Origin of the sequence: Rheinheimera sp. MM224, from assembly GCF_947090785.1 — a bacterium.
GTDB lineage: Bacteria > Pseudomonadota > Gammaproteobacteria > Enterobacterales > Alteromonadaceae > Pararheinheimera.
Map to the genome: position 1 here is coordinate 2,191,088 of NZ_OX352320.1, position 230,686 is coordinate 2,421,773.

At 46.2% G+C, this 230,686-nt stretch carries 203 protein-coding genes, 9 tRNA genes and 2 pseudogenes (2 of these 214 cut by a window edge); 119 read left to right on the forward strand and 95 right to left on the reverse strand.

Annotated features, from left to right (window positions below):
- Positions 1-999: the 5' portion of an MFS transporter gene (locus tag OM978_RS10355; RefSeq protein ID WP_264346809.1), read on the reverse strand. 225 nt of this gene lie to the left of the window's left edge; the window shows 999 of its 1,224 coding nt (coding positions 1-999); its start codon is at positions 997-999; the stop codon falls past the left edge of the window.
- 119 nt (positions 1,000-1,118) lie between these two features.
- Here OM978_RS10355 and OM978_RS10360 point away from each other — a divergent pair, with 119 nt between their 5' ends.
- Positions 1,119-2,039, forward strand: a complete 921-nt coding sequence (locus OM978_RS10360) for a LysR family transcriptional regulator (protein WP_264346810.1) — start codon at positions 1,119-1,121, stop codon at positions 2,037-2,039.
- Between the two features lie 603 nt (positions 2,040-2,642).
- Here OM978_RS10360 and OM978_RS10365 read toward each other — a convergent pair.
- The 4 genes from OM978_RS10365 to OM978_RS10380 all read right to left on the reverse strand — a co-directional run bounded on the left by OM978_RS10365 (position 2,643) and on the right by OM978_RS10380 (position 5,357).
- Positions 2,643-3,002 (reverse strand): hypothetical protein, encoded by a 360-nt coding sequence (locus tag OM978_RS10365; protein WP_264346811.1) that lies wholly within the window; start codon positions 3,000-3,002, stop codon positions 2,643-2,645.
- A gap of 126 nt (positions 3,003-3,128) precedes the next feature.
- A complete protein-coding gene (locus OM978_RS10370; protein WP_264346812.1) occupies positions 3,129-3,338 on the reverse strand; it encodes a hypothetical protein in 210 nt (69 codons plus the stop codon).
- Positions 3,339-3,469: 131 nt separating this feature from the next.
- Positions 3,470-3,952, reverse strand: coding sequence for a hypothetical protein (locus tag OM978_RS10375; RefSeq protein WP_264346813.1), 483 nt, complete (start codon positions 3,950-3,952; stop codon positions 3,470-3,472).
- A gap of 415 nt (positions 3,953-4,367) precedes the next feature.
- Entirely contained in the window at positions 4,368-5,357 is a 990-nt protein-coding gene (locus OM978_RS10380; protein ID WP_264346814.1) for a Gfo/Idh/MocA family protein, read from the reverse strand.
- Between the two features lie 293 nt (positions 5,358-5,650).
- On the opposite strand from OM978_RS10380, the gene OM978_RS10385 reads away from it, so the two are divergent.
- Genes OM978_RS10385 through OM978_RS10400 form a run of 4 tightly spaced genes read left to right on the forward strand, consistent with a single transcriptional unit; the run spans position 5,651 to position 9,988 of the window.
- Positions 5,651-7,048 carry an ABC transporter substrate-binding protein gene (locus OM978_RS10385; protein WP_264346815.1) on the forward strand — a complete coding sequence of 466 codons (1,398 nt, stop codon included), beginning with the start codon at positions 5,651-5,653 and terminating at the stop codon, positions 7,046-7,048.
- The gene (locus OM978_RS10390) at positions 7,048-7,935 is read left to right on the forward strand and encodes a carbohydrate ABC transporter permease (protein ID WP_127022518.1); all 888 of its coding nucleotides are present in this window, start codon (positions 7,048-7,050) and stop codon (positions 7,933-7,935) included. Before OM978_RS10385 ends, OM978_RS10390 begins: the two co-directional genes overlap by 1 nt.
- A gap of 40 nt (positions 7,936-7,975) precedes the next feature.
- Complete coding sequence (locus OM978_RS10395) at positions 7,976-8,866, forward strand: carbohydrate ABC transporter permease (RefSeq protein ID WP_264346816.1); 891 nt, start codon at positions 7,976-7,978, stop codon at positions 8,864-8,866.
- 12 nt (positions 8,867-8,878) lie between these two features.
- The gene (locus tag OM978_RS10400; protein ID WP_264346817.1) at positions 8,879-9,988 is read left to right on the forward strand and encodes an ABC transporter ATP-binding protein; all 1,110 of its coding nucleotides are present in this window, start codon (positions 8,879-8,881) and stop codon (positions 9,986-9,988) included.
- Between the two features lie 94 nt (positions 9,989-10,082).
- Here OM978_RS10400 and OM978_RS10405 read toward each other — a convergent pair whose 3' ends face one another.
- The 3 genes from OM978_RS10405 to OM978_RS10415 form a co-directional block, all read right to left on the reverse strand.
- Positions 10,083-10,754 (reverse strand): HAD-IA family hydrolase, encoded by a 672-nt coding sequence (locus OM978_RS10405; RefSeq protein WP_264346818.1) that lies wholly within the window; start codon positions 10,752-10,754, stop codon positions 10,083-10,085.
- Complete coding sequence (locus OM978_RS10410) at positions 10,751-13,171, reverse strand: GH92 family glycosyl hydrolase (RefSeq protein ID WP_264346819.1); 2,421 nt, start codon at positions 13,169-13,171, stop codon at positions 10,751-10,753. Before OM978_RS10410 ends, OM978_RS10405 begins: the two co-directional genes overlap by 4 nt.
- A gap of 93 nt (positions 13,172-13,264) precedes the next feature.
- Positions 13,265-14,002 (reverse strand): FadR/GntR family transcriptional regulator, encoded by a 738-nt coding sequence (locus OM978_RS10415; RefSeq protein ID WP_264346820.1) that lies wholly within the window; start codon positions 14,000-14,002, stop codon positions 13,265-13,267.
- A gap of 179 nt (positions 14,003-14,181) precedes the next feature.
- Between OM978_RS10415 and manD the strand changes: the two genes are divergently transcribed.
- From manD to OM978_RS10445, 6 genes are all read left to right on the forward strand, one after another.
- Entirely contained in the window at positions 14,182-15,390 is a 1,209-nt protein-coding gene (gene manD / locus OM978_RS10420) for a D-mannonate dehydratase ManD (protein WP_264346821.1), read from the forward strand.
- Positions 15,391-15,445: 55 nt separating this feature from the next.
- Positions 15,446-16,426, forward strand: a complete 981-nt coding sequence (locus tag OM978_RS10425) for a sugar kinase (protein ID WP_264346822.1) — start codon at positions 15,446-15,448, stop codon at positions 16,424-16,426.
- Positions 16,423-17,409 (forward strand): carbohydrate kinase family protein, encoded by a 987-nt coding sequence (locus tag OM978_RS10430; RefSeq protein WP_264346823.1) that lies wholly within the window; start codon positions 16,423-16,425, stop codon positions 17,407-17,409. Before OM978_RS10425 ends, OM978_RS10430 begins: the two co-directional genes overlap by 4 nt.
- 10 nt (positions 17,410-17,419) lie before the next feature.
- On the forward strand, positions 17,420-18,619 hold the full coding sequence (locus tag OM978_RS10435; protein WP_264346824.1) for an AGE family epimerase/isomerase: 1,200 nt from the start codon (positions 17,420-17,422) through the stop codon (positions 18,617-18,619).
- A gap of 12 nt (positions 18,620-18,631) precedes the next feature.
- Positions 18,632-19,855 (forward strand): sugar MFS transporter, encoded by a 1,224-nt coding sequence (locus OM978_RS10440; RefSeq protein ID WP_264346825.1) that lies wholly within the window; start codon positions 18,632-18,634, stop codon positions 19,853-19,855.
- 371 nt (positions 19,856-20,226) lie between these two features.
- Positions 20,227-22,923 carry a TonB-dependent receptor gene (locus OM978_RS10445; protein ID WP_264346826.1) on the forward strand — a complete coding sequence of 899 codons (2,697 nt, stop codon included), beginning with the start codon at positions 20,227-20,229 and terminating at the stop codon, positions 22,921-22,923.
- A 51-nt stretch (positions 22,924-22,974) separates the two neighbouring features.
- On the opposite strand, the gene OM978_RS10450 is transcribed toward OM978_RS10445, so the two are convergent.
- The gene (locus OM978_RS10450; RefSeq protein ID WP_264346827.1) at positions 22,975-23,892 is read right to left on the reverse strand and encodes a family 43 glycosylhydrolase; all 918 of its coding nucleotides are present in this window, start codon (positions 23,890-23,892) and stop codon (positions 22,975-22,977) included.
- 250 nt (positions 23,893-24,142) lie between these two features.
- Here OM978_RS10450 and OM978_RS10455 point away from each other — a divergent pair, with 250 nt between their 5' ends.
- A complete protein-coding gene (locus tag OM978_RS10455; RefSeq protein ID WP_264346828.1) occupies positions 24,143-25,834 on the forward strand; it encodes a GMC oxidoreductase in 1,692 nt (563 codons plus the stop codon).
- 45 nt (positions 25,835-25,879) lie between these two features.
- Here the strand turns inward: OM978_RS10455 and OM978_RS10460 are convergent, their stop codons facing one another.
- From OM978_RS10460 to OM978_RS10470, 3 genes are all read right to left on the reverse strand, one after another.
- Positions 25,880-26,425 carry a nuclear transport factor 2 family protein gene (locus OM978_RS10460; RefSeq protein WP_264346829.1) on the reverse strand — a complete coding sequence of 182 codons (546 nt, stop codon included), beginning with the start codon at positions 26,423-26,425 and terminating at the stop codon, positions 25,880-25,882.
- 64 nt (positions 26,426-26,489) lie between these two features.
- Positions 26,490-27,374, reverse strand: coding sequence for an MBL fold metallo-hydrolase (locus OM978_RS10465; protein WP_264346830.1), 885 nt, complete (start codon positions 27,372-27,374; stop codon positions 26,490-26,492).
- 61 nt (positions 27,375-27,435) lie between these two features.
- Positions 27,436-28,083 carry a DsbA family protein gene (locus tag OM978_RS10470; protein WP_264346831.1) on the reverse strand — a complete coding sequence of 216 codons (648 nt, stop codon included), beginning with the start codon at positions 28,081-28,083 and terminating at the stop codon, positions 27,436-27,438.
- Between the two features lie 120 nt (positions 28,084-28,203).
- Here OM978_RS10470 and OM978_RS21505 point away from each other — a divergent pair.
- Positions 28,204-28,332, forward strand: a pseudogene (locus OM978_RS21505) (helix-turn-helix domain-containing protein); the annotation flags it as partial.
- A gap of 201 nt (positions 28,333-28,533) precedes the next feature.
- Positions 28,534-29,097: pseudogene (locus OM978_RS21510) on the forward strand (substrate binding domain-containing protein); the annotation flags it as partial.
- Between the two features lie 17 nt (positions 29,098-29,114).
- On the opposite strand, the gene OM978_RS10480 reads toward OM978_RS21510, so the two are convergent.
- Entirely contained in the window at positions 29,115-30,002 is an 888-nt protein-coding gene (locus OM978_RS10480) for a LysR family transcriptional regulator (RefSeq protein ID WP_264346833.1), read from the reverse strand.
- A 95-nt stretch (positions 30,003-30,097) separates the two neighbouring features.
- Here OM978_RS10480 and OM978_RS10485 point away from each other — a divergent pair, with 95 nt between their 5' ends.
- The 10 genes from OM978_RS10485 (at position 30,098) to OM978_RS10530 (ending at position 43,737) form a co-directional block, all read left to right on the forward strand.
- Positions 30,098-30,970 carry a pirin family protein gene (locus OM978_RS10485; RefSeq protein WP_264346834.1) on the forward strand — a complete coding sequence of 291 codons (873 nt, stop codon included), beginning with the start codon at positions 30,098-30,100 and terminating at the stop codon, positions 30,968-30,970.
- Positions 30,971-31,052: 82 nt separating this feature from the next.
- Positions 31,053-31,697: an NADPH-dependent F420 reductase gene (locus OM978_RS10490; RefSeq protein ID WP_319633901.1), complete on the forward strand. Its 645-nt coding sequence runs from the start codon at positions 31,053-31,055 to the stop codon at positions 31,695-31,697.
- A gap of 203 nt (positions 31,698-31,900) precedes the next feature.
- Positions 31,901-32,923 (forward strand): LacI family DNA-binding transcriptional regulator, encoded by a 1,023-nt coding sequence (locus tag OM978_RS10495; RefSeq protein WP_264346835.1) that lies wholly within the window; start codon positions 31,901-31,903, stop codon positions 32,921-32,923.
- A 177-nt stretch (positions 32,924-33,100) separates the two neighbouring features.
- Entirely contained in the window at positions 33,101-35,758 is a 2,658-nt protein-coding gene (locus OM978_RS10500; RefSeq protein WP_264346836.1) for a TonB-dependent receptor, read from the forward strand.
- A gap of 116 nt (positions 35,759-35,874) precedes the next feature.
- Positions 35,875-38,157, forward strand: a complete 2,283-nt coding sequence (locus OM978_RS10505) for an alpha-N-acetylglucosaminidase (RefSeq protein ID WP_264346837.1) — start codon at positions 35,875-35,877, stop codon at positions 38,155-38,157.
- A 66-nt stretch (positions 38,158-38,223) separates the two neighbouring features.
- Positions 38,224-39,300, forward strand: a complete 1,077-nt coding sequence (locus tag OM978_RS10510; protein ID WP_264346838.1) for an acyltransferase family protein — start codon at positions 38,224-38,226, stop codon at positions 39,298-39,300.
- A gap of 84 nt (positions 39,301-39,384) precedes the next feature.
- Positions 39,385-40,275, forward strand: a complete 891-nt coding sequence (locus OM978_RS10515) for a BadF/BadG/BcrA/BcrD ATPase family protein (RefSeq protein ID WP_264346839.1) — start codon at positions 39,385-39,387, stop codon at positions 40,273-40,275.
- Entirely contained in the window at positions 40,272-41,270 is a 999-nt protein-coding gene (gene nagB-II, locus OM978_RS10520; RefSeq protein ID WP_264346840.1) for a glucosamine-6-phosphate deaminase NagB-II, read from the forward strand. The genes OM978_RS10515 and nagB-II overlap by 4 nt, the downstream gene beginning before the upstream one ends.
- A complete protein-coding gene (gene nagA / locus OM978_RS10525; protein ID WP_264346841.1) occupies positions 41,267-42,421 on the forward strand; it encodes an N-acetylglucosamine-6-phosphate deacetylase in 1,155 nt (384 codons plus the stop codon). Before nagB-II ends, nagA begins: the two co-directional genes overlap by 4 nt.
- Positions 42,418-43,737 carry a sugar MFS transporter gene (locus tag OM978_RS10530; protein ID WP_264346842.1) on the forward strand — a complete coding sequence of 440 codons (1,320 nt, stop codon included), beginning with the start codon at positions 42,418-42,420 and terminating at the stop codon, positions 43,735-43,737. Before nagA ends, OM978_RS10530 begins: the two co-directional genes overlap by 4 nt.
- Before the next feature lie 57 nt (positions 43,738-43,794).
- Here the strand turns inward: OM978_RS10530 and OM978_RS10535 are convergent, their stop codons facing one another.
- From OM978_RS10535 to OM978_RS10545, 3 genes are all read right to left on the reverse strand, one after another.
- Positions 43,795-45,885: an amidohydrolase family protein gene (locus tag OM978_RS10535; RefSeq protein ID WP_264346843.1), complete on the reverse strand. Its 2,091-nt coding sequence runs from the start codon at positions 45,883-45,885 to the stop codon at positions 43,795-43,797.
- Positions 45,886-46,037: 152 nt separating this feature from the next.
- Entirely contained in the window at positions 46,038-46,442 is a 405-nt protein-coding gene (locus OM978_RS10540; RefSeq protein ID WP_264346844.1) for a hypothetical protein, read from the reverse strand.
- A 99-nt stretch (positions 46,443-46,541) separates the two neighbouring features.
- A complete protein-coding gene (locus OM978_RS10545; RefSeq protein ID WP_264346845.1) occupies positions 46,542-48,512 on the reverse strand; it encodes a type II and III secretion system protein in 1,971 nt (656 codons plus the stop codon).
- Between the two features lie 287 nt (positions 48,513-48,799).
- On the opposite strand from OM978_RS10545, the gene OM978_RS10550 reads away from it, so the two are divergent.
- The 9 genes from OM978_RS10550 (at position 48,800) to atcC (ending at position 56,286) form a co-directional block, all read left to right on the forward strand.
- Entirely contained in the window at positions 48,800-49,483 is a 684-nt protein-coding gene (locus OM978_RS10550) for a response regulator (protein WP_264346846.1), read from the forward strand.
- A 56-nt stretch (positions 49,484-49,539) separates the two neighbouring features.
- Positions 49,540-50,775 carry a sensor histidine kinase gene (locus OM978_RS10555; protein WP_264346847.1) on the forward strand — a complete coding sequence of 412 codons (1,236 nt, stop codon included), beginning with the start codon at positions 49,540-49,542 and terminating at the stop codon, positions 50,773-50,775.
- Between the two features lie 375 nt (positions 50,776-51,150).
- Positions 51,151-52,074, forward strand: a complete 924-nt coding sequence (locus OM978_RS10560) for a chemotaxis protein CheV (protein ID WP_264346848.1) — start codon at positions 51,151-51,153, stop codon at positions 52,072-52,074.
- A gap of 82 nt (positions 52,075-52,156) precedes the next feature.
- Positions 52,157-52,444, forward strand: coding sequence for a helix-turn-helix domain-containing protein (locus tag OM978_RS10565; RefSeq protein ID WP_264346849.1), 288 nt, complete (start codon positions 52,157-52,159; stop codon positions 52,442-52,444).
- Entirely contained in the window at positions 52,434-53,642 is a 1,209-nt protein-coding gene (locus OM978_RS10570) for a type II toxin-antitoxin system HipA family toxin (protein ID WP_264346850.1), read from the forward strand. Before OM978_RS10565 ends, OM978_RS10570 begins: the two co-directional genes overlap by 11 nt.
- Positions 53,643-53,746: 104 nt before the next feature.
- On the forward strand, positions 53,747-54,043 hold the full coding sequence (locus OM978_RS10575) for a J domain-containing protein (protein ID WP_264346851.1): 297 nt from the start codon (positions 53,747-53,749) through the stop codon (positions 54,041-54,043).
- Between the two features lie 5 nt (positions 54,044-54,048).
- Positions 54,049-54,603, forward strand: coding sequence for a cold adaptation protein AtcA (gene atcA, locus OM978_RS10580; protein ID WP_264346852.1), 555 nt, complete (start codon positions 54,049-54,051; stop codon positions 54,601-54,603).
- A complete protein-coding gene (gene atcB, locus OM978_RS10585; protein ID WP_233007060.1) occupies positions 54,603-55,364 on the forward strand; it encodes a cold adaptation protein AtcB in 762 nt (253 codons plus the stop codon). Before atcA ends, atcB begins: the two co-directional genes overlap by 1 nt.
- A gap of 25 nt (positions 55,365-55,389) precedes the next feature.
- Positions 55,390-56,286 carry a cold adaptation protein AtcC gene (gene atcC, locus OM978_RS10590; protein WP_264346853.1) on the forward strand — a complete coding sequence of 299 codons (897 nt, stop codon included), beginning with the start codon at positions 55,390-55,392 and terminating at the stop codon, positions 56,284-56,286.
- A gap of 49 nt (positions 56,287-56,335) precedes the next feature.
- Here atcC and OM978_RS10595 read toward each other — a convergent pair whose 3' ends face one another.
- Positions 56,336-57,367: a DUF3080 domain-containing protein gene (locus tag OM978_RS10595; protein WP_264346854.1), complete on the reverse strand. Its 1,032-nt coding sequence runs from the start codon at positions 57,365-57,367 to the stop codon at positions 56,336-56,338.
- Positions 57,324-58,712 (reverse strand): MATE family efflux transporter, encoded by a 1,389-nt coding sequence (locus OM978_RS10600; RefSeq protein ID WP_264346855.1) that lies wholly within the window; start codon positions 58,710-58,712, stop codon positions 57,324-57,326. Before OM978_RS10600 ends, OM978_RS10595 begins: the two co-directional genes overlap by 44 nt.
- 57 nt (positions 58,713-58,769) lie before the next feature.
- On the opposite strand from OM978_RS10600, the gene OM978_RS10605 reads away from it, so the two are divergent.
- Positions 58,770-59,393, forward strand: coding sequence for a riboflavin synthase subunit alpha (locus tag OM978_RS10605; protein WP_264346856.1), 624 nt, complete (start codon positions 58,770-58,772; stop codon positions 59,391-59,393).
- Between the two features lie 40 nt (positions 59,394-59,433).
- On the opposite strand, the gene OM978_RS10610 is transcribed toward OM978_RS10605, so the two are convergent.
- Positions 59,434-59,634, reverse strand: coding sequence for a CPXCG motif-containing cysteine-rich protein (locus OM978_RS10610; RefSeq protein ID WP_008898703.1), 201 nt, complete (start codon positions 59,632-59,634; stop codon positions 59,434-59,436).
- Positions 59,635-59,968: 334 nt separating this feature from the next.
- Between OM978_RS10610 and thrS the strand changes: the two genes are divergently transcribed.
- The 10 genes from thrS (at position 59,969) to OM978_RS10660 (ending at position 74,925) form a co-directional block, all read left to right on the forward strand.
- Entirely contained in the window at positions 59,969-61,879 is a 1,911-nt protein-coding gene (gene thrS, locus OM978_RS10615) for a threonine--tRNA ligase (RefSeq protein WP_264346857.1), read from the forward strand.
- A gap of 27 nt (positions 61,880-61,906) precedes the next feature.
- Complete coding sequence (infC, locus tag OM978_RS10620) at positions 61,907-62,449, forward strand: translation initiation factor IF-3 (protein WP_040554878.1); 543 nt, start codon at positions 61,907-61,909, stop codon at positions 62,447-62,449.
- A gap of 97 nt (positions 62,450-62,546) precedes the next feature.
- Positions 62,547-62,744 carry a 50S ribosomal protein L35 gene (gene rpmI / locus OM978_RS10625; RefSeq protein ID WP_040554869.1) on the forward strand — a complete coding sequence of 66 codons (198 nt, stop codon included), beginning with the start codon at positions 62,547-62,549 and terminating at the stop codon, positions 62,742-62,744.
- 16 nt (positions 62,745-62,760) lie between these two features.
- Entirely contained in the window at positions 62,761-63,120 is a 360-nt protein-coding gene (gene rplT / locus OM978_RS10630; protein ID WP_008898705.1) for a 50S ribosomal protein L20, read from the forward strand.
- A 562-nt stretch (positions 63,121-63,682) separates the two neighbouring features.
- Positions 63,683-64,093 (forward strand): cellulose biosynthesis protein BcsO, encoded by a 411-nt coding sequence (locus OM978_RS10635; protein WP_264346858.1) that lies wholly within the window; start codon positions 63,683-63,685, stop codon positions 64,091-64,093.
- Positions 64,090-64,872, forward strand: a complete 783-nt coding sequence (gene bcsQ, locus OM978_RS10640) for a cellulose biosynthesis protein BcsQ (protein WP_264346859.1) — start codon at positions 64,090-64,092, stop codon at positions 64,870-64,872. Before OM978_RS10635 ends, bcsQ begins: the two co-directional genes overlap by 4 nt.
- A gap of 14 nt (positions 64,873-64,886) precedes the next feature.
- The gene (gene bcsA / locus OM978_RS10645; RefSeq protein WP_264346860.1) at positions 64,887-69,263 is read left to right on the forward strand and encodes a UDP-forming cellulose synthase catalytic subunit; all 4,377 of its coding nucleotides are present in this window, start codon (positions 64,887-64,889) and stop codon (positions 69,261-69,263) included.
- A complete protein-coding gene (locus OM978_RS10650; protein ID WP_264346861.1) occupies positions 69,256-73,440 on the forward strand; it encodes a cellulose biosynthesis protein BcsC in 4,185 nt (1,394 codons plus the stop codon). The genes bcsA and OM978_RS10650 overlap by 8 nt, the downstream gene beginning before the upstream one ends.
- Positions 73,433-73,915, forward strand: coding sequence for a cellulose biosynthesis protein BcsD (bcsD, locus tag OM978_RS10655; protein WP_264346862.1), 483 nt, complete (start codon positions 73,433-73,435; stop codon positions 73,913-73,915). Before OM978_RS10650 ends, bcsD begins: the two co-directional genes overlap by 8 nt.
- A gap of 71 nt (positions 73,916-73,986) precedes the next feature.
- Positions 73,987-74,925, forward strand: a complete 939-nt coding sequence (locus tag OM978_RS10660) for a glycosyl hydrolase family 8 (protein WP_264346863.1) — start codon at positions 73,987-73,989, stop codon at positions 74,923-74,925.
- Here OM978_RS10660 and OM978_RS10665 read toward each other — a convergent pair.
- Entirely contained in the window at positions 74,905-75,576 is a 672-nt protein-coding gene (locus tag OM978_RS10665) for a transglycosylase SLT domain-containing protein (protein ID WP_264346864.1), read from the reverse strand. The genes OM978_RS10660 and OM978_RS10665 overlap by 21 nt on opposite strands.
- A 214-nt stretch (positions 75,577-75,790) precedes the next feature.
- Here OM978_RS10665 and OM978_RS10670 point away from each other — a divergent pair, with 214 nt between their 5' ends.
- A complete protein-coding gene (locus tag OM978_RS10670; RefSeq protein WP_264346865.1) occupies positions 75,791-76,843 on the forward strand; it encodes a cation diffusion facilitator family transporter in 1,053 nt (350 codons plus the stop codon).
- A gap of 64 nt (positions 76,844-76,907) precedes the next feature.
- On the opposite strand, the gene yfbR is transcribed toward OM978_RS10670, so the two are convergent.
- Entirely contained in the window at positions 76,908-77,564 is a 657-nt protein-coding gene (yfbR, locus tag OM978_RS10675) for a 5'-deoxynucleotidase (RefSeq protein ID WP_264346866.1), read from the reverse strand.
- Positions 77,564-78,778 carry a pyridoxal phosphate-dependent aminotransferase gene (locus OM978_RS10680; protein WP_264346867.1) on the reverse strand — a complete coding sequence of 405 codons (1,215 nt, stop codon included), beginning with the start codon at positions 78,776-78,778 and terminating at the stop codon, positions 77,564-77,566. Before OM978_RS10680 ends, yfbR begins: the two co-directional genes overlap by 1 nt.
- A 245-nt stretch (positions 78,779-79,023) precedes the next feature.
- Between OM978_RS10680 and OM978_RS10685 the strand changes: the two genes are divergently transcribed.
- Positions 79,024-79,437, forward strand: coding sequence for a lecithin retinol acyltransferase family protein (locus tag OM978_RS10685; protein WP_264346868.1), 414 nt, complete (start codon positions 79,024-79,026; stop codon positions 79,435-79,437).
- A 141-nt stretch (positions 79,438-79,578) separates the two neighbouring features.
- Here the strand turns inward: OM978_RS10685 and OM978_RS10690 are convergent, their stop codons facing one another.
- A complete protein-coding gene (locus OM978_RS10690; RefSeq protein WP_264346869.1) occupies positions 79,579-80,211 on the reverse strand; it encodes a hypothetical protein in 633 nt (210 codons plus the stop codon).
- 226 nt (positions 80,212-80,437) lie between these two features.
- Between OM978_RS10690 and OM978_RS10695 the strand changes: the two genes are divergently transcribed.
- The 3 genes from OM978_RS10695 to OM978_RS10705 are packed head-to-tail and all read left to right on the forward strand — an operon-like array spanning position 80,438 to position 82,504.
- Complete coding sequence (locus OM978_RS10695) at positions 80,438-81,298, forward strand: glucosaminidase domain-containing protein (RefSeq protein ID WP_264346870.1); 861 nt, start codon at positions 80,438-80,440, stop codon at positions 81,296-81,298.
- Positions 81,298-81,948: a DUF2987 domain-containing protein gene (locus OM978_RS10700; RefSeq protein WP_264346871.1), complete on the forward strand. Its 651-nt coding sequence runs from the start codon at positions 81,298-81,300 to the stop codon at positions 81,946-81,948. Before OM978_RS10695 ends, OM978_RS10700 begins: the two co-directional genes overlap by 1 nt.
- A 4-nt stretch (positions 81,949-81,952) precedes the next feature.
- Positions 81,953-82,504, forward strand: a complete 552-nt coding sequence (locus OM978_RS10705) for a DTW domain-containing protein (protein ID WP_264346872.1) — start codon at positions 81,953-81,955, stop codon at positions 82,502-82,504.
- A gap of 32 nt (positions 82,505-82,536) precedes the next feature.
- Here the strand turns inward: OM978_RS10705 and ttcA are convergent, their stop codons facing one another.
- The 11 genes from ttcA to ccoN form a co-directional block, all read right to left on the reverse strand.
- Positions 82,537-83,460 (reverse strand): tRNA 2-thiocytidine(32) synthetase TtcA, encoded by a 924-nt coding sequence (ttcA, locus tag OM978_RS10710; RefSeq protein WP_264346873.1) that lies wholly within the window; start codon positions 83,458-83,460, stop codon positions 82,537-82,539.
- Positions 83,461-83,721: 261 nt separating this feature from the next.
- Complete coding sequence (gene uspE / locus OM978_RS10715) at positions 83,722-84,654, reverse strand: universal stress protein UspE (RefSeq protein WP_264346874.1); 933 nt, start codon at positions 84,652-84,654, stop codon at positions 83,722-83,724.
- Between the two features lie 118 nt (positions 84,655-84,772).
- Entirely contained in the window at positions 84,773-85,489 is a 717-nt protein-coding gene (fnr, locus tag OM978_RS10720) for a fumarate/nitrate reduction transcriptional regulator Fnr (protein ID WP_264346875.1), read from the reverse strand.
- A gap of 30 nt (positions 85,490-85,519) precedes the next feature.
- On the reverse strand, positions 85,520-86,206 hold the full coding sequence (locus OM978_RS10725; RefSeq protein ID WP_264346876.1) for a sulfite exporter TauE/SafE family protein: 687 nt from the start codon (positions 86,204-86,206) through the stop codon (positions 85,520-85,522).
- Positions 86,203-86,391 (reverse strand): cbb3-type cytochrome oxidase assembly protein CcoS, encoded by a 189-nt coding sequence (gene ccoS, locus OM978_RS10730; RefSeq protein ID WP_264346877.1) that lies wholly within the window; start codon positions 86,389-86,391, stop codon positions 86,203-86,205. The genes OM978_RS10725 and ccoS overlap by 4 nt, the downstream gene beginning before the upstream one ends.
- Entirely contained in the window at positions 86,388-88,790 is a 2,403-nt protein-coding gene (locus tag OM978_RS10735; protein ID WP_264346878.1) for a heavy metal translocating P-type ATPase, read from the reverse strand. The genes ccoS and OM978_RS10735 overlap by 4 nt, the downstream gene beginning before the upstream one ends.
- A 2-nt stretch (positions 88,791-88,792) precedes the next feature.
- Positions 88,793-89,278: a FixH family protein gene (locus OM978_RS10740; RefSeq protein WP_264346879.1), complete on the reverse strand. Its 486-nt coding sequence runs from the start codon at positions 89,276-89,278 to the stop codon at positions 88,793-88,795.
- Between the two features lie 71 nt (positions 89,279-89,349).
- On the reverse strand, positions 89,350-90,327 hold the full coding sequence (gene ccoP / locus OM978_RS10745; RefSeq protein ID WP_264346880.1) for a cytochrome-c oxidase, cbb3-type subunit III: 978 nt from the start codon (positions 90,325-90,327) through the stop codon (positions 89,350-89,352).
- Positions 90,320-90,502 (reverse strand): cbb3-type cytochrome oxidase subunit 3, encoded by a 183-nt coding sequence (locus OM978_RS10750; protein ID WP_343897391.1) that lies wholly within the window; start codon positions 90,500-90,502, stop codon positions 90,320-90,322. The genes ccoP and OM978_RS10750 overlap by 8 nt, the downstream gene beginning before the upstream one ends.
- 2 nt (positions 90,503-90,504) lie before the next feature.
- Entirely contained in the window at positions 90,505-91,146 is a 642-nt protein-coding gene (gene ccoO / locus OM978_RS10755) for a cytochrome-c oxidase, cbb3-type subunit II (protein ID WP_264346881.1), read from the reverse strand.
- Positions 91,147-91,156: 10 nt separating this feature from the next.
- Positions 91,157-92,587, reverse strand: coding sequence for a cytochrome-c oxidase, cbb3-type subunit I (gene ccoN / locus OM978_RS10760; RefSeq protein ID WP_233007085.1), 1,431 nt, complete (start codon positions 92,585-92,587; stop codon positions 91,157-91,159).
- 290 nt (positions 92,588-92,877) lie between these two features.
- Here ccoN and OM978_RS10765 point away from each other — a divergent pair, with 290 nt between their 5' ends.
- Entirely contained in the window at positions 92,878-93,282 is a 405-nt protein-coding gene (locus tag OM978_RS10765) for a hypothetical protein (protein ID WP_264346882.1), read from the forward strand.
- Here OM978_RS10765 and OM978_RS10770 read toward each other — a convergent pair.
- Together OM978_RS10770 and gap are read right to left on the reverse strand one after the other, a co-directional pair.
- Positions 93,279-94,130 (reverse strand): D-hexose-6-phosphate mutarotase, encoded by an 852-nt coding sequence (locus OM978_RS10770; RefSeq protein WP_264346883.1) that lies wholly within the window; start codon positions 94,128-94,130, stop codon positions 93,279-93,281. The genes OM978_RS10765 and OM978_RS10770 overlap by 4 nt on opposite strands.
- Positions 94,131-94,197: 67 nt before the next feature.
- Positions 94,198-95,211 carry a type I glyceraldehyde-3-phosphate dehydrogenase gene (gene gap / locus OM978_RS10775; RefSeq protein WP_233007088.1) on the reverse strand — a complete coding sequence of 338 codons (1,014 nt, stop codon included), beginning with the start codon at positions 95,209-95,211 and terminating at the stop codon, positions 94,198-94,200.
- Positions 95,212-95,396: 185 nt separating this feature from the next.
- On the opposite strand from gap, the gene malQ reads away from it, so the two are divergent.
- The 5 genes from malQ (at position 95,397) to msrB (ending at position 104,103) form a co-directional block, all read left to right on the forward strand.
- Positions 95,397-97,580: a 4-alpha-glucanotransferase gene (malQ, locus tag OM978_RS10780; protein ID WP_264346884.1), complete on the forward strand. Its 2,184-nt coding sequence runs from the start codon at positions 95,397-95,399 to the stop codon at positions 97,578-97,580.
- A gap of 164 nt (positions 97,581-97,744) precedes the next feature.
- A complete protein-coding gene (glgB, locus tag OM978_RS10785; RefSeq protein WP_264346885.1) occupies positions 97,745-99,922 on the forward strand; it encodes a 1,4-alpha-glucan branching protein GlgB in 2,178 nt (725 codons plus the stop codon).
- A complete protein-coding gene (gene glgX, locus OM978_RS10790) occupies positions 99,919-101,970 on the forward strand; it encodes a glycogen debranching protein GlgX (protein ID WP_264346886.1) in 2,052 nt (683 codons plus the stop codon). Before glgB ends, glgX begins: the two co-directional genes overlap by 4 nt.
- An 89-nt stretch (positions 101,971-102,059) precedes the next feature.
- Positions 102,060-103,589: an NADP-dependent phosphogluconate dehydrogenase gene (gene gndA, locus OM978_RS10795; RefSeq protein WP_264346887.1), complete on the forward strand. Its 1,530-nt coding sequence runs from the start codon at positions 102,060-102,062 to the stop codon at positions 103,587-103,589.
- A gap of 115 nt (positions 103,590-103,704) precedes the next feature.
- On the forward strand, positions 103,705-104,103 hold the full coding sequence (gene msrB, locus OM978_RS10800; RefSeq protein WP_233007093.1) for a peptide-methionine (R)-S-oxide reductase MsrB: 399 nt from the start codon (positions 103,705-103,707) through the stop codon (positions 104,101-104,103).
- On the opposite strand, the gene OM978_RS10805 is transcribed toward msrB, so the two are convergent.
- On the reverse strand, positions 104,084-104,878 hold the full coding sequence (locus OM978_RS10805) for a DUF2989 domain-containing protein (RefSeq protein WP_264346888.1): 795 nt from the start codon (positions 104,876-104,878) through the stop codon (positions 104,084-104,086). The two genes, msrB and OM978_RS10805, sit on opposite strands and share 20 nt — an antisense overlap.
- 165 nt (positions 104,879-105,043) lie before the next feature.
- Between OM978_RS10805 and OM978_RS10810 the strand changes: the two genes are divergently transcribed.
- From OM978_RS10810 to OM978_RS10830, 5 genes are all read left to right on the forward strand, one after another.
- Complete coding sequence (locus OM978_RS10810; protein ID WP_264346889.1) at positions 105,044-106,495, forward strand: glyceraldehyde-3-phosphate dehydrogenase; 1,452 nt, start codon at positions 105,044-105,046, stop codon at positions 106,493-106,495.
- A gap of 160 nt (positions 106,496-106,655) precedes the next feature.
- Complete coding sequence (locus tag OM978_RS10815) at positions 106,656-107,783, forward strand: M14-type cytosolic carboxypeptidase (protein ID WP_264346890.1); 1,128 nt, start codon at positions 106,656-106,658, stop codon at positions 107,781-107,783.
- A gap of 97 nt (positions 107,784-107,880) precedes the next feature.
- Positions 107,881-108,207 carry a zinc ribbon domain-containing protein gene (locus OM978_RS10820; RefSeq protein ID WP_264346891.1) on the forward strand — a complete coding sequence of 109 codons (327 nt, stop codon included), beginning with the start codon at positions 107,881-107,883 and terminating at the stop codon, positions 108,205-108,207.
- Position 108,208: 1 nt separating this feature from the next.
- The gene (locus tag OM978_RS10825; protein ID WP_233007098.1) at positions 108,209-108,490 is read left to right on the forward strand and encodes a YeaC family protein; all 282 of its coding nucleotides are present in this window, start codon (positions 108,209-108,211) and stop codon (positions 108,488-108,490) included.
- Positions 108,477-111,173: a DUF349 domain-containing protein gene (locus OM978_RS10830; RefSeq protein WP_264346892.1), complete on the forward strand. Its 2,697-nt coding sequence runs from the start codon at positions 108,477-108,479 to the stop codon at positions 111,171-111,173. The genes OM978_RS10825 and OM978_RS10830 overlap by 14 nt, the downstream gene beginning before the upstream one ends.
- 64 nt (positions 111,174-111,237) lie before the next feature.
- Here the strand turns inward: OM978_RS10830 and ansA are convergent, their stop codons facing one another.
- Positions 111,238-112,251: an asparaginase gene (gene ansA, locus OM978_RS10835; RefSeq protein ID WP_127022729.1), complete on the reverse strand. Its 1,014-nt coding sequence runs from the start codon at positions 112,249-112,251 to the stop codon at positions 111,238-111,240.
- A 233-nt stretch (positions 112,252-112,484) separates the two neighbouring features.
- Between ansA and OM978_RS10840 the strand changes: the two genes are divergently transcribed.
- The 9 genes from OM978_RS10840 (at position 112,485) to OM978_RS10880 (ending at position 116,554) form a co-directional block, all read left to right on the forward strand.
- Positions 112,485-112,575 (forward strand) — tRNA-Ser (locus tag OM978_RS10840).
- Between the two features lie 206 nt (positions 112,576-112,781).
- Positions 112,782-113,426, forward strand: a complete 645-nt coding sequence (uvrY, locus tag OM978_RS10845) for a UvrY/SirA/GacA family response regulator transcription factor (RefSeq protein ID WP_233007100.1) — start codon at positions 112,782-112,784, stop codon at positions 113,424-113,426.
- Positions 113,427-113,444: 18 nt separating this feature from the next.
- Positions 113,445-115,265 carry an excinuclease ABC subunit UvrC gene (gene uvrC, locus OM978_RS10850; RefSeq protein ID WP_264346893.1) on the forward strand — a complete coding sequence of 607 codons (1,821 nt, stop codon included), beginning with the start codon at positions 113,445-113,447 and terminating at the stop codon, positions 115,263-115,265.
- A gap of 30 nt (positions 115,266-115,295) precedes the next feature.
- On the forward strand, positions 115,296-115,838 hold the full coding sequence (pgsA, locus tag OM978_RS10855) for a CDP-diacylglycerol--glycerol-3-phosphate 3-phosphatidyltransferase (protein WP_264346894.1): 543 nt from the start codon (positions 115,296-115,298) through the stop codon (positions 115,836-115,838).
- Between the two features lie 133 nt (positions 115,839-115,971).
- Positions 115,972-116,047 (forward strand) — tRNA-Gly (locus OM978_RS10860).
- A 15-nt stretch (positions 116,048-116,062) separates the two neighbouring features.
- Positions 116,063-116,136, forward strand: a tRNA-Cys gene (locus tag OM978_RS10865).
- A gap of 57 nt (positions 116,137-116,193) precedes the next feature.
- A tRNA-Leu gene (locus OM978_RS10870) sits at positions 116,194-116,280 on the forward strand.
- 77 nt (positions 116,281-116,357) lie between these two features.
- Positions 116,358-116,433: transfer RNA gene (locus OM978_RS10875), tRNA-Gly, on the forward strand.
- Positions 116,434-116,478: 45 nt separating this feature from the next.
- A tRNA-Gly gene (locus tag OM978_RS10880) sits at positions 116,479-116,554 on the forward strand.
- A 133-nt stretch (positions 116,555-116,687) separates the two neighbouring features.
- Here the strand turns inward: OM978_RS10880 and OM978_RS10885 are convergent.
- From OM978_RS10885 to OM978_RS10910, 6 genes are all read right to left on the reverse strand, one after another.
- Positions 116,688-118,019, reverse strand: coding sequence for an SLC13 family permease (locus OM978_RS10885; protein WP_413691204.1), 1,332 nt, complete (start codon positions 118,017-118,019; stop codon positions 116,688-116,690).
- Positions 118,020-118,150: 131 nt separating this feature from the next.
- On the reverse strand, positions 118,151-119,107 hold the full coding sequence (locus tag OM978_RS10890; RefSeq protein ID WP_264346896.1) for a porin: 957 nt from the start codon (positions 119,105-119,107) through the stop codon (positions 118,151-118,153).
- Entirely contained in the window at positions 119,100-120,452 is a 1,353-nt protein-coding gene (locus OM978_RS10895) for a dicarboxylate/amino acid:cation symporter (protein ID WP_264346897.1), read from the reverse strand. Before OM978_RS10895 ends, OM978_RS10890 begins: the two co-directional genes overlap by 8 nt.
- A gap of 197 nt (positions 120,453-120,649) precedes the next feature.
- Positions 120,650-122,032 carry a sigma-54-dependent transcriptional regulator gene (locus tag OM978_RS10900; protein ID WP_264346898.1) on the reverse strand — a complete coding sequence of 461 codons (1,383 nt, stop codon included), beginning with the start codon at positions 122,030-122,032 and terminating at the stop codon, positions 120,650-120,652.
- Positions 122,033-123,826: a sensor histidine kinase gene (locus tag OM978_RS10905; RefSeq protein ID WP_264346899.1), complete on the reverse strand. Its 1,794-nt coding sequence runs from the start codon at positions 123,824-123,826 to the stop codon at positions 122,033-122,035. It lies immediately after the preceding gene.
- A complete protein-coding gene (locus tag OM978_RS10910; protein WP_264346900.1) occupies positions 123,826-124,602 on the reverse strand; it encodes a pseudouridine synthase in 777 nt (258 codons plus the stop codon). The genes OM978_RS10905 and OM978_RS10910 overlap by 1 nt, the downstream gene beginning before the upstream one ends.
- 156 nt (positions 124,603-124,758) lie before the next feature.
- Here OM978_RS10910 and OM978_RS10915 point away from each other — a divergent pair, with 156 nt between their 5' ends.
- The gene (locus OM978_RS10915) at positions 124,759-125,721 is read left to right on the forward strand and encodes an aldo/keto reductase (RefSeq protein WP_264346901.1); all 963 of its coding nucleotides are present in this window, start codon (positions 124,759-124,761) and stop codon (positions 125,719-125,721) included.
- Between the two features lie 57 nt (positions 125,722-125,778).
- Here OM978_RS10915 and OM978_RS10920 read toward each other — a convergent pair whose 3' ends face one another.
- From OM978_RS10920 to OM978_RS10930, 3 genes are all read right to left on the reverse strand, one after another.
- The gene (locus tag OM978_RS10920) at positions 125,779-126,606 is read right to left on the reverse strand and encodes a 5'-nucleotidase, lipoprotein e(P4) family (protein ID WP_264346902.1); all 828 of its coding nucleotides are present in this window, start codon (positions 126,604-126,606) and stop codon (positions 125,779-125,781) included.
- A gap of 78 nt (positions 126,607-126,684) precedes the next feature.
- Positions 126,685-128,781: a hypothetical protein gene (locus tag OM978_RS10925; RefSeq protein ID WP_264346936.1), complete on the reverse strand. Its 2,097-nt coding sequence runs from the start codon at positions 128,779-128,781 to the stop codon at positions 126,685-126,687.
- A 368-nt stretch (positions 128,782-129,149) separates the two neighbouring features.
- Positions 129,150-130,778, reverse strand: coding sequence for an electron transfer flavoprotein-ubiquinone oxidoreductase (locus tag OM978_RS10930; RefSeq protein WP_264346937.1), 1,629 nt, complete (start codon positions 130,776-130,778; stop codon positions 129,150-129,152).
- Between the two features lie 231 nt (positions 130,779-131,009).
- Here OM978_RS10930 and OM978_RS10935 point away from each other — a divergent pair, with 231 nt between their 5' ends.
- The 10 genes from OM978_RS10935 (at position 131,010) to OM978_RS10980 (ending at position 139,226) form a co-directional block, all read left to right on the forward strand.
- Positions 131,010-131,759, forward strand: a complete 750-nt coding sequence (locus OM978_RS10935; protein WP_264342175.1) for an electron transfer flavoprotein subunit beta/FixA family protein — start codon at positions 131,010-131,012, stop codon at positions 131,757-131,759.
- Positions 131,759-132,685: an electron transfer flavoprotein subunit alpha/FixB family protein gene (locus OM978_RS10940; protein ID WP_264342176.1), complete on the forward strand. Its 927-nt coding sequence runs from the start codon at positions 131,759-131,761 to the stop codon at positions 132,683-132,685. Before OM978_RS10935 ends, OM978_RS10940 begins: the two co-directional genes overlap by 1 nt.
- 181 nt (positions 132,686-132,866) lie before the next feature.
- Positions 132,867-133,286: a hypothetical protein gene (locus tag OM978_RS10945; protein ID WP_264342178.1), complete on the forward strand. Its 420-nt coding sequence runs from the start codon at positions 132,867-132,869 to the stop codon at positions 133,284-133,286.
- 22 nt (positions 133,287-133,308) lie between these two features.
- Complete coding sequence (rmuC, locus tag OM978_RS10950; protein WP_264342180.1) at positions 133,309-134,811, forward strand: DNA recombination protein RmuC; 1,503 nt, start codon at positions 133,309-133,311, stop codon at positions 134,809-134,811.
- Positions 134,812-134,876: 65 nt separating this feature from the next.
- On the forward strand, positions 134,877-136,061 hold the full coding sequence (locus tag OM978_RS10955; RefSeq protein WP_264342181.1) for a class I SAM-dependent methyltransferase: 1,185 nt from the start codon (positions 134,877-134,879) through the stop codon (positions 136,059-136,061).
- Between the two features lie 480 nt (positions 136,062-136,541).
- Entirely contained in the window at positions 136,542-137,114 is a 573-nt protein-coding gene (locus tag OM978_RS10960) for a hypothetical protein (protein WP_264342182.1), read from the forward strand.
- Positions 137,115-137,268: 154 nt separating this feature from the next.
- Positions 137,269-137,559 carry a hypothetical protein gene (locus OM978_RS10965; RefSeq protein ID WP_264342183.1) on the forward strand — a complete coding sequence of 97 codons (291 nt, stop codon included), beginning with the start codon at positions 137,269-137,271 and terminating at the stop codon, positions 137,557-137,559.
- Positions 137,560-137,646: 87 nt separating this feature from the next.
- Positions 137,647-137,889: a hypothetical protein gene (locus OM978_RS10970; protein WP_264342184.1), complete on the forward strand. Its 243-nt coding sequence runs from the start codon at positions 137,647-137,649 to the stop codon at positions 137,887-137,889.
- Positions 137,890-137,987: 98 nt separating this feature from the next.
- The gene (locus OM978_RS10975) at positions 137,988-138,446 is read left to right on the forward strand and encodes a hypothetical protein (protein ID WP_264342186.1); all 459 of its coding nucleotides are present in this window, start codon (positions 137,988-137,990) and stop codon (positions 138,444-138,446) included.
- Positions 138,447-138,512: 66 nt separating this feature from the next.
- Positions 138,513-139,226: a hypothetical protein gene (locus OM978_RS10980; protein WP_264342188.1), complete on the forward strand. Its 714-nt coding sequence runs from the start codon at positions 138,513-138,515 to the stop codon at positions 139,224-139,226.
- A 352-nt stretch (positions 139,227-139,578) separates the two neighbouring features.
- On the opposite strand, the gene OM978_RS10985 is transcribed toward OM978_RS10980, so the two are convergent.
- The 3 genes from OM978_RS10985 to OM978_RS10995 all read right to left on the reverse strand — a co-directional run bounded on the left by OM978_RS10985 (position 139,579) and on the right by OM978_RS10995 (position 140,022).
- Positions 139,579-139,655 (reverse strand) — tRNA-Met (locus tag OM978_RS10985).
- A 161-nt stretch (positions 139,656-139,816) separates the two neighbouring features.
- A tRNA-Met gene (locus tag OM978_RS10990) sits at positions 139,817-139,893 on the reverse strand.
- Positions 139,894-139,945: 52 nt separating this feature from the next.
- A tRNA-Met gene (locus tag OM978_RS10995) sits at positions 139,946-140,022 on the reverse strand.
- 241 nt (positions 140,023-140,263) lie between these two features.
- Between OM978_RS10995 and rlmKL the strand changes: the two genes are divergently transcribed.
- The 5 genes from rlmKL (at position 140,264) to rmf (ending at position 146,686) form a co-directional block, all read left to right on the forward strand.
- Complete coding sequence (gene rlmKL, locus OM978_RS11000; protein ID WP_264342190.1) at positions 140,264-142,396, forward strand: bifunctional 23S rRNA (guanine(2069)-N(7))-methyltransferase RlmK/23S rRNA (guanine(2445)-N(2))-methyltransferase RlmL; 2,133 nt, start codon at positions 140,264-140,266, stop codon at positions 142,394-142,396.
- Positions 142,397-142,402: 6 nt separating this feature from the next.
- Positions 142,403-142,642 carry a glutaredoxin family protein gene (locus OM978_RS11005; RefSeq protein WP_233007116.1) on the forward strand — a complete coding sequence of 80 codons (240 nt, stop codon included), beginning with the start codon at positions 142,403-142,405 and terminating at the stop codon, positions 142,640-142,642.
- 3 nt (positions 142,643-142,645) lie between these two features.
- Positions 142,646-144,556 carry an ATP-binding cassette domain-containing protein gene (locus OM978_RS11010; protein ID WP_264342192.1) on the forward strand — a complete coding sequence of 637 codons (1,911 nt, stop codon included), beginning with the start codon at positions 142,646-142,648 and terminating at the stop codon, positions 144,554-144,556.
- Positions 144,557-144,568: 12 nt separating this feature from the next.
- Positions 144,569-146,209, forward strand: a complete 1,641-nt coding sequence (locus OM978_RS11015; protein WP_264342193.1) for a DUF3466 family protein — start codon at positions 144,569-144,571, stop codon at positions 146,207-146,209.
- A gap of 294 nt (positions 146,210-146,503) precedes the next feature.
- Complete coding sequence (gene rmf / locus OM978_RS11020; protein WP_046521510.1) at positions 146,504-146,686, forward strand: ribosome modulation factor; 183 nt, start codon at positions 146,504-146,506, stop codon at positions 146,684-146,686.
- 197 nt (positions 146,687-146,883) lie between these two features.
- On the opposite strand, the gene OM978_RS11025 is transcribed toward rmf, so the two are convergent.
- A complete protein-coding gene (locus tag OM978_RS11025) occupies positions 146,884-149,265 on the reverse strand; it encodes a TonB-dependent receptor (protein WP_264342196.1) in 2,382 nt (793 codons plus the stop codon).
- 180 nt (positions 149,266-149,445) lie between these two features.
- Between OM978_RS11025 and OM978_RS11030 the strand changes: the two genes are divergently transcribed.
- The 5 genes from OM978_RS11030 (at position 149,446) to OM978_RS11050 (ending at position 152,985) form a co-directional block, all read left to right on the forward strand.
- A complete protein-coding gene (locus OM978_RS11030) occupies positions 149,446-150,096 on the forward strand; it encodes a LysE family translocator (RefSeq protein WP_264342197.1) in 651 nt (216 codons plus the stop codon).
- A 35-nt stretch (positions 150,097-150,131) separates the two neighbouring features.
- Positions 150,132-150,674, forward strand: a complete 543-nt coding sequence (locus OM978_RS11035) for a YaeQ family protein (RefSeq protein WP_264342199.1) — start codon at positions 150,132-150,134, stop codon at positions 150,672-150,674.
- A gap of 99 nt (positions 150,675-150,773) precedes the next feature.
- Entirely contained in the window at positions 150,774-151,691 is a 918-nt protein-coding gene (locus OM978_RS11040) for a rhodanese-related sulfurtransferase (protein WP_264342200.1), read from the forward strand.
- A gap of 161 nt (positions 151,692-151,852) precedes the next feature.
- Positions 151,853-152,392, forward strand: a complete 540-nt coding sequence (locus OM978_RS11045) for a cytochrome b (RefSeq protein ID WP_264342202.1) — start codon at positions 151,853-151,855, stop codon at positions 152,390-152,392.
- A gap of 17 nt (positions 152,393-152,409) precedes the next feature.
- Complete coding sequence (locus tag OM978_RS11050; protein WP_264342204.1) at positions 152,410-152,985, forward strand: YceI family protein; 576 nt, start codon at positions 152,410-152,412, stop codon at positions 152,983-152,985.
- Positions 152,986-153,036: 51 nt separating this feature from the next.
- Here the strand turns inward: OM978_RS11050 and yfaE are convergent, their stop codons facing one another.
- The 5 genes from yfaE to ubiG all read right to left on the reverse strand — a co-directional run bounded on the left by yfaE (position 153,037) and on the right by ubiG (position 158,543).
- Positions 153,037-153,291, reverse strand: coding sequence for a class I ribonucleotide reductase maintenance protein YfaE (gene yfaE, locus OM978_RS11055; RefSeq protein WP_264342205.1), 255 nt, complete (start codon positions 153,289-153,291; stop codon positions 153,037-153,039).
- A gap of 15 nt (positions 153,292-153,306) precedes the next feature.
- Positions 153,307-154,437 (reverse strand): class Ia ribonucleoside-diphosphate reductase subunit beta, encoded by a 1,131-nt coding sequence (gene nrdB / locus OM978_RS11060; protein ID WP_264342206.1) that lies wholly within the window; start codon positions 154,435-154,437, stop codon positions 153,307-153,309.
- A gap of 65 nt (positions 154,438-154,502) precedes the next feature.
- Positions 154,503-156,788: a class 1a ribonucleoside-diphosphate reductase subunit alpha gene (gene nrdA / locus OM978_RS11065; RefSeq protein ID WP_264342207.1), complete on the reverse strand. Its 2,286-nt coding sequence runs from the start codon at positions 156,786-156,788 to the stop codon at positions 154,503-154,505.
- Between the two features lie 370 nt (positions 156,789-157,158).
- Positions 157,159-157,836: an HAD-IA family hydrolase gene (locus OM978_RS11070; protein WP_264342208.1), complete on the reverse strand. Its 678-nt coding sequence runs from the start codon at positions 157,834-157,836 to the stop codon at positions 157,159-157,161.
- A complete protein-coding gene (gene ubiG, locus OM978_RS11075) occupies positions 157,833-158,543 on the reverse strand; it encodes a bifunctional 2-polyprenyl-6-hydroxyphenol methylase/3-demethylubiquinol 3-O-methyltransferase UbiG (RefSeq protein WP_264342209.1) in 711 nt (236 codons plus the stop codon). The genes OM978_RS11070 and ubiG overlap by 4 nt, the downstream gene beginning before the upstream one ends.
- A 188-nt stretch (positions 158,544-158,731) precedes the next feature.
- Here ubiG and gyrA point away from each other — a divergent pair, with 188 nt between their 5' ends.
- The 10 genes from gyrA to OM978_RS11125 all read left to right on the forward strand — a co-directional run bounded on the left by gyrA (position 158,732) and on the right by OM978_RS11125 (position 170,785).
- A complete protein-coding gene (gyrA, locus tag OM978_RS11080) occupies positions 158,732-161,356 on the forward strand; it encodes a DNA topoisomerase (ATP-hydrolyzing) subunit A (RefSeq protein ID WP_264342211.1) in 2,625 nt (874 codons plus the stop codon).
- A gap of 252 nt (positions 161,357-161,608) precedes the next feature.
- Complete coding sequence (gene serC, locus OM978_RS11085; RefSeq protein ID WP_264342213.1) at positions 161,609-162,688, forward strand: 3-phosphoserine/phosphohydroxythreonine transaminase; 1,080 nt, start codon at positions 161,609-161,611, stop codon at positions 162,686-162,688.
- Entirely contained in the window at positions 162,688-163,974 is a 1,287-nt protein-coding gene (gene aroA / locus OM978_RS11090) for a 3-phosphoshikimate 1-carboxyvinyltransferase (RefSeq protein WP_264342215.1), read from the forward strand. The genes serC and aroA overlap by 1 nt, the downstream gene beginning before the upstream one ends.
- A 115-nt stretch (positions 163,975-164,089) precedes the next feature.
- Positions 164,090-164,770, forward strand: coding sequence for a (d)CMP kinase (cmk, locus tag OM978_RS11095; RefSeq protein WP_233007132.1), 681 nt, complete (start codon positions 164,090-164,092; stop codon positions 164,768-164,770).
- Between the two features lie 101 nt (positions 164,771-164,871).
- Positions 164,872-166,548 (forward strand): 30S ribosomal protein S1, encoded by a 1,677-nt coding sequence (rpsA, locus tag OM978_RS11100; protein WP_008899010.1) that lies wholly within the window; start codon positions 164,872-164,874, stop codon positions 166,546-166,548.
- Between the two features lie 69 nt (positions 166,549-166,617).
- A complete protein-coding gene (gene ihfB / locus OM978_RS11105; protein WP_008899011.1) occupies positions 166,618-166,902 on the forward strand; it encodes an integration host factor subunit beta in 285 nt (94 codons plus the stop codon).
- Between the two features lie 35 nt (positions 166,903-166,937).
- A complete protein-coding gene (locus tag OM978_RS11110) occupies positions 166,938-167,180 on the forward strand; it encodes a lipopolysaccharide assembly protein LapA domain-containing protein (protein WP_264342220.1) in 243 nt (80 codons plus the stop codon).
- Between the two features lie 5 nt (positions 167,181-167,185).
- A complete protein-coding gene (locus tag OM978_RS11115) occupies positions 167,186-168,316 on the forward strand; it encodes an N-acetylglucosaminyl transferase (RefSeq protein ID WP_264342221.1) in 1,131 nt (376 codons plus the stop codon).
- Positions 168,317-168,337: 21 nt separating this feature from the next.
- Positions 168,338-169,045 carry an orotidine-5'-phosphate decarboxylase gene (gene pyrF, locus OM978_RS11120; protein WP_233007135.1) on the forward strand — a complete coding sequence of 236 codons (708 nt, stop codon included), beginning with the start codon at positions 168,338-168,340 and terminating at the stop codon, positions 169,043-169,045.
- 27 nt (positions 169,046-169,072) lie between these two features.
- On the forward strand, positions 169,073-170,785 hold the full coding sequence (locus OM978_RS11125; protein WP_264346939.1) for a potassium/proton antiporter: 1,713 nt from the start codon (positions 169,073-169,075) through the stop codon (positions 170,783-170,785).
- A 150-nt stretch (positions 170,786-170,935) separates the two neighbouring features.
- Here OM978_RS11125 and OM978_RS11130 read toward each other — a convergent pair whose 3' ends face one another.
- The 10 genes from OM978_RS11130 to OM978_RS11175 all read right to left on the reverse strand — a co-directional run bounded on the left by OM978_RS11130 (position 170,936) and on the right by OM978_RS11175 (position 179,680).
- Entirely contained in the window at positions 170,936-171,697 is a 762-nt protein-coding gene (locus tag OM978_RS11130) for a DUF2971 domain-containing protein (protein ID WP_264342222.1), read from the reverse strand.
- Positions 171,698-172,141: a hypothetical protein gene (locus tag OM978_RS11135; RefSeq protein WP_264342223.1), complete on the reverse strand. Its 444-nt coding sequence runs from the start codon at positions 172,139-172,141 to the stop codon at positions 171,698-171,700.
- Positions 172,142-172,718: 577 nt separating this feature from the next.
- The gene (locus OM978_RS11140) at positions 172,719-174,086 is read right to left on the reverse strand and encodes a zonular occludens toxin domain-containing protein (RefSeq protein ID WP_264342224.1); all 1,368 of its coding nucleotides are present in this window, start codon (positions 174,084-174,086) and stop codon (positions 172,719-172,721) included.
- A 3-nt stretch (positions 174,087-174,089) separates the two neighbouring features.
- Positions 174,090-174,434: a DUF2523 domain-containing protein gene (locus OM978_RS11145; RefSeq protein WP_264342226.1), complete on the reverse strand. Its 345-nt coding sequence runs from the start codon at positions 174,432-174,434 to the stop codon at positions 174,090-174,092.
- Positions 174,434-176,302 (reverse strand): virulence factor TspB C-terminal domain-related protein, encoded by a 1,869-nt coding sequence (locus OM978_RS11150; RefSeq protein ID WP_264342228.1) that lies wholly within the window; start codon positions 176,300-176,302, stop codon positions 174,434-174,436. Before OM978_RS11150 ends, OM978_RS11145 begins: the two co-directional genes overlap by 1 nt.
- Before the next feature lie 78 nt (positions 176,303-176,380).
- The gene (locus OM978_RS11155; protein WP_264342231.1) at positions 176,381-176,596 is read right to left on the reverse strand and encodes a hypothetical protein; all 216 of its coding nucleotides are present in this window, start codon (positions 176,594-176,596) and stop codon (positions 176,381-176,383) included.
- Between the two features lie 210 nt (positions 176,597-176,806).
- Complete coding sequence (locus tag OM978_RS11160) at positions 176,807-177,172, reverse strand: hypothetical protein (protein ID WP_264342232.1); 366 nt, start codon at positions 177,170-177,172, stop codon at positions 176,807-176,809.
- Between the two features lie 9 nt (positions 177,173-177,181).
- On the reverse strand, positions 177,182-178,351 hold the full coding sequence (locus OM978_RS11165; protein ID WP_264342233.1) for a phage/plasmid replication protein: 1,170 nt from the start codon (positions 178,349-178,351) through the stop codon (positions 177,182-177,184).
- Positions 178,348-178,638, reverse strand: a complete 291-nt coding sequence (locus OM978_RS11170; protein ID WP_264342235.1) for a hypothetical protein — start codon at positions 178,636-178,638, stop codon at positions 178,348-178,350. Before OM978_RS11170 ends, OM978_RS11165 begins: the two co-directional genes overlap by 4 nt.
- 151 nt (positions 178,639-178,789) lie before the next feature.
- On the reverse strand, positions 178,790-179,680 hold the full coding sequence (locus OM978_RS11175; protein ID WP_264342236.1) for a DNA cytosine methyltransferase: 891 nt from the start codon (positions 179,678-179,680) through the stop codon (positions 178,790-178,792).
- A 668-nt stretch (positions 179,681-180,348) separates the two neighbouring features.
- Between OM978_RS11175 and OM978_RS11180 the strand changes: the two genes are divergently transcribed.
- A complete protein-coding gene (locus tag OM978_RS11180; RefSeq protein ID WP_264342237.1) occupies positions 180,349-180,702 on the forward strand; it encodes a hypothetical protein in 354 nt (117 codons plus the stop codon).
- Between the two features lie 241 nt (positions 180,703-180,943).
- Here the strand turns inward: OM978_RS11180 and OM978_RS11185 are convergent, their stop codons facing one another.
- The 3 genes from OM978_RS11185 to OM978_RS11195 form a co-directional block, all read right to left on the reverse strand.
- Positions 180,944-181,522 (reverse strand): hypothetical protein, encoded by a 579-nt coding sequence (locus OM978_RS11185; protein WP_264342238.1) that lies wholly within the window; start codon positions 181,520-181,522, stop codon positions 180,944-180,946.
- Between the two features lie 159 nt (positions 181,523-181,681).
- Positions 181,682-183,370, reverse strand: a complete 1,689-nt coding sequence (locus OM978_RS11190) for an NAD-dependent malic enzyme (protein WP_264342239.1) — start codon at positions 183,368-183,370, stop codon at positions 181,682-181,684.
- Between the two features lie 145 nt (positions 183,371-183,515).
- A complete protein-coding gene (locus OM978_RS11195; protein WP_233081740.1) occupies positions 183,516-183,944 on the reverse strand; it encodes an Lrp/AsnC family transcriptional regulator in 429 nt (142 codons plus the stop codon).
- A 176-nt stretch (positions 183,945-184,120) separates the two neighbouring features.
- On the opposite strand from OM978_RS11195, the gene OM978_RS11200 reads away from it, so the two are divergent.
- From OM978_RS11200 to OM978_RS11215, 4 genes are all read left to right on the forward strand, one after another.
- Entirely contained in the window at positions 184,121-185,326 is a 1,206-nt protein-coding gene (locus tag OM978_RS11200) for an aspartate aminotransferase family protein (RefSeq protein ID WP_264342242.1), read from the forward strand.
- Positions 185,327-185,410: 84 nt separating this feature from the next.
- A complete protein-coding gene (gene astA, locus OM978_RS11205) occupies positions 185,411-186,442 on the forward strand; it encodes an arginine N-succinyltransferase (protein WP_264342244.1) in 1,032 nt (343 codons plus the stop codon).
- Complete coding sequence (gene astD, locus OM978_RS11210) at positions 186,439-187,935, forward strand: succinylglutamate-semialdehyde dehydrogenase (protein ID WP_264342246.1); 1,497 nt, start codon at positions 186,439-186,441, stop codon at positions 187,933-187,935. The genes astA and astD overlap by 4 nt, the downstream gene beginning before the upstream one ends.
- Positions 187,936-188,019: 84 nt before the next feature.
- Entirely contained in the window at positions 188,020-188,823 is an 804-nt protein-coding gene (locus OM978_RS11215) for a DUF1338 domain-containing protein (protein ID WP_264342247.1), read from the forward strand.
- Between the two features lie 11 nt (positions 188,824-188,834).
- Here the strand turns inward: OM978_RS11215 and OM978_RS11220 are convergent, their stop codons facing one another.
- Both OM978_RS11220 and OM978_RS11225 read right to left on the reverse strand, forming a co-directional pair.
- A complete protein-coding gene (locus OM978_RS11220; RefSeq protein WP_264342248.1) occupies positions 188,835-189,401 on the reverse strand; it encodes a dienelactone hydrolase family protein in 567 nt (188 codons plus the stop codon).
- 11 nt (positions 189,402-189,412) lie between these two features.
- A complete protein-coding gene (locus OM978_RS11225) occupies positions 189,413-190,279 on the reverse strand; it encodes an MBL fold metallo-hydrolase (RefSeq protein WP_264342250.1) in 867 nt (288 codons plus the stop codon).
- Between the two features lie 205 nt (positions 190,280-190,484).
- On the opposite strand from OM978_RS11225, the gene OM978_RS11230 reads away from it, so the two are divergent.
- Both OM978_RS11230 and tnpA read left to right on the forward strand, forming a co-directional pair.
- The gene (locus tag OM978_RS11230; protein ID WP_264342252.1) at positions 190,485-192,791 is read left to right on the forward strand and encodes a methyl-accepting chemotaxis protein; all 2,307 of its coding nucleotides are present in this window, start codon (positions 190,485-190,487) and stop codon (positions 192,789-192,791) included.
- Between the two features lie 161 nt (positions 192,792-192,952).
- Positions 192,953-193,387 (forward strand): IS200/IS605 family transposase, encoded by a 435-nt coding sequence (tnpA, locus tag OM978_RS11235; protein ID WP_147904810.1) that lies wholly within the window; start codon positions 192,953-192,955, stop codon positions 193,385-193,387.
- Between the two features lie 97 nt (positions 193,388-193,484).
- On the opposite strand, the gene OM978_RS11240 is transcribed toward tnpA, so the two are convergent.
- The 3 genes from OM978_RS11240 to OM978_RS11250 all read right to left on the reverse strand — a co-directional run bounded on the left by OM978_RS11240 (position 193,485) and on the right by OM978_RS11250 (position 196,725).
- Positions 193,485-194,795, reverse strand: a complete 1,311-nt coding sequence (locus tag OM978_RS11240; protein WP_264342257.1) for a hemolysin family protein — start codon at positions 194,793-194,795, stop codon at positions 193,485-193,487.
- 221 nt (positions 194,796-195,016) lie between these two features.
- The gene (gene htpX, locus OM978_RS11245) at positions 195,017-195,901 is read right to left on the reverse strand and encodes a protease HtpX (protein WP_233007205.1); all 885 of its coding nucleotides are present in this window, start codon (positions 195,899-195,901) and stop codon (positions 195,017-195,019) included.
- A gap of 356 nt (positions 195,902-196,257) precedes the next feature.
- Entirely contained in the window at positions 196,258-196,725 is a 468-nt protein-coding gene (locus OM978_RS11250; protein WP_053425867.1) for a Dps family protein, read from the reverse strand.
- 222 nt (positions 196,726-196,947) lie between these two features.
- Here OM978_RS11250 and OM978_RS11255 point away from each other — a divergent pair, with 222 nt between their 5' ends.
- Positions 196,948-198,189 (forward strand): cation:proton antiporter, encoded by a 1,242-nt coding sequence (locus OM978_RS11255; protein ID WP_264346940.1) that lies wholly within the window; start codon positions 196,948-196,950, stop codon positions 198,187-198,189.
- Positions 198,190-198,255: 66 nt separating this feature from the next.
- Here the strand turns inward: OM978_RS11255 and OM978_RS11260 are convergent, their stop codons facing one another.
- A complete protein-coding gene (locus OM978_RS11260; protein WP_413690622.1) occupies positions 198,256-199,896 on the reverse strand; it encodes an ABC-F family ATPase in 1,641 nt (546 codons plus the stop codon).
- A gap of 130 nt (positions 199,897-200,026) precedes the next feature.
- Complete coding sequence (locus OM978_RS11265; protein WP_264342262.1) at positions 200,027-200,935, reverse strand: DMT family transporter; 909 nt, start codon at positions 200,933-200,935, stop codon at positions 200,027-200,029.
- Between the two features lie 121 nt (positions 200,936-201,056).
- Between OM978_RS11265 and OM978_RS11270 the strand changes: the two genes are divergently transcribed.
- From OM978_RS11270 to OM978_RS11295, 6 genes are all read left to right on the forward strand, one after another.
- Positions 201,057-202,535: a PLP-dependent aminotransferase family protein gene (locus OM978_RS11270; RefSeq protein ID WP_264342264.1), complete on the forward strand. Its 1,479-nt coding sequence runs from the start codon at positions 201,057-201,059 to the stop codon at positions 202,533-202,535.
- An 88-nt stretch (positions 202,536-202,623) separates the two neighbouring features.
- On the forward strand, positions 202,624-204,489 hold the full coding sequence (locus OM978_RS11275; protein WP_264342266.1) for a GNAT family N-acetyltransferase: 1,866 nt from the start codon (positions 202,624-202,626) through the stop codon (positions 204,487-204,489).
- Positions 204,490-205,407: a histone deacetylase family protein gene (locus tag OM978_RS11280; protein WP_264342268.1), complete on the forward strand. Its 918-nt coding sequence runs from the start codon at positions 204,490-204,492 to the stop codon at positions 205,405-205,407.
- Positions 205,408-205,607: 200 nt separating this feature from the next.
- Positions 205,608-207,092: a TrkH family potassium uptake protein gene (locus OM978_RS11285; RefSeq protein WP_264342269.1), complete on the forward strand. Its 1,485-nt coding sequence runs from the start codon at positions 205,608-205,610 to the stop codon at positions 207,090-207,092.
- A gap of 1 nt (position 207,093) precedes the next feature.
- Positions 207,094-208,404: a DUF4118 domain-containing protein gene (locus tag OM978_RS11290; protein ID WP_264342271.1), complete on the forward strand. Its 1,311-nt coding sequence runs from the start codon at positions 207,094-207,096 to the stop codon at positions 208,402-208,404.
- Positions 208,401-209,096 (forward strand): response regulator transcription factor, encoded by a 696-nt coding sequence (locus OM978_RS11295; RefSeq protein WP_264342272.1) that lies wholly within the window; start codon positions 208,401-208,403, stop codon positions 209,094-209,096. The genes OM978_RS11290 and OM978_RS11295 overlap by 4 nt, the downstream gene beginning before the upstream one ends.
- Before the next feature lie 33 nt (positions 209,097-209,129).
- On the opposite strand, the gene OM978_RS11300 is transcribed toward OM978_RS11295, so the two are convergent.
- From OM978_RS11300 to zwf, 12 genes are all read right to left on the reverse strand, one after another.
- Positions 209,130-209,531 carry a VOC family protein gene (locus tag OM978_RS11300; protein WP_264342273.1) on the reverse strand — a complete coding sequence of 134 codons (402 nt, stop codon included), beginning with the start codon at positions 209,529-209,531 and terminating at the stop codon, positions 209,130-209,132.
- Between the two features lie 83 nt (positions 209,532-209,614).
- Positions 209,615-210,073 (reverse strand): hypothetical protein, encoded by a 459-nt coding sequence (locus OM978_RS11305; protein WP_264342275.1) that lies wholly within the window; start codon positions 210,071-210,073, stop codon positions 209,615-209,617.
- 135 nt (positions 210,074-210,208) lie between these two features.
- A complete protein-coding gene (locus tag OM978_RS11310; RefSeq protein ID WP_264342277.1) occupies positions 210,209-211,789 on the reverse strand; it encodes a phage tail sheath family protein in 1,581 nt (526 codons plus the stop codon).
- 85 nt (positions 211,790-211,874) lie between these two features.
- Positions 211,875-212,264, reverse strand: a complete 390-nt coding sequence (locus OM978_RS11315) for a hypothetical protein (RefSeq protein WP_264342279.1) — start codon at positions 212,262-212,264, stop codon at positions 211,875-211,877.
- Between the two features lie 261 nt (positions 212,265-212,525).
- The gene (locus OM978_RS11320; protein WP_264342281.1) at positions 212,526-212,972 is read right to left on the reverse strand and encodes a hypothetical protein; all 447 of its coding nucleotides are present in this window, start codon (positions 212,970-212,972) and stop codon (positions 212,526-212,528) included.
- Positions 212,973-213,398: 426 nt separating this feature from the next.
- Positions 213,399-213,737, reverse strand: coding sequence for a hypothetical protein (locus OM978_RS11325; protein WP_264342283.1), 339 nt, complete (start codon positions 213,735-213,737; stop codon positions 213,399-213,401).
- A gap of 95 nt (positions 213,738-213,832) precedes the next feature.
- Positions 213,833-214,255: a hypothetical protein gene (locus OM978_RS11330; protein ID WP_264342285.1), complete on the reverse strand. Its 423-nt coding sequence runs from the start codon at positions 214,253-214,255 to the stop codon at positions 213,833-213,835.
- A 411-nt stretch (positions 214,256-214,666) separates the two neighbouring features.
- A complete protein-coding gene (locus OM978_RS11335) occupies positions 214,667-215,323 on the reverse strand; it encodes a bifunctional 4-hydroxy-2-oxoglutarate aldolase/2-dehydro-3-deoxy-phosphogluconate aldolase (protein ID WP_147904177.1) in 657 nt (218 codons plus the stop codon).
- A gap of 4 nt (positions 215,324-215,327) precedes the next feature.
- Entirely contained in the window at positions 215,328-216,296 is a 969-nt protein-coding gene (gene glk, locus OM978_RS11340; RefSeq protein ID WP_233007220.1) for a glucokinase, read from the reverse strand.
- Positions 216,289-218,121, reverse strand: a complete 1,833-nt coding sequence (gene edd / locus OM978_RS11345) for a phosphogluconate dehydratase (RefSeq protein WP_264342290.1) — start codon at positions 218,119-218,121, stop codon at positions 216,289-216,291. The genes glk and edd overlap by 8 nt, the downstream gene beginning before the upstream one ends.
- A 19-nt stretch (positions 218,122-218,140) precedes the next feature.
- Positions 218,141-218,836, reverse strand: coding sequence for a 6-phosphogluconolactonase (gene pgl, locus OM978_RS11350; protein ID WP_264342291.1), 696 nt, complete (start codon positions 218,834-218,836; stop codon positions 218,141-218,143).
- Positions 218,837-218,838: 2 nt separating this feature from the next.
- Positions 218,839-220,311 (reverse strand): glucose-6-phosphate dehydrogenase, encoded by a 1,473-nt coding sequence (gene zwf / locus OM978_RS11355; RefSeq protein ID WP_264342294.1) that lies wholly within the window; start codon positions 220,309-220,311, stop codon positions 218,839-218,841.
- Between the two features lie 264 nt (positions 220,312-220,575).
- Between zwf and OM978_RS11360 the strand changes: the two genes are divergently transcribed.
- Positions 220,576-221,433: a MurR/RpiR family transcriptional regulator gene (locus OM978_RS11360; protein WP_008900048.1), complete on the forward strand. Its 858-nt coding sequence runs from the start codon at positions 220,576-220,578 to the stop codon at positions 221,431-221,433.
- A 197-nt stretch (positions 221,434-221,630) separates the two neighbouring features.
- Positions 221,631-223,070: a pyruvate kinase gene (gene pyk / locus OM978_RS11365; protein ID WP_264342299.1), complete on the forward strand. Its 1,440-nt coding sequence runs from the start codon at positions 221,631-221,633 to the stop codon at positions 223,068-223,070.
- Positions 223,071-223,142: 72 nt separating this feature from the next.
- Here the strand turns inward: pyk and OM978_RS11370 are convergent, their stop codons facing one another.
- On the reverse strand, positions 223,143-223,817 hold the full coding sequence (locus tag OM978_RS11370; RefSeq protein WP_264342300.1) for a DMT family transporter: 675 nt from the start codon (positions 223,815-223,817) through the stop codon (positions 223,143-223,145).
- A gap of 23 nt (positions 223,818-223,840) precedes the next feature.
- Positions 223,841-224,068, reverse strand: coding sequence for an EamA family transporter (locus OM978_RS11375; protein WP_264342302.1), 228 nt, complete (start codon positions 224,066-224,068; stop codon positions 223,841-223,843).
- Positions 224,069-224,240: 172 nt separating this feature from the next.
- On the opposite strand from OM978_RS11375, the gene OM978_RS11380 reads away from it, so the two are divergent.
- Positions 224,241-225,218, forward strand: a complete 978-nt coding sequence (locus OM978_RS11380) for an ATP-dependent 6-phosphofructokinase (RefSeq protein ID WP_264342304.1) — start codon at positions 224,241-224,243, stop codon at positions 225,216-225,218.
- A 58-nt stretch (positions 225,219-225,276) separates the two neighbouring features.
- On the opposite strand, the gene OM978_RS11385 is transcribed toward OM978_RS11380, so the two are convergent.
- The 5 genes from OM978_RS11385 to hinT all read right to left on the reverse strand — a co-directional run bounded on the left by OM978_RS11385 (position 225,277) and on the right by hinT (position 228,669).
- Positions 225,277-226,104, reverse strand: a complete 828-nt coding sequence (locus OM978_RS11385) for a LytR/AlgR family response regulator transcription factor (protein WP_264342305.1) — start codon at positions 226,102-226,104, stop codon at positions 225,277-225,279.
- On the reverse strand, positions 226,088-227,170 hold the full coding sequence (locus OM978_RS11390) for a sensor histidine kinase (RefSeq protein WP_233007228.1): 1,083 nt from the start codon (positions 227,168-227,170) through the stop codon (positions 226,088-226,090). The genes OM978_RS11385 and OM978_RS11390 overlap by 17 nt, the downstream gene beginning before the upstream one ends.
- A gap of 124 nt (positions 227,171-227,294) precedes the next feature.
- Complete coding sequence (locus tag OM978_RS11395) at positions 227,295-227,762, reverse strand: DUF962 domain-containing protein (RefSeq protein WP_264342309.1); 468 nt, start codon at positions 227,760-227,762, stop codon at positions 227,295-227,297.
- A gap of 66 nt (positions 227,763-227,828) precedes the next feature.
- Positions 227,829-228,227, reverse strand: coding sequence for an acyl-CoA thioesterase (locus OM978_RS11400; protein WP_127022940.1), 399 nt, complete (start codon positions 228,225-228,227; stop codon positions 227,829-227,831).
- A gap of 91 nt (positions 228,228-228,318) precedes the next feature.
- Positions 228,319-228,669, reverse strand: coding sequence for a purine nucleoside phosphoramidase (hinT, locus tag OM978_RS11405; RefSeq protein WP_233007230.1), 351 nt, complete (start codon positions 228,667-228,669; stop codon positions 228,319-228,321).
- Between the two features lie 50 nt (positions 228,670-228,719).
- Here hinT and OM978_RS11410 point away from each other — a divergent pair, with 50 nt between their 5' ends.
- Entirely contained in the window at positions 228,720-230,501 is a 1,782-nt protein-coding gene (locus tag OM978_RS11410; RefSeq protein WP_264342312.1) for a M61 family metallopeptidase, read from the forward strand.
- Between the two features lies 1 nt (position 230,502).
- Positions 230,503-230,686, forward strand: partial view of a metal-dependent hydrolase gene (locus tag OM978_RS11415; protein ID WP_264342314.1) — the 5' end (the start) only. It continues 830 nt past the right edge of the window; 184 of the gene's 1,014 nt are visible here — the first part of the coding sequence; it begins with the start codon at positions 230,503-230,505; its stop codon lies beyond the right edge, outside the window.

Sequence of the window (230,686 nt, forward strand, 5' to 3'; positions counted from 1 at the left end):
AGCTATCCAGGCCCACCAGCCCACAGGTGCTGCAGTTGCAGTCAGGCCCCATAACCCAAGCAAAACCAGAACTGCGTTACTCCGATCGCCAAGCAGGATCAGCAGCAATGCGCTTAGTGTCATCACAAGAGGAATAACAATCAGCGTTTGGTAAAAACGCCATTGCAAGATCTGGCCTACAAACAAGGTGCCGATAAAACCCGCAGCCCCTGTGATCAGCAAATAAAACGAGATGGTGGTTCCTTGCACTGCGGTGACAGTCTCAAGAAAAGGCCGCAGATAAGTGAAGAGTGCAAACTGTCCCATAAACATCAGACTGCTGGCACAAAGCCCAGGCAGAACAGCAGGGCGTTTTAGTAAACCAAGTACTTTAAATACCTGACTTGCCTGGTTTTTTTGCGCAGTTGCAGGCATCGAAGGCAAAGCATGCCATAACCAGCCAAGCGCCATCAGCGCTACAGGCACCAGACAAAAAAATGCAAAGCGCCAACCCACTGTGGCCCCGAGCCAGGCTCCAAGCGGAGCAGCTACTACTGTAGCCAAAGCGTTACCACCATTAACGATAGCAAGGGCGCGCGGCACCTGATCTGAAGGCACTAATCGAATAGCGGTAGCGGCTGACATAGACCAAAAGCCGCCGACAACAACGCCAATCAGCGCGCGGCCGAGCATATAGACTGGATAGTCAGGCGCAAAAGCAACAATAGCGCCTGACATACCCATGGCAGCGGTCAAACCCAGCAGCAAAGTTTTGCGGTTGAGCTTGCCGGAAAGTGGCGAAATAAACAGGCTGGTCAGCACAGCAAAAAAGCCGGAGATGGCGATACCCTGACCAGCCAACCCTTCAGTTACGCTTAAATCTTCAGCTAAAGGAGTTAACAAACTCACAGGCAAAAACTCGGATGCAACCAGCGCAAAGGCGCACACCGACATGGCAAATACGCTGCTCCAGCTATTCGCCGTCTCAGAAACACCAGAACTATGAGTAAGGCTATTCATTTCATCGCATCTTCAAGGACCAAAAACATGGCTTTATCTTGACAGAGCTTTTATATTTTGATTAGTAGACATAATCTTCATGTAGTTGTGAGAAAAATTCAGTAATGGCGCAAAGCAAAATGAATGATTTACAAGCCTTTTTGGTGGTGGCGCAGCAGCAAAGCTTTACCAAAGCCGCAGCCATACTTCGTGTTACGCCTTCAGCCTTGAGTCACACTATTCGCAGCCTGGAAGAGCGTTTAGGGGTACGTTTGCTGACCAGAACAACACGTAATGTTTCGATGACTGAAGCTGGTGTGCGGTTGTCACAGTCGATTAGCCCTTTGTTTGAGCAGATCAATGCCGAACTGGAGGCCTTGAGCGAACTCAGAGATAAACCCAAAGGCACGATTCGGCTGACCTGCACCGATGATCAGATCCAGCTACATTTGCGCCCTATGCTGGCAAATTTTTTACGGGACTACCCTGAAATTCAGCTGGAGCTTTATGTTGATTACGGTTTTACCAATCTGGTTGAAGAGCGTTTTGACGCTGGGATCCGACTTGGAGAATCCATCAGCAAAGATATGATTGCTGTGCGGATAGGCCCAGACTGGCGGTTGGTTGTGGTAGGTTCTCCCGACTATTTTGAACGCCATTCTGCGCCACAGACACCTGATAAGCTGACAGAACATAGCTGCATTAATATTCGCCATAGAGTGGCCGGGTCTATTTATGCATGGGAGTTTGAAAAGGACCAACGCGCTTTTACCGTCAAGGCGGAAGGCCCGCTGGTGTTTAACAGCATTATGCATGTGCTTAATGCGGCGCTGGATGGAATAGGGCTGGCTTATGTACCTGAACCTTTAGTGGCGCCTTATCTGGCTGACGGCCGACTAAAGGTGATCCTGGCCGACTGGAGCCCATACTTTCAGGGCTACCATTTGTATTACCCAAATCGCCGTCAGGCATCACCTGCTTTTATGGCCTTTGTGAATGCCATCAGATACAACAAGGATACAAACCAGAGTCTTGTAAATGAAACGTCTGAAAGCCGTTAGTTTTCGCTCCCTCAGTGGCAAATGTTGTCCTGTGCCCGAGTTGCTTTAGAGGTTAATTGCACCATAATAGGTAGCCCGCTCCAAAGCTTACAGCAAAAAAAACCACTGCAAAAATTGACATTAAAACCGTTAGAACACCAAGGTCTGGTGCTGCTTTTAGCCCCAGGGCATCCCTGATTTCAAAAACCTCATTCCTTAGCACTTGGATCAAGACTGCTCCATAAACAAAGAAAATTATTAGGCCCATACTCATGATTAGGGGCAGAACTAGTGAGTATTTTATGTTCGGAATAGATGCGTTGGCAAAATAGAACGAAAATATAGCGCCTGTGATTGCGTAATAGAAAGTGTTCAGTTGGATGAGCAAGCTCATGTAGAACTTATAAAGCTCGACGTTTTGCGAGTATTGCCTCCAAAGAAGATCACTCTTATCCATGTTTAACCTCTAACGCTAATTCATTTATAACTAATGATTTGTCTACACCCTAAAAGAATCGGGGCAAGGAGTCATGACTAGACTCCAATTGTCCGAGAGGCTTACGAAACTCGCAGCGTTTTGGCAGTTCCAGTGAGCGTAGCGAGCGAACTTGAAACCTGCTAGGCCTATTGTTTACCGCTGCTATTACCGCCATATGGACTTTCCATCTTGGCTATTTGCACCACGTCATCCGTGCGATCTTGCTTTGGCCATGCAATAAACTCCGCGGAAACTCCGTGGTATCTCGCTTTTTCACAGTTAGCTCTCTCGGAAATATCGAGATTTTCTATCTGATCTTCAGATGGTTTAAGCGCGAGCATGACACTCTCAACAAACCAGCCATAATCCATGACGTATGAGCGGGCTATTGCCTCCCCTTCAGAGAGTGATGCCGCCTGAACCCATACATGAGCATATGCACCGCCAATATCAGGCCCTACTGGAGCGGCTGAAGTTGGTGTGGCTTTGATCTTGAAAAAGTACATGTACGTATTCCTAGAAAGTGCTAACACCATTGCTAATGGGTTGCCGCAGTGCAAGCGTAGGCATTCCCGTGGAGACCACGCCGTTTGTGGCCGGAACGAAAATGGGCAACTTTTGATGTAACGCGGTTAAACTACAATAGTTATATTGTTACGACCGATCTCAGCCATTTCAATTAAATCACTAGAATGATAGGCTTTTTTTATAGTCACATGATTACCACGCCCTGTTACAACTCTAACCACTTCTAAAGCATCTGAGCTGTGTAACGATGAATCCTTCGATATCTCGATATTTACACCAATTTTTGAAACTGTGATGACATCTGATGGATGCATTGACTTATTCCTTTTAGATAAAATCTTATTTTTAAAGATTAGATAAAAACCAATGATAGAGCTACATAATGCCGGACTAAAGAGCCGGAGAAGCGTAGCTTTGAAGGTCCGATGGGGCGCAGCGACTGATTTTAAGCGCTAATTAGTTTTGTATAAGCTAACGCAGACTTTCCCGAATATGAATCGGTACACTGCTTACCATCCGTATCAAAGAAAGTTGAGGCTAACCTGTTTGAGCCTAAATTATCTGTACCCACAACAGCCTCAAGATAGAATTCTTTGATACCATTGCGCCCAAAACCATGCCGAAGTTCATCTGAACTTTTAACTAAAATATCTGTAGCCAAACCTTGTTTACGATATTTTTCAGGCACAGCATAGCCAACGCTAAAGCAAGGTAATCCATTTAAAGGATCAGCCATAACATAAACCGCGAATGATTTTATTTCACCAGCTTCAATCAAAGCGTAACTGAATCGGTGCTCGCCATTTGGAGTGTCAAAGAGCACACAAATATCTGGATGTAAGTCACATGGGGTCATTTGAACTATTCGTGCATCAATGGCTTTTTGAAGCTCCATCAAACCATCATGCGGATCTGTCATTTGTGTCATTTCTTCCTCACACACTGGGAGTAAATAAAATATAACAATCGGTTTCCAAAGGCAGTCGACTCTCAAGTCGAACATTTTTCTGCCTTCTTTTATGATTTTTACTCCTATCAAACTAACGCTGATGTACCTCTATTTCAACAGGTTTTTCTGAAATCACTAAATTTATGTCCGACAAAACTTATGCAGGCAAGAGTTTAGTTGTTTTTAAATTAATTGAATGACAACAACGGACAATTTAACCAATAGTTTCAGCAAGTCTTAGACAACAGAAGAGGGGCTAAGTATAAGTTTGAGATAACATATTAGTCGGTATTTGACAGCTAAAAGCCATCAATTTTCTATAGATCCAAGGTAGGGCAACCAAAAGGTCAGAGCCAAAGCTCTGACCCAGAGCTGTGGCTAAGATAACCAAGTTTTACAAAGTCACAGGCGCGCCATGCTGGCTGGCGGACAGCTTAATGGCATCCCATAACTGGGCCATACGCAGGCCTTGTTGTACGTCGGATGGGTTTTCTATTTCGTCGTTGCGGGTTTGCATAAATACATTCATCAGGTTGTTGGCTGCTTCCTGATCTTTACGCACCACATTGCCTTGCGCGTCTTCAATTTCCATCCAGCGGCCCCAGGCGCAAATGCGTACTATGGCTTGTGGGAAAAAGCATTCGATACGGGATACACAGCGGATACTGCGGCCACAGGCGTGCAGGTTAAACAGCGTGCCGTCGTTTAATTCGCCTGAAACGCTGGTCACCACATCCACCGGAAAACCGTGGTTATGCATAATGGCGCTGATGCGGGAGAAGGGTTTGCTGGTAATTTTTGATACGGTATTCATCATATGAGCGCCGGTATCAAACATAAAACCGCCGCCGGAAATTTCTGGTACTTGTTTCCAGTGGCCCTTGTATTTATCGGCCCAGTCTTCCCAAATGGCGGCGTTAATACTGACCAAAGCGCCGTATTTTTGGCTGGCAATGGCGTCTTTTAACTCTTGCACCAGCGGTGATAAACCACCCTGATAAGCCACCACCAGAGTTTTACCTGACTTTTGCTGTGCTGCAGCTAAAGCTTCGGCTTCTGCCACGCTGGTCACCATAGGTTTTTCCAGCAATACATCCAGCCCTAATTCCAGTGCCAGTAAGGCCTGTTCGGCGTGATTGGCATGGGGAGTACAGATATAAACAGCATCCAGTTGTTGGTGCTGCTCTTTTAATAAAGTTTGCCAGCTATCAAAACAGAGTGGGGCAGTTTTACCGGCCTGTGCAGCAATACTGCAGACGTTGTCCATGGCTTTGCCATTCGGGTCCATCACGGCAAGCAACTGAATATCAGAACGCACTATCCAGGTTTGAATGTATTGAGTGGCTTTGGTGCCACAGCCGATAATTGCTAATTTCAGTTCCACGTTATTCTCCACCCACTACTGCTGATAGGAAAGCTGTTGCAGGCTGCGTCAAGCGCCGTGCAACGCAATGTTGTTCTCTATTGGTGTCTGTTCTTGTTGATACAGCTCTGCATGATTTTTTGCACCATTCTGTACCGCACTGCCCCATTAAATTGCATATTGACACCGGTGTCAATATGCGTATTATCAATTGCGACAGGGTAAAAAATAGCCGCATCGGCAGAACCTCCATGGGGATGTCAGATAGCAAGGCACAAGCACTAAAAGTGCGATCAATAAGAAGAGCTGGACAAATGAGCTGGACAAAATACACGCTGGTGTCGCTGCCTATCGCAGCGGCGGCGGTCGTTGCTGCAATTTGGTGGAGCGGGGAGCTGCCATCAGATTTAGACCCACAGCAAACACGACCCACTTTAGTCATAGCGGAGCACAGGACAGCGCGCCTGCAAGCTTTGTATCAAATGCAGCCCAAGCTGGAAGCAGAGCTTGGGGTACGCTTAAAAATTGTCGAATATCCGGCACCGCCACAAGATTACTTCACCAAGCTGGTGACAGAGTTACGCGCTGGTAATGCCCCAGATGTATTTACTGTGCCACGGGATTTGCAGGTGGATGATCTGGCTGCTGCAGGGTATCTGGCCAATCTGACGGCTGATGTCGAAGCCTGGCCGGGGTATCAGCAACTGCCAGCTTTAGTTAAAACCTTAACCCGCGCCAGTTTTGACGAACAGGTGTATGTGGTGCCTTCTATTGTGGCTGTGGAGCAACTCTATTACCGCCATGATTTGTTAACTGCAGCTGGCATCAGTACGGAGCAGCCAAAAGACTGGCAGGATTTACTCAATCGCAGCCGCCAGATTAAACAGCAGATGGGCCAGTTTCCGCTGATGATCCCTGCAGGTTTAACCTGGGGTATGGGCTCTTATACCGAAGGTTTTCGTTATTTACTCGCCAGTTTTCAGGATTATCAGCTGTTAAGTGCTGGTAATCAGTATCAGTTGAATGATGATGCGGTGCGTCAGGCTTTTGGTTTTTATCAGACGCTGGTGCAGGAAAAACTGACGCCAGTGAATCCATTGCTTAACCCAGAACCCTGGGTGATCCCAAAATACGAAATGTTTCCCAAAGGTGAGCTATTGATCACCACCTGTGGTAGCTGGTGCAAAGTCTTCGACTGGGGCCCTGGCAGCCGTAATCCTATTGCTAATGTCGATACCTCAGTACAAACCTGGAAATTTCCAAGTGCAGATGGCGGTGAGCCTTTTGCATTGGCTTCAGTGGTCTATGCCTGGGCAGTTAACGCTAAATCACGGCAGCAACAGCTTGCCCGTCAGTTAGTGCTGGCTTTAGGAGAAGTGGATGTGGCGCTGGCCTACGCGGTAAAGCTGGGTAATGTGCCAGCGCGGCTGGATGCGAAAGATCATCCTGACTTTATCGCCTTAGGCAGCTTAATGCAGGACCATGCGCTTTTGACTGAAAGCCGGGCGCTGCGCACCACTGTAGGTTCTAACGCCATGATGGCTGGTGTGGCTCAGGCTTCTGAAGCTGTACTGACAGGCCGCGCCAATGCGGTGCAGGCACAACAACAACTGCATGACTATGTGGTGAATGTGCTGGGCGTTGAGATGGTAGAGCAACAACTTGCCAAAACGCTGCCTCTGGCTTTGCCCGCTGACGTGGAGAAAGATTGATGTTTAATATGACGTACGAAGCCAGAAGGCAGTTCGGTTATCGCATTATGATGACACCGGCTTTGTTGCTGATGGCGGCTTTTATAGTATTCCCGGCTTTTTATGCCTTTTCGCTGAGCTTAACTGACGATGCCTTATTGGGCTTTGCGGCGCAGGAATCTTCTTTTGTTGGTTTACGTAATTTCAGCCGTCTGTTTAGCGATCCACTGTTCTGGAACTCGCTCAAAGTGACGCTGATTTTTGTCATTGGTTCTGCAGTGATTGGTCAGTTTGTGTTGGGTTTTGCTTCGGCTTTAATGCTGCAGCGGCCGGTAAAATACAAATCCATTTTTAACGCCATTATTTGTCTGCCAAATGCGGTGCCGGAAATGGTGGTTGGCTTTTTATGGATCTCTATGTTTGCCAGTGGTGAATATGGCACCTTAAACCGCTTGGTGGCCTGGTTTGGTGTCGAGCCACAGCAGTGGTTGTACACCTTTCCGTTAATGTCGATCATTATCGTCAACACCTGGCGGGGTATAGCTTTTGCGATGATCTTACTGACTTCAGGCCTGGCCTCTATTCCTAAAGATATTTACGAAGCGGCCCGGGTGGATGGCGCTACAGATACACAAATTTTCTGGCGTATCACAGTGCCTATGATGATGCCTACCATCTTTCTTTATATGTTTATTTCTACTGTCACCACCTTCGCTATTTTTGGCCTGGTTTACACCTTAAGCCGCGGTGGGCCGGCGAACAGCACAGAGATATTAGGTATTTACATTTACAATCAGTCGTTTACAGCATTTCAGCTGGGCTATGGTGCAGCAGTGGCTGTGATTAGTCTGGTGGTTTCTATGGTGCTGGGAATTATCTATGTGAAAGCACTGAAGGTGGAGGTCTGAGATGTTAAGTTTAGTCAGACCGGCCAATGAGGAAACCATCATGACGCATCATTCTTCGCAGCGCCGCGCCTATCTCACGCTTGTGCTTATTTCTTTGTTTTGCCTGATGCCATTTTTTTGGGTGGTGCTGGCGGCTTTTGATCCCAAAGCCAGCCAGTTTTTACAAATTCCTGATGGCATTACCGTCAATCATTTCTGGAACTTATTGGCCAATGAAAGTGGGGTACGCTGGGTACTAAACTCAGTAGGTATTGTTGGCACTGCCACTTTTCTAACCTTAATTTTGGCCGGTTTTGGTGGTTATGCTTTATCGCGCACCCAGGCCTGGTGGAAACGACCTTTGTTGTACGCCATTATTCTGGTGCGGATAGTGCCGCCACCAGCTTTGATAGTACCTGTATACAAAGTGATGCTGTTTTTAAACGACTGGATTAATGGTGTGATTAACAGTCTGACCTCTGATGTAGCGCAGCAAATGCTGCTGAGCCGGATGTTTTCTTTTGTCGATGGTTACCTTGGCCTTATTTTGATCCAAACCGCTATGCAGCTACCGCTGGCGATTTGGATTATGAAAACCTTTTTTGACGCCATTCCAAAAGACTACGAAGAAGCCGCAGCACTGGATGGTGCCAGCCAGTGGCAAACCGTGCGTCATGTGTTAATTCCGCTGGCCTTGCCAGGTTTTGCAGCCGCTGGTTTATTTGCATTTATTAACGCTTGGGGTGATTTTTTAATGCCACTGATGTTCACCTCATCACCTGAGTTACAAACCTTGCCACTGGGCATGTTCCGCGCTTTCTTGCGTGTCGACGCCATTGATTATGGTTTCTTAACGGCACTGGCTGTGATTTACACCTTGCCCGCCGTCATTGCATTTGCCTTCGCCCGAAAGTTTCTGACCCAGACTTTCTCCGGCGGCGTGAAAGGATAAGAGGATTTTGTTATGTCACAGATTGAACTGATTAATATTAAAAAGAATTACATGGGCACAGAAGTGGTGAAGGGCATAGATGTCACCATTAACGAAGGCGAATTTGCCGTGATAGTTGGCCCTTCAGGCTGCGGTAAATCCACCTTGTTGCGCATGATTGCAGGTTTAGAGGATATCAGCAGCGGTGAGCTGAAAATTGGCGGCAAGCTGATGAATAACGTCTCACCCGATCAGCGTGAAATTGCCATGGTGTTTCAGTCTTATGCTTTGTACCCGCATATGACGGTGGCGGAAAACATTGGTTTTGCGCTGGCTTTGAAAAAAACGGACAAAGCGGAAATCAATCGCAGAGTATTAGAAGCGGCCAAAATGCTGGAGCTGGAACATTTACTGGAGCGCAAACCTGCGGCTTTATCCGGTGGGCAGCGCCAGCGTGTGGCTATAGGCCGCGCCATAGTAAAACGGCCAAAAGTGATTTTATTTGATGAGCCGCTGTCGAACCTGGACGCTAAATTGCGGGTGCAGATGCGTACCGAGTTAATGCGATTACACCGCGAATTTGGCTCTACCATAGTTTATGTCACCCACGATCAGGTGGAAGCCATGACTATGGCGCAAAAAATCATAGTACTGAACAACGGCCATGTAGCTCAGATGGGCAAGCCAATGGATCTGTACCGTGCGCCGGAAAATACTTTTGTCGCCCAGTTTATTGGCGTGCCAAAAATGAATCTGCTGCGCGGCAATTTACAGGCCGATGTTTTCACCCTGCAGTCTGGCGAGAAGTTACAGCTCGATTGTGGTTACAGCGACGGTGTTAATTTGCAGCTGGGAGTCCGGCCTGAGCATTTGAAGCTGGAACTACTGCCGCAAGGTAGTGGCAGTGAAAACAATAGCGAACACAGCTGGACTGTGGACGTAGTGGAGCGCCTTGGCGTAGAAAGTTTTATCCACTTATGTAATGCAGCACGTGACGTGTTGGTGCTTCGCCTTGAAGGTGACTGTGATTTACAAGTGGATAGCAAAGTGGCAGTGCGGTTTGATTGCAGTCACTGTTATCTGTTTAACGACGCAGGTGTGCGGCTGTTACCAAATTCTGCCGCTATGCATCTGGCTGGCTGATCTTTTCTCTGGATGGACCTTGGCCAGATTGCTTGTTGGGCACTCTGGCCTTTTTTATCAGGTATGGCTTGTTTTAGTACTGGCTGAACTGCAACTACATTTTCGAAGAAAGCCCAGTTAAAAGTGCAGGTAATAACCTCATATCATGAAATTCTGTCACTAAAGCGGATGGGCTGGTTTCGCCATGGATAGTGTAAAACAAGGTGTTCATACCTGCGGCCAGGCCTGCCAACACGCCGGGCAGGCTGTCTTCTATCACCACACAATGCTCTGGTTTTGCACCTAGCGTTGCAGCGGAATGCAGATATAACGCAGGGTCTGGCTTAAAACGTTGAATATCGTAAGCACTAAAGATGCGATCTTTAAAAAATTCAGCGAGGTCACAAAGTTCCAGCGCCTGCTGTACTTTAAAGCGGGGGCCATTGCTGACCACAGCCATAGGCCAGCCTTGCTGCTGACAAAATTGCAGGGCTGGCTTGATACCGGCCACAGCTTTGAGTTCAGCCTGAAACAACTGCTGCACCAAAGCACGATAACGCGGCTCGGTGTTTTCGTTTAAACGAACTCCATGCAGCTTTGCCAGTGTGTCGAATATATCCGACAGCTGGCCACCTCTATAATCCCGTATCAGTTCCGGCACCGAAAGCGTCACACCATAATCGGAAAAAATCTGCGCTAAGGCCTGATTGCATAAGCCTTCGCTGTCGACCAGAGTGCCGTCGCTGTCAAACAGCAGGCAGAGTTTTACCGGGTATTTGGAGTTCATTGCGTCAGCTTTGTGTTTGGTTTTTCAGACATCTGTAGCACCAGCTCACCGCCGTTAATAATTTCACTATGGTACAAAAAGCTACGTTGTAGTACTTTGCCATTTAAGCGGATTTCGCTGATATAAGGCCGGTTTTTGCCGTTATTCAGAGTTTTAATTTTAAACTCTTTACCTGGATAAAAAGCCGGGTCCAGCTGGATGCGAACCTGATCAAATAACGGGCTACCGAGCTGATAAACAGGGTCAGCTTCGACACCACCGGATAGCTGAAACAGACCTATCTTCATCAGTACCGACAAACTGCCCATCAGGCCCTGATCTTCATCGCCGTTGTAGCCACGGTCTGGCGATAAATCGCTGTAGACAGTATCAACTATTTGTCTGGACCAATACTGTGTCAGCCATGGCGCTCCGGCCGCGCTGAAAATAAAGGCGGTTTGCATACTGGGCTGATTGCCATAGTTAATAGGGCTGCGGCGGTATTCTTCGTGAGTTTCCTGAGCATGGGCTGTGCCTGAGGTAAAACCTTGTTTTTGCGCGGTTTTAAAGTCGTTGTCTAATCTTGTGATCAGCTTCTCTTTACCACCCATCAGCTCCATCAGGCCTTTGATGTCATGAGGTACAAACCAGGTTGCCTGAGCCGGGTTGGCTTCAACAAAACCATTTTCATACTCGTGCGGGTCAAAAGGTGTCTGCCAACTGCCATCGATAGTACGGGGCCTCATATAACCGGTTTGGCTATCGAACTGGTTGCGGTAGTTTTGCGCTCTTTTGCTATAAAGTTTCGCATCTTCAGCCTGGCCTAAAGCCATCGCCAGTTGCGCCAGTGCATGATCCTGAAAAGCATATTCCAACGTCTGGCCTGAGCCTCGTCTGTGGCTGCCATAGTTACTTTCAGTTTCTGGCAGCGGGTAGGGAATGTAACCCCGCTGCAGATAATACTGCATGCCACCGCCTGTGCTGCTGTAATGCTCGTAACCAGCGCGGGCCATGACACCCTCGCTGCTGTGGTTATGTTTCATCGCGTTGTAAGCGGCTTTCACATCAAAATCCTGCTGATTTTTGTACAGGCCTTTTTGATAGTTCGACACTAAAAATGGCGTCGTAGGTGCGCCTGTCATCACCAGCGTATCCTGACCACCGGACGGGCCACGCGGAATAAAACCACCGTCTTTGGCATACTGAAGCAGGCTGTTGCCCATATCGGCTGCAATTTGCGGATAAGCCAGAGGCCATAAAGTAGCGATAGTCCACTGTGCACCCCAGAATGAATCTGAGTTGTGATGGTTAAACCTTGGTTTGCCCGTTGCATCCAGCGGTAACTGCCTGACTACAGCTTCAGTGCCGGATAAGTCGGTGTACTGGCCATTGACGTCAGAGATAGCGCGACGGCCTTGCAGTGAATGCCACAAATCTGTGTAAAAACGGCGTTGTTGTTGCTCTGTGCCGCCGCTGATATCGATGCGGCTTAACGCGTTATTCCATTCTTGCCTGGCCTGTTGTTTTACTTCGGCAAAATCCCAGTGTGGCAGTTCGGTGTCGGCATTGAGTTTGGCGTTGTCGACCGACACATAAGAAATCCCCACTTTCAGCAGTGTAGGGTTGCCGCTGCCTGCCAGAGTGACCACCAAACCTGCGTCATCGCCATTGATAGCACTGACATTATGAAACAGCATGTTGCCACGCCAGGCATCCAACTGTTTCACCTTCTGGTTAAAGCGGGCATAAAAATACACCTTCACCGGCTTGGTGCGCCGCTCTGTGCCCTGATTGGTGATGTAACCCGCGACTACATCTTTGCCTTGCAACTTCGCTTGCGCATGGCCAAGACGGGAAGGGCCCATCAAACCGCCTAACTGAAACAGCACCTGTTGTGGCTGATTGGTAGCGTATGTGTACTGATGAAAACCTACTCTGGAGGTGGAGGTTAAGGCTACTTCTATTTGGTAGCGGTCGAGCTTTAACTGATGAAAGCCAGGTTGAACCGTTTCTCCATTATGGGAAAAATCCGAATAATAATCGGTTTTTAACTGCTCCAGCTTTTGTGTGGAGGAAAGCGGCATGACAGATAAACCTGCCAGCTGCCACTCATGGATATGGTTAAAACCTTTGATTTGTTTTGAATGATAACGGTAGCCGCTGCCCCATTCACCTTCGAGATCGGTATCCGGAAATAAGCTGACCATACCAAAAGGCCTGGCTGCTGAGCTGAAGAAAAACCAGCGGCTGTTTGCACTATCAAGGTAGGGATAAACCAAATCAACAGGCTGGCTGCTTGCGGCTGCAGTGACGGGCACAACACCACAACACAAAACCAGCGCCAGCAGCACAGAGCGAAACTTTGTGGGTTTCAGATTAAAAGCAGAAAAACGTTGTGGAGGAAGAGCCACACCTTGGGTCGGAGACTGGGCTGTCATCGGATGCCTTACTAAAAGTCGCTGCAAGATGCCCTATGTATAACAAATTGGACAGGCCAATTGCAACACTGGCTTGTCCGCAGATCGTGCTATCTAGTCCGCAATCAACAAAATATAAGCTTCAGTGACCTGAGCTATATGCTCCTGCATCGCTGCTCTGGCGCCTGCTGCGTCGCGGCGGCTCAGGCATTGATAAATTTTTTCATGCGCCTGAATATTTGGGCCTGCCACCTGACGGCGGATTTTCTCAGCAAATAACCGGCTGATCTCCGACGACTCACGTAAAGTCCATAACCATTCCACCATAGACTGTAAAGCGCTGTTGCGGGTGGCGCTGGCAATTAACTGATGAAACTTACCGTCAAAAGCTTCGGCTTCAGAGGTCTTTTGTGCTGCAACCAAAGCCGTCATCTGGTTTAAATATGCTTTGAGTTTTAACAGTTCTTCATTACTGATGCGCTCTGCAGCTAAAGCGGCGGCATCACCTTCCACCAACAAGCGAGCTTCCATAATTTCCAGCGGGCCTGGGGCGTCGTCGGCCAAAATAGAGCTTTTTAAAGCGGCAGATTTCAGTACATAGACGCCTGATCCCGGTTTAATTTCCACCAGTCCTGATACTTCCAGCGCTATTAATGCTTCACGCACCGTCTGGCGGCTCACATCGTAGTGCTGCGCCAAATCGCGTTCTGCTGGCAGGCGATCGCCTGGATTTAATTCACCTTTGGCAATGTTTTGCGCCAGCTTATCGGCGATCAATAAATACAGGCGTGGGCTATTGGCCTGGCTGCGTTCTGTACTGAGCTTCAGTGGAGAGTCTGTTGTTTGTGTCATCTTGGCTTCAAATTTATTTTGGTCTGGCCAAATATTTGATATTGCAAATTGGACAGGCCAAATGTTAGTGTTAATCAATAGGCCTGACCAATTTAATCTGTCGACCAGCACAATTCAAGCGTAGCAGTCAAAACGACTGTTGGGTTAGCAGTCAAACTGAGCTAATTTTAGGGAAATGTATGAAAATTATTGATGCAAAAGTTATTGTCACCTGCCCGGGCAGGAACTTTGTCACTATTAAAATTACTACAGATCAGGGCCTGTATGGCATTGGTGATGCAACCCTCAATGGCCGTGAATTGGCTGTTGCCAGTTATTTACAGGATCACCTGATCCCTTGCCTGATTGGCCGTGATGCCAGTCGTATAGAAGACATCTGGCAGTTTTTTTATCGTGGCGCTTATTGGCGTCGTGGCCCTGTAGGTATGACAGCTATTGCCGCTATAGACGTGGCGTTGTGGGATATTAAAGCCAAAGCTGCCAATATGCCGTTGTATCAGCTGTTGGGGGGGCGTAGCCGCGACGGTGTGATGGTCTATGGTCATGCCAATGGCCGTGATATAGCAGAAACAGTCGCTGAAGTAGGTCGTTATATCGATATGGGCTACAAAGCGATACGTGCTCAGACCGGTGTTCCTGGCCTTGCCAGCACTTATGGTGTGTCCGGCGATAAAATGTATTACGAACCAGCAGATGGCAATCTGCCAACTGAAAACCTCTGGTCGACCAGCAAGTATTTAAACTCTGTGCCTAAGTTGTTTGAAACTCTGCGTGACACTTATGGTTTTGATCATCACTTATTACACGACACCCATCATCGTTTAACGCCTATTGAAGCAGCGCAACTGGGTAAGTCGTTAGAACCCTATAAATTATTCTGGCTGGAAGATGCTGTGCCTGCTGAACTGCAGGAAGGGTTCCGTTTATTCCGCCAGCATACAACCACTCCTATTGCTGTCGGCGAAGTGTTTTCTTCTATTCATGACTGCCAGCAACTGATCAGCGAACAGCTGATTGACTATATCCGCACCACCATAGTACATGGTGGCGGTATCACACATTTACGTCGTATTGCTCATCTGGCCGAGCTGTATCATGTCCGCACAGGTTTCCATGGCGCGACCGATTTAAGCCCTGTGACTATGGGGGCTGCGCTGCATTTTGATACCTGGGTGCCAAACTTTGGTATTCAGGAATATATGCGCCATACACCGGAAACCGACGAGGTATTCCCACATGACTATCACTTTGACAATGGCTATCTGAAAATTGGTGAAACACCGGGCCATGGTGTCGATATTGATGAAGCGAAAGCCGCCAAATACCCGTACCAACGTGCTTATCTGCCGGTGAACCGGTTAGAAGACGGCACCATGTTTAACTGGTAATCAGCATGAGCGGCATTGGCTGTTCCAATTTATCCCTGTCACGGCGGTGCTGTTTATGATGGCTGTACTGGGCGAAGTGATGATTGAACTGGCTCCGGCCGGAGCGGGTTTATTCCGCTCTGGTGTGGCCGGTGATACCTACAACACAGCAGTGATGCTCAGTCAGTTGGGTGCGGACGTCTGTTATGCCACAGCTTTGGGCGATGACAACTTCAGCACTGAAATTCGTCAGGCCATGCAGCAGCATGGTTTAACAACCAACGCAGTATTGACCTTAAAAGCGCAGCAACCTGGGCTGTATTGCATCAGTAACAGTGCAAATGGCGAGCGTAGTTTCAGTTATTGGCGCCAGCAATCCGCAGCGCGACAAGCTTTTCAATCTGAAGTTTTGTTTGAACAGTTACTGCAGGCCATAAGCCATTGCAGGGATATCTACTGGAGTGGCATTACGTTGTCGTTAATGAGCGATGGGGTGTTGTCGCGTTGGTTGACATTTTTACAGCGGCTGCAAAGTCGTGGTGGCCGGGTTTATTTTGATACTAATTTTCGTGCGACTTTGTGGCAGGGCCGTGACGACAAACTGCTGTGTTATCAGGCGGCTTTACTGCACTGCGATTATTTCCTGCCAAGTCTGGACGATAGTCTGGCTATCTGGGGTTGCGACAGCCTGACCCAAACGCTGGACCAATTACAAAGTGTGCTCCCTGTCTCCGGACCTGTACCTGTGATTTGCCTTACCGCAGATCAACTGGTGCTTTGGCTTGAGGCAGGCACTGTTCATCAGTTCAGCCTGAAGTTCAGTGACCAGATGCTGGATGCCACAGGAGCTGGTGATGCTTTTAGCGGCGCTTTGATTGCTGCTTTACAGCAGGGCTTAATTGCAGAGTCAGCAGTACAAATAGCTCACGCCGCTGCCAGTCTGGTGGTGCAGCACCAGGGCGCTATTTTGCCGGACTCTGTCTGGCCACAGCTTCAACGACAACTGACGCAACTGGGGTTAAGGCCACAGGATGCGAAGAGTGGGAGTTCTGTATGAACAAAGTGATTTGTTTTGGTGAAGCACTGATCGATTTTATCAGCGGCCAAAGCCTGCTATCGGACGGTTTAACTTTACCCCAGTTTGGCCAATATCCCGGCGGAGCTCCTGCCAATGCGGCTGTGGCTGTCGCCAAATTAGGCGGCAACGCCAGTTTTGTCGGTCAGGTGGGCCGCGATCTGTTTGGTGATTTTCTTAAAACTGCGTTACAGCATTATGGCGTTGACACCAGTGCGCTGGCGCAACATGCCACAGCCAAAACAGCTTTGGCTTTTGTTGCGCATGACGACATAGGCGAGCGCAGTTTTTCCTTTTACCGTGATGCTTCGGCCGATTTGCTATTCAGTAAAACGCAAATAACCCCGCAGCTATTTGATGATGGCAAAGTGCTGCATTTTTGCAGTAATACGCTAGTGGAACCTGCTATTGCTGAAGTAACAGCCGAACTGATGCAACAAGCCAGAAGCCATGGGCTTTGGCTGAGCTTTGATGTCAATTTACGCCATAACTTATGGGCTGAAGGCAAAGCTAACGCCGGACTGGTACGTCGTTTTGTCGCACAAGCCGATATTCTGAAATTCTCCCTGGACGAAATACTGTATCTGCTAAGCGACACCGGTATGGACATTCAGGCTTATGTGCAGCAGCTGCTGAGCCATAAAGTGCAGCTGGTGGTGATTACTCATGACGACAAACCACTGCAGTACTTCAGCCGTTATGCCCGCGGAGTCCTGCCTGTGCCTCAAGTACAGGTGGTTGATACCACTTGCGGCGGAGACGCTTTTAGTGGTGGTTTGTTGTATCAGCTTTGTCAGCTCAAAGATTTGGACAGCTTTTGTCAGTCCGATACTGCACTGCAACAGACACTGAATTTTGCCGCCCGTTGTGGCGCTTTTGCAGTCACCAGACCCGGTGCTTTTCCTGCTCTGCCTGTGCTGGCAGATGTGGCTGAAGTTGTCACAGCAATGGTCACAGAAGAATAAGGAATTAATAATGCAACAACAGGTCATTCCGGCTTTGATAAAGCCTTACAGCAGAGATTTTCTGTTATCCCATTGTCGCGACATTCTGGCGTTTTACGATCCGCGGGTCATAGATCCGACAGGCGGGTTTTTCCATAACTATCTGGATAACGGCGATGTTTTTAACCCGGGTTTTCGCCAGTTAGTCAGCAGTACCCGGCTTATTGTCAACTATGCCCGCGCCAGCCAGGTACTGAAAGAACCCCGTTATATGGACTACGCTCTGCATGGCCTGAAGTATCTGGAAACCGTGCACTGGCAGGCTCAGACCCGCTCTTACGCCTGGACTTTACAGGATCATCAGCCGCTGGATATGACACAGCAAGCTTATGGTTATGCTTTTGTGTTGTTGGCTTATGCCGCTGTGCATAAAGCCGGAGTGGCCGACAGAGTTTTGAAAATGAGCGAAACCTATGAGCTGCTGCAGCAACGATTCTGGCAGGAAGAGTTTGGCCTTTATGCCGATGAAATCAGCGCTGCTGGCGTCATGAGTTCGTATCGGGGGCAGAACGCCAATATGCATTTATGTGAAGCCATGATTGCTGCTTATGACGCCACAGGCGAGCAGCGTTACCTCGCCAAAGCCAAACAAATAGCCCACAACGTCACAGTACGGCAGGCCGGACTGACCGACGGTCTGGTGTGGGAGCATTACGATGTTCAGTTCCAGCCCGATTGGGATTACAACAAAGCTGATCCTAAAAACTTGTATCGCCCCTGGGGTTTTCAGCCTGGTCATCAGACCGAGTGGAGCAAATTGCTACTGCTGATCCACCGTTTTTCGCCTGATGCAGCTTTGGTTGAAAAGGCCAGTAGCCTGTTTGATCGTGCTTTCGCCACGGCATGGGACTCAGAGCAGGGTGGCCTGATTTACGGCTATGACCCGGATGGCAACTGGTGCGACGACGATAAATATTTTTGGGTGCAGGCCGAAAGTTTTGCCGCTGCTGCTTTGCTCTATCAGCAAAAAGCAGAACCTAAGTATCTGCAGGCCTATGAGCAGTTATGGGCGTACAGCTGGCAGCATTTTGTCGATCATCAATACGGTGCCTGGTTTCGTGTGCTGACACGGGATAACCGCAAGTACTCCAACGAAAAAAGCAGTGCCGGTGCCAAGTGTGATTACCACACACTGTGTGCCTGTTTTGATGTACTGGCGGCAATGCCATAACAGAGGTTATTTATGCAAATTCATACATCAGCTGCAGTCACAGGCGAAGTGTCAGGCCAATTTAATGCGCGTTTTGCCTTTTGGGCTATGACGTCACTGTTTTTTATCTGGGGTTTTATTACAGCACTGAACGATATTTTATTGCCTTATCTGAAGGGGGCTTTTTCATTAAGTTACCTGCAGGCGGCTTTGGTGCAGTTCTGCTTTTTTGGCGCTTATTTTATTGTGTCGCCGCTTGCTGGCAGGCTGCTGGAAAAAGTGGGCTACAGAAACGGTATTCTGACCGGGTTACTCACGATAGCAGGTGGCTGTTGTCTGTTTTATCCGGCGGCTGAACTGGGTTTGTACAGCTTCTTTTTACTCGCGTTATTTGTATTGGCCAGCGGTATCACCGTGTTGCAGGTGTCGGCTAACCCTTATGTTGCCGTGCTGGGTGATGAACAGCACGCCGCAAGTCGCTTGAGTCTGGCGCAGGCGGTGAATTCAGTGGGCCATACAGCAGGGCCTTTATTTGGCGCTGTACTTATTCTGGCCGCAACAGGGGAGGCAGGTTCAGCCAAATCTGTGCAACTGCCTTATCTGTTGCTGGCTTGCGCTTTAGTCGTGACTGCTTTGGTGTTTTACCGACTGAGATTGCCGGACATCCAACAGTCTGCTGCAGAACAACAGACGGAAGCCTTTAGCATAGGGCGTTTTCCACAGCTGAAATTTGGCGTGCTGGCGATCTTTTTATATGTAGGTGCTGAAGTGGCCGTCGGTAGTTATCTGGTCAACCTGTTTATGCAGCTGGGGATCAGCGGTATGACCGAAGTCACGGCGGGCGCTATGGTGTCTTATTACTGGGGCGCAGCTATGGTCGGCCGTTTTGTCGGCGCAGGTTTGATGCGTTTTATTAAACCGACCAGCTTGCTGGCACTGAATTCTGCTCTGGCAATAGCCATGATCCTGCTGGCTGTAAATAGCAGCGGAGACTTTGCCATGTGGACCATTCTGGCTGTCGGCTTCTTTAACTCTATTATGTTTCCAACCATTTTTACGTTGGCTATCCGTGGCCTGGCTCAACATACAGGCCGGGCTTCAGGCTATTTGTGTCAGGGCATAGTAGGGGGTGCCATATTGCCTTTAGTGCAGGGCGTTGCGGCTGATTTGACGTCCGTGCAGTGGAGCTTTCTGGTGCCAGCCTGTTGTTATGTTTACATAGCCTGGTATGCGCTGGTGGGCTCGAAACCACGCTAAGGCTGTAAATTTGACGATACAGTCAACTGATTATCGACGCAGCGCCATATATGCTGGTGTTGATACCGGTGTCATTTATTTATTGTAAGCATAAGTTTCAACGGTAGCAGTTCAGGTGTTTCTAGTTCGGTTAAATGCCATTTTTCCGGATGAATGTGATTTTATGTAATTGATTTTAATGGCTAATGTTGTTTTTCGCCACAAGGTTAAAGGCAACACTGAACCTAATGACTGCAGTGTAGTTACAAAGTTGTATTTTGTGTGGTTCTTGTGTTTATTAGAAAAGTAGTAGAAAAAATGTTCAGCATATTGACACCGGTGTCATTAATTGACTAAGTTAAGTTGCTAGAAAAAAAATAACAGGGGTAGACATGAAAAATTATAAAAAAACAGCACTGTCGCTGGCTGTACTCAGCTCGCTGACAGCAGGTTTCCAAAGCACTGCAATAGCGCAGGAAAAGGAAGCTGATACAGAAGTGATCGAAGTTCGTGGTTTTCGCAACTCAGTAATTAAAGCCAAAGATTTAAAACGTGAGGCGATGATTGCTCAGGATTCTATTGTGGCAGAAGACATTGCCGATTTTCCGGATTTAAATCTGGCAGATTCGCTGCAACGTGTGCCTGGTGTGGCAATCACCCGTGAGGGTGGTGAAGGCCGGCAAATATCCTTACGTGGTTTAGGCCCGGATTTTACTCGCGTACAGGTTAATGGTATGGAGGCGTTGGGGACGTCGTCATCACCTATGGACAGCCGTGGTGCAGTAGGCCGGTCTCGTGCTTTTGACTTTAATATTTTTGCGTCCGAATTGTTTAACCAAATCGACGTGAAAAAATCTTACTCTGCCGATCAGGAAGAGGGTGGCATAGGCGGTACAGTGAATTTACGTACAGCCAAGCCTTTTGACTATGATGGTTTTCAGGGCGCGGTAGCTGGTAATTTAGGTACCAATACTAATTCTGAAGAAACCAATCCACGTGTAGCAGGTATGATTTCTAATACCTGGGGTGATTTCGGTGCTTTGGCTTCCGTTGCTTTTAGTCAGAAAAACTCCAGTGAATACGGTTCTAACACTTACCGTTGGCGTCAGGTGCGTGCCACCAATGGCATCAGCGACTCTGTGGACGCTGATACTGCCGCCAAGGCCGAAGCTGGTGAGTTATGGTTTGCCCGTGGTAACAGATATTCAGTCTGGAACAATGATCAGGAACGTTTGGGTGTGACCACAGCGCTGCAATACCGCCCAAGCAATGATCTGAAATTTGCGCTGGAACTGATGCATGGCCGCCTGGAGAATACTCTGGACGAACATCACATTTCTACTGGCGGTGCCAGCAGTACAGCCTTAGGCCGTATTGAAGCTCTGGACTATGTTGATAACAATGGCGATTTGGAAGTCGTCAAAGCAACGTTCAGCAATTCGACTATCCGTACTGAAAACCGCTCTGATTACAACGAGTCTGTATTTAATCAAATTACTTTTAATACCGACTGGCAAATCAGCGATAAGCTGGGCATGAAGTTCCAGTTAGGCACCAGCTCTTCAGATTATGATCAGCCAAAAGTCGATAAAGTGAACCTGACCCGTCAGGGTGGCATCACCACAGACTACACAGTGGATCGTTTTTACGGCCAGCATACCTATGACTTTGACCCGGCAGATATGGCAGGCTGGACAGTCAAAGATATTTACTTCCGTGAAGATTACATAGCGACAGACTTTGATAATGGCAAACTGGACTTTGATTACTCATTGGACGACGCAGGTATCATTAGCTTTGGTGCGAACTATAAAAAGTTCAGCAACAGTGGTAACAACCGCGAAGACGCTGGTTATGTCGAAACCAAAGCCACTCCGCTGAATAATGGCGTAAAAACCATTTCTGATGCGGTCACTAATGTGTACTCAGGTCACCCTTATATTTCCTGGGTACAGGCTGATGTGGATGAACTGCAGAAGTTTTACGGTATTCATGATTTAGCCTTGGGTGAAGACAGAATCATCCAGACCAACTCTTACACAGTGGAAGAAGAAACCAGCAGCTTTTACAGCCAGTACAGCTGGGACTCTATGATTGCAGGTAAAACTCTGCGTGGTAGCGTCGGTGCCCGTTATTACAAAACTTCTTTAACTTCTAAAGGCGTATCACAAGGTCAAAATGTCACTATAGAGCGTGATTATTCTGACGTATTACCAACGTTGAACCTGGTGTATGAGCTGGAAGACGATTTGTTATTGCGTTTTGGTGCCAGTAAAAACCTGACCCGTCCTTCACTGAATGCTATTTCTGTATCTGCAAACGTAGCACAGATGACAGGTTCGCCGGGCGAAGTAGGTAAAATCACTATTGGTAACCCGGATCTGAAACCTTTTGAGTCCACCAACTTTGATTTAGCGTTGGAACAGTACTTTGAAGGTGTAGGTTCTCTGTCTGCTGCAGTGTTCTGGAAAGATATTGAAAACTTTATAGTGACTGAAGTGGAAACTAAAAAGTTCAGCGAGATGGGCCTGCCGGCAAGTCTGTTGCCAAACGGTGCGACCATGGATTCGCTGTTTGATATCACTTCACCACAGAACTCAGATTCATCCACTATCAAAGGGGCTGAACTGGCGTTTCAACGTGATTTTGATTTCTTACCAGAGCCTTTTAATCAAATGGGTATGATTGCTAACTATACCTGGGTAGACGGCACCACTTTGTACCGTAACGTACAGGGCACAGGCGAGGATCAAGTGAAAAGCTTCCCTGGTTTATCCAAACAAAGTTATAACCTGACGTTCTACTATGAGACGGATACCTGGGGTGGTCGTGTTGCCGGTGCTCATCGCAGCGATTACATCAACTCTGTTGAAGGTGGCTTGCGTGACCATGACGAAAGTGGTTTCCATGCAACAACCTACATAGACTTCTCTGCTTTCTACAAAGTAAGTGACGCCTTAAAACTGAGTATTGAAGCCATCAACCTGACTAACCAACGCGAAGAGCAATACAGCGATTCGAATGACCGTCTGTACAACACCACCACCAGTGGTCGTACTTACATGATTGGTATGGCGTATAAGTTCTGATGTGATATTAAGACAGGGGCCAGAGTGAAGACTCTGCCCCTTTTATTTTTATTATTTGATTGTTATCGGCAGAATAGAACCATCTTTTGCATAATGCAGTTCAGTAAAACCTATTACTCTTTTATGATCACCACCACCTTGTGATGAGCCATCATGATAAAAGAAGTAGCTTTTGCCATCTTTCTCTATAATAGCCTGATGGTTGGTTGATATAGGCAGGTAATCAAAGATAACTCCACGGTAAGTAAAAGGCCCTAGCGGGTTGTTTCCTGTGGCATAAACAATTTGCCCTGGCCAGCCTGTAGAAAAGGTAAAATAATAAGTACCGTTATGTTCATGCAGGTAAGGGGCTTCTCCGTATTTCTTCTTCTTATCATCTTCAGGAAAGCCCTGAATGATAATGTCCTGAATATCACCATCAAGCTGCTGCATATTTTGTTTTAACTTCACAACTTTCGGAATTCGGGTGCCAAAATATAAATAGGTCTGGCCATCTTTATCAATAAAAGCCATAGGATCTATAGGTTCAACACCTGCATTGGGGTCACGCGGAGTTTCAATTAAAGCTTTACCTAGCGGGTCTTTAAAGCCAGTAAAAGGCTTATCACTGACGGCGACACCAATTTGTTTACCGCCGACAGGGGCAAAAAAGTAAAATTTACCATTGCGTTCAATAGCTCCCGGAGCCCAGGCTTTGGCTGTTTTTCCTGCCCATGCAAAGACGGATATGTCTAAAAACGAGCCGTCATCCTGCCAGGTTTTTAAGTCGGCTGAAGAAAATAGCCGCCAGTCTGTTGAATCCCAATAAGTACCGCTGTTGTCCTGATCATTGGTGGCGTACACATAGAATTTATTATTAAAGAAATGTACAGAAGGATCAGCGCTAAAACGTGTGGATATATAATTTTCTGCGCTGACTGGCATAAAAGTCAGGATAAATGGTAGCGGGAAGTAATGTTTGATCTTCATTGAATTATTCCATAGTTGTGCTGATTTATTCTTTGTTGCTATTTATATAATATTTTCTATAAAAATAAAATGCGGCTTTTGTTTTTTGTTGACTCGGTAGCAGATGCCTGGTTATCTTAATTGTTAAGTTTTTATCTTCAGTAGTCAGTGTTTTATACTTCAGTGATTCCTTGGCGTTTTAAAAAGGCAATACTTCAATTAACTATGCATTAACTATGCAAGGCATAGTCAGCTCAGCAGGTGAAATACAATGGCAGTTTCTCAAAACCATTACGACGCAATAGTTGTAGGCTCAGGTATCAGTGGCGGTTGGGCTGCCAAAGAGCTGACAGAAAAAGGCTTAAAAGTTTTATTGCTGGAGCGTGGTCGTCCTCTGGAGCATATCAAGGACTACACCAATGCCTTTAAAGAGGCATGGGATTACCCACACCGTGACAAGCCTACAGAGCAGATGAAGCAGGATTATCCTGTGCTAAAACGGGATTACCCGTTAAATGAAAGCACCTTTGGCATGTGGGCCAATGAAAAAGACTCGCCTTATGTCGAGAAAAAGCGCTTTGACTGGTATCGCGGTTATCAGATGGGCGGGCGATCCTTGTTATGGGGTAGGCAGAGTTATCGTCTGAATGAGCAGGATTTTTTAGCCAATGCCAAAGAAGGTATAGCGGTGGACTGGCCTATTCGTTACGCCGATCTGGCGCCCTGGTATGACTATGTCGAAGGTTTTGCTGGTATCTCGGGTAACAGAGACGGTTTGGATGTGTTGCCGGACGGCCGCTATCTGCCTGCGATGGAGCTTAATATTGTAGAAAAAGACATAGCAGCACGTATTAAAAAGACCTTTGGCGGTTCACGTCATTTGATTTGTGGCCGTACCGCTAATATCACCGAAGCTAAACCTGAACAAAACCGGGTGAATTGTCAGTACAGAGCCAAATGCTGGTTGGGTTGTCCTTTTGGCGCCTATTTCAGCACCCAGTCGGCTACGCTGCCTGCCGCTGTGAAAACAGGTAATTTAACAGTCCGGCCTTATTCTATTGTCACTCAAGTCCTGTACGACAAAGATACAAAACGTGCCCGTGGTGTAGAAGTGCTGGACAGTGAAACTCAGCAGACCTATGAATTCACCAGCAAAATCATTTTCTTAAACGCCTCCTCCTTTAATACCAGCTGGATTTTGATGAACTCAGCTACAGATATCTGGCCTGAAGGTCTTGGCAGCAGCAGTAATGCCTTGGGTCGTAATGTGATGGATCATCATCTGAACACAGGTGCTGTGGCTGAAGTGGAAGGTTATCTCGACAGCTATTATTTTGGCCGTCGTCCAACCGGGTTTTATGTGCCCAGATTTCGCAATTGGGGGGCTGACAAAAGAGATTATCTGCGGGGTTTTGGTTATCAGGGCAGGGCCAGCCGGCAAGACTGGCGTCGTGATATAGCGGAGATGAGTATTGGCCTGGATTTAAAACAAGCGCTGACGGAACCCGGGCACTGGACCATAGGTATGGGTGGTTTTGGCGAGATGTTGCCTCATCATGACAACCGAATTTACCTGGATCCTAAAGTGAAAGACAAATGGGGTTTGCCTGTACTGGCGATAGAAGTGGAACTCAAAGACAACGAAATCCGTATGCGCAAAGACATGATGCAGGATGCTGTGGAGATATTTGAAGCTGTTGGCCTTAGGAATGTGCAGGGCTTTGACCGGGGCTACAATCCGGGGCAGGGCATTCACGAAATGGGCACAGCCCGCATGGGGCGAGACCCAAAAACTTCAGTACTGAATGGCAATAATCAGGTGTGGGATGCGCTGAATGTGTTTGTCACTGATGGCGCCTGTATGACTTCGGCTTCTTGTGTCAATCCATCGCTGACTTATATGGCATTAACAGCAAGGGCGGCCCATTTTGCTGTAGAAGCCTTAAAAAAAGGCGAGCTGTAGTTTCTTGAAATAGCCCTTAACGGGGCTATTTCATCTGGGTGGCATTTACATGGCATCTTTAACTGTTTTGCTATCGACAAACTGCTCAAAGCTTTTTATTTTGCCATCTTTTAGCTGCCACAGATGAGCCACTCTGGCGGTAAAAAATTTGCCACTGGCTTTATTCGTACCACTGTACGTGCCGTAAGCCACCACTTTGTCACCTGTTGCCACGTAGTCTTCTACTTTAAAGTTGTAATTAATCCATTCACTGCCTAAACGAGCGAAGACATGTTTTTCAATCTCGGTAAAACCCTGGTAGGTACCGGCATACGGAAAACCAGCAGCTTCTGTCCAAAGGGTGTCGTCTGTGATAAATCTCTGCAGATTTCTGCCATTTTCTTCTGAGGTTTTGCCTTCATACGTGCTTTTTACAATATCAAGATTAGTCATGATGATGCTCTTTTCAGGTAAAGCTTTTTTTATCGGATCCGCAGCGGCAAGTTGTGCAGAAGCTGCAGAGGGCAGAAGTATTAATAAAACAAGCATAGCGCTGAGCGGTGTTGGTATCGAACTCATGGTGTTGCTCTTTAATGTAATTTTAAGCAGCACTTTTTGAGCTGACAGCATGCGCTGACAAAGCCCAAAAAGTATTACTGAAGTTGTATAACTTAGCTTATTGACCCCACTTCATTTCGCCCATAATAACTTTTGCACTTAAGCCTAAAATGCTGTCGCCGCCAATAGCAGGGTAGTTCTTTTTCATGGTGGCCACTAATTCCGCAGAATTGGCTGAAGTGGCGGCTGCTGCTTCAAAATCCTGTATGTATTGATGAGTAAACTTTACAGCCTGTAAAGTCAGAGGCTTGTCACCCAACAAGTGACCTGGGATCACAGTCACTGGCTTTAATTGCTCAATCATAGTCAGAGTTTTGTACCAGTTCTGGCGCGACTCTGGGGTTTGTGTGTCAGCTAAAAACACATGCATATTGCCAAACACCACAACGCCACCCAGTACAGTTTTGCTGGACGGAACCCAGACAAAGCTATGCTTAGGATCATGACCATCAAGGCCTACTACTTTCACCTGCTCACCATCAACCAATAAGGTGTTACCTTGAAGCACATCAGGCACCACCAGCTTTTGCGGCGCATTTTCTTTCAGTATCGGTCCCCAGTAGGCTTTTTTGCCATCCATAGATTTTTTGATGTAGTTTTGCGTTTGTGCTGAGGCCAGTACTTTGGCATCCGGATAAGCTGCAGTGATCACATCTAAACCAAAGTAAAAATCCGGATCACCATGGCTGATATAAATAGTCGTCAGTTTTTTGCCTGATTGTTTAATCAGTTCGACCACAGACAAGGCGTCATTTCGCTGAAACTGGGCATCCACTAAAATGGCTTCAGTTTTGCCGGTAATTAGCACCGAACTGACCGGGAAGGTACTTTTGTCCTGTGGATTAAATACAGTTGTTTCTAAGGGGGCACCGACTGCATTGGCTGACAGTGCGACCATGCCTGATAAAGCACTGGCCTGAACTAATTTGGATAAAAATTTCATAATCACCTCTGTATATTTGATGGCAGAACTTCTGGTTAATTAAACCGCTTTCATTAAAAATCTAACTGATTTCCTTCACTATCTGTTCTACATAAGCAGACCAAAGCTTTGGCGTGCTGTAAAAGCTACCGTGGTCCAATCTGGTAAAGGTTCCGTCTTTATGCTCTACAGCGAAAGTAGGAAAGCCATTTCCACCTACCACACGCAACAGATGCCGGCTCTGCGTTATATGTTGGTCTGTTTTGACGCCGCTAAAAAACGCAAAGGTGTTTACAAAGCTTTTCGCGTCAGCGCCCAGTACTGTCGCAATACTGCTCAGACTATTGATGTCAGACAAAGAACGGCCATCAATAAACTGAGCTTTTTGCATGTTGTGCAACATAGTCAAAGGTTGAATACCCAAAGATTCGGCTGCCAGCAGAGCTGTTATAGGTGTGTCTGAGTCGAGAATACGTGTCTTATCAGCGAATATTTCGCGGTAGTATGTGTCGCTAAACTGCTGGCCAGTCAGCGCCATTATTCTTTTGTCGCTAGCCTGCATATGCTGACGGAATTCGGCAGTGACAGCTCCTTTGTTTGCACCTGAAAACAAACCACCGCCATGAGTTTTAATCTGTACCTCTGCTAATTCAGTCAGTGCATCAATCAGCGGTACTGCGGCATAACACCAGCCGCATTGCGGGTCCATGATGAAATGTAGAGTGGTCATTTTGTTTTCCTGCGAAGCAACAGATGTATTAGTGGCTGCAAGTGTATGTTGCAAATACCTTGCAATAAACCCTAGAAATGGCAATAGTTAGTTGCGTTAATCGAACATATAGTGAAAGGCATGGACAGGATTAAAGCGGCTGAAGTCTTTGTATGCATTGTGGAGCAGGGCAGTCTAGTCGGAGCGGCTCAGGCTTTGGATATGTCACGTTCTATGGTGACCCGTTATCTGGCGGAAATGGAGCAGTGGGCCAGCGCTCAGTTAGTGCACCGCTCTACCCGAAAACTAACCTTGACCGCTGCGGGTGAAAAAGCCTTCAGTCATTGCCGCTCTTTGTTGGATGTAGCCAAAGAGGTCGCAACGCCCTTAGAACAAAATATGGTGGCGGTGCCTGAAGGTACTATTCGCATTTCCTGTTCGCAATTTGTTGCTGAAGATTTATTGCCTGCGGTGGTGGATGCCTTTTTGGATGATTATCCCAAGGTACGTATTGATGTGCATGTCAGTAATCAGGTAACTCATCTGGTGGAAGACCGAATCGATTTAGCAATCCGTATTACCAATGAACTGGACCCAAATCTGATTGCGCGTCCGCTTGGGGTTTGTCGTTCTGTATTATGTGCGACAGAGGGCTATTTAAAGCGTTGTGGTTATCCGGTTTACCCTGATGATTTGGCCTCTCATAACTGTTTAATGTATTCCAATTTTGGTAAAAGTTTATGGCATTTCATCAAAGACGAACAGCCTGTTGTTGCAACAGTATCAGGCAATTACAGTGCAAATGAATCGTCGTTGTTACTGAATTCTGTACTAAAAAACCGTGGTATTTCTTTGCAGCCCCGGCATGCGGTGCAGGCATTGATTAACGATAAAAAATTGGTTCAGGTATTACCAAACTATGAACCAGTTTCGTTAGGTATTTATGCGGTCTACCGTTCCAGAAAACACCAGTCGCTGGCGCTTCGTACCTTCATCGATCGACTGGTTCCCTATTTTGAAAAGACAGAAACCTGACGCAACTTGCCTGTTTCTTAGCTCTTTAGCTGTGAAATAAAAGCTCTGCCAGCAGGACCTGGTGGGGCATCTTTGCGATAAACAATCTTGGTGGTTAAATACATAGCTGCAGCAGGCATATTCTGCAGCGTTAATGACACCAAAAGTCCGTCAGCAATATCTTTTTCCACCATATGTTTTGGCATATGGCCCCAGCCAAAACCTGCTTTTAAAAATGCATGTTTAGCGCCAAGGTCTGCCAGACGCCAGGTCAAAGCTGACATCACACCAAAAGTGCGGCCGCTCGAAAGGCTGGTGCGGTCTGTCAAAATCAACTGCACATGACGGCCAAGTTCGTCTGCTGTGACATCAAAAGGCTGCCGCGCTAAAACATGGGTAGGGGAGACGACAGTGACAAACTGTATGTTACTCAGCGGCTCGACGGTTAGTTCATCCGGTACAGTTGGAAGCGAGCCAATAATACCCAGTCTGCAAGTGCCATCCAGCACTTGTTGTGTAACGCCACCCAAAGCTTCGACATAAAGCCGCAGCGGTGTGTGTTCGAAATGCTGTTTGCAGTAACCAACAGCTGACGTCAGGGTATCCATAGGAAACATCACATCAACAGCGACCGACAACTCGGGCTCCAGGCCTTCAGATAATGAATGGGCTCTGGCTTTTAGCAAATCCATACTATCAATGACGGCCTTTGCATCTGTTAGCAAAGAGGCTCCAGCTGCCGTGAGTTGTGGATACCTGCTGCTGCGATCAAAAAGCGTGACGCCCAATTGCAGTTCGAGGTTGGCGAGAGTGTGGCTGACTACAGACTGTGCACGTTTAATTTTGCGCCCCGCGGCTGAAAAGCTGCCTTGTTCTGCGGCGGCAACAAAAGTACGAAGTTGATCCAGGGTGACTGCGTCAAGCATGTATCTAAATTCCAGATGGTTTTCATCTAATCATATAGGCTATTTTGATGTTTTTCTATTGGTTATAGTTTGTTTCATCCACTGAGGAGCAAATTATGAACACTGTAATGAAGCAGCAAAACTTTCTAGCCACTGAAGCCACACTCGTTGTGGCAGACAAACGCTCTGTTGTGGCGCGTACTCGCGGTATCAACAGAGGGCCTATCACTCGTCTGGTCAGTCCGTCTGATATAGGCCAACTGATCAAGCCTTTTGTGTTTCTCGATTACGGCGTCCTGCCTGCGTCAAAAACCAAGTTATTTGGTATGCATCCGCATTCAGGGATTGCCACTTTGTCCTTGCCTATCAGGGGTGAAATACTTTTTGCTGATACAACAGGTGAAACCGGTATGGTGAAGACGGCCGGACTTGAGTGGATGAAGGCAGGTAATGGCGTTTGGCACGATGGCGGAATTGCGGGCGAAACTGCACTGGAGATGTTTCAGCTTTGGCTGACCCTGCCTGAGCATGAAGAAAATGCACCAGCCGAAAGCAAGAATATAGACCCGTCAGAGATAGCTGTTGTGGGCCCCGTTTCTGTATTGCTGGGTCAGTATCAGGGCGCAAAAAGCCCTGTTGAATTTACCGCTGGGGTGAATTACTACCATGTGCAATTGCAGGACGGCGAAGTCTGGCATTACCAGCCAGAGCCGGGCCAGACAGTCGCCTGGTTAGCCATATACAAAGGCAATTTAACAGGCACTACCGCTGTAAGCCAAGGTGAGATGGTGGTGTTTGATGCATCTGAAACGGCTATTACGTTGATGGCTCAGGGTGCTGCATCTTTTGTGTTTGGCGCAGCTATCCCACACCCACATCCGTTGGTGATGGGGTCCTATTCAGTGCATAGCAGCCGGGAGTCACTTGCAAAAGGCGAACAGGAAATACGACGTATTGGCTCAGAGCTGCGCTTAAAAGGCCGGATCTAAAACTTTGATCTGATTGATCACTCGTCAGATACAGGGGCTCTGACGGTATGGCAATAATTGCCCCATTCATCAGGAGAGTAAAATGAGTATTGGTATTTTAGGTTCTGGAGCCCTTGGCTCTAACGTGGCACGTGCTTTGGCAAACAAAGGTGTTTCGGCCATTATTGCCAACAGATCCGGTCCAGAGTCTTTATCTGCGCTGGTCAAAGAATTGGGGCCGACTATAACAGCCGGCACGCTGGAACAGGCTGCGCAAGCGGATATAGTGTTGATTGCAGTGCCTTGGGTGGCTATTGAGTCTTTGTTAGGCAGTCTGCCTGCCTGGAATAATCGCATTGTGATAGACGGCACCAATCCGGTACTGTTTCTTGATCCGAATTCTGAAGATGCTAAAGATCCAACCAACCCATTGGCGGCTTATGGCATTAAAGCGATTGATTTAGGCGGTAAATCCTCAAGTGCCATCGTTCGTGACTTAGTGCCGGGAGCAAGGTTAGTTAAAGCCTTTAATCATCTTGATGTTGCTGTGCTGCCGGAGCCTGAAGTATCGGGCGGAAAACGTACTTTGTTTTATTCGGGTGATGATGTAGCAGCCAAAGCTGAAGTTCGTAGTCTGCTGGAAACCTGTGGTTACTTCGCTGTGGATTTGGGGTCACTCGACACAGGTGGCCGCTTAATGGAGTTGCCTTTTGGTGCTTTGGCTACACATAACCTGATCAAAATCTGATGTTACTTTATGCTGCCGCCATCATGCTGATGATGGCTACGGCAACTCTCACATTTTGAATTAAAAATGTCCCGCAATAAAAAGATATTTGGACAGCTTTCGGGTGAAGGTATAAAGTTGCTTTGCTTGGAATTGTAAAGTTTTATCAGGCAGTTCCGTAACTTATGATGATTCAGTGAAGTCTGTATTGCAGATTGGAAGCTATGCTGGTTAAAAAACCTACGATCAAAGATGTGGCTCGCCTGGCGGGTGTCTCCTTTAAAAGTGTGTCCAGGGTGGTGAATAACGAAGCCTGGGTCAGTGATGAGGTCAGAACCAAAGTACAGGCTGTGATTGAGCAGCTGAATTACCAGCCGAATCGCACGGCCCGGCTGATGCGTACTGCACCTTTTTCGCTGGCTTTTGTCTACGACAATCCGAATAGTCACTATGTGATTGAAATGCAAAACGGTATTTTGTCGCAATGCCGTGAAAAAGGCTTTGAGCTGGTGATCCATCCAACGGATTCAGGCTCAGAACAGGTCCGGCATGAACTCACCAGTATGATTGGTACCAATCTGGTGGGCGGAGTGATCCTGACGCCGCCTTTGTCTGAAAGTACAGAACTGGTGAAGCAGTTACTGGAGCAGCAAGCCAAAGTAGTTCGTATAGTGTCTGGCGCTGAACCACCGGATGAGCTTTGCCCAACCATATATGTTGACGATGAGCAAGCGGGGCAGGAGATCACTGAACATCTGCTGGCACAAGGCCATCGCCGTATTGCCTTTTTGGGGTTTCACAAAGACCACAAATCCTCTTTGGGTCGTTATCGTGGTTATTGTGCTGCACTTAAAAATGCCGGTCTTGAGGTACAGGATGAGCTGGTGATATCAGGCAATTTCACCTTTGACTCTGGCGTTGAGATGACAGAACAATTGCTGCAACTGGACGGCAAAGCCACAGCACTTTTTGGTTGTAACGACGAAATTGCGGCTGGTGCTTTGTTTGTTGCCCGCAAACGCGAACTTGCTATACCACAGGATTTATCCATAGTAGGTTTCGAAAACAGTCCATTTTCCCGACAAACCTGGCCAGGTCTGACCACGGTCCATCAACCTAATGCGGAAATCGCCGCTAAAGCAGCATCCATGCTGATTGCACTGATGCAAGAACCCGATCAACAGCCGTCACACTATGGCGTTAAATTGCATCTGGTCTTACGCGACTCTGTATCCTCCATTATATAAATCCATGTAAATCAACGCCTTAAAATCATTGTCAACGTTGTCACTTTTATTGTTGACAACGTTGACAGGCTGGTGCTAATTTAAAATCTGAGTGATGAATAAATCACCGATCAGAAAGATCCGGATAGAGAAACAGACGATCACAAAATAACTATTAGCAACGCAGAGAGCACAGGCATGAACAGGTTGAATCAGCATCAGTTAGGAAAAAAGACAGTACTCGCTTCTATTCTGGCGACTTTATTTGTACCAGCAATCAGCTATGCACAAGACAAGCCGGCTGAAGAAGAAAACGTGGAAGTGATCCAGGTCAGCTTTCGCGGCAGTCTGGCAGCAGCTGCCGATATCAAACGTCAGGACACCAAAATTACCGATGCTATCACCACAGAAGACATTGGTAAGTTTCCAAGCGAAAACATAGCTGAAGCGATTCAGCGTATTCCAGGCGTACAAATTTCTAACGTCAACGGCCGTGGCTCAACAATCAGCGTACGTGGTTTAGGTTCTCAATATGCCCGCACCACTTTAAACGGTCAGACTATGGCCAGTGCAGATTTCACCAGCGGTTTTCGTTTTGACATTATTCAAACTGAACTGGCGTCCACCATTGAAGTGATAAAATCTCCCACAGCCGATATGGATGCGGGTGGTTTATCAGGCACCATCAACATTGATACCGCTTCACCTTTGTCTTTTAGCGAGCGCAAAATTTTACTTTCAGGTAAAGGCCAGTATTCGGAGTTTTCTCCAACTGACGATATCACTCCAAAAGCTAACGCTACTTATATCGACCAGTTTGCCAATAACACAGTAGGTGTATTGCTGAATTTTGGTTATCAGGAACTGGATGACAGAGTAGATAACTTCTGGATGGATCGCTGGTTTGTTGATTCAGATACAGATGAAGTCACACCACGCCGTCCTCGTTATCGCCGTATCGACCGTGAAACAGAGCGTGAATTATTTAACGGCACCGTGCAGTGGAAACCAACCAGCGCTTTTGAAGCGAAATTGACTACAGTGTATGCAGGGGACGATACCAAGCAGGATTTAAATCAGCAGGTGTTTCTGTTTAATGCCAACCAGATCACCCGTTTAGGCGATGCGGTTAATGGTGTTTATAACAGTATTCAGATTGATAACTTTACCACTGAAAATAACCGTCAGTTGGAAGATAAAGACGCCACTTCAGAAGCTTATACCTTAGAGCTGGATTATGACTGGCAAGACTGGAACTTCAGCAGCGTACTCCATCACACAGCGGGTGAAGCTGTGCACAATGAAGAAGCTGCTATTCTGGCAACTGTAATTTCACGCGCTAATTTGGACATTACTGACCCATCCAATATCAGTTTTAATATTGCTGATAATCTGGCTGATCCGGCGTTATATCCAACAGTGATGCCACGTAATGAATACCCGAACGGTGCCAGTCGTCTGACAGAGTCGGATGAAACTGCAGTACAGTTTGACGCAGAACGTGGGCTGGAATGGGGCTGGTTCACCAGTGTGGCTGCTGGTGTCAAATACCGTAACGAAACCATGGAAAGAGAAGTCTACCGTACCGACAGGGCTGCTATTGGTGATGCAGATCCTGCTGATTTACCTTCAATGGCAGAATATGGCTATATAGTTTCGGATTTCCTTGATAACAAAATGGATATTCAACACAGCTGGATAGCGCCTAATATCATGGCTTACCGTGATGCGTTAACTGCTGAAGGTGTGACAGTACCGACCTTATTTGCGGCTCAGTCCAGCTACTCAGTGGATCAAACGATTTCATCAGCCTACCTGATGACTGATTTTGAAACCGAAGTAGGTGGCTTGCCACTGCGCGGTAATTTCGGTGGCCGTTATGAGCGCACTGAACGTGATATCAATACCTACATTACAGGCGACACTCACCCGGATAATGAAGAAATTAAGCTGGCGATAGGTGAGACCACACAAAGCTTTAATTACGATAACTTCCTGCCAAGTGCCAACCTGGTGCTGGAGTTAAATGACGATATGCAGGTACGTTTGGCAGCAGCTAAAGTACTGGTTCGTCCTATGTTAACGTCCAATACTCAGCTGGCAGCCTCTGAAACCTCAGCAGCTAACTCTTTTGGTACCCGCACTTACACAGTGAATCTGGGCCAACCTGAACTGGCAGCTTTGACTGCCAATCAGTTGGATTTAGGCTGGGAGTGGTATTACAGCGAAGGTGATTCCGTGACCCTTAACCTGTTCCAGAAAGACATCAAAAACGGCACTGTCAGTGAGCTGGTTTGCCCTGATCAATACAATGGCGCGACGCTGAGTATGTCAGGTTCTGACTGTGTCGACAGCGCAGGTAATATCTATGACATTACTGCTATCTACAACGACAGCTCTGAGCTGACCGTTAAAGGTTATGAGGTCGGCTGGAACCAGGGGCTGGATAACTGGTTGCCTGTGCCAGGTTTTGGTTTAAGTTCTAACTACACCCGCATTCTGGTCGATGAAAGCGAAGGTTTTACGCTGACGAATTCTTCAGAGCAAACCTGGAATATCACAGGCTACTGGGAAAATGAAGATTACAGTGCCCGTGTATCGCTGAATCACCGCAGTCCTTATGTTCAGGACAGCACAGATGCGTTCTTCGCACGTGAAGGCCGCACTGTTGAAGGTCGTAATCAGATCGATGTACTGTTAGGCTGGAATATTAGTGAGCAGTGGTCAGTGCGTTTTGGTGCACTGAACCTCAATGGCAAAGATGAAGAAGCTTATCGTGATGAGCTGACCCGTGCCTGGCAAACTACCAGTGTGATTGGCCGTAGTTACTATCTGGGCGCGAATTTTAGCCTGTAAGTACTGCAGCAGGAGCCGACAACCACTGTCGGCTCCTTCTTGGTCAAATCTTTAGGGATCAGATCTTTAGGGATCAAATCTTTAGTGATCATAGAATTAGAAGAAGGAAAATCCCAATGTATTTGCCTAATTTTCGTCTTAGTCTGGCCGCCTGTTGTGTACTGACAGGGCTGTTGAGTGGTTGCTCTCCGGTAGAGTCTCCGCAGCAGACTCAAACTAAGATCACCGACGTCGCAAAAGCCACGCAGGCTGACAGCACAGAGGTTAAACCGGTACGGGAGTTATTCGAGCGTGTCGCTGGTAAGGCGGTACCTAATGTGCACTTTACTTTGCTGAAGGACGACCAGACGGACTGGTATCAAATCGAAGCCCGCGATGGCCAGCTGTATGTCAGCGCCAATGCGTTGACCGCTTTAAGTTATGGTACTTACGAATATCTGCGTCAAATTGGTGTAATGTCAGTCAGCTGGGAAGGCAACAGAATAGCCCTGCCAGAGCAATTTGCTGATTATCAGCCTGAACGTGTCAGTTCTTTATTTAAGCAACGCGCTTATCTGAACGTCTGTGCTTATGGCTATTCCACACCATGGTGGGGTTGGACCCGATGGGAACAGGAACTGGACTGGATGGCGCTGCATGGTGTCAATAACCCAGTGGCGATGGAAGGTCAGGAATTTGTCTGGCAACAACTCTGGCGTGAGTTTGGTGTGAAAGACGCAGAACTCGCAAGTTATTTTTCAGGCCCGGCTTTTACGCCATGGCAGCGTATGGGCAATATTGAAGGCCACGAAGGCCCTTTGCCTGACGCTTATATAGAGAAAAAACGTCAACTGCAAAAACAAATTATGGCGCGTATGGCCGACTACGGTATGAAACCTGTAGTGCCCGCATTTTCAGGTTATGTGCCTAAGCAATTTAAAACCTTATTCCCGCAAGCGAAAATTTCCGCTATGCCGACATGGTCAGGTTTTGCCAATGAAACCTATTGGCTGGACCCGGCCGATCCACTCTTTGCCAAAGTAGCCAAACGTTTTATCGAATTGTATAACGCCGAATATGGCGAGCAGCAGTATTACCTGCTGGATGCCTTTAATGAAATGTTGCCTCCTGTGTCCAAAGATAAACGCTATCAGGATTTAGCAGGGTACGGCGAAGCTTTGTATCAGTCGCTGGCGCAATCTGTGCCCAATGCCACCTGGGTGATGCAAGGCTGGATGTTTGGTTCGGATCAACATTTTTGGGATCTGAAGTCCATCGAAGCCTTTTTAAGCAAGGTGCCTGACAATAAGCTGATGATCCACGATATAGGCAACGACAGATTTGATGTCTGGCAAAAAGCCAAAGGTTTTTACAACAAAGACTGGGTTTTTGGTTTTATTCATAATTATGGCGGCAGTAACCCTGTGTATGCCGACTTTGATTACTACAAAGAAAAAGTCGATACCGCGTTGCATCATGCCGACAAAGGCAATCTGACCGGTTACGGTGTGTTCCCTGAAGGCATTCACAGTACCTCAGTGGCTTACGAATATATGTTTGATGTGGCATGGCAAGGTCAGGCGACAGCGACCAGTGATTGGTTAGAGCATTACCTGAAAGCCCGTTATGGCGATGTGAGTCCTGCTTTATTGTCGGCCTGGAATAAGTTGTATAAGGCAGTCTTCAGCACTAAGTATTGGGAACCTCGCTGGTGGGAAGGTTCTGCCGGAGCATACCTGCTCTTTAAGCGGCCTTCGCTGGATTATCTGCGTTACACCGGAGCTCCTGGTAATCTGGTTTTGCTGGATCAGGCATTGCGTGAATTAGTGGCTTTACCTGAAAGCGAGCGCAGTGAATTACTCAAGTACGACCTGATTGACCTGAGTCGTCATGCGGTTACTCAACATATAGATATGTTGTTGCAACACAGCATGCTGGCGTATCAGAAGGGCGATATAAAGCAGGGTGACGACTGGCGGCAGCAGGCCAAAGCGCTGATCCTGGGTGTGGATGCGCTGATCGGTGGTCAGCAGGAAAGCTTACACAGCTGGGTGAAAGAGGCGCGTGATTATGCTGACACCCCAGAGCTCGCTGCATTGTACGAGCGTAACGCCAGACGTCAGGTCACCAGTTGGGGAGGCCTGAAGCTGAAAGATTATGCGTCCAAAGCCTGGCAGGGCATGTATGCCGATTTTTATCTGCCACGTTGGGAGTTGATGTTTGATGCGCAGCGCAAAGCAGCCCAACAGGGTAAGGCTTTGGATAAAGCCGCAGTGGAGCAACAACTGGTCGATTGGGAAGCTGCCTGGCTGGATAAGCCGATGAAAGCAGCTTCAACTCAACCCGCTGATGCTTTTGCTGCAGTCGCTGCTTTGCAGGCTTTGGTGACGGCCAGTAAAGCTCCACCTTCAAATCTGTAATCAGGCCTGTAACTTTTTAACTTGCGCTGTGCGCTCTTGCTAAGGGCTGCACAGCAGGAATTTTTTATGCAATCACAACGTTTACTGGCGTTAGATTTATTTCGGGGCCTGACCATTATTCTAATGATTATGGTTAACAGCCCCAACACCTATGGCGAATTTTCCCATGCGTATTGGGATGGCGTGACTTTCGCGGATTTTATTTTCCCGTTTTTCCTGATCATTGTCGGTGTGGCTATTGCCATAGGCATGAGACCTGTTGAGCGTAGCGCTGAAGAATTATCAGCACTTCGATTGAAGGTACTGCGCCGCAGTCTGATCATGTTTGGCTTAGGTATTGTGGTCAATCTGATGTATCTGAAGTTTGCCGATATCCGCATTTTGGGTGTGCTGCAGCGTATTGCTGTGGTCTATCTGGTGTGCTCCTTTTTGGCTATGCAGTGCAGCAGTAAACGATTGGTGCAAATTATGGGCTTTATTCTGGTCAGCTACTGGTTGTTGATCTTACTGGTACCAGCACCTGGTTTAGTGGCTGGTCAACTGGAGCGGGGCGCCAATCTGATTAACTGGTTCGACAGCGCCTTTTTACCCGGCATGTTATGGCGCGGCACCTGGGATCCTGAAGGAATTCTGAGTACTTATCCAGCTATTGCCAGTGGTTTATTTGGTGTGCTGATGGGGCGGCTGGTGCTGGCTTATAAACAACAATTGCCTCAACTGGTGATGTCGTTGTTTGTGTTGGGCTTTTGTAGCTTTTTACTCGGCTGTCTCTGGAGTTTGTTTTTCCCGTTCATTAAGCAAATCTGGAGCAGCTCTTTTGTGCTGGTTACCAGCGGTATGGCGAGCATGGTTTTGGCCTTGCTGATTTGGTTCTCTGATGTCAAAGGTTATCAACAGTTGACCCGCATCCCGCTGATATTTGGTGCCAACGCTATAGTGGCTTACGTGCTGCATGTGGCGATGGAGAAATTGCTGGAAGTGCCGGTGGCAGGACAGTCTGTGCATGGTGTCTATCAGTTCTGGGTCGGGGAACTTGGCTGGAACCAGTTTTTCAGTGTTGGCGTCTGGATTGCTGCCTTTCTTGTGCTCTGTTATTTGCCGGTTTGGTGGCTGTATCAGCGCAAAATTTTCGTAAAAATTTAACAGATTCAGGTTCAGCAGACCATCTGGTTTTGCCAGATGGTATGCCCTTGGTTTGCCCAAAAACTGACCTGAAAGGGGATCCCAGTGACGCAACACGAACAACTTTTTATTGGTGTGGATGGTGGCGGTACCAAGTGTAAAGCCAGACTGGAAAGCAGCAGCGGTGCCTTATTGGCTGAAGCTGTGACAGGGCCGGCTAATCCGGCGACAGATTTTGCTTTGGCGGTGGATTCCATACTGCAGGCCTGTCAGCAGGTGGTACAGCAGGCAGGCTATACCGACACCGCTTTGGCTTATTGTCATGTAGTGATGGGCTTAGCAGGAGTTAATGTGCCTAGAGTACAAAGCCAGATGCAAAATTGGTCTCATCCTTTTGCCAGTTTAACTGTGACCACTGATTTACATATTGCTTGCCTCGGAGCTCATGCAGGGCGGGATGGAGCCATTTTAATTACCGGCACAGGCACAGCTGCTTTTTCTTCTGTGGATAACGAGCAGTTTTTATTCAGTGCTCAGGGTTTTCCACTTGGAGACAGAAGCAGCGGTGCCTGGTTTGGCTGGCAGGCGGTATGCGCCACTCTGGATAGTCTGGATGGTTTAACGGATGAGACAGAGCTGACCAAAACTATTTGCCGGACTTTAGGTGTGCGTAGCAATACTGACCTTATCAGCTGCTGTATAGGCTACAAAGCAACGGACTATGCTCGATTAGCACCGCTGGTATTGAGATTCCAGCAGCTTGCTGATCCGCATGCGCTGGATATTACCAAGCGAGGGATGGATTACATTCAGGCGTTATTGCAGCGGCTATTAAAAACCGGAGCTGGCCGTATCGCCATGATCGGTGGTCTGGCTCCTTTTTTAGCCGACTTATTACCTACAGACTTACAACAACAGCTCAGCCCTGTGCTGGGCCCCCCTGAGGTTGGCGCCGTTGCGCTGGCCAGACAGCTTTTTGCGGAGAAAGCAGCATGACGTTAATGCGACAGGAAGCCAGTGAAAGTTGGCAAAAAATTGAACAACAAAACCTCAATAACAAGGCTTTATATCAACAGCTGGCCGAAAAAATCAGAGACTTCGATCCTGCTTTTGTTTATATGGTGGGTCGCGGTACTTCAGACCACGCCGGTGTGTTTGCCCGTTACCTGATTGAAGTGGAATTAGGAGTGGTTGTGGCTGCTGCTGCGCCTTCAGTGGCCAGTTTGTTCTCAAGGCAGCTAAAGCTGAATAAAGCGCTGGTTCTGCTGATTTCTCAATCGGGACGCAGTGAAGATTTATTAGCACAAGGCAGAGCAGCCAAACAAAGTGGCGCTTTAGTGGTCGCTTTGGTCAATGACATCAGCTCGCCGCTTGCAGCTTTAGCGGACTACGCCATCCCTCTGTTGGCTGGGCCTGAAAAAGCAGTAGCAGCTACGAAAAGTTATCTTTGTACGCTGTCTGCTTTGCTGCAACTTGTCGCGCACTGGAAGCAAGACCAGGCTTTGCTGGATGCTTTAGATTCATTGCCTGCGGCCTTGCAACAAGTGGTCGAGCAGCCAGCCCAGCTGCATGCAGAGCAAATCAAAACGCTGCGTCATTGTGTGGTATTAGGGCGGGCTTTTGGTTACGCGATATCCAGAGAAATTGCGTTAAAGATTAAAGAAGTCTGTGGTATTCAGGCGGAAGCCTTCAGTAGTGCTGAGTTTTTACATGGCCCTATTTCGTTACTGAATCAGCCTTTGACGCTGTTGAATGTGCAGCTAAATGATGAAAGCATCGAAGCACATCAGGCCCAGATAGCAGAAGTGAAAAAACGTGGTGGTGTGGTTCTGACCTTGGCTTTAAATGCAGCACAGCAGACTATTCATCCACGATTACAGCCTTTATTGCTAATGCAGAGATTTTATCTGGATATTGAAGCTGTGGCTTTGGCGCTTGGACATAATCCGGATGCGCCAGTAGGCCTGAATAAAGTGACCAGCACCTTATGAACAGCATCTATGTCTCCCATTGTTTTGATGGCAAAACGCTGTTGCAGGATGTGCGGATGGACTGGCAGCAGGGTCGTATTGTTTCGCTGCAATCTGGCGTAAAACCAGAGCTTCAACCTGCGTTGCAAGGCCTGCTTTGTCCTGGTTTTATTGATATTCAGGTCAATGGTGGCGGTGGGGTTTTATTTAATCAGTTACCTGACGTCACAGCGCTGAAAGCCATCAGTAAAGCGCATCTGCAATTTGGTACTACTGGCATGTTGCCCACAGTCATCACCGACAGTCTGGAAGTGATGCAACGCGCCGCCGATGCTGTGGCTGAACTCTTACCAGAGCCATTGCATACTGTGTTGGGGATTCATTTTGAAGGCCCGCATTTATCTGTTGCGCGCCGTGGTATTCATCCTGCAGAGCAAATAAGGCCTTTGTCGGATAAAGAAATGCAGCTGATGTGTCGTAAAGACATAGGCAAAGTGATGGTGACCCTGGCGCCGGAAACTGTGCCTGTGGAGCAAATTCGCGAACTGGTAGCTCAAGGCGTTATGGTTAGTCTGGGACATTCAGCTGCCACTGCAGAACAAGCTTTGGCTGCTATTGAAGCCGGAGCTTGTTGTTTTACCCATTTATTTAATGCGATGTCGCCTCTGACCAGTCGTGAACCCGGTATGGTGGGGGCGGCTTTGGCCAGTCCTCAAGTCTATTGTGGTTTGATTTTGGATCATTTACATGTGCACCCACTGTCGGCACGTATTGCTGCGCTATGTAAAGGCGAAGACAAATTGATTCTGGTGACAGATGCAATGGCCCATACCGGCAGTGAGTTACAGGTATTGCCTTATTTGCAGACTGAAATTCGCAGAGATGGTCTGAAACTCACTTTACCTGAAGGCACTCTGGCAGGCTCAGCTCTGGATATGAATACCGCCTTGCGGCATTTTTGTCAGGATTTGGCTTTGCCGCTTACTGCAGGTTTAAAAGCTTTAAGTACTAATCCGGCGGCTTTGGCTGGATTGGATGATATGGGGCAACTGCGCAGTGGCGCTATGGCCAATATGCTGTTGTTAGACAATAACCTGAATATGCAGCGCTGCTGGTTACAAGGCGCAGAACAGCAGAAAGAACAACACAACAAGAAGAAGGACATCCAATGAATACAACAGTCACTGAAGCTACAAAAGGCCAATCCAGCCTGCAGCCGATCATCATTATCGGTGTGCTGTTTTTTATGTTTGGTTTTATTACCTGGCTAAATGGCGCTTTGATCCCGTTTTTACAACTGGTGTGCCAGTTGGGCGAGTTTCAGGCGCTTTTAATCGCCTTTAGTTTTTATATCGCCTATGTAGTGATGGCTTTACCTATGGCCAGAGTGCTGGCCTGGTCGGGTTATAAAAATGCCATGTCGATAGGCTTAGGACTGATTGCTTTGGGCTGTGCTTTGTTTATTCCGGCGGCCTATAGCCAGCAGTTTATGGTGTTTTTACTGGCGCAGTTTGTGGTGGGGTCTGGCTTAACTTTGCTGCAAACTGCTTCAAACCCTTATTTGGTAAGGGTAGGGCCAGAACATTCTGCTGCAGCCCGTATCTCCTTAATGGGCATTTTAAATAAAAGTGCAGGCGTATTAGCTCCTTTGGTGTTCACTTGGCTGGTATTACAGGATTTAGGTCATATCACGGCAGATAGTCTGGCGCTTTTAAGCGAAGCAGAACGTGAGCAGCAATTAACACTGTTAGCCTCGCAGCTGATGGCACCTTATGCAGGTATAGCAGTGGCTATTTTACTCTTGGCTGTGGGGCTGCGTTTTTCGGCTTTACCGGATTTACCTGCAGAAGCTGCTCCTGTAACGACAGATGGCAGTGAAAGCTCCATCTGGCAACATCGCCATCTGGTGCTTGGCGTTATTACCTTGTTTTGTTATGTCGGGGTAGAAGTGATTGCAGGGGATACCATAGGTTTATTGGGTTCTGCACTCAATGTCCAGGGCGCTACAACTCTAGCCTCTTACACTATGGCCTTTATGGTGGTGGGTTATAGCCTGGGTTTGTTGCTGGTACCTAAAGTTTTGTCGCAGCGCCAGGCTTTGGCAATATCTGCTGGTTTAGGCCTGGTGTTGTCCGTAAGCATTTTAGTCTCAGACCCAAGCAGTACAGGCATTTCCGCGGTGTTATGGGGTTGGGCAGGCATTCCGTTATTACCGGATCCAATCAGTCTGGTGGCTTTGTTAGGCCTGGCCAATGCATTAGTATGGCCAGCGGTCTGGCCTTTGGCACTGGCGGGTTTAGGTTCACTGACACCCAAAGCTTCAGCTTTGCTGATTATGGGCATAGCGGGTGGTGCTTTGCTGCCACTGCTGTACGGTGCTTTATCCCAACACTTCGGTGCTATTGCTGGCTATATGGTGTTACTGCCTTGTTATGCCATGATTTTGTATTACGCAGTGCGTGGTTGTCAGGTGAAGTCCGCCAGATAAGAAAAAAAGCCTCTGAGTTTTTCAGAGGCTTTTTTATGGCGGCGCTATAGCGTTTTGTTAATGCAAATGGCGGTGGCCTTGTTTGGTTTTGCCACCACCTTGTCCGGCTTCGGTATCAAAGTCACGGATCTTCACTTTGTTTTTTACAAAAGGTTCCACACCCAGTTTTTGGTATAAATCGGCAGGAACCATAGCTTTGCCTTGGGTGATCACCAAAGCCAGTTTGCGGATATCCGCTATGTTTTTGGTTGGGTCGCCATCGACCAGTAATAAGTCGGCATCAAAACCCACTTTAATCTGGCCTTTTTGTTGTTCCACTTTGCTGTAACGGGCACCGTTTAACGTGGCAACCTGCAAAGCTTCAGCTGCGGTAAGGCCAGCTTTAACCAATAACTCCAGCTCACCTTGCAAGGTAAAACCCGCCAGTTCGTCTGTGCCTGCAACCACCGGAATGCCAGCTTTGTACATCAAACCGACAAACTCAACCATCTTGGCGTAGGATTTTGCGTAACGTGCGGCTGTGGCCTCATCAGGTATATCCAGCTCAGCGCGGGCGTAAGAGCGTTGCACATCAGGTGGCAGATGTTTGATGATAGCCAGCCACGGATCACCCACAGTGCCATCGGTTTTTTTCAGGAAATCAAAAGTCGCCAGCGTCGGGTCTACAGTCACATTATGAGTTTTTAATAAGCGGATAAAATCCTGTACTGCTTTGCCCTGTAGATCTAAGTCAGCCACTTGTTTGGCTGGCAGATAAAACCTGTCTAAGGTGCGGGTATCAGTGTCGGGTTTGACCAGAAAATTCAGCATCAGCTGATTAATATGCTGAATTTCATCAAAACCTGCAGCCACAGCATCTTCAGCTTTAAGAAAGGCTGGCACATGACCGCTGACTCGTAAACCGCGGCTATGAGCATAAGTTACAGTATCTTTGAGGATTTCTTTTGGGAAAGAGTTGTAGATTTTCAGCTGCGGATAACCATGAGCTGCATACCAGTCGATGGCATTTTTTGCCTCTGCCAAATCTTTTACCACAAAGCCATTACGGGCCGAAAATGCACTTTCACCTTCCAGAAAACCTGTAGGTACTATGGTTGGGGCCAACAGCTTATCGGTGTCGATTTCATCCATCATCAGTTGCAAAGTAGCGTTGTCATTGCCCATATCACGCAAGGTGGTGACACCAGCAGCTAAATGCAGCGGGCCTTCCCAACGCGACAAGTGGCCATGCATATCAAACAGGCCTGGCAAAACAATACGATTGGCTGCATCAATTTCATGCCCGACCGGACTATTCAATGTACCAGCAGGCACTATGCTGGTGATTTTGCCACGCAGCAGGTAAATATCACTAGGGCTACTTAGTTTCAGAGTTGCACTGTCAAAAATACGGGCATTACGAACGACGGTTAAGCCGTTTAGCTTTTTCGGTAATAGTGCCAGCTTTTCTAATAAAAGCGTTTCAGCTTTTTGCTGAATGGCCAACATAGCTTTGGCATTATGTTGCCAGCCTTCTTCAATCAGCGTGAGGTAACCTGGTATTAAATAAGCAAACAATCGTGGATTTTCGCCTTGGGTCGCCCAGACAAAATTAGGCTCAAAACCTATACCGGTTTGCACCAATAACTGCACCTGCTGCTTTTCACCTGCGTTATCCACTATGGTTTCACTGACCACTTCCTGAGTTAAAGTGCCGCTGGGTAACAAAGGTAAAGAGTTTTTGCCACTTTTGGCCATGGCAGCTATTGCAATGGACGACAGGTAAGGGGAGCCATCCACCGGCAGATACAAGGCGTCTTGCTGATATTTTGCCTTGCTTTGTTCTTTGCCTGTGCTCCAGCTGGCGTTGTTGCCTTCGACTTTAAAGTTTTCGTTAATGACAGAGCCAAAGGTGGTATTGCCTTTAGCCTGATAGTCTTTGATAAAACCATCTTGGTTTAAGCTGATTTTTTCATCCAGCTCCGGGCCGCGGCCGTTGTCTTTAAAGATGTAACGGACACTGATTTCGCCGTCGTCATTGACTTTAACAATCTGCTCGCCGGCTTTGACACCGTTGTCGACCAGAATAGTGTAAGAATACTGTTCATCCGCCCAAACCGAGCCGGAGTAAGCTAACAAAGTCAGCAGACTTAATGCTTTGATTTTCATATGAGTTCCATAGTTTTTGTTCTGACCATCACAGCTTAAAACAAATTGAACCCGGAGTGTGAAAATTGCGGACAGAGGAGTTTATCACAGGAGTAATAAGCCATCTGATAGCCAGACTTATTGTTGCGGGCTATCAGGTGGCTTTCAGATGTTTATTGCTTTGCGTAAGTCGCTGAAGCTGCGCCTGCTTTGGTGACTTTGTAGCCTACCTTGGCTTCCATTTTGTCACAAATGTCAGAGCTTTCGCCTTTATTGACAAAGCCCTTGTTACCAACGTCTTCGCATGACCAGCGTTTTACTTCCTGCCAGGTCATCGCTTTCAGTTGTGGGGTAGCATCAATTTTGTGCTTCATTTTGCCGATGGCTTCATCACATTGCTTTTTGTACGATGCATCTTTGGTTCTGGCTTCGTACAGCAAACCTACTTTGTTTGGCGTATCAACTGCAATAAAACCGCACAGGCGTGAGCCAGACTGAGCGTGGGCCTGGCCAGCTGTTAATAAAAGTACTGCTGTTGCTGCAATAGATAAAGTGAATTGTTTCTTTAAGTTCATCATGTAGCTCCGGTTGTGGTTGGTAAGGATGAATACTGTTTTAATTGAACAGTTGTACATCCGGTTAAAAAATTCAAAATAAATACTTCAGGTAGTTCTGGCTTAAGGGGCCGTCACCTCTTGCAAGATATTTTTCATGCGTGGTAATGCAGACCAGTCATCCAGTTGGATGTCGTTTGTTCTGGCGTTAAATGCTCTGACCTTGCGTGACATCGGCTGGATATGGGTGGCCAGTTCAGGCCATTTTTCACTGAGTTCCTGCTGAGCAAACTGCCGCAACTGCTTTATGGTCTCTGGTGACTCTTCAGCTTTAGCCTGTTCTTCTTCAGCGCCTTGTAGCGTTCTGTCGTAACTTGGCACTCGTCTTGGAGTGATCAGGATCAGCACAGATTTTTTGAAGACTTGTTGAGTGTTTTTTGAAAACAGATTTTTGACACCAGGTATATCTTTAATCAGCGGTACACCAGAGCTTCCGGTGATCACTTCACTTTCCACCAGGCCCGATAAAATCAGCGTTTCGTTCACACGAACACTGGTTGCTGCCGAGACCGTATTTCGTGAGGTCTGAATAGATTGCGAAAAGGTAGATGAGCCAGTAATAGGCTCAAAAAAGGTTCGGGCGGCTTTAACATTCAGCAGCATATGTTCGTTATCAATAAAAGTCGGAGTGACAGACAGGCTGACCCCAACATTGATTTGATTAAATGAACTTGAACCGCCATCGCTGCCTGCCAGTCCAACCGCAATGTTAGATCCTGAAAAAAATTGAGCGGACTGTCGGTCCAGTACTAATAGGCTAGGCCGGGCTACAACTTCTGTTGTTTGTTCTGTCACATTGGCGATATTCAGCGAATAGGCAATGGCACCGCCTGCAGAGGTTCCTAAACCAATGTCCCTGGTTAAGGTGGTGTTGGTGACGCTGGCTTCACCTGAGGTGGTGGTGGTCACTTTATTGGATGAGTTCTGGATACTGACAGCAAGATTATCCAGCAGGTTTAAGCCTGTGCTCGAGGTATTAAGCTCGTTATTACGGAGGATCACCACATCAATCACAGCCATCTGCGGCAAAGGTTTGCCAATACAAGGGGAGGGCAGACTAGGCAATACTTTGGTTTCGTCCACTGCTACACCTTGTGTGGATGAATCATCAGAGCTGTAATCCTCATCGCTTTCCTCTGCTACTGGTGTAAGGCGTTGCACACAATCTGACCAGGCATAAACCAGCGGGCCTGAAGCCGCCTTTGTATCTTCACTGCTTGCTGCGACAGCTTGAGATAAAGCTGCTGCTCCTGACAGATCCCCTATGCTTGCTGTGCCACTCAACTGATAAGCTGATTGCCATTGTCTTAGGCGCTGGTTTAGTTTTTGTTGATCATGTTCAGACAGATTGAGAAGGATCCGTTCATAGCCGTCTGAGGCTTGCGCTGTTAATCCGGCTGAACCATAAATAATAGGGCTGATGCGGTTTGTGGTTACGTCTGTCGGGGCAATCTCTTGAAGCCTCTGCACTGACCACAATGCCAATTCGGTTTCCCCCAGATAATAAGACGCACTGGCAAGCAGTTGTAAGGATTCCGGATCTGCGGCGTCTAGTTTCAGAGCATAAGCTGCCGCAAGCTGAGCTTGTTTGTATTGTTTGTTTTCAAGATACAAATGGGCAAGTTGCAAAATGGCGTTTTGTGAATCGTGTTGTTGCTCCAGCGCAATTAAAAAGCCGGTTTCTGCCAGATCAAACAAGTCGCGTTCACCGTTACGGCTTCTGATCTGATAGGCCAGCGCATTGGCTGTATGCAAAGCCGCATTTTGCATATCCAGAGAAATAGCGGTATTAAAGGCCTGATTCGCTTTTCTGGCATCGCCATGAGTCAAAGCTTCTACGCCAGTCTTTAGATTTTGCTGTGCCGGACTAAATGGTTTTGGCAGATAACGTTCGCTGGCAGCAGTTGCAGAGCCCTGGTTGTCGGAGCTGTCAAAAGACTTTGTTGTGGCTGTGCATGCCACTAAACTGCAAATCGCCATTGACACCGCAATGGAAGAAAGCTGTTTCGCCGGAAATGGGATCCCTTGATGCATTGGTACAGCTCCTGTTGCCTGAACAATTGACAGAGCAGTTTGTTTACCCTGTACAGTGCAGCCATCATAGGCCTGGAGTTGTAAACAGGTCTGTCACTAGAACTAGTGACAAAGAGACGCTTAAACAAAGACTTAGTTAGGCTATACTCGTTCGGTTACACAAGCAGCAATTCCAGGTCCGGTGCGTCTTGGTCTGCTAATGAATCAAACTATGTTGTTTCTCCTTTGCTGCTCGAAAGTGAAAAACAATGTTCGGCTAAACCGTTTTTTTGGGGTAGTTTTCGAATATGCCGCAGCAAATAAATCCATCTGTAGTGCGGATTGCACTGGTGGATGACGATACAGGTTTTCAAACTGCGGTAGCAGAGGCACTCAAGCTGGCATCAGACATGTTATTGGTGTCGGTCGGCGGCACACTTGCCGCTGGTTTGAAATTACTCAAATCGCCGCCCGTCGATATACTCATCGTAGATTTAGGCTTACCTGACGGTTCAGGTATCACTCTGGTGCAGCAGGCTTATCAACAATGGCCGACCTGCAATATTATGGTCAGTACGACCTTTGCTGATGAGTCCAATGTGATGAAATCGCTGGAGGCAGGTGCGACTGGTTATTTATTAAAAGACAGCAGCCAACAAAATTTAATCAATGAAATACGTAGTTTATACTCAGGCGGCAGCCCCATTAGTCCGTTGATTGCCCGTAAAATCCTGATGAGGTTTCGGCCAGACCCAAAGCTGGTCAAAGCAGCTCCCCCAACAGAGGAAAGCTGTGTTACGCTTTCAGCGCGTGAACAGGAAGTGCTGGAACTTATTACGAAAGGTTTTACCTCCAATGAAATTGCGACACTGATTTCAGTCTCACACCATACTGTGCTTACTTTTGTCAGACGTATTTACGCCAAGCTGAAAGTAAACTCTAAAACCGAAGCTATATACGAAGCCCGTATTCAGGGATTGTTGGACAAATAGCGCTGCTGTTTCAATCGATTTAGGGGAAATTACTCTGTATTTATCTGAGCCAAAACATGCATAACCCTTTTCGCTTTGCTGAACAATCAATACTGCAGCAGCAACTTACTCTGGTGATGGGGCATTTTCGCAGCACATTGGTGATTATTCCTATTTGTTTGTTGATCTGGTGGAATCTGTCGAATGAGGCGAATACGCCTTATATGCACTGGTGGGCCGCAGCAGCCATTTCGTCAAACCTGCTACTGCAACTTTATAGCTGGTATTATCTGAGGCAGGAGTCTCTGAGCACAAACACCAGACGTATTGCCTTGATTTATAGTTTACTGCATCTGCTTGACGGTGCTATGTGGGGGCTGGTGACCTGGTTGGTGCTGGGGAATGTCAGTGCTGTTCAAGGCATTTTACTGATGGCCGTTTTTGCCGGTATGTTGGGCGGCAGTCTGGCAACATTATCGCCTGTCCCTCTGTTTTATCTCGCATTTTCTCTGCCACAGGTAGTGGGTATGACCTCTAAGCTCTGGAGTATGGAGGACGTCAGTTACCGCTCATTGTGCATTGCTGTGTTGTTGTATTTTGTTGCTCTGCTGGGGCAGCTATTCAACAGCACCAAAACGACGTTGTCAGCCATTAACATGAAGTTTGAACTGGCCAGTAGCAATGCAAAATTGCGCGACATTGAAAAATCTCAAACCCTTGAACAAGAACGACAACGCCTGATGCAGGAGATGCATGACGGTTTGGGCTCCTCTTTGGTCAGCGCGTTACGTGTGGTTGAGAATGGTAAGATGCAGTCAGGTGAATTAGCTGCGGTGCTGAAGGATTGCATCGACGATCTGAAGCTGGCTATTGACTCGATCGAGCCAGTTGATGATGATTTATTATTGCTGCTGGCCACGTTGAGGTTTCGTCTGGGATCACGGCTTGAAAACACCGGTATTCGTCTTCACTGGAAAGTGTCAAAGATCCCACCATTGGACTGGCTCGACCCCAGAAGTTCGTTACACGTTTTACGTATTTTGCAGGAAGCGTTCACCAATATTATTAAGCATACCAAGGCAACTGAAGTGACTCTGACGACCAGCGAGGTTGAGGATTTTGTGATGGTAAAAATTACAGATAATGGTAGCGGATTTGAGTTGAATGAAGCGCTGCACAATGGAGGTCGGGGCCTGGCCAGTCAACTGCACAGGGCTCAGGCTATTGGTGCCGAAGTGAGTTGGTTATCAGATCCCCATCAGACATCAGTGATGCTCAAATTACCGATCAAGCAAAAGGCTTTTCCCGGATAAATAAAACCTGTGGACAAACTGCATTAGAACCGGACCTTTGTGCTGATTTTTCGCTGTAAAATTTCTTTATTTTCCGCTGTTTATCTTTAGTTTGCCAGCTATGCTAATAACGTGTTGGCCTTATTCTGTTCAAGTTGCTTGTAATCTGTTTGTACACTGTTGCTAATTTTTAGTTTTTATCGTATTTTTCATTTTTAGACAGTGGTGCATGATTCTGGTCAAAACTGTTCTGAAGCTTTGTGTGTATAATAATCAGAAATTAGTAAAAAATATTTAAGTAAATCCTATATTTAGTCGGTTAACTAAGCCAGACATCCAGTAGTGGTTCAAAAAGCCTGTACGGGCGACATAATTTAAGTTGATGAGGTGTATCCTATGACCAGTTTGATGAATTCAGTTGACCAACGCACCAATATTGTTGGTCAAAATCGCCTCGAACTTCTAATGTTTCGTCTGCATGGGCCTCAGCCTTATGGCATTAATGTGTTCAAAGTACGTGAAGTGATTCGTTGTCCTGAACTCAGCGAACTGCCAGGCGCCAACCCTAATGTACGTGGTATAGCGCATTTACGCGGCGTGCCAGTTACAGTCATCGATTTAAGTCAGGCCACTGGCGGTAAACCTATTTCCGACTTATCCAATGCCTTTATTCTGGTGACTGAATACAACCGTAATACCCAGGGCTTTTTAGTCGGCGGCGTCGACCGTATTGTCAACGTGAACTGGGAGCAAATTTTACCTCCGCCTCATGGGGCAGGTCGTACGCATTATTTAACGGCTGTGACTGAAGTTGATAAAAAACTGGTGCAAATTATTGATGTAGAGAAAGTATTCTCTGAAATTTCTCCTGTTGATGAAACGGTCAGTGAGTCGGTGAAAGAAAAAGCCAAAAACGCTGACTTCAAAGATTTAACCGTATTAGTGGCTGATGACTCAGCTGTTGCCCGTAATCAGGTCAAACGAGCCTTGTCTACCATAGGTATTAATGTGGAGACTGTGAATGATGGTCGTCTGGCACTAAACTGGCTGGAAGCTAAAGCGCAGGAGTTGGGTGGTGATATCTCTGGCAAAGTACCACTGATTATTTCTGATATCGAAATGCCGGAAATGGATGGCTACACCTTAACAGCTGAAGTGAAAGCCAATGAACATTTACGTAATGTGCATATCATTCTGCACTCCTCCTTAAGTGGTGTCTTTAACGAAGCCATGGTGAAAAAAGTAGGTGCCGATCAGTTTATTGCCAAGTTTCACCCTGATGAACTGGTGTCTGCTGTACAACAGTGGATGAACAGTTAGTTACTCAGACTTGTTACAGCTTTACCTACTTCAGTTTTCTGTCTATTATAACAGTCATTAAGTGGTTAATGACTGTTATATCATGCAAGAATCCATTGATTTACTTCTGAGACAGTGGGGAACTTTAATCCAGAGTTGCCGGGCTGAACGCGAAAGCCAAAGTCAGTTCGCCAAACGTCTGGGCGTGGGCCGTTCCACTGTCTCTGCATTGGAGAATGGCAGTGCTCAGGTGGCTGTAGGTACCTATCTGCAGGCTATGCTGGTGCTGGGACTGGCAGGCTCTTTTGCCGACTGGTTAAGTCAGCAGGAGCAGGAACAGCAAAGGCAACGTTTTCGGCATTCGGCACTGAGGCTGGATAATGATTTCTGATCCACTTAAACCCCGTTGTTATGTGTTTGTTGAAGGCCTGCAAGCTGAAGCTGTGATCTGTGCTGTATTTGAGCTCGATCTGGCTTCAGGCACAGGCTACTTCCGTTACGGTAAATCCTGGTTAGAACGCCCTGATGCTTTCCCGCTGGACCCATTGCATTTGCCTTTGTCTGAGCAGGAATTTATTTGTCGTCTGCCAAAAGCCGTTTTTGGTGTCTTGTCTGATGCAGCCCCTGATAGCTGGGGTCGTAAACTGATGTTGTCACTGCACAGCACTAAACCTCAACATGAAGTCGATTTTTTGCTGGCTGGTAGCGGTGAAGGAGTAGGCGCCTTAGCCTTTAGTTTGTCGCGGCATCAAGCGAAAAAGAAAATAGCTAAAAACCAATTTGCTGATTTACAAAGCCTGATCCAAAGTAAAAATGATGTACTGACCCACAACAGCTTAAGCGCAGAAGCGAAAAAATCGCTGGAATACGGCATTAGCATGGGCGGCGCCCGGCCCAAATCTTCGGTGCAGGATCGCGATGCTTTGTATCTGGTTAAATTTAACAAAGTCGATGACTTAGTGAATATGGCCAGAGTTGAACACGCCACTTTAACCCTGGCACAGCAGTTTGGAATTCGGGTGGCAAAAAGCAAGGTGGTACAAACTGGCTTTGAGGATGTTCTGTTGATCGAGCGTTTTGATCGCAGTGCCAGTCAAATCCACTCTCATTTTATCAGCGCTGAATCGTTGTTCTCGGAACAGAAGGTATCTGAGCTGAGCTTAAAAAGCAGTTATGGTTATCCGGCTTTGGCTGAAATTTTACGCCAGTACAGTAGTGAGCCTTCAGACAGTGAGGAACTGTTTCGGCGTATGCTGTTTAATCTACTGATAGGCAATACGGACGATCATGGGCGCAACCACGCTTTATTGCTGGATTTGACCAGCAAAAACTGGCGTTTGTCACCTGCCTACGACATGCTGCCAGTGAATAATTCGCGCCAGCATGCAATGGGGCTTGGAGACTTTGGCCGTGTCGGCTCAGTGGAAAATGCCTTAAGCCAATGCAGCCGTTTTGGTGTAAAACCAAATAAAGCCAGGCAGATAGTGGCAGAGGCAGAGCAAGTGGTTTTGAGCTGGCCGCAGCATTTTAGCAAGGCTGGTGTTTCAATGGCCGACATTGAAGTGCTAAAAGCTATGATCCCACACTGATTGAGCTGCTGCAGTAGTGCAATTTTCTGTTAGAATCGCCTCACTTCAGCTCAGGCATCTTTTGCAAAAAAACTGAGCTTATGTTTTAACTCAATGGATTTTGAATGATTAATTATTTTCGCATTTTGGGCGTGAAAGCCAGCGCCAATGAAGACGAGATTAAAAAAGCCTACAAGCGTTTATCCAACAAATACCACCCGGATAAGCTGCTGAATTTAACTGAAGATGAAAAAGAGCAGGCTGGCGCACAATTACAACGGGTAAAAGAAGCCTATGATGTATTGTCTGATGCCAAAAAACGCGCGGCTTTTATTAAAGATTTTAATAATGTGATAGTGCCGGACCCGACCGCAGCGATGAAAGAGCTGTGGGATAGTTATTACCCGTCCGTAAAAGGTTAAAACTCATGAGCAAAACATTCGACAAAAACCGTTTAGAAGCGTTAAAAACTGACGCTTACGAAAATATAGAGTCTTATAACGATCCGGATACGCCAAAAGCGCTGGAAAAATTTACCAGCCAAATCAAAAGCATTTTACAGGCCGATCCGAAGATGTTGCATTCAGTGCCTGAATATTTGCCTGTGGCTTTATTTGGTCGCGTTAAATTTACCCCTGAAGCCAACCTGAAATGGTCTGCGTGGCTTGCTAAAAACACTATGCCGGTATGGGATGAGTTTAAGACGTCTGTGGCTTTTAATAATGCCGATTTACCGCTGGTCAAAACCATTCGTGAATTTAACGAAGATTTACTGATCGAAAGCTGTGCTGTGCTTTTTATGCTGAATAATCATATAGCAGCAGCGCCAGGTCCACGTAATACAGATGACGACGAAGACGATGATTCAGATGAGTCCTCGTTCCGCAATGACGCTGATGATGATTACGAAGGCAATGATGACGAAGAAGAAGGCTACGATAACCAATACGATGAAATCACCTTTAACCGGGAAGGTCGCTGATGAATAGTCTGATTGAAATTGCCGTTGCGGAAATTAAAGAACTCGCCATTGTTGAGCCGAAACAGGCCAGCAAAAAGTTTGAGCTGATGGCCAACACCATGTCGGACGCTCAACTGGTTGAAGTGATTGAAAACATTGATATTGTGACTCTGACCCAAATTAACAGTCAGCACGATATTTCGTTCCCTTCGATTATTTCTGAGTTGATGACACCGGAAAAAATCCGCGACATCGTCTGCCAGCAGCCCTTGTACTGGGAAGAGAAAATCAAAAACAATGCTGAAGATTTAAAACAGCATACCTTTGATTTTTTAACTTATCTTATTCGTACTCAGGACAGTGAAACCAAGCAGGCTGAAATTCTCGAAGCCATAGCTGAAGATCCAGCTGGTTTATTTTATTTGTCTATTCCTTTTATCGAGCTGTACCGCGGCGAAGTGATTGAAGATGAAGACGAAGTGCATGATTTATTGCACGAGGAAGAAGAAGATTTAGAAGAAGCCATCAGCTACACCGAACGCCATCTGAACGAAGAAGTGCATGGCTTGGGTTACGATGACCCACGCAGCTTATTGGCACTGATCCGCCAGTTAACACCGCAGGTTGAGCAAGCGATTAAAAATCTGGTGCGTAACGAAAACTCCGGCTGGGAACATATTATTAATAAGTTTGCCGCTGAGCTTGTGATGCAAGCTAAAGAGAAAAACCAGTCCACAGACGAATACGCCGAAGTGGACGATATGTTTAGTTTCCTCGATTAAGCTTTAGGCCAGTAAAGGATCAGTTATGCAGTTAGTGGTGCGGGATGCCAATCAGGGGCCTTTTTTAACTAAGGTGCTGAATTACGCCAAAGCAGAGCAAAAACTCTCGGAAGCGCAGCTGGAGCAAGTCAAAAGCAAAGCTGTGCTAATGAGCCTGAAGTTTGCTGACAAGTTTTACAACAAATACAAAATGCATCTGTTAGAACAAGCTGCCCACGATATTATTGGTGTAGCGAGTTTGGGCCTGGCAGAACTCTCAGATCATGATTTGGACAAGGCCCTGGCCTTGCTGATAAGCCCCGAAGGTATAGTTAAACCTTTTCAAAAAGGTTGGAGTATGTTGTCGCAAGTCAGCTTACTGACGCCTAATCGCAAATCGTTGTACGGTGAAGTGGAAGAGCAGTTGCTGCAGGATATCGCTAGTCCACCCGACATTGAAGAGTGGCAAGGTGTGGCAGTATATCAGCAGGCGCTGCGTGAATCACGTCGTCGTCAGGCCATCAGTGTGGTGAAACAAACTTATTTCTACCATACCCAGCTTGATCCGTTCGAGCACTTCAACCTTGAAGATATGTTGGCTGAAGTAGTGCTGTATCGTCTTTGCACTAAAGGCGGCAAGGTGAAACAGGATTTAAAGCAACGGTTACGCGATATCGATTTAGCCGATGAATGGTTTGACGTAACCTTTATTAAAGCTCATACCGATCAAGTGCTTAGCTTATTACCTGCTGGTTTTTCAGAGGCTGTGACTGTGGAGCTGGGTGAAAACTTTCATGCAGCTTTAGTTCGCACTTTGCAGTTTGCCAAAGGCTATAAAAAGCTGTTGGCAGAGAATGCTTCACCAGAGCGCCGTGACGCTTATGAGCATAAGCAGGGCATGCTAAACCCTCTTTTAGGCTGGCCTCAATATATCGAAATGTAATCCCCGTCGTACTTGAAGCCGCAGTAACGGGCGGGTACAAGACCCGCCCCTACGATTTTGGGCACTGCTGCTGTACTGCTTTCCACCAGATCACATGACGTCTTAACTCTGCTTTTAATTCAGTATTAGGGACCTCGAAGCGTTGCGAAATAGGTTGCGCCAAGGCTGTGCCCTGATAAAGCTGTAGCAGCAGTGGATACAACTGCTGATAAGTGCCATCCACCTGCGCCAGATACACCTGCACTTTACCGATAAAATACTGCAGTAAAATGGTATTCAGAATCTCTGCTTTGTCTGAGCTTTTACCGGCAGGGCACTGGGCTTTTAAATCAAGCTGTTCTAACTGCTGATTTAAGCTTTGCAGCCAGTTTTGGCTAAAGCGTAAGCTTTGTTGTAACTGGCTTAGCGTATTGGCCTTGTATAAAGCTTCCAAAGCCTGTTCGGGATTGGTGCTACTTGCCTGCTGCCAGTTCTGCTGAACAATACTTTTTTGCAGCGCAAGCAAGGAATGTAAGGCTTGCATAGTTTCAGCCACGCCTGCGACTGAATTGGGTTCTGACAAGTTACGATAGGGGTGCAGTTGTTGACGCAAAGTCTCATCCTGCTGCAAAAAATTTTGCCAATGTTTATCGATAAGCGCTGCTTTGTCAGAGGCAATGGCAGCCAATTTTTGTTGTAAATCGGGCGCAATATCCGGATGGGTTAAACAAGGTTGCACCTGCTTTAAAAACGCCAGTTCGTACTTTAAACGCTGACTTGGCGCCATGACCTTACCCAGGCTGCTATTACGTTCACCCAGCAATAAATCCAGGCCACAAGCCCGGGTAGCCACTAACTCGACCAAACTAATGCTGCTCTCTGTGATATCGGCTCTGGTCGTTGTGATGGAGGGAAGTGGCTGTAAATCCAGCGGCGCTGGGTCTTGTAGTTCCAGCGCCAAAGTGCGACTAAGCCTGCTGGTATAGTCGTCCATGAGGGATAGGGCTGGATCGCTGCAGCCAGTTAACACAAAAACAACAGCAACCAGGCTCAATACTTTAGTGAAAGGTCGTTGCCTGTTGCTGCTGTAAAATTTTGCCATCTTCTAATCGCCTGATTTGGTTTTTCAGAATAAGCGCCAACATCACAGCAGCGCAGGATAAACCGACAATAATACCAATCCAGAAGCCATGAGCGCCCATCTTGGGCAAAATCCAGTCGGTTAAACCTAATACAGTGCCCAAACCAAAACCGATCGGCCAATAGGCAACAAAGGTGATAAAAAAGATAGGTTTGGTGTGTTTTAAGCCCCGTAAGGCACAAGCGGACACCACCTGTATCGCATCTGAAATCTGATAAAAGCACGCCAGTACTAAAATAGAGGTCGCCACAGCCAATACTGCAGGATCGGTAGAGTAGAGTGATGCCACTAAAAAACGACCGAAATAAGTGACCAGCGCTATGCCCACAGCCATCATCATCGCCAGTTGCACAGCGGTTGATACGGCTTTTTTCAGCTCCTGTACATCGTTACTGCCGACCAGATGACCGACCCGTATCGTAGTTGCCATACCCATACTCATAGGCAACATAAAGACCAAGGCGCTGTAGTTATTAGCAATTTGATGACCGGCCACCACTATAGGGCCTAAATGCACAATCATCAGCGGGATAGAAGAGAACAAAGTCACTTCAAAAAATAGCGAAAAGGCGATAGGCGTACCTATAGCGATGATATGCCATAAATCTTTGCTATTGGGTTTCAGGTTGTCAGGCTTTTTCATATAAAGCGCTGTGCTACGGCTTCTGAAGGCGTAAATGGTGATGGCAATAAACATCGCCAGAAAGACTAAAGACGTCGCCACACCACAACCTGCGCCGCCTAAAGCGGGCATACCCAACTTGCCATAAATAAACACATAGTTGGCCGGAATATTCACCAAAATACCGACAAAGGCTATCCACATGGTGGCTTTGGTATTGCCTATGCCTTCAAACAGGTTACGGAAGATCATATAACCAGCAGCCGGATAAACTCCGTAGCTGACATACACCAGATAATCGACTGCTTTCTCTCGCAGGTTCTCTTCCATCGACAAATACTGCAGCGGCAGATGAATAAACTGCATAGCTATTACTATGACTGTCGCCAGCACCATCGCCAGATAAAAACCTTGCAACGCATTATGCGGAATAGCCTTATGGTTTTTCGCACCATAAAGCTGAGAAATAATAGGAGTCAGTGCCAGCAATAACCCCTGCAAGGTCAGAATAATGGGCAACCAAATGGCAGAAGCGACAGCAATAGCCGCCATATCCAGCGCGCTGACACGACCTGCCATAATAGTATCAATAACAAACATCATGGTTTGGGTCAGTTGAGCCAGCATAATAGGGCCGGATAACTTCAGAATGGTTTTTGCTTCAAAGCGGGAAAAAGGTAACATAACAACTCTTGTCAGACAGGCGAAAAAACGCCGTAAAGATAGCACAGCAGAGGTTTTATGTTTACAGGAATAGTGCAGGCAAAAGTTAAAGTCAGTGAAATCAGCGACCAAGAGCAGTTTCGTCGCCTAACTCTTGAAGTGCCGGTGCAGTTACTGCAAAACCTGGAGCGGGGCGCCAGTATCTCCATTAATGGCACTTGTTTAACGGCCACCGAATTCAGTCTGACTGAACCTTTAGGTTGGGTTAGCTTTGATGTGATTGACGAAACCTTAGTCAAAACTAACTTAGGTGCTTTAACTAGTGGCTCATTAGTGAACTTCGAGCGCTCTTTAACTTTTGGCCGTGAAATTGGTGGGCATTTGGTTTCTGGCCATGTGCATGGTACTGCGACTATTTTAGCTGTCACCCAAACTGGTGCGAACTGGCGGGTGGATATAGAGCTAAAGTCAGAGTTCAAACCTTATGTGCTCAGCAAAGGTTTTATCAGTATTGATGGCATCAGCCTGACAGTAGGTGAAGTGACAGCAAACAGCTTTAGCCTGCATTTAATACCTGAAACCCTGGAAGTCACCACTTTAGGCCAACGCAAAGCGGGTGACAGGGTCAATATCGAACTGGATCAGCAAACCGTGACCATAGTGGATACGGTAGAGCGTGTTCTCGCAGCAAAGTCTTTGTAGGGGATGGGTTTATCCCATCCCGCTGATGATGAGGTAAATCTTAGTAATACTGCTCATCTTCAGCGTCGATAAACACCTGCACTTTGTTATGCAGCTCATCTTTATGGGTTTGCACATGGATTGGGTTGCAGCAATTGCTGCAATCTTCAATATCGTCCTGATCTTCGCCGCTGATATCCAACGTAATATGAGTGGGATGGCCACAGAAAGGGCAAAGAATAGTTTTATGCAGTAAGTCCATAGATCCTCCGTTTGCCAATGCCTGTTGCAGCAAGCGCTGGCGACTGAATATCCGCGGGTCCTTCCGTTATTGAGCTCCAGTAAACTTCAGTGTAGGCGTTAAAGCAGCATCAGGCGAAGATAAGACCCATTTTTATGCCGCCGTTTTGTTCGTTGTTGCCGATAAAGCGCCGTATCGGTTATGATGCAGCCGCTTTTTGTTAAAAACAGTCACAACTACGTGTTGTACTGCTTTGTTCTACCGCTCGTAAGGTTGAACCGCAAAAAACATTCCCTTAAATTTAATTGAATCAACATGTGACCTTTGGTATAGGCCACCACTGTGAGGACTTATCATGCCAGTTATTACTTTACCTGACGGTAGTCAGCGTTCATTTGACGCCCCTTTATCTGTATTAGACGTTGCCAAAGACATAGGTCCTGGTTTAGCGAAAGCGACCATAGCCGGCAAAATCAATGGCCAGTTGGTAGACGCTTGTGAGCTGATCACTGAAGACGCTTCATTAAGCATTGTCACCGCCAAAGATCAGGAAGGACTGGAAATTATCCGTCACTCCTGCGCTCACTTATTAGGTCATGCTATTAAGCAGTTATGGCCCAATACCAAAATGGCGATTGGTCCTGTCATCGACAACGGCTTTTATTACGACGTTGATTTAGACCGTCCAATCAGCAGCGATGATTTAGCTCAACTTGAAGAGCGCATGCTGCAACTGGCCAAAACCGAATATGACGTAGTGAAGAAAAAAGTAAGCTGGCAACAGGCTTATGACACCTTCGCTGCACGTGGCGAAAGCTACAAAATGGAAATCCTCGATCAGAGCGTCGCCAAAGACGATCAGCCGGGTTTATACCATCACGAAGAATACATCGACATGTGTCGTGGCCCACACGTGCCAAATATGCGTTTCTGCCAGCACTTTAAAGTGATGAAAGTGGCGGGCGCTTATTGGCGTGGTGACTCGAAAAACAAAATGTTGCAACGTGTATACGGCACGGCATGGGCAGATAAAAAGCAATTAGCTGCTTATTTACTGCAACTGGAAGAAGCGGAAAAGCGTGACCACCGTAAAATTGGTAAAGCTTTAGGTTTATTCCACTGGCAGGAAGAAGCACCAGGCATGGTGTTCTGGCACAACGACGGCTGGACTATTTTCCGCGAGCTGGAAACTTTTGTCCGTGAAAAGCTGGGCGAATACGATTACCAGGAAGTAAAAGGTCCATTTATGATGGACAAAGTGCTGTGGGAACGTTCAGGTCACTGGGAAAAGTACTCAGACAATATGTTTGTCACCAGTTCTGAAAACCGTGATTACGCCATCAAGCCAATGAACTGTCCTGGCCATGTGCAAATCTTTAACCAGGGCTTAAAGTCGTACCGCGATTTACCGCTGCGTATGGCTGAGTTTGGTTGCTGTCACCGTAACGAGCCATCAGGTGGTTTACACGGCCTGATGCGGGTGCGTGGTTTTACTCAGGATGACGCCCATATCTTCTGTACTGAAGATCAGGTTCAGGCTGAAGTATCGGCCTGTATCAAAATGGTATTTGACGTCTATAGCACTTTTGGTTTTAAAGACGTGCAGGTGAAATTATCCACTCGTCCTGAAAAACGCATTGGTACTGACGAAATGTGGCACCGTGCTGAGCAGGGTTTAGCAGAAGCTTTGGATGCCAATGGCATAGCCTATGACCTGCAACCTGGTGAAGGTGCGTTTTATGGCCCTAAAATTGAATTTACTTTACACGATTGCTTAGGCCGCGCCTGGCAATGTGGTACAGTGCAGCTCGATTTCGCTTTACCGGGTCGTTTAGGTGCAAGTTTTGTTGCTGAAGGCAACGACAGACAAGTACCAGTGATGATTCACCGTGCGATTTTGGGCTCGCTGGAGCGTTTTATCGGAATTCTGATTGAAGAATATGCAGGCTTTTTCCCAGCATGGTTGGCCCCAACTCAGGTTGTGGTGATGAATATTACCGATAATCAGGCCGAATATGTGCAGGATTTAGTAAAAACTTTCAAATCTCATGGTATTAGAGCAATTTCTGACTTGAGAAATGAGAAGATAGGCTTTAAAATCCGCGAGCACACGCTACAGCGAGTTCCTTATTTAGTGGTAGTCGGTGACAAAGAAGTTGAAGCCGGCGATATCGCGTTAAGAACACGGAAGGGCGAAGACCTCGGAAAAATGAGTGTAAGCGACTTTGTAACCAAGTTGACCACTGAAATTAAAAACCGGGTCTAATTATTTTCACTCTTGGAGGAACATACTATTAAAGTAGGAAAGAAAACTTTACCGGCGAACAGACCAAACCGTATTAACGAAGAAATCAACGTTAAAGAAGTACGCTTGTTAGGTCTGGAAGGTGAGCAATTAGGTGTAGTAATCACTTCAGAAGCTATTCGTTTAGCAGAAGAAGCAGGCGCTGACTTGGTAGAGATTAGCCCAACCGCTGAACCACCTGTTTGTAAGTTGATGGACTATGGTAAGTTCCTGTTTGAGAAAGGCAAAGCTGCTAAAGAGCAGAAGAAAAAGCAAAAACAGATCCAGATTAAGGAAATAAAATTCCGGCCTGGAACTGATGAAGGCGATTACCAGGTAAAACTACGCAACCTGCGTCGCTTCATTGAAGAGGGTGACAAAGCTAAAGTAACGCTCCGCTACCGTGGTCGTGAAATGGCGCATTTGGACATCGGCATTGAGATGCTTAACCGGATCAAAGAAGATATGACAGATATCGCTATCTGTGAATCTTTCCCAAGCCGCGTTGAGGGTCGCCAGATGGTCATGATGCTGGCCCCAAATAAGAAGTAATAAGAGCTTTCAAGCATAAGATACGCCGCTTGAATAAAGCGGCGTTTTTTATCGCCTTATTATTCGTTGTAATTTAAACAATGCGAGTTATTTAACTATGCCAAAGATGAAAACCAACAAAGGTGCTGCAAAGCGCTTTAAAAAAACCGGCTCAGGCGGTTTTAAACGTAAGCAATCACATCTTCGCCACATTTTGACGAAGAAGTCTTCTAAGCGTAAGCGTCAGTTAGGTCCAAAAACGTTAGTTGCAAAAGTTGACGTGGCTGGTATCGCTCGTTGTCTGCCATACGCATAATATTAGGAGATTTTAAATGCCAAGAGTAAAACGTGGTGTGACAGCTCGCGCTCGTCACAAGAAGGTCTTAAACCAGGCTAAAGGTTACTACGGTGCCCGCAGTCGTGTTTATCGTGTCGCTTTCCAGGCAGTTATTAAAGCTGGCCAATACGCTTACCGCGACCGTCGTCAACGTAAACGTCAATTCCGTCAACTGTGGATCGCGCGTATCAACGCTGCATCTCGTCAGAACGGTTTATCTTACAGCCGCTTCATCGATGGTCTGAAAAGAGCATCTGTTGAAATCGACCGTAAGATCCTGGCTGATATCGCTGTATACGACAAAGGCGCATTTGCTGCTTTAGTCGCTAAGGCAAAAGAAGCTTTAACTGCTTAATTCTTTGAGCAGAGTAAAAGGCCACCTCCGGGTGGCTTTTTGTTTTTTAATGTTCGCAAAACTCCTTGCCAGCTCTCAATGACAGTATTGCTTTCCAGGAAGACCCGCGCTTTGCTGCTTGAAACCTATTTCTCATCCATCCATGCATTCTTATTCTCATCTGCGTAAAGTTTATCTTTAGTCGTTTTTCATTTTTGGTCTGAGTCATTTTTATCAAATTTGTAAGTTTCCCTATCAAAGTGACATTTCACTTTTATCGAATAGCTGAAAAAATATCATCTGAACTCCTGTAAAAAAGCGAGACTTCTAGGGTACTACTTATTATTCTCTTAGTTGAAATTGATAAAAAAGTGAGTTCCCTTTATCAAATTTTCATTTTTATCAATAGGAACCACTAGTAAAGTCTGGTTTTTAATATTAAAGTGATAAAAATGATATGCTGGATATTGGCGTAGTGCAGTAAAACGGTTGTGGATATTTGCTATGAAAGAGTTGCTGTTTTTATCAAATAGTCCACTTTGAAGCTGTGTGAAGTTAAAATTTGTTACAAAAGGGAGGTTCCATGGAAAATTATGATGATGTGCGGCAATTTATCAACAAAGTAGGTGATCAGAATCTGAACTACCGCAGTTTTCAGACCAACACGCCTTCTTCCGGGCAGTCGAAGTGGCGCCTGATCAATCAGGTAGCCAATTATACTCAGACGCTTTCAAATACTCAGCCCCAAAGTGTTCAGCCGTTGCGTTATTTAGAGCCACAGCATGCTGGCTCTCAGGCGGCTTTGCATTCAGAGCCACATATAGCTTTGCACTTAGCACAACAACAGGTCGGAGCTTCAAATCCTTTTCGTCGCCAGAAGGCTGACAGCGACGTTGCTCATTTGCACAGAAAGCCGCAACAGCAGCTAACAGCAGAAGATCAATCCACAAAAACAGATTCATTAGCCGCATTATTTTATCGGATTGCGTTATGAATATTATTTGTGTCGGTTCCCCTAAGGGCGGAGTAGGCAAAACCACTATGGCCGCAAATCTTGCTTATGCAATTCAGCGTTTAGGCCACAAAGTTATAGCTATAGATTTTGATAATCAAAACGCTCTCAGGCTGCATTTTGGCATGGCTTTAGCGGATCCTGCTGGTCATGCAACAGAGCTTGGAGAGCATGCAGACTGGAGCAGATTAGTACAGGAATCAGAGTCGGGAGTCCGGTATTTACCTTATGGGCGCGTTACTAGTTCGCAGATCACTTCCTACGAGCATTTGTTACGCACAGACCCAACTGCGATGGTGAAGCGTCTGGCCTCTTTTGCCCATCAGACTGAAGTTGTGATCGTCGCTGATTTACCACCTGGTCCCTCTGCAGCTTTGCAGGCTTTATCTTGCCTTGACCCTATTATGATCAATGTACTGCTACCAGATGGGGCATCTCTGAGCGTATTGCCAGATATAGAGTCAGGTAAGTTTCATACAGAAAAGACAGAACAAAAAAATTATTTTGTGCTGAATCAGGTAGATGTACGCAGTCAACTCAACCGTGACGTCACGCAATTTTTGAATGAAAGGTTAGGTTCATCTCTGCTGGGGATGGTACATCGTGACGAAGCTGTGCCGGAAGCCAGCGCAAGTCAAATGTCTGTATTCAAATACGCTCAGGCTTCTTCGGTGACAACGGATATAGATTCAATAGCACGGAATGTGCAACGGATGCTACCGAGACTGCAGGTGAGTGAATACAAAAAATTCAGTCGATAGTGACAAGGGATGACATGTTAAAAAGGAATTCTTCGACCCCATCCGGGATTATGACCACGCTTGCTGTGCTGTTCTGGGCTGCTGTTGCCGTTGTGATCGTAACCACGCCACTGGATTTGACCAATCAAATCTTGTTTGCTGTTAGTAGCGGCGTCATGCTTTTCATTGTGGCCCGTCGTAAAAACCACTGGACTCATATGGTGATGCTGTTGATGTGCATCATAGTGTCTACCCGTTACTTATACTGGCGTACCACTGAGACTCTGGTATTCGACAGTTTTATTGAAGGTTTCCTCGGGATTGGCTTACTTGCAGCCGAATTCTATACCTGGCTGATCCTCGTTTTAGGTTTTTTTCAGACCATCTGGCCTCTGGACAGACGTATTGAGCCTATGCCTGAGGATTTATCCTTATGGCCCACTGTGGATGTTTATATTCCGACCTATAACGAAAGTCTGGAACTGGTGAAAGATACGGTTTTGGCTGCACAGAATATTGATTATCCACCGGAGAAAATCAGAGTCTATATCCTGGACGATGGGCGTCGTGTTGAATTTGCCGCTTTTGCCGCAGCCGCAGGTGTGGGCTATATCACCAGAAATGATAATAAGCATGCCAAAGCGGGCAATCTTAACAATGCTATTAAAATCACTGATGGTGAGCTGCTCTGTATATTTGATTGTGATCATGTCTCAACCAGAGCTTTTTTACAGGCCACAGTAGGTGCTTTTATCAGCGATAAAAAGCTGGCATTGATGCAAACCCCTCATTACTTCTATTCACCTGATCCATTTGAACGCAATCTGACAACCGGAGATGAGGTGCCTCGGGAAGGTGAATTATTTTATGGTCCGGTTCAGAAGGGTAATGACTTCTGGAATGCCGCGTTTTTTTGTGGCTCCTGTGCTGTGATCCGCCGCTCTGCCATTGAAGAAATTGGTGGTTTTGCGGTTGAAACTGTCACTGAAGATGCACACACTGCTTTAAAGTTACAACGCCTTGGCTGGAACTCTGCGTTTTTGGCGCTGCCACTAGCCGCAGGTCTGGCGACTGAGCGCCTGGCTTTACATATAGGCCAGCGAGCTCGTTGGGCCAGAGGTATGATACAAATACTACGGCTCGATAATCCTCTGTTAGGCAGAGGACTTAGCTTACCTCAGCGTCTTTGTTACCTGAACGCTATGATGCACTTCCTGTTTGCATTGCCCCGTATTGTTTTTCTGACTGCGCCTTTATGCTACTTACTTTTTGGTCAAAATATTATCGATTCATCTCCGGAAATGATTTTGGCTTATGCGCTGCCGCACTTATTGTTCACCACCTATACCAACTCAAGGTTACAAGGCAAATTCCGTCACACCTTTTGGGGCGAAATCTATGAAGCTGTGTTGTCCTTCCATTTAGTACTGCCCACCATTGCCACCATTATCAATCCCCGTAAAGGGAAATTTAATGTCACTGAAAAAGGCGGATTATTGGAAAATGGCTATTTTGACTACGATATGGTGAAGCCCCATCTGTTTACGCTGGTATTGCTGCTGTGCGCTTTTCTGTCCGGTGTAGTACAGCTTGTCTGGAGTGATCACTACAACATAGACCCCAAAGTTATGCTGCTGAATTTATTCTGGGCTGGATTTAGCTGCGTGATGTTGTTTGCTTCTGTTGCTGTTGCCCGGGAAATGAAACAAGTCAGGCAGACGGTGCGTCTTGATATAAGTTTGCCTGTAGTGCTGCACCTTGAATCTGGTTATACCTTAAAAAGCAGATCACTCAACCTGTCGATGGGGGGCGCTCTGATTGAAAACGTGGGTCAGGTTAATGCGAACGATCGCATCAAAGATATCGAAATTTATTTAAATAACGTGCCAATGGTTTTTCCGGTCGACATGATATCCAGGGGCTCTGATACCATACGTTTTCACTTTAAAGACTTGCCATTAGCTCAGCGCAGAGAATTGGTGAAAGTGGTGATGGGACGAGCTGACGCCTGGTTGCCAGTTCACGAAGAGCCACAAGAGAGCAGTATTTTTGTCTCTATTTGGCGCGTGATTAGGGCTATAGGCGGCTTGTTTCAGGAGTCATTGAACAAAAAAGGCAAAGACTACGAGTTACGTCGCGCCAATAGACCTTTAAGTGGCTGGAAGCCCCGTTTAGCCTTAACTGTCTTGTTGGCTATTGGTGCAGTAGTGATCTCTAATCAGGCATTAAGCGCGCCATTGGATACAACAAAAACGCCAGTCGCTGATGTGAAAGACAAAGTTCCGGGCCTTCGACCCCAAGTCTTTCACTTCACTGATTTTGGCCTGCACGACAATTTGTTTTTTTTTGGTAACAATACAGCAGCAGGCTTGAGTTTTACCTTACGCAGCGACGAGTTGGTCAGGGGCGCCAGTTTAAAGTTAAAGTTGAGTTACTCAGCAGAGTTACTCGAAGGGGAAAGTTTTCTCGATGTGCTGCTCAATGACCAGTTGGTGAAAACCATCGAGTTAACTGCTTTTACCGCAAAACTGCTCGAAGTCGATATTCCATTGCAAAGTGCTTTGATTCTGGGTGCCAATAATCTGGATTTTCGTTTAACAGGGCGCACTGCAGAACAATGTAACAACGAATTATCAAAAGACATCTGGGTGAATGTAGACAGGAATTCACAACTGCTGCTGTCAGTACAGCGCCTGCCTGTCAGTACAGACTTATCACGCTTTCCAGAGCCTTTTTTTAACGCAGGAGCTATGAACGAGGTCATTGTGCCTATGGTACTACCGGGCAATGCCAGTCCGGCTGCGTTAACCAGTGGGGCTATTGTCGCCTCTTATCTTGGCGGTGTTGCACAGTACAGAAGTCTGAGCTTTCCAGTGTTGCGCGATCAGTTACCTACAGAAAATGCCATCGCTTTTATGCTGCCTAACGAAAGGATCAAAGGCTTATCAGTGCCTGCTATTCAAGGGCCTGAACTCAGATTAATAGATCATCCGCTGAACCCTGTTTACAAGGTTTTACTGGTGATGGGGCGTACTGAGGACGAACTTAAAATTGCAGCCAAATATCTGGTGAGTGGCGCGTCACTCAGCGGAACCTATGTGAAGGTGACGAAAACAACACAAACAGCTCGTCAGCCTTACGATGTACCCCGCTGGACCCGAATAAACAAAGCAGTTGAATTTAGTGAATTAGTTGACGATAGCCACCTTGTGAGCAAAGGCTTGTTTCACCCTGCCATCGAATTGAACTTTCGCGCTTCACCGGATCTATTTTTTTGGCACGGCCAGGTGATACCACTGAAAATAAAATACAGTTTTCCGGAAGGAAAGTGGTTAAACGAAGCCAAGTCTAGTTTAGATGTGTCTCTTAACGGGGACTACCTGACGTCTCTTGCCGTCAATCAAAATGGTGTATGGGCTACATTAAATCGCTGGTTGGGTGGGGATACAAGGCAGGAAGAAGCTGAGATCAAAATTCCACCGCATTTATTGTATGGTGAAAACAAACTGCGTTTGTATCATAACTTTGCAGTCAATACCAAAGGCTGCGAATTGGATGTGCCTGCCGATATAACAGCAAGAGTGCTGCCCACCTCAAGTATTGATCTGAGCTCTGCACAAAACTTCACTCAGTTGCCAAATTTATCTTATTTTGTCGGCGTAGGTTTTCCCTTTACCCGACACGCAGATTTATCTCAAACCCTTGTGCTGTTGCCGCCAAAGCCTGGCAACGCAGAAATAGAAACTTTGTTTGAATTTGCCGCGCGAATGGGCAATGACACAGGTGTTCCAGCTGCAGGCATGGAGGTCAGAACCGACTTAGACATCAACCCTGGTCTTGCGAATTACGATGTTGTAGCTATTGCAAATGTTAAGGATGTGCAGCAGTCAGATTTACTCAGCACCAGCTCATTTGAAGTGCTAAACGAAAGTGTGAAAATTAAGTCATTCAGCCTGTTTGACCGCGTACTTTGGTTGCTGCAAGGGGATTGGGGCAGAGAAACTAAGGTCGCAGCGAGGGTATTAGACAGTACTCAACAGCTACAGGGGCTCTTTAGTTTTGTCTCTCCGGTGGACACAAACCGAATTGTGGTGCTGATCACCGCCAAGGTCTCTGAACAGTTACCCCAGCTGCTGAACTCACTGAACAGACCTTTAGTCAGCAGTAAGGTGCATGGGGATATGGCTCTTATTGATAACAATGCGGATGTACATAGCAACAGGGTGGGTGAACTCATTACCTCTGGTGACATGCCCTGGCATATGGAAGTGCGTTGGTTTTTTGGCCAACACGTTATTGTCATGGTGATAGGTCTTGCACTTGCAGCCTTTGCCGGTGCCGCTATTTTGTTTCCGCTGCTGAGAAACCGCGCAAGGAACAGGCTAAAAACAGGATCTAAAAATAATGAATAAATCACTGATTGCCATGTTTGTGATCTGCTCTGTTCAACCTTTGTATGCCGCTGAAGATAGCAACTCCTTTGATGTTTTGTTTGAGCAAGCCGAATTCTGGCAGGATAAAAATCGTAATGATTTAGCCAAAGATGCCTTACAACGAGTGCTGAATGCAGATCCTGAAAATATTGAGGCCATGTACCGCTCAGCTTTGATCGCATCTAAAGAAGGCAACGATGTTCAGTTGCAGCAATGGATCAGCAAGATGGCTCAACTGGCTCCGGCAGATCAGCGGATTGAGGAGCTTCGAGCCACTAAAGCCGCAGCGAAGGTTGACCCTGTTACTTTGGCAGATGCACGTCGTCTTGGTAGTCTTGGGCAGTACGATACCGCATTAGAGCGCTACCAGGAGGTATTTGGCGGCACCACAGCTCCCCTGGAGTTGGCGGCTGAATATTATCTGACGATGGCTGGTACTGCGGATGGACTGTCACAAGCCCGGTCGGAGTTAAAAAAGTTGTACCAGTCGCGTCCTGGTCATGGCGCAATCAAACAGGCTTACGCTCAGGTGCTAAGTTATGACGAAAGCAGCAGAAGGGAGGGCATCTCACTGCTCTCAGAACTGGCACCAAGCTCTGCTTTGGCGAAACGTAGTTGGCGTCAGGCGCTGCTGTGGCTGAATGCTTCAACGACCGACAAGAAATACTATGACCAGTATTTGAGTGTTGAACCTGACGATCAGGAATTGATAAAAATTTATCAGGACAAGATTAAAAAAGGCACTGCAGCTGTTGTGCTTAACAGCAGAACCCTTGGTTATCAGGCGCTTAATGCAAACAAACTGGCAGAGGCAAAGCGCCAGTTCCAAAAAGCCCTGATAGAGAACGCCGCGGATGCAGATGCGCTGGCAGGTTTGGGTTTGATTGATTTAAAGCAGCAAAATTTTAGCGCTGCAAAAGAGCAGCTAGGCAGAGCAATGGCGATGTCGCCAAAAAAAGCTTCATCCTGGCGGGATGCCTATCAGGCGGCGGACTTCTATTCGACCATAGCCAAAGCCCGCGAATTAATGCAGGCACAACAGAATGAGCAGGCGCTGGAGTTGGTTGATCCTTTGACCAGAGTCGCTGTTACTAAAAGCAATGAGTCCAGAGTGAATGAAGCCAAAGTTCTTTCTGGTCAGCTGCAACACAAGCTCGGACTGCTTGATCTGGCTGCTCAGAGTTTTAATGCTGTGGTACAGAAAAATCCTGCTGATACTGAAGCAAAGCTTGGGCTTATTGCTGTATTGCAGAGCATGGGGCGTTGGGATGATGCGCAGCGTTTATCCAGTCAGCTGTCGGAGTCAGAGCAACATAAAGTCGCTTATGTCTCTTTAGCTGAAGTACAAAAACTAAGAGCAGATGCAGCAAAGAGCACTGATTTATTGGCGGAAATAAGCCTGCGCAGAGCGATGAAACTCGCACCAAACGACCCCTGGGTCAGGTTGGATTTAGCCCGTTTGCTGAACAAGCAGAGCGATCCGGCCCGTGCCCGAGCCATTATTGAGCCTTTGTTAAGCGCCAGTCAGCCGGTCGAATCCCGTTATGCCGCCGCCATGTTTGCGGCCGAACAAAAACGCTGGCCTGATGTTGAACGAATTATGGCTAGCATAAGGCCAGAACAGCGTACAGCCCCAATGCAAAGTCTGGCAGCGCAGTCGGCACTACGAGGTAAATTCTCTGCTGTGCTGCAAAGAGCAACAGCAGGCGATCATGCTGGCGCACGTCAGCTGATGCTGCAGTTATATCAAAGCAGCAGAATAGGCTCTAAAGCCGCAGGGGAGTTAGCCTCTGAGCTGGCAACTGCTGGCCAGCTTGATCTGGCTTATCAGCTGGTCGAACTTGATTTGATGCAAGGACTGGATGAGAAGTCAGGGGATTATCTGGCTCATGTGGCTGTGCTTAATCAAAGCGGCCGTTCTAAAGACGCCAGATTATTGCTGTCTGAGCTGATGTTGCGCTCTGATTTAACTATGGACGACAGAAATTCGCTGGCCAGTTTGCAACAAGGGCTGGCGGTGCGCGAGGCCGATCAGTTACGTGAAGCAGGCCAAATGGCTTTAGCTTATGATGTGCTTGCTGCTCATTTGCGTGAATCGCCGGACGATGAAACTTTATTGCTGGCGATGGGGCGTTTGTATCAAAGCGGTGATAAAACCAGCGAAGCGGATCAAATTTACAATTACGTACTGAAATTAAACCCTGCAAGCCAGGCTGCCTTATCAGGTGCTGTTGATACAGCTTTGCAATTAAAAGAGCCTGACCGCGCCGCAGCATTGTTAAACCGGGTGGATTGGGACAACAGTGTTGAACCTGAACTACTGGTGATGGCGGCCAAAGTGTCTCAGGCAAAAGGTGATCACGAAGAAGCAGCCGCTTTATTGTTAAGAGCAAGGAAACTGGCGTATCAGCATACTCCGGTCTGGGGCGGTGGTTCGGCTTCAGGTTTGTCAGCTAATCCGTTCAGAGACACAGTGGAGCCAGACAACAATCCATTTAAAGATAAGCGAAAAGCAAAAAAACAGCAGCTTTCCAGTGTCAGACCCTCCTGGCTACCTGGTGAGGTAGTGTCTGAGGTACCTGGTTATACGGAGACAACAGCACAATCGGCCACTTTGTTTGATCAGATTGATGGCATGCTGGCTGATTTAGAGCAGAAAACCCTGACCCGTGTGGATACAGATGTTGTTCTCAAAGTTCGTAATGGGGCAGATGGCAGCTCAGGTTTAGATACGGTTGAAACTCCGGTAGTGATATCCACAGCGGTCTTTGGCACGGACAGAGTCGAACTGGCGCTGACACCTACATCGCTGAATTCAGGCACTGTCACCGGCGAAGAGATTAATGGGTATGGTCGGGGTTCTATTGTTAATGCGGCCAGTGGTTTGAGTTCACGATTGGATAGTCTGACGGATGTACTGGACAGTATTGAAGAAACCGCTGTGGCTTACGACAGTGCACAGGCTATTTACCTTGCGGCACGCGACGACCCTGAAGGCAATTTGCCACAATCTGAAATCACCAGACTACAGAATGTAGCGAACGCCGCCAAAGTGCTATTTGATAATGCAGCAGAGACTGACCTGTTTGAAGCGCTGGAACTCACTTCAGGTAACCTGACTGCGGATCAGCAGAGCCTGGTTCAGCAGTTTTTGCAAGAAAACTACGGTGACACTGCTATTCGTCTGAATTCAGATTCTTTGGCTGATTTTCAGCAAAGCCGTGCACGTGTAGAGCAGTTAGTCACCTCGTCTCAGGCCAGATTGGATCAAATGGCCGTCAGCACCGGTAATCCAGATACACAACGAGAGTCAGGTGTTGCGCTGGCTTTAGCTTATAAAGGCGAATGGATTACGGCTGATGTGGGGACTACTCCTTTGGGTTTTGAAAAGACCAATGTAGTAGGTGGTGTGAAGCTACAGCCGGAAATTATGAAAAACACCAGACTAGTGGTGCAAGCTGAGAGACGTCCGGTTAAAGATAGCTTGCTGGCTTACGCAGGCACTGTAGATCATGTCACAGGGGAAACCTGGGGGGCTGTGACAAAAACCGGTGCCGGGCTGGGGCTGAATTTCGACAATGGCAAAGCCGGTGCTTATGGTTCTGTGGCTGAACACAAGTACGAAGGCGACAATGTAGCGTCAAATAATGCAACGTCCATGGAAGTCGGAGCCTATTTCAGGCCTTTTGATTCAGTACCAGAGATGCTGCAATTGGGTGTGCATGTTGGCTACAGCAGCTTTGATAACAACTTAAGCAAATTCACTTTTGGCCATGGTGGTTATTTTAGCCCGCAGGATTATGTCAGCGTGGCTTTCCCTATCAACTATAGCGCTGAACTGGAAGAGATGAGGTTCAGCCTGTTGTTTGCCCCGGGTTTTCAAAGCTATAGCGAAGATGGAAATAGTTTCTTCCCAACAGACGCAGCCGCTCAGGCTGCACTTGATCTGTTTTATGCGCTGGGTGCTTTTCCACAGGCCGGTTATGCCGCAACCAGTCAGTCTGGTTTTGGCATGAGCTTTGGTGCTAGTGGCGAATACCTGCCTGATCCTTATCTTAAAATTGGCGGGCAGCTTGGCTTTGATAGTTTTGGTGATTACAACGAAATGTCGTTCCGTTTATATATGAAGTACCTGATTGGAGGTTCCAATGATTGATTTAACCAAAGAGCTGCAGATCAGCAACAGCTACTACCAAAGCCAGCACTGCAATGAGCAATGGCGCAGCTTCCTTCAGGTGTTTATTCAGGAGATTTACCAGACAGCGGGAGAGCAGGACGCTTGTGCTTTTCTGCGTCATATGGGGGAGCGGTTAGCTCATCTTTATCCGGTGGCCTTGTATGACCGGATTGAAGATTTGGAAAACTCCATGAATACAATATTCGCCGGTCTGAACTGGGGTTGGGTCAGAATTGAAGTTCATGATCTCAGCCTGGTGTTTTATCATGGCGCTTTTCCGCTTCCTTCGTTTGAAAAACAACAGGTAAAAAATGAGGCGAAGCTATTCAGCGCTTTGTTAGAAGGCTTGTACAGCACCTGGATGGTCGCATTAGGAGGTAAGCCGGATATAGTGGTTCAGACTCAAAAAGCTGAGCCTGGTTTGGCATTCGAACTTATTTATACAAAACCCTAAGGCAAGAGCTAATGATGAGTGTTTTGGCAAGGTTGCTGCTGATAATAAGTTCTCTGTGGATACAGACTGTGATGGCAGATCAAAGTGATTGGACACTCTATAAGTCCAGGTTTGTGAGTTCAGATGGACGGGTGATCGACACCTATAATAATAAAATCAGCCACTCTGAAGGTCAGGGCTGGGGCATGTTATTTGCCGAAGCCAATAACGACCAACACAGCTTTGATTTGATCTGGAGCTGGACCCGGAAAAATCTGGCCAGAACAGATGCGTTTTTATTTTCATGGCGTTATGACCCAGAACTCAGGCCCGCTGTTAAAGATCCAAACAATGCCAGTGATGGCGATATTTTGATCGCATGGGCCTTGCAGCGGGCGGCGAAACGTTGGAAAAACCGTAATTACGAAACCGCCTCTGCTGCTATTCGTGCTGACATTCAGAAGCTCCTTGTGAAAGACTTCGGCGGTTTCACTGTGCTGTTGCCAGGGTTAAAGGGGTTTTCCGACAAAGAAAGTATTGATATTAATTTGTCGTATTGGGTGATCCCGGCATTTATCTCTTTTGCTATGGTGGAACCAGAGCAGAACTGGAGCAAGTTGGTGACAGATGGTCAAAAATTGTTAGCTGCAAGCCGGTTTGGCAGCTATGGCTTGCCGTCAGACTGGATCCGTTTATCCGACAAAGGACAGCTTGCGCCTTCACCCAACTGGCCAGCCCGTTTTAGTTATGACGCTGTACGTATCCCTCTGTATTTTATCTGGGGTTCTGCATTAACTAACGATCTCAGACAACCTTTTACTGACTTTTGGAAAAACAGTGAGCTGATTTTACCCTGGGTGGATGTGGTTACAGGAGAAAAAGCCTCTTACACAGCATCTGCTGGGATCAAGGCCGTGCGTTCTTTGGTGTATAAGGATCTGAGCTTTACCGGACAGAGTCCTTCGACCGCTGATGACTATTATTCCACATCATTGTTGATGCTGAGTAAGTTAGCCGCGGATCCCAGATGAATAGGCTGTGCGACGGGACTGACCACAAAAAGGCAGGGTGCTGGTGAACTGCTCAATTTTAGTGAGGTGGCCTCGTTGTGGTCGTAATGTAGACCAATAACGGGCGCCACCTTTAGGATCTTTGCTCCAGCGTGGCTGGCTAATGACGCCATCAGTTTTTACCCATTTGCTCATGATTTTTACACCGCAGCTTAAATTCACTTTCGGGTCGTGCAAAGCATGGGGTTGTTTCACATCACAGGCGTAACGAGGCTGATTGGCGCTTTCATGAGAGATTTGCAATAAACCACGGCTAATGACGCGGCGGCCTTTACCATCTTTAAATTTTTCCTGATAAAAAGACTGAGGTTTAAAGTTACTTTCAGGTTGGGCCATAGCTGAAAACAATGCCACCCAAAACTTACTGCGCTCTTGCGCTGGTAAGCTGGCATAACGGGGGCAAAAATGATGTACATCGGCAGGCACCAATTGAGCAAGAGGAGAAAGTGCAACGGCCTGCTCTGTGATCCTGGTCCAACTGCCATCCCGGTTTTTTTCAGACCATGCGGCGTAATCTGTGCTTTTATGATGACTCAGACTTCCTGCCAGGGCTGAAGTAGCGGACAAGGCGAACAGTGCTGTGAAGCTAAAAATGATGAGGTGTAATGGCATCTGTTGTTTTTGTTCTTCCAGGTGAATGCTTTTGTATCGGCTTCGTTCAGCCAAACTTCAGCTTCAGACTAGTGTTTTGTTGCAGTGGGCTCAAGCTTTTTTTGCCTGAACAAGGCAATAGGTTAAATTCTTTTCAGCAAGCTGCTTTGTGCTCTGGCAGAGCCAGTCAAAACCAGATATGGTACTCATATTACGGCATTTTTTCAGGTGTAGCATGCCCCACGATCCTCCAAAATCAGAACCAGACCACAACACTCATCAGCATGGTGCAAATTGCAAACAGGATCATGCAGAGTCACATGAGTCTGGACATCAGCATAACCATGCATCTGAGCATCAACATGACCACGAACATGACCATGAACATGAGCATTCCCATGGGCTTTTTGGCCATCATCACCATCATCATGGTTCTGAATCGGGCAATATAGCCACAGCCTTTTGGCTGAACTTTAGTTTCACCATTATCGAATTTATCGGCGGCTGGTTAACCAATAGCGTGGCTATTATGGCTGATGCTATGCACGATTTAGGCGATACACTGGCCATAGCTTTTGCCTGGTTTGCGGCCAAAGTGGCAGGCAAAGAAGCGACTCCCCGTTATAGTTATGGTTACAGGCGCTGGTCTTTACTGAGTGCTTTGATCAACAGCGTGATTCTAGTGCTGGGGTCCTGCTGGATTTTATACGAAGCCATACCTCGCTTGTGGGAACCACAATTACCTCATGCGTTAGGTATGATGGGACTTGCTGTTTTAGGTGTGCTGGTGAATGGTGCCGCGGTGTTTAAGCTGCGGGGCGGCAAAACTCAAAATGAAAAAATTCTGACCTGGCATTTGTTGGAAGATGTCTTAGGTTGGGTGGCTGTGCTTGTGGGTTCTGTCCTGATTTATTTTACCGACTGGGCCTGGTTAGACCCACTGTTAAGTATTGGTTTTACCTGCTTTATTCTGATCAATGTCTGGCGTAATTTGCGCCGTACTCTGGCGCTGTTTTTACAGGTCAGTCCCGATCCAAAACTTGCCGCTAAAATAGAACACCAGTTACAAGACCTTAGTTTTGTGCAGGATGTACATCACCTGCATTTATGGTCGTTGGACGGCGAAAAGCATGTGTTAACAGCGCATTTGGTGTTGAAGACGGAGACAGCTGTAGAGCAATTAAAAGCCCATAAAGAGCAAATACGGCAATTACTGCAGCCTTATCAGCTGGAGCATACCACCATAGAGTTTGAGTTTAATCAGGAAGTGTGTCGGGATCAGCATTAACGCGAATTGAAAAGGGCGCTAATACATCGCGCCCTTCTGTTTTCGATCTGTATCAGATTGGGGATTATAGCTGGCCATCCTGCAAGCTGATTTCATCCAAAGACAGTGAAAAACTAGGGATAAAAATCTGCAGGAAGTAGTTCACTTCCGGCAGAGCGTAGCCTTCCAATACCGCTTCCAGACGTTTTTTCGCCAGCACAAACTCATGATTGCCTGCGGAGAGTTCCTCCAGAGTTTTGACATAAGCACAGACTGTATCTGCAGCCTTCACCAGCAATTTTTCATCCGGCGAATACTGCTCGGACAGCAGCAACGACTGATAAAAAGGCTGTAGTTTTTCCGGCAACATCGACAGCAGCTTTTGCTCAGCAATACGTTCTATCTTCTTGTATTCCTGCGCAATTTGCGCGTTAAAGTACTTCACAGGTGTAGGTAAATCCCCGGTCAGTACTTCACTGGCGTCGTGAAATAACGCCAGTGTTGCCACGCGTTCGGGTTGCACTTCACCTGCAAAGATTTCACGACGAATAAGCGCCAACATATGAGCCACCACAGCAACCTGATGGCTGTGCTCAGCAACATTTTCGGTATTGACGTTACGCATCAGCGGCCATCTGTTAATCAACTTCATCCGAAACAGATGAGCGAAAAAATGGCTTGGCTGTTGAGATGCGTTTTCTTGCTCAGCCTTTACGCTTCCACTGTTGTGATCAGTATCCATTATTGTTGATACCCTGGTAAAAACTGCGCTAAGCGACCAATGGCCATTTCCAGCTGTTCTTTATGGGGTAAAAACACGATACGGAAATGGTCCGGCTCAGGCCAGTTAAAAGCCCGGCCATGCACCAGCAGCACTTTATGTTGACGCAAGAAATCCAGCACCAATAGCTCATCGTCTTTGATTTTGAATTTTTTACGGTCCAGTTTAGGGAATAAGTACATAGCGCCTTTAGGACGTACACAGCTGATGCCGTCAATGCTGGTGACCAGTTTATGCGCTAAATCCATCTGATCATATAAACGACCACCAGGCACTATCAGCTCGTTAATGCTCTGATAGCCGCCTAAAGCGGTTTGCACTGCATGCTGACAAGGCACGTTAGCACAGAGTCGCATCGAGGCCAGAATATTCAAACCTTCGACATAGTTTTTTGCCAGATGTTTAGCGCCGGACAATAAAATCCAGCCGACGCGAAAACCTGCAATACGGTAGTTTTTCGATAAACCACCAAAGGTCAGCATAAATAAGTCGTCGGTTAACGAAGCTGTAGTGACATGTTCTGCGCCGTCATACAAAATTTTGTCGTAAATCTCGTCACTTAACACCACCAGCTTATGCTCGCGGGCAATGGCTAACAGATCTAATAAAAAGGCTTTGGAGTAGACAGCGCCCGTCGGGTTATTTGGGTTAATCAGCACCAGAGCTTTAGTTTTTTTAGTGATTTTGGCGCGAATATCGGCTAAATCAGGAAACCAGTCTGATTGTTCATCACAGCGGTAATGCACAGCGTTACCGCCGGCCAGATTCACCGCAGCAGTCCAGAGCGGGTAATCAGGGGAGGGGATCAACACCTCATCGCCGTTATTTAAAAGCGCCTGCAACGACATCAGAATAAGTTCAGATACGCCATTGCCAATATACACGTCATCCGCATCTGCACCTAAAATGCCACGTTGCTGGTAATACTGTGCCACTGCAACCCGCGCAGGATAGATGCCCTGTGAGTCGCTGTAGCCTTGTGCTGTAGGCAGGTTATGGATCACGTGTTTTAAAATTTCATCCGGCGCTTCAAAACCAAAAGGCGCGGGATTACCAATATTGAGCTTTAAAATACGCTGACCTTCTTCTTCCATCCGCTTGGCTTCACGAGCCACCGGGCCCCGAATGTCATAACAAACCCCATCTAATTTTGTCGAGCGCTCAATTGGTTTCATACCGCTACCCTTATGTCTCCGTCTATTGTTCCCCGTTGTACTTGAAGCCGCAGCTTTGTTGACTGCGCTCTTCGCCCTAGTCACATAGGACAAAACTATGCTCCTAGGGTCTCAATCACTTGTCGCCGCGCTGCAACTCCAATTACTTAGGGTTAATTAGTAAAATCTTTGCTTACACCTTTTTACACGCCTAGACGTCTTTTGCAAGTATGATTGCAAAAAAAAGCGGGAAAATCAGGAGCTTTATGACAAGTCTGCGTACTATCCCTGTGGGCGCCGTGGTGGGCTGCGAGATTTTTCAGTTTTTTGAGCACACTGGTATTTATATAGGCGACGGACAAATAGTTGAGCTGGCAGGCTCTGGCCTGGTACGTTCTTTATCCTTTAATCGTTTTCTGGCAGACCGATCCGGTGCTGAATTAATTTTTGCCGCTACACCAGCAGGTGACATCATAGGTTCAGAGATTGCGGCAAACAGAGCTATAGAAAAGATTTACAGCTATCAGGATTACGATTTACTAAGGAATAACTGCCACCGTTTTACGTACAGTTGTATCAGTGGTGATTCCTTGCCGCTAACCAGCTTTTTTGATTTAAAGCAGGCGTTAGCAACATACTGGCGCTTTACACCAAACTGGATCCATACCCGTCTTACTTGAAGCCGCAGCTGTGTTGGCAGCGTTCCTCGCCCCAGTCACATAGGAACAACTATGCTCCTGGGGTCTCTGTCACTTGCCGCCTTGCTGCAACTCCAATTACTTAGGGTAGATAAAGCGCCTTCAAGGTTGTTTTAGTGATAGTTACTGGTTATCGCGCACTTCAATATCACCCACACCTACATTGGCTTCCAGTTCTTTTTTACCTTCGCCATGCAGCTGGCTTGAACTGGTGACCAACACCTGATCACGTTCATAGCGTCCTTTGCCACCTTTTATCGAGGTGTCACCTACACCAGCGTCCAGTTTAATGGAATCGAACAAGCTGGTATCAACGTCAATATCTACTTCACCCACGCCTAAATCGACATTGATATCCGAAGTCAGATCGTCAATTTCAACTGAGCCTACACCTAAGTTTAACGACACCGCCATATCGGCTGGCATAGTCACAGTCCAGTTTTGTTCTACGTCATCGTCATCTTCCAAATCGACTTTCAGTTTTAAGGTAGAACCATCGTCACGTATGCTGATTTGTGCATCGGATAAATCACTACTGCGGCCAAGCCAGTCTTCGTCTGGTTCAAGCTCAACCACTAAGCTGATTTCAGAGCCTTTAGATACTTTGACATTAATTTCACCAACCGGAACGTCCAGCACCAGTTTGCTGAAACTTTTAGCATCAATGGTCTTTTCCAGCACTTTGACGTCGTCCGCCATTGCAGTTGTTGCAGATAAAGCCATCACCAGGGCAGAAATTAAACTAAGTTGACGCATGTTATTCTCCTTTTTTCATTGTTATAGCAGAGTATGCAGTTTTCTTGCCATTTAATTTTCCATTTAAAAACATGGCCTTATGTAATGGGTGGTGATGCTGCCTCATCATTTCGGCCATTTTGTGGTCGAAACTACCACCAGATCTGGTTAGAATACGCGCCATTGTGGTCTCGCTGATATCAATAGCAGTGGTGGGATCGGATAAAAGGCGAAATCAGGGTATCGCATGAAAAAAACAGAACAGAGCTTTTGGTTGGTGTTATGGGTGGTCGTGCTTTATGCCGTAGCTTACCCATGGCTAAAGCCTGCTCCTGTGGAAGACATTGCTTCATTAGCTGATTGGCAAATGCCGTCAAAGCTGGAAGCACTGGATGCAGCTGATCAACGTAAGTTGTTAAAACGACTGGCTTATCCTGTCGCTATGCCAGAGTTGTTGCCTGTCCCTGACTTTGAACAATACAAAGATGTGGTAGAGAAGAAAAAGGCATTTTTTGACTACTTATTGCCTTTTATTGAACGCGAAAACGCCAGGTTATTGCATATTCGCCAGCAAATCATTGAAGTCCAGCAGAAGCTGCAACAACAAGAACTGACAGTGGAAGAGTATGCCTTTATTTATAGTTTGTACGACGAGTTCAAATTAGATTACCCGGACGTTGATGCTGAAGGCTTTCGTTTGCTGTTAAGCCGTGTCGATGCCATACCTGCTGATTTAGTCTTGATCCAGGCAGCGAAAGAATCAGGCTGGGGTAGCAGTCGTTTCGCTCTAGAAGCTTATAATTTCTTTGGCCAGTGGTGCTTTAAAGCCGGTTGTGGTGTAGTGCCACAAAAACGCAGCGCAGGAAAATACCATGAAGTCGCAGTATTTCCTCATGTGGCTGCTGCTATTAATAGTTACTTTTATAACCTCAACACTTTTTATGTGTATGAAGATTTACGTCAACTCAGAGCAAAACGCCGCGCTGAAGGCGAAGTAGCCGGGCATCATCTGGTGACAGGGTTGAGCCGGTATTCAGAGCGTGGACTGGACTATGTCAAAGAAATCCACACCATGCTTAAAGCCAATACTAAACATATAGACAGCTAATGATGAAACCTTATGTTCTGGCCAGCCTGCTGGTTGCTTTTAGTGGTTCAGCTGTGGCTGATACCGTATTTAATTACGATGGCTTTTACTCCCGGATGAAAAAGAGTGAAAAGGTCGAGTTCAGCGATATTACGCTGGCTTTTATACTGCAAAAAGCCGGCACCACTGAAGTCTGTACTGTGGATAAAGCATTAATCACTACAGATATTTCTGAAGCTCCTTTAACTATTGCTGGCAACGGTGAACTGATGCTGCCTTTTGACGAGATGCTGAATGTACAAAAAGCGCTGATCGTTTTAAAGCAGCCTGAAGGGGCTGCAGCTTGTGATTTAAACTTTAAGCTGCGCAGTAAGATGCCTGTGCCGCAACAAGCGACTGTGGCTCAGCTGCGTAAATTACAGGGCCAGTTTGATGAGCTTTTGGATTCATTGGCAGGTTGGGGCAAATACTGGTTACCTGATGTCTCAGGTCTAACTGTGCATTTTGCCTCAGAAGTGGTGGCGCAAAGCTCTGATGCAGCTTTGAGTCAGCAGCTGTTGTGTGAGCAAAACCGTTGTCGACTCTTTTTACCGGCGACATTAGCTGATACTGCAACAGTACAGTTTTCTAAAGTGCCGGATCACGCTACACCTTTATTACTGCAGCCTTAATTCGATGACGGAGTTGGTGCTTTATCTGCTGACCCACAGCAGGGAGTTACAGAAAAGCACCAACACCGGCGCTTTAGTGGTGCAGGCGCTCTCCGCTTCACTAAAGATCAGGGTTGAGGTGATTGAATGGCAGCGCAAAGCCGCTGATCAAAGGTTGTTAGTTTTATCTGAGAAGCAGCAACTGGGTTTAGTGTATCCCTTGCAAGCGGATACAGCTCAAGCCTGTTATCTGCTGCAGCAGGGCCAGTATCAAGCTCAAAATCCCGCTGCTTTTACAGAGCTGCCTACTCGTCAGAATGGATCTATCAAGCACTGGGTTTTGTTGGATGCAACCTGGCAGGAAGCGGCTAAAATGCTCAGACAAAGCCCTTATTTGCGGTCTTGTTACCGCCTTGCGCTCAAACCTGATACGCCATCTGTGTATGCACTACGCCGTAATCAAAGGGACGGGGCCTTGTGCACAGCAGAAGTGGTGATGGAACTGCTGCAGCAAACAGGATTCGAAAATGAAAAAGAGCAGCTGATGCTGCTCTTTCAAGAATTTAATAAGCGCTAATGATGGCGCGCGGGATGGGATAAACCCATCCCCTACAGTAGTTCAACAAATTGTACTTTGTCAGCTGCAGGTTCGTCTTCATCCTGCAATAAGCCAACTGGCACTTTTGGTACATCAGGTTTATCAAAGGCCATATCGCCTTCAATAGCTAAAGGGCTATCTTTACTGATGCCGGCAAAATCAAATAAATTTCTGTCAATCATGTGAGAGGGCACAATATTCTGCATGGCCTGGAACATGGTTTCGATACGGCCAGGGAAACGTTTATCCCAGTCCTGCAGCATTTCTTTCACCACCTGACGCTGCAAACCATCCTGCGAGCCACATAAGTTACAAGGAATGATCGGGAACTCACGGGCAACCGAATACTTTTCAATGTCTTTTTCACGACAATAAGCCAGAGGGCGGATCACTATATGTTCGCCATTGTCGCTGATCAGCTTAGCCGGCATAGATTTCATCTTGCCGCCGTAGAACATGTTTAAAAACATGGTTTCAATCATGTCGTCGCGGTGATGGCCCAATGCAATTTTTGTGGCGCCCAACTCTTTGGCTGTGCGGTATAAAATGCCCCGGCGCAGGCGTGAGCATAAAGAGCAGGTGGTTTTGCCTTCAGGAATTTTGTCTTTAACAATAGAGTAGGTGTCTTCAGTCACTATCTGAAAATCCACACCAATACGAGTTAAATAGCCAGGCAGAACATCGGCTGGAAAGCCCGGTTGTTTCTGGTCAAGATTCACCGCCACTATGGAAAACTGAATAGGGGCAGATTGTTGTAAATTCAGCAGAATATCCAGCAGGGTATAACTGTCTTTGCCGCCGGACAAACACACCATCACCTTGTCGCCTTCTTCAATCATATTAAAGTCGGCAATAGCCTGACCTACGCCACGGCGCAGGCGTTTGTGTAATTTGTTCAGGTTATATTGTGCTTTGGCTTCTGCTGCATGTGACATAAAACAACGACCCTACGGAAAAATGGCGCGTAGTATAACCAACTACGCGCCACCTTTATATACCCGTCGCACTTGAAGCTGCAGCTTTGTTGACTGCGCGCTCTCGCCCCAGTCACCTATTCGATAGGTCAGCTTTGCTCTCTGGCGAGCATCCGCCTCATTCCATAGACACATAGGACTACTATGCTCCTGGGGTCTCATGCACTTGTCTCCTCCCTGCAACTCCAATTACTTGCGTATAGCTATGGAGCTGGTGGGAATTTAATGTTTTGCCAGTGGGCAAACAAAACCTGCAGGTTTTACCGCCAAAACATCACAGTCAAGTCTGTCTATCACATGCTCTGCTGTATTGCCGATAATAGCGGCTGATAAACCAGTGCGCCCTATAGTGCCTATCACCACCATTTCGGCGTCCAGTTGTTGGGCTAATTTGGGGATCACATCTTCTGGCATGCCTTCGAGTACATGAGTCTGAGCCGAAGGTAGTTCAAATTCCAACGCCAGCTTTTGCACGGCCTCCAGATGGTGAGTTTTCATCGTCTGGTTGTATTCCTGCGGATTAAATTCAGGAATTTCAATGGCAATATTCACAGGCGTACCCGGGAAGGCATTAACCAGCTGCACTTTGCCATTCAGCAGCGCTGCCAATTGTTTGGATTGCTGAATAATACGCTGGTTCAGCGAACTGTGATGTGTTTGCTCACTGCCAGCATTGACCGCAGCTACTATATTGCCATGTTCAGGCCATTCATGATCTTTGACCAGTAATACAGGGCAAGGGCATTTGCGCAAAATATGCCAGTCGGTTGGGGTGAATATCATGGATTTGAGCACATCGTGATCGTGTGTGCCTTTGATCACCAGACTGTATTCTTTTTCCAGCACAGCCTGCACTATGGCTTCAAAAGGCCTGTTATGCCAAACCACCTGAATATCAATGTTCAGACCTTGCTCCCTGTAGTCTGCAATCAGTTCGCTGATCCAGAGTTCACGGTCGTTAATCACAGCCTGGCGCATAGACTCACGCTCTTCGCCGGATAACATGGTGGTCATCTCGTAAGAAAAGTCGTAAATAGACAAAAAAGCCGTCAGTTGACAGTTTTGCAGTTTGGCCAGTTCAACAGCCCGGGTCAGGGCTTTTTGTTCAGCCACTGAAGGGTCTAGTACTACCAGTACTTTAGGATATAAGGTCATATCATGCTCCTGCTAAGCTAAGGCTTACCCTGTAAGTGTAGCCAAGGTAGCGAAGGTAGGCTGATAAGTCCTTGTGCTGGATCAACAAAACCCTTGTTACTGTGGGTCTGTTGATCTGTCAGCGAGCTATAGCGGAACCACCAGCCAGTTTACTTAACGCATCCGGATCGCTGATACAAATCAGCTTGCCATCCACGTGTATTAAGTCGTCCTTATGGAATCGACCTAATAAACGGCTAATAGTTTCAACCGTCAGGCCTAAATAGTTACCTATTTCACCCCTGGTCATACTTAAACGGAATTCTTTTTTGGAAAAACCACGATTTGCGAAACGTTGTGCCAGATTAGTTAAAAAGGCTGCCAGCTTTGCTTCAGCGTTTTTACGGTTCAATAACAACAACATTTGTTGATCGCCGCTGATATCCTGACTCATCAGGCGCATCATCTGCTGACGCAGTTTTGGCAGTTCTCCCATCAGCTGATCCATCTGATTGTAGGGAATTTCACAAACCATAGCGGTTTCCAGTGCCTGAGCAAAACTTGGGTGTTGTTGCTCACCTATGGCGTCAAAACCTATCACGTCACCAGGTAAATGAAAGCCGGTAATTTGTTCTTCACCGGATTCAGTTAAGGTGAAAGTTTTAAAAGAACCGCTACGCACCGCATACAAAGAGTGCAGGGCTGTACCAGCTTCTATCAAAAAGTCGCCTTTGTGCAGAGGTTTTTTGCGTTCGATAATATCGTCCAACGTGTCCAGTTCGGCATTATTTAATGTAAAAGGCAGGCAAAGCTGACTAAAACCGCAATGTTGGCAACTTAAATTTGAACCGGACATAAGGTATTCCTTTTTGACGACTTCCCCAGCTTAGAAAAGTCGCGGCGCTAATGCAATAGCTATAGTGTAAAGTGCATACAAGGCCAGTAATAGAGCCGCACTGGCTCTGACCCAATGTTTATTTTTAAATCGACTCAGGCTACGGGCAAAACTGCCGACCGCCAGCATAGCAGGTAAGGTACCAAGGCCAAAAGCACACATCAGTAGTGCACCTTGCAAGGCACTGCCGCTGGCCAGACTCCAGCCTAAACTGCTGTACACCAGACCACAAGGTAAAAACCCCCAACATAGACCATAAGCTAAGGCTTTTGGGCTGCTATCCAGAGGCAACAACGCTTTGGAGAATGGTTGTATTCTGCGCCATAAAGCCGATCCCTGTTTTTCAAGAAAGGTTAACGCAAACCACAAACGAGCGACGTAAAAGGCCATCAGTAACAGCATCAAACCCGCCAGTAACTTCAGCCAGAATAAACTGATGCCAAGTTTTACCAGCACTGCTGCACCAAAAGCCCCGGTCAATGCTCCCAACAGGCTATAGGTTGTTAAACGACCCAGGCTGAGCATCAGCTGAAGTCTGAGTTGCTGTAACAGATTTAATTGAGGCATAGAAAGTTGCAACGCACTGGCTATACCGCCGCACATCACCAGGCAGTGACTACTGCCTAAAAAACCTATGCTCAGGGCAGCAAGTAGGTTAAGCGTAAGTTCTGGACTCATTGTGGAGGTTGTTTATCCGGATCCGCTTCAGGTTTTACGGCTTTGTTGTTTTCTTCAAACAAGATGCTCATGCCTTCCTTGTTTAAATCATCAAACTGGCGGCTGCGCACTGCCCAGAAAAAGATGCCCAGCCCAATACAGACAAAAAGTATGGCGATGGGGATCAGCACATAAATAATACTCATGCTTTAAGTAACCTCAGGGAATTAGACACCACTAAAATAGAACTGAACGACATTCCGATGACTGCAATATAAGGCGACACAAACCCCATCACGGCGAGTGGAATAATCACCAGATTATAACCTACTGCCCACCACAGATTTTGTTTTACGATACGTTGCGCCAGTAAAGCACCTTCAATCAGTTCTTGTACTAAATTCAAATCATTATGCAGTAATACCACATCGGCCTGGTTTTTGGATAAATCAGTGCCTGAATCCAGTGCGACAGACACATGGGCGGCATGAAAACAAGGACTGTCATTAATGCCATCACCTAACATCAGTACCTTATCGCCTTTTGCCACGGCCTGGCGAATATGTTCAACTTTTTGCTCTGGACTACAACCTTTAAAGACCTGATCAAACTGCAATTGCTGCTGTACTTCTTCCACTTGAGCAGAAGAATCGCCTGTTAGCATCGACACACCCAAGCCGCGTTGTTTTAACGCTTTAACAAGAGCTGGAACTTCAGGACGTAAAGCGTCTGACAGTTTGACGGAGAACACCAGTTGATTATTGATACTGCAACAGACGGCGGCATCAGTTTCAGCTTGTACGCCACAAAATGCAGCGCTGCCGACTTTTACATCAGCGCTTGTTCCATCATGTAGTACCCAGCGTGCTGATAAGCCAGAACCTACATGCACCTGCACCTGTTCAACTTTGAGCTGGTGTTTGAAGTCAGTGGTCAGATAACCCGAAAAGGCTTTGGCTATAGGATGCTCAGAATAAGTTTCAATGCGGGCAATAAGCGCTAACAGAGTAGCTTCGCTATACGCTGTGCCATGCAACTGAGTGTGCTGAATACTAAAACGGCCCTGCGTCAGACTACCGGTTTTGTCCAGAAAAATGGAATTGAGTTGTGGCAATATTTCCAGCACTTGCTGATTCTTGATCAAAATACCTTTGCGGTTCAAACGGGCTAAAGCACAGGTAATGGCAGTAGGTGTAGCCAAGGTTAAAGCGCAAGGGCAGGTGGCTACTAAGACAGATAAAGTCACCCAAAAAGCTCGGTCTTGATCCAGCCAGAAATACCAGAGTAAAAAAGTAGCAAAAGCGATAATCAACAAGCGCTGGATAAAGAAGCGTGCCAGTTTAGTGGTTTTTTCTACAATCTGCGGTTTCTGGTTCAGAGTTTGTTGCTGCAGTTCGATGATTTGGCCTAAACGTGAGTGGGCAAGCGCCTGATGCACTGTCACTTTCAGTACGCCATCATGGTTAATGCTGCCAGCCATTACGGTATCGCCGGCAGCTTTGTTCACCGCCTTGTATTCGCCGGTTAACATCGATTCGTCCACCGAACTTTGCCCCGACAACACTACGCCATCAGCAGCTATAGTTTCACCAGCCTGAACCAGAATGATTTGGCCTGCTTCTAAACGACGGGCCGAGGTAGGAACCAGTTCATCACCTTCCACCAGCCTGGCGGATACCGGCATGATTTTTAATAAATTTCCGGTGGCAGCCCGGGCTTGTGCTCTGGCGCGGAATTCAAAAAACTTACCCAGCTGCAGTAAAAATACAAACATACAGACGGATTCAAAATACACTTCGCCTGTATCGAATACAGTGGCATATGCGGACGCTATAAAGGTATAAAATACCGCCAGCGTCACAGGCACATCCATATTTAGTTCGCGGCCTTTGATAGCCCGCCAGGCGCTTAAAGTAAAAGGTTTAGCGCTGTAAAACACCACTGGGGAGGTCAGCAGTAAACTAATCCAACGTAAATAGCCTTCGAATTCGGGATCTATACCAGTGTACTCGCCAAAATACAGGCCAAAGGCCAGCATCATCACCTGCATACTCATAATGCCGGATACGGCGAGACGTTTTAAAAAGCGACGCAATTCGGCTTGCTGAACGGCTTCTTCCTGATCGGCCATAAAAGGCGAAGCCTGATAACCAAGCTTGTTGATACTATTGAGTAAATCACTGAGCTTAAGTTGTTTCACATCCCAATTGACCACACAACGTGCTGTGCTGGAGTTGACGCTGACGCTTTTAATAGCCGGATTTTTTTGTAGTTGTTTTTCAATCAGCCAGGCACAAGCGGCACAACTGATGCCCGCTATGGACAACTCAATCTGGGTTTGGTCTGCTTTATGTTGAGTCAGGTCAGAGAGTACTTCGGCGCTGTCATAATTAACCAGTTGTAATTGATCTGGCACAAGCTGGGCTTTGCTGGCTGGGGCAGTACGAAATTTATAATAATCGCCAAGACCCTGGTCGATAATGGTTTCAGCTACAGCTAAGCAACCAGGGCAACAAAATTGCCGTGGTTGTTGCTCTATGCTAAGGGTAAAGTCTGAACCAGCCGGTATGGCTTCATTGCAGTGAAAACAGCCTGTATACGACACTGTTAATATCCCAGTTTAAATTCACCTTGTTGTGGCAGCATAGCGCTCGCCCGTAATTTCCAGTCTTTGTGTTCATCTGATACCACCAGATTCCATTTACCTTCCAGCGTCTTAGGTAAAGTGGCGACATACAGATTTTCGCCGCTACGCTCTGCGGTAACGACAAAATCATTGGCTGCGATAGTGTTATGGAAAAACTCCAGCGACAGGTGCTGACCTAAGGTTTTATTCTGTTCAAACCTTACTATCACCTGATTGGCTGCAATCAAAGTGCTGGCATGTAAATTACGTAATTCAGCTTCGCGGTACTTGGCTAAATTCATATTAATAGCCCGGCCCTCTTTGTAGTAATCATCAATCACCAGGTCCGGATTGTTTTGCTGCATGATGTAAATGGTATGGCCACCTTTGATAAAGGAGACGATGGGGAAGGCGATCAACAACCAGGGCCACAGCTGTTTGTACCAGGGTTTTGTATCATGCAACATCAGGTATTCCTCTCTCAGATAGCAATAAGCCCCACAAAGCGGGGCTTATTGTAATGCACTCACATCAAAGATTACTTAGAACTTTCTTCAGGACGTGATAAACGGTAAACGTAAGCAGAGATAATATGGATTTTGTCTTCACCTAAAATCTCTTTGAACGCTGGCATCTGACCATTACGGCCTTTATTCAGCGTTTCTTCTACTGCACCGTGCGAACCACCATATAACCAGGTGTTGTCCGTCAGGTTAGGTGCGCCAAACGGCAGGTTATGGGCTAAGCTGCCTTTACCATCTGCACCGTGACAAGCTGCACACATGCCAAACTTCATTTTGCCGGCTGCCGCATCTTTATCATTCACCTTACGGCCTGACAGACTTAATACATAAGCTGTCATTTCTTTTACGCCTTGTTCACCCAAAGCTTCACCCCAGGCTGGCATGGCCGCTTTACGACCATACAGCAGAGTTTCTTTGATCTTGTCCGGCGTACCACCATATAACCAGTCATCGTCTGTCAGGTTAGGGAAACCACGCTGACCACGGGCGTCTGAACCATGACACTGAGCACAGTTTTGCAGGAACAAACGTTGACCTACTTTCAGTGCGTTGGTGTCGTAAGCCAGATCCAGAATGTCACGGCTGGTGTACTTAGCAAACTCTTTGGCATAAGTTTCGTTGGCTGCATCATATTCGCGGTCCAACTGCACGTTTTTGCCATCCAGTTTGTTTTGTTCTACAGCCGCTTTGGATTCAGCCAGGTTTTTAATACCCTGGTTTGAACTGGTCCAGTTTAAAAAGCCTTTGTAGTTACCTAAGCCAGGGTAGGCGGCAAAGTAATACACCGACCAGACGATGGTGGCGTAAAACATATAAGTCCACCATTTGGGCAGCGGGTTGTTAATTTCTTCAATGCCATCAAACTCGTGACCAGTCGCTTCACCTTCTTTCACGCCAACATGGTTTTTTAAGTTCCAGGTCAAAATGACGGTGCAGAATACGATACATCCAATGGATAAAATGGCGATCCAATAGCTCCAAAAGCTACTCATGATCCGACTCCTGTTTCTGTTGTTGTTTTGGTTTTTGGTCGTCTGCAAAAGGCAAATTTGCCTGTTCCTCGAAATCTGGCTTGCGTTTTAACACAAAAAGCCAGACCACAAGACCAATAAAACCTACAAACACTAGCACGGTGAAAATACTGTGTAGGGTTGCAATATCCATCATAGTTACTTCAGCGCTGTGCCAAGGGATTGCAGGTATGCAATTAACGCCTGCATCTCTGTTTTTCCTTTGACAGACTCAGTGGCTGCCGCTATTTCTTCGGCTGAATACATCAGGCCGTCTTCATCGTTCGGCGCCATTTTGCCTTTGGTTAACTTGTTAAAGATTTCCATCTTCTTCGGAGTTAACTCGCCATCCAGCGTATTTGTCTCCAACCATGGAAAGCCTGGCATATTCGACTGAGGCACTACGTCACGTGGGTTTCTCAAATGGGCAATGTGCCAGTCATCGCTATAACGACCGCCAACACGGGCCAAATCAGGACCAGTACGTTTTGAACCCCATAAGAATGGATGTTCCCATACACTTTCACCGGCAACAGAGTAGTGACCGTAGCGTTCCACTTCATGGCGGAAAGGGCGGATCATCTGACTGTGGCAGTTCACACATCCTTCACGGATATAAATGTCACGGCCTTCCAGTTGCAATGCTGTGTAAGGTTTTAAACCGTCCACAGGTTCGGTGGTTTCTTTTAAAAACAGCAGAGGAGTGATTTCAACCAGTGTACCAAAACTGATTGCCAGCACTGTGCCTATGGCTAACCAGCCTGCACTTTTCTCAAAAAATTCATGATAGTTCTTAGACACAATAAGCTCCTTACGCTGCTTCAGCTACTGGTTCCAGAGCACCATCTTTCGCTCTGATAGTTTTCACAACGTTATACGCCATGACCAGCATACCTGTGACTACAAAACAGCCACCGATAAAACGCATCAGGTAAAACGGGTAAGAGGCTTCTAAGCTTTGTACAAAGCTGTAAGTCAGTGTACCGTCAGTGTTGACTGCACGCCACATCATGCCTTGCATAATGCCGCTGATCCACATAGCAACAATGTACAGAACCACGCCAATAGTGTGTAACCAGAAGTGGGTGTTAATCAGCTTAATGCTGTACATCCGGCCCTGGTTATAGATATTCGGGATCAGGTGGTAGATAGCGCCGATAGACACCATAGCAACCCAACCTAAAGCACCTGAGTGAACGTGACCTACTGTCCAGTCAGTGTAGTGCGATAAGGCGTTTACTGACTTGATCGCCATCATCGGACCTTCGAAAGTCGACATGCCGTAGAAGGACAGAGACACAATCAGGAAACGTAAGATAGGGTCAGTTTTCAGTTTATGCCAGGCACCAGACAACGTCATGATACCGTTGATCATGCCACCCCAGCTTGGTACAAACAGGATAACTGACATCACCATACCAACGGACTGAGTCCAGTCTGGCAGGGCTGTGTAGTGCAAGTGGTGTGAACCAGCCCAAATGTATAAAGCGATCAGAGCCCAGAAGTGCACGACTGATAAACGGTAGGAGTAAACAGGGCGGCCAGCTTGTTTAGGTACGAAATAATACATCATACCCAGGAAGCCTGCTGTTAATAAGAAACCTACAGCGTTGTGACCATACCACCACTGCACCATTGCATCCACAGCACCAGCGTACACTGAGTAAGACTTGGTGAAAGAGACAGGCACAGCCATGCTGTTGACTATGTGTAAGGCAGCAACAGTGATAATAAAACCACCGTAGAACCAGTTCGCTACATAGATATGACTGGTGTTACGTTTGACTAAAGTGCCAAAAAACACCACAGCGTACGAAATCCAGACCACAGCAATCAGAATGTCAATTGGCCATTCCAGCTCAGCATATTCTTTACTGCTGTTACCTATACCCTGAGGCAAGGTGATAATTGCGGCGATAATGACTGCTTGCCAGCCAATAAAAGTAAACATCGCAAGCTTTTCTGCAAAAAGCCTGACCTGGCAGGTACGCTGCACCACATAATACGATGTGGCAAACAGAGCACTTGTACCAAATGCGAAGATTACTGCGTTAGTGTGAAGAGGACGAAGACGACTGTAAGTAAACCATGCCGTGTCGAAATTAAGTGCGGGCCAATACAGTTGCGCCGCAAGTAATACACCCAACCCCATACCGACAATACCCCACATAACTGTGGTGACGGCAAAAAGGCGGACAACGGTATAGTTGTAGTCAACATTTAACGATTTGGTCTGGCTCATGTTGAGTTCCGCTGCAGTTTATTGCTAGTGATTAAAAATTCACCCTAAGGTGACCCTTCTTATTGTTGATTAACAGTGTAGCAGCCTCCATGACTTGCAAAGCAACTAAACCCTTAACCATTTTGGGGCGAAATAATACGAGTTTTGCCTTTAAAAAGATAGGCAAAACAGCTGCTTTTATGATGTAGAACAATACTGCTGGTCGCAAAATAACCAATTACAGCAGTGTTTTGCGTTTGATAGCGGTGAGACGGTACACTTGCCATTCTTTATCTACGGAAAATTATCAGATGAGATTGCTTGTTCTGGCTTTTTATTTGCTTTGTCTGGTCAGTTGCTCAGAGGAAAAACCGTTACAGCAGCAAGATGTGTTGCAACTGCACAAAGATAAACAAGTCAGCGTTAGTTTAAGCCCGGCTGATGCGCCGGTTGAAGAAATTTTAAACTGGACTATCGAATTGTCGGACGGCTGGCAAATCAAACAGGCAGAAGTCACAGGGCTGTCTATGAGTATGGGCACTATACCGCTGTTGTTTAAAGCTGTGGCTGAAAAGCCTGCGCTGTATAGCACCGAAATGGTACTAGGAGCATGCAGTCAGCCCAGAATGAAGTGGCAATTGCAGCTTAAACTGCATCATGCCACCGAAGGGGAAAAGGTGTTGTTACTGCCTTTTTACTCCAGCTGGCCTGACTAACCCAAATAGCGGATTTGTTGTACTAGCTGCAATGGGGCTGTATTGGTCAGGCTCAGACGAGCGGTTTCAACACAAACAAAATCCAGATAACCCAAATCAGGTAAATCTTTTAATGCTGCCGCTTTTTCTGTCCAAGGATTCCACAACACACTGGCGTCATGTCCTTGCTGGGTGATCAGTACAGCATTTTCTTCTTGTCTTAAGGTCAGCTCATCAGCTGTATCCAGATAAACCCTGTCTACTTCTGCGGTGAACTTTAGTTCAGGCTGTTGCTGCACGAAACGCTCGCCTGCTTTTACTTTATCCAGGTAATCACCAGACAAGGAGCTAACAGAAACCTGATGCACAGAGTCCACGTTAAAATAGCTATGTAATGCAGCTTGCTGTAAACCTTGATCCGACTTTAGCGTCAGGGTTAAAGCCGCTTCAGTTAACTGCAGGGTCAAACTGACATAAGAAGGTGCGTTGGAATAAGGCAACGTTTTGCTTTCTATACGCAATTCAATGCTGACGGCGGTATCTGTGACTGACTGTTTCACTACTTGCCAGAGTTCAGTTCGGACTACACCATGATTCGGCAACTTTTGTGCTGCAGGGTTAAACTCCGCTGCTACAGGGCCAAACCAGGGCCAGCATACAGGCACTCCACCACGGATAGGGGTATTATTTTTCCAGGCCGCGTCTGGCGATAGGTAAATCGTTTCGACTTCTGCTTGTGGCTTATAAGACAGCAGGTGAGCACCATAACTACTAATCACTGCTGTGGCCTGACCACAGGTTAAAAGGTAACAGGGTAGGTCTTTTAAGTGGGCAAATCCTAAGTGCTGCGTAATGGCGTTGCTGGTCATCTGATAACCTCAAATTCAAGGGAAAGAAAAGGCGGCTAAAAAGCCGCCTCTGCAAAGAGTCTGAAGATTACTGACTATGTTTCATCAGTTCAACAGTGTTGTCCAGCATACGGTTACTGAAGCCCCACTCGTTGTCATACCACGCCATCACTTTCACCAGACGACCGTTTACACGGGTTTCACTGGCATCAAAAATAGAGGACATTGGGTTGTGGTTGAAATCGACTGATACCAATGGTAAATCGTTGACCGCTAATACCTGATTCATTGGGCTTTGCGATGCAGCTTTACGGATAATATCGTTCACTTCTTCCACTGTAGTGTTGCGACCGGCAATAAAAGATAAATCCACTAAAGATACGTTCAGGGTCGGCACACGCACTGCTAAACCGTCAAATTTACCTTTCAGCTCTGGTACTACTAAACCTACAGCAGCGGCTGCGCCAGTTTGAGTTGGGATCATCGACATTGCAGCAGCGCGGGCGCGGCGCACGTCAGTGTGATACACATCACTTAAACGCTGGTCGTTAGTGTAAGCGTGAATAGTGGTCATTAAACCTGATTCAATGCCTAAGGCATCGTTTAACGGCTTAGCGATAGGAGACAAACAGTTCGTGGTGCATGACGCATTAGAGATGATGGTCATGTCTTTAGTAATGACATCATGGTTTACGCCATACACTACAGTGGCATCCACATCTTTAGCAGGAGCAGAGATAATGACTTTTTTTGCACCTGCTGTTAAGTGAGCACCAGCAGTCTGACGGTTTGTGAACAGACCTGTACATTCCAGTACCACGTCGATATTTAATTCAGCCCATGGCAGGTTAGCCGGACTACGTTCACTTAAGGTCAGAATTTCATCTTTGTTAACGAAAATAGCTTTGTCTGAGTGTTCTACGTCAGCGAAGAAAATGCCGTGAGCTGTATCGTACTTCAGTAAATGGGCATTAATAGCGGCATCGCCTAAATCGTTTATGGCTACAACTTTGATGTCATAATTCTTCTTTGACTCATATAAAGCGCGTAAAACGTTGCGGCCAATGCGGCCAAAACCATTAATTGCTACACGAATTGTCATAACCTATCCCCAGACTGTAATTTAATTCTGTAATAAAATTACATTTTTTGTCATTCTTTTCAAGTGCAAAAAAGTTATGCATTCGTATTTTCTTAATCCGGACCTTGAATCTGGAGTAGACTGTGATAGTTAATTTTCCCTAACCATTTACTTTTTAGAGCAAAAAGCGGATCGCTGGAGCCTTTATGGACAAACAATTACTTTCTGATCTGATTGCCTTCACAGGCATAGAAACACAATTTACCGACGCATGGGGCAACCAATCAGAAGTCGCAGAAAAAAATTTACTTACTTTATTGGCAGCTCAGGGTTTTGCTGTTGATAACGATGCGCTGGCCCGCGAGCAATTGCTCGAACGCCAACAAGACCATTGGGAGCAGTTATTGGATCCGGTTTCCGTGCAAAAAGCAGGACAGGATACCCAGGTCGAACTGAAGTTACCTATAGTCTTAGCCAATACGCCTTTAGAGCTGGTGTTGACCACCGAACAAGGTAAAAAACACAACTTTACCGTGACGGCAACAGAGGATGCTGATTTAAATCAGGTGATGGTGTTTGACGGCGAAGAATATCAGCAATATCAATGGACTTTACCTGTTCTGCTTGAACAGGGTTATCACAGTTTAAGCCTGACTATAGGTGAGCTGGATTTTGTTCAGTCATTGATCATCACGCCATCTGCCTGTTTCCAGCCCGCCGAATTTAAAAAACAAAAACAATGGGGTGTATCTGTCCAATTGTATTGTGTGCGCTCGGAGCAAAACTGGGGTATAGGTGACTTTGCTGACTTGCGTTTCTTACTTGGTCATTTGGCCAAACAAGGTGCCGATTTTGTCGGTTTGAACCCTATCCATGCGCTTTACCCAGCCATGCCGGAATCCGCCAGTCCTTATAGTCCATCCTCACGTCGCTGGTTAAACATTATCTATTTGGCTGTGCCTGAAATGCTTGGTTTTGACCAATGCCAGCAGGTAAAGCAGCTTGTTAATGCACCAGGATTTAAGCAACAGCTGGACGCTGCGCGCGCAGCGGAGTGGGTGGATTACACCGCAGTAACCCGTTTGAAGCTGCCAGTGTTAAAGGCTTTGTATCAATGGTTTACTGAACATCAGGCAGAACATGCTGAACTTGCGCAGGCATTTTCTGTATTTAAACAACAATCTGGTGAAAGTTTATTACAGTTGGCGCTTTATGATGCAATTCACGCCCATTTGATCCAAAAAGATATGCATGCATGGGGCTGGCCTGTATGGCCCGAAGCCTGGCAAAGACCAGATAGCGATGAAGTGCTGACTTTTGCCAAAGAACATGCGCATGAACTGGATTTTTACTGTTATCTGCAATTTATTGCCCGTGAACAGCTGGCAAAAGCTCAGGCCTTTGCCAAAGAGCAGGGCATGTTATTAGGTTTGTACCGCGACTTGGCGGTTGGTGTCAGTGAAGCTTCAACAGAAATCTGGGGTAACCCGGAGCTGTATTGCCGTGGTGCCAGCGTAGGCGCGCCGCCGGATATTTTAGGTCCTAAAGGCCAGAACTGGGGTTTACCTCCTATGTTGCCTTATCAGATGTTCCAGCAAGCTTACCGGCCTATGATCGATTTGTTCCGCGCCAATATGCAGAACTCTGGTGCGCTGCGTATTGACCACGTAATGGCATTATTGCGTTTATGGTGGGTGCCTAAAGGGGCTGAAAGCGCAGGCGATGGGGCTTACATCTATTACCCAATTCAGGATTTGTTAGGTATTTTAGCCCTTGAGTCGCAACGCCATCAGGTGGTGGTGATAGGGGAAGACTTAGGCACTGTGCCTGATGGCATTCGTGAAATACTGGCTGAATATGGCATGTACTCTTATCGGGTGTTTTTCTTTGAAAAAGCTGAAGACGGTGGTTATGTATCGCCTTCCCATTACCCTGTACAGGCGATGGCTACTTTGACGACCCATGATATGCCAACCTTAATAGGCTACTGGCATTGCGGTGATTTGAATTTAGGCAAAGAAGTTGGTTTGTATCAGGACCATCAATTACCTGCGTTATTCCAGTCTCGTCATGAAGATAAGCAAAAGATTTTAAATTCGTTGCATGGGCATCAGATGCTTGACCCGAATTTCAGCCATAGCGTGGATCAGGTGGGAATGAGTACAGAGCTGAGTTATGCCATTCAGCGTCATGTTGCTAAAGGCTCCAGCCAGTTGTTGTGCCTGCAGCTGGAAGATTGGATGGAAATGACTCAACCAGTGAACATTCCCGGCACCAGCAATGAGTACCCTAACTGGCGGCGTAAATTAACCATGACGCTGGAACAGCTGGCACAACAGCAAAACGTCAATCAATTGCTGCAAGACCTGACCCGCCTGCGTCGCAGTTAACGGACAAAAGGAAACACTATACGCCACACTTTTGAGGCCATAGCACTGAGCTAAAGCTATGGCTTCAAATAATTCGGCTATAAAACTGCCATAACCCCATGGCAGTTTTAGTGTAATTTGTTATCTTAGAAACTAAGACGGTAAAAAAATCAAAAGGATAGTTCATGTCCGTAACTCAGTTAGCCTCTGCCAGTTGTTCTTCTCCATTCTCTGTATTGTCCTGGCAACCTGGTGCAACCAAAGGTTTAATGATCCGGGCCTACCTGCCTGATGCAGCCAAAGTAGAAGTCTTTGATTTTTCTACCCGCAAATCTTTAGGGCAGATGACAGCGAAACCTGTTCTACACGGCTTATTTGAACTTGAATTGCCTGCTAAACGTAAAACCAGCCCTTATTATTTTCAGATAGAAACTCCTCATCATCACAGCTATGAGCTGGTTGACCCTTATCAGTTTGAGGATGAAGCTTATTACGCTGTGCATTTTGTCAACAGCAAGCCTGAAAACCTATACAAGCAATTAGGTGCACAGTTGGTTGAATTGCAACTGGGCAAAAAAACATTGAAGGCGACACGCTTTGCTGTGTTTGCTCCTAATGCCTCCAGTGTCAGCCTGATTGGCGATATGAACCAGTGGGATGGACGACGTCATCCAATGCAACGCACTGCATGTGGCCATTGGGTGCTGGTCATGCCTCAAATCGGTGCTGGAGTGCGCTATAAATTTGAAATCAAAGACGCTTTTGGTAATTTATTACCTCACAAAGCGGATCCTTTAGCTTTTGCTGCCGAACAGTATCCGTCCCATGCATCTCTTGTATACGACCACAGTCAGTATCAGTGGCGGGATCAGCAGTGGCAAGAGCGACATTTTGACCCTTATCATCAGCCGATGAGTATCTATGAGTTGCATCCTGGCTCGTGGAAACATAATCAGCATGGTGAGCCTTTAACCTACACTGAGCTTGCGCTTGAGCTTATTCCTTATGTGTTGGATATGGGCTATACCCACATCGAGTTATTGCCAGTGATGGAACACCCATACTCTGGCTCCTGGGGGTATCAACCTCTGGGGTTGTTTGCCGCGACCTCACGTTTTGGTACTCCTGATCAGTTCAAAGCTTTTGTAGACGCTTTCCACCAGGCTGGCATTGGCGTGATTTTAGATTGGGTTCCTGCGCATTTCCCGGAAGATGCGCACGGGCTGGCCCGTTTTGACGGCACTCATTTATACGAATACGAAGATCCACGCCGTGGCTGGCACCCGGATTGGAACTCCTGTATTTATGACTATGGCAAAGACCCGGTCAGACAGTTTTTAGTCGCCAGCGCTTTATTCTGGCTGGATTACTTCCATATTGATGCACTGCGCGTGGATGCGGTGGCGTCGATGTTGTATCTGGATTACTCGCGCCGTGATGGTGAATGGGTGCCTAATATCGACGGTGGCAATCATAACTACGAAGCCATTAGTTTATTACGTTGGCTCAATACGGAAGTGTATAGCCAATATCCAAAAGCCATGATGATAGCGGAAGAGTCGACTTCATTTAACGGCGTCACCCGACCAGTGGATTTAGGCGGTTTAGGTTTTGGCTTTAAATGGAATATGGGCTGGATGAATGACACGTTACGCTACATTAAAAAAGATCCGGCCTATCGTAAGTTTCATCATAACGATTTAACCTTTTCTATGGTGTATGCCTACAACGAAAACTTTATTTTGCCTCTGTCGCATGACGAAGTGGTGCACGGTAAAGGCAGTATTATCAATAAAATGCCAGGGGATGAATGGCAACAGGCCGCTAATTTAAGAGCTTATTACGCCTTTATGTTTGCACATCCGGGTAAAAAGCTGAATTTTATGGGTAATGAATTTGGTCAGGGCTCGGAATGGGATCACAACCAGCAGCTACCCTGGTTTTTATTGTCATTTGAAAAACACAAAGGCGTACAGCAGCTGTTCCGTGATTTAAACCTGACCTATAAAGCCTGCACACCGCTGCATCAACTGGATCATGAACCGGCAGGTTTTCGCTGGATTAATTATCAGGATGCGGAACACAGCACCTTAAGTTTCTATCGTATGGATCAACAAGGTCAGGCTGTGTATGTGGTCAGTAACTTCACTCCTGTGCCGCGAAGCAGCTTCCGTTTGTCAGTAGCGGAGCTGGGCGAGTACGAAGTGATCCTCAACACGGACAGCGAATATTACTGGGGTAGCAATTATCCGGTCGGCGAATATTTACCTGCGTTACCAGCTGCTGCTTTTGGCTTAAATTATATGGTGCAATTGGACTTACCTCCTTTATCGACCCTTTATCTGAGACGCAAAACATCGTGAGCATAAAACCAGAGCAGAACCCTGAATGGATAAGCACCACAGGTTATGCCTATCCACCAGGCCCAAGCCAGACTGGAGCGCATAGCTGGAATTTTTCTGTTTATGCACCGGATGCCTCTTCGCTCTGGTTATGTTTATTTTGTCCTGATACTGAAGAGCCACTGGCTGAGATTGAGTTTTCAGCCCGTACCGGCGAGCAGTGGCATCTGCATCTGGAGGGCATTGAAGCGGGAACTTTATATGGTTTACGGGCTGAAGGTGTCTGTCAGGCCAGTTCTGGTTTGGTGTTCGATCGCAACAGATTGCTGATAGACCCTTATGCCAGGCAGCTCAATCGTGCTTTAGTCTGGAATGAACGGCTTTATCAGGTACACAGCCATTACATGGTGCCCAAAGCAGTGCTGACGTCGCAGGCTTTTGACTGGCAGGACGCAAAAAAACCAGCGATACCTCGTGAAAAAACCATTATTTACGAGGCTCATGTCAAAGGCCTGACCAAGTTACATCCGGACGTGCCGGAAGCACTTCGGGGCAAGTATCAGGGCATGTGCCATCCGGCCGTTATTCAGCATTTAAAAGACTTAGGCATCACCACTGTGCAGTTATTACCTGTCGCCAGTTTTATGAGTGAGCCACGGTTAGAAAAGCTGAAATTAAGTAATTATTGGGGCTATAACCCGATTAATTTTTTCGCCCCGGATGCCCGTTATCAGGTCGATGATGCAGTGACTGAATTTAAAGAGTTGGTCCGGACTTATCATCAGCATGGTCTTGAAGTGATTCTGGATGTGGTGTTTAACCACACTGCAGAAGCGGAGGATTACCGCTTAAGTTTCAGAGGTTTAGCTAACAGGCACTATTACCTGTTTGAAAATCATGCCGACATTACCGACTACCAGCAAAACTGCAATTACAGCGGCTGCGGCAATACGCTGAACGTGGCGCATCCTGTGACTCAGCGTTTAGTGTTGGATGCGCTGCGGTATTGGGCAACAGAGATGCAGGTCGATGGTTTTCGCTTTGATTTAGCTGTGACTTTAGCCCGTGAACATAAACGTTTTGATGCGTACGCCACATTTTTACAGGTGATAGCGCAGGATCCGGTGTTAAGCCAGGTTAAATTGATAGCTGAACCCTGGGACTTAGGGCCTTTTGGTTATCAACTTGGGCAGTTTCCGGCGCATTGGTCTGAACTGAATGATAAATGCCGGGATACCTTTCGCTCTTTCTGGCGGCAGGACCCAAGTCAGTTGCCAGAATTTGCTACCCGTTTACTCGGTTCACGCGATATTTTCCAGAAACACCATAAACCCGCCTGCTGCAGCGTGAATTACATCAGTTATCACGACGGTTTTACCTTACAGGACATGGTGTGTTATCAGGATAAGCACAACTGGCTGAACGCGGAACAAAACCGCGATGGTCATGGCCATAATTTAAGTCTGAATTATGGGGTTGAAGGTCCCAGCAGCGATGCTGACATCTTGCACAAAAGATTCCGGCATAAACGTAACTTAGTAGCAACCTTGATGCTCAGTCAGGGCATAGTGCATTGGTTGGGAGGGGACGAGCTGAGCCAAACCCAACAAGGCAATAATAATGCCTACTGTCAGGACAATGAAATCAGCTGGCTGCACTGGCAACTGGATTACCAGGCCACCCAGTTTCTGAGTTTCGTCAAAAAGATGATTCATTTGCGTCAGCAGTTCAGTTGCTTACAGCAGCTCTCTTTGCTGGACGATCAGTATCAACTGCATGGAGATAAACATCAGGTCAGTTGGTATTTAGCGGATGGCAGCGTAAAACAAGACGAACACTGGACTGATCCCTACAAAACCAACTGTGTTTTTGTGATTGAGCATTTAAAAGATCATCAGGCCATGCTGGTAATTATCAACGCTAGTGATCATCCGCTACAGGTCGACTTACCGAAAAAAAGCTGGCAGTTGTTACTTGATACTCAGTTTGAGACAGGTGAGCCGCTGGAAAAAGCAGCAACAAGAACACGTTATTTGCAGAGCGAACGATCTTTATCCATTTGGAGCTGAGTTTTTTCTGTTGAGCTTTTTCTTTATCCAGAGTTTTCCAGTATAATCGCGGCCACTTTTGCAGTGCCGGATTTTAAAAGGAAAATCAAATGTCTGAGACATCCGTATTATGTGATATAGGTTTTGTCGGCGCAGGTGTAATGGGGAAGAACCTCATTTTAAATCTGGCTGATCACGGTTATCGGGTTGCCGCTTTTGATTTAGACCATAAAAAACTGGAAGCTGTTATAGCGCAGGACAAAGCCGAGCGGGGCGACAAACCGGCCCGTGTGATCTGCTGCAGCTCCTATACAGAACTTCTGTCGCGTTTATCTTCCCCTCATTTAGTTATTGTCTCTGTGCCAGCCGGCAAACCTGTCGATGACGTCTGCTTAAAGCTGATTGATGCAGGTATTCAGGCGGATGACATTATCGTCGATACAGGCAACAGCCTGTGGACTGACACAGTACGCCGTGAAAAACATTACGAAGGAAAGTTTATTTTCTTCAGTACTGCTGTATCCGGTGGTGAGGTCGGTGCCCGTTTTGGTCCTTCTTTAATGCCAAGTGGTGATCCTTATGCCTGGACCCGGATTGAACCTATTTGGCGTGCTATAGCAGCCAAAGTAGACCCGGCAACAGGTCGTCCGTTGGAGCGACACGAGCCAGGCAATCCTGTGATTGAAGGCGAGCCTTGTGCAACTTACATTGGACCTGGTGGCTCAGGCCATTACGTCAAAATGGTACACAACGGCATTGAATACGCCGATATGCAGCTGATTTGTGAAGTCTATCAGGTGATGCGTGATGCGTTAGGCATGAGCGCACAACAAGTGTCTGACGTCTTTAAAGAGTGGAATCAGGGCATACTAAATAGCTACCTGATGGAAATCAGCGCTGAAGTACTGGCGACTAAAGATTCAGAAACAGGTTTACCTTTGGTGGATGTGATTCTGGATAAAGCAGGCCAGAAAGGCACAGGCCTTTGGACTGCGGTCAGCAGTCTGGAATTAGGTTGCCCTGCACCAACCATCAGCGAAGCAGTGTTTGCCCGTTCTATGTCGACTTTAAAAGATCAACGTGTGTTGGCGTCGACCTTATTGTCCGGCCCTGTGCGCGAACATTGCACTAACCAGACTTCAGAGCAAATGATTAAACAGCTGCATGACGCGCTCTACTGCGCCAAAATCTGTGTCTACGCTCAGGGCTTCGATTTAATGAAGACCGCAGCAGCAGAGCATGGCTGGCAGCTGAACTTTGCTGAGATTGCAAAAATTTGGCGTGCAGGTTGTATTATCCGTGCAGTATTTTTGCAGTCTATTACTGAAGCTTACGAGCGTAACGACGATTTACAGAATTTGTTGCTGGATCCATTTTTCTCCAAACAAATTTCTGTCAATCAGATGAACTGGCGCCGCGCTGTGGCAGAAGCTGCAATGACAGGTATTCCGGTATCCGCATTGAGCTCGGCTTTAAGTTATTACGACTCGTACCGCACCGCTGTATTGCCTGCTAATTTGCTGCAAGGACAACGGGATTATTTTGGCGCTCATACTTTTGAGCGCACAGATAAAGCGAAAGGTAAAACTTTTCACGTCGACTGGAGTCATAACGACAGGCCGATGCAAAAAATTAAGTAAATAAAAAGCTCCGCAAGGGGCTTTTTACGTATTAGAAGTACGGTTGTTATAAGCTGCTGTTTTACAGTAGAAAACCTGTGTGCTGTGCAGCATGTACTTTGACTTGGAGTAGTGAATGAAAAAAACTGAACAAGAGTGGCGCCAACAGTTAAACGATGAGCAATACAGAGTGACACGGCAAAAGGGCACTGAGTATCCTTTTAGCGGAACCTTGTTGCATAACAAAGACACGGGCTGTTATCACTGTGTCTGTTGCCAGCAACCCTTGTTTGATTCTGCAGACAAATTTGATTCAGGCTGCGGCTGGCCATCCTTTAGTAAAGCCATCAAAGGTCAGGTGAAATATGAAAAGGACATGTCGCACGGCATGAACCGTATTGAGATTTTATGCCAGCAGTGTGATGCGCATTTAGGCCATGTATTTGACGATGGCCCGGCACCAACCGGGCAACGTTATTGTGTCAACTCTGTGTCGTTGTTATTTAACCCTGACGTTAAAATTTCGGCGGAGTAAACTGACCCAGTTGCAGCTGAGCCAGGGTCTGCTCAGCTGTTTCTTTAATTTTTTCGTGATCCAGCTTTGCCTGCTCCAGATAAATTTTTAATTCCTGCAGTTCCACATTAAAAGCACCACTTTGCTGCGCCAGAAGTGCCCAGTGATACGAACTGGCGTAGTCTTTTTTCTTATAGAACATGCTACTTAAGGACGCATAAATTTCCGGATCAATCTTAGGCTCTGGTGGGTACAGCTCCAAAGCGTGGTGCAACAGCTGAATGCTTTTTTCTCTGTCTCTTTTGCTGTAATAACTGACCAGCGCCATTTGTAGTTCTGGCGTTTCTAACTGATTATTTTGTTCAGCCTGTAAAAAACGCTGCAGATGGCTGTCACTTTTATTACGTGACCAGTGGTAATACAACAGATGCGGGTCATCTGAGCTGATGGTGTCATCACTTAAACGTTTGATTTCCTTCAGGCTGGTTATATAACCCACCATACGGGTGCTGGTTTTTTCTTTCAGCTTAATGTGCTCAATACCAGCGGCCAACTCGATACATTTTGAGTACTTTTCAAAATCGACTAATAACTGATATTTGTTTTTGTCTGAGGGCAGGTGCTTTTCTTCATAACGCTGCATAATTAAATCACGGCGTTGCAGATTGCAGTGGGAGTCGTCATTTAAGTCATTACACATCCCTGGTTCTTTCTCACAAACAGCACGTAATGTCAGTTCTCCCTCAGAACAGGCACCCAACATCAACAGGCTAAGGCTTAACACCAAATATTTCATAAGTATCTCATTCATCTTTTCTGCTTCCAGCATAACGAAGAATTCAGAAAAAATCTTTTTGTAATTCTTGTCGTAGTATTACATGTTCAATTACAATGCGCCTGCCTCAATGTGGCGATGACCACAGGCACACCTCTGAACCTACAAGACGTAAAAGGCGAAACCATGACTCTATCACACGAAGAACAGTATCAACGCAGCTGGCAGGAACGCCAGGAGTACGCTGAGAATATGCAACCGATCATAGGTCGCTTGTATCGTAATAAAGGCATTGAAGTTGTGGTTTATGGCCGTCCTCTGGTAAATGCGACAACAATTGACATCATTAAAGCTCATAAAACAGTCGAACGTTTTGAGCATCAGAAATTACGTTTAAGAGAAAGTTTCCCTTTATTAGAAGCAATCTCCACTATGGATCTGGCGCCAGGCCGCGTCGATATTGGTAAGTTGGCCTTTGCCTATTTGTACAAAAATGCGGGTGAAGGCCAAAGCTTGCAGCAGTATTTAGATAATCAGCTGTCTGAAATATTACATCGTGACGATCAAATCAAACCGGTGGACGTGGTGCTTTATGGTTTTGGCCGTATCGGTCGCCTTTTAGCCCGTCTGATGCTGGAGCGTTCAGGCCCAAGCAGCAAGTTGCGTTTACGCGCCATCGTCGTACGTGGTGGACGCAAAGGTGATTTAGAGAAACGCGCCAGCCTGCTGCGCCGAGATTCCATCCATGGCCCATTTAACGGCAGCATCACAGTGGATGAAGAAAACGTCGGCATTAAAGCCAACGGTACTTTTATCAAAGTCATTTATGCCGACTCACCTGAACTGGTGGATTACACCCAATATGGCATTCACGATGCGTTGGTAGTAGATAACACCGGGATTTGGAAAGATGACAAAGAGTTATCTATTCACTTCAAATCCAAAGGCGCAGCCAAAGTATTGCTGACAGCTCCTGCTAAAGGCGATGTGCATAACGTAGTGTACGGTGTGAATCACAGCATGATCCAGCCTGAAGACCGTATCGTATCAGCGGCCAGCTGCACCACCAATGCGATTACGCCTGTATTAAAAGCGCTGAACGATGAGTACGGTATTAAAAACGGTCACGTTGAGACTGTGCATTCGTACACCAACGATCAAAACTTAATAGACAACTACCACAAAGCTGAGCGCCGTGGTCGTGCTGCACCTTTGAATATGGTCATCACTTCTACAGGTGCTGCCAGTGCAGTTGCTAAGGCGTTGCCTGAACTAAAAGGCAAACTGACAGGCAATGCTATTCGTGTTCCAACACCTAACGTGTCTATGGCGATTTTGTCGCTGAATTTGAATAAAGAAACTAACCGTGAAGAGCTGAATAACTATTTGCAAAAAGTGGCGCTGTTTTCTGAGCTGCAGGATCAAATCGATTTCACCAGCTCCACTGAAATTGTTTCCAGCGACTTAGTAGGCTCACGTTATGCTGGCGTGGTCGACTCTCAGGCGACCATAGTTCAGGATGACCGCTGCGTATTATACGTATGGTACGACAACGAATTTGGTTACAGCACTCAGGTCATTCGGGTGATGAATGAAATGGCAGGTATTAAATATCCAACCTTGCCAGTCAATAAGTAGAAATTGATCTCACAACAGGCCGCCTCAGTGCGGCCTTTTTTGTTATTTAAGGCGGCCAAATCTGCAGCTGCGGCTGAACAGTCGAAAATTTAATGTTATGATGCCGGTCCGTTAAGACTGCCCTGAGGCAGCATCTGTTACCTAACCAAGTGGATATGTTATGAAAATTACCTGTAATTTTGACAGCGGTAATATTGACGTGATCAAAGCCGAACATCCTGCTGATATTCAGCTGGCGATCCGTAAAGACCACAACTCTGATTTCTACCAATGGTTCCATTTCCGTTTACATTCTCAAAGTGCCGAACCTCACACTATTCGTATCGTTAATGTCAAAGATTCTGCTTATCCGGATGGCTGGAAAGGTTATCAGGCTGTTGCATCCTATGACCGTGAAAATTGGTTCAGAGTAGAAACCCAACTGGTTAATGACGAGCTGGTGATCAGCCATTACCCTGAAGCTGAATCTGTGTATTTTGCTTATTTTGCTCCGTACAGCTACGAACGTCATATGGACTTGTTACATTCAGCACAAAGCTCTGGTATGGCGCAAATCGTAGAGCTGGGTGAAACCCTGGATGGCCGTGATATGAGCATGCTGGTGGTCGGTGAGCCTGATGATGGTAAGAAAAAAATCTGGATCACCGCACGTCAACACCCAGGCGAGTCTATGGCTGAATGGTTTGTTGAAGGCCTGTTAGACCGACTGCTGGACGAAGACGATGGCGTGTCCCGTACTTTATTAGAAAAAGCAGTATTTTACATAGTGCCAAATATGAACCCGGATGGCAGCGTGCGCGGTCATTTACGTACTAACGCTGCTGGTGTGAATTTAAACCGTGAATGGCAAACGCCAAGCATGGAAAAGAGCCCTGAAGTGTATTTAGTACGCCAGCAGATGCTGGACACTGGCGTTGATATGCTGCTGGACGTGCATGGTGATGAAAACCTGCCGTATAACTTTGTTGCAGGTGCTGAAGGTGTGCCTTCATACAATGCCAAAATGCAGCAATTAGAAACAGCATTTAAAAATGCGTTATTGGTCGTGACCCCGGAATTTCAGACTGAATTTGGTTATGAGCTGGACGAGCCGGGCAAAGCGAACCTGACTATTGCTTCTACCTGGGTTGCCGAACAGTTTAAGTGTCTGTCTTACACCCTTGAAATGCCGTTTAAAGACAACGCCAATTTACCCGATCTGGCTTATGGCTGGTCTGATGTTCGGTCAATGAAACTAGGGCAGGATAGCTTAGTGGCAGTGCTGGCTGTGGTTGATCAACTGCGTTAAATCATCCGTATCCGTTGATAATGCAGGTCAGTCCAGGCTGGCTTGCAAACTTGTTCTTTTGCTTTATAGTGCGCCATAACTTTTAGAGGGTTTTACTATGGCAATTATTTCCTGCCCACGTTGTGCTAAAAAGATTTCGGATAAAAGCCAGACCTGTCAGCATTGTCAGTTGGATTTAACCGGTATGTCAGCGGAAAAGAAACATAATTTGGCTGTACAGAGTCTGGACAAAAAAATTCAGGGCGCTTTGAATCAATCCATGTTGGCTTTGATACTTTTCTTAGCCGGATTTTGCTTTTTGTATTTTTGGGCTTTAGAACCGGACGGGTATGAAACTATTGTTTCGCAAGGCATGATTGCTGCTGGTTTTCTTTGGTATATCTATGCCCGTGCTCGTCTGATTTATCTGAAGCGAAAAAATTAGTATGGATTTCAAAGCTCTTGTACTGGCGATGTCGCCTGACACCTATCAATCCTTATTAGAGACAGTAGCTACCGGCCGTTGGGCCGATGGTGTTGCGCTTTCCGATATGCAAAAAGCTCACACTCAGCAATTGGTGATGGCTTATCAGGCTTACGTACTTAAATCCACCGAGCCCTACACCATAGGGGCGGATGGTCAGATGGTGGTTAAATCCAAAGCTGAAATGAAAAAACAATTCCCTCAGGACTCTTCGATAGCAAGGTTTGCGCATGATGATCTTTAAACGTTGGTTTGCGCCGAAATGGCAACACAAAGATGCTGCAGTGCGGCAACAGGCAATTGCCGGGTTAAGTGTGGATGCCCAGCACAAAGAAATTTTGCACGAGCTGGCCTTTAATGATGGCCACGAGGCTGTGCGTCGTGCAGCTTTGGAAAAACTCAATGAGTTTTCCTTATGGTGGCAAGCCAGTAAACAAGACAACGCTGAACGTTTAAAACACTATGCTGAAACTCAACTGGTGCAGATGGTACTGGAAAATCGCATTTCAGCACCTTTGAAGCGTCAGTTTATTGAAGAATGTCACAGAAGCAGCATTTTAGAAAAGTTAGCCCAAACCGAAACAGACGCTGATATTCGTTTCTCACTGATTATGCGCCTGAAAAAGACAGATCTGATCCTGACCAATTTGCAGCAAGACCTGCTGAGTCTGGAACAAAAACGTCAGTTACTTGCTTTAATCACCGAACCAAAGCAGTTAGAAAAACTGAGCAAACAACTGGCAGAACCTTTAGCAAGCGAGTTAAAGCAGCAGTTGCAACAACAGCAAGAAGCCAAGGACAAACCTGTTCAGGTGCGAAAAGTGGTTAACCTGCTGTTGGCAAAATTAAATGCTGTGCGTGAGCGCGGTGATTTAGTTCAGATGCAGCAAAAGTGGCAGCAGTACCAGCAAGAATGGGACACTGTGCAGTCTGATCTGGCTCTGCTGGATGATGCTACGGAACTGACGCAAAAATATAATAAAATCAAATTATTGACCGAAGCCGCATGGGCGCCGCTGGTAAAAGAGCAGCAACAACAGCTGGCTCAACAGCAAAAAGTTGCCGCGCTGAAACAGCAGCAACAACAGTTTGAAACCAAACTGCAGGCTTTACAGCAGCAGTTATCCCAGCTGATGTCTGAAGGACGGCTGGATGAAACTGATCCATTGGCTGCAGAAGCTGCCACATTGCTACAGCAAGTCTCACAAAGTGATTTAGCCTCTGTAGTAAAAGCCAGTCTGCAAAAATCCCTGACAGCCTTTGAGCGTCAATTGCAGCAGTTGCCAGCTCAGGCTGAACAGTTATTTAAATTAACCCGCTTGTTGGCTGACTGGTCTGCTGCAACTGTCCCGGCAGATGCAACGCAGTTTCAGCACATCGAAGCTAAATACCAGCAATGGCAGCAGGAATGGAGCAAAGGCCGCAAGACCTTAGGCGCTATGTTGCCAGACAGTCTGGCGGATGCTCAGCAGCAATTAAATGCCCAGTGGCAAGCCGTGATGGTTGGTTTTGCCGGCCAGGCCGAAAAAGATCTGAAGTCATTGCGTTCAAAACTTGCTGAATTCCGCCGTTTGTATGAAGCAGGGCGTTATAAAGTATTGTTTGGCCTTTTTAAAGGTATCCAACAAAGTTATGCCGAATTAACCCCGGCTCAGCAGCAACAGCTGGCAAAAGACTATCAGGCGGCAGAGCAGCAACTGCAGCATCTGAATGAGTTACAAAACTACATCGCCACACCTCGTAAGCAAGAACTGGTCACTCAAATGCAAGCTTTGGCTGTAGCCACAGATGTGGCAGCGCCAGAGCGTGCTGAACAAGTGAAGTTAGCCAGAGCCAACTGGCAGACCTTAGGTCGTGCCGATGAAGCTGTAGAAGCCGATTTGAATCAGGCCTTTAATCTGGCTTGTGAGCAAGCTTTTGCACCTTGCCGTGACTATTTCGCAGCACAGGACGAGCAACGTAAACAAAATGCGTTGATTAAACAGCAAATTCTGGCGGATTTAACTGCGTTATTGGAGCTGCCTTTAGACAAGAGCTTTGATAGTCAGTTGACCAGATTACAAAAAAACTGGCGAGAAAGTGGCCCAACAGAATCTGGCCTTTATAAAGAACTTTCAGCCCAGTTTAAAACTCTGGTTGATCAGCTTAAAGGTCGCGTTCGTGGTCAACATGAACAGAATTTAGCGGAAAAACAACAGCTGATTCAAAAAGCACAACAGTTGCTGACGTTATCCGTTGATGAAGCAGTGGCTGGCGCTAAAAAGCTGCAGCAAGACTGGAAACAGATTGGTTTTGCCGGCAAAACGGACCAGCAACTCTGGTCGGAGTTCCGCGTCGTCTGCGATCAGATTTTTGCCAATAAAACCGCAGCTAAACAGCAGCAAGATCAGCAGTGGGCTGATCAGCAACAGCAAGCTGAAGCTCAGTTTGCCGAAGTTGCAACACAATGTGCACAAGCTGTCACTGTGTCAGAACTACATGCTGCCCAAGGCGCATTAAAAGCGCTGGACCTTCCAGCCAAATCTGTTTTATTGCAGCAAAAGCAGCAGTTGTTAGCCGAAGTACAGCAGAAGCTGGAGACATTAGAGCACTCTGCTTTTAATGCCAGCTATCAACAATTGTTTGCTACGCTTGAACAAGCTGATGTAACAGCTGAGGCTATTCCAGTGCGTTTTCGTGAAGACTTCGCTAAAGGTAATGAGTCACAGCTGACAAGGGCTCAGCTCACTACTGCTATTGAGCTTATCAGTGGAAAAGATTGTGTCGCCGCGGATAAAGCACAAGTGCAACTGCAGTTGTTGTCGGATAAACACAATTCCGGCACCAGCCTGACGGTTGACGCTTTATTAAAACGTTGGTTAAGTTTTGGTGCTGTGAAAGCAGAAGAGCAGGGCTTAGTACAACGGTTAAAAGCTGTATTTGCGTAAAGCAATTACAAAATACGGAAGAGCCAGCGTAAGCTGGCTTTTTTACATCCGCGATACAGTACTTTTAAAGCGTTAACTCACCACGCAAACTTTGTTGCATAAAGAGCCGCACTTGTTCAGTGCTTAAAGGTTGGCTGAGTAAATAATGTAGTTTGGTTAAGGTGGCTTCCAGTGTCATATCGTAACCACTGATCACACCACAAGCTCGCAGGGCATTGCCTGTGGCATATCCCCCCATATTCACTTTGCCTTTAAAACATTGGGTACAGTTGACAATAATAGTGCCGCGCTTAGAAGCTTCAGTCAGAGCTTCCAACAGCTCCGGTTGCTGTGGTGCGTTGCCTACACCATAGGATTTAATGATCAGCGCCTTGATAGGGGCGGCCGCCATATTTTTAATCACTTCAGCGCTGATACCAGGATACAGCGTCACGACACTAATAGGCTGAGGTGTGATTTGCGCAATTTTTAAGGCTTTGGTTACGGCAGTCGAGGCCAGATGACCTGAGATTAAATTGATATGAATACCAGCTTCAATCAGCGGTGAAAAGTTCGGAGATGCAAAAGCATCAAAGCCATCTGCATCAGCCTTTGTCGCCCGGTTTCCACGAAAAAGTTTATTATTAAAAAATAACGCCACTTCAGCGATAGGATAATAAGCCGCTAAATAGAGAGCATTGAGTAAATTCACCTGGCCGTCAGAGCGTAATTGCGCCAATGGAATTTGTGAGCCGGTCACAATAACGGGCTTGGCTAAATCTTCCAGCATAAATGACAAAGCAGAGGCAGTGTAAGCCATGGTATCAGTGCCATGCAGTACAACAAAACCATCGTAGTCGGCATAATGACTTTGAATGTCAGTGGCGATTTCCAGCCAGTGCGCTGGGGTCATATCGGAGGAGTCAATCACCGGATGGTATTCGTGAATATCAAATTCCGGCATTTCTGAGCGGTAAAACTCTGGCATACTTTTAACGGTATCGGATAAAAAGCCTGGCACAGGCACAAAACCATTACTGGATTGCTGCATACCTATAGTTCCGCCTGTGTAGGCGACATAAATTCGTTTTTTATTCATGACAGAGAAGATCCTGATCTGTTGTGTGGCTATTGTAATCAACAGCAACAGGGCTGTCAGGTTTTGTTCGGTTTAATCTGTAGTCATACAGTTATTTCACTATTTTTTGCCTGGAAGAGCGAAGAAAATTAGCAAAAAGTAATCACTTTGCACAAATGCTGAGCAAACGGAATAAAAGCGATAGAAAAGCACTTTACAAAAAAAGGCGACGCCCCTAATATGACGTCCAACGCGGAGGGGTGGCAGAGCGGTTTAATGCACCGGTCTTGAAAACCGGCGAAGGTTAATAGCCTTCCGAGAGTTCGAATCTCTCCCCCTCCGCCATTAAAACCACCATCAAGGTGGTTTTTTTATGCCTGCAATTTTCCTATCTTATTGGTTTATAAGTTTTTTCTGTGTTATCCCCAACAAATTTGTGTTACTTATCGCATTCGTTGATGAAGTGCTTGAGCTTTATCCTGTCTCTGCTTTATGCTCAGACAGAATCCAGCTAGACTGGTGTAGTTGACCTTGGCCCCGGAGAGATCAAATTGATTAATGTGTTATTGGTGGATGATCACGAGCTGGTTCGTACCGGCATCAGTCGTATACTAATGGACGAACGTGGCATCAAGGTCATAGGTGAAGCTATTTCCGGTGAAGCGGCCATCCAATTTTGTCGCGCCCAGACACCAGATGTGGTGTTGATGGATATGAATATGCCTGGTATGGGTGGTATGACAGCGACCAAACGTATATTGCATTATTGTCCTGAGATTAAAGTTCTGGCGTTATCTGTCTCCTGTGAAGAGCCTGTTCCTACCAAAGTGATGCAACTCGGTGCTGCAGGTTTTATTTCGAAAAATGCTGCTCCATCAGAAATGGTCAGTGCTATACGCAAAGTGCATGCAGGCGAGCGTTATATCTCTGGTGAAGTCGCACAAAAGATGGCGATGAGCCGTGTCACCAGCAGTAACCAGAATCCATTTGAAGAATTATCCGACCGTGAAATGCAGATTATGTTGATGATCACCCGTGGTCAGAAGGTCAACGACATAGCGGAGCAGTTGAATGTCAGTGCTAAAACGGTCAATTCCTACCGCTATCGTATGTTTGAAAAACTGGATATCAGCGGCGATGTCGAGTTGACTCACTTAGCTTTGCGCCACGGCATGATCGACATTGCGAAGTTATAACTGCCTCCATGATGTTTAATGCCGATGTTTGACGCCAAAAGCTTCCTGAAAACCGCGCCCCACATGCCGGGCGTGTATCGTATGCTGGATCAAAAAGAAACCGTCATTTATGTCGGTAAAGCCAAAGATCTGAAGAAACGCTTATCCAGTTATTTCCGCCAGAATGTTTCAGGTAGCAAAACCCGCGCTTTGGTCAGCCATATTCGCAGCGTGGAATTAACCGTCACACAAAGTGAAACTGAAGCGTTGATTTTAGAAAACAACCTGATTAAGCAGTATTTGCCGAAATACAATATTCTGCTTAGAGACGATAAGTCTTATCCATTTATTTTAATCACCAACCATAAACACCCACGCATCAGTTCGCACCGTGGACCTCGTAAAGTGGAGGGCCAGTATTTTGGTCCTTATCCAAGCGCAGGCGCTGTGTGGGAAAGTTTAAAGTTGCTGCAAAAAGTATTTCCTATCCGCCAGTGTGAAGACGGTTTTTACCGGGCCCGGACCCGGCCTTGTTTGCAATACCAATTAAAACTCTGTTCAGCGCCTTGTGTTGGCAAAATATCTGATGAAGATTATGCAGCTGAAGTGAAAAATACCTCGCTATTTTTATCCGGTAAAAGCCAGCAGTTGATCGAACAACTGGTGCAGCAAATGGAAAAAGCCAGTAGCGAGATGGCCTTTGAAAAAGCGGCTCAGTTTCGTGATCAAATCGTCAGCTTGCGCAAGGTACAGGAACAGCAATACGTCAGTGGTGATCACGAAGAGATGGATGTGATAGCTCTGGAGTGGTCGCACGGTGTGGCCTGTATTCATGTGCTTTTTATTCGTGATCACAAGGTACTGGGCAGTAAGAACTTTTTCCCTAAAGTGCCGGCAGGTTCTGAACCTGAAGAGATTTTACCATCCTTTTTAGCTCAGTTTTATTTAAGTGGTGCCGGTGGTCAAATGGTGCCAAAAGAACTGGTACTCAGCGAGCAGGTGGCTGATGACGAACAACTGGCTCAGGCTATTGGTGAATTAGCGCAGCGTAAAGTTAGTTTTGTCTATGCTAAACGCGGCGAAAAAGCGCGTTATTTAGCCTTAGCGCAAAAAAATGCCCAGCTGGCTGCTGCCACTAAGTTGTCCGTTAAAGAGCAGGTGGCAGTGCGTTACCGTGAGCTGAAACAGACACTTAAGCTTGAACTTTTGGAGCGGATGGAATGTTTTGATATCAGCCATACCATGGGGCAGTCGACTATTGCATCTTGTGTCGTATTTGATGGACAGGGGCCGAACAAAAGCGAATACCGGCGTTTTAATGTCGAAGGCATTACGCCAGGCGATGATTATGCGGCCATGTTATTCGCGCTGAACAAAAGGTATGGCAAGCTCACCGATGAAAGTCGGATCCCGGATTTGATTTTAATAGACGGTGGCCAGGGACAGTTAACTCAGGCCATTAACTTTTTCAGTGACTGGCCTTTTGCGAAAAGACCGCTATTGGTGGGTGTTGCCAAAGGCACCAGTCGTAAACCTGGCCTTGAAACTTTAATTTTACCTGATAACCCGGCAGGCTTTTCTCTTGCTTCAGAATCACCAGCTTTGCATTTAATTCAGCAAATTCGTGACGAAGCACACCGTTTTGCTATCACCGGCCATCGCAATAAACGCGGTAAAGCCATTATTAAAAGCCCTTTAGAAAATATCGACGGAGTAGGTGAGAAACGCCGACAAGCTTTGTTACAATACCTCGGAGGTTTGCATGGCGTGATGCAGGCTTCTGTGGACGAACTCGCGACAGTACCGGGAATTTCCAGGCAACAGGCCGAAAAGATTTACCAGGCATGTCACAATAACTAAAAATTTGTGCCGACTTTGAGAAGTAGTGTTATGTGGAATATTCCAAATCTGTTGACTCTGTTCCGATTGTGTTTGATCCCGGTTTGTTTATTCTGCTTCTACTCTGAACTGGAACACGCCCGTTTTTTAGCCGCTTTCGCCTTTTGGTTTGCCGCTATCACTGACATGTTAGATGGTTATTTAGCCCGTAAGATGCAGCTGATGACGCCTTTTGGTGCTTTTTTAGACCCGGTCGCAGACAAACTGATGGTAGCAGCAGCATTGGTACTGATTGCTGTGGATATGCAAACGCTGTGGGTGACTATTCCGGCTTTTATTATGATCAGCCGCGAGATTTTAATTTCAGCCTTACGTGAATGGATGGCTGGAGTAGGCCAACGCGCTCAGGTTGCGGTATCAGAAGTAGGCAAATACAAAACAGCAGCGCAGATGTTAGCTTTGATTGGCTTAATTTGGCAACCTGTGGGCTGGCTAACCGATTTAAGTATGGCATTGCTGTATATCGCCACTTTATTGACTGTCTGGTCTATGTTGGTTTATCTGAAAGCATCCTGGCCAGCGCTGAGTAAATAAGCGGAAAAAGTTTGCAAAAACAGCAGTGAAGCTACTTTTTGAGCAAACGAATTTAAAAGCATAAATTTGTGGTTGACGTAAAAGCATAAACCAGTAGAATGCGTCTCGTGTTACGGCGAATGGCCAGTAAAAAGCGGGCATAGCTCAGTTGGTAGAGCGCGACCTTGCCAAGGTCGAGGTCACGAGTTCGAGCCTCGTTGCCCGCTCCAAGTCGTACGCCAGATGGCGGGTTGGCAGAATGGCCATGCAGCGGATTGCAAATCCGTCCACCTCGGTTCGACTCCGGGACCCGCCTCCATTTAACGTTGTACTTGGTTAGATGCTGTTGGCTGTAATACAAAATTGAAAAGTGTTTGCCCGGGTGGTGAAATCGGTAGACACAAGGGATTTAAAATCCCTCGCTCGAAAGGGCGTGCCGGTTCAAGTCCGGCCCCGGGCACCATCTCAACATTCTTATGTTGAAATGGTACAAAAATAACCTGACTTACCAAATCAGGTTTTACTATACAGAATGCCTAAGCGGGCATAGCTCAGTTGGTAGAGCGCGACCTTGCCAAGGTCGAGGTCACGAGTTCGAGCCTCGTTGCCCGCTCCAAATTCAAATCTCTCTCAATGCACCTAAGCAAGAAATGTCGCCTAAGCGGGCATAGTTGTGTTGGTAGAGCGCGACCTTGCCAAGGTCGAGGTCACGAGTTCGAGCCTCGTTGCCCGCTCCAAATTCAGAAAAAAGCAGCCTTTAGGCTGCTTTTTTCGTTTCAGGAGATGAAGAAATACTCTCCGCTATTTGGATTCAGAGTGGTGATAAAAAAAGCGGCGTAAAGCCGCTTCTTATTGCGCTTAGTCGAGCGCTTAACTTATTAACTGTGGCCCTAACCACAGACTAAACAGGCTTATAGCCACTATACCGACCAGATTCAGCACCAAGCCGGCTCTGACCATATCTTTAATCTGTAACTTACCTGAGGCAAAGACTATAGCGTTTGGCGGCGTCGCCACTGGCAGCATAAAGGCAAAGCTGGCAGCTAATGCAGCTGGTACCACCAAATACAGTGGTGACAATTCCATAGAGACAGCAACAGGGCCTAATAGCGGCAGGAAGGCTGCGGCTGTTGCGGTATTGCTGGTAACTTCCGTCAGGAAGATAATCAGACTGGTGACGGCCACTAGCAGCAGGATAGGTGGCACACCATCCAATAACTGCAGTTGTTGCGCTAAGAGTTCAGCCACACCGGTTTTTTGGATCTGATCCGCCATACTCAAACCACCACCAAACAGTAATAAAACGCCCCAAGGCACGTTCTGACTGTCTTTCCATTCCAACAGCGCTGTGCCAGAGCCTTTTTCTCCCGGCAATAAGAACAATAATGCGGCTGCGCAAAGCGCAATTACGGTGTCGCTGATTGGCAGCCCAGTCCATTTGACCAGCCATTGCTGACTGATCCAGCTGAATGCAGCCAGCGCAAATACCATCAGCACCAATTTTTGTGAACGAGACATCAGGCCCAGTGCTTTTAACTGAGTTGGTGTGTCATTTTGGCCTGAGTCATTTGCGGGCATACGAAAATGAAATTTGGTCAGCCATAACCAACAAACAATCAGCATGGTGAGGGCAAGTGGAACCCCCAAAATCATCCAGTCAGCAAAGCTGATCTGGATACCATAACTTTTCGACATATAAGCAGCTAATAACGCATTGGGTGGAGTGCCAATAAGAGTGGCTATACCACCAATACTAGCGCTGTAGGCAATCCCCAATAAGACAGCTTTACCAAACTGGTCTTGAGTAGATGCATTTGCCATAGCAATAATAGATAAGCCGATGGGCAGCATCATTACCGCTGTGGCGGTATTTGACATCCACATGGATAAAAATGCCGTCACGCCCATCAAGGCCGCGATTTGCAGGCCTGGAGAAGTCCCCACCAGGGACAGTGCTTTTAGCGCAATTCTCCTGTGTAAATTAGTTTTTTCCATCGCGATAGACAGAAAAAAACCGCCGAAAAATAAAAAGATCAACGGATGAGCATAAGGGGATGTCGCAGCATCGAGTTTATCTATACCCAGCAGAGGAATAAAAATCATAGGCAGCAAAGAGGTGACAGGGATAGGTACGATTTCGGTGATCCACCAAAGTACCATCCAGGCCATTAAGCCTGTGACCATCCAAGCGGCTTGACTCATTTGAGCAGCAGGCGGCGACAGAATGATCGTTAAGAGTAATAAAAGCGGTCCACAAAGCAAAAGTAAGCGGCTGGTTAGAGGTGACATATAAAATCCTTACTAAAAGAAACCGGAGCTAAGCTCCGGCGTGATCAGAAGTAAAACTTCAGGCCTAAAGCGGCCGCATGATCTTTATCGGTTTCGAAATTGAGTTTGGACAGAAGCAGGTAAGCCGTCAAATTGTTTCGCCATAGATAATCTACACCCAGATTGTTTAGCCGGGCATTCTCACTATGACGGGTTTGACTGTCATCTTTCTGCCACTGCCATTTATAAGTAAAGTCGCCGCGCTGATAGCTCAATTGAGCAAGCCAGGCGTCGCCTTCGATGTTTCGTACCACATGTTCACTGTGTTGATACATCAAGCCTGCAGCAAGAGTAGCGCCATCCAGTTGCCACAATGGCATTTGGGCTAACAAACGTTCCGCTGTGATATTATTCAGCTCGTCCGTACGGCCATAGGCCAGATAAAGCGGATATTTTTTTAATGCAGGATCGCCATATCCCAGCACCCAATCATAACCACCGGCAACCTCGTCGCTGGCTCCCGTCTGATAGGTGGCAGAAAAGTTAAAGCCTTCAATCATTGGTGACTGGTAACCAACTGTATTTTCTAACCTATCCTGACCCGGTGTAATTTGAGCAATATCGGCCACTGTTTCGTTAAACAAATCGATTTTGCCTTCAGACTTTTTAAACTTGGTGTCGTTTTTACCAAACACCAGTTCGCCATAAGTGCCGGCAACACCAATATAGGTATTACGGGAACCCAGTTTGTGGTCCCTGTTGGCATCATCCAGACCGTTAACTTGCCACTCATAGACTGCGATAACAGCCAGCCCATCGGTCAACTGATGTTTGGCTTTGACACCTAAGCGTGAGAACGGCGCCTCAATCTGGCGACCCTCATCGGCATAACGATACAGGCCTTTGTCGACATCCAGAGCCTGTAATTCAAGTTTACCGTACCAATCCCATTCAAAAGCGCTGGCAGCAGGGCTAAAAGCAAGAGTGGTACAAATGGCGGCGGATAAATACGACTTAACCATGTTGCACCTCCACTGTTGCAGCAGTTGTAGCTGGCGTTGTCGCTGCAGTCGTATTTTGTGACAGGGAGTTTTGTGACGGCGTTGCGCCTTGGGCAAGCTCTCTGTCCAGCTGTGCTGTGTCCAGTTCACCACACCATTTTGACACTACTAAAGTCGCCACACCGTTACCAATTAAGTTGGTTAAAGCCCGCGCTTCAGACATAAATCTGTCTATGCCTAAAATCAAAGCTATACCAGCTACAGGCATCGAGCCTACCGAAGCTAAAGTGGCAGCTAATACAATAAAACCACTGCCAGTCACGCCAGCTGCGCCTTTCGAGGTCACTAATAACACTGCAAGCAGAGTCAGTTGCTGGGTTAAATCCATAGGAGTATCTGTAGCCTGAGCGATAAATACAGCGGCCATGGTCAGATAAATCGCAGTGCCGTCGAGGTTAAAGGAATAACCTGTTGGGATCACTAAACCTACAGTGGATTTGGTCGCGCCGAGTTTCTCCAGTTTGGCCATCATGCGTGGCAGCACAGATTCGGAGGATGAAGTACCTAATACAATCAGTAATTCTTCTTTGATATAGCGGATAAATTTGGTGATCGAAAAGCCGTGGTAGCGGCAAATAGAGCCCAGCACGACGAAAATAAAGACTAAACAGGTCAGGTAAAAAGTTGCCATTAAGCCGGCTAAAGACCATAAAGTCGCAATGCCATATTTACCTATGGTAAAGGCCATAGCGCCAAAAGCACCAATTGGGGCGACTTTCATCAGCATATGCACTATGGCGAATAATACTTCGGAGCTTTTTTCGACATAACCAAAAATCAGATTCTGTCGCCCGCCTAAACGCTGCAATGCAAAACCAAACAAAATAGAAAAAAACAGTACTTGCAGCATGTCGCCACGGGCAAAGGCATCAAATACGCTGCTTGGGATCACATTCAGTAAAAAGTCTGTGGTGCTTTGCATCTGATCAGGAGCTGTGTATTTACTGATGGATTGCTGGTCCAGACTGGCTGGGTCTATATGCATGCCGACACCAGGTTTGACGACATTAATAACCACTAACCCTATAACCAGAGCTATGGTAGAGACAATTTCAAAATAGAGTAGGGCGTAACCACCTGTTTTCCCGACTTTTTTCATGTCCTCCATACCTGCTATACCCACCACTACGGTACAAAAGATAATGGGCGCGATAATCATTTTAATCAGCTTGATAAAAGCTGTGCCCAGGGGCTGCATGGCGGTGCCAAGCTCCGGGTAAAAATGACCTAAAAAGATACCTATACTGATGGCGAGTAACACTTGGATATAAAGGCTGGATAACAGCTTTATGGCTTTATTTTTCATTGTTATTGTCTCTCTGATTATGGAGAAAATCTCCCTGTCAGACAGTCAATAGCAAAGAGGAAGCCAGCTTTTTGATCTCAAAAATATCTTTTAAATACAGTTAGTTATGTGTTTTATTTTGAAAGGGAGTAAAAGCTTGTGTGGATTTCCGCACAAAGCAAAATAAGCTCTGTCACCAAATCCGCACAAGGTGTTGATTAGTCTTCGTTTTTATCCAGAAAATCGCGGCGGGTCAGCTGGTATTTTGCCATTTTGTCGTACAAGGTCTTGCGGGGCAAATCCAGCTCTGTCATCACAGCTTTAATCGCGCCTTTGTGCTGGTTTAACGCCTCTTCGAGCAGCATTTTTTCATAATACTCAACCCGCTGTTGCAAACTCATGTTGCCTGTGATGCCATGCTCAGCTTTATGTGGCTGTTGGCTAAAGGCAATTTCGGCACCCATCAACACATAACGCTCGGCCATATTCCGCAGCTCACGCACATTGCCAGGCCATTGGTGCTGCGCTAATTGCTGCAACTCTACGTTTTGTAATGGAATATATTCTTTATGAAAACGCGCCGCAGCTATGCGGGCAAAATGCGAAAATAATAGAAACACATCGTCTTTGCGCTGACGTAAGGCTGGCAGGTGTAAATCCACTAAAGACAAGCGGTAATACAAGTCGCTTCGAAACTCGCCTGTGGCTGCCAGTTGTTTTAAGTCTGCTTTACTGGCCGCTATCACCCTTATATCAAGGTCTATCGCCTGGTTTGAACCCAAGCGGGTGACTTTACGTTCTTCCAGTACCCGTAGCAGTTTGACCTGCAAAGACAGAGGCGTACTTTCTATTTCATCCAGCAGCAAAGTTCCACCGTTGGCAAATTCAAACTTGCCAATGCGCTTTTTATCCGCACCGGTAAAAGCACCGGCTTCAGCACCAAACAGCTCACTTTCAATCAACTGATCCGGAATTGCACCACAGTTGATGGCGACAAAATTGTGTTGACGTCTGTCGCTTTGTTCATGCAGATAACGCGCGACCAGTTCTTTTCCGGTGCCGGTTTCACCATAAATCAGCACGTCAGCAGGAGCATTGATCACCGCATCCAAAGTGCGACGCAGCTGCTGCATAGCCGGACTTTGCCCTAAGATCCGTAAACCTGGTTGCTGTTCCCGTTCGACTGCTGCTTTTAACTGACGGTTTTCCAGTACTAAATGACGTTTCTCCAAAGCACGGCGGCTGACCTCCACCAGGTGATCGTTATCAAAGGGTTTTTCCAGAAAATCATAGGCGCCTTGTTGCATCGCTTTCACCGCAAGGGATACAGCGCCATAACCTGTCAGCATTACGACCGGGATTTCGGCGTCAATGGTATGAATTTTCTGCAGCAATTCCAGACCGTTTAAAGCAGGCATATGCATATCGGTAATGACGATGCCGCTGAATCTTGTATTGATGCGACTTAAGACTTCACCTGGGTTGGCTGTGGTGACACAAGGCAAATCTTCCAGTTTAAACAGCTGACCGACTGCGCTTCGAATATCGGCTTCATCGTCAATAAAAATAATAGCTGGAAGCTGCTGCTCTATGTTTGTCATTTAAGACCCCGTTGTCGCTATCAAAAGCACGATAATAAACTCAGCTCCACCTTGTGGGGCGTTACGCACCTCAAGCTGACCACCAAAAGATTGCACTATACGTTGGGAGATGGAAAGGCCTAAACCGAGACCGTCCCGTTGTTTGGTGCTAAAAAAAGCCTCAAATATGCGTTCTAAATGATGAGGCTCTATACCAGGGCCCTGATCACGGATATGAATGCTGACCTGTTGTGCTTGTGTTCTGACCGCAATATGAAAGGCTGCATCTGCTTGTCCTGCCATGGCCTGCACGCCATTGGTCAGAATATTCACCAGCACTTGCTCCAGCTGAATGCTGTCTGCCAGAACCAAAGGGGACTGTTCAGGCAGTTGCAGTCGCACTTTTACGCCTTGTTGCTGACACTGGTGTTTCACTATACCCAGCGCGTCCAGCACGAGTTTATTAACCTGCACCAGCTGGTTTTTGCCAGAGCTTTTACGGCTGAAATCTTTAAACTGTGCCACTATCACACTTAAGCGTTGCATCAATTGCCGCATGGCCTGGATATTTGTCTTGGCGTCATCCAGATAACCTTTGTCGATCAGCTTTTCTGTGGTTTGAGCGTAGCTTTGCAACGCCGTCAGCGGCTGATTTAATTCATGATTCAGTGAAGCAGACAAAGCGCCTATAGTGGCGAGTTTAGCCGTTTGTACCAGATGCTGTTCGGTTTGGGCCAGCTCGGTTTCAGTTTGCTCACGTCGCTCAATCTGACGTATGAGCTGCCTGTTGGTTTCTGCCAAATCTTTAGTACGGGCTATCACCCTTTGTTCCAGTTGCTGATTATGTTGCAGTAACTGTAGATGACGTTTTTTTCGTTCGCGCCGCACCCAAATCGCCAGTAAGGCAGAGCTGTAGACTAACGTCACCAGCAACAAGGCTGACCACAATGCTGATTGTTGTGGGGCAGGAGAGGCCAATACTGTTAAGGTCCAGCCAAATTCAGGCAAAGTCCGCTGGTAGGGTAAAAAACTCAGGATTTTATTTTCAATAGGTAAACGCCACAGCGGGTAAGCGGGTGCAAGCAAGGCGGAACCCACTGCATAGTGCATAGGTTCTATCGCCTGAGTGATGTAACGTTGTTGCTCTGATGCACTTAGAGGCTTGCCGGTCAAGCTGGTTAAACGCCACTGTGGCACATCAGACAAAAACACCTCATCGCTTTGCCCCGTCACCATAAAATGGCTGTCCGCTAAACCTGCGATTTGTTGCTGATGCTGCTCTATGGGCTCCAAATCCACTTTGGCTACCATCACAGCCTGGATCTGTCCTTTGATACGAACAGGCACGCTGTAGTAATAACCCCGGCGTTCACTGGTATGGCCCAAAGCGTAATATTGCGCATCCTGACCAGCCAACGCATCCTGGACATAAGGCCTGAAACCAAAATCACGGCCCAGATAATAAATTCTTCCGTTGGCATTGGAGCTGGCTATGACTATGCCTGATGGATTCACCAGATATAAATCAGCGACATCGGCACTTCGTTGCAATTGAAATAAATATTGATTCAGCTGATCTGCACTATCCGGCAGCTCTTGTAATAACGACTGCAGCAAGCCTGAATTCGCGATCTGCTTTGGTAAGTCAGCGTAGCGGCCTATTTCATAACGAATAAATGCAGCGAGGTTGTCACTTTGATGCTGAGCTTTGACTGCAAGCTGGCGATAGTTCCAATGCTGAGCAGCAGAGGCTGCCAGTAGCAATACCAGCAGATAACCACAAAGCAGCAGGAACCAGCGCAGCTGTTTACTCATTAGCTGTGTCTTTGAGTTGTGTTGGCTTTTGGTGCTGCCAAAACCGAAGCTTCTTCCGTTTTACTGGAACTTAATAGTTTAGACTCCAACTCCGCCATTTCAGACTGAGTTAGTTCACGGTACTGACCGGCTTTTAACTCAGCCAGGCGCACATTCATAATGCGAATCCGCTTTAATTTAGTGACGTTAAAGCCTAAAAACTCCGTCATACGGCGAATTTGACGGTTCAGGCCCTGTGTCAAAATGATATTAAAGGTTTGGCGGGAAATTTGTTTAACCTGACAAGGCAAAGTAATGGTCTCAAGGATAGGCACACCAGAGGCCATCTTGCGCAGAAACTGCTCTGTAATAGGCTTGTCGACCGTAACCACATATTCTTTTTCATGCTCGTTGCCAGCACGCAGAATTTTATTAACTATGTCGCCGTCGTTGGTCAAAAATATCAGGCCTTCAGACTCTTTATCCAGACGACCTATAGGAAAAATACGTTCAGGATAGCCCATGGCGTCTATGATATTGCCTTTGACATCCAGCTCAGTAGTGCAGGTAATACCCACAGCTTTATGGTAGGCCAGATAAACCCGGCGCGGTTTGGCTTTCAGCGGCATGCCTTGCACCAGCACCTGATCCTGTTCTGAGACTTTGGTACCTAGCGTGCCCACTTGACCGTTCACAGTCACCAGACCTTGTTCAATCAGCTTATCTGCTTCACGGCGTGAACAAAAACCTGTGTCACTAATAAATTTATTTAAACGAAACAATGTAGTTTGGTCCACAGCATGACACCCGGCAGTTGAAAAAGGACGATAGTTTAGGTGCACAATGCATCAGGGGCAAGGCTGGTGTTTATTTTAGAGCAGAAAACTGGCGGGGTCTTGGCAAGGCGACCAGATCAGGTAAACTTGCTGCTCACTATTTAGAAGGGACCACTGATGTTACCTATTCAGCATTATTTCCCCAAAGCCGATGCCTTAGTTTATGGTTGCATGGGATTGGGTGGCAGTTGGGATCAACCCACCACCAGTAAAGAACAACGTGATTTATCTTTTACCGCTATAGATGCGGCTCTGGAAGCCAATATTCGCTTTTTTGATCATGCGGATATTTACACTCGCGGTAAAGCAGAAGCTGTGTTTGGTGAGTATCTTGCTGCTCATTCCGGCTTACGTGAAAAGCTGATACTACAAAGTAAATGTGCCATCCGCTTTGCCGATGCAACCGGAGTTGGGCGTTATGATTTTAGTAAAAGTTATATTGTTGAATCTGTGCACCAGTCGCTAAAACGACTGCAAACCGACTATTTAGATATTTTGTTGCTGCACAGACCGGATCAACTGATGTTGATTGACGAAGTGGCCGAAGCTTTCGCAGAGCTGAAACAACAAGGTAAAGTGAAGGCTTTTGGTGTCTCCAATTTTGGTTGGCCACAAATGCAGTTGCTGCAGTCTGTATTGCCCGATCCTTTGGTGGCGAATCAGCTGCAAATGAGCCTGAACGACTTAAACTGGCTGGAGCAAAACGTACTGACGGCTATGCCGGATGGGGCTGCTCATCATTACAGTTACGGCACAGTCGAATACTGTCAGTTACACAAAGTGCAACTGCAAGCCTGGGGCAGCCTGGCGCAAGGTCTGTTTACTGGTGGCCGAACTCCTGAAACTGCCGCCCAGCAGGCGACAGCTGCATTAGTTGCTTCGTTAGCAGCGGATTATCAAACCAGTCCTGAAGCTATAGCTCTGGCATTTTTGCTGAAACACCCCGCAGGTATTCAGCCTGTGATAGGCACAACCTCGCCAGCTCGTATTGTCGCTTGCCAGAAAGCCTTAACCGTCAACTTAAGTCGTGAACACTGGTATGCGCTTTATGTTGCTGCCAGAGGTAAGGCTTTACCTTAATCTCTTCGTGATGAAAAAAAGGGCCATCAGGCCCTTTTAAATTGGAACCAGAAACCACTACTTAGTTTCTGGCACAGACTGCAAATACTGGCTGTTTGGCTGCTTTAAAATAGTCTGCCAGGAACCGTAAGTCGGGTTGGCCAATACAAACCATTTTGCGCCCCAATAGTCCTGGTACTTGTCCACCAAGGCTGATCGTTGTTCAGGCGTAATATTTTTCTTCACGTCCGGCAGGAAATCGCCAAAGTCATCACCAATCGACATTAAAATACGGAAATCTTTGGCAGCAAGCAGTCGGCGGCTTTCTTTTTCGCTGCTCCAGCCTTTTTGTTCTGACTTTAACCAGATTTGCGAGGCGTCAATTTTTGCTATACCTACGGCTTTTAAGTTACGCAGCGTATCGGTTTTTTGTGGGCAGCTGTCATTGGAGCCAACTCGCTTTTCACACTCACGATTACTGATATATAGCACCTTCACACCAGCAGCTTCGGCTTTATTCACAAAAGAGACAGCGCCTGGTACTGCTTTGGCTGCGGCCATGGCAACCCATTGATCCCAACGTTTTGGATCATAACCCAGATTCAATAAAACGCCTTGGGCAGCTGTGGGTGAGTTATCCAGAATAGTCTCGTCTATATCAACAATAATGGCCATAGGGAGCTGCTGATAGGCAGAGTTTTGCTGTGGCAGCGCTGTCCAGTTTTTATCAGCTATAGCATGAGGCAACTGCAATGCAGCGGTCTGATACGTCTGAATGGCACTGGCTTTAAATTCGGCTGAGGTTTGATACCACAAGGTGGCGTTCATATTGTCGTGCGCATCAGCGTAGCAAGCAAAAGAGGACAGCATCAGGCCGCCCAGCAGTAAGGAAATGGATAGTTTCATTCGAGGCTCCGTGAATAAAAAATTTGCAGATGAAAAGGTTCAAATAAAAAAAGCCCCCGCACTGCGGAGGCCTTATGCTTAGGCTTTATCCGCACCGGGATCAGCTTTTGCTGCTTTGTCAGACTGCTTGTCTGAAAGGTTATTCAGTGAAATAACCTTGGTTTTACTGATCTTATGACGATAAATCTCACGCAGATAATGAATGGACTTTTTCACACTGTCGCGGGATAAACGAATGTCATTAATAGAGACAAACTTGTCTTTATTACGGATCAGCTCACGGTATTTTTTCTCGTACATTGGTTTGATCGCATACCAATTGGTATCGAGAATTTTTGCTGGATTTTCAAACTCATGCAGCATGCCGTCCAAACGCTCTTCATCGAAGTGTTCATCACGGATAAAGTCCAGCATGGCTTTGTCCAACGAATCATTAAAGCGATAGTCGTCTTTGGCGAAACAACGTTTGATAAAAGACACAATCAGCGTCAGGAAGTCGTCACTTAAACACGGACTTTTTACAATCAATGTGGTCAGCGAGATATTCGCTGAAGCGCCAATCACCAGTGCATAGCGCTTTAAGGTGGTGTTTGGGAACAAGGTGTTTAAATGGCTCTTCAGGCGATTTAAATCCATGTAAGACAGTTTGTAGTCTTTTGGCAACGAAATAATAGAGACGACTGACGAACAGTTCTTAAAGAAATGCAGGTCTTTTAAATCTTTTGGATCGTAGCCGCTTTTCACATAAGAAGCTAAAGCTTCACGGTAACGACCAGACTCTATAGGTAATAAACTGATGCCTTCAATGGCCTGTGTCACTTTGTTAAAGTGGGGCAGGTCAATTGAGCGGAAAAACAGATCGTCAATGTTCAAACCACTGTTACTGTTTTTATCAAATAGTTTCAGTTTATCCACAGCTGCAGGAGTGCTTGGGATCACAGATTCAGCATAAGCGACGGCAACGGGGCCTGCCAGACTCATAAACAAGTCGTTGGCGTCTAAACGTATGGTTTCACCAATGTCGATACCGGCACGGCGGAAATAGTTTTCGTCGTAATCTGTGGTCACAGCCTGAGCTGTTAGGATGTTGAAAATCTGCTGAGAAATATACTGGTTGGCATATTTTTCCATCGCATTCACATCAATATGCTGAATTTCACCATCATCGGTTTCTTCGGCATACCGCATAATGTCGTTAGAAATCAGCATCATCGCGTTCCACGGACGGATGCGGTGCATCACACTGGATTCGTCGCTGTCTTCATTTTCCAGGTTGTAAGAGAAATCCCATTCTTCAGCCAGATACTTACATAACAAACGACCTGAGTTGATATGCAGAGCTTCTGACATCTCCACGCCATGGTCGGTAATATTCGGCAGAATACAGATACCGCTGGTGAATATAGGTTCAAATACAAAAGAGTGACCAGCGTTGGCTTCATTTTCCATTTCTGGTCTGGTGTCGAAGGTTTTGGCCATATAAGCGTATTGCTGAGCCAGGCCGAATTCTGAGGCCATACCAGAACCTGTACCACCACCGGCGCTGAAAATATAGAAATACAAACGAGATTGGTTGGCTTTGATGCCACAGGAGTCAATCAGGTAAGAGTGAATGAATTTCCAATCCGGATTGGAAAACTTCTGCGTATCTTTGTTCAGAATGATTTTTGCTAAATACTGACCCAGAATCGGAGCGTTACCTGCACCACCGGCATGGACTTCGGACAAGTCCATGATTTTCATTTTGTTGTAGTCTTGCAGAAAGTTAGATTTCTCACCTTTGTGGGAGAAACGAATACGGCCTTCAATGTCTTTATCCAAATCCCCCAGCATCACCAAAGGTTCAATCAGGAACACAGGTTTTACCTGATGCGATTTATCCAGGTTTAAACCTTTTTTAATCCAACGCACAGGGCGGTATTCGGTTTCTTTTTGCTGACGTTCTTCAATATTAAATTCGTTCATATAGAAACTGCGGGCGTTATATACAAGAGAAGCCACGTCCAGCGCTATGTTAGAGCCACATCGGCCTAAACCTATTAAACAGACCGAAGGAAATTGTTGCTGACGTCTGTTGGAGTCTTCGACCTCTGAAGCCGGAATAGGGAAGACACTGTTTCGTAAAGCATCCAGATTGGACAAAATCCGACTCAGATCGCGTTCAGTGAAATACATGTAGCGGCCTGAACCAAAATTCAGGTCAGCTTCAGTTTCAGTCGCAGAAAATGGACGCACTGTTAAATTGACATCATCTTTACCGGCGCTGCTTTTTATCACTTTTGTACTCATGGATGACCTTCCGGGCTATTTTTATTGTTCTTAGCTGCTATTTATTCAAGTCATAAACATAGACTTAGCTGTCTATTATTACAATTGGCATCAATAACAGTACAGCAAAATCATCGAAGAGAATTGAACTTTTTGATAATCAGGAAAATAAAACTGAAAAAGTCCGCAATTGCGCAAAAATAAATGGGATCAGAAGCTGTCGATTTTAGTTTTTTGCCTCTGATCCCATCCCCCTGACCGTTACATATTTGGCCCTACATATTCGGATAGTTTGGACCGCCAGCACCTTCAGGTGTCACCCAGGTGATGTTCTGGCGTGGGTCTTTGATATCGCAGGTTTTACAATGAATACAGTTCTGCGCATTAATTTGCAGCCGTGGCTGATTATTTTCCTCAACTATCTCGTAGACACCTGCCGGGCAATAACGCTGTGCAGGTTCATCATACAAAGCTAAGTTCACAGCCACAGGAATAGAAGCGTCAGCCAGTTTTAAATGGCAAGGCTGATCTTCTTCATGATTGGTGTTGGATAAATACACCGACGACAAACGGTCAAAGCTCAATTGATTGTCTGGTTTGGCATACGGAATTTTTGGCGCTTCGGCCGCTGTTCTTAACGTCAAATGATCAACAGTGTTATCTTTTAACGTGAAGGGCAGTTTACCGGCGAAGATATTCTGATCCAGTGTATTAAAAGCGCCACCCCAGAATGAACCAAATTTATGCATAGCAGGGCCAAAGTTGCGGCTTCTGAACAACTCATCAAATAACCAGCTTTGCTTGAAATGCTCAGCAAATTCAGTGAGATCAGCACCGGTTTTGTCGTGCTGCAACGCCGCAAAAATAGTTTCAGCAGCCAGCATGCCGGATTTCATCGCGGTATGGTTGCCTTTAATTTTGGCAAAGTTCAGTGTGCCCGCATCGCAACCGACCAAAACACCACCAGGGAAGGTCATTTTAGGCAAGCTATTCAGGCCACCTTTAGCAATAGCGCGTGCGCCATAAGATACACGTTTTCCGCCTTGCAGGTACTGTTTAATGACAGGATGCTGTTTGTAACGTTGAAACTCTTCAAAAGGACTCAGATGTGGATTGCTGTAGTTCAAATCAACGATTAAACCGACCACAATCTGCTGGCTTTCGGCGTGATACAAATAACCGCCACCGCTGGTATCTTGTTGCAATGGCCAGCCAGCGCTGTGCACCACTAAGCCTTGTTGATGCTGCTCTGCCGGCACATCCCAGATTTCTTTAAAACCCAGTGCATAATGTTGAGGAGAACAGTCTTTATCCAGCTCAAAACGTGCAATCAGCTCTTTACCTAAATGGCCACGGCAGCCTTCAGCAAAGACAGTGTATTTACCACGAAGCTCCATAGCAGGGACATAGCTGTCTTTCTGACTGCCATCATGGGCAACGCCCATTTCACCCGTAATCACACCTTTGACTATGTCATCTTCAATCAGTAACTCTGCAGCAGTAAAACCAGGGAAAATTTCTACACCCAGTTGTTCGGCCTGAGTTGCTAACCAGCGGCATAAGTTGCCGATAGACACAATGTAGTTGCCTTCATTGTGCATGGTTTTTGGAACCAGAAAATTAGGCAGTTTTTGAGAGTCGGTTTCATTTTTTAACAGATAAATATGGTCATGCGTAACCGAAGCGGTCACGGGGGCCTGCATTTTTTGCCAGTCAGGGAATAATTCATTCAAAGCGCGGGGTTCAAATACAGCGCCGGATAAAATATGGGCGCCAACTTCAGAGCCTTTTTCGACAACACATAAGCTTATTTCAGTGCCCGCTGTTTTGGCCTGTTGAGCTAAGCGGATAGCTGTTGATAAGCCCGCAGGGCCCGCACCAACTATCACTACATCAAATTCCATCGACTCACGTTCAACCACAACAACCTCAACTTATCCATCTTTTTTGTCTGGCTTTTTGCCTTGTTCTGCTGATGGATGATTATCTTGACATAAAATTCATAACTTCTGCTGTTTGCTAGGGTATTTCAGGTTGACGTTAACGTCAACAGTAAGTAGATTGATGACCTGGAAAGAATCAGCTTTACCTTAACGTCAACTTAGTGCTGAGTATAGCGGCCGAATGGGGTTTTTATGAAGATTTTAGTACCGGTCAAGCGGGTCATAGATTACAACGTCAAAGTACGGGTAAAGGCCGATCAAAGCGGTGTGGATTTAGCTAACGTAAAAATGGCATTAAATCCGTTTTGTGAAATTGCGGTAGAAGAAGCGGTGCGTTTAAAAGAAGCTGGCATTGCAACAGAAGTGGTGGTGGTTTCTATTGGTCCAGCTGCAGTGCAGGAGCAACTGCGTACCGCTTTAGCCTTAGGCGCCGATCGTGCATTGCAGATTGATACCGAATTGAGTTTAGATTCGCTGCAAGTGGCAAAATTATTAAGCAAAGTTGTGGCTGACGAGCAGCCGCAATTGGTGATTTTAGGTAAACAAGCCATAGACTCAGATAACAACCAGACAGGCCAGATGCTGGCTGCATTAACTGGTATGGGTCAGGGCACTTTTGCGTCGAAAGTCGTAGTGGCCGATGGCAAAGTAAAAGTAACCCGCGAAATAGACGGCGGTTTACAGCAAGTGGAATTGAGCTTACCTGCAGTAGTATCGACAGACTTGCGCTTAAACGAGCCACGTTATGCGTCACTGCCTAACATTATGAAGGCTAAGAAAAAACCTTTGGATGTGAAAGCGGCCGACAGCTACGGTGTGAACTTAAGTTCTAACGTGACTACCGTCAAAGTAACAGCCCCTGCAAGTCGCAAAGCTGGTGTAGTTGTCAGCTCTGTGGATGAGTTAGTTGCCAAATTAAAACAAGAAGCGAAGGTGATCTGATGGCCATTTTAGTTATTGCAGAACACAACAATCAGAGCCTGAAGGCTGATACTCATAAAGCAGTAAAAGCAGCCAGCCAAATTGGCGGCGATATCCATTTGTTAGTGGCAGGTTTTAACTCTGCAGCTGCCGCAGCAGAAGCTGCCACTTTGGCGGGTGTGAGCAAGGTATTGCATGCGGATGCAGCAGCTTATCAGCACCAACTGGCTGAAAATATCAGTTTGCTGGTAACAGAACTGGCGAAGGATTATCAGCATGTAGTAGCCAGCGCGACGACTAACGGTAAAAACTTTCTACCCCGGGTCGCCGCTTTATTAGACGTCGCACAAATTTCAGATGTCATAGCCATTGAAAGTGCCGATACCTTTGTGCGTCCTGTGTACGCTGGTAATGCGATAGCAACTGTAAAAAGCAGCGATGCTATTAAAGTGCTGACCGTGCGCTCTGCAGCTTTTGATGCTGTGGATACAGGCAACAACGCAGCTATTGAAAGTATCAGTGTCAGTAAAGATGCTGGCGTATCGAGTTTTGTCAGTGAAGAGCTGACGAAATCAGAGCGTCCTGAACTGACGGCAGCTAAGGTCATCATCTCTGGTGGCCGTGGTATGCAAAATGGCGAAAACTTCGCGCTATTAAACGGTATTGCTGACAAGCTAAATGCGGCTATTGGTGCGTCACGTGCTGCGGTGGACGCGGGTTTCGTGCCAAACGATATGCAGGTAGGCCAGACAGGTAAAATTGTTGCGCCAGATTTGTATATAGCTGTGGGTATTTCCGGTGCTATTCAGCATTTGGCCGGTATGAAAGACTCTAAAGTGATAGTAGCTATCAACAAAGACCCGGAAGCGCCTATTTTCCAGGTGGCGGATTACGGTCTGGTCGGCGATTTGTTTGCTATTTTGCCTGAGTTGGAAGCTAAGATTTAACTTTTACCTTCACTCTAAAGAGGGCCTGCTTTGGCCCTCTTTACTCAAGTTAATAAATTGCTTACAAATTTCTGCTGTAACTCTCTTGTCCGCTTTGAATTCGATCTCTAAGATAGGCCACTAATGCGCTGTCGCAAGGCTTTTCGCCATTTGGGTGAGCAAGCTGTTCAGGAGATAAAAAATGAAAAAAACGTTAACTCTGAGTTTGCTTGTGTTGTCATTAACAGGTTGTGCGACTGTACCAGCAGATAAAGACAATTTGGCAACGCAATTGGATGGTCCTTTAGCGCAACTGCAACTTGATACCCGCCAATTGCAGTTACGGCTGGAACGACTGACCGAAAACAAAGAATGCCAACAAGATAATCAATGTAAAGTCATAGGTGTTGGCGCACGCCCTTGTGGTGGACCGGACCAGTATTTGCTGTACTCAACACTGCATACAGATGAAAAAATGTTAAGCTACACCAACGATCGTTACCAGAAGCTAAAAAAGCAGCAAAATGAAAAGCTTGGCTTAATGTCCACTTGTCAGATGCTGATGCCTCCGGTCAGTGCTTGCATTGAAAATAAATGCGCTCTGGGTAACGCGACCCGCTGACAGACTTAATGCAGAGAGGACCATGACCCCACAATCGTTATCTATTTTATTGATCCTTGTTGCAGTGGTGATGGTCTGTTGTCTCTGGGGGTTGTTGTATTGGCGCAGGCAGTCGAACGGTTTGCAACAGCAATTGTCTTTATTACAAACCACAAGCCAGTTACAGGCTCAGCAAAGCCAGCATGATCAACAGTCGTTGCAGCAGGTTCAACAACAGCTGCAACAGGCTCAGGATGATTTTAAAGATTTAAGTTACCAGCAGCAAAAATACGCTGCAGAATTAGCCCGCAGTCAAAGCCAGTATCAGCAGGTGTCAGAACTCTGGACTGAGTTAAAACAGCAACATCACTCACAGCAGCAGGACTATATGCAGCTGCAACGCGAACACAGCGCTTTGCAAATTAGTTTAAAAGAAAAGCAGCAGCATTTTGCCGAGCAGCAGGCGTTACTACAAAACAGCAAACAACAACTCAGCCTTGAATTTCAGCAGCTTGCACAGCAAATTTTTGAAGACAAGTCGGTACGTTTCCAGGCCTCTAATCAAGAAGCGTTAAATAGCTTGCTGAATCCGTTTCGTTTGCAGTTAGACGCTTTCAAAAGCAAGGTGGAGGATATTCACCTGAAAGACAGCCAGCAACAGGCGCTGTTAAATCACGAACTGCAGCATTTAAAAATCCTCAATCAGCAGATCACCGAAGAAGCCCATCAACTGGCTGTGGCATTAAAAGGCCAGAAAAAAACTCAAGGCAACTGGGGCGAATTGGTACTTGAAAATGTGCTGGAGCGTTCAGGTTTAAGAGCAGGTCAGGATTACCAGCGCGAGTTTTCAGTCACCCTGGAAGATGGCAATAAACTGCGGCCTGATTTAGTGGTGTTTTTACCCCAGGGTAAACATTTGATTATTGATGCCAAAGTATCCTTAAATGCCTATAGCCGTTATATCAATTCAGAAGACGATACAGAGCGTAAACTGGCGCTGCAGGAGCATGTAGCTTCGATGGCGGCCCGAATTAAAGAGCTGTCTGACCGTAATTACCACAAGTTACCGGGCCTGAATTCACCCGATCTGGTATTTATGTTTGTGCCTATTGAGTCGGCTTTTGTTGAAGCGCTAAAAGCCGATGAGACTTTGTTTCAGCAAGCGCTGAATCAGAATGTTTTGGTGGCGACACCAACCACGTTATTAACCAGCTTGAATATAGTGCGGCAGTTGTGGCGCTACGAAGAGCAGCATAAACACACGGCTGAACTGGCCAAACGTGCTGATGCGGTATTTAACAAACTCCGCACCTTTCTGACCACCTTTTTAAGAGTGAAAGAGAGCTTAAACAAAGCGCAGGAAGCCTATGAAACCGCAGAAAGTCAGCTGTACAAGGGCAGGGCGAACCTGGTGAAGCAGGTTAATGAGTTTAAAGATTTAACTCCTGCTATTCAAGCTGAGCTTCCGGAGTATTTTGTCGAAAAGTCTCAGATTGAGTTTGACTCAGAACCTTTGCCAGAGACAAAACCCTCGTCGGCTCCATAAAGCACTATGGAGCTTTGAGCTGTCAGGTTTATACTAACGGCCTTTTTTGATTGCAGAGAATTTCAGTGAGTACTTCAGATTTCAGCGCCTTTATCCAACTCCTTACACAAAAGCTTGAAAACAACAGCTGGCAAAAGCTGTTGTTAAGCAGTTATCAGGGCGAGGATGCAAGCTTAGTGCGAATTGAAGTACGGCCTGTGGTGTTAAAAGATGTCGCACATTTAAGTTTTTTATACCGGCATAAAACCCGGGATATCACCAAAAACTTTGTAGTGAGTGAAGGACTGCAACAGATCCAAAATTTATTAGGCACAGATTTTAAAGCCGCTCATTTCACAGCGCTGGACAGCGAAACTCAATTGAGTGTCAGTAAAAAAGGCAAAGTGTTAAGCAGTACTAAAGCTATTAAGCAGCCTGCTGTCAGCCCAACGGCATTAACCCATGACAAAGAAAAACAACGTTTTCTTACCCTGGATCGGCCTTTTTTACAGCAGCTAGGAGTCACTGATACCCAGCAGAAGTTGGTGCCAGCCATGTCGCGTAAATGGAAGCAAATTAATAAGTTTGTCGAAGTATTCGATCGGGCTTTAAGTCAAACCGGCCTAAAACAAAAACCTGCAGTGCATATTGCCGATTTTGGTTCAGGCAAAGCCTACCTGACTTTTGCTGTGCATGATTACTTAACACATCAGTTAGGGCTTGATGCCAAAGTAACAGGAGTGGAGCTGCGTCAGGAGCTGGTGGATTTATGTAACGGTGTGGCTTGTGATTTAAATTTGCAGGGCATTGGCTTTGAGCAGGGTGATGTGAAACATTTCCAGGCCAAAGGCATAGATGTGATGATAGCGCTGCACGCCTGCGATATAGCTACGGATTACGCTATTCATATGGGCATTCGCACAGGTGCTTCAATGATTATGTGTTCACCTTGTTGCCATAAACAACTGAGGCCGCAACTCATAAGCCCGCCATTGCTGCAACCTATGCTCAAACATGGCATTCATTTAGGTGAACAAGCCGAAATGCTGACAGACAGTCTACGCGCCTTGCTTCTGGAGGCTTATGGGTATGACACTCAGGTCTTTGAATTTATCTCGCTGGAACACACCAGCAAAAATAAAATGATCCTGGCGGTTAAAAGCCAAAAGCCTAAAAGCCGCGAACAGATTCTGACCCAGGTGCAACAAATCAAAACCTTCTACGGTATACAGCAACATTGCCTGGAAGAGTTATTGTTGCAGTCTGAGTGATGCAGACTCGTGCTTCTGTCTCAAAACGGAGCGGTCAACTACAACGCAGACGCGCCGTAGATACGTCCCTGTAGGCTCCTGTCCAGCATCCCTGCTGGACAGGGTCTGCTAACGTAGTAGCCCGACTGTTTCCTGAGATCTTCGGTATCGTCACTTTGTGCTAAAAGCCGACATTGCCTGTACTACTGGGCGAATACACAGTGTTATCTGCTTTTACCAGAAACCAGGCACGCTTGGACAAACCAACAGGCACATTTATTTGTTGCTGAAGAAGGAAAAACACTCTAATTTAGATACTTAGAGTGGACCAACCTAAAAATAACAGACCAGAGAAAAGAAATAATGTGCCTGCACGCTTTGGAACTCGTCTTGCAGCACTTGACTGTAATTAATTGATTTTTATCAATAAGTTAACAATGGTGTGCCATCTGGTAGAACCAGAGAAAGCGTGCCAGCACAATATACAAATGTTAAGTGAATATGACTAATCAATTCTATAAAGGCGATATTATTCGAACGAACCCTCAAGATAATTTCTGGGGGATAGCGGTTGTATTGTCTGAAAGTGAAAAAACTTCTGAATTCCATGCATTATGCCATATCGCGATAACGCCATTGGTTTATCAACACAAGGTTGAATTCGAAGAATTAGATATTGCCAAACTTAGTGTATTGCAATTTACACGAGGAATTAGACTGACACCTGGAGAGGAGTCCTCACGAAGTGAAACATCCATAGGTGTCTATTTAAGAAAATTTAAAACTCCAGTGGATATTATCGGTAATGTTAATCCAGACTTTATTTACTCGGGTCCGCTACCATTTTCACCAGATTTCGGATTAGAAGTTAGTTGGCCTCTATGCGGTGCGGTGGCTCGTAGTCTTGGTATGGAGGCCCTCATCACCTGGCGCAGAATTTACGATAACGAGAACTTTCAAAAAGAAATTGAAGAATCAAAGCGTAAGCATGAGGCACTGATGTTGAAAATTAAAGAAGAAGAGCGTGAAAAAAGAAAAAATTCAAAGCTTAGAAAGCCATCAAAACCCACTTAACAAGGCGTTGCAGCATCACTCCGGCACTTCGTGCCTCCGTTGGACAGTTTTTAAGTTGCGATTTTGTGGTTTTGCTACGCAAAAGTATTCCACAAAACCACAACTTAAAAATTGCCGCTGAACTTGGCGTTATGTGGCCTTATGAGAATCCGTCATGTTGAACCCTTTCGGCACTAAAGCTAAATTGTTGCGAGAAGTAGAAGGACTTTGTCTCTTCAATGACAAGGGCTGGGGTGGAGACGCAAGCTCTCCTGAAGCAATAGAATCTGAAAGAAATAAAAGATTAGCCAAGATTCAGGATTTAATATCAAGATTAAATGATTCGTCACTTCCACAAAGCTTTATTGCAGGAGTAGAAAGTGGAAAGATATGCAATGAACTTGAAGGTAAATATTACGAGTCATTAAAAGCTTATTTCAAAGGGAGTGGTAATAATGCCACATAACAAGGCCAGGCACGTTCGCTTCGCTCGGACTCGCTGCTGCGCAGCTCGCCCGTGCTGGCAACGTTATGTGTCGATCAGGATTGGTGCATGGAAATAGACTACGAGAAAATTGGTAGTAAAGAAGAGCTGATTTCCCTTATAGGTAGACTTTGTGCTGAAGATACTTCTAATTGGGAAAATGTATCTACAGTATCGTTCCTTGAAGCGATGGCTGCTTGGTTGGAAAGCTCAGGTAATCTTTACAAAAACCTCAAACTAGACACAGATTCAGAGGTTGCTAGCTGGCAAATATTTGCTGATGCAATTCAGGCTGCAACTATCTATGAATAATCAACAACACATAACAAGCAAAGGCAGCATCGCCCCTGCGGGGCTGGACCTCGCTGCGCTCGGCCGCTGCTTTGGGCGTTATATGCCTAGAGGAAAATATGCGTAGAATTCTAATCTTATTATTGCTTTTTCCTGTATCTGTTATGGCTCAGAAAGTAAAAACAGATATGTTCACAATTGAGCTGCCAGACCATTTACAGATACAAACCAATAAGGTGAATAGAGTTCTCGCATTTGGTAAAAGCAATAGCCCATTTATTAATATCGAGTTCGGGCAAGGTGTTAAGGAACAATACTCTCAAATCGTTGACCGAGTGAATGAAACAATAAAACCAATGGGAAGTCAGCTTTCAGCTGTTAAATGTGGTGAAAATTGTGAAGCTATGTATGCAGAAGCTCAGACTGAAATAGAAAATACAGTTGCCTATTCATATTTTTACTTAGTCAAAAGTAAACATCACAGCTTTATTATTTCTGTTGCTTCAAAAGAGCCCATTCTTGATGGTGAGCTTCAAGCCAAAATCATAGGTAATAAAATTTTGCAATCAGGCATATAACAAGCAAAGGCACCGGACAGCTAAAGCTGCGCGGTGCTTTGAGTGTTATGTTTCAAAAGGAGATTTGTGAACTTGAATAGGACTCTATCCACAATAGGGGTACTTTGTACTGTATTCGTCTTTGCTTCTTGTGCTCCTGTTCCAAGAGATTTCTATAAGCCTGCTTATAAAGGGGGGAGTCTTGTTTCTAGAGGATGCGGAAGTTCTGGACCACAAGACACAGTTAAAATATTGCTAGAATCAGGAGTTGAAGTTCAGATAAGGGCGTCTAGTGGTGACAGTCATCCTGAATTAGCCAATTTTTATTTGGGTGCGAGTCTAACTGCGGCAGAAGGTGTGGAATTTCAACTGCTTACTGATTACATCATAGTAAAAGACAATAACTCTCCTAATCGCTGGAAATTAAAGGTTAATTACTTATCAACGAATAAAGAAAATTATCCAGGCTCTAAGAGCTTAATCATTGACAGGACATTTAATGGGCTTAGTCCTGAGCAGGTTGATAGAGTGAAAGAGTCCGATTCGGAATCAGGCTATATTAGCGTCCCTGTTTTATCAAAACTGAACGGGAAAACACATTCTTATGAGGTTGCTTTCGGTAGGAAACGATATTTCGATACAGGCATGTCGTTTTCAATACATACAAGTGAAATCAAATCAAGATTAGAAAGCTTCTCTATTTTCTACCCTGAGATTGTTATTAATGGTAAGAGGGTTGTCCTTGGAGAGGTTCGGTTTGATCGGGTTCAATACATAGGTATAGACCCGCTAAATTGTTGAAACATAACAAGCGCCATCAACAATGCGCCCGTTGGGCGCTCGATACTTCCCCCAATAAAGTAGACGCTCACCAAGGTTCGCGCACATGCGCTTGTAGTTAATGTCCGCTTCACGCTCCTTGCAGCCATAGCGTATTTCAAAGGGCAGGGCTTTTAATCGGTCAAACTCCAAATTTTAGATAAAAAAAACCGACTATTGAGTCGGTTGATTGTTGGTTGCGGGAGCCGAATTTGACCCTGCGACCTTCGCCACGGGGTTATAAAGAGGAGACCGACGAGCTACCAGTCTGCTCCATCTTTTCAAACCCTAAATTTTAGATACAAAAAAACCAGCATTAAGCTGGCTTTAAAGTTGGTTGCGGGAGCCGGATTTGAACCGACGACCTTCGGGTTATGAGCCCGACGAGCTACCAGGCTGCTCCATCCCGCGTCCGTATCTTAACACCGAGCAGTGTGTGTTAAGTAGGGTACTACATATACATTGCTTACTTAAGTTGGTTGCAGGAGCCGGATTTGAACCGACGACCTCCGCCACGGGGTTATAAAGAGGAGCCCGAGGGCTAAAACCACTTTAAAACACCAATTAAGATTTGGTTGCGGGAGCCGGATTTGAACCGACGACCTTCGGGTTATGAGCCCGACGAGCTACCAGGCTGCTCCATCCCGCGTCCGTATTGATAGTTGAGCAGTAACTATCAGGATTTAAAACAAACATTAGATTGGTTGCGGGAGCCGGATTTGAACCGACGACCTTCGGGTTATGAGCCCGACGAGCTACCAGGCTGCTCCATCCCGCGTCCGTGTTTGCGGGGCGCATAGTAGAGCTTTTGACATAGCAGCGCAAGGCTTAATATCAGTAAATATCAAAGAAGTGAACTGACTGCACAATTATTAAACGCATAGGTGTTTAAGCATACGATCTCAAAGGTTTTTCAGATAGAAACAGCGCAAATCTTTGTTTTTTAGCTGAAAAACATCCCAATGCTTTCGAAAGCGCTTCTGTTATAATGTGCGCCATTTTATTGCAGGGCAGATCATATGTTGGAATTCTGGGCCTTAACATCCAAAGGTGTTGAAGAGCTGTTGGCGGATGAGATCCGTCGTTATCAAGGCGAAATCATTAAATTAGGCATGGGCGTAGTGCGCTTTAAGGCTGAACTTAAAGACGCGTATCAGCTGTGCTTATGGTCGCGCTTAGCGACCCGTATTCTACGCCTGGAACAATCCATCGAAATTGATGCCAATTCAGATCTGTATCAGGTCGCCATGCGCATTAACTGGCCTTCTTTAATGCGGATGGAACAAAGTTTTGCTGTTGAGTGTGTCGGTAAACACCCGACCATAGACAATACCCAGTTTGGTGGTATGCGGGTAAAAGATGCCATAGTGGATCAGTTCCGCGAGCGTTACGACGAGCGTCCCAATGTTGATCGTATGGATCCGGATGTACGGTTTCAGGTGCGTTTAGAGCGTCAGCATTTCCATTTCTTTCAGGATTTCTCTGGCCCGTCACTGCATCAGCGTGGTTACCGTAAAGAGCAGGGCGAAGCACCATTAAAAGAGCATTTAGCTGCTGCGTTATTGTTACGCTCTGGCTGGAAGGCTGATCAGCCTTTATATGACCCATTTTGTGGTAGCGGTACTTTATTAATAGAAGCAGTGCTGATGGCACGTCAGTTAGCTCCAGGCTTAAAGCGTGAAAAGTTTGCTTTTGAAAGCTGGGGCGATCACCAACCAGAACTGTGGCAACAACTGCGTGCTGAAGCTTTAAGCTCACGTCAGGCTATTGCTGAAGGCGTTACTTTTGTTGGTAGCGACACCGATGAACGCACCTTACAAAAAGCCCGTCAGAACGCGGCTCGTGCTGGAGTTGCTGATTTTATTGAATTTATCACTCAAGATGCGACACAAATTCAGTCGGCGGTGTGCGAAGGCAAAGGCGTTATTATTACCAACCCGCCATACGGTGAGCGTTTAGGGGATTTGCCTCAGCTTATTCCTGTGTATGCAGAATTCTCTTTAGGTCTGAAAAAGCACTATCAGGGCTGGCGTTTAGCCATTATTACTTCAAGCCCGGATTTATTGCGGGCGCTGAAGTTATCAAAAGCTAAAAGCTATAAGTTCACTAACGGTCCTTTAGACTGTGAATTTACCATGTTTGATTTGACCGAACAGCAAGTACAGGTTAATGCCAACAGTCAAAGTGCAGCTTTGTTTTATGCGGAAAGTGAGTCTTTTGGTAATCGACTGAAGAAAAACGTCAAGCAGCTGGAGAAGTGGGCGAAACGCGAAAATATCAGTTGCTACCGTATGTATGACGCCGATATTCCGGAATACAACGTGGCGGTCGACTGGTATGACGGCGAAGTAGTGATCCATGAATACGCCGCACCTTCAAACGTTGATGAACAAATTGCGCAAAAACGTTTGTTTGACGTGGTGAACCTGGTGCCTAAAGTGCTGGGTATTAGCAGCGACAAGCTGGTATTAAAAGTTCGTGAAAAACAAAAAGGTAAAGATCAGTATCAGGCTTTGGCCAAAGCAGGTCAGTACAAAGAAGTCACAGAGTATGGCGCTAAGTTTTTAGTTAACCTGCGTGATTATTTAGATACCGGCTTGTTTTTAGATCACCGTGTCACCCGTTTAGCCATTCAGCAGCAAGCCAAAGGTAAAAAAGTACTGAATTTATTTGCCTACACAGGCACAGCTTCTGTGCATGCTGCCTTAGGTGGCGCGTTGTCTGTTACTACAGTAGATATGTCAAATACCTATCTGGACTGGGCAAAACGCAATTTCCTCATTAATGGACTGGATGGCAAAGCCTATCAGTTTGTGCAGGATAACTGTCTGGATTGGCTGAAGGGCTGTAAAAACCAGTTTGATTTAATCTTTGTTGACCCGCCAACCTTTTCGAACTCGAAACGAATGGAAGACACCTGGGATGTGCAACGCGATCACGTCAAGTTGTTGACCATGGTAGGGCGTTGTCTGGCGCCCAATGGCAAAGTAATTTTCTCCAATAATAAAAGACGCTTTAAAATCGACAAAGCAGAGCTGGAAGACGCAGGCTGGATCATCAAAGATATTTCAGCCCAAAGTTTGCCGGAAGATTTTAAACGTAATCCAAATATTCACGTTTGCTTTGAGCTGTTTAAACGCCTTGAAGAGTAAGTTTTGATGCAAATTAGGCTTTACAGCACCTGGGGTTGCCATTTGTGTGAACAGGCCGAGCAGCTTTTGCTGCAGGCAGGTGTCGCAGGTGCTGTTGAAATTATAGATATAGTGGACGAACCGGCTGCTTTTGAGCGCTATCGTGTGCATATTCCGGTGTTAAAAGTGAATGAACAGGAACTGTTCTGGCCCTTTGAACTTGAACAGATACAACAACTGCTGCGTCAGCAGTCGTCAGGATTATAAAGAGTGGAATTATTACGTTTTCAGCAAGCCAGCCTTGCTTTTGGTACACACCCCATTTTAGATAAAGTGGATTTTAGTTTATTTGCTGGTGAACGCGTCTGTTTGGTTGGTCGCAACGGTGCTGGTAAATCATCCTTCTTAAAAATATTGACCGGTCATCAAAATTTGGATGATGGCCAGGTGGTACGGCAGAATAATTTAATTATCAGCCGCCTAGAGCAAGACCCACCAGCTCGTGTTGATATTAAAGTAGCGGATTTTATTCGTGAAGGTGCGGGCGATTTAGCTGAAAAACTGCAGCGTTTTTATCATCTGGCCGATCATTTCTCTGATGCAACTGAAGCGGAACAACGAGAATTTGGTACCTTGCAGGCTGAACTCGATACCCGTCATGGCTGGCAGTTAGAAAGCCGTATTGAAGAGCTGTGTTTGCAGTTTGAAATGGATCCAAATACGACTTTGGCTTCCTTATCTGGTGGTTGGTTACGTAAAGCAGCTTTGGCAAAGGCTCTGGTATCACAGCCAACTGTTTTACTGCTGGATGAACCGACTAACCACTTGGATGTGGCGGCTATTCAATGGCTTGAGCAGTTCTTTATGAACTTCAAAGGCGCGATCATTTTTATCTCGCACGACAGGGCCTTTATCCGTGCCTTGGCCAGCCGTATTATCGATTTGGACCGTGGTGAATTAACCTCTCATCCTGGTAACTACGCCGAGTATCTGGAGCGTAAGCAAAAACTGCTGGAAGTTGAGCAGCAGCACAATGCACTCTTTGATAAAAAGCTGGCGGAAGAAGAAGTCTGGATCCGTCAGGGCATTAAAGCTCGTCGTACCCGTAACGAAGGCCGTGTTCGCGCCTTAAAAGAGCTGCGTAACGAACGCGCAGCCCGGGTTGAACAAATGGGCAAGGTTGAATTTGCCATTGAGCAATCACAAAAGTCCGGCAAGCTGGTGTTTGAGACTAAAGATATCAATGTCAGCTTTAAAGGCGAAACCGTCCTTAAAGACATAAACATTTTAGTGATGCGTGGTGATCGTATTGCTTTAGTAGGACCAAACGGTGTGGGTAAATCCACCTTAATCAAAACTCTGCTTGGCGAATACAATGCCGACAGTGGTGAGATTAAACGTGGCACTAACCTTGAGGTGGCTTATTTTGACCAGCACCGTATTCAATTAGATTTAAATGCCACAGTGCAGGATAACGTGGCTGATGGTAAGCAGGAAATTGTTCAAAACGGTCAAACCCGTCATGTACTGAGTTACCTGCAGGACTTCTTATTTGCACCAGCGCGCGCCAGAACACCGGTTCGGGCTTTATCTGGTGGTGAGAAAAACCGCTTATTACTGGCGCGTTTATTCGCCAAACCAAGCAATTTACTGATCCTCGATGAACCGACCAACGATCTGGATGTAGAGACGCTTGAACTGCTTGAAGATATTCTGCAGCAGTATCAAGGCACTGTGCTTTTGGTGAGCCACGACCGTGAATTCGTCAACAATACAGTGACAAGTTCGTTGTATTTTGCCGGTCAGGGCAAGGTGGTTGACATAGCCGGTGACTACGAAGATGTGGTCGCCTACCAAAAACGGCAGCAGAATAATGTAAAAGCTGTTGAAATAGTGCAAAAAAGTGTAAAACCTGTCGAAGAAAAGCCTGTTGAGCTTTCATCCACAAGCAGTAAGAAGTTATCATACAAAGAGAAACGAGAACTGGAACTGTTGCCCGCTTTAATCGAGACACTTGATGCAGAATTAAGTGCCTTGCAGCAGCAAGTGAATGATCCACAATTTTTCCGGCAAAATGCCGACTACACCCAAAAAGCGTTGAACCAATTGCATGAGGCAGAGTCGAAGCTCGCGCACGCCTATGAGCGTTGGGAACAATTAGAAGCATTAAATCAGCAGTAACAGGGGACCTGAATGAGATTATCGCCCGTAGTATTAGCCTTATTACCCGGCCTGGCCGCCAGTTCAGCATACGCCGCCGTTTATCAGGTTCAGGAGTTGCCGGAAGTCAGCACTGTTCGTTCTCAATTTGGCGCGGCCATGAATGACAACGGTGATGTAGTAGGTAACGGCAGTTTGATCTATAACTTTCCTGTCGATGTAAGCCGATTAGATTTCGAAGATACCACTTTAACTTCGGCGCTTTCTGCTGAAGCTATTGAGCAGATTAAATTAGGTAATGTTACTGCGTCCTCATTGTCGGTATTGGTAAGTTATCTGTCTGCCAAAGCAGCTGACTTTGAAATTCAGCGGTACAGTGATGTGCAGGCGTTAAATTTGTCGACTGGTGCGCAGATCAGGGTCAGAGAACAAGCTGCAGCTCCAACAAACAGGGAATATGTTTACGACATTAACAACAGCGGAAATGCAATTGCAGTAGCGACAACTCCTTTTACATTGCAAAGCTTTACTCCTGCAGCGACTGAAGATGTTCCATCTCCGGAAACAGTGGAACTGTGGGTTCCAGACTTGGGATATATAAAATCCTATGTAGTCAATGGAAACAGCGTCATCCCTCTACCTATTCCATTTGAAGAGCTGGGTGGCGGTTTTGCCAATGCCGCAAAGATCAGCGAAACGAACTATATAGCTGGTTCTGGTAGCGTATCTATGCCAGATACCATCAAAGAGTCTATCGAGAAAAACTGTATTGGTGAAAAGAGTCCGGTCAATTTGTGCTTCTACTCTGCTTCAGGCTCTGCTTATGTAGAAAGAGCTTTAGTTTGGAAGATGAACGAGTCAGCTCAAATTTCTGCGCCTGTTGAATATGGTTTCCTTGGGCCATTAATTGAAGATACAAATGATGCTGCCTATGTAAGCCGCGCTTTGTCTGTAAATGACACGGGTATAGCTGTAGGTCTATCTACCTATACTGACGCAGCACGTCAGGTTCGTCAGAACCATGCCACTATATTCGCTGAAGGTGAAGTTTCTGCTATTGTTGATCCGTTAGAGTGGGAAGTCAGCGCAGCAAGCGATATTAACAATGAAAATATCGTAGTGGGTCTTGCAAATAAGAGATTTAATGGTACTGCCCGTAATCGGATGTTTATTTTTGATTACAATACTAAAACAGTCACTTATCCAAATGGTTTCTTTAGTACCTCTAGCACAACACCGTCAGCGATTAACGAAAACAATATGATTGTTGGTGCAGCTGAAGTGGTGCCAGAAGATGGCACTACACGTCGTCAGGTTGCATTTTTATACAACATTGAAGACCAGAGTATGACGGACCTGAATACTTTGTTGCCATGTGGTGCAGATTTTAATTTGGTTGAAGCCAAAGATATCAACAACAACAACGAAATTATTGCCAATGCCATCTACTCTGTAGAGCAACGTGATGCGAAAGGCGACGTAGTGAAAGATAGTGCTGGCAATCCTGTGATGGAGAACGTGTCCAGAGCCGTAAAATTGATTCCAATACCAAATGGCACTATCGATAGCTGCAACGTTCCGGAGGATATTACTTATGAACGTAAAGGTGGATCTTTTGGCTGGTTCAGCATGATGTTGTTACCATTACTCCTGTTAAGACGTCGTCAGTCTTAATGGGCCGCTGACGTTCAGATAAAATAAAAAACCGCTTCGGCGGTTTTTTTATTGCCCTTTTTCCAGCTCAACTGCAACAAGCTAGCATCCTGGACAACATGAATGACTAAACCAGTGTAGATAGTTAAAAAAAATTAAATTATTTTGTCATCAAATCTTAAATAACTTCAGGTTCTTACTCAATGTCAATAGGGGTGGGGTAAGTTTATTAGTGGAACCTTTTGGGCATCTCTACTATCTATTAAAGTGCAACGTAAGTTGCTTGTTATTTATCAGATCGAGGAAGATTGCCTTATGAAAAGACAGAAAAGAGATCGTTTAGAACGTGCCCACGCTCAAGGTTATCGCGCCGCTGTCACAGGTCGCTCAAAAGAGATTTGTCCTTATCAGAATTTAGACACCAGATCGCAATGGCTCGGCGGGTACCGGGAAGCGATGGAAGACAAAGGGATTGGCCTTTTCGCCAGAGGTCAATAGTTCACGAATTCAGATAACAAGGCCCCGATAACCGGGGCCTTGTGCGTTTTAGGCGCTGAACAATTTCATTTATACCCAAAGTAATTGGAGTTGCAGAGAGGCGACAAGAGCGTGAGACCCCAGTCACATAGTAGTCCTATGTGACTGGGGCGATGCTCGCAGTCAACAAAGCTGCGGCTTCAAGTCCGAAGGGTATATTAGAAGCGGGCTTTGAGGCCTAACGTAAAAGAACGGCCAGGCAGAGGTGCGTCTTCTTTGATAAAGGAGCTGTGGACAAAACCCAATTCATCCGTCAGGTTGTTGGCTTTAGCAAAAGCAGTCAGGTCCAGATCATTTAAATTGAAGTAGTAGCTAAAACCTAAATCAAGGATCTGATAGGAACCAGTAGCACTCTCGCCAGCTGCAACCCGGTTTTGCTTCATATAGTGAGTCCAATCTATATTTGCTGACCAATCCTCTGCTGAATAGCTATACCCCGTTCCTACTTTAATAGGTGGGATACGAGGTAAATCACCGCCGTTATCAAGCTTTGCTCTTACTGAATCGATAAAAAACTCAAGTTCCTGTTCTGGTGTCAGCTGATAGGCCATAGCGAATTCGGCACCATATAAAGTGGCATCCTGCTGCTGATAATGGAAAATGGAGAATTCTTCGCCTTCATGCTCGTGAGCATGTTCTTCTTCATGATTTTCCTCATCGTGAGCTTCCAGGTCGGCCATGGTTAAGCCAGAATCCTTCATATAAAGATAGTTATGCACTTTGTTGTAGAACAGGTTGTAGGTGAAGGTAAAATCTCCTTCAAATTTGCGGAACGTCAGGTCGATGTTATTCGCAACTTCTTTTTTGAAGTCCGTTTCAGATTGGGTGATTTCTCCATCTTCATCCAGAGCGTAAGCCAGACCCAACTCATAGGTTTGAGTGGCAATGTGAGCGCCATTGGAATAAAGCTCAGCAGCACTTGGAGCACGTTCAGAGCGGCTTACTGACAGCGCCCAGTTGTAACCTGGTTGGAAATTCCAGACCAGACCTGCTGATACACTGGCTGCAGTAAAGTCATTTTTTACGTTTTCGGTATGATGCTCTTCTGCTTCGTCTTCATCATGGTGATGTTCAAATTCAATACCAGAGGCTTTGTAGTCGACCTGTTCGATACGGGCACCTAACTGGGCCGTAAATTCACCAAAACTACGTTCTTCCAGCACAAATAGGGCGTGAGAATCCGTTTTGGTATCAGGTGTAAAAGCTTCTTCACCTATGGCTTTATAATCACTTTGTTGCAGGTGGTAACCCACAACACCATGCCAGCCAGCGAAGGTTTCATGTTCAGCAGTGAAACGGCTTTCAAAACTGTCATTTTTGAAGGTAGTACCAATAGCCCCACCTTCAATTTCATGATGTTGGTAGCGGGTTAGGGCACTGCTAAATGATAAAGTCTCAATACCAGCCAAAGGTTTATACAACTCACCAGCTAGGCCGTATCTGTCTTGTTTTACACGGGCAAAGACACCGGCTTCCTCATGGCCTTCTTCTTCTTCATGCTCATCTTCTTCGTGTTCTTCATGATGATGGTGATGACCAGGAATGCCGTATTCACTGTCAATATGACCTATGGAGAAACCTAATAAACCTTTGTCAGTGATCCAGCTTAATCCGCCGTTGACGGCCGAGTTATCCAGCCATGAATTCGCTAGTTGATCAGAGCTTTCGCCTTCGTCATTGGTGAAATCAGGCACGTCGTAATTATTTGTTTTGCGTTTAAAGCCATCGAAATGCCAGGCTATTTGTTCCTGACCACCGTCATGAGCCAAAGCTGCGGTTTTTTCATCTGCGCCAGAACTGTAGCGGGTCTCAATTTGAGTGCTGGCAGGGCGTAACTGACGTGGCAGTCTGTTATCCACCACATTCACTACACCACCCACAGCTCCGCTGCCGTATAACAAGGTTGAGGGGCCACGCAACACTTCAATCTGCTCAGTGGTAATAGCATCAGCACTGATGGCGTGATCAGGGCCAATACGTGATACATCTGCTGAGTCTAAGCCATTACTTAAAATGCGTACCCGTGGGCCATCCAGGCCACGTAAAATAGGACTGGCGGCCACAGGGCCATAATAGTTGCTGTGCACACCAGGCATCGACTTTAAGGTTTCGCCTATAGTAGGTTCAGTTTTACGGCTAAGTTCTTCACCGGACAGCACTGTCACCGGGTTGGCCATTTCCAGATCGTAGTGGTGCAAGCCAGATGCTGCTACCACTATTCGTTCCAGACCACCGGCTTCAAGTTGTATGTTGATCTCGTTGTTTTGGGCGTCGGCTACCTTTACAAATTGGTCGCCATAACCTTTGGCGGAGATATGCAGTTCTGCATCTGCAGGGGCCTGAATAGTGAAGCGGCCGTTTTTATCCGCATAGACATACTGCTGACGACCATGTACGTGTACCCGGGCTTGTTCAATAGCTTTGCCATTATTATCCAAAACAAGACCATTGATAGTGGTGCTTTGTGCCAGTACTTGAGCTGAAAAGACTGAAGCGACCAGCACAGCCAGCGGAGAGAGTTGAAAAAGAGAAGGGCGCATCGTAAAACCTTTTTACTGTTAGTCAATTGATGTGATGTTATAACATTTTTGCGGATTAACGATTCGGACGCAAGCACTTTTGTGATGAAGTAACATTTTTTTGAGATTTCGCTTCGAAACCCTGATCCCTCATGTTTTAATATCGACAGAAGATATAACTAATAATCAAAAGGATAAGGCATGGAGTTCTGGCCTGAATTTATCTTAATCGCTTCCGTTCATTTAGTCGCTGTAGCAAGCCCTGGTCCGGATTTCGCCATCGTTTTACGTTATGCCGTGCGTTACGGTCGTAATGTGGCACTTGCAGCCAGTATTGGCATAGGTATGGCGATTTTTCTGCATGTGTGTTATTCGCTGCTTGGTTTAGGGTTGCTGATCAAAACCACGCCCTGGTTATTTACTTTGTTTAGCGTGCTGGCAGCAGCTTATTTGGCGCATATAGGCTGGCAGGCGATTCGTAGTGGTGCGCCAACAAATAAAGCACCAGAAGTAGCCGCAGAGCCTGTGACGGAGACTCCATCAATGCTCAAAGCCTTTACCTCAGGTTTTGTCACTAATGGTTTAAACCCAAAAGCGACCTTGTTTTTTCTATCACTTTTTGCCGTCATTATTTCGCCGGTTACACCACTTTCGTACAAAGTGATCTACGGCGTTTATATGGCATGCGCGACAGCGGCCTGGTTTGCTTTTTTATCTGTGATCCTAACCCGCGAAAAAGTAAGAGCTTTTTTGCTACGTAAAGGGTATTGGTTTGATCGTTTAATGGGCGCTGTATTACTGGCACTGGCTATGCATCTGATTTACGGTGCAATCCAATCTCAGCTACACTAAACAGAGGTTGTTGCCGATACCAATGAGGTGTCTGTATGCAAGTTGTCAGTAAAGTGATAAGACTGGATCTGAATTATGCGTCAGAGGTCAGCCATGTATACCAAAAACGCACCTGTTATATAGCTCCCTATAAAACAGAGCTGGCGGAGCATTTTGCCCGCCGCTTGCTGGCCTACTTGTCCTTTTTCGAATCTTCACCTCAATTGGCGAAAACAGAAGGAGCTGGCAAAACTCCTGATCTGTATGTCAGCGATGCGGCTGACCATATCAAACTCTGGTGTAATGTTGATTTACTCAGTGAGAAACATATGCAACGCGCCAGTCATCAGGCCGATCAGGTGGTGTTATTTCTGGATGAAACTGATCAGAAAAAAATAAAGAGCCAATACAAACAACATTTCAGAAATGTACAGTTTCATACCTTATCCCATCAACAGTTACTGGATTTTTGCAGCATGCTTAAAGGTCATATGCAGTTGGATCTGTGGCGGGAAGATGACAAGTTATTGATCACCGATGGTGAGCAAACTTTTGAGCTGGCGCTCGCAGTGCCATCAGAGCTGGAGTTCAGGCATTAAGCTTGCTGCAACTTGTCATTTCCTTTTCTGTAGTTATAATGGCGGCCCGTATTTTTGCCCCGGATTTACGGTCCGGCTTTGCAGAAGGTGAATCCAAAGATGTACGTTGTAGCTGCTTTATATAAGTTCGTCGCTTTACCTGATTATGTTGCTCTGCGCGATAAGCTCTATCAACACTTAGTTCTGAATAAAGTCAAAGGCACGTTGTTACTGGCCGAAGAAGGCATTAATGGCACTATTTGTGGGCCACGTGAAGGCATAGACGCCATGCTGCAGTGGTTTGCTGCGGACAGCCGTTTTGATGGCATGTCCTACAAAGAATCTTTTGCTGATGAACAGGCTTTTTACCGCACTAAGGTAAAGCTGAAAAAAGAAATAGTCACCATGGGTGTAGAGGGGATCAACCCTGCCCATATAGTGGGTACTTATGTGAAAGGCGAAGCCTGGAATCAACTGATTTCAGACCCTGACACTATAGTCATCGACACCCGCAACGACTATGAAGTGGCTATAGGCACCTTTAAAAATGCCATCAATCCAAACACAACCAGCTTCCGTGAGTTCCCAGAGTGGGCTGAGCAGAATCTGGACAAAACCAAGCACAAAAAAGTAGCCATGTTTTGTACCGGTGGTATTCGCTGTGAAAAGTCTACCGCCTTTTTAAAAGAGCAGGGCTTTGAAGAGGTGTATCACCTCGATGGCGGCATTCTGAAATACCTGGAAGAAGTACCGGAGCCAGAAAGTTTGTGGCAGGGCGAGTGCTTTGTGTTTGACCAACGTGTTGCGGTTAAACATGGTCTGGAACAGGGCAGTTACGATCAATGCTACGCTTGTCGTATGCCGTTGTCGCAGGACGAGATGAAGTCGCCACTTTATGTGCAAGGTTTAAGTTGCCCTCATTGCCACGACAAAATTACCGAAGAGCAACAAGCCTCTTTTGCAGAGCGCCAAAAGCAAATAGCCTTGGCCAAAGAGCGGGGTGAACAACATATCCGCGATGGTAAAGTTGAATTCTAATCTCTGCTATAGTTGAAAAGAGCCTTAATGGCTCTTTTTTTATGTCTTAAATCCAGTACCAAACAGATTATATTTCTATTAAATAGAACAAAATATGCTTATTTTTGTTATTTTAAACCATCTTCTGGAAAGATAAGCTATTTCGACTAAGAGGGTGAATTATGGCAACAGAAAACAAAGGGTATAGCTGGACCAGCATAGCGTTGCATTGGCTGGTGGCTGTGATGGTGATAGGGCTTTTTGCATCAGGCTTTTGGATGGTGGATTTAAGCTACTACAGTACCTGGTATAAAACAGCACCTTTTTGGCATAAAAGCGTAGGGGTCTTGTTACTACTGATGATGGGCTACAGAGTGCTTTGGCGTGTTTTAAATGGAACTGCCACGCCTTTGGCGAGTCACAGTAAAGCTGTACAACGTGCCAGTCATTTTACCCATCTGACATTGTATGGACTTATATTTTTGATTATCTGCAGCGGTTATTTAATTTCTACTGCGGATGGCCGACCGATAGAGGTGTTTGGCTTGTTTGATTTGCCATCTGCAGGTGAGTTATTTGCTGAGCAAGCAGATAAAGCCGGTTTGGTACATAAATTTGCGGCTTATGGCCTGATTGCTTTAGCAGTCTTACACGCTGTAGCTGCTCTTAAACACCATTTCTTTGATAAAGACGATACGTTAAAACGAATGCTTAAACCTTAATGTGAAAGGAGATTGGAATGAAGAAATTATTATTAGCCAGCTTAATGGTGTCTATGTTAGCAGCACCAGCTTTACAAGCTGCTGAGTATGAAATTGATACTCAAGGTGCACACGCTTTTGTTCAGTTTAAGATCAGCCACTTAGGTTATAGCTGGTTGTATGGCCGTTTTAATACCTTTAAAGGTAACTTCAGCTATGACGCTGCAAAGTTAGCGGACTCTAAAATCCAGTTAGAAATCGATACCAAAAGTGTTGATTCTAACCATGCTGAGCGCGACAAGCACTTACGCAGCCCGGATTTCCTGAACGTAGACAAAAATAGCAAAGCCACTTTCATCAGTACGAAGATAGTACCAAAAGCAGGCGCGGATTTTGATGTAGTAGGTAACTTCACGTTAAATGGCGTGACTAAAGAAATCGTCATCAAAGCCACCAAGCTGGGTGAAGGTTCTGATCCATGGGGTGGTTACCGTGCAGGTTTTGCCGGCACTACCAGCATCAACTTAGAAGATTTCGCTATTAAAAACATCCTTGGCCCAGCCTCTGCCACTGTACAGTTGGATCTGAGCGTGGAAGGTATCAAGAAGTCTTAATTCTGAATTGAGATTTTAATGACGACATTGCCCTGAAGTATCTTGTGATACTCAGGGTAATTCTATTTCTATATCTGTGATGGGAATACTACAGCAAGGCAAAATTTCGCCTTTGCGGACAAAAGCCAAAGGCTCGTTGATGTAACTGACCGAACCTGACAGTAACTTACAACGGCAAGCACCACAGTAACCTTCGCGGCATTGATAGTTCACTTGCTGTTGCTTAGCTTCCAGAGCATCAAGCAGGGTGCGTTGCTCAGGCCCAAACTCCAGGCTGAGCACATCCTTCACCACTACTTTAACCATTTCAGTAATCGCAGATCAGAGATCAAAATCGCCGAAGTCAGCGCCATCCATTTCGTTATCGATTTGGCCTACTAAATAGGAGCTGATTTCTGATTCCTGTGGTGCTACCTGCACGTTATCAGACACTAACCAGGCGTTGATCCATGGAATAGGGTTCTGTGTGGTGCTGAAAATTGGCTTTAAGCCCACAGCCTGCATTCTGTTGTTGGTAATGTACTCAACGTACTGGCACAAAATATCTTTGTTTAAGCCAATCATTGAACCATCTTTAAACAAGAACTCAGCCCAGTCTTTTTCCTGCTCAGCAGCTTTACGGAAGATGGCGTAAGCTTCGTCTTCGCACTCTTTGGCGATAATGGCCATTTCAGGGTCGTCTTCACCGGCTGCCATAATATTCAGCATATGTTGAGTGCCGGTTAAATGCAGCGCTTCATCACGGGCAATCAGTTTGATGATTTTTGCATTACCTTCCATCAGTTCACGTTCGGCAAAGGCAAAACTACAAGCGAAGCTGACATAAAAACGGATGGCTTCGAGCACGTTCACCGACAAAATACAAATGTACAGCTTACGCTTCAGGTCATGCATGCTGATGGTATGGGTCTTGCCGTTGACTTCATGAGTGCCTACGCCACACAAGTGATACAGGCTAACAGAAGTGATTAAATCATCGTAATAACGAGTAACGTCATCTGCGCGTTCAACAATACGTTCATTCAACAATATATCGTCAAAGACCTTGTGCGGCTCGTTGGTGATATTACGCACTATATGGGTGTAACTGCGGCTGTGAATAGTTTCACTGAAGGCCCAGGTTTCAATCCAGGTTTCCAGCTCAGGCAAGGACACTATAGGCAACAAAGCAACGTTCGGTGAACGGCCTTGTACTGAGTCCAACAGAGTTTGGTATTTTAAATTACTGAGGAATATATGCTTTTCATGTTCTGGTAACTGTTGAAAGTCGATACGGTCTTTACTAACGTCCACTTCTTCAGGACGCCAGAAAAAGCTCAGTTGCTTTTCGATCAGTTTTTCAAAAATGCCGTATTTTTGTTGATCATAACGGGACACGTTCACCGGGTTGCCAAAAAACATTGGCTCTTTCATTTGATCATTGTTCGTACGGCTAAAGGTGGTGTAACTCATCAGCAATTTCTCTGTGTTTTTATTAGCTATGCATACAAAAAGAGGGCTGCAACGCAGCCCCAGACTTAAATTTTACAGGCGCCACCGGCACAACCATCGTCTTCCGGCGTCGCTTTGATGTCTTCCTGTACGTCGGAAGCGCCATCGCGGGTGTTGTGGTAGTACATGGTTTTGACACCCAGCTTATAAGCCGTTAGTAAATCTTTTAACAAGATCTTCATCGGTACTTTGCCGCCTTCGAACTTGCCCGGATCGTAGTTGGTATTCGCAGAAATCGTCTGATCAACAAACTTCTGCATAATAGCCACCAGACTGATGTAACCGTCGTTGTTTGGCATATCCCATAACAACTCATATTGGTTTTTCAGGCGTTCATACTCAGGCACAACCTGTTTCAAAATACCGTCTTTACTTGCCTTTATACTGATATGACCGCGAGGTGGTTCAATACCATTGGTCGCATTTGAAATTTGCGAAGAAGTTTCAGATGGCATCAGTGCAGATAAGGTCGAGTTACGTAAACCGTGCTCAACCACATCTTTACGCAGCTGATCCCAGTCGTAGTGCAATGGTTCAGCACAGACTTTATCCAGATCCTTTTTATAGGTATCAATAGGCATAATGCCTTCTGAATAAGTGGTCTCGTTAAATTTAGCGCATGGGCCAAATTCCTGAGCCAGCTTGTTCGATGCTTTCATCAGGTAATACTGGATAGCTTCAAAAGTACGGTGCGTTAAGCCATTGGCTGAACCATCAGAGTACTTGACGCCATTTTTCGCCAGATAATACGCATAGTTAATCACGCCTATACCTAAAGTACGGCGGTTCATGCTGGCGTGGTAAGCGGCAAGGATAGGGTAGTCCTGGTAATCCAGTAAACTATCTAAAGCCCGTACAGCCAGTTCAGCTAATTCTTCCAGTTCATCTAAATGTTCGATAGCACCTAAGTTAAAGGCGGACAGAGTACAAAGGGCGATTTCACCATTTGGATCATTAATGTCATTCAGTGGCTTGGTTGGCAGCGCAATTTCTAAACACAGGTTGCTCTGACGTACAGAGGCAAACTTTGGATTAAATGGGCTGTGCGTATTGCAGTGATCGACGTTCTGTAAATAGATACGACCCGTGCTGGCACGTTCCTGCATAAATAGCGTGAAGAGCTCAACAGCTTTAATACGTTTTTTACGGATAGACGCATCCGCTTCGTATTGAACATACAGCTCTTCAAACTTTTCCTGATCTTCAAAAAACGCATCATACAAGCCTGGTACGTCTGAAGGACTGAACAGGGTGATCATTTCATCTTTAATCAAGCGTGTGTACATCAGGCGGTTAAACTGCACACCGTAATCTAAGTGACGTACGCGGTTTTCTTCCACACCACGGTTGTTTTTCAGAACCAGCAAGGATTCCACTTCCAAATGCCACAAAGGGTAAAACAGCGTTGCTGCGCCACCACGAACACCACCTTGAGAGCAGCTTTTTACTGCTGTCTGGAAATGTTTGTAGAATGGGATACAACCTGTATGAAAGGCTTCACCGTTACGGATTGGGCTGCCTAATGCACGAATACGACCCGCATTGATACCAATACCGGCACGCTGGCTGACGTACTTAACGATAGCGCTGCTGGTGGCGTTGATGGAATCTAAGCTGTCACCACATTCAATCAACACACAAGAGCTGAACTGACGGGTTGGGGTACGTACACCAGACATAATAGGTGTAGGTAATGAAATCTTAAACATAGACACAGCGTCATAGAAACGGCGCACGTAACTTAAACGGGTGTCTTTTGGATAATTAGCAAATAAACAAGCGGCAACCAGCATATAAAGGAACTGGGCACTTTCGTAAATCTGGCCTGTGACCCGGTTTTGTACCAGGTATTTGCCTTCGAGTTGTTTTACCGCAGCGTAGCTGAAATCTAAATCGCGGCCGTGGACGATGAAACTATCCAACTGATCTAATTCTTCTTTACTGTAGTCAGCCAGAATATGGGCGTCGTAACGCTTTTCTTCCACCATTTTAACGACATGGTCATACAGCTTTGGTGGCTCGAACTGGCCATAGGCCTTTTTACGTAAATGGAATACGGCCAGACGAGCAGCCATATATTGATAATCCGGCGTCTCTTTTGAGATTAAATCGGCAGCGGCTTTGATGATGGTTTCGTGAATATCGGCGGTTTTGATACCGTCGTAAAACTGAATGTGAGAACGTAACTCAACCTGAGACACTGATACGTTTTGTAACCTCTCAGCAGCCCAATCTATCACACGGTGAATCTTGTCTAAGTCTAATGGTTCGCGCAGACCATCTCTTTTGGTTACGTATAATGTTTGAGTCATATTTTTCCGCCGAAAATTCCATCTCAATTGTTATTATTGTGTGCACAGAATTTCTTCTGCGCAGCGAATTCACCCGCTTTTGGCTTCATTAGGTCAAACTCAATAGAGCGACACAACATCTAGGGGTGAAAGGAGAACGGATCACAAGATAGAGTGGATCAATATCAATTGCAACCCCTGCTGGCGGGCGAAAAAAGCAGCATGTTAGTGCCCGCTAACGTGCGAAATAGGCTTTTAAAAACCTCTGCGGGGAAGCAATAGTTTTTCAGTAAAAAATCTATTTTGTCTGTTCGGCTAAATTTTAAGTCACTAAAAAAAATCACCTACAGCGAGGTGATTTTTAATTGAACAAAATATGAAAAAACTGAACTCAGTCGAGGTGTTTTATCAGGTCTGTGAAGTGGGAAATGTGCAAATCTGCGCCCCAGAGTTCAGTTTTATCATCTGGCCCTACATAACCAAAATCAGCCATCACAGTTTGCATACCAGCACGACGTCCTGCCTCTATATCCCGTTCTGCATCTCCTATATACCAGCATGAGCTTGCAGGTACCTGCATATAGTGAGCAGTCATCCATAACGGAGTTGGATCGGGTTTACGCTGTGCCAGACTGTCGCCGCCCAATAACAACCGGCTTTTTAGTAAGGCAGGTAACTGACGTTGAACTTTGGCGGCAAGCTTATAAGGTTTATTGGTCACGATGGCCCAGGGGATATTTCGAGCCTCTAGTGCTGCAAATAACTCTTCAGCGCCCGGAAACAAGCAGCTGTGCACACTGCTATGCTGATGGTAATAATCCAGCAGGCTTTGGCGTGCTTTGCCAAAATCAATATCTTTTATCGCTTCACCAAAACCAAGTTGTAGTAGACCTTTGGCGCCATGCGACGCCATAGGACGATATTCTTCGTAGCTTTTTTCAGGCATACCATGCTGTCGCAGCACAAAATTCAGAGCTGCGCCTAAATCCTGTGCGGTATCCACCAGCGTGCCATCCAAATCAAATAAAATGGCGGCTGGTTTTTTAAGTGTAATGAGCTGTTGGGTCATAACGGCTTTTTCGCTACCACAAAATAATTTACATCCAGCCCAGGGCCAGTGCGGAAGGATTGATTAATAGGGTTGTAATGCAGGCCAGTGGCATCCTCCACCTGTAAACCCGCATCATCAATAAAACGCATTAGATCAGAAGGGCGGATAAACTTCTCAAACTCATGAGTCCCTTTGGGTACCAGTTTGAGTACCTGTTCAGCACCGACAATAGCCATCAGATAGGCTTTCCAGGTTTTGTTTAAAGTCGAGAACACCAGCGTGGCACCGGGTTTCGCCAAATCAGCACAAGCTTTCACTACAGAAGCTGGCTCTGGTACATGTTCCAGCATTTCCATGCACGTCACCAAATCAAAGGTGCCTTGATTGGCAGCAGCAAAATCTTCCGCAGTACTTTGTTGATACTGAACTGTTACCGCAGACTCCAGCGCATGTAATTTGGCCACTGTTAACGCTTCGTCAGCCATATCAATGCCTGTGACTTCAGCCCCGGCTTTTGCCATCGCCTCAGCCAGAATGCCGCCGCCACAACCTACATCTACAGTTTTTTTACCGAATAAGCCTTGCACCTGATCACTGATAAAAGCCAGACGGCAAGGATTCAGTTGGTGTAACGGCTTAAATTCACCGGACGGATCCCACCAGCGGGACGCGATTTCATTAAACTTGGCAATTTCGGCCGGATCGACATTGGAAGAAGGGTTCATAAGCGTATCCATTTAAAATTTTGCCTATTATAAGGCCTTGATCTGTTTGAGCAATCATCAGTCGACTCTGTACAAAGCACAACAGAACTGGCAAGGTATTTTTTCTGTGGTAGAATCCGCCTTTGTCCCGCGACCCATTACAGTAAAAAACGCGGGTATCTTGTTGATTTAAGGGAAAAAAGCTTTTTATGACAAATTTGGCCAAAGAAATTGTTCCCATTAATATCGAAGAAGAATTAAAGAATTCTTATCTCGATTATGCAATGAGCGTTATTGTGGGGCGTGCCTTACCGGACGTAAGGGACGGTTTAAAGCCAGTTCACCGTCGCGTTTTGTTTGCGATGAAAGAGTTAGGTAACGACTGGAATAAAGCCTACAAAAAATCTGCCCGTGTCGTCGGTGACGTCATAGGTAAATACCATCCACACGGTGACAGCGCAGTATACGACACTATAGTTCGTATGGCTCAGCCTTTCTCATTACGTTATATGCTGGTTGACGGTCAGGGTAACTTCGGTTCCGTGGACGGTGACTCTGCAGCAGCGATGCGTTATACCGAAGTGCGTATGTCGCGTATCGCAGGCGAATTATTAGCCGATCTGGACAAAGAAACAGTCGACTTTGTGCCTAACTACGACGGCACTGAAATGATCCCGGCTGTATTACCTACAAAAATTCCAAACCTGCTGGTCAACGGCTCGTCAGGTATTGCTGTAGGTATGGCGACTAATATTCCACCACACAATTTAAATGAAGTGATTGATGCCTGTCTGGCATTAATTGCTAATCCGGATATCAGCATTCCTGAACTGATGGAACTGATGCCAGGACCAGATTTCCCGACCGCCGCTATTATCAATGGCCGTCGTGGCATCGAAGAAGCCTACCGCACAGGTCGTGGTAAGGTATATATCCGCGCCAGAACTCATATCGAAACCGACGAAAAGACAGGTCGAGAGACTATTGTTGTCGATGAAATTCCTTATCAGGTGAACAAAGCCCGTCTGATTGAAAAAATCGCCGAGCTGGTCAAAGAAAAACGCATCGAAGGAATTTCAGCATTACGCGACGAGTCTGATAAAGACGGTATGCGTATTGTCATCGAAGTGAAACGTGGCGAATCATCAGACGTATTGATCAACCACTTGTATACCCAGACTCAGATGCAAACTGTGTTTGGTATCAACATGGTTGCCCTGGATCAGGGCCAGCCGAAGTTGATGGGTTTAAAGCACATGCTGCAATGTTTTGTGTTACACCGCCGCGAAGTGGTGACACGCAGAACAGTCTATGACTTACGTAAAGCTCGTGACCGCGCTCATATCTTAGAAGGCTTGGCTATTGCTCTTGCCAACATTGATGAAATCATTGATTTAATCAAAAACTCATCAAGCCCGGCCGATGCAAAACAAGGTTTAGTCGCTCGTGGCTGGCAGTTAGGTGACGTCAGCGCCATGTTAGAGCGTGCCGGTGAAAACGCCGCCCGTCCTGAATGGCTGGAAGAGCACTTTGGTATTCGTAATGGTGAGTATTTCCTGACTGAACAACAAGCTCAGGCAATCCTGGATTTACGTTTACACAAACTGACTGGTCTGGAACATGAAAAGATTCTGGACGAATACAAAGAGTTATTAGTACTGATTGCTGAGTTGTTACACATTCTGGGAAGCCCGGAGCGTTTAATGGAAGTGATCTGTGAAGAGTTAGAAGCTGCAAAAGCTCAATATGGTGATGCCCGTCGTACTGAAATTCAGGACAACGCGATGGATATCAACATGGAAGACTTGATCACTGAAGAAGACGTGGTCGTGACTCTGTCGCATTTAGGTTACGCCAAGTATCAGGCTCTGTCTGACTATGAAGCTCAGCGTCGTGGTGGTCGTGGTAAAGCGGCAACTACAGTAAAAGATGAAGACTTTGTCGATCAACTGCTGATCGCAAGCACCCACGATACTATTTTGTGTTTCTCTAACCGTGGTCGTCTGTACTGGATGAAGGTGTATCAATTACCGCTGGCCTCCCGTCAGGCGCGTGGTAAGCCAATAGTGAACTTACTGCCACTGGAAGAAAACGAGCGTATCACCGCTATTCTGCCGGTTCGTGAATACGAAGAAGGCAAGTATGTGTTTATGGCGACAGCCAACGGTACAGTGAAGAAAACCTCACTGACTGAATACTCTCGTCCACGTAGCAACGGTATTATTGCCGTGAACCTGAACGAAGGCGATCAGCTGATTGGTGTGGATATCACAGACGGCAACAGCCAGATCATGTTGTTCTCGGACGACGGTAAAGTAGTGCGCTTTAAAGAAGATCAGGTTCGTCCAATGGGCCGTGGAGCTACAGGCGTTCGTGGTATCCGTTTACGCGAAAACGGCTCTGTAGTGTCATTGATTGTTCCGAAGAGCGAAGGCGCTATTCTGACTGTGACTGAAAACGGCTACGGTAAACGTACCGCGCTGCAGGAATACCCAGAGAAGAGCCGTGCTACTCAAGGCGTAGTCTCTATTAAAGTCTCTGAACGTAATGGTCTGGTGGTAGGTGCAGTACAAGTGAACGCACTGGATGAAATCATGCTGATTTCTGACAAAGGCACACTGGTACGGACCCGCGTCAGCGAAGTTTCACAAGTAGGCCGTAACACTGCTGGTGTTATTCTGATCCGCACCATCGAAGGTGAAAAAGTAGTAGGTGTACAACGCATCGACGAAATTCAGGATCAGGACGAAGTAGCAGCCGCAGAAGCGGAAGCTGCAGCATTAGCCGCACAAAATCCAACAGAGGATACTGTAGCGGACGGCGAAGAAGAGTAAGACTGTGAATAAGGGGCCAGATCACATTATTCAAAAAATAATGTGATCTGGCCCCTTTTTTATTTCTGTCTTTTGTAAAGTGCGCTAAAGTAGCGGCTGTTTAGAAAGAGCCGTCCAGACGTCAGGATTATTCGTTGATAGCACTTTTAGTGATAAACCCAAGGCCACAACAATAAAGATCATCCCAAGATGACCCAAAGCCGTTTTCTAATTTGTATTTCATTCGATAAAGCGTTGTAACAGGAGCAAGAGATGACCACCTATAACTTTTGTGCTGGCCCGGCTATGTTGCCGGTGGAAGTGATGCAACAGGCACAGGAAGAGTTGATCAACTGGCATGGTCGCGGCTGCTCCATTATGGAGATGAGTCACAGAGGCAAAGATTTTATGCAGGTTGCCGCTCAGGCAGAGCAGGACCTGCGCGATTTACTGGGCATTCCGGCGAACTACAAAGTGCTGTTTATGCACGGTGGTGGCCGCGGTCAGTTTTCAGCTGTGCCACTGAATTTAGCTAAAACCGGTGTCAGTGCAGATTATATTGTCTCAGGCGCCTGGTCTAAGGCTGCGGTTGAAGAAGCAGAAAAATTCACTGCCTTAAAAGCGCAGGCTATTCAGTTTAAGCAAGATGGTCTTCGCACTTTAGTACCAGCATCCGAATGGCAGCTCAATGACAACGCCAGCTTCGTGCATTTTTGCCCTAATGAAACTGTGGATGGGATGGAGTTTATCGACTTACCCAACACCAAAGCGCCATTAGTGGCCGATCTGTCATCCACCATCTTATCGCGTCATATTGATGTCAGCCGGTATGGCGTGATTTACGCTGGTGCCCAGAAGAATATCGGGCCTTCAGGTTTAACGCTTGCCATAGTGCGTGAAGACTTGTTACCAGTCAAAGGCAGCAGTATTCCTAGCGTTTTGGATTATCGTTTGGCCGCTGACAACGACAGTATGTTTAATACACCTCCAACTTATGCCTGGTATCTGGCTGGTTTAGTCTTCCAGTGGCTGAAGCGTCAGGGTGGTGTAGAAGCGATGCAACTGCGTAACACGCTCAAAGCAGAAACCTTGTATGGCTATATCGACCAAAGCGATTTTTATCGCAATGACGTAGCGCCACAGTTCCGTTCATCGATGAACGTACCGTTTTTATTGGGTGACGAAACGCTGAACGACTTGTTTGTCAACGAAGCCGAAGCCAATGGTTTGTTGGCATTAAAAGGCCATCGTATGGTGGGCGGTATGCGCGCCAGTATCTACAATGCTATGCCATTAGAAGGCGTACAAACTTTAGTGACCTTTATGAAAGAATTTGAGCGGGTGCACGGCTGATGAAAACTTTAACCTTAGAGCCTATCGCTAAAGTGGAAGGCGTGGTGCATTTACCCGGTTCAAAAAGTATCTCCAATCGCGCTTTATTACTGGCCGCTTTAGCCAAAGGCACAACCCGTATCACCAATTTGCTCGATAGCGACGACGTCAGCCATATGCTTAATGCCTTAACAGCACTTGGCGTACAGTTTTCGTTATCTGCTGATAAAACAGTGTGCGAAATCACGGGTGTAGCGGGTGTATTTCAGCGTAAAGAGCCGTTAGAACTGTTTTTAGGCAACGCCGGCACAGCGATGCGCCCCTTAACTGCCGCTCTGGCAGTATCCAATGTTGATGTAACCTTAACAGGTGAGTCGCGGATGTACGAACGTCCTATTGGCCATCTGGTGGACGCCTTGCTGCAGTGGAATGCAGATATTGAGTATCTGCAGCACAAAGACTACCCGCCGCTGCGTATTCGCGGTAAAGCGCTGGCTGGCGGTAAAATCAGTATTGATGGTTCTGTCTCCAGTCAGTTTTTAACTGCAGTACTGATGGCTGCACCTTTATTATCCGGTGACAGCGAAATTGTCATCAGCGGCGAGTTGGTGTCTAAACCTTATATTGATATTACTTTGGCCTTGATGGCGCGTTTTGGCGTTGCTGTCGAGAACAAGAACTATCAAAGCTTTGTCGTCAAAGGCAATCAGCAGTATCAGTCACCTGGCGATTTTCTGGTTGAAGGGGATGCATCTTCTGCCTCGTATTTCCTCGCAGCTGCTGCTATTAAAGGCGGTACCATTAAAGTAACTGGCATTGGAAAAAATGCAGTGCAGGGTGATATTCACTTTGCCGACGCTTTAGAAGCCATGGGTGCGACAGTAGACTGGGGTTATGACTACATTTCGGTTACCCGTAACCAACTGAAGGGCATAGACCGTGATTATAACGCTATTCCTGATGCAGCCATGACCATTGCCACCACAGCTTTATTCGCTGAAGGTCCAACAGCTATCCGCAATGTGTACAACTGGCGCGTCAAGGAAACTGACCGTTTGGCGGCTATGGCGACAGAACTGCGTAAAGTGGGTGCTGAAGTTGAAGAAGGTGAAGATTACATTTTAATCACGCCACCAACGACACTGAAACATGCCAGCATCGCAACCTACAACGATCACCGGATGGCCATGTGCTTCTCTTTGGTTGCATTAAGTAATACGGCTGTAACTATTGAAGACCCGGATTGTACCCGTAAAACATTTCCTCAATACTTTGAAGTGTTTAGCACACTCAGTACCTTAGCTTGAGAAATTACGCGTAACCTGAATGGTTACGCGATCCCTTTGATTAATCCGCGCTTTTTGTCATTTATTTCTGTATAATGCCGCATCTTTTTGTGTGTTCGACTGTTTTGGAGGCAGAATGCAACAAGCGCCGGTAATTACCATTGATGGACCAGGTGGCTCAGGGAAAGGCACTATTTGCCGTTTAGTTTCCCAAAAACTGGGCTGGCATCTGCTGGATAGCGGAGCGATTTATCGTGTATTAGCTTTAGCTGCTATCCATCATCAGATTGACCCTTCTGACGAAGAAGCATTACAGCCTTTGGCTGCTCACCTTGATGTACAGTTTACCTGTGACGAACAAGGCAATACCCGTATCACGCTGGAAGGCGAAAATGTCACTCATACCATCCGTACTGAAGAAGTAGGTTCAGTGGCCTCTAAAATTGCCTCGTTACCACGGGTACGTGAAGCCTTATTACGCCGTCAACGTGCTTTTAAAGAAGCTCCGGGCTTAGTCGCAGATGGCCGTGATATGGGCACTGTGGTGTTCCCACAGGCAGAAGTTAAAATCTTTTTAACAGCCGACGCGTCAGAGCGCGCCAGACGGCGTTATTTAGAGTTGAAAGAAAAGGGCCATGATGTTAACATCGGCGACCTTTTGAGCGAAATACAGGCCCGTGACGAACGGGATATGAATCGCGCCGTAGCGCCTTTAAAGCCTGCAAGCGACGCATACATGCTGGATTCGACCAATAAATCCATTGAACAAGTGTTGGACGAGGTTCTCAACGTCTGTAAAAAGTTGAACCAGGCCTAGACCTTCACGTTGGACAGCTTGTCGCAAGGAAGATGACAAGTTAACTTAGCAACCCCATGACACAGGACTGTGCGTGGAGCACTTAAACTGAAAAAGTGAATATGACTGAAAATTTTGCACTACTGTTTGAGGAAAGCCTCAAGACTATCGAAACTCGCCCTGGTTCTATCGTTAAAGGAACCATCGTTGCTATCCATAAAGACGTAGTACTGGTTGACGCCGGTCTGAAATCTGAAGCAGCAATCCCGGTTGAACAATTCAAAAACCTGGCTGGCGAGATTGAAGTGAGCGTTGGTGACATCATCGACGTAGCTCTGGACGCGGTAGAAGACGGTTTCGGTGAAACCTTATTATCTCGTGAAAAAGCTAAACGCCATGAATCCTGGGTTCGCCTGGAAAAAGCTTGTGAAGATAAAGTTACTGTTATCGGTATCATCACTGGCAAAGTTAAAGGCGGTTTCACTGTCGAAGTCGATGGTATCCGTGCATTCCTGCCTGGTTCATTAGTTGACGTGCGTCCGGTACGTGACACATTACACTTAGAACACAAAGAACTTGAGTTCAAAGTAATCAAATTGGATCAGAAGCGTAACAACGTGGTTGTATCACGTCGTGCTGTGATCGAATCTGAAAGCAGTGCTGAGCGCGATACACTGTTACAAAACTTAGAAGAAGGCATGGAAGTTAAAGGTATCGTTAAGAACCTGACTGACTACGGTGCATTCGTAGATTTAGGTGGCGTTGACGGTTTACTGCACATCACTGACATGGCTTGGAAACGTGTTAAACACCCAAGCGAAATCGTCAATGTTGGCGACGAAATCCCAGTTAAGGTTCTGAAGTTTGACCGTGAGAAACAACGTGTTTCTTTAGGTCTGAAGCAAATGGGTGAAGATCCATGGGCCGCTATCGCTTCACGTTACCCAGAAGGTGCTCGCATCACTGGTCGCGTAACTAACCTGACTGATTACGGCTGCTTCGTAGAAATCGAAGAAGGCGTTGAAGGTTTAGTACACGTTTCAGAAATGGACTGGACTAACAAAAACATCCACCCATCTAAAGTTGTTAACTTAGGTGATTCAGTGGAAGTTATGGTCCTGGAAATAGACGAAGAACGTCGTCGTATTTCTTTAGGTCTGAAACAATGTAAAGCCAACCCATGGGAAGAGTTCGCTAAGGGCTTCAACAAGGGTGACCGCGTATCTGGTAAGATCAAGTCAATCACTGACTTCGGTATCTTCATCGGTTTAGACGGTGGCATCGACGGTTTAGTACACCTGTCAGACATCAGCTGGAATTCAACTGGCGAAGACGCTGTACGTGAATTCAAGAAAGGCGACGAAGTACACGCAGTTGTGTTACAAGTTGACCCAGAGCGCGAGCGTATCTCTTTAGGCATCAAGCAATTAGACGAAGACCCGTTCAACGGCTACCTTGCTGATAACAAAAAAGGTGCTATCGTTAAAGGCAACGTAACTGCAGTTGACGCGAAAGGCGCTACTGTAATGCTGGAAGGTGGTGTTGAAGGTTACGTTCGCGTATCTGACATCGCTCGTGAGCGTATCGAAGACGCTACTACAGTATTAAAAGTTGGTGAAGAAGTAGAAGCTCGCCTGATGGGTGTTGATCGCAAAAACCGCGTAATCAGCCTGTCAATCAAAGCGAAATTCGAAGCTGAAGAAAAAGAAGCTATGGACACTATCAAAAAGCAGGATGATACTGATTTTGGTGGTAACGCTATGGCCGAAGCATTCAAAGCTGCTCAAAAAGCTGACTAATTGATGCTTGTATAGAAGGGCTGGAGCATTTGCTCCGGTCCTTCATTCTACTGATACAGCGGAGGGTCCATGACCAAATCTGAATTGATCGAAAAACTGTCTACTGATTTTTCTCATGTCCAGGTGAAAGACATCGAATCTTCAGTCAAAGAAATTCTGGAACAAATGGCCACCTCACTGGCGAATAACGAGCGTATCGAAATTCGTGGTTTTGGTAGTTTTTCTCTGCATTACCGCGCACCTCGTGTAGGTCGCAATCCAAAAACCGGCGATAAAGTGGAATTAGATGGCAAATACGTGCCTCATTTCAAACCGGGTAAAGAATTACGTGACCGGGTGAAAACTAACACCTGATCTCTTTTCAGCTAAAAAACGGGGTTGACGGAGTTTTGACCAGATTTTTTTATGTTGTTTTTATTATTGCCCTGATTATTTTCGGGCTTATTCTGGGTTCCCTCAATCAGCAAGTTGCTGAATTTAATTATCTTATTGCAAAAACAGAACTCAGAGTGGTGAATATCGCCGCTCTGTTTTTAGTCTCTGGTTTTCTGCTTGGCCTGAGTGTGTCTATGGCCTTTATTCTGAAGGCAAAAACCAAAGGTTGGTTTGCTAAATCTTCAGATAAAACCTGATCCCTATGCTGGAACTGTTATTTCTGTTACTTCCTGTCGCCGCCGCTTACGGCTGGTTTATGGGCCGCAACAGCGAAAAACAAAAAGAGCTTAAGGGCCGGGCTTCTGTCACCAAAAACTTATCCTCTGGCTTAAATTTCCTGTTAACTGATCAGGAAGACAAAGCTATTGAGCAATTACTGCAATTGCTTGATGTCGAAGCCGCTACTATTGATACCTACCTGGCATTAGCAAACCTGTTCCGTCGCCGTGGTGACTGGGATAAAGCCATTCGTATCCATGAAAAATTACATCAGTTAAAACTGCCGAAACAGCAGGCCCAAAAAATACAGTTTGAGCTGGCCAAAGATTACTTTAGTGCGGGTTTATACGATAGAGCAGAGCCTTTATTAAGCGCTCTGGTGCAGGCTGAAAGTATTCGGGAAGCTGTTTTAAAACAGCTATTTAGCTTATTTACTGCCACTCACGAATGGCAAAAAGCCATGGATTTCCGTGCTGTAGTAGAACAGACAGATTCCCGTTCCTTACGTATTGGTGTGGCGAATTTTAGCTGTGAAGCCTGGCGCAAAGAACCAGCGCCAAGCGATGCGTATCGCCAGTTGATCCAACGTTATCCGGTATCCTTGCGGCCTAAATACGAACTGGCAAAAAAGCTGATTGCCGAAGAAGAATTTACCGAAGCGCGTGAGCTGTTGCTGGCCATACTGCAACAACGGCCACAATGGGCTGCAGAGTTATTGCCTTTAGTGCAGCAAACAACGCCAGAACCAGCAGAGTGGCAGACACTTCTGATGGAACTGAGCCGCAAACACAAAAACATCAGCGCTATAGCAGAGCTGGCACAATTTTATGCGCAGGGCGAGAACCTGCAACAAGCTGAAAATTTGCTGACAGATAAATTGAAGCAGCAGCCGAATATCCGCTTATTCTTAAAATTTATTCAAATCAGACGGTTGCAAGACCCGTCTGAGCCACATCTGGCTGAAATAGAACAAATGTTACAGGCTTATCTGGATACCAAAGTACTGTATCATTGCCGCAATTGTGGTTTTAAAACCAAACAACCTTATTGGCTCTGTCCGTCTTGCCAGCAGTGGGAAACAGTAGAGCCAATGACCGGCATAGACGGTCGCTGATCTGACAAAGAAGAGAACGTGATGAATAACACCAGTCCTATAGTGGTCGCATTAGACTTTGAACAAAAATCCGCAGCACTGAATTTAGTCAGCCAACTTGACCCGGCTTTATGTCGATTAAAAGTTGGCAAAGAGATGTTTACTCACTTTGGCCCGGACTTTGTCAAAGAGCTGCATCAGCGCAAGTTTGACGTGTTTTTAGACCTGAAATTTCACGATATTCCAAATACAGTGGCTAAGGCCGTGAAAGCCTCTGCAGATTTAGGCGTATGGATGGTGAACGTACATGCATCTGGCGGCAGTCGTATGATGATTGCAGCCCGTGAAGCCTTAGAAAGCTTCGGCAAAGAAAAACCGCTGCTGATTGCTGTCACAGTATTGACCAGTATGGAGCAAAGTGATTTAGTGGAGCTGGGTATTAATTTAACGCCACAACAGCAGGTACTGAGACTGGCAGGGCTGGTTGATAAGTCCGGACTGGATGGCGTGGTTTGTTCTGCACAAGAAGCTGTTGAATTAAAACAGCAATTTGGTAAAGAATTCTGCTTAGTAACCCCGGGGATCCGACCATCTTTTGCCACTGCTGATGATCAAAAAAGGGTGATGACTCCAGCTGATGCATTAAAGGCTGGTGTAGACTATATGGTGATAGGGCGCCCAATTACCAAAGCTGCCGATCCGTTATCCGCTTTACAACAAATCTATCGGGAGATTTACCCCGCGCATTAAGAAAAAAGGAGCTTTTATTTGGATGCAGTGAATTTAACAATCCTGGTTGCAGGGGCTCTGTTTTTCTCCAGTATCGTTGCTACTCTGATCTCAGCGCGCTTAGGTGCGCCTTTATTATTAATTTTCCTTGTCATTGGCATGCTGGCCGGTGAAGACGGTTTGCTGGGCATCAAGTTCGGCAATCCTGATGTCGCTCTGCTGATTGGCTCTATAGCTCTTGTGATCATCCTGTTTGATGGTGGTATGCGTACTCATCCGGACAGGGTTAGGGTAGTCTTAGCGCCAGCAGCGGTATTGGCCACTTTAGGTGTAGTACTGACGTGCGGCATTTTAGGTGTCGCAGCCTCTTATCTGTTTAATTTGACCTTGCTTGAAGGCTTATTGTTGGGCGCTATATTGAGCTCAACTGACGCCGCAGCTGTATTTTCTATCTTCCAGTCAGCCGGCTTAAACATTAAAGAGCGGGTGGCATCCACATTGGAAATAGAGTCGGGTAGTAACGACCCTATGGCCGTGATGTTGACCTTTACATTGGTTGGCGTTTTAGCGGGCCAAAGTGAATTGAACTGGTCTTTGTCGACCGTATTCTTTCAGCAGGCTGTAGTGGGCGCAGCAGTAGGTTATGGAGCAGGGCGCTTCTTTGTTTTGCTCTGCCGTAAACTACCATTAAGCGCAGCATTTTTTCCTTTGTTGGCCGTCTCATATGCACTGCTGATTTATGGCTTAACTAACCAATTTGGTGGCAGCGGCTTTCTGGCCGTGTATTTGATGGGCTTTTTAATAGGCAACGCCCGTTTACCCCAAATTCAGCAGATTTTACGTATGCACGATGGTTTAGCCTGGCTCAGTCAAATCATTATGTTTTTGATGCTTGGTTTACTGGTTACGCCAAGTAAACTGATGGAATATGCAATTCCTGCGCTGATATTGGCGTTGGTGATGATCTTTATAGCCCGGCCTATAGCTGTGTTTTTAAGCCTGGTGCCTTTTCATTTTCCAAAGAAAGATCAGGTATTTATCAGCTGGGTAGGGCTACGAGGCGCAGTGCCTATTATTCTGGCGTTATTCCCATGGTTAGCTGGCGTGCCGAATAAAGACTTGTACTTTAACGTCGCGTTTTTCGTTGTGATTGTGTCCTTGCTCATTCAAGGCTGGTCTATAGCGCCGGTAGCACGCTGGCTAAAACTTGAAGTACCACCAGAGCCAGGCCCGGATCACTCCATGACGCTCGACAGTGTTGCCAGTAATGATTTGCTGCAGGTGTTGTCCTTTAAAGTTGGCAAAGGTTCACCTATTGTAGACAGCGACTGGCAGCAACTGAATATGTCGCCGGATGTCAGCTACTTAGGTGTGCTGCGTAAAGGCGAATGGATCAAAGCCGAACAAAGCCCAAGCTTTCAACTGAACGATATGCTGCTGGTATTAAGCAAAGCCAAAGATGTAAAAGCAGTCAGTGACAAAGTGTCCACCAGCGCTGAGCAAACCTCGTTGGATAAACTGGACTTCTTCGGTGACTTCGTATTAAACGGCGAAATCACCTTAAACGAGCTGGATGCTTTCTACAGCATTAAATTTGCTGAAGACCAGGACCCAACCCAAAGCCTGTCCGAATACATCACAGAGAAATTCCACAGACGTGTAGTGGTTGGCGACCAGGTGCAGCTAGACCAGTTAGTGCTAACAGTGCGTCAAATAGACGACCACGACCAAATACTGCAAGTGGGTATTAAGTCGGCCTAATCTACAGAAATAAGCCTTATGCCGGATAAATGGATTAAATCAGGTATAAGGCTTTTGATGCTGTTTGAAGGTCTGGATTACGGGAGCAGGTTAAGTTGGTAAACTAAACATAATTGAATAAAAAGCGGGCAACAAAGGCCCGCATAATAATTAAATAGCTTCTGCTGTTAATTTCCAAGATTGACTATCAATATACATTCTAAAGAATTCGATGTTAGGGTATCTATGTGAATATCCAAACATCGCGTCTTCTAGATCGCATCTAGCACCGAAATAAACTTCCTTAATATTTGCTTCTTCATTTAGATAATGAAGACCATTAATTTTATTGCACTCTTTAAAAGCTCCATAAAGCTCAGGAGCCGCACTTAGCATAGGGTAAAGTGGTTTAACAACGCGCACTTCTTCCTCGTAAGCCCAAGATATATGTTTAGTTAGGAAAAAATCTTTAAAAAGAACCTGTTTTGCGACGGTATTAGCATAGTTACTACCCAAAGAACGTTCAATTAAAGTTTCCAAGGAAGAAACCTTAAGATCAAAGTTCTTAAGCTCTGGTTTACTATTCCTGTATATTACATCTCCACTGGAGACAGAAATAATGTTTCTTTCACGCGAACTTAAATAAGATTGACTAACATCATAGCCAATAACTATTCCTTCATGTGAGGAACCATAGTGTGCCCACATCAACGGATTAGAGAATGAACGCGAAAGGGATAATATAACTACCTGACTTTTTAATGATTGAATATTGAGCTGTAAGTCTCTGTCGTAATGATACTCTGGATGTATTGAATCAAACCACGAGAGCTCAAAAGGATCATTAAAATATAATGGAACTCTAAAACCTAACAGTTTAGATTCAAGAGCTTTTATACCTGACTCAAACGAGTAGTATTTGTAAAGTATCATTTAATTGCCTGTTAACTCTTTAGTTAATCGATTTAAATAATCAACTGTATGCAAAAGCATCTTCATTTTAGGTTCTGAACGCATACTTTCAATTTGAGTTTTCAACTCCGAAACCTTTCTTTGAGACTGAGCAGCGGACCATTTAAAACGCCAGAGTAAGGCAACGTCACCAGAACTGCAACGACCATGCGGCGTATTTAACCAGCCTTCAGAATCAATATACATATTACGCCAAGCAGGGTGATAGGGTAGATAGCCTTTGCAGTGAACCTGTAAATAGCGGTGTGCTGTTGCATGGGGTTCACCGTCATACCAGCGGCGGCAAGTTCTTTCACAGACACCAAAGAATTTTGATGCCCGTTCATGTTTGTCATAGTTATAGCCGAAGGCTTGGTGGTAGAGTTCCTGAAAAGCCGTGAGTGGCTCAAACTTTCTTAGTTCCATTACTGATACTCCCTAAAATCCATGAAGGGCGTGCAGTAAATAGGAAAATAAAATATTAACCTGAATAAATCGTTATAAATCAATGACATATAAATTTACCAAGTAAGTTATATCTAATAATATCAGGTATTTACGTGCAGTAAATAGTTAATTTTGCACGCTTGATAGTCCAAATAGGTCGAGTTAGTGATTTACCCTTTAAGGGTAAATTGTGGTGAGGGGCCGAAAGTGGGGTTTACTCCGGATAGTCCGGAGAGAGTTGGGATGTAATAGGACCCAACTTGAAATCCAGCCCCACACAGCCGCCTGTGGCTGTCTGTGCGTGTCTGGATTTTTACAATTATCTCTTTTTTTCCAAAACTCTTTAAAAGCGGTTTTCAGGGCGCGGGCGGGTTCGTTTGTGGCTGGTAATCAGGCTAGCGCGGAACGGCTCTGGCAGAACGTTTAGATGGGTTGGCTTAGCATGGGGCGCTAACGCCCCCATACCCCTGTTGTTGTGTCACAGATTTGCTGCCTGGACGAGTCACAGATTTTAGATGCCGGCAGGTCACAGATGTGACTGCCTGGTCAGTCACAGTTAGTTAAACCGCGGAAACATATAAGCCACGTTGTTGTAGCTGAGCACTGGCGTGCTCTTGTAGTACGCAAACGTAAAGCCCATTGCTTCGAAGTAGTCCGAGTCCAAAGTCAGTACCAGACCGCTTTCAGCGGTCTTGCTGCCTTTGTCCTTTTCGTCCTTCTCAGCGCTTTCCATTTGCTCCTCCTGAGCCGCCTTAGTGACGCAGTTAAAATAGTGGCTGGTTTGCGCTGTCTGGTTGCTGGTGACCTGAAAGCCACCATAGGTTAGCTCTATACACAGGCCAGAAAGCGGCGTATCAGCAGAAAGCAGGCTGGCAAAAGGTAAAACCTTCAATTCAGGTGCTGTCTGTACCTGTTGGCTTGTAGAGGGGGCCGGAGGGGCGGCAGATTGCGCAGCAACCTGCTGAACCTCGGCAGTGTCGGCCTGCTGTGCAGACGACACAAAAGCGCCAGTGGTCACAAAGTAGATGCCAAACGCAACGCCGGAAAAGACAGGAACAATCAGCAACAGCTTTGCCGGAATTCTGAATTTGTGGGTATGCACATCGGCCGACCAGTACAGGCCATAGTATTTTTTATCACGTGGGGCCGTGCTGATTTGTGCGGCTTTCTTTTCAAAGTAGTCATCTGGATCAATGACCTTATCCGACCAAATGCGCTTGATGATGGAGCCACCAAACGGCCTGAAAAAGTGTATATGGACACCAGCAAGGCGGCGAACGTGGTTATCTAATAATTTAGCGTCCTGAGTCACTAAAAAAACGTCATAGCCTTTGTGCCGGTGCGTTTCAAACTCTGAGCAGTGCGGCGGCACTCTGGCCCCTACAGGTCGGGGCGGAAAGGTCTGTTGGCATTCGTCCACGAAAATAACAGAGTTGCGGGGCAGCTCGTACCACATGGCCGCTTGGGGAAAGTGGGTAAAGTGCAGGTTAAAGCGCTTGATATGGTCAACCTGTGGCGTTTCTGTGATGTCCAGATAGTCCAGCAAGGGCTGGGCGCGCTGTGGAGAATACAAGCGCTTGACCCAATAGACGAATAAATCAACTGGACCAGTTCCGCATAACCACGCATCAAACAAATGGATAAGGTGCGGGAAGGTCTCAGGCGTTGCCATATCACCTTCCTTGTGGATACGCAGGAGGACTTTGCGGACTTTCTGGAGTGTGGCAAGGTCTTTTTCAATGCTGGGGTAATAAACGCCGTAAAACCAGCCAGAGAAGCTATTACACACCTCTAAATCAAGCATGACCAGCTTGACGTTGTTGTAATAGATAGGACGGTTGGCAAAATCTTTGTTTTCGATGATGAATTTTAGGGTGTTAAGCGATTTAGATGCGCCTGGTAAACCCGTGACAACATGAAGCATGGCTTACCTCCAGAAGAACACTTTTAATATGCCGTCTTGGAAACCACTGAGAACCAGACGCGCTGAAAATGCAGCAAAGATGATCTGCAGGGCTTCATCAAGGCGAAGTAAGGCCAGAGACGCTACGACCAGCGAGGGAAGCGCCAGCGATGAAGATTGGATTTCCTGATAGATGGAACTAAGGGCATAGTCGCCAAGCTCATAGACTGCCCAGCCTGCGCCTAATGCAGCCAGTGTCTTTATAATCATCGGGCCAACTAAGAGGCCAACAAGAACCAGTAAAAAACGTCTGTACGAGCCAAAAATGGCTGTTGCGGCTGTGGCCAGCCACGGGAGAAGTGCGAGCATTATGAAACCCTCCTAGAGCCAAAAACAATAAACGGGACACCAAACCAAACCGCGAAATTAAGAATAGTGCCGGCTATTTCCATGAAGTCGCAGACAGGCTTATAAAACAGGTTAAAGCTGTAGGATTTACCCAGTAGGCTGAACTGAACAGGGATGTTTTCAGGGCACGTGGCCACGAGAAATTCAGGGTACTGATTGCGATAGTCCTGCAAGGTGACAGGGTCATCGGTTAAATCGGCAATAGTTTCTTCGCCTGTGATACCAAGGGCACTCAATACGCCTTCCTCTGGACGAAAGTCGTCCTCTGTCATGGCTGGGCCTTCAAAGCCAGCTTTTAAGCCATCCAGTGATTCTCCGATACCATCTAAAGTGCCTGAGATTTGGCTAAGCTGCTGACCTTGTGCTGCTGTAGCCTCATTGAGACTTTGAAGTGAATTACCGATGCCGACAAGATTGTTGTTCGTGCCTTGTAAGCGGGAATCAAGGATTTGTTTGAGTTCAGAAAGTTCGTAGTTGGTGGTGTCTAAGCGATCAGTGATATCAGAGTTGTCGCCGCCAGTGCCGGAACCGTCCTCTATAGCTGTTTTGATGTCACCTAATTGGTTGCCTAATTGGGCGGATAGTGAATCAACACCCGTATTAACCTTTAGTAATTCGTCGTACAAAGCAGAGAGATAGCCAAGATTGGCGTTTATATCAAGTAAGTCTTCATGAAGAACAGGTAAACCTGCAGGGCCATTTAATTCAGTGAGTATTCTGTCTGTATTGAATGTTAGGTCTGATTTTATAGCAGTTAAAAGGTCATTGGTCTGGTCCATATTGCCGCCACCACCGCCAGAACCGGATTCATACATCTCATACACCATTTGGTAAATGCCGTTGGTGTTTTCCATCGCAGAGTTTGCAGCCTGATAAGTCATTGCAGTGATACCTGAGAGGTCCTCTGCTGCAATTTCTGCTTGTAGGGCGCTGTAAGCGGCCTGTGACGCGTAATCGAAAGCAAGAGCTGAATTATGAGCCGCGTTGTCAGCATCCTGCGCTATCGACTCTAAAGACTCTTTGGCTTCGGCCTGTGTTTCCTGAATTTTTTGCTGGGCTAAGTCATTGGTATCAAGTCTTTCGTTCAGAACTGTAAGGCCGACGTCTAATGCTTGCCTGTCTTCTGTACGCTGTGTTTTGAGTTGTTCTACAGCGGTGAAGGTTTGCGTGGATTTTGAACTAGCTTCTACAGCGGCAGCTTTTGCGGCTCGAGATGCCGTTTCAGCAGAACCAACGTCGGCGATAAAAGACGACATACGCTGCACGAGAGTAAGGATATTCGTATTTATTACGTTGTCGTTCTGACTCAGTTTTGCGAGTCGGTCACTTGTAAAGTAAAAACCATTAGCAACAGCAGCACCGACCTGTTGACATGTAGTGTAGTTAGGGTCGGTATTAGGGATGTTATTACAAAAAGAAGCTACATGAATTGGATCAATTGTGTTGAGCTGGCCATAGATAGGATTAGTGGGGTCAGGGTCTTCTGGATCTTCGGGGTCCTCTGGGTCTTCCGGGTCCTCTGGGTCTGTGGTTCCGCCGCAGGAACCGCCGCCAGCCAAACAACCTGTATAGTAATAAGGTTTACCAACCCAAACACCAAACTGGTCTTGAGTACAAGTAGCATAAGGGGTGGCTTTTACCTCACAGGTATCATTACCCGTAAAGCTAGTTCCAACACTTGAGCACGTTGAAGCGCCTATAAATCTAACTTCAGCAGTTTCAGCAGCTTCAGCCTTTTGACGACAGGTAGAACCATCGTCAGGAGCAGCTTTTGAGTGGAAAGAAAAAAGCCCTAACAGGGCTGTAAACGCTATCAGGGCTTTGGACATACTTCCTGCCTTATGTGTCAAAAATGATGTAGAGACAAATAAGGCTGACAATGATGAACACATCGTCAGCCGTCATAATTAACTGAATACAGCGGCTTTCAGCCATTGCCAGATAATTGCGCCAAAGGCTGCACCTATCATCACTGCACCGATAGCGGCCGAAGACGCTAAAAAGTCAGTTTGGAAGGTGGCAGCAGCAGCTGTTAAAGCGGCATCTACATCAGCAGAGGCAGGTAAAGCTGTTGCCAGACCCAGAGCTAAAAAAACGGCTAATTTGGTACTTAATTTATTCATAGTGATATTCCTATCGTCTGTTAAAAATCATGCGCAGCGATTGCCGGATGGCCCACGCTGCAAAAAACGCCGTCACGACGTACGGCAGTAAATGGGCAAACTCAACCCACGTTAGAAACAAACGTGGGACTGACTCCACCCAAATCAGTGGCTCTGGACACGAACCGTTCACGGGTTGGACGGGACAGGCTTGGATCCAGTGCGCCATAATTAGCTAGCAACCTTCTGAGTTTTCTGTTCACTCAGGGTTGGGTACGACACACCGATGCACTTGAACGACATGCCTGATTTAGCGGTTTCCATTAAGCAATTCAGCGTGATTGGTTCGCCAAAAATGGCTTTACCCGTATCAGCAATTTGACGGGCCAGCTCTGTGTTTGGTGTACCGTCAGGATTCACACAGTTAATTTTAATAACGTGCGTGCCAACGAAGTTGTTACCGCTTGGGTTGCGTTTGTACTGAGGCTGGGTATCAGCAACTGTAACGCTGGCCCATGTACCGCCATCATCCATCCAGCCGTAGCTGACATTGATGAAGGTTTTGGTCATCTGAATTGTTTCTTGTGAAAGTTCCATAAAAGTTCCTTAAGCGGCTTTGCCGCCGTTGATTAGTTGCAGTGGAAAACGTGAGTTCGGGGCGCGATACCAGTGCGGTGCGGACATATCCATCAGCGTGATTTCGCGTTGGTTCTTATAGGTTGGCAAGGCCGCACGGCTTGGGCAGTACGGGACAGAAATATCAATGCCAAGGGCTAGAAGTCGGGCTTTGTGCGTGTAGTAAGACGAGGACAGCTTTTTGTTCCTGTCCAAATGCACAAATGGTTCGCCGTTCAGCCATTGCTGGCACCACGCCTGAGTGGCGTAGGCCGCTTGGGGTGATTTGACGATACCTTTATCAATGAGTTGTTTAGCAATACTGTGAAATTCCACGGTAGCTACTCCTAATGTTTTCATCAGTTCTGAAAGGGTCGTTAACGTATGGTGTGAAGCTAAATGTTCCAGTGATACATAGCCGTAGTAACCAAGGTCGTAACGTTTGAGCTTGTCTGATTTAAAACTGTGTTCTTCCCGAATCACGCCGTTTTCTATGCAGAAATCAATGACTGACTGGTAGTAGTCGATGGTGTCATCGTCAGCGCCAGTCAGGTTCCGGTTTTTCTTGTCGAGCAGGTCTTGCGATTTAACGTAAAGCTTTGAGTAGTCCCAGCTGCTGCCACCGATTTTTTTGGTGGACCAATCGACTGTGCAGCCGTTGGGGTAAAGATGCGGTTTTTTGCCGTTTGGTAAGGCGAGGGTGGCTACACCACGCAAAAAGGCGAGTTCATTGCCCTTGCCAACACTGTGATTTTTGGTGATGTCTATCAGGGTAATTTGAGCGCCTGAATAGTGCTTTCTAACATTGCCTTTCGCATCACACTGGCCGATGGTGAAATCGCCTTTAGTGAATGGAGGCAGACCTAAAGACAGCAGAACGCGGTTATAAATAGCCACACATTCTTCGATACTGGTGAAGCCAATCAGGTTTTCTACTCGGGCGAAACGGCTTGGGTTTCCTTCAACACGAACTTTGTAACCGTCGCAGCTAATGCCCAGGCTCGTTGAATGACTAGCTTTAATGCGTTGCTGGAATACCTGCGGATTGTCAGAGGTTTCGCCTGTGATTAAGTCGACAACAAAGCGGGCTTTGTCACCGAACATAGGCATTTTATCCGTATGAATCTGCTGGATATTCAATTTGTCTACAAACCAAGTCATTCAGCGCTCCAGTTCCAGCAACCATGAACAGCCCCGCAGTACCAATCAGCAGGCTTGCCTGTGAGTGTCAGCGGGTCGTGGCAGGTGGTCGGGGTTTCAAAGTTGTCTGATTTACCGCAAGTGCGGCACCAGTATTGTTTTGGCTCTACAACCTGAAAGACGACTGTTAAGTCGCTCTGGACATAGAGTTCTTTAGCGATGGATTTGGCCGCCAGTTGGTTTTGGCGACGGCAAACTTTAATAGGTGGCAGTTGTGGCCGGACGGCTAAAATCAGGAAATCCGGCATAAGCCCTCCGAATAACCAAGGGCCAGACAGGTAAAGTCACCGATTACGATAAGACCGACAGCGACAACTATAAAAACGGTCAGAGCAACTGAGAGAGACAAAAAAAGTTGGCATAGAGACAATAGAGCCTCTTTCAGCTGGTTATAGCTTTTCATGCCGCATTCCTTCTGGATGAACGTTTGCGGCAGGCTGTATTGTGGTACTGAGCTTTTCCGGTAACGACACGGCCACAACCACAAGAACAGTTCCGGAGAGTCACAGTTTGTTGCGACCGGTTAGTCACAGTTTTGTGTCCTGGGACAGTCACAGGAAAATTCACCTGGTCTGTCACGGATAAATCAGCCGGCAGAGTCACACCGTACACAGACTGATTAATCAGGTTGGCAAGAACAGAGCCTAAAACCAGAGGAACACCGTTACCGACAGCGCGTTTTTTGCCGTCGACGTTGAAACTAGGTAAGTCAAAATCAGCAGGTAAGCCTTGGCAGTATTTGAGTTGGTCAAAGCTGCGGTCATCAGATGCAGTTGCACAGCCAGTTTCAGCAGAGCGGCCAACCTGATAGGGCGGATTTAACAGCGTAATGCCATCGGCGTGACCAAACTGAAAATGACGTAAGCGACTTACATCAGAGAACCATGCCTGATTCAATTCAAAACGCTGCCAGCTGTAGCGGTCAATTAATAGGTTTGGAACTCTGGCCACGTTTTCAAGCAGAAACCACTGAGGCTGCGCTTCTTGAACAATGCGGGTGTAGTGATACAGCATTTCACGGCCATAGCCTGTCGGTGCTTCACGGCGTAAGCCTGAAAATTCCTGACAAGGTGAGCCTCCAATGATTCCGGCAAAAACGCCAGCAGGTACGTGAAAATGACGTATGTCCTGACCTAACAGTAAGTCAGGGCCGCGAACAACAGAAAAGCCAAGGGCTTCAAATGGTTTTGAAAAGAGGTCAATGCCAGGAAACAAAGACAGGATTAAACGGCTAGCTGGTACAGGTTTTGGCGCCAGCTGGGTCACAGGTAAGCTATCCAGGAAAGTCACAGTTTAGCTCCCTGGTTAGTCACACTTTGTTCTACTGGAGTGTTTCTAACGTAAAAACCAGCCTCGTTTTTGGTGTACTTGGTGCAAATACACTGGCCGTTATCGTCGAAAATGCACAAGCAGTTAAGGCAGAAGTCTTTCGGATAGTCGTTAGGGTTTCTGTCCAGTATGGTCAGTTGGCCGTTGATTAGTGTGGTTATCATAGCGTCCATGCCTCCAGCTTATTGAGCTTGGTGAGGCTGTAAGCCTGATGGAGACAAGAAAACTTTCTCGCGGTCAGCATCTAAGCCGCACTGAGAGCAATTGACGTTGTAAAAAGGGTCATCAGGGTCGCACATAACAGCTGTTGCACTGTGATAATCACAGGCTGGGCAATAAACGTTTAATTCTGGGCGAGCCTCAGCAACAGATGAAACAGCGGGAACCGAGTCAGTGTGTTGCTGCTGAGACTCTAAAAGGTAAGTTCTGGGAGTGCACAACCAACGGAGTGACTGGAGTGTCATTCCTGTTCCAAGCTTTGCATAGATTTTCTTAATCATAGGTTCCCGCCTTGGTGAAAAAAGTCAACTTGTCGTTACTGACAATTATTCTGATCCTAGAAATTCACCTTGTCAAGCAAGACAAGTTTTGAGGTGTTAGAATCAGTTAAAATTCAAGAGGCTAGGCACATGGCAGAAAACTACAGCTACTCGCTTATAGAGACGTTCAAAGCGAAAAAAGGAATTACAAAAAATCGTGATGTCGTGGATCTGATTGAAGGAATGAACGAAGGGAATTTGAGTAACATCAAATCAGGTAACAGACACCTGACACCTGAACAAGGTTTGTTTATTGCAGAACAATGCGGTTTAGATATTGGTGAAGTGCTTGTCAAACTAGACATAGAGCGCAGTAAAAACCCAGCAGTACAGGAAGCGTTAACACAGTTCCTAAAGAGGATAGCCACGGCAGTGGCAGTGGTCAGCCTGACACTAGGGCTGATGATGGCTCCTCAGAACCATGATGCTGCCGCATCAGTCTAATATTCAATTTAACATAATAATCATTATGTGACACTTAGTATATTGAAGGTAAAGGGGGTATCTCCATATTTATCAATCAGATATCTGATATTCGCATGGCTGTTGTTCTGCTGCTTATATGCTATTACTTCCAATATAAACCTCTATTTGCAGCGTTAAACTCGTTGATTAGAACACGTGCCTAAGCTAAACAGGAAAACCATACACATCAACGTATATGGTTTTCATATCAAGATGAAGATTAATTGCGTGAAATCAGCTTTATACCATCGTCATAACATTCAGTTGTTTTGCCTGAATCCGATATCACCTGGATATGATCAAAACCACCGGCTGGCGCTGACTTTTCCAGCAAGTCGGTAAAATCATCGGCTATGTCGCTGATTTCATCACCTTTTTGCTCTAAAGCTGCGAAATGTGGTCTGTGGCGTTCTGTTATTTCCTGAATTTCATCGGCTAATTTTTGCTGCTCAGCCATTTTGACTTTATCGATACGAATACTGTGTTCATCTTCCTGATGCACAAGATCTGAAAGCTCAGCCATACGTTCACTGTGTTGCTCCATTTCTGCTTCAAAAGCTTTTAAAGGCAAATGTAGCTCTTCCATTTGTTGCTCGACAGCTTCTAAGCGTTGGTAAGCAGCAAATTCATCTGTGGTCATAGCGCGCTGCTGTATAACTTTACAGTTTTTAATAAAAGCAATTTGCTGCGGTGCTGCGGTAACGCTTGCCGATGCGGTTTCAGCCTGAGCTGTACAGCCAGCAGTGATTGCAATAGCGACGGATAACAAAGTGAAGGTCAAAGATTTTTGGAATTTCATAACAGGCTCCTATGGTTCAGTTATTAGTAAGTCGGAGCTGGTGAAGAAATAGTTGGAGGGAAAAACAAAAAAAGTTGGTTTAATCGCTAAGGTATTGATTAAACCAACTTTTTATTTAGCTTCTTTATACTGTAATCATAGAAAACTTAATGGCAGATTTTAATGACCACTTACGCGCTTATATTCGCGGTATTCTGGTTTCCAGAAATTGCGTTCAATTTTTTGCAGTAATTCTTCGTCACTAATTTCCAAAGCCAAGCCTTGCTTTTGAGCAACTTTAGCCACTTCAAAGGCGATTTTTTTACTTAGCTCAGACAGTTCAGACAAAGCCGGCAGTATAGATCCCTGCCCTGTGTTGGCTAATGGCGACGCTGCAGCTAAAGTTTCGCTGGCGATCCGTAACATATCATCGCTGATACGGCTGGCTTTCACTGCAACCACACCTAAACCAATGCCTGGGAAAATATACGAGTTATTACACTGCGCGATATGGTAAGTCTGACCCTTGTGAATCACAGGCTTAAACGGACTGCCGGTGGCGATAATCACTTTACCATCTGTCCACTTAATCACTTGTTCAGGCGTTGCTTCCACTTGTTTCGACGGGTTGCTCAACGGGAAAATAATTGGCAGTTCACAGTGTTTTTTCATCGCGGTGATCACTTGTTCAGTGAACAAGCCTGGCTGGCCAGAAACACCAATTAAGATATCTGGTTTAGCGCAATTCATCACATCCAATAAAGAAGCGTATTCACCACTGTAAGCCCAGTCTGCTAAGTCTGATTTTTTCTGCATCAGAGCTTCCTGGAAATCACGTAAATCCGCCATGCCTTCGGTTAACAGACCAAAACGGTCAACCATATAGACTTGTTTCCGCGCAGTCGCATCATCCAGTCCTTCGGTTTTCATTTGGCTGATGATTTGTTCTGCAATACCACAACCAGCTGAGCCTGCGCCGACAAAGACTACTTTTTGTGAAGATAACTTCATGCCTTTACTGCGACAAGCGGCCAACAATGAGCCTACAGTGACAGCAGCTGTGCCCTGAATATCATCGTTAAAGCAGCAATGCTCATCACGGTAACGTTTTAAAATTGGCATCGCATTTGGCTGAGCAAAGTCTTCAAACTGCACTAAAGCCTCAGGCCAACGGCGTTTTACGGCTTTCATAAACTGATCAATAAAAGCATCGTACTCTTCGCCGGTAATACGCTTATGTTTAGAACCCATATACACAGGGTCATTCAGCAGTTTCTCGTTGTTGGTACCCACATCCAGCATCACAGGTAAGGTATAAGCCGGGCTGATACCACCGCAGGCTGTATATAAAGACAACTTACCGATAGAAATGCCCATACCGCCCACGCCCTGGTCACCTAAACCCAGTACACGTTCGCCGTCTGTGACTACTATGACTTTTACTTTCTTTTTGGTGACGCTGCGCAGTATGTCATCCATATGCTCACGTTCGCTGTAGGAGACAAAAATACCACGGGCGCTGCGGTAAATAGCCGAGAAACGCTCACAGGCGTCCCCTACTGTTGGCGTATAAATCACCGGGATCATTTCTTCCAAATGCTCTTTGACCAGACGATAAAACAAAGTTTCGTTTTTATCGTGAATAGCACGCAGATAAATATGTTTGTTGATTGGTTCAGCAAAGCTGGAGTACTGCATATATGCACGTGCCAGTTGCTGTTCAATAGTTTCATAGCGCGGAGGCAATAAACCAATCAGGTTAAAAGCGATACGTTCTTCTTTGGTGAAGGCGCTGCCTTTATTTAACAACGGAGTTTCTAATAAAGCTGGACCTGCGTAGGAGGTATAAAGAGGTTGTTTCGTACTCATGGGGATCTCTCAAAACAAGCCTGCTGGCTCAAATTGCTGCCGATCATAACAGGTCTGAATAAGGCGGCAACCTCACAAGGGTTAAACTGAAGGTAAATGGCGCTCATTTCATGCTGGTCAGACCTGAAAAGCGCCATTTTGTGCTTTATCTCTTGAATTTTGTCTCCAGAATGACCGAAGAATTCGTGCGCTCTACTCCATCAAGATTGCCAATTTCATCAAGAATATGACTCAATTGTTCAGTGCTTTGTGCCTGCACTACGGCAATTAAGTCATACTCGCCGCTGATGGCGTATAACTCAGAAATCTGGCTGATTTGCTTGAGCTCTACGTTGGTTTTCGTCGTTAGCTTTTGTCGTACTTTAATAGCAACATGGGCTGAAACCAACTGGCTTAAAAATGCACTGCCATATTCCAGTACATAACCTTTCACCACGCCACTTTGCTCAAGTCTGTGCAGACGGTTTTGTACCGTGCTACGCGATACATTTAAGGCTCTGGCCAGGTCTGAAATACTGGCTCTGGCATTACGGCGTAACATGCCCAGTAGTTTTTCGTCATCAGAACTTATCACTTTGCTTAATCACCTTATCAAAATGACAGAATTAACTGTAATATTGTTAATAATGCTACTGCATATTGGTAAGTCTGGCCAATATAATAAATGAAATTCCATAAATACCTCGCAAATTCGCTGTGAGGTATTCGAAAACACACAAATTTAATAAAAAGCACAGAGGCAGAACAACAATGCAAGTCAGTAGATCTTTATTCGACGAAGTGATGGTTCCTAACTACGCACCATCTGCAGTGATCCCGGTAAAAGGTCTGGGTTCAAGAGTCTGGGATCAGACAGGTCGCGAGTTTATTGACTTCGCAGGCGGCATCGCCGTGAACTGTTTAGGTCATTGCCACCCTGCTTTAGTCAGCGCACTAAAAGATCAGGCCGATAAGTTATGGCATTTATCTAACGTGATGACTAACGAGCCAGCCCTTATTCTGGCGCAAAAGCTGGTCAACGCCACCTTTGCTGAAAAAGTCTATTTTGCTAACTCGGGCGCTGAAGCTAACGAAGCAGCCTTAAAGCTGGCTCGTCGTTGGGCTAAAAATGAAGTGGGTGAACACAAAACCCAAATTATCGCCTTTAAACAAGGTTTCCACGGCCGTACTTTCTTCACCGTAACTGTAGGTGGCCAACCTGCCTATTCAGACGGTTTTGGCCCTAAACCTGCCGATATAGTGCATGCCGAATACAACAATCTGGCAAGTTTAGAAGCTCTGATTTCCGACAACACTTGTGCTGTGATGTTAGAACCACTGCAAGGTGAAGGCGGTATCATCACCCCAACTGCTGAATTTATCCAGGGTGTGGCTGCTTTATGTAAAAAGCACAATGCGCTGATGATATTTGATGAAGTGCAATCTGGTGTTGGCCGTACCGGTGAGTTATATGCCTATATGGGCTTAGGCGTAGTGCCTGACATTCTGACTACAGCTAAAGCTTTAGGTGGCGGTTTTCCTATAGGTGCTATGCTGACAACCACTGCTATCGCTAAACATTTGGTGGTGGGTACTCACGGTTCCACTTATGGTGGTAACCCGCTGGCTTGTGCTGTAGGTATTGCCGCTTTTGATACAGTAAATACGCCTGAAGTATTAAATGGCGTGAAACAGCGTGAACAGTTATTCCGTGAAGGTTTAAAGGCTATTAATGCTAAATACGATGTGTTCAGTGAAATTCGTGGCCAAGGCTTGTTAATAGGTGCGGCACTGAATGACAAGTATCAGGGCAAAGCCCGTGATTTTATGTTGGCAGCAGCTGATGAAGGCTTAATGATGTTAGTAGCAGGTTACAGCGTCATTCGTATGACACCTTCACTGGTTATTCCGGAAGCGGATATTGCCGAAGGTTTAAAACGTTTTGAAAAAGCCGTCGCTAAGATGGTACAGGCTTAAGCCTTGTTCAGGGAGCTGATTGAGCTCCCTGACTTTTGTCAAAAACGATTATAAAAACAAGAATTAAGCAGGAATACAGAATTTATGTTGTTGATCCGTCCTATCCGACAATCGGATTACCCAGTCCTGATGCAAATTGCTATTGAATCAGGTGCTGGTTTTACCTCTTTGCCGGTCAATGAGCAAAAATTGCAGGCGAAAATTGCCCGTTCTGAGCAAAGTTTCGCAACTGCCGTTGAGGCCATGGGCGATCAGGGCTATCTGTTCGTATTGGAAGATACCAGCACAGGTGAAATCGTCGGCACTTCAGGTATTGAAGCCTCAGTTGGCCTGGAAAACCCTCTGTATCATTTCCATAAAAGCACGGTAGTGCACCACTCCAAAGAGCTGGATGTATTTAAACAAGTTGAAGTGCTGACCATGTGTAACGACTACACAGGCGTCTCTGAGATTTGTACGCTGTTTTTACGCGAGCCTTATCGTCAGGGCTTAAACGGCCGCTTTTTATCCAAAGTCCGGTTTTTATTTATGGCCGAGCATCCTAAGCGTTTCTCAAAAATGGTGATCGCAGAAATGCGCGGCGTGGCTGATGATTCGGGTTTACCACCGTTTTGGAAATGGCTGCAGTCGTATTTCTTTAGCATCGACTTCCCTACGGCCGATTATATGATTGGTGTCGGCAACAAAGGTTTTATTGCTGATCTGATGCCACGCCACCCTATTTATGTCAACTTGTTGCCGGAATCTGCGCAGCAAGTCATAGGTGAAGTGCACGAAAACACCAAACCTGCTTTGGCGCTGTTAGAAAACGAAGGTTTTTTCCACCGTGGTTATATCGACTTATTTGACGGTGGCCCAACGGTTGAGTGCCAGTTAAAACAAATTAAATCAGTGCGCAACAGCCATAAGATTAAAGTGCTGGTGGCGCCTGTTGAAGGCAACGCCACCCTCTCTATTTGTAATACCCAGACCGCCAATTTCCGAGCTGTGTTTAGCAAAAATGCTGCACTGAATGACAATCACGAACTGGTGATCAGCCCTGAATTAGCTGAAGCTCTGATGGTTGCCAATGGCGATTTTGTGCGTTACCTCTCCTTAGAAAAGGCAGTGAAATGAACGAAGTGAATACAAAAGCACCTGCAAAAGCTGCAGTGCAGTTTATCGAAGGTCAATGGCAAGCCGGTTTTGGTTTAGCTTTTCAGTCTGTAAACCCTGCAACAGGTAAAACGATTTGGCAAGGCAACAGTGCTGATGAAGCTCAAGTGCATCAGGCCTTACTGGCCGCACGTCAGGCCTTTTATCGCTGGTCGGCGTTATCTCTTACAGAGCGCCTGGTTGTCATTGAAAAATTTGCGGCTTTACTGCAAGAAAACACTGAAACCATGGCTCGTACCATTGCCGAAGAAACCGGCAAAGCTTTATGGGAAAGCCGTACTGAAGTGGCTGCCATGATAGGCAAAATTGCTATATCCAAACGCGCGCATGAAGAACGTACCGGCACAGTAGAAAACCCTATGCCAGGTGCTAAGGCCTTTATCCGCCATAAACCTCATGGTGTAGTTGCAGTCTTTGGCCCTTATAACTTCCCGGGCCATTTGCCAAACGGTCATATAGTTCCTGCTCTGATTGCGGGTAATGTGGTGGTATTTAAGCCTTCTGAGCTGACACCTAAAGTGGCTGAATACACAGTTCAGTTATGGCAACAGGCAGGTTTACCAGCAGGTGTACTGACCTTACTACAAGGTGAAGTAGCGACAGGTAAAGCCTTAGCTGCACATCCTCAGTTAGATGGCTTATTTTTCACTGGCAGCTCTGGAACTGGACATTACCTGCATCAGCAGTTTGCTGGTCAGCCAGGTAAGATTCTGGCGCTGGAAATGGGTGGTAATAACCCGCTGATCGTCAAAGATGTGGCCAATGTAAAAGCCGCTGTGCATGACATTATTCAGTCGGCTTTTATCAGCTCTGGCCAGCGCTGCACCTGCGCACGTCGCTTATTTGTGCCAAATACGGCCAATGGGGATGCCATTTTGGCAGAGCTGCTGGCTGCCACTAAAAACATTCGTGTGGCCGACCCTTTTGCCACAGAACAACCTTTTTACGGCGCTATGATTTCTGCCAAAGCAGCCGAAGGTATGGCCAAAGCCCAGCAGCAGCTGGTGGATATGGGCGCAAAAATTTTAGTCGAACTCACTTTACCTGAAGCGCATGGTGCTTATGCCACGCCTGGTATTCTGGATGTGACAGGTGTAAACGGCATTCCGGACGAAGAACACTTTGGTCCACTGTTAAAAGTCTATCGTTACGATGATTTTGAGCTGGCTATCGCTGAAGCAAATAACAGTAAATACGGCTTATCTGCAGGTTTACTGGCCGATTCTGCTGAAGATTATCAGCTGTTTTTCCAGCAAATCCGCGCAGGTATCGTCAACTGGAACAAACCTATTACCGGAGCGTCCAGCGCCGCACCTTTTGGTGGTATTGGCGCCAGTGGCAACCACAGAGCCAGTGCTTATTACGCTGCCGATTATTGCGCTTACCCTGTCTCTTCAGTAGAAGCAGATCAGGTGGTGTTGCCAGCAACATTAAGTCCTGGATTAGTGCTGTAAAGCTGAACCAGATCAACATAATAAGCCGGCAGAGTGGCTACACTTACCGGCGTTAACACCATAATCAACAGAGCAGGACTCGTTATGCATACTGATGTAAAAGAACTGTTTAACCAACTTTGGGCTAACTACCTTGAAGTCACCCCTTCTGCAAAAAAAATTCACGCCATTTTGGGCTCGTCGCAACAGAACGATGTGATTAACGATCATATAGCTCTACGTACTTTTAATATCGAAAAAGTAGGACTGGAGAAACTGGCGGCGCACTTGTTGGCCTTAGGTTATACCGAAGGTGATGAATACCACTTTGAAGCGAAGAAGCTGTATGCCAAGCATTATGAGCATAAAGATCCAACGCTGCCAAAAGTCTTTATCTCAGAACTGCTGTTAGAGAAATGCTCCCCGGAGCTGCAAAGCATAGTGCGTAAACTGGTTGATCAAATTCCAGAATCTGCTGTTACTGCAGATAACTTCCTGTATTCAGGCCGCCACTGGACTATTGACCAGGCAAGCTACGAAACCTTATTAGCAGAAAGTGAATATGCTGCCTGGATGTCAGTCTGGGGTTACCGTGCTAACCACTTTACTGTCAGCGTCAATGCATTGAAGAACTATGAAACTCTGGAGTCGGTTAATCAGGCATTAAAAGATGCTGGTTTTCCGTTAAATACCTCAGGTGGCGAAATCAAAGGCACGCCAGAAGTATTACTGGAACAGTCTTCGACTCTGGCGGACGAAGCACCGGTGAAATTTACCGATGGCACACGTAATATTCCAAGTTGCTTCTACGAATTTGCCCGTCGTTACCCTATGGCGAACGGCCAGCTGTACGGCGGTTTTGTTGCAGCTTCTGCCGATAAAATTTTTGAAAGCACCAACGTGCGTTAATAGCTAAAAGTCTATTCTGACGACGAAAGGCTGGATAAATATCCGGCCTTTATTTTTGCCCAATAGACCCCAGCTGTTTCAGCCTGATAGCCCTTAGATAACTGATTCATAAAACCATGAGGATAAGGAACAAAGCTTTGTCTTAGGCTAGTTTTACCTGCTAAAGCATCCATCAGTTCCGACACCGAAAAATGCGTCTCTTCTGCAAATATCAATTCTGTTGGATAAAGCGGCTCTAGATGTGTCATCTGGCGAATTTGGCCGCCATAAAAACCAACACAAACCGCAATTGTTAAATGCTCTAAAACCAGATTCGCCCAGCAGGCTGCTGCACCAGCGCTAAAACCTACTAAAAATACCGGCTCTGTCTGAGCTTTAAGCAGCTTACCTAGTTTCTTGCTGTAGGCCTCAAATCCGCCATGCGCCAGAAAATACTGATAGGCTTCATTATCGTCGGTAAAAGATGGAGGCTGATGATCATAAGGTTGCACGCAAAGATAATCCAAACCTAGCTGGTCAAATTGCAAAAGCACTTCAGTCTGAGCGCCAAAAATATCAGTCACTATCACCAGTGGCATACACTATGTCCTTATCGAAACACATTCACCGGAAGTTTTAAATACACAGTGCCATTATCTTCTGCTGCAGGGAACTGCCCTGCCCGCACATTGACCTGCACCGACGGCAATATCAGCTTTGGCATGCTCAACGTTTTATCTCTGGTCGTGCGCATAGCGACAAAATCCGGTTCACTGGTGCCTTGTTTTAGATGGATGTTCTGCTTCTTTTGCGCCGCTATAGTGGTCTCACAAACAAACTCATCCCGGCCAGGAGCTTTGTAATCGTGGCATAAAAACATCCGGGTTTGATCCGGCAATTGATACAGCTTTTGCACTGAGCTATATAAGGTTGCCGCATCGCCGCCTGGGAAATCACAACGGGCCGAGCCATAATCAGGCATAAACAAAGTGTCGCCCACAAAAACTGTATCGCCTATGCAATAACTGACACAAGCCGGTGTATGACCGGGGGTATGCAGTACTGAGCAGCGGATAGTTCCCAGCATAAAGTCCTCGCCATCGGCGAATAATTTGTCAAAAGCTGAACCGTCAGTTTTTAAATCTTTCAGGTTAAACACCTGACTAAACAGCTGCTGTACTTCGGTAATACGTGAACCTATCGCAATACGCCCACCTAGTTGTCGCTTCAGAAAAGGCGCAGCAGACAGGTGATCGGCGTGCACATGGGTTTCCAATAACCACTGCACTGTCAGGTTATGCTCTTTCACCTTAGCCATGATCTGCTCTGCAGAACTTGTATGGGTGGAACCAGAAGCTGCATCAAAATCCAGTACCGGATCGATCACGGCGGCCTCTTTACTCAGCGGATCCCACACCAGATAACTGTAGGTAAAGCTTTGAGACTCAAAAAACGCATGGACAACAGGCTGCTGCATAAATCACCGCTACTGGTGGACTGAACAAATGATGGCTTATCTTAGCAAAGCTTTTTCATTCCAGAAAGATATAAGCTTATTCCTTAAAGTTTATCTGGTGGGTATTAATCAGCCATCCAGACCTCTTGCTACCAGTTTGTCATAATTCTGCAATCAGCGAGCTCTACTCTGCTTTGGCCTGAAACTTAGTGGAGATAGGAGTTGTATGAATATCGCCAGAAAATTGACCTTGGGAGCTGGTGTACTGACCGTGATGGCAGTTATTTTATCTGCCAGTACCAGTGGCCTGCTCGCCTTAAAAGACAGCTCCGACGCTGTGCATCAAAGTGCAGAACAACAATTTCAGGCTCTTGCCGCAAGCCGCCATACCATGCTGCAAACCCAACTCGACAGCCAGCAGCAACTGCTCAATGTACTGGCTCATAATCGTCTGACCCAAGAGGCGATTTACAGCTTTAAAAACCCCTTTGTCTCTTACCGTTATGAAGTATCAGCCCCTAATCTTGACAATCTGAAGCAGCAGATGGGCGACTGGTACAAAACCAAATACCAGCCCTACTTCCAGAATCAAACTCAGGGCTTATCAGTCAATACCAGCCAATGGCTTGAGAAATCCAAATTTGAAACCCTGTTACTGCAAAAGTTTTATGTGGCTGAAAATCCCCAGCCTTTAGGTAAACAGCAATTGCTGGATGATCGCAGTGATGGCTCTGTTTATGGTCAGCAGCACAAAAAATACCACAGCAGCTTTAAAGAAATAGTCGATCGTTATGGCTTTCAGGACTTAATGCTGGTAGATGCTAATAGCCTCGACGTTTTGTATAACGTCAATAAAGGGCCGGTTTTTGCCAGCAATTTACAAAATGGCGCTTTTGCCGACACTGAACTGGCAATGTTAGCCAAAACCTTAAAACAGAAACCTAAAGCTGGTTTACAGATCTCGGCGATCAGCGCATTTAATGGCTTTTTCCAGCAGCAGGTACTGTTTTTTGGCGTGCCTGTATTTCATCCAAATAGCAGCGAAACTCCGGTCGGCTTCTTAATAGCTCAGTATCCGGTTAGTCGTTTCACAGATTTGATGACCGGAAATCAAAAGTGGCAAGACCTGGGTTTAGGTCAGACCGGTGATTTATATCTGGTGGATCAAGAGCAAACACTAGTCACTGAATTACGGCCCTATTTAACAGATAAAGCCAGCTTTGCTGCAGAGTATCCAGAGTTTAAAGCCGGCCCTTATGGTTTAGGTGGTCACACCAAGCTGCAACTACCGCAGATTAAAGACGCCTTAGCGGGCAAATCAGGTGTGGCTGAAGCCGAAGATTACCGTGGCATAGAGTCGCTGATCAGCTGGCGTCCTCTGCAAATAGGCCAACAACAGTATGCTCTTATTGTGCAGCAGGAATTATCAGAAAGTATGGAGGCTGTCAGTACCATTCGCACTAACCTGATTTTAAGCACTCTGTTGGCTGTATTGATTTTAGGTGTGGTGGTCGTACTGCTGGTGTATTTGTTAGCCCAACGTTTTGCCAAACCTATGCTGACTTTGCATCAAAGCATTGAACATTCAGCACAATCCCACGATTTAACTGTGCGTTTTGATTTGAATACCAAAGACGAGTTATCAGCTATTGGCTCAGCGCTGAATAAGTTGTTTGGTTCCTTTTGTACCCTGGTGGCAAAACTAACCAGCACTTCAGAGCAAAGCGCCTCAGCAGCGACTCAGAATCTGCAAATCAGTCAGGAATGCAAAAACTCGGCTATGCAACAAGGTGCTGCTATCAGCCATTTACTGCAGCAATCACAAAGCCTGGATGTGCAGTTACAGCATTCAGCCGAGCAATTACGTAGTAGTGCAAATCAGGCGAATCATGCCAACCAACAAGCCGATTCAGGTTTCAAAGCTGTTGATCTGGTGGCAAGTTCCATGCGTCACCTGGCTGAACAAGTCAGCTCATCCAGCCATAGTATGGAAGAGCTACGTTCTGCTGCAACAGATATAGTCACAGTGCTGGATACCATCAAAGGGATTTCAGAACAAACCAACCTTTTGGCATTAAATGCCGCTATTGAAGCAGCCCGGGCCGGCGAGCATGGTCGTGGTTTTGCTGTAGTCGCAGATGAAGTACGGCGCTTATCAGGCAGCACCCGTCAGGCCACTATGGAAATTCAGCAGATGCTAAACCGCCTTATGAGCACAGTAGATGAAACGGCGCTGGATTTAGCCAAAGAGCGGCAAAGTGCTGAACTTTGTGTCACTGGCTCAGAGCAGGCACTGCATGCGTTAGGTGAAATTAAGCAGCTTATTGCACAAGTAAGTACAGCAACGTCTGGCATAGCTCAGGCTAGTGAGCAGCAATATCAGCAGAATCAGCAAATGCGCGACGAGCTGACCGCTGTGCAAGGTTTAGCGGCTCATACCGAACAAGCCATGACGGAGCTTAATATCACTGCAAAAGAGCAGGAAAAGCTGGCCATTGAACTACTTCACAACGCCAAAGCGTTCAAGGTATAAATGCCTCTTACAACAAAGCCCCTGATCAAGGGGCTTTTTTATTTTCAGCCCCAAAACCACCTACTTCAGTAGGTGGTTATCATCCAAAAGGCTTTGCCTGTAAAGACCTACTCATGCTAATTGCCGCTTTGATTTTTCGCAGAGTCAAAGAGGTAAAAAGCATGAGTAGATATCAGCAAGCATCGCATGTGTTCTGGCGGTGTCAATACCATATAGTCTGGACGCCGAAGTACAGATTCAGGATATTGAAAGATAATGTAGGCAAGGAGGTCTGGCGTTGTATTCAGGTATACAGTGCTCAGTTGGGTTGTGAAGTCGTAGAACTTAATGTGCAGATAGACCATGTGCATCTGGTGATAAAAGTCCCACCGAAGATATCAATATCGAAGTTAATGGGTGCATTGAAGGGAAAAATAGCGTTGAAATTGTTCAGTAAATTCCCGCATTTGAGAAAGAACAAGATGTGGGGTAATCGATTCTGGCAACGTGGTTATTTCGTAGATTCAGTGGGGATCAACGAGGATATAATTAGGCGCTATGTAAGACATCAGGAAAAAATGGAACGTCAGGAACAGGCGGAACTAGCACTGGACTAGACAAAAGGCCCCTTTGAGGGGCTTCACGCAAAGCCACCTTCTTCAGAAGGTGGATTCTTTACTACGCACGACAGGCTATGAACCACACAAACTGCAGTTAATCCTGCAATTCGTCTTCTGATTCTTCGTACGGGATTTTTTGCGCCAGTACTTTATCGACTCGTTTGCCGTCCATATCGACAATTTCCAAACGCCAGCCGGCAATTTCAACAATATCCGCCGTTTGCGGTATTTTACCCAGCTCATACATCAACAAGCCGTTTAAGGTCTGATAGCGCCCTTCTTCCTCGTCTTGCAGTTTTCGTATATCCAACGCATCTTTTAAATCAATAATTGGAATTAAACCATCGAGTAATAATGAGCCATCCTGACGACGGATCACCATCTGATCCCCTTCATCGTCCTGTGCAAACTCGCCGGTTAAAGCGTCCATCATATCCTGTAAGGTCACCATACCTTTCAGATCGCCATATTCGTCCACCACAAACACCATTTGCGAGCCACTGGTTCTGAAATGTTCCAACAGCGCCATACCAGACAAGCTATCCGGCACGTAATTACAAGGCTTCACCAGGGACGCGATATGGATTTCTTTACCTGATATGGATTGCGCCAGCAGCTGCTTGGCTGACACCACTCCTACAATATCGTCGACATTATTACGGCAGACAGGAAAACGTGAATGCGGAGCCTGCATCACCAGGCGTAAATTGTCTTCCAATGATTCGCTGACATCCAAAAACACTATGTCCGAACGTGGCACCATCAAAGAAGAAATAGAACGCTCATCCAGCCGAAACACGTTTTTTACCATCGCATGTTCGTTATGCTCAATCACGCCAGCAGATGAGCCTTCCTGCAGCATGGCCTGAATATCTTCGTGCGTGACATTGTCTTCCATCTGATGGTTAAAGCCCAATAACCGCATCAGGCTGTGGGTAGAACCCGATAACATCCAGACAAAAGGTTTAGTCACAATTGCCAATACCGTCATCGGCTTAGACACCAGACAAGCTATGGTTTCAGCACTGATTTGGCCAATACGTTTAGGCACCAGCTCGCCTATCACTATAGATACATAAGTGACGATAATAACCACCAGTACTGTAGATACCACGCTGGTGATCTCGGCGGAAATACCAAAACCCTGCAGCCAAAGAGACAAAGGCTCTGCCAGGATAGATTCACCAAAAATACCGTTTAAAATACCTATTGAAGTGATACCAATCTGAACTGTAGATAAAAACTGAGTCGGATCCTCTGCCAGCTTTAATGCCGCTTTAGCTGTGCTGCTGCCCCCATGGGCCATTGCAGTTAAGCGGGATTTCCGTGCTGTGACTATGGCGATTTCTGACATGGCAAACAAACCATTCAGCACAATCAAACCCACGAGAATAAAAATTTCCATAAATCAGTATTAAACTCCGGTTATTTCATGAGTGGATCCAGCCGCTATAACGCTGCGAGACCGACTGGACATCGGACTTATCTTAGTGATTTGCCCATGGTAGTAAAGCAACTTTTAGGTTTTGCCTGATCACACCAAAGATAAGGATCACTAAAAAGCAAAACGGCCCTGCAGTAAACCGCAGAGCCGCTGTATTTAAAACTTAATAAAGAGCTATTTAGTTAGCCTTCAAAAGACCGGCTTTGCAGCGCATGAATACGTTTATCCAGTGGCGGATGGCTCATAAAAAGCTCTGAAGCTGCAGGTTTAGTTGCCAAACCAAAAGCTGTCATTGAGCCCTGTAACTGGCTTTCATGATTGCCTTTTAAACGTTGTAACGCAGCCACCATATTATTCGCACCTACTAAACGGGCGGCACCAGCGTCTGCCTTGTATTCACGCTGACGGGAGAACCACATCACAATAATACTCGCCAGCACACCAAAGATCATTTCCAGCACAAACACAGTGATCATATAACTCAATCCACCGCCCTGACTTTCTTCTTCATCACTGGAGCGAAAGAAGTTATCAATAAAACCAGCCACAATCCGGGCAAAGAAAATAACAAAGGTATTCACAACACCCTGAATAAGCGTCAGCGTCACCATATCGCCGTTGGCTACGTGTGATACTTCATGGGCTAATACGGCTTCAGCTTCCTGCTGCGTCATTGCATGTAATAAACCTGTACTAACAGCCACCAGCGCATTATTACGGCTCATGCCTGTGGCAAAAGCGTTGATTTCAGGAGAGTCATAAATCGCCACTTCCGGCATACCAATACCAGCTTGCTTTGCCTGGCGCTGCACAGTGCTGACCAGCCAGTGTTCAGTCGCGTTTGAAGGTTCTGTGATCACCACAGCGCCGGTTGAACGTTTTGCCATCCACTTGGACATAGCTAAAGAGATAAATGAGCCACCAAAACCAAAAACAGCGGCGAATATCAGCAAGCCACCCATGCTACGGTTATCAATACCAAAGACTTTAAACACAATACTTAAAACGATACTCAGCACTAACATCACAGCTAAGTTCGTGATTAAAAATAGCACTATACGTTTCATAACAACCTCTGTAATTCAGGAAACCAACCAGGTTCAAAACGCCTGTTGCTAAAAAAGCCCCTGTTTCATTGCTGTAACAGGGGCAAAGGGCGGATTAATCACCACAACAAGTACGTATTGGTTCTGCCCAACCCAACAGCAGCTTCTCGCCTCTCTATCGGGTTATTCAGGGAACGTGGTGATAATAAGCTGGATACACATGTAAGGTAAAATCGAATATAACTTCCTAATTGACAGTTTATAACTGACAACCAGCTTTGAATCATAGAAGCTAAACGGGCCTTAATAAAAAAGCCTGTCGGGAGTCAACCGGACAGGCTTTTGTTTGATCTGAAAGTCGGGAAATCTACAGAGAATTAACCCAATAAACTTCTAAGCATCCAGGCATTTTTTTCATGCACCTGCATACGCTGAGTTAATAAATCTAAAGTTGGTTCGTCTGAGGCTTTGTCAGCGACAGGTACTATGGCGCGCGCAGATTTTGCTAAAGCTTCCTGGCCTTTCACCAGATCTTTAATCATATCCTGAGCAGCCGGAATACCATCGGCTTCTTTAATGCTGGTGAGCTTGGCAAACTCTTTATAAGAACCCGGCGCAAATTCACCTAAAGCACGAATACGCTCAGCGATTAAATCTACCGCTAGCGACAGCTCAGTGTACTGAGTTTCAAATAAAACATGCAGCGTCTGAAACATAGGGCCAGTCACGTTCCAATGATAGTTATGTGTCTTCAGATACAGTGTATATGTATCAGCCAATAACACAGCTAAACCATCAGCAATGGCTTTACGATCATCATCTTCAATACCAATATTAATCTTCATAAGAAACTCCGTGTTGCGGCAAAGAATGCAAATACCCTATCACAATTCACGCCAGGCGCTCAAATATCCATAGGTATAAGCTGATATAGATCAATGGGATCGAAGATGGCATAAAACAAGGGTGTGGTTTCGATAGTCTTGGTTTTGTCACAATGCTCCAGCTACAATGCGCACTTTAAATCCTTCTTTGATTCCTTGCTTGCGGAGTGTGTTGTGGAAGCTATGCCTGTAGGCGTCAGTGCCTTTTTTATTCAGTTGTTGGTGGTCCTGGTTGTAGCCCGGATCGTGGGCTGGCTGGCTATTCAGGTAGGTCAACCCAGGGTGGTAGGCGAAATGATCGCTGGTATTTTATTAGGTCCTACCTTATTTGGCGCTTTAGCACCCGACTTTCAGCAGCAGCTGTTTTCTGCAGACTACAGACCCTTCTTATCCTTAGGCGCACAAGTGGGTATTGGCCTTTATATGTTTTTAGTGGGCCTTGAATTTGACACCCGTATGTTTAAAACCCGTGCCCGCAGCGCCGTCGCTATTTCCGCTTCAGGCATAGTGGTGCCTTTTGTCATGGCCTGTCTATTAGCCAGTTGGTTATTAAGTTACGGTGGCCTTTTTGCGGATAACCTCAGTTGGACACAAGCTGCTTTGTTTCTGGGCGCTTCCATTTCTATCACTGCCTTTCCTATGCTGGCCCGGGTGATCCAGGAGCAAGGTTTAGCCAACAGTAAATTAGGTACCTTAGTACTGGCTGCAGGAGCTATTGACGATGTCGCAGCCTGGTGTTTGATGGCCTTGTTGTTGGCAAGTTTTGGTGGCGACGACACTTTGTTTTATAAAGCTGTAATAGGCGCTGTTGTTTTTGCCACATTAATGATGACGCTGGTACGTAAACATGCGGCGCAGTTGGAAAGCTGGTATCAGCGTGAACAACGTATCACTCCCCGCCTCTTTCTGGTGATTTTAGTCTTGTGGGTGGTCAGTGTCAGCACCACCGAATGGATAGGCCTGCATGCGGTGTTTGGTGGCTTCTTATTAGGTGTGGCTATGCCACGTGGTTTGTTAGCCGAACATTTAATTAAACGCCTGCAGCCTTTGGTTTTGATTGGTCTGGTGCCATTGTTTTTTACCGTCTCTGGCTTAAAAACCGATCTGTCGGTATTGGCGCAGGGTACCTTGTGGCAAATCGCGCTGGCTGTGATTGCGGCCTCAATTTTTGCTAAGGCTGTGGCATGTTATCTGGCTGCACGGCTTTGTGGTGAAAACCACCCTATGGCGCTTGCTGTAGGTATTTTGATGAATGCACGTGGCATGATGGAACTGATCCTGCTCAATATTGCGCTACAAAACGGCGTGATCAAGGAAGACCTGTTCTCTGTACTGGTTCTGATGACCATAGTGACCACTATGATGGCTACACCGCTGTTTAACGTGCTGCAGCGGCGCACTTCCTTTCGCAGCCAGCTGGATTAACCAGCTATTTCAAGCAGATATAAAAAAGCCGGCAGAAGCCGGCTCTTTTATTCAGGTGGTTACGAATTAAGAACGAGCAGCTAATTCAGCTTGTTGTATTAAGTAATCTTCGTAAGTACCAGCGAAGTTACGTACACCGCTATCCGTCATCTCAACGATGCGGGTCGCCAGTGAGGATACAAATTCACGGTCGTGGCTGACAAAAATCAGCGTGCCTTTGTACATTTCCAGCGCCATATTCAGGGATTCAATAGATTCCATATCCAAGTGGTTGGTAGGTTCATCCATCACCAGAATATTTGGGCGTTGCAGCATCAGCTTACCAAATAACATCCGGCCTTTTTCACCACCTGATAACACCCGTGTTGGTTTAGCGATGTCATCTTGAGAAAACAATAAACGACCTAAAATACCACGGATCGCCTGTTCATCATCTGAAGGTTGTTTCCACTGGCTCATCCAGCTAAACAGCGTCATATCTTTTTGAGCCCCTTCAAACTCGTATTCATGGTCCTGAGCGTAATAACCAATATTGACGTTTTCAGACCATTTCACTATGCCTTTTTCAGCGGTTAAATCGCCAACCAGACATTTTAAGAAAGTGGTTTTACCAATACCGTTGGTACCAAGAATGGCTACCTTCTCACCTACTTCAATCGTCAGATCAAGGTTTTTCAGTACGTCCAGATCATCAAAGCTCTTGTTTAATTCAGTCACTTCTAAAGCTAAACGGTACAGTTGCTTTTGCTGATCAAAACGGATAAATGGGTTTACCCGGCTGGAAGCTTTTACTTCAGACAAGGTGATTTTATCAATTTGTTTAGCACGTGATGTCGCCTGACGCGCTTTAGAAGCGTTGGCAGAGAAACGACTCACGAAAGTCTGCAGTTCAGCAATTTGAGCTTTTTTCTTGGCATTATCAGACAACAAACGTTCACGCGCCTGAGTCGCAGCTGTCATGTATTCGTCGTAGTTACCTGGGTAAACACGCAGCTCGCCGTAGTCTAAGTCGGCCATATGCGTACAAACGCTGTTTAAGAAGTGACGGTCGTGCGAAATAATAACCATGGTGCTGTTACGTTCAGCCAACACTTCTTCTAACCAACGGATAGTGTTGATATCCAGGTTGTTGGTTGGTTCGTCCAGTAACATGATTTCCGGGTCGGCAAATAACACCTGAGCCAATAACACCCGCAGTTTCCAGCCTGGTGCTATCGATGACATTAAGCCAAAATGCTGTTCAACAGGGATACCTACACCAATCAATAATTCGCCGGCACGGGATTCAGCGCTGTAGCCGTCCATTTCGCCAAAAGCGACTTCTAAATCGGCCACACGCATACCGTCTTCTTCGCTCATATTTGGATCAGCGTAAATACGGTCACGTTCTTCTTTCACTTTCCACAGTTCAGCGTGGCCCATAATCACTGTGTCGATCACAGTGTATTGCTCAAAGGCAAACTGATCCTGGTGCAACTTCGCCACACGGTGGTTAGGTTCAACAAAAATGTTACCACCACTAGGGTCTAACTCTTTGCTGAGGATCTTCATAAAGGTTGATTTACCGCAACCGTTGGCGCCAATCAAACCATAGCGGTTGCCGTCGCCGAATTTAACGGAGATATTTTCAAAAAGCGGCTTAGCGCCAAATTGCATCGTAATATTTGCGGTAGAAATCACAGTGTTTTTGATCCAACAAAGAGTCATATATAAGCCGCACAGACAAGTTTAGCTTGTCTGCACAGCCCCAAAAATAGCGCGCCACTATACGCTTTTTCGGCGCCAAACTCAAAGTATCTCTGTGTTTTATGACACTTTTGCCAGAGCTTTTTACGCTTTAGCCAAAACGTCGGCCTAAAGCTATGCATCCCACCACAGTCAACGCCAATATCCAGTGGATCCATTGCAGTGGTTCAGACAGCAATAGCGCACACAACGCCAGTCCGCTAAAAGGTGATAACAGTTGCAATTGACTGACTTTGGCAATGCCGCCAATAGCTAACCCCTTGTACCAGCAGAAAAAGCCGATAAACATGGTAAAGACTGACAGATACCCCAGCGCCAGCCAGGATTGCAGCGACACAGCTGCATAATCAGGCTGATAAGCCCAGACCCAGGGCAGCAGCACTGGAATCGACATCACCAGCGCCCAACAGATCACCTGCCAGCTGCCGAGTTCTTTGGATAAAATAGCCCCTTTGGCATAACTAAAACCGCATAAAAAACTCGCTAACACCAGATAACCGTCAGCGAGCTGAAAAGGGCCAGTGCTGTGCTGTAACGCGTAAAGCGCAACACAAGCGGCCCCCAGCAGTGCAAACAACCAAAAGCCAATACGTGGCCATTGTTTAGTTAAATATGCGCCAAAAAAGGCAGTAAAAAGTGGCATCACACTGGTGACCAGAATGCCGTGACTGGCTCCCACCTGTTGCAAAGCCAGGGCAGATAACACCGGGTAAGCAAACACCGAACCCAAAGCCACTAAAGCTAAGCCCTGCCATTGTTTTGCTGTAGGTAATTTTTGTCTGGTCACCAGCAGCAGTATCAAAGCCAATAGTGCCGCTATCAAAGCCCTGCCCGCGCCGACAAAAACCGGCGGCATATCAAGCACTGCCATTCGGGTTGCTGGTAAACCAGCTGAGAACATCAGCATGCCTAAACTGCCAAACCATAAGCCTTGCACCAGTGGTTTTTGCCAAAACGGCAAGCTGCTTTGATCTTGTGGTGAAACAGAGACTACGGACATAACAAATACTCCCATAAGCGGCTGGACAGTCAGCCGACTTCAGTTAGTATACAAAGCTATAGACCATGACAATCAGGACAGTTGGCAACAAAGACTACTGAACTGTACAGGTGAAAATCCCATGACAATTGCACTAGCACAGTGGCAGCTGGATAAAGCCAGCAAAGAGAGTTTTAGCAATCAGCTGTACCTGCAGGCACAGCAAGCCATTCAATCCGGCCGCTGGGTTGCAGGCGCAAGGCTGCCTTCAATACGGCTTTTAGCGGCGCATTTAGAGATCAGTAAATTTACCGTGTCTGAGCTGTATGAAAAACTCTCTGCCGCTGGTTTTGTCCGATCTCAGCCTGGCAGCGGGGTTTATGTCAGCCGTTTAACGGAGCAGCAACAGCAGCTGGAATCCAGCGCCAGCCAAAGCAGCAGACAGCAGGATGTCGCTTTGATGCGTCAAACGCTGCTGCGTGAACCTCACTGGATCAAAGCATCAGCGGGTTGGTTATCACCGGATTGGATGCCGGATCAGGAAATACGCCAGGCGATGCGTGATTTAGCGCGTCAGCCACAGTCTTTAACTGACTATGGCCCGGCTCAGGGCTATTTCCCCTTGCGCCAGTATTTCACCCAGCGTTTGTCGCAGTTATCTATTGCCACAGAACCAGCCCATATTTTGCTGACCTACAGCGCCTCTCATGCGCTTGATTTAGTGTTTCGTTTGCATCTGAAACCAGGCGATTGGGTGATGGTGGATGATCCGGGCTTTTATAACTTCTTTGCTTTGCTGCGTTTGCATCAGGTGCAATTGCTGGTGGTACCACGTACGAAAGAAGGTCCGGATTTAGCTGTGATGCAACAACTCGTGCAGCAGTATCAGCCCAAAGCCTATTTAACCAATTCAGTGCTGTCGAACCCTGTGTCTTTAAGTATCCATCCGGCCCGTGCTTTTGCCGTCTTACAGCTGCTGCAACAGCATCAGTGCTTGTTGATTGAAGATGATATCTACGCCGACTTTGAAACACAGCCGGTATCGCGTTACGCTTCGATGACGGGATTTCAATCAAATAATGGCTTTGAAACCATCTACTTAGGCAGTATGTCGAAAACCTTGTCCGCCGATTTACGGGTAGGTTTTATTGCTGCAGCACCAGCCACTATTGCGGCCCTGACCGATTTAAAACTGATCAGCGGTATATCCACCTCCAATACCATGGAGCGTCTGGTGTACGCGCTGTTAACAGGCGGAGGCTATCGGCGTCACCTTGAGCAATTAAAGCGTCGCTTACAGCAGGCCCGCAGTCTGGTGTTTTCGAAATTAAAGCAACTGGATTGTCAGTTATGGGCAGAACCTTCAGCTGGTTTTTTATGTTGGGTGAAACTACCAGAAGGCGTCAGCAGTAGTCTGCTGTCCGAACGCCTACAGCAACGTCAGGTGGTATTGGCACCGGGTTCACAATTCAGCACCCTACCCGATGCGGACCAGTACACCAGACTCAATGTGGCTCAGTGTTTGGATGAAGAGTTTTGGCGGATATTCGAAGATGAGTTGAGCCAGATCAGAGGCAGCATTTCTCTTTTATCAAATACTAACCACAACGGGCGGGGATAAACCACCGCCCCTACCTTTTGTTTATATCGACTTAGGTCGCACTGACAAATCCGTTGTATTCTGACATGGTAAAGAAAAAGGATGCTGTATGGCCAAAACATCAGATAAATCGCCGGCAAAATCGCTGGACTGGAGTGCACTGCTGCAATCCGGTAATCGTATTTTTATTGGCTCACACGCTGCTGCGCCTCAGGCATTGCTCGCCGATTTAATGGCCCGCAGTAAAAACCTGCATGATATAGAGCTGGTGCAACTGATGGTGCTGGCTGATAACTGCTGGGCAGAACAACGTTACAGCGATTTATTTAAAATCAATGCGTTATTTATTGCTGGTGACAAAGTCCGCAGTGCTGTCGCTGAAGGCCGTGCCGACTACACCCCTTGTTTTTTATCTGAAGTACCGGCGCTTTTTAAAAATGAAATTTTGCCTTTAGACGCCGCTTTAGTGATGGTGAGCCCGCCTGACGCCTTTGGCTATTGCTCTTTGGGCGTCTCTGTAGATGCTGTCTCAGCCGCAGTGCGTTCTGCGAAAAAAGTCATAGCGCAAATTAACCCTAAGATGCCGCGCACCAATGGTTATACCTTTATCCATCAAAGCCAGATCCATGCCTTTATCGAGCAGGAAGAAGAACTACCCGAATTACCAGCGCCACAACTTGATGAAGTGACAGAACGTATTGGTCAGTACGTGTCGATGCTGATTGAAGATGGTTCAACCTTGCAGCTGGGTATAGGCAAAATTCCTGAGGCCGTTTTACGTTATTTGGGCAATCACAAAGATTTAGGTGTGCACTCTGAGGTGATTTCAGACGGTGTGATGGAGCTGATCACCAAAGGCGTGATTAACAACAGAAAGAAAACCTTTCATCCAGGCAAAACCGTCACCAGTTTTTGTATGGGCAGCAAAGCCTTGTATGACTTTGTCGATGGCAACCCTCATGTTGAGTTCTACCCCAGCGAATATGTGAATTCCCCGACCAATATTGCCCGTAACGACGCAATGATAGCCATTAACAGCGCAATAGAAGTCGATTTAACAGGCCAGGTGGTGTCGGATTCGATTGGGCACAGATTCTATAGCGGCATTGGTGGCCAGGTGGATTTCAGCCGTGGTGCCTCGATGAGTAAAGGCGGCAAACCTATTATTGCCCTGCCGTCCACTGCGAAAAATGGCACAGTCTCACGCATAGTCGCCACTATCACTGAAGGCGGCGGCGTGGTCACTTCCCGTGGTCATGTGCATTATGTGGTCACAGAGTTTGGTGTCGCCTCCTTGCGTGGCAAAAGTATCCGCGAGCGCGCACTCGAGCTTATTCGGGTGGCCCATCCGAAGTTTCGTAAACAGTTGTTGGATGAAGTTCGTACCCGCTACTGGGTGCCACATTACCAAAAAGACTACCTCAAAGATGTGGTGGAACTGGGCAAAGTGGGTGTTAAAACCTTAACCATAGCGGGCGAACAGTTTGATTTAAGGGCATTAAACCCGGCTGATGAGCGCCGGCTGCAGGAGTTCTTTTACTCTCATACCAAAGAAACCTTGCTGCTGCGGTACAACCACCATCCCAAACAAATGAGCAGAGAAAAATCCTGTACTTTGGTCAGTGTCGACCAGTCCCGCGATTTGGCGCTTTGTATTGTCAAACAACAAGGCTCAGTACTGGAGATTCAGGCCGTAGGCCGTTATTACCTGAATGAAAACGACAATAGCGCTGAAGTCGCTTTTGTGACTCGGGAAAAACAACACGGCAAAGGTATGGCCAAAAGGCTGCTGGAAGAAATGATCAGAATTGCCCGCATACGTGAACTCAACCGTATGATGGCTTATGTACGAGCCGACAATAAGCCGATGCAAAAGGTGTTCGAAAAAGCTGGATTTAAGCGTATCGCCAGTGGTGATCCTGATGAAGTGTATTTAGAGCTGCCATTAAAGGTAGCGGAACCAGAGAAGCAGTAAATGAGTTTAGTGATCTTCAGCCATGGCCGCTGTTTGTCGTACGACATAGGCCATGATCATCCGGAAGCCGCGTCACGCATTTATGCAGTGCAGGACCAGTTATTAAGTTCTGGCCTGGAGTTTGTGCTGCAACAACGGGACGCCACTCCAGCCAGTATGGAGCAGTTGTATTTAGCTCACGACCCGGCTTATGTCGACCATGTATTTGATGCAGTGCCCGATACTGGCCATATCTGGTTGGATGATGATACACAGGCCAATGCAAAATCACTCAATGCCGCTTTGTACTCGGCAGGTTCTGGCATCAATGCGGTGGATTTGGTGATGCAGCAACCAGACACTCAGGCTTTTTGTTTAATACGCCCGCCTGGTCATCACGCTGAATACAGAGCCGCCAAAGGGTTTTGTATTTTTAATAATGTTGCGATAGCAGCGGCTTATGCCATGCAGCAGTATGGATTGCAGCGTGTGCTGATTGTGGATTTTGATGTGCATCATGGCAATGGCACTGAAGATATTTTCCAGCATGAACCCAGAGTCAAATTTTTCTCGTCGTTTCAGCATCCGTTTTACCCCTACACAGACCCTGTTGGTCATACCCCATCCATAGTCAAAATGCCTTTAGCTGCAGGTACTACCGGCGCTTTATATCAGCAGCGTTTTACTGAAGAGTGGTTGCCACTGATGCAGCAGTTTCAGCCAGAGCTGGTACTGGTGTCCGCTGGTTTTGATGCGCATATTGAAGATGATATGGGCCAGATGAAACTGACAGAGCTGGATTATTTATGGTTGGGGCAGCAGTTAAAACAAATTGCAGATCGCTCTTGCGGCGGTCGTTTAGTCTCTATGCTGGAAGGAGGTTATGAACATAGCCCTTTGGCGCGCAGTGTCGTTGCTTACTTGAAGGGGCAGTTGTGACACAACGCGGACGGGGATAAACCTTTTCAGGTTTGGGTGTAGGGGCCGTGGCTTGTCCCGGCCCATCCATCTGCACCACGGTATCATGAGACGGGCGGGTGCAAGACCCGCCCCTACAATAAATCCTTATACAATCTTTATAACCTCTAAAGACATAAAGCATTAAAATTCAATAGTTGTTTAAAGCCGGATAAAACTTTATGGCCGCCTCTTTGGTGTTGGGTTCTGCAGTAAAAAGCTCAAGTCGTTACCTGATGTATAGGGTATTAGGGCATCTATTACTGATGTTGTCGGCGGTCAAGCTGGTCGCTATGGCCGTCTCCATTATTTATAACGAAAGTAGCTTTTGGGTGTTTCTCGGCTCCGGGCTTTTTACTGCGGCCGTAGGCTATAGCCTGGTGTATAAAGGCCGCGAAGCTAAAGATATTAAACACCGGCAGCTATTTTTACTGACCACCTTAAGCTGGCTGGCGCTTTGTGTGTTTTCGGCCATTCCTTTATGGCTGATTGTGCCGAACTGTAGTTTAACTGATGCTGTGTTTGAAACCGTTTCCGCTGTCACCACCACAGGTTCCACCGTATTTGCTGGGTTAGATACTATGCCAAAGGGCGTTTTATTCTGGCGCGCCGTACTGAACTGGATGGGTGGTATAGGTATTATCGTGATGGCTATTGCCATTTTACCTGCACTAAAAATTGGTGGTATGCGATTATTTAAAACCGAAAACTCGGATACTTCAGATAAAATTTTACCACGTAGCTCCACCCTTTCAGCCGCCATAGGTACAGTGTATCTGGTGCTTAGCATCGTCACTATGCTGGCTTATTATCTTGCCGGTATGACAGGCTTTGATGCTGTCACTCATGCGATGAGCACTGTCGCAACCGGTGGTTTTGCCAACTACGACTCCTCTTTTGGTGTTTATAAAGATTCGCCGCAAATTTTCTGGCTCAGCAGCTTTTTTATGATGCTGGCCGCTATGCCTTTTGTACTTTTTGTTAGTTTTGCCAAAGGCGATAAAGTTTCTTTATGGCGCGATCCACAAGTGCGGGCCTTTGTCACCATAGTGCTGTTTTGCAGTGTGCTGCTCACTGTATATCAGGTGGTGCATAACGACAGAGCCGTATTTGATGCGCTTACCCATAGCCTGTTTAATGTAGTGTCCATTATCACCACCTGCGGCTACGCTTCCGAGGACTATACACTCTGGGGCAATATGGCCATTATGCTGTTTTTCTACTTAACCTTTGCCGGTGCTTGTTCGGGTTCTACTTCGGGTGGCTTAAAAATATTCCGTATTCAGTTGGCTGCTATGTTACTGATAAAGCAGTTAAAATTGCTGGTGCATCCAAAAGCGGTCTGGAGCCAGAGTTATGGCGGTAAAAAAGTAGATGACCAGTTGTTAGGCAACGTACTAGCCTTTTGTTTTATCTATTTTGCTACCATAGCTTTTATTGCTATGGCGTTATCTTTTTGTGAGCTGGATTTAATCACAGCAGTCACAGGAGCTGCAACAGCTGTAGCGAACGTTGGCCCAGGCCTTGGCAGTATCATAGGCCCTGCCGGTAATTTTTCGACTTTGCCTGACGCGGCAAAATGGTGGCTCAGTTTAGGTATGTTAATGGGACGGCTGGAAATTTTAACCTTACTAATTTTGTTTACTCCTTCGTACTGGCGGTACTGAGATGGCTAAAGCATTTAAACCGCCCTATTTGCCTGAACTGGCCGGAACTTTTCTGCTGCCTTTAGTTATAGTCCTGCTGTGTTTACCGCTGCGTGACTGGATAAGCCCAACAGATGTCGCCATGCTGCAATTGCTTTGGGTGGCATGGCAGGCGCAGCAGTATGGCTGGCGCTGGGCCACCTTAACTACTTTAGTTTCAGTGCTTATTCTGAACTGGTGTTTTGTTCCGCCCTATTACACCTTTGATGTGCACGACGCCAGTTTCCTAATCAGCTTTGTGGTGATGGTGCTGTTGGGTTTGTTGATAAGCCTTCTGTCTGACCGCTCCAAACAGCAAGTCAAGCGCCTACGTTATGCCATGTCACAAACCCGGGGCATGTATATGCTGGCCAAAGGTTTAGGCCAAAGGCCAGATTGGCAAAAACAATGCGCATACACTGCTAAATTACTAAGTCGTCGTTTAGGAACAGCAGTTCAGGTTATTCAGGGGACGGAACCAAAAGCTGTTGCCGATCATGCGCTGTTAGCTGTGGGTACTCCGGCTGCCGCCTGGATTGTGGTGCCACACTCTTTTTTGTCCAGCCACCCGACTTTATTACATACAGCTCAGTCGTTATTGGCGCAAAGTTACGCACGACTGGAATTGAGTGAAAAAGCCCAGAAAGACCGGGTTACAGCTCAGCTGGAGCAACAAAAAGCCATGTTGCTACGATCCTTATCTCACGATTTACGCACGCCTTTGGCCACCATTATGGGCGCATCCAGTATGCTGGCCGATCCAGAGTTGCAACTGAGTACAGAGCAACGTCAGCAGCAGGCGCAGAATATTTACCAGCAAAGCCAGATTTTAAATCAGCATTTTGAAAAAGTACTGGAGTTGAGTAAAGCCCAACTGACCACTCATCAAATTCAGCACAGCGATTTTAGCTCCGACGATTTAGTGGCTGGCGCACTCGCCAGACGTGGCGATCAAGCCGCAGAACTCAGCGCCTATTTGCAGTGCAGCACTTCAGCGCCTTTGAAGGGCGATCTGGAGCTACTGGAAATAGCGCTGGCCAATATGCTGGAAAACGCTTTGCGTCACGGTGCAGCTCCTTTTGAATTAAGCATGGGCCAAACTGGCTCGCACTGTTTTGTCCGCTTAAGCAACGCTGTTAAATCTGTTGCGCCAACGGCACGTGATAAAGGCCATGGTTTGGGGCTTAATATTTGTCAGGCGGTAGCTGCTTTGCATCAAGGCAAATTTGAACTGCACACTCAGTCAGAACCAAAACCAGCAACAGTAACGGCAGCTTTGGAGTGGCCACTATGACGAACACAGTAACCACTGCCACGCCCACTCGTTTATTGGTGCTTGAAGATGACGCTGGGCTACAAAGCTTTTTACAAACCCTGCTGCAAAGCCAGGGTTATCAGAGCCAGATCCATGCAGAGGGCCAACAAGGTTTTGCGCTTTTAAAAGAGCATAGTTTTGATTTAATTCTGCTGGATTTAGGCTTAGCCGATATGGATGGTATTGAGTGGTTGCAACAACTGCGATCCTGGTCCGAAGTGCCTGTTATTGTGATTTCAGCCCGGGGTAAAGAGCAAGACAAAGTACGGGCTTTAGACTCAGGCGCTAATGACTATGTCACCAAACCTTTTAGCTCAGCCGAGCTTTTAGCGCGCGTCAGAGCGACACTGCGACAACAACAAAAAACCGCCAAGCCGTTAGCTTTTGCTGATATCAAGTTGGATCCGGTGCAACGCAGTGTCACCAAAGCTGGCGAGCAAGTGCATCTGACCAAAACCGAATACGATATTTTATTGCTGCTGGTGCGGCATTTAGGTTCAGCACTGACACACAATCAAATTTTACAGCAAGTCTGGGGCGAACATTATCAGGACAGACCCGAATACATTCGTGTGCATATGGCGCAGCTACGACAAAAACTGGAAGACAATCCATCGGCACCACGACATTTGAAAACAGAAGCTGGGGTTGGCTATAGGCTTTGTGAGTAAGTCGCTTAGTCAGTTGGTACTCATTGGTGTGGCTTATGGCTTCGGGCATACAATTTCCCAAAGATGCCCCTCTGGATCGCTGACATAACCGATATAGCCTCCAAATGATGCATCAATTGTCGCAGCTCCTGGTGCCTTTCCTCCGAATTCTAAGGCTCTCTCAAGCGCACTATCTACATCTTGTTTCGTCTCAACCGCACAACTAATGATGGCGGGCGCTGAGTTGCCGGGCAAAAGCGCAGCACGTCCAGCTTTGGCGCTATATGACTCATAACTTTCTTTTTCCATAAGAAAAATGGACAGATTTGGAAATTCGAGCGCAATAATCCCCTCTTCTATTTTTGCATCAGAAAAACCAAAAACTCCTTTGTAGAAACCGAGAGTCTTCTCGAGTTCAGTCACGGGAAGACAAAGTACCGTAGTTTTAATCTTCATAAGTCCTCCTGATATCCTGTTTATAGCTGCCGCAAAAAGCTCAGCGCCTATACCGATTCAGCTTCTATTTGGGGTTCAGTTATTTAGTTACTGGCAATATCACTTTTATCTTTTCTATGGTTTTCAAACATTTCTATAGCACTTTTTAAGAAACCAAACATACCTAAAGCTAACACTATAATTCCGACCGACATGTCTTTTAACACGCCCTTTTCGGAACTGAAATATCCAATCATTCCAAAGAGCAGAAAAAGCATAATCATCATGCACATAAGGATTATTGCTATTTTCCCCTTTTTCGGGCTTTCCCATATATTGAGTGAGAGTTTGTTCTGTGTTTTCGTTGTATCTTGTAATGAAGAAAAACTTATTCCTAGCCCCATAAAAATTAAAGCCGAATTTAGATTATCGAAAAGCAAACCAGGATTTTCTCTTAGTTTCTCCAGTCCGGACAGGTACGGAATAAAGGAGAAATACAGTGCAATTAGCATTAATGGATACTGCAAGTAACTGATGTACTGAAATACCAGTTTAAAATTCATTAGTTTCACTCTGTTAGTTTATTAACAACATAAAGATGTACAGGACTGGGGGCAGGTATTACCCTGTTGCCCCGTTAAATCAGAATCAAAAAAATATATCACTACTGTGCCAAACCCGACACTGAAGGTTACACATCAACCAGACGTAGCCTGTTGTTGTTCAAATGAAATAACCATAAATTCTGCAGGCCGAACAACCGCTACCATTACCGTTATCCGAATATAGCCGCTAAGCAAATCATCTGCAGTCATAGTGCTGCCTAAACCAACGCTGACGTTAAAGGCGTCAGACGGAGAGGCACCTTGCAAACCCCCCTCTTTCCAAACTCCCGTCAAAAAACTGCTGATCATGCTCTTCAGTGCTGCCCAGGTGTTTGCATCGTTCGGCGAAAATACATAGGCTTGCGCGGCTAACTTGATCGATTGCTCCAGAAAAGTCATGGTTCTGCGCACGGCAATATAGCGCCAATCCTGGCTATTGCCATCCAGTGTTCTGGCTCCCCATATCAATATTCCCTGGCCGTTAAAGAAACGGATAGCGTTGATGGATTTTCCTGACACTGCGTCTATGTTCAGATTTTCCTGATCACTGTCACTCAAACGTATGGGTAACGACACAGCACCGACAATAGAAGTGTTAGCAGGAGAATTCCAGACTCCAGCCTGTTGGTCATTCACTGTATAAACACCAGCCATAGCGCCACTTGGCGGCAATATATTTGCTGAGGCTAATACATGATTGATGATCTGGCCATACACTGGGCTTGCGACCAAAAGAGCGGCCTGCAACTGACTGTTTGTCAGGGGGTTAGCAGGAGGTGTTTGGATCATCGCAAGAATTTGCGCCGCAGTCGGATTTGGTGCCGATGCTGGATTAACAAAGGGCTCAAGCTGCTTGATATCACCACCAAACAAGTTAGTGAAATCTATATCACCCGACTGCAAGATAGTAGTGCCAATAAAGGGGTAATAACTGATGCCGTAATTAAGCCCCACACTGCCGGTACTGTTGCGGAAATTCTGGATATCATTGGTATATAAAACAGGGTCTGGGTTTGCACCACCAATCACATCAAAAATACATACAGCGGTTTGCATAGTGTCTGCCTGCAACAACATGCTTTCCATCAAAGTGGTATTGTCGTTTAACGACAACAGCGTCGCTTCAGGGCAGATATAGATAGTGGGTTCAGACTCTTCTGTTAACAAAGCCAAACCGCGCTGCAAATCGGCTAATAACACATTCGAATTTGTCACATTTACCGTCGGGTCTGTGAGTGGTTTTCCGCTGGCTCGGCCATAGGATCCCACAGCAACTATATAAGCGTCTCCCCCGCCATTTTGATAAAACAAACGAATGCTGTTGTACAGATAATAAATCGTATTGGGATCTGGCAATACCGAATAACACTGCCCGTTTAGAGCCAAATAGTCACCTCTTGTAGGAGTGGTCTTTTGCTCAATCAGGTAATACTGAGGGCTATATTGTTTGGCTAGATCAGCTGGCGCTGGCGGGTTTGGCAGCATAAAAATCGCCTGAAACTCGGCGAAAGAACTAATCTTTACGGCCATATTGTAATAGGACTGCCCCTGATATTCTGCCTGTGGCGTATAACCAATAAATGCCGGAACAGCTGTTGCCACTGGAACTACAGAATTAGGAAATCCATTAATCTCATTGCTATAAACGCCTGGGGTTGCCAAGGTAGTGGCCATTTTTTGTCGTCCTTTTATCTGCTGGCTATGATCTTCTGAATAGTATCTTCTGACTATCATCTTCTAATTATGTAGCGCCAATCTATTACAAAGTACCTTTTGTGTACTTGCCTTGCATAAGCCCACAGCTGGATTCGATCCCTGCAGCTTCATCAGTGGATCTTTTGTAGTAAAAAAATACAGTTTTTGCAGTGTTTGAATTATCACATTTCGCCTGAAACGGCACAGGACAGCTGGATAAATAAGTAATCTTGGCCGCTGGCCCGCCCATAGAGACAACAGCTTGCGACAAGCCCTCACATTGAGCTTTAAAATCACCAGTCGCCATACCTGCATTTTGTATGCAGTCTTTAATATCCAGCTTTACACCCATAAAATCCGCATTGGTTTCAAGCAAGCAGGCTTCATTAGCCAAGGCGTGATTGCCCGATAGTAAGAGCATAAACATTGAGCTGATTAATAGACTTTTTGGCATAGTAAACCTCATCAATAGGAGTGTTGATTAGTGTTCTATACAGATACCGCTTTGCATCAGAATGCGAACTGACTTTAATGCCAATCCTTGGCCTGTGCCTAAAATACCAAGCTGATTCAGCTTCTATGAGTTTGAGGAAAAAAACCAGAAAATTTAACGAAAAAGAACTCAAAATCGGGGCAACACCTGACCCCGTTGGTTGCAGTAGCAATTTAGCTTGTACTTTGAGATGCCTTATTCTTTCTTCACTGATACTCCGTTTCAGAAACTACCGCCACGCTCTGCGTTAATTATTGATGAACTAAAATTCTGGCTTACTTCCCCTGTAAACATCATTGCCAACAAAACACCTTCTAAGATAAGTGCTATATCGCTGAACATGGCCTCCCAGCCGTTCATCACGACAGGACCAACTATTGGGTAGAATGGAATAAATGCCACTGTAATAACTACGTATAGAGTTCTCGCCCAAGACTTAAACTTCCATAATCCAATAGTTGAAATTGGCAACAACAGGAAAACAGCTAGCATAGCCAATAGAACAAATATTGCCCCACCACTAGATATATCTTTACTTTCCATCTGTGCTAAATACTCTTGCAAAAGGGCTGGCAGAGTATCTGATAGGCTAATACCAGCGACAATCCCAATTATCGTGAATATCAGACCGGCAATTAATACAAATCTAAATAGTGAAGTGGTCGACATTTTTACTCCTTAGTTATGGTTGTTTTTTTGACCGCTAACACCCACTGCACACGCGAGCAACTTGTTGCGAGTCGAGCCGCGAAGCGGCGTTTTGATGGCGCTTGTTATAAGCATTTGGTGTCACGTCAATTTCCGTGAGTATATTTTTTGCCATTTTTACTTATTATCCAAAGACAAATAATTATCCCGAGGCTTATTAGTAAACATATCGAAGAAATTTTAAAAACAAGCTGTATGCCTGTATTAGGGCAACCCCACATACAAGTAGACAAAAGCCCCGCAACCGAAAGAGCCAGAATCAAAATGTTTACTATTACAACAATAAAGTACTTCATCGCTTACCTGAGCTTATAACGCAAAACTTCGGGGCGACTGGAGCGCAGTGTAAGCCGTTCCAGCCGCGTCAGCGGTGGCAACAGCGCCTTGTTATAGCTTTGCGTAATATGGGCTGTCCATAACAAATAGAATTCTGATTTTACCGTCAACAATTATGATCACCTCGTCGTTCCATGAGTCATAAGATAATTCAGCAAGCTGAGAGAGACTTGATTTCCATGAGCTTGAGCCTTCGAACTTCCAAGTCATTGGTTCTTTAGCTTCAAACTCAATTTGTTTTGCTTGCATGAAAAGATGCTCATTTGCCGTCAAGAATGAGGCAAACGTCTCCAAAAAAGCGCTTTTATGCTCTCTTTCTTTCAATTTATGGATATCAACCGCATGCGGTTGATTTTCCAATCTAAAGTCTCTTTCATCCAAATCAAGCATCGCTAGTACCTGTTTAGCTATAACGCCCATAGCATGCGCGGCTTTGGAATGTGGGCGAAGCCGCAATGGAAAAGGCGTCGCGGTGCCTGCGATTGTTAAGCAACATAGAGGGTCACCACGACCCCTGCGACAAAAAACAACAAACTTATTAGCGCAGATTTTATCAGCGACTTTGAACTCTCGGCTCGGAGCTCTCCTCGCAACGTTTGAGCTACAGCTTCAATCTCAGCCCCTTTAAGAGTGGCAAGCTTCTCGAACCTTTCAACGTCAGCCTGCAACTTGGTTGCCATCGAATGGCGTTGCTGAATCTCGCTCTCGATTTCGTTTGTGAGCGCGATAGATTCTTTTAAAGCCTTGGATAGTCTTTCGATTCGCTCGCCAGTCGTTTCCCCTCGCTTTTCTTTGATTTTTCGCTCAATTTTAATCTTCAAATATTCCATCCCCACAGCAACAGCGCCAGCTGCCAAGACCATGGGGAGAAGGGTGAAAAACAATTCTGAGGTTGGAAACGAACTCATTTCTATCCTTACTGCTTAAAAATTTAATAGAAAGCTGTCTGCCCGCAAGTCGAACATTTTTCTACCTTCTTTCATGATTTTTACTCATACCAAATTAACGCTGATGTACCTCTATTTCAACAAGTTTTTCTGAAATCAGTAAATTTATGACCGACAAAATCTATATAGGCAGTACGCTAGTTGTTCATATTTTTACTCAAGAGATACCACTGTGTATTTTAACAGTAATATCTCTATGGTCTTTTGACAAAAACAAAGAATGCTGTGCTTGCTGTTCCGTATTGCTTATATAAATTAGGGAGTAAATTTACGCTCTGAAACTACGGGTTAACTCAGGTTCGAGGATTCCAAACCATAAAAAAACCCGACCAAAGCCGGGTTCCTTACATCAGACAAAAACAAACAAAAGCATTACTTCTGCACTGTCTTCGCTTCTTCCACAGCGGCTAAACATAGCTCTGTGATTTTATGCCATTCTTTGTTTTTAATGGCTTCGTCCGGCACTATCCAACTGCCGCCTACGCAACGTACGTTAGGTAAAGCTAAGTATTCTTTGAAGTTTTTCTCGTTAATGCCGCCTGTTGGGCAAAAACGGATATCAGAGAATGGGCCGTGGATCGACTTTAAGGTTTTTACGCCGCCTGCTGCTTCTGCCGGGAAAAACTTAAAGTGGGTGTAGCCTACCGCTGTGCCTTCCATCAGCTCGGAAATACTGGCGATACCAGGGATCAGCGGAATAGCGCTGTCTTTACCTGCTTGCAGCAGCTCACGGGTTGAACCCGGGCTAATCGCAAAACGTGCGCCAGCTGCTATGACTTCTTCCAGCTGTTTGGCTGTAGTGACAGTACCAGCGCCTACTATGGCGTCAGGCACTTCAGTGGCCAATAAACGAATCGCATCCAGAGCCACAGGAGTACGTAAAGTCACTTCCAGTACTTTAATGCCGCCAGCCACTAAGGCTTTCGCCATAGGAACAGCGTCAGCTAAATCTTTGATCACAATGACGGGCACCACAGGGCCTTGTGCGAACAAAACGTCAGGTTGTAGTTGCCAATTTTCAAATGCCATAGTGTTAACTCGCCATATGTTGTTTTAAGTAGACTGCACAGCCAGTTAAACCTGGTTGCTCTGCAGTGACGACAAAAGTTGCAATACGGCGGTTGAAGTCTTTAAACCGGCCTTTTGCTTCAAATCGGGTTCTGAATTCGCTTTGATTAATCAGCGACAGTAATTTTGGCGTAATACCACCAGCGACAAAAACGCCGCCAAAAGTGCTTAACGTCAGGGCTAAATCCCCTGCTAAACCACCTAAACTGGCAAAAAACTGCTCAATAACGGCTTTGCATAACGCACAGCTGCCATCTAAAGCTTTGCCGGCAATCTGGGCTGCATTGATTGGCTCAACCACTTTGTTGTTAAACGCAGCAATGGCCAGATACAAATCTTCCAGGCCCGGGCCTGATAACAAACGCTCAGGGCTGACATGACCGTATTTATTCGCAAGAAATCTGTGAATAAACCATTCCTGTTCGGTTTGAGCGGTAAAGTCGACATGACCGCCCTCGCCTGGTAATGGCAAATAACCTAAAGCAGTAGGAATTAAATGCGCGACACCTAAACCAGTACCGGCGCCTAACACCGCCATAGGTTTAAATTGATCGGCATGGCCTTCACCAATTTGTACCAGCTCGGTTTGTTTTAGCGCAGGTAAGCTCATGGCTACAGCGGTAAAGTCGTTCAGCACGATAAACTCGACCAAATCCAAGTCAGCTTTCATGGTGCTTACAGAAAACTCCCAACGGAAGTTGGTCATTTTGACAAAGTCACCTGTGACAGGACAGGCAATAGCTAAAGCCACGTGACGAATGTCAGTTAAACCTTGCTCGGTGCGGTAAAACTGCAAAGCATCGGCCAAAGTATCAAAGTCAGCGCACGGGTACACAGCCACTTTATCTAAGTGTAGGCTGTCTAGATCAACACGACTAAAACGCGCATTGGTGCCACCGATATCGGCAACAATAGCGAATTGGATATCAGCCATGGTATTGATCCTCTGTGTTAAACAGACTGCAGGCACCTTGTTCTGCACCAGTGATCACCATACGCATACCGCCAAACATCTCGCGGCCCATACCCCAGTGACTGTCGCTCATATCACGGGTTGCAGCTTCACGTTTAGCCAGCTCTTCATCCGAAACCAGTACTTTTAATACACCGTTGATACCATCCACCAGCATCATATCGCCGGTCTGGATTTTAGCGATCACACCACCGTCAACCGCTTCTGGGGTGACGTGGATAGCAGCTGGCACCTTACCTGAAGCACCAGACATACGACCATCTGTGACTAAAGCCACATGGAAGCCACGGTCTTGTAATACACCCAGTGGTGGCGTCAGTTTATGCAGCTCTGGCATACCGCAGGCACGAGGGCCCTGGAAACGCACGACCACCACACAATCTTTGTTTAAATCACCGGCTTTAAAAGCCGCATCTAATTCGTGCTGGCTGGAGAATACAACAGCTGGTGCCTGCACGACTTCAGTACCTTCACGCAATGCTGAGGTTTTAATCACACCACGGCCAACGTTGCCGGATAACACCTGCAAACCACCGTGATCTTTAAATGGTTTAGCCGCATCAGCCAAAACTGTTAAATCAGAAGACTCTGTCGGGCCATCGACCCACACCAATTTGCCATCCTGAATAACAGGAGTTTGGGTATAACGGCGTAAACCTGGGCCTGCTACTGTGTTGACGTCTTCATGCAGCAAGCCGTTGTCTAATAAAGTACGGATTAAATACGCCATACCACCAGCCTGTTGGAAGTGGTTAATATCGGCCTGACCGTTCGGGTAAATTCTGGTGATCAGTGGTGTTGCATGAGATAAATCGGCGAAGTCATCCCAGTTCACAATAAAACCGGCAGAACGGGCTACAGCTATTAAGTGCATGGTGTGGTTGGTAGAACCACCAGTCGCCAGTAAACCCACAATACCGTTCACTACAGCTTTTACATCAACGATATTAGCAATTGGTAAGTAGTCAGTGCCTAAGTCAGTTAAGCGGGTCACCTGACGGGCAGCCGCTTTGGTCAGTTCATCACGCAGCGCTGTGCCTGGATTCACAAAAGAAGAACCTGGTAAATGTAAGCCCATCACTTCAACCACTAACTGGTTCGAGTTTGCTGTGCCGTAGAAAGTACAAGTACCAGCGCTGTGGTAAGACGCAGATTCAGAATCTAATAATTCGTCATGGCCTACTTTGCCTTCAGCATAGAGCTGACGGACACGGGCTTTTTCTTTGTTTGGAATACCTGATGGCATTGGGCCAGCTGGTACAAACACAAAAGGCAGATGACCAAAACTTAAAGCCGCCATTAATAAACCCGGTACTATCTTGTCACAGATACCCAGCATCATGCCGCCGTCAAACATATTGTGCGACAGGCCAACAGCTGCAGACATCGCAATAATGTCACGACTTAATAAACTCAATTCCATGCCTGGCTGACCCTGAGTCACGCCATCACACATGGCCGGCACACCACCAGCAAACTGAGCCACACTGCCCACTTCTGCTACAGCGGCTTTAATAATTGCCGGATAAGATTCATAAGGCTGATGCGCAGAAAGCATATCGTTGTATGAGGAAATAATGCCGATATTCGCTTTAGTTAAGCTGCGTAAATCAGTTTTTTCCTGAGTAGAACAAGCTGCAAAACCATGAGCCAGATTGCCACAGGCCAAAGCTCCGCGGTGCGGCCCCTTGGCACGGGCCTGTTCCATCCGCTGCAGATAAAGCGCACGGCTCTTTTCACTGCGTGCCGCTATTCTGTCTGTGACCTGTTGTATAACCGGATTCATGTTAACCTCGTCTTGTCGATTAGTTAGCTGTGAACATTACATGCACAGGGACCTGCTGCTGTTGCAAAAAAGCCCGTACAGGCATTTGCAAAGGGTCCTGACCTGCCATGGCCTGTTCCAGAACGGTTAGCTTCTTGGGGCCAACCAGATGTAAATAAATCACAGCGCTATTGAGTAAGCGTGTTTTGCTTAAACTCAAACGCTGGTAAGGCGCAGTAGCCGGAGTCACAGCCAACGCAACTGGTGCATCGGCAGCTAAACCCGCCTGAATTTCTTTGCTGCATGGAAATAAAGACGCCGTATGACCATCTTCACCCATGCCTAAAATCAGCACATCAAATAGGGGCAGTTCAGCAACTCGAGCCGCTACTGTCGAGGCGCCTTTATAGGCGTCGTCTGCTGATGCACTGTCGAATAAGCTGATAAACCGTGCTTTTGCCGCTTTGCCTTGCAACAAGTTGGCTTTCACCAAGCCTTCATTGCTGTCGGCATGAGTCTCTGGCAACCAGCGGTCGTCAGCCAAAGTGATAGTCACGCGTGACCAATCCAAATCAGTTTCCGACAGGGTTTTAAACAGAGGCAAAGGTGTTTTACCACCAGACACCACTAAAGTAGCCACGCCCTTTTCTGCGATAGCAGCAGCCAAACGGCTGCTGATCTCACTGGCAAATTGCTGGTTTAATGCGGCACTTGAGTCAAAGGTATGAAGCTGCATTGTTATTCGTCCCAGTTTCTGTCTTCACGCGCCAATAACGAAATGGCGGATACAGGGCCCCAGGTACCAGCCTGATAAGGTTTTGGTGGCTCGTTAGTGACTTTCCATGCATCCAGAATGCCGTCGACCCATTTCCAGGCTTGTTCAACTTCATCACGACGCACAAACAGATACTGGTTGCCTAACATGGCTTCGAGTAATAAACGCTCATACGCATCAGCGATACGCTGCGATTTAAAGGTTTCGTCGAAACTTAAGTCCAGTTTGGTTTGTTGCAACTGCATGGTTTCACCCAGACCAGGAATTTTGTTCATGATCTGAATTTCAACGCCTTCATCTGGCTGCAAACGGATGATCAGCTTATTGGCTGGTAACTGTTTATAGGTTTCGAAGAAAATATTGTGTGGCTGCGGCTTAAAGCAAATGACTAATTCGCTCATTTTTTTCGGCATACGTTTGCCCGTTCTTAAATAGAACGGCACGCCAGCCCAACGCCAGTTGTCGATATCAACTTTAATAGCGACAAAAGTTTCGGTTTTGCTGTTTGGACGCGCATCTTCCTCATCCAGGTAACCAGGAACCGGAGTACCAGCCACATAACCGCCAGCGTATTGGCCACGCACAGTTTTTTCCTGCACGTTCGATACATTAATAGGACGCAGCGCTTTTAATACTTTTAACTTTTCATCACGAATACTGTCTGCGTCCAGACGGGCTGGTGGCTCCATCGCAATCAGCGACAATACTTGTAATAAATGGTTTTGCACCATGTCACGCATTTGACCGGCGTCGTCGTAGTAACCCCAACGCCCTTCTACCCCAACTTCTTCGGCCACAGTGATTTGCACATGGTCAATGGCATTGTGATCCCAGTTCGCGGCAAAAATGGAGTTGGCAAAACGTAAAGCTAACAGGTTCAGTACAGTCTCTTTACCTAAATAGTGGTCGATACGGTAGATTTGGCACTCACCAAAGTACCTGGCGACTTCATCGTTGATCACTTTAGACGAAGCTAAATCGTGACCAATAGGTTTTTCCAGTACCACACGGGCCGGCTCAGCCGATAAACCCGCGATAGACAATCCTTTACAGATATTGCCAAACAAAGAAGGAGCAGTAGCGAAGTAGCTGACCGGAATACGGTTTTTCGGATCAGTGACGTTCTTTAACGCTTTGTAAGCGTCTTCTTTGGTTAAATCCACCTGCACATATTGCAGTTTGGCTTTTAAGCGCGCTAATACTTCAGCGTCCAGCGGCTCTTTAATAAATTTTTGTAAGTTGGTTTCAACGAGATCTTTGTAGCCGTCCAGACTCAATTCATCACGGGCAACGCCAATGACTTTGCTGTCGGCATGCAACAGACCAGATTTTTCCAATTGATAGAGAGCTGGCAATAGTTTGCGGCGTGCAAGGTCGCCCTTGGTACCAAAGAGAATCAGATCACAGGCTTTGTTCAGTGGTGCTGTTGTTGTCATGAATGACCCTTGATTAGATGTAATTTTACAACACTTAGCCGCATACTAGCCGAGCAAAAGCCAGATGTAAACCAGATAAGTTGTAATTAAATTACAGAGACGCTAAAGTTTTGACTATTCTCATATAATAAGGCAGCCTAGGCAATGAATCAGCTGCTTTGTCGTAACTTTATCACTATTTTGCAGTGGCACCAGGTTGTATAACAAAGCGAGTTACAACATTTTGCACTGTGTTGTTCAGTGTTTCTCAGTCAGGACTATCCGATGAATGTGTTGGAAAAAATAATTAATAGCGTCAACAGCTTCAGTAAATCAGAGCGCAAAGTCGCCGACGTGATCCTGGCCAATCCGCAAACCACTATACACAGTAGTATAGCGGCTCTCGCCAAAATGGCCGATGTCAGCGAGCCTACAGTCAACAGGTTCTGTCGCCGTCTGGACACCAAAGGTTTTCCGGATTTTAAATTGCATCTGGCGCAGAGTCTGGCCAACGGCACTCCTTATGTAAACCGCCATGTAGAAGAAGATGACGGCCCTGAGGCATACACCGCCAAGATTTTTGAATCCACCATGGCCGCTTTAGACGCAGCTCGCCAAAACGTTGATATTCTTACTATTAATCGTGCTGTGGATGTACTGACTCAAGCGAAAAAAATCTCCTTTTTTGGTTTAGGTGCCTCAGCTTCTGTGGCGCACGATGCCCAGAATAAGTTTTTCCGTTTTAACGTCCCTGTCGTTTGTTTTGACGACATAGTGATGCAGCGTATGAGTGCTATTAATAGTGCTGAAGGGGATGTAGTGGTCTGTATCAGTCACACTGGCCGCACAAAAAACTTATGTGACATTGCTGCTATTGCCCGTGAAAACGATGCAACAGTCATTGGTATTACTGCGTACGACAGCCCTTTAGCGAAAGAATGTACGCTGGTGTTATCGCTGGATGTGCCTGAAGATACAGATATGTATATGCCGATGGCGTCTCGCGTGGCACAGCTGGTACTGATTGATATTCTGGCAACTGGCTTTACCTTGCGTCGTGGCACCAAATTCCGCGAAAACCTGAAAAAGGTCAAAGACAGCTTACGTGGCTCTCGTTTTGATAAAAAAGACTTTCAAAACTAATGACCAGTTTTTTAACTAATCTGTAATAGTGAGGGGCTTTCTGTAAGAAGCCCCTCTTTTTTTAACTATTTTCCGCCTTAACAGGTCGGACATGCGACGAAAGCTGTAAGTTTTATTCAAACTGCGGCTATATTCTGTAATAAAATTACATTACACTTAAAGTGACCCATCCATAGATAAGCTTTCAGGAGCTCTTGATGCCCAGAAGAACTAAAATAGTCGCCACCCTTGGACCTGCAACGAATTCACAAGCCATTATTGAAAAACTGATCCTGGCCGGCGCCAGCGTGTTTCGGTTTAACTTTTCTCATGGCAGCGCCGAAGATCATAAACAACGCGCTGAAATGGTTCGCGCTGCAGCAGCCAAAACAGGCGCTCATGTCGCTATTCTGGGTGATTTACAAGGCCCGAAAATCCGAGTATCTACCTTTAAAAACGGTTCTGTCATTTTAGAAGAAGACCAACACTTTGTATTAGACGCTGATTTGCCAAAAGGCGAAGGCGATGAAACTCAGGTGGGTATCGACTATAAAGAATTACCTGCTGACGTACAGCCAGGTGATGTGCTGTTGTTAGATGATGGCCGTATCCAGATGATTGTGGAGCACGTTGTAGGTCAGCGTATTCATACCAAAGTCTCTGTGGCTGGTAAACTCAGCAACAATAAAGGTATTAACCGTTTAGGTGGTGGCTTGTCAGCCCCTGCCCTGACTGAAAAAGACAAAACAGATATCTCCTTAGCTGCTTATATAGACGTGGATTATCTGGCCGTGTCTTTCCCGCGTTGTGGTGATGATTTACGTGTTGCCCGTGAACTGGCTCGTGCTGCAGGTTCTGAAGCTTTAATCGTCTCTAAAGTAGAGCGCGCTGAAGCTGTAGCTGACGACGAAACTCTGGATGATATTATCCGAGCTTCTGATGCGGTCATGGTTGCCCGTGGTGATTTAGGTGTAGAAATCGGTGATGCTGAATTAGTAGGTCAGCAAAAACGTATTATTGCCCGCTCACGTCAGTTAAACCGTGTGGTGATCACTGCGACTCAGATGATGGAGTCGATGATTGAAAGCCCAATGCCAACCCGTGCTGAAGTGATGGACGTGGCCAACGCTGTACTTGATGGTACAGATGCGGTGATGTTATCCGGTGAAACTGCAGCTGGTAAATATCCAATGGAAACCGTGAAGGCGATGGCCCGTGTTTGTGATGGCGCCGAGAAGCACCCACGAGTGCAAAGCTCCAAACATCGCATGGACATCTCCTTTACTGAAATCAGTGAAACTATCGCTTTATCCGCTATGTATGCAGCGAACCACTTAACTGGTATTAAAGCTATTATCTCTTTAACTGAATCGGGCTACACTGCTAAGCTGATGTCACGTATTACCTCGTCTCAGCCCATTTATGCTTTATCACGTCACCAGAAGACCTTAAATAAAATGGCTCTGTACCGTGGTGTGTATCCGGTATTTTTTGACAGCACTCAAACTCCGGGTCAACAAAAAGTATCAGCTGCTGCTATTGAAGCAGTACAAGAAATTGCTCACTTAAAAAGCGGTGATTTAGTGATTTTGACCTACGGCGATATGATGGAAACTGTAGGTGCGTCGAACACCTGTAAGATAGTACAAATCAACTAAGACGTTGATTTCATGAAAAAGGCGCCTACTTATGAATTGAGTGGCGCCTTTTTTGTATCTAAGCAATGAAGTTTAAAGTCGTTGCCTGAGCATAGGAGCTAAAGCCGTTAGCATTGACCCTATCACCACTAGTAAAGCGCCAACCCAGGCCCAGATATTCAGTGATTCGCTGGGAAACTGCGGATAAAAATAAGCCAGTAACTGAGCAAAACCTATAGTCAATAAAGGCGTAATGGCCAGCACAGCGCTGACATTGGCTGCTTGCCAGTGTTGTAAAGCTTCTGCAAAGGCACCATAAGCCACAATAGTATTCAGACAACAAAACACCACTATGCCCCATTGCCAGGCTGACAATTCCAGTACGGGCGCCAATTCCGCTGCGGGCAGAAAACACAAAGCTCCAGCCATATAAATCAGCCACATAATTTGCTGGGAGTTAAAGCTCATCAACAATTGCTTTTGCGCTAAGGCATAACAAGCCCAGGCCACAGCAGCTACTATCACCAGCAGTACACCAAAGCCTTCAGAACTAAACTGAGTCAGCAACAAGGCTAATCTGTCGTTAAAAAACAGCAATAAACCAAACACCAACAGCCAGGCGCCGATTTTTTGCCAAAGCAATAATCGTTCTTTAAATAAATAGACTGCACCTAACATCATCAAAAAGGGCGCCAGCTGGATCACCACCTGAGCCGTTTCTGCCGTTAGCAAAAACAAACCATTCAGATACAAAATGTAATTCAGCAATAAACCTGCAATGGCTATCAGGATCAGCAGCTTCTTTTTTTCGTTAAACAGCGCAGCGATGGGATCTTTCTGCGGGCAAGCAACACCAGTCCAACCAGCACAGCAGCCACCACAAAACGGATCCAGGTAATGGTTGCCGCCGACATCGAACTTAATAACCACTTCAGCGCTATAGGTAACAAGCCCCATAAAATTGCAGTTAATAACGCTAAACTAAAACCCAGACCAACACGGCCAGACGACTGATGCATACCCTCTCCTTTCTAAGTCTGTCATTATCCGTCATAAGCTGTACTCTTGTCTGTGAACAGCGACCTGAACCAGAGAAAATAAGCCCAAATGTTTAAAACTCTTGCCCCAGATCAATACGATAACGCCCGACTGGATTAGGATAAAAACCATATAATGCACAAGGACAACAGAATGAAGCGAATTGGAGTATTAACCTCGGGTGGTGATGCACCGGGTATGAATGCCTGTTTACGCGCTGTGGTGTTGACGGCGCATGCCAATGAGCTAGAGGTCATTGGCTTCCAGCGTGGCTTTAATGGTGTTGTGGAACAGCAGTACCAAACCTTATCGCCTTATCATGTCAGTGGCATTATTCAAAATGGCGGCACTATTCTAAAAAGCGCACGCTGCGCCGCTATGCAAACCGACGAAGGTCTACAACAAGCTGCCCAAAACCTGCATGATCTGGAACTGGACGCCTTGCTGGTAATAGGTGGTGATGGCAGTTTTCGTGGCACTGTGGCTCTGGCCGAATATTACAAAGGCCAACTTATTGGAGTGCCTGGCACTATAGACAATGATGTGGATGGCTCAGATTTCAGTATAGGTTTTGCTACGGCGCTTGATACAGCACTTGATGCCATAGATAAAGTCCGTGATACAGCAGATGCGTTTGAACGGATCTTTTTAGTTGAAGTGATGGGCCGTCATACCGGCTACCTGGCCGTTGCTGCTGGTATAGCAGCGGGTGCTGAGCAAATTATTTGTCCTGAATTGGCGTCTGAGTTAAATCTGGATAAAATTGCCGAGCATGTAGAGCAAGCACGCAAGCACCGAGGTAATTGCAGTTACATTATTGTGATTGCTGAAACCATGTACCCTGGCGGTGCATCGGCTCTGGCTGCCGATCTGGAGCAACGCGGTATTGAATGCCGGGCTTCTATTCTGGGTCATATTCAACGTGGCGGTCGTCCTGTTGGCGCCGATCGCATTCTTGCTACTAAACTCGGCGCTTATGCGGTTGAACAGCTGCTGCAAGGAGCTCATATGATGATGGCGGGTGAAATTAACGGTCAGGCTGGTTTGTATCCCCTGGTATTGACTGGCGATAAGAAAAAACAGGTCGACAGTTATTTATTACGCTGGCAACAACAAGTTGCGCAGTATTAGAGTGAAGCATTGCAAACAAAAAAACCTCCATTAGGAGGTCTTTTTGTAAAGAGACTACTTAAGAATTAAACACCATTTTGACGCGGTCTTTGTAGCTACGGCTTACTTTTACCGCCTGACCGTTGGTCAGCATCAGCTGATGTTCACCATTAGCCAGCATTTGCAATTTGGCGATGGTATTCACGTTGACGATAGCACTGCGGTGTACCCGCACAAATAACTTCGGATCCAGCTCCTGCTCCAGCTCTTTCATAGTACGGCGCAAAATATGAGTCTGGCCGTCACGGGTATGAATACACATGTAATCACCTGCAGCGTCAACCCAGTCGATAGCGCTGACTGGTACACGGGTAATTTCACCACTGTCCTTGATACTGATAGCTTCAGGGAAACGTTCATTCATCACAGGCTGAGACTGATCCAGACGTTGTAAAATCTGATCGGTTTTTTCACCTGTTAACTGCGCAACCACAGCAGCCAGTTGGCCTTTATGACGCTGATCGTCTTTGGCCTCAAAGTTTTTCGTCAGTTTACCGACAGCAGCGGCTAAACGTTCTTTTTCCACTGGTTTGAGCACATAATCCAGTGCCTGTACTTCAAAGGCGTTTAACGCATAATGATCGTAGGCTGTAACAAACACCACATAAGGCAAGTCAATCTGCAGCTGTTGCAGTTGCTTTAACACACCAAAACCATCCAGCCCAGGCATTTCGACATCTAAAAACACTGCATCAGGCTGATGCTCGCGGATAGCGGCTACAGCTTCTTCACCATTACTGCACTCTGCGACAATATTTAGTTCAGGAAAGTCAGCTAAACGCACCAGCATACCGCGGCGGGCTAACGGTTCATCGTCGACCACTATGACCTTAAGCATTTGTTTCATCTGTACTCTCTACTTCAAATGGTATTCTGATATTTACTTTCAAACCCCGTGGATGGTTGTGTGTTAAGACCAAAGAAAAATTGCGATCGTACAAGGCCGCTAATCGCTCTTTGGTATTGACCAAACCTACTCCGCCAGATTCCCCTTTTGGCAGACCATCGGAAATCACCATTCCAGGCCCGTCATCTGCCACTTCCATCAGTAAATCGTGTCCAAACTTTTGCGCTGTAATCATGATCTTGCCACCACTGGTTTGGCTCGCTACCGCGTATTTAATAGCGTTTTCAACCAAAGGCTGCAAAATCAAGCTAGGTACTAATGCCTGATCAGCGGCTTCGTCTATGTCGTAAATAATAGTCAGACGTTCTGAAAACCGGACTTTTTCTATTTCCAGATAGAGATTGGCAGCATACAACTCCTGTTGCAGCGGCACTTTTTTAATAGGATCTTTGTAAAGCGAATAACGCAAGAAGTCGCTTAATCTGACCAACATCTTATTCGCTGTATCAGATTCCTTTAATAAGACCAAAGTCGATATCGCATTTAAGGTGTTAAACAAAAAATGTGGATTAAGCTGATAACGCAGCATTTTCAGCTGAGCCTCATGGGCTTTGTTACTGGCTGTCAGCGACTTTTGTTTTTCCTGTTGCAGCGTCTGGTAATACTTAATACCAAAATACAAACCGCTCCAGCTCAGCAGAACATAAAAACCCACTGTGGTTTGGCGAAAGTATTGAGTCCAGCTATCGGGTTTAAAACCATGCCGGTAAATTTCCCAGTAATTAAAATTACGAAACACAGTCCATACTGCGGCAATAAGAATAGCCACCGCAAGCACGCTGAGCAGCATTTTCCAGGGTTCCCAATGCCAGACTCTCTGAAAAGCATAACGCAGCGGAATAGTCAGTAACCAACCGGCATAAGCGTCCAGTGCCACTACTATCCAGTAGGCGCTGCGCATTTCCTGAAACAAGGAACCTAAATAACTGATGAGTGCAAAACCCACCCAACCTAAGGTGTGCAGCAGCCAAAACAAACGATGACGGTCTTCAAAAAATTTTTGCAAAATGGTTACAACTCGATCTGCTCTTACCTCTATTGTATCTCAGCAACCGGAGCTTGGTGAGCTTTAGTCAGTAGATTGAACTCGGGTAGCTCTCCATTAGTCGCAATACCCTTCGTACTTGAAGCTAATAGTTGATCTTTAGTTTTTTCAGGATAAAGCCCATTAGCCATGCAGGACCAATCAATAAAAACTGTAAATCCTGAAAAAACGACGGCTTTTTCCCTTCAATTTTGTGGCCAATAAACTGAAACACCCACATCACCACAAATAACAACAGAGACGCTAACCAGATATCCAGGTTGAAGTTTTGCTCATACCAGCGAATAAGCATCACCACCACTGCGGTGAATAAGGTCATGCCTACACCAATAGCAAAAGACAAGCTGAAATAAAACGCCAGCGCAGGCATAGCAAGTAATAAAGGCCAGGTGATCTGTTGTTCTGCAAACAAGCTAAAAGGCATAGGGATCTGCCATAACAAGCCAAATACTGTGAAATAAATTGAGGGGACGGCAAACCAATGGATCAATTTATTGGTTGGATTTTGATGGCTGACACCGTATTCGGCAAACCATTGGTGGATAGTTTTCATGTTTTATCTGGCTCAGAGTCAGTAAAGAATAACCCTACTCTACTGCTGAGCCAGCACATTGGCAAATTAGCCTAATACAGGAACCGGCTTACGATCTGGTCCTAAAGCAACAAAAGTAAAGTTGCCTGATATGGCCTTATGTTGATCGTCGTCAAACATAGTTTCAACAAAAATATCCACGTTCACTTTAATACTGGTGCGGCCTACATGCTCAATTCGGGCAACCAGTTCAATAATAGAACCAGCTGGAATAGACTCTTTAAAATCCACCCGATCAGAACAGACAGTGACAAGAGGTTTACGGCAAAATCGGGTCGCAGCAATAAAAGCGGCCTCATCCATCCAGGCTAAAGCTTCTCCACCAAACAAGGTATTGTGGTGATTAGTCCGGCCAGGAAATACCGTTTTTGTGACCCGGGTCACAGCGTATTCAATACGTTTAGCAAGTAAAGCTTCGTCAGTCATAAGGATCTCCGGCAGAAAATTAAGGCGCGAATTTTAGAAGTTTCCCCGGCAATTGCAACCCAATTGCCGATGATTATCAGACAAACACTGATTAACGCGCCACCATAGCCCCTAAGGCTTTACCACCGACCAGATGCATATGGATATGATAAACTTCCTGGCCACCATGTTCATTGCAGTTCATGATCAAACGGTAACCGTTTTCAGCGATGCCAGCGTCTGCAGCCAGTTTGCGGGCTACAGTAAATAAACGGCCCAAAGCCAGCTCGTGTTCAGGCTCTACATCGTTTACTGTAGGAATTAATACATTAGGGACAATCAGGATATGAGTGGGTGCCCGTGGATTAATATCGCGGAAAGCCGTGACTAAGTCGTCCTGGTATAAAATGTCGGCCGGAATTTCACGGCGAATGATTTTGCTGAAAATAGTTTCTTGAGCCATCAAAAGATCCTTATAAAATAATGCACACATCACTTTCGGGAGTATAGGGTATGACGCTATTGGCTTACCAGCTTAGTATTACTGACATTACCGCACATCTGGTTGCAGTTGAACTTCGTTTTACACCACAAAGCAGCGACAGCATCCAGTTATCTTTGCCAAGTTGGATCCCCGGCAGCTATATGGTGCGTGATTTTGCCAAACACCTTCACTCTATTGAAGCTTTTGATGACGCCGGCGCGCTAACTTTGCTGCAGCTGGATAAACAAAGCTGGCAACTGAATCATAATCTGCAGGCGCTGACGGTACGATATAAAGTCTATGCCTTTGATTTGTCGGTGCGAGGCTGTTATCTGGACGATCAACTGGCTATTTTAAATCCGGCGGCTTTGTGTCTTGAAGTCAAAGGCATGGAATCTTCGCCTGTGACTTTGAATGTAGTTGCACCTGAATTTTTAGACTGGCAAGTGGCTACAGGATTAACAAGAGGCCGCACCACCCAACCACTGCACTGTGGTTTGTATCATGCCGATAACTATCAGCAACTGATTGATACTCCTTTAATGCTCGGCAAACTGGATATTGCCGAATTTGATGTCTGTGGTGTGCCACATTATTTGGTGCTGGCAGGCCACGAGCAGGTCGATCTGGAACGTTTTAAAGCAGAGCTGCAACGCATCTGCCATCAGCAGCAACAAGTGTTTGGTGCGCTGCCCGCCGATTTAAATCAGTATTGGTTTTTGTGTTGGGTAACAGATGCTGGTTATGGCGGGCTTGAGCATCATAATTCAACCTTATTACTCTTGACGCATCAGGATTTACCTAACCTGGAACGCCCGGATGAAAGCACAGCCGACTATCAAAATTTACTCGGCCTGTGCAGTCATGAGTATTTTCATACCTGGTGGGTGAAACGCGCTAAACCAGCCCAGTTTTTACCTTATAGATTAAACACAGAGCAATACACCAGCCAGCTCTGGCTATACGAAGGTTTTACCTCTTACTACGATGATTTAGCTTTGGTTCGTTGTGGTTTACTGACGCAGGAACAGTACTTTTCGGCATTGGAAAAAACCATTAACCGAGTGCAATTAAGCCCTTCAGAGCAAGTGCAATCTGTGGCTGACAGCAGCTTTAATGCCTGGACTAAGTACTACAAACAAGATGAAAATGCTGTGAATGCCGTGGTCAGCTATTACACCAAAGGCAGCCTGATTGCCTTGTGTCTGGATGCGTTATTGCGCAGCAAAGACAAGACGCTCGATGCCTTGATGCAATTGGCCTGGCGCAGTTATGGTGAGCCAGCTCTGGGTAGTTCTGAGCAGCAATTCATCCAACTCTGTTCAGATTATGCAGGTAAAGATACAGCCAGCCAATTATACAGCTGGGTACATGGCACTTCTGCACTACCTCTGATAGAACTCTTACCGCATCTTGGTTTAAATACAGCCAAACGCCAGCAAGAACACAGCAAAGACCTGTCAGGCTGCAAAGCTCCTGCTTATCCGGTACGGGCTTTTGGCGCGGCTTTCAGTGCTGCTGCGGAAGGCTTAAAGATAACAAACGTAGCTCTGAATTCTGTCGCTTATAAAGCAGGCTTAATGGCACAGGATCAGCTGATTGCCATCAATGCAGTGAAGGCCACGGAGCAAAATTTCTGGCGGCAGCTCAACCAAAGTAAGATTGGCAGGGTATTGACCCTGCATGTATTTCGTAAACAACGTCTGGTGCAACTGTCGATGCCGGTAGAACTTGCTGCTGAAGCTTTGACTTATTTGCAACTTGTCGACCAGCAAAAGGCCGCAAACTGGCTTGGAAAAACACAGGAATAATATGGATTCGTTGTCACAAATAGCCTTGGGTGCAGCCGTCAGCGTTGCGGCTTTTCACAAACCTATACGCAACAAACAAATAAAGCTCTGGCAGGCGGCAGCGGCAGGTGCGGTATTTGGTACCCTGCCCGATCTGGATGTGTTGATCTCACATGGCGATCCAATCAGTGATATGACCTTGCACC

Bases quoted from the DNA above. Each gene is read 5' to 3' on its own strand.
- OM978_RS10360 (WP_264346810.1), top strand. From the start codon at position 1,119: ATGAATGATTTACAAGCCTTTTTGGTGGTGGCGCAGCAGCAAAGCTTT.
- OM978_RS10365 (WP_264346811.1), bottom strand. From the start codon at position 3,002: ATGTACTTTTTCAAGATCAAAGCCACACCAACTTCAGCCGCTCCAGTA.
- OM978_RS10370 (WP_264346812.1), bottom strand. From the start codon at position 3,338: ATGCATCCATCAGATGTCATCACAGTTTCAAAAATTGGTGTAAATATC.
- OM978_RS10375 (WP_264346813.1), bottom strand. From the start codon at position 3,952: ATGACACAAATGACAGATCCGCATGATGGTTTGATGGAGCTTCAAAAA.
- OM978_RS10385 (WP_264346815.1), top strand. From the start codon at position 5,651: ATGAGCTGGACAAAATACACGCTGGTGTCGCTGCCTATCGCAGCGGCG.
- OM978_RS10390 (WP_127022518.1), top strand. From the start codon at position 7,048: ATGTTTAATATGACGTACGAAGCCAGAAGGCAGTTCGGTTATCGCATT.
- OM978_RS10395 (WP_264346816.1), top strand. From the start codon at position 7,976: ATGACGCATCATTCTTCGCAGCGCCGCGCCTATCTCACGCTTGTGCTT.
- OM978_RS10400 (WP_264346817.1), top strand. From the start codon at position 8,879: ATGTCACAGATTGAACTGATTAATATTAAAAAGAATTACATGGGCACA.
- OM978_RS10405 (WP_264346818.1), bottom strand. From the start codon at position 10,754: ATGAACTCCAAATACCCGGTAAAACTCTGCCTGCTGTTTGACAGCGAC.
- OM978_RS10410 (WP_264346819.1), bottom strand. From the start codon at position 13,171: ATGACAGCCCAGTCTCCGACCCAAGGTGTGGCTCTTCCTCCACAACGT.
- OM978_RS10415 (WP_264346820.1), bottom strand. From the start codon at position 14,002: ATGACACAAACAACAGACTCTCCACTGAAGCTCAGTACAGAACGCAGC.
- manD (WP_264346821.1), top strand. From the start codon at position 14,182: ATGAAAATTATTGATGCAAAAGTTATTGTCACCTGCCCGGGCAGGAAC.
- OM978_RS10425 (WP_264346822.1), top strand. From the start codon at position 15,446: ATGATGGCTGTACTGGGCGAAGTGATGATTGAACTGGCTCCGGCCGGA.
- OM978_RS10430 (WP_264346823.1), top strand. From the start codon at position 16,423: ATGAACAAAGTGATTTGTTTTGGTGAAGCACTGATCGATTTTATCAGC.
- OM978_RS10435 (WP_264346824.1), top strand. From the start codon at position 17,420: ATGCAACAACAGGTCATTCCGGCTTTGATAAAGCCTTACAGCAGAGAT.
- OM978_RS10440 (WP_264346825.1), top strand. From the start codon at position 18,632: ATGCAAATTCATACATCAGCTGCAGTCACAGGCGAAGTGTCAGGCCAA.
- OM978_RS10445 (WP_264346826.1), top strand. From the start codon at position 20,227: ATGAAAAATTATAAAAAAACAGCACTGTCGCTGGCTGTACTCAGCTCG.
- OM978_RS10450 (WP_264346827.1), bottom strand. From the start codon at position 23,892: ATGAAGATCAAACATTACTTCCCGCTACCATTTATCCTGACTTTTATG.
- OM978_RS10455 (WP_264346828.1), top strand. From the start codon at position 24,143: ATGGCAGTTTCTCAAAACCATTACGACGCAATAGTTGTAGGCTCAGGT.
- OM978_RS10465 (WP_264346830.1), bottom strand. From the start codon at position 27,374: ATGAAATTTTTATCCAAATTAGTTCAGGCCAGTGCTTTATCAGGCATG.
- OM978_RS10470 (WP_264346831.1), bottom strand. From the start codon at position 28,083: ATGACCACTCTACATTTCATCATGGACCCGCAATGCGGCTGGTGTTAT.
- OM978_RS10480 (WP_264346833.1), bottom strand. From the start codon at position 30,002: ATGCTTGACGCAGTCACCCTGGATCAACTTCGTACTTTTGTTGCCGCC.
- OM978_RS10485 (WP_264346834.1), top strand. From the start codon at position 30,098: ATGAACACTGTAATGAAGCAGCAAAACTTTCTAGCCACTGAAGCCACA.
- OM978_RS10490 (WP_319633901.1), top strand. From the start codon at position 31,053: ATGAGTATTGGTATTTTAGGTTCTGGAGCCCTTGGCTCTAACGTGGCA.
- OM978_RS10495 (WP_264346835.1), top strand. From the start codon at position 31,901: ATGCTGGTTAAAAAACCTACGATCAAAGATGTGGCTCGCCTGGCGGGT.
- OM978_RS10500 (WP_264346836.1), top strand. From the start codon at position 33,101: ATGAACAGGTTGAATCAGCATCAGTTAGGAAAAAAGACAGTACTCGCT.
- OM978_RS10505 (WP_264346837.1), top strand. From the start codon at position 35,875: ATGTATTTGCCTAATTTTCGTCTTAGTCTGGCCGCCTGTTGTGTACTG.
- OM978_RS10510 (WP_264346838.1), top strand. From the start codon at position 38,224: ATGCAATCACAACGTTTACTGGCGTTAGATTTATTTCGGGGCCTGACC.
- nagB-II (WP_264346840.1), top strand. From the start codon at position 40,272: ATGACGTTAATGCGACAGGAAGCCAGTGAAAGTTGGCAAAAAATTGAA.
- nagA (WP_264346841.1), top strand. From the start codon at position 41,267: ATGAACAGCATCTATGTCTCCCATTGTTTTGATGGCAAAACGCTGTTG.
- OM978_RS10530 (WP_264346842.1), top strand. From the start codon at position 42,418: ATGAATACAACAGTCACTGAAGCTACAAAAGGCCAATCCAGCCTGCAG.
- OM978_RS10535 (WP_264346843.1), bottom strand. From the start codon at position 45,885: ATGAAAATCAAAGCATTAAGTCTGCTGACTTTGTTAGCTTACTCCGGC.
- OM978_RS10540 (WP_264346844.1), bottom strand. From the start codon at position 46,442: ATGATGAACTTAAAGAAACAATTCACTTTATCTATTGCAGCAACAGCA.
- OM978_RS10545 (WP_264346845.1), bottom strand. From the start codon at position 48,512: ATGCATCAAGGGATCCCATTTCCGGCGAAACAGCTTTCTTCCATTGCG.
- OM978_RS10550 (WP_264346846.1), top strand. From the start codon at position 48,800: ATGCCGCAGCAAATAAATCCATCTGTAGTGCGGATTGCACTGGTGGAT.
- OM978_RS10555 (WP_264346847.1), top strand. From the start codon at position 49,540: ATGCATAACCCTTTTCGCTTTGCTGAACAATCAATACTGCAGCAGCAA.
- OM978_RS10560 (WP_264346848.1), top strand. From the start codon at position 51,151: ATGACCAGTTTGATGAATTCAGTTGACCAACGCACCAATATTGTTGGT.
- OM978_RS10565 (WP_264346849.1), top strand. From the start codon at position 52,157: ATGCAAGAATCCATTGATTTACTTCTGAGACAGTGGGGAACTTTAATC.
- OM978_RS10570 (WP_264346850.1), top strand. From the start codon at position 52,434: ATGATTTCTGATCCACTTAAACCCCGTTGTTATGTGTTTGTTGAAGGC.
- OM978_RS10575 (WP_264346851.1), top strand. From the start codon at position 53,747: ATGATTAATTATTTTCGCATTTTGGGCGTGAAAGCCAGCGCCAATGAA.
- atcA (WP_264346852.1), top strand. From the start codon at position 54,049: ATGAGCAAAACATTCGACAAAAACCGTTTAGAAGCGTTAAAAACTGAC.
- atcB (WP_233007060.1), top strand. From the start codon at position 54,603: ATGAATAGTCTGATTGAAATTGCCGTTGCGGAAATTAAAGAACTCGCC.
- atcC (WP_264346853.1), top strand. From the start codon at position 55,390: ATGCAGTTAGTGGTGCGGGATGCCAATCAGGGGCCTTTTTTAACTAAG.
- OM978_RS10595 (WP_264346854.1), bottom strand. From the start codon at position 57,367: ATGGCAAAATTTTACAGCAGCAACAGGCAACGACCTTTCACTAAAGTA.
- OM978_RS10600 (WP_264346855.1), bottom strand. From the start codon at position 58,712: ATGTTACCTTTTTCCCGCTTTGAAGCAAAAACCATTCTGAAGTTATCC.
- OM978_RS10605 (WP_264346856.1), top strand. From the start codon at position 58,770: ATGTTTACAGGAATAGTGCAGGCAAAAGTTAAAGTCAGTGAAATCAGC.
- OM978_RS10610 (WP_008898703.1), bottom strand. From the start codon at position 59,634: ATGGACTTACTGCATAAAACTATTCTTTGCCCTTTCTGTGGCCATCCC.
- thrS (WP_264346857.1), top strand. From the start codon at position 59,969: ATGCCAGTTATTACTTTACCTGACGGTAGTCAGCGTTCATTTGACGCC.
- rpmI (WP_040554869.1), top strand. From the start codon at position 62,547: ATGCCAAAGATGAAAACCAACAAAGGTGCTGCAAAGCGCTTTAAAAAA.
- rplT (WP_008898705.1), top strand. From the start codon at position 62,761: ATGCCAAGAGTAAAACGTGGTGTGACAGCTCGCGCTCGTCACAAGAAG.
- OM978_RS10635 (WP_264346858.1), top strand. From the start codon at position 63,683: ATGGAAAATTATGATGATGTGCGGCAATTTATCAACAAAGTAGGTGAT.
- bcsQ (WP_264346859.1), top strand. From the start codon at position 64,090: ATGAATATTATTTGTGTCGGTTCCCCTAAGGGCGGAGTAGGCAAAACC.
- bcsA (WP_264346860.1), top strand. From the start codon at position 64,887: ATGTTAAAAAGGAATTCTTCGACCCCATCCGGGATTATGACCACGCTT.
- OM978_RS10650 (WP_264346861.1), top strand. From the start codon at position 69,256: ATGAATAAATCACTGATTGCCATGTTTGTGATCTGCTCTGTTCAACCT.
- bcsD (WP_264346862.1), top strand. From the start codon at position 73,433: ATGATTGATTTAACCAAAGAGCTGCAGATCAGCAACAGCTACTACCAA.
- OM978_RS10660 (WP_264346863.1), top strand. From the start codon at position 73,987: ATGGCAGATCAAAGTGATTGGACACTCTATAAGTCCAGGTTTGTGAGT.
- OM978_RS10665 (WP_264346864.1), bottom strand. From the start codon at position 75,576: ATGCCATTACACCTCATCATTTTTAGCTTCACAGCACTGTTCGCCTTG.
- OM978_RS10670 (WP_264346865.1), top strand. From the start codon at position 75,791: ATGCCCCACGATCCTCCAAAATCAGAACCAGACCACAACACTCATCAG.
- yfbR (WP_264346866.1), bottom strand. From the start codon at position 77,564: ATGGATACTGATCACAACAGTGGAAGCGTAAAGGCTGAGCAAGAAAAC.
- OM978_RS10680 (WP_264346867.1), bottom strand. From the start codon at position 78,778: ATGAAACCAATTGAGCGCTCGACAAAATTAGATGGGGTTTGTTATGAC.
- OM978_RS10685 (WP_264346868.1), top strand. From the start codon at position 79,024: ATGACAAGTCTGCGTACTATCCCTGTGGGCGCCGTGGTGGGCTGCGAG.
- OM978_RS10690 (WP_264346869.1), bottom strand. From the start codon at position 80,211: ATGCGTCAACTTAGTTTAATTTCTGCCCTGGTGATGGCTTTATCTGCA.
- OM978_RS10695 (WP_264346870.1), top strand. From the start codon at position 80,438: ATGAAAAAAACAGAACAGAGCTTTTGGTTGGTGTTATGGGTGGTCGTG.
- OM978_RS10700 (WP_264346871.1), top strand. From the start codon at position 81,298: ATGATGAAACCTTATGTTCTGGCCAGCCTGCTGGTTGCTTTTAGTGGT.
- OM978_RS10705 (WP_264346872.1), top strand. From the start codon at position 81,953: ATGACGGAGTTGGTGCTTTATCTGCTGACCCACAGCAGGGAGTTACAG.
- ttcA (WP_264346873.1), bottom strand. From the start codon at position 83,460: ATGTCACATGCAGCAGAAGCCAAAGCACAATATAACCTGAACAAATTA.
- uspE (WP_264346874.1), bottom strand. From the start codon at position 84,654: ATGACCTTATATCCTAAAGTACTGGTAGTACTAGACCCTTCAGTGGCT.
- fnr (WP_264346875.1), bottom strand. From the start codon at position 85,489: ATGTCCGGTTCAAATTTAAGTTGCCAACATTGCGGTTTTAGTCAGCTT.
- OM978_RS10725 (WP_264346876.1), bottom strand. From the start codon at position 86,206: ATGAGTCCAGAACTTACGCTTAACCTACTTGCTGCCCTGAGCATAGGT.
- ccoS (WP_264346877.1), bottom strand. From the start codon at position 86,391: ATGAGTATTATTTATGTGCTGATCCCCATCGCCATACTTTTTGTCTGT.
- OM978_RS10740 (WP_264346879.1), bottom strand. From the start codon at position 89,278: ATGTTGCATGATACAAAACCCTGGTACAAACAGCTGTGGCCCTGGTTG.
- ccoP (WP_264346880.1), bottom strand. From the start codon at position 90,327: ATGAGTAGCTTTTGGAGCTATTGGATCGCCATTTTATCCATTGGATGT.
- OM978_RS10750 (WP_343897391.1), bottom strand. From the start codon at position 90,502: ATGATGGATATTGCAACCCTACACAGTATTTTCACCGTGCTAGTGTTT.
- ccoN (WP_233007085.1), bottom strand. From the start codon at position 92,587: ATGAGCCAGACCAAATCGTTAAATGTTGACTACAACTATACCGTTGTC.
- OM978_RS10765 (WP_264346882.1), top strand. From the start codon at position 92,878: ATGAGATTGCTTGTTCTGGCTTTTTATTTGCTTTGTCTGGTCAGTTGC.
- OM978_RS10770 (WP_264346883.1), bottom strand. From the start codon at position 94,130: ATGACCAGCAACGCCATTACGCAGCACTTAGGATTTGCCCACTTAAAA.
- gap (WP_233007088.1), bottom strand. From the start codon at position 95,211: ATGACAATTCGTGTAGCAATTAATGGTTTTGGCCGCATTGGCCGCAAC.
- malQ (WP_264346884.1), top strand. From the start codon at position 95,397: ATGGACAAACAATTACTTTCTGATCTGATTGCCTTCACAGGCATAGAA.
- glgB (WP_264346885.1), top strand. From the start codon at position 97,745: ATGTCCGTAACTCAGTTAGCCTCTGCCAGTTGTTCTTCTCCATTCTCT.
- gndA (WP_264346887.1), top strand. From the start codon at position 102,060: ATGTCTGAGACATCCGTATTATGTGATATAGGTTTTGTCGGCGCAGGT.
- msrB (WP_233007093.1), top strand. From the start codon at position 103,705: ATGAAAAAAACTGAACAAGAGTGGCGCCAACAGTTAAACGATGAGCAA.
- OM978_RS10805 (WP_264346888.1), bottom strand. From the start codon at position 104,878: ATGAAATATTTGGTGTTAAGCCTTAGCCTGTTGATGTTGGGTGCCTGT.
- OM978_RS10810 (WP_264346889.1), top strand. From the start codon at position 105,044: ATGACTCTATCACACGAAGAACAGTATCAACGCAGCTGGCAGGAACGC.
- OM978_RS10815 (WP_264346890.1), top strand. From the start codon at position 106,656: ATGAAAATTACCTGTAATTTTGACAGCGGTAATATTGACGTGATCAAA.
- OM978_RS10820 (WP_264346891.1), top strand. From the start codon at position 107,881: ATGGCAATTATTTCCTGCCCACGTTGTGCTAAAAAGATTTCGGATAAA.
- OM978_RS10825 (WP_233007098.1), top strand. From the start codon at position 108,209: ATGGATTTCAAAGCTCTTGTACTGGCGATGTCGCCTGACACCTATCAA.
- OM978_RS10830 (WP_264346892.1), top strand. From the start codon at position 108,477: ATGATGATCTTTAAACGTTGGTTTGCGCCGAAATGGCAACACAAAGAT.
- ansA (WP_127022729.1), bottom strand. From the start codon at position 112,251: ATGAATAAAAAACGAATTTATGTCGCCTACACAGGCGGAACTATAGGT.
- uvrC (WP_264346893.1), top strand. From the start codon at position 113,445: ATGCCGATGTTTGACGCCAAAAGCTTCCTGAAAACCGCGCCCCACATG.
- pgsA (WP_264346894.1), top strand. From the start codon at position 115,296: ATGTGGAATATTCCAAATCTGTTGACTCTGTTCCGATTGTGTTTGATC.
- OM978_RS10885 (WP_413691204.1), bottom strand. From the start codon at position 118,019: ATGAGTCAAGCCGCTTGGATGGTCACAGGCTTAATGGCCTGGATGGTA.
- OM978_RS10890 (WP_264346896.1), bottom strand. From the start codon at position 119,107: ATGGTTAAGTCGTATTTATCCGCCGCCATTTGTACCACTCTTGCTTTT.
- OM978_RS10895 (WP_264346897.1), bottom strand. From the start codon at position 120,452: ATGAAAAATAAAGCCATAAAGCTGTTATCCAGCCTTTATATCCAAGTG.
- OM978_RS10900 (WP_264346898.1), bottom strand. From the start codon at position 122,032: ATGACAAACATAGAGCAGCAGCTTCCAGCTATTATTTTTATTGACGAT.
- OM978_RS10905 (WP_264346899.1), bottom strand. From the start codon at position 123,826: ATGAGTAAACAGCTGCGCTGGTTCCTGCTGCTTTGTGGTTATCTGCTG.
- OM978_RS10915 (WP_264346901.1), top strand. From the start codon at position 124,759: ATGTTACCTATTCAGCATTATTTCCCCAAAGCCGATGCCTTAGTTTAT.
- OM978_RS10920 (WP_264346902.1), bottom strand. From the start codon at position 126,606: ATGAAACTATCCATTTCCTTACTGCTGGGCGGCCTGATGCTGTCCTCT.
- OM978_RS10925 (WP_264346936.1), bottom strand. From the start codon at position 128,781: ATGTATTTCACTGAACGCGATCTGAGTCGGATTTTGTCCAATCTGGAT.
- OM978_RS10930 (WP_264346937.1), bottom strand. From the start codon at position 130,778: ATGGAATTTGATGTAGTGATAGTTGGTGCGGGCCCTGCGGGCTTATCA.
- OM978_RS10935 (WP_264342175.1), top strand. From the start codon at position 131,010: ATGAAGATTTTAGTACCGGTCAAGCGGGTCATAGATTACAACGTCAAA.
- OM978_RS10940 (WP_264342176.1), top strand. From the start codon at position 131,759: ATGGCCATTTTAGTTATTGCAGAACACAACAATCAGAGCCTGAAGGCT.
- OM978_RS10945 (WP_264342178.1), top strand. From the start codon at position 132,867: ATGAAAAAAACGTTAACTCTGAGTTTGCTTGTGTTGTCATTAACAGGT.
- rmuC (WP_264342180.1), top strand. From the start codon at position 133,309: ATGACCCCACAATCGTTATCTATTTTATTGATCCTTGTTGCAGTGGTG.
- OM978_RS10960 (WP_264342182.1), top strand. From the start codon at position 136,542: ATGACTAATCAATTCTATAAAGGCGATATTATTCGAACGAACCCTCAA.
- OM978_RS10965 (WP_264342183.1), top strand. From the start codon at position 137,269: ATGTTGAACCCTTTCGGCACTAAAGCTAAATTGTTGCGAGAAGTAGAA.
- OM978_RS10970 (WP_264342184.1), top strand. From the start codon at position 137,647: ATGGAAATAGACTACGAGAAAATTGGTAGTAAAGAAGAGCTGATTTCC.
- OM978_RS10975 (WP_264342186.1), top strand. From the start codon at position 137,988: ATGCGTAGAATTCTAATCTTATTATTGCTTTTTCCTGTATCTGTTATG.
- rlmKL (WP_264342190.1), top strand. From the start codon at position 140,264: ATGTTGGAATTCTGGGCCTTAACATCCAAAGGTGTTGAAGAGCTGTTG.
- OM978_RS11005 (WP_233007116.1), top strand. From the start codon at position 142,403: ATGCAAATTAGGCTTTACAGCACCTGGGGTTGCCATTTGTGTGAACAG.
- OM978_RS11015 (WP_264342193.1), top strand. From the start codon at position 144,569: ATGAGATTATCGCCCGTAGTATTAGCCTTATTACCCGGCCTGGCCGCC.
- rmf (WP_046521510.1), top strand. From the start codon at position 146,504: ATGAAAAGACAGAAAAGAGATCGTTTAGAACGTGCCCACGCTCAAGGT.
- OM978_RS11025 (WP_264342196.1), bottom strand. From the start codon at position 149,265: ATGCGCCCTTCTCTTTTTCAACTCTCTCCGCTGGCTGTGCTGGTCGCT.
- OM978_RS11030 (WP_264342197.1), top strand. From the start codon at position 149,446: ATGGAGTTCTGGCCTGAATTTATCTTAATCGCTTCCGTTCATTTAGTC.
- OM978_RS11035 (WP_264342199.1), top strand. From the start codon at position 150,132: ATGCAAGTTGTCAGTAAAGTGATAAGACTGGATCTGAATTATGCGTCA.
- OM978_RS11040 (WP_264342200.1), top strand. From the start codon at position 150,774: ATGTACGTTGTAGCTGCTTTATATAAGTTCGTCGCTTTACCTGATTAT.
- OM978_RS11045 (WP_264342202.1), top strand. From the start codon at position 151,853: ATGGCAACAGAAAACAAAGGGTATAGCTGGACCAGCATAGCGTTGCAT.
- OM978_RS11050 (WP_264342204.1), top strand. From the start codon at position 152,410: ATGAAGAAATTATTATTAGCCAGCTTAATGGTGTCTATGTTAGCAGCA.
- yfaE (WP_264342205.1), bottom strand. From the start codon at position 153,291: ATGGTTAAAGTAGTGGTGAAGGATGTGCTCAGCCTGGAGTTTGGGCCT.
- nrdB (WP_264342206.1), bottom strand. From the start codon at position 154,437: ATGAGTTACACCACCTTTAGCCGTACGAACAATGATCAAATGAAAGAG.
- nrdA (WP_264342207.1), bottom strand. From the start codon at position 156,788: ATGACTCAAACATTATACGTAACCAAAAGAGATGGTCTGCGCGAACCA.
- OM978_RS11070 (WP_264342208.1), bottom strand. From the start codon at position 157,836: ATGACCCAACAGCTCATTACACTTAAAAAACCAGCCGCCATTTTATTT.
- ubiG (WP_264342209.1), bottom strand. From the start codon at position 158,543: ATGAACCCTTCTTCCAATGTCGATCCGGCCGAAATTGCCAAGTTTAAT.
- gyrA (WP_264342211.1), top strand. From the start codon at position 158,732: ATGACAAATTTGGCCAAAGAAATTGTTCCCATTAATATCGAAGAAGAA.
- serC (WP_264342213.1), top strand. From the start codon at position 161,609: ATGACCACCTATAACTTTTGTGCTGGCCCGGCTATGTTGCCGGTGGAA.
- aroA (WP_264342215.1), top strand. From the start codon at position 162,688: ATGAAAACTTTAACCTTAGAGCCTATCGCTAAAGTGGAAGGCGTGGTG.
- cmk (WP_233007132.1), top strand. From the start codon at position 164,090: ATGCAACAAGCGCCGGTAATTACCATTGATGGACCAGGTGGCTCAGGG.
- rpsA (WP_008899010.1), top strand. From the start codon at position 164,872: ATGACTGAAAATTTTGCACTACTGTTTGAGGAAAGCCTCAAGACTATC.
- ihfB (WP_008899011.1), top strand. From the start codon at position 166,618: ATGACCAAATCTGAATTGATCGAAAAACTGTCTACTGATTTTTCTCAT.
- OM978_RS11115 (WP_264342221.1), top strand. From the start codon at position 167,186: ATGCTGGAACTGTTATTTCTGTTACTTCCTGTCGCCGCCGCTTACGGC.
- pyrF (WP_233007135.1), top strand. From the start codon at position 168,338: ATGAATAACACCAGTCCTATAGTGGTCGCATTAGACTTTGAACAAAAA.
- OM978_RS11130 (WP_264342222.1), bottom strand. From the start codon at position 171,697: ATGATACTTTACAAATACTACTCGTTTGAGTCAGGTATAAAAGCTCTT.
- OM978_RS11135 (WP_264342223.1), bottom strand. From the start codon at position 172,141: ATGGAACTAAGAAAGTTTGAGCCACTCACGGCTTTTCAGGAACTCTAC.
- OM978_RS11140 (WP_264342224.1), bottom strand. From the start codon at position 174,086: ATGCTTCATGTTGTCACGGGTTTACCAGGCGCATCTAAATCGCTTAAC.
- OM978_RS11145 (WP_264342226.1), bottom strand. From the start codon at position 174,434: ATGCTCGCACTTCTCCCGTGGCTGGCCACAGCCGCAACAGCCATTTTT.
- OM978_RS11150 (WP_264342228.1), bottom strand. From the start codon at position 176,302: ATGTCCAAAGCCCTGATAGCGTTTACAGCCCTGTTAGGGCTTTTTTCT.
- OM978_RS11155 (WP_264342231.1), bottom strand. From the start codon at position 176,596: ATGAATAAATTAAGTACCAAATTAGCCGTTTTTTTAGCTCTGGGTCTG.
- OM978_RS11160 (WP_264342232.1), bottom strand. From the start codon at position 177,172: ATGGAACTTTCACAAGAAACAATTCAGATGACCAAAACCTTCATCAAT.
- OM978_RS11165 (WP_264342233.1), bottom strand. From the start codon at position 178,351: ATGACTTGGTTTGTAGACAAATTGAATATCCAGCAGATTCATACGGAT.
- OM978_RS11170 (WP_264342235.1), bottom strand. From the start codon at position 178,638: ATGCCGGATTTCCTGATTTTAGCCGTCCGGCCACAACTGCCACCTATT.
- OM978_RS11180 (WP_264342237.1), top strand. From the start codon at position 180,349: ATGGCAGAAAACTACAGCTACTCGCTTATAGAGACGTTCAAAGCGAAA.
- OM978_RS11185 (WP_264342238.1), bottom strand. From the start codon at position 181,522: ATGAAATTCCAAAAATCTTTGACCTTCACTTTGTTATCCGTCGCTATT.
- OM978_RS11190 (WP_264342239.1), bottom strand. From the start codon at position 183,370: ATGAGTACGAAACAACCTCTTTATACCTCCTACGCAGGTCCAGCTTTA.
- OM978_RS11200 (WP_264342242.1), top strand. From the start codon at position 184,121: ATGCAAGTCAGTAGATCTTTATTCGACGAAGTGATGGTTCCTAACTAC.
- astA (WP_264342244.1), top strand. From the start codon at position 185,411: ATGTTGTTGATCCGTCCTATCCGACAATCGGATTACCCAGTCCTGATG.
- astD (WP_264342246.1), top strand. From the start codon at position 186,439: ATGAACGAAGTGAATACAAAAGCACCTGCAAAAGCTGCAGTGCAGTTT.
- OM978_RS11215 (WP_264342247.1), top strand. From the start codon at position 188,020: ATGCATACTGATGTAAAAGAACTGTTTAACCAACTTTGGGCTAACTAC.
- OM978_RS11220 (WP_264342248.1), bottom strand. From the start codon at position 189,401: ATGCCACTGGTGATAGTGACTGATATTTTTGGCGCTCAGACTGAAGTG.
- OM978_RS11225 (WP_264342250.1), bottom strand. From the start codon at position 190,279: ATGCAGCAGCCTGTTGTCCATGCGTTTTTTGAGTCTCAAAGCTTTACC.
- OM978_RS11230 (WP_264342252.1), top strand. From the start codon at position 190,485: ATGAATATCGCCAGAAAATTGACCTTGGGAGCTGGTGTACTGACCGTG.
- tnpA (WP_147904810.1), top strand. From the start codon at position 192,953: ATGAGTAGATATCAGCAAGCATCGCATGTGTTCTGGCGGTGTCAATAC.
- OM978_RS11240 (WP_264342257.1), bottom strand. From the start codon at position 194,795: ATGGAAATTTTTATTCTCGTGGGTTTGATTGTGCTGAATGGTTTGTTT.
- htpX (WP_233007205.1), bottom strand. From the start codon at position 195,901: ATGAAACGTATAGTGCTATTTTTAATCACGAACTTAGCTGTGATGTTA.
- OM978_RS11250 (WP_053425867.1), bottom strand. From the start codon at position 196,725: ATGAAGATTAATATTGGTATTGAAGATGATGATCGTAAAGCCATTGCT.
- OM978_RS11255 (WP_264346940.1), top strand. From the start codon at position 196,948: ATGCCTGTAGGCGTCAGTGCCTTTTTTATTCAGTTGTTGGTGGTCCTG.
- OM978_RS11260 (WP_413690622.1), bottom strand. From the start codon at position 199,896: ATGACTCTTTGTTGGATCAAAAACACTGTGATTTCTACCGCAAATATT.
- OM978_RS11265 (WP_264342262.1), bottom strand. From the start codon at position 200,935: ATGTCCGTAGTCTCTGTTTCACCACAAGATCAAAGCAGCTTGCCGTTT.
- OM978_RS11270 (WP_264342264.1), top strand. From the start codon at position 201,057: ATGACAATTGCACTAGCACAGTGGCAGCTGGATAAAGCCAGCAAAGAG.
- OM978_RS11275 (WP_264342266.1), top strand. From the start codon at position 202,624: ATGGCCAAAACATCAGATAAATCGCCGGCAAAATCGCTGGACTGGAGT.
- OM978_RS11280 (WP_264342268.1), top strand. From the start codon at position 204,490: ATGAGTTTAGTGATCTTCAGCCATGGCCGCTGTTTGTCGTACGACATA.
- OM978_RS11285 (WP_264342269.1), top strand. From the start codon at position 205,608: ATGGCCGCCTCTTTGGTGTTGGGTTCTGCAGTAAAAAGCTCAAGTCGT.
- OM978_RS11290 (WP_264342271.1), top strand. From the start codon at position 207,094: ATGGCTAAAGCATTTAAACCGCCCTATTTGCCTGAACTGGCCGGAACT.
- OM978_RS11295 (WP_264342272.1), top strand. From the start codon at position 208,401: ATGACGAACACAGTAACCACTGCCACGCCCACTCGTTTATTGGTGCTT.
- OM978_RS11300 (WP_264342273.1), bottom strand. From the start codon at position 209,531: ATGAAGATTAAAACTACGGTACTTTGTCTTCCCGTGACTGAACTCGAG.
- OM978_RS11305 (WP_264342275.1), bottom strand. From the start codon at position 210,073: ATGAATTTTAAACTGGTATTTCAGTACATCAGTTACTTGCAGTATCCA.
- OM978_RS11310 (WP_264342277.1), bottom strand. From the start codon at position 211,789: ATGGCCACTACCTTGGCAACCCCAGGCGTTTATAGCAATGAGATTAAT.
- OM978_RS11315 (WP_264342279.1), bottom strand. From the start codon at position 212,264: ATGCCAAAAAGTCTATTAATCAGCTCAATGTTTATGCTCTTACTATCG.
- OM978_RS11320 (WP_264342281.1), bottom strand. From the start codon at position 212,972: ATGTCGACCACTTCACTATTTAGATTTGTATTAATTGCCGGTCTGATA.
- OM978_RS11325 (WP_264342283.1), bottom strand. From the start codon at position 213,737: ATGCTTGATTTGGATGAAAGAGACTTTAGATTGGAAAATCAACCGCAT.
- OM978_RS11330 (WP_264342285.1), bottom strand. From the start codon at position 214,255: ATGAGTTCGTTTCCAACCTCAGAATTGTTTTTCACCCTTCTCCCCATG.
- OM978_RS11335 (WP_147904177.1), bottom strand. From the start codon at position 215,323: ATGGCATTTGAAAATTGGCAACTACAACCTGACGTTTTGTTCGCACAA.
- glk (WP_233007220.1), bottom strand. From the start codon at position 216,296: ATGGCTGATATCCAATTCGCTATTGTTGCCGATATCGGTGGCACCAAT.
- edd (WP_264342290.1), bottom strand. From the start codon at position 218,121: ATGAATCCGGTTATACAACAGGTCACAGACAGAATAGCGGCACGCAGT.
- pgl (WP_264342291.1), bottom strand. From the start codon at position 218,836: ATGCAGCTTCATACCTTTGACTCAAGTGCCGCATTAAACCAGCAATTT.
- zwf (WP_264342294.1), bottom strand. From the start codon at position 220,311: ATGACAACAACAGCACCACTGAACAAAGCCTGTGATCTGATTCTCTTT.
- OM978_RS11360 (WP_008900048.1), top strand. From the start codon at position 220,576: ATGAATGTGTTGGAAAAAATAATTAATAGCGTCAACAGCTTCAGTAAA.
- pyk (WP_264342299.1), top strand. From the start codon at position 221,631: ATGCCCAGAAGAACTAAAATAGTCGCCACCCTTGGACCTGCAACGAAT.
- OM978_RS11375 (WP_264342302.1), bottom strand. From the start codon at position 224,068: ATGCATCAGTCGTCTGGCCGTGTTGGTCTGGGTTTTAGTTTAGCGTTA.
- OM978_RS11380 (WP_264342304.1), top strand. From the start codon at position 224,241: ATGAAGCGAATTGGAGTATTAACCTCGGGTGGTGATGCACCGGGTATG.
- OM978_RS11385 (WP_264342305.1), bottom strand. From the start codon at position 226,104: ATGAAACAAATGCTTAAGGTCATAGTGGTCGACGATGAACCGTTAGCC.
- OM978_RS11395 (WP_264342309.1), bottom strand. From the start codon at position 227,762: ATGAAAACTATCCACCAATGGTTTGCCGAATACGGTGTCAGCCATCAA.
- OM978_RS11400 (WP_127022940.1), bottom strand. From the start codon at position 228,227: ATGACTGACGAAGCTTTACTTGCTAAACGTATTGAATACGCTGTGACC.
- hinT (WP_233007230.1), bottom strand. From the start codon at position 228,669: ATGGCTCAAGAAACTATTTTCAGCAAAATCATTCGCCGTGAAATTCCG.
- OM978_RS11410 (WP_264342312.1), top strand. From the start codon at position 228,720: ATGACGCTATTGGCTTACCAGCTTAGTATTACTGACATTACCGCACAT.